At 37.9% G+C, this 230,686-nt stretch carries 162 protein-coding genes and 7 pseudogenes (2 of these 169 only partly in view); 77 read left to right on the top strand and 92 right to left on the bottom strand.

Annotated features, from left to right (window positions below; all coding sequences use genetic code 11):
• The 4 genes from IPM92_10900 to IPM92_10885 form a co-directional block, all read right to left on the bottom strand.
• A protein-coding gene (locus IPM92_10900) for a vanadium-dependent haloperoxidase (GenBank protein ID MBK9108846.1) crosses the window boundary here: on the bottom strand, positions 1–320 show its 5' portion. 1,075 nt of this gene lie to the left of the window's left edge; only the first 320 of its 1,395 coding nucleotides appear in the window; its start codon is at positions 318–320; the stop codon falls past the left edge of the window.
• Between the two features lie 470 nt (positions 321–790).
• Complete coding sequence (locus tag IPM92_10895; GenBank protein MBK9108845.1) at positions 791–1,171, bottom strand: hypothetical protein; 381 nt, start codon at positions 1,169–1,171, stop codon at positions 791–793.
• 756 nt (positions 1,172–1,927) lie between these two features.
• On the bottom strand, positions 1,928–3,514 hold the full coding sequence (locus IPM92_10890) for a peptide chain release factor 3 (GenBank protein MBK9108844.1): 1,587 nt from the start codon (positions 3,512–3,514) through the stop codon (positions 1,928–1,930).
• A gap of 39 nt (positions 3,515–3,553) precedes the next feature.
• On the bottom strand, positions 3,554–4,084 hold the full coding sequence (locus IPM92_10885; GenBank protein MBK9108843.1) for a putative metal-dependent hydrolase: 531 nt from the start codon (positions 4,082–4,084) through the stop codon (positions 3,554–3,556).
• Between the two features lie 183 nt (positions 4,085–4,267).
• Between IPM92_10885 and IPM92_10880 the strand changes: the two genes are divergently transcribed.
• Entirely contained in the window at positions 4,268–4,963 is a 696-nt protein-coding gene (locus IPM92_10880) for an OmpA family protein (protein MBK9108842.1), read from the top strand.
• A 423-nt stretch (positions 4,964–5,386) separates the two neighbouring features.
• On the opposite strand, the pseudogene rny reads toward IPM92_10880, so the two are convergent.
• The 3 genes and pseudogenes from rny to fdhF form a co-directional block, all read right to left on the bottom strand.
• Positions 5,387–7,031 (bottom strand): annotated as a pseudogene (rny, locus tag IPM92_10875) (ribonuclease Y).
• Positions 7,032–7,447: 416 nt separating this feature from the next.
• Positions 7,448–9,889 carry a phenylalanine--tRNA ligase subunit beta gene (locus IPM92_10870; protein ID MBK9108841.1) on the bottom strand — a complete coding sequence of 814 codons (2,442 nt, stop codon included), beginning with the start codon at positions 9,887–9,889 and terminating at the stop codon, positions 7,448–7,450.
• A gap of 967 nt (positions 9,890–10,856) precedes the next feature.
• Positions 10,857–13,606: pseudogene (gene fdhF, locus IPM92_10865) on the bottom strand (formate dehydrogenase subunit alpha).
• 237 nt (positions 13,607–13,843) lie between these two features.
• On the opposite strand from fdhF, the pseudogene IPM92_10860 reads away from it, so the two are divergent.
• Positions 13,844–14,203, top strand: a pseudogene (locus IPM92_10860) (four helix bundle protein).
• Between the two features lie 262 nt (positions 14,204–14,465).
• Here the strand turns inward: IPM92_10860 and IPM92_10855 are convergent.
• Positions 14,466–16,961, bottom strand: coding sequence for a 3-hydroxyacyl-CoA dehydrogenase/enoyl-CoA hydratase family protein (locus tag IPM92_10855; protein ID MBK9108840.1), 2,496 nt, complete (start codon positions 16,959–16,961; stop codon positions 14,466–14,468).
• A 62-nt stretch (positions 16,962–17,023) separates the two neighbouring features.
• On the opposite strand from IPM92_10855, the gene IPM92_10850 reads away from it, so the two are divergent.
• Positions 17,024–17,383, top strand: a complete 360-nt coding sequence (locus IPM92_10850) for a cupin domain-containing protein (GenBank protein ID MBK9108839.1) — start codon at positions 17,024–17,026, stop codon at positions 17,381–17,383.
• 52 nt (positions 17,384–17,435) lie between these two features.
• Positions 17,436–18,554, top strand: a complete 1,119-nt coding sequence (locus tag IPM92_10845) for a DNA alkylation repair protein (GenBank protein ID MBK9108838.1) — start codon at positions 17,436–17,438, stop codon at positions 18,552–18,554.
• 124 nt (positions 18,555–18,678) lie between these two features.
• Here the strand turns inward: IPM92_10845 and IPM92_10840 are convergent, their stop codons facing one another.
• A complete protein-coding gene (locus tag IPM92_10840; GenBank protein ID MBK9108837.1) occupies positions 18,679–19,140 on the bottom strand; it encodes a hypothetical protein in 462 nt (153 codons plus the stop codon).
• A 507-nt stretch (positions 19,141–19,647) separates the two neighbouring features.
• Here IPM92_10840 and IPM92_10835 point away from each other — a divergent pair.
• From IPM92_10835 to IPM92_10825, 3 genes are all read left to right on the top strand, one after another.
• The gene (locus IPM92_10835) at positions 19,648–22,422 is read left to right on the top strand and encodes a T9SS type A sorting domain-containing protein (protein ID MBK9108836.1); all 2,775 of its coding nucleotides are present in this window, start codon (positions 19,648–19,650) and stop codon (positions 22,420–22,422) included.
• A 99-nt stretch (positions 22,423–22,521) separates the two neighbouring features.
• Positions 22,522–22,863 carry a hypothetical protein gene (locus IPM92_10830; protein MBK9108835.1) on the top strand — a complete coding sequence of 114 codons (342 nt, stop codon included), beginning with the start codon at positions 22,522–22,524 and terminating at the stop codon, positions 22,861–22,863.
• A 143-nt stretch (positions 22,864–23,006) separates the two neighbouring features.
• The gene (locus IPM92_10825; GenBank protein ID MBK9108834.1) at positions 23,007–24,302 is read left to right on the top strand and encodes a T9SS type A sorting domain-containing protein; all 1,296 of its coding nucleotides are present in this window, start codon (positions 23,007–23,009) and stop codon (positions 24,300–24,302) included.
• Positions 24,303–24,595: 293 nt separating this feature from the next.
• On the opposite strand, the gene IPM92_10820 is transcribed toward IPM92_10825, so the two are convergent.
• The 5 genes from IPM92_10820 to radA form a co-directional block, all read right to left on the bottom strand.
• Positions 24,596–24,979 (bottom strand): hypothetical protein, encoded by a 384-nt coding sequence (locus IPM92_10820; GenBank protein MBK9108833.1) that lies wholly within the window; start codon positions 24,977–24,979, stop codon positions 24,596–24,598.
• A 62-nt stretch (positions 24,980–25,041) separates the two neighbouring features.
• Positions 25,042–25,917, bottom strand: coding sequence for a flippase-like domain-containing protein (locus IPM92_10815; GenBank protein ID MBK9108832.1), 876 nt, complete (start codon positions 25,915–25,917; stop codon positions 25,042–25,044).
• Between the two features lie 6 nt (positions 25,918–25,923).
• On the bottom strand, positions 25,924–26,871 hold the full coding sequence (locus IPM92_10810) for a glycosyltransferase family 2 protein (GenBank protein ID MBK9108831.1): 948 nt from the start codon (positions 26,869–26,871) through the stop codon (positions 25,924–25,926).
• A 1-nt stretch (position 26,872) separates the two neighbouring features.
• Positions 26,873–28,492, bottom strand: coding sequence for a hypothetical protein (locus IPM92_10805; GenBank protein ID MBK9108830.1), 1,620 nt, complete (start codon positions 28,490–28,492; stop codon positions 26,873–26,875).
• A gap of 43 nt (positions 28,493–28,535) precedes the next feature.
• Positions 28,536–29,921: a DNA repair protein RadA gene (gene radA / locus IPM92_10800; protein MBK9108829.1), complete on the bottom strand. Its 1,386-nt coding sequence runs from the start codon at positions 29,919–29,921 to the stop codon at positions 28,536–28,538.
• A 637-nt stretch (positions 29,922–30,558) separates the two neighbouring features.
• On the opposite strand from radA, the gene scpB reads away from it, so the two are divergent.
• The 3 genes from scpB (at position 30,559) to IPM92_10785 (ending at position 32,595) form a co-directional block, all read left to right on the top strand.
• Positions 30,559–31,191 (top strand): SMC-Scp complex subunit ScpB, encoded by a 633-nt coding sequence (scpB, locus tag IPM92_10795; protein MBK9108828.1) that lies wholly within the window; start codon positions 30,559–30,561, stop codon positions 31,189–31,191.
• 3 nt (positions 31,192–31,194) lie between these two features.
• Positions 31,195–31,704 (top strand): DUF2480 family protein, encoded by a 510-nt coding sequence (locus IPM92_10790; protein ID MBK9108827.1) that lies wholly within the window; start codon positions 31,195–31,197, stop codon positions 31,702–31,704.
• A 537-nt stretch (positions 31,705–32,241) separates the two neighbouring features.
• A complete protein-coding gene (locus IPM92_10785; protein ID MBK9108826.1) occupies positions 32,242–32,595 on the top strand; it encodes a four helix bundle protein in 354 nt (117 codons plus the stop codon).
• 95 nt (positions 32,596–32,690) lie between these two features.
• Here the strand turns inward: IPM92_10785 and IPM92_10780 are convergent, their stop codons facing one another.
• A complete protein-coding gene (locus IPM92_10780; protein ID MBK9108825.1) occupies positions 32,691–33,479 on the bottom strand; it encodes a TIGR00266 family protein in 789 nt (262 codons plus the stop codon).
• 148 nt (positions 33,480–33,627) lie between these two features.
• Here IPM92_10780 and IPM92_10775 point away from each other — a divergent pair, with 148 nt between their 5' ends.
• On the top strand, positions 33,628–33,870 hold the full coding sequence (locus IPM92_10775; protein ID MBK9108824.1) for a type II toxin-antitoxin system HicB family antitoxin: 243 nt from the start codon (positions 33,628–33,630) through the stop codon (positions 33,868–33,870).
• A 44-nt stretch (positions 33,871–33,914) separates the two neighbouring features.
• The gene (locus IPM92_10770) at positions 33,915–34,097 is read left to right on the top strand and encodes a type II toxin-antitoxin system HicA family toxin (GenBank protein ID MBK9108823.1); all 183 of its coding nucleotides are present in this window, start codon (positions 33,915–33,917) and stop codon (positions 34,095–34,097) included.
• Positions 34,098–34,106: 9 nt separating this feature from the next.
• On the opposite strand, the gene IPM92_10765 is transcribed toward IPM92_10770, so the two are convergent.
• The 6 genes from IPM92_10765 to IPM92_10740 form a co-directional block, all read right to left on the bottom strand.
• The gene (locus IPM92_10765; GenBank protein ID MBK9108822.1) at positions 34,107–35,096 is read right to left on the bottom strand and encodes a cytochrome C; all 990 of its coding nucleotides are present in this window, start codon (positions 35,094–35,096) and stop codon (positions 34,107–34,109) included.
• A 477-nt stretch (positions 35,097–35,573) separates the two neighbouring features.
• A complete protein-coding gene (locus IPM92_10760) occupies positions 35,574–37,040 on the bottom strand; it encodes a DASS family sodium-coupled anion symporter (GenBank protein MBK9108821.1) in 1,467 nt (488 codons plus the stop codon).
• A 24-nt stretch (positions 37,041–37,064) separates the two neighbouring features.
• Complete coding sequence (locus tag IPM92_10755) at positions 37,065–37,793, bottom strand: TerC family protein (protein MBK9108820.1); 729 nt, start codon at positions 37,791–37,793, stop codon at positions 37,065–37,067.
• Between the two features lie 119 nt (positions 37,794–37,912).
• Positions 37,913–39,115, bottom strand: a complete 1,203-nt coding sequence (locus tag IPM92_10750; protein ID MBK9108819.1) for a DUF1501 domain-containing protein — start codon at positions 39,113–39,115, stop codon at positions 37,913–37,915.
• Positions 39,112–39,507 (bottom strand): hypothetical protein, encoded by a 396-nt coding sequence (locus IPM92_10745; GenBank protein MBK9108818.1) that lies wholly within the window; start codon positions 39,505–39,507, stop codon positions 39,112–39,114. The genes IPM92_10750 and IPM92_10745 overlap by 4 nt, the downstream gene beginning before the upstream one ends.
• 33 nt (positions 39,508–39,540) lie before the next feature.
• Positions 39,541–41,286, bottom strand: a complete 1,746-nt coding sequence (locus IPM92_10740; protein MBK9108817.1) for a DUF1800 family protein — start codon at positions 41,284–41,286, stop codon at positions 39,541–39,543.
• A 150-nt stretch (positions 41,287–41,436) separates the two neighbouring features.
• Between IPM92_10740 and IPM92_10735 the strand changes: the two genes are divergently transcribed.
• The 9 genes from IPM92_10735 to IPM92_10695 all read left to right on the top strand — a co-directional run bounded on the left by IPM92_10735 (position 41,437) and on the right by IPM92_10695 (position 51,765).
• Positions 41,437–42,759 carry a methionine adenosyltransferase gene (locus IPM92_10735; protein ID MBK9108816.1) on the top strand — a complete coding sequence of 441 codons (1,323 nt, stop codon included), beginning with the start codon at positions 41,437–41,439 and terminating at the stop codon, positions 42,757–42,759.
• A gap of 295 nt (positions 42,760–43,054) precedes the next feature.
• Entirely contained in the window at positions 43,055–43,972 is a 918-nt protein-coding gene (locus IPM92_10730) for a DUF3667 domain-containing protein (GenBank protein MBK9108815.1), read from the top strand.
• A 98-nt stretch (positions 43,973–44,070) separates the two neighbouring features.
• Positions 44,071–44,490: a methylmalonyl-CoA epimerase gene (mce, locus tag IPM92_10725; GenBank protein ID MBK9108814.1), complete on the top strand. Its 420-nt coding sequence runs from the start codon at positions 44,071–44,073 to the stop codon at positions 44,488–44,490.
• A complete protein-coding gene (locus IPM92_10720) occupies positions 44,477–45,253 on the top strand; it encodes a sulfite exporter TauE/SafE family protein (GenBank protein MBK9108813.1) in 777 nt (258 codons plus the stop codon). The genes mce and IPM92_10720 overlap by 14 nt, the downstream gene beginning before the upstream one ends.
• Positions 45,250–48,396 (top strand): ATP-dependent helicase, encoded by a 3,147-nt coding sequence (locus IPM92_10715; protein ID MBK9108812.1) that lies wholly within the window; start codon positions 45,250–45,252, stop codon positions 48,394–48,396. Before IPM92_10720 ends, IPM92_10715 begins: the two co-directional genes overlap by 4 nt.
• A 327-nt stretch (positions 48,397–48,723) precedes the next feature.
• Positions 48,724–49,146, top strand: coding sequence for a RidA family protein (locus IPM92_10710; protein ID MBK9108811.1), 423 nt, complete (start codon positions 48,724–48,726; stop codon positions 49,144–49,146).
• Entirely contained in the window at positions 49,143–50,243 is a 1,101-nt protein-coding gene (locus IPM92_10705) for a hypothetical protein (protein ID MBK9108810.1), read from the top strand. The genes IPM92_10710 and IPM92_10705 overlap by 4 nt, the downstream gene beginning before the upstream one ends.
• Positions 50,244–50,252: 9 nt before the next feature.
• Positions 50,253–51,248, top strand: a complete 996-nt coding sequence (locus IPM92_10700) for an amidohydrolase (protein MBK9108809.1) — start codon at positions 50,253–50,255, stop codon at positions 51,246–51,248.
• 100 nt (positions 51,249–51,348) lie between these two features.
• On the top strand, positions 51,349–51,765 hold the full coding sequence (locus IPM92_10695) for a hypothetical protein (protein MBK9108808.1): 417 nt from the start codon (positions 51,349–51,351) through the stop codon (positions 51,763–51,765).
• Between the two features lie 235 nt (positions 51,766–52,000).
• Here the strand turns inward: IPM92_10695 and IPM92_10690 are convergent, their stop codons facing one another.
• Complete coding sequence (locus IPM92_10690; GenBank protein MBK9108807.1) at positions 52,001–52,897, bottom strand: hypothetical protein; 897 nt, start codon at positions 52,895–52,897, stop codon at positions 52,001–52,003.
• 107 nt (positions 52,898–53,004) lie between these two features.
• Between IPM92_10690 and IPM92_10685 the strand changes: the two genes are divergently transcribed.
• The 3 genes from IPM92_10685 to IPM92_10675 all read left to right on the top strand — a co-directional run bounded on the left by IPM92_10685 (position 53,005) and on the right by IPM92_10675 (position 55,504).
• Positions 53,005–53,823 (top strand): helix-turn-helix transcriptional regulator, encoded by an 819-nt coding sequence (locus tag IPM92_10685; GenBank protein ID MBK9108806.1) that lies wholly within the window; start codon positions 53,005–53,007, stop codon positions 53,821–53,823.
• 83 nt (positions 53,824–53,906) lie between these two features.
• Complete coding sequence (locus tag IPM92_10680) at positions 53,907–54,875, top strand: PD40 domain-containing protein (protein MBK9108805.1); 969 nt, start codon at positions 53,907–53,909, stop codon at positions 54,873–54,875.
• Between the two features lie 164 nt (positions 54,876–55,039).
• A complete protein-coding gene (locus IPM92_10675; protein MBK9108804.1) occupies positions 55,040–55,504 on the top strand; it encodes a GNAT family N-acetyltransferase in 465 nt (154 codons plus the stop codon).
• Here IPM92_10675 and IPM92_10670 read toward each other — a convergent pair.
• Entirely contained in the window at positions 55,473–56,864 is a 1,392-nt protein-coding gene (locus tag IPM92_10670) for a phosphoglucomutase/phosphomannomutase family protein (GenBank protein MBK9108803.1), read from the bottom strand. The two genes, IPM92_10675 and IPM92_10670, sit on opposite strands and share 32 nt — an antisense overlap.
• An 88-nt stretch (positions 56,865–56,952) precedes the next feature.
• Here IPM92_10670 and IPM92_10665 point away from each other — a divergent pair, with 88 nt between their 5' ends.
• Together IPM92_10665 and IPM92_10660 are read left to right on the top strand one after the other, a co-directional pair.
• Entirely contained in the window at positions 56,953–57,606 is a 654-nt protein-coding gene (locus tag IPM92_10665; protein MBK9108802.1) for a protein-L-isoaspartate(D-aspartate) O-methyltransferase, read from the top strand.
• Positions 57,607–57,706: 100 nt separating this feature from the next.
• A complete protein-coding gene (locus IPM92_10660) occupies positions 57,707–58,945 on the top strand; it encodes a S8 family serine peptidase (protein MBK9108801.1) in 1,239 nt (412 codons plus the stop codon).
• A 126-nt stretch (positions 58,946–59,071) separates the two neighbouring features.
• Here IPM92_10660 and IPM92_10655 read toward each other — a convergent pair whose 3' ends face one another.
• On the bottom strand, positions 59,072–59,449 hold the full coding sequence (locus IPM92_10655; protein MBK9108800.1) for a GxxExxY protein: 378 nt from the start codon (positions 59,447–59,449) through the stop codon (positions 59,072–59,074).
• A gap of 264 nt (positions 59,450–59,713) precedes the next feature.
• Here IPM92_10655 and IPM92_10650 point away from each other — a divergent pair, with 264 nt between their 5' ends.
• Together IPM92_10650 and IPM92_10645 are read left to right on the top strand one after the other, a co-directional pair.
• Positions 59,714–60,085 (top strand): DMT family protein, encoded by a 372-nt coding sequence (locus IPM92_10650; GenBank protein MBK9108799.1) that lies wholly within the window; start codon positions 59,714–59,716, stop codon positions 60,083–60,085.
• A 69-nt stretch (positions 60,086–60,154) separates the two neighbouring features.
• Positions 60,155–60,517: a hypothetical protein gene (locus IPM92_10645; GenBank protein MBK9108798.1), complete on the top strand. Its 363-nt coding sequence runs from the start codon at positions 60,155–60,157 to the stop codon at positions 60,515–60,517.
• Between the two features lie 195 nt (positions 60,518–60,712).
• On the opposite strand, the gene IPM92_10640 is transcribed toward IPM92_10645, so the two are convergent.
• Together IPM92_10640 and IPM92_10635 are read right to left on the bottom strand one after the other, a co-directional pair.
• A complete protein-coding gene (locus tag IPM92_10640; GenBank protein MBK9108797.1) occupies positions 60,713–61,444 on the bottom strand; it encodes a hypothetical protein in 732 nt (243 codons plus the stop codon).
• A gap of 132 nt (positions 61,445–61,576) precedes the next feature.
• The gene (locus IPM92_10635) at positions 61,577–62,569 is read right to left on the bottom strand and encodes an NTP transferase domain-containing protein (GenBank protein ID MBK9108796.1); all 993 of its coding nucleotides are present in this window, start codon (positions 62,567–62,569) and stop codon (positions 61,577–61,579) included.
• 166 nt (positions 62,570–62,735) lie between these two features.
• On the opposite strand from IPM92_10635, the gene IPM92_10630 reads away from it, so the two are divergent.
• Complete coding sequence (locus tag IPM92_10630) at positions 62,736–64,172, top strand: T9SS type A sorting domain-containing protein (GenBank protein MBK9108795.1); 1,437 nt, start codon at positions 62,736–62,738, stop codon at positions 64,170–64,172.
• A 125-nt stretch (positions 64,173–64,297) separates the two neighbouring features.
• A pseudogene (locus IPM92_10625) lies at positions 64,298–65,481 on the top strand (ATP-binding protein).
• Between the two features lie 8 nt (positions 65,482–65,489).
• On the opposite strand, the gene atpG reads toward IPM92_10625, so the two are convergent.
• The 8 genes and pseudogenes from atpG to IPM92_10585 form a co-directional block, all read right to left on the bottom strand.
• Positions 65,490–66,386: an ATP synthase F1 subunit gamma gene (gene atpG, locus IPM92_10620; GenBank protein MBK9108794.1), complete on the bottom strand. Its 897-nt coding sequence runs from the start codon at positions 66,384–66,386 to the stop codon at positions 65,490–65,492.
• Positions 66,387–66,417: 31 nt separating this feature from the next.
• Positions 66,418–68,010 carry a F0F1 ATP synthase subunit alpha gene (locus IPM92_10615; protein ID MBK9108793.1) on the bottom strand — a complete coding sequence of 531 codons (1,593 nt, stop codon included), beginning with the start codon at positions 68,008–68,010 and terminating at the stop codon, positions 66,418–66,420.
• A gap of 157 nt (positions 68,011–68,167) precedes the next feature.
• Complete coding sequence (gene atpH / locus IPM92_10610) at positions 68,168–68,737, bottom strand: ATP synthase F1 subunit delta (GenBank protein MBK9108792.1); 570 nt, start codon at positions 68,735–68,737, stop codon at positions 68,168–68,170.
• A gap of 23 nt (positions 68,738–68,760) precedes the next feature.
• A pseudogene (gene atpF / locus IPM92_10605) lies at positions 68,761–69,275 on the bottom strand (F0F1 ATP synthase subunit B).
• A gap of 88 nt (positions 69,276–69,363) precedes the next feature.
• Positions 69,364–69,570, bottom strand: coding sequence for an ATP synthase F0 subunit C (gene atpE, locus IPM92_10600; GenBank protein MBK9108791.1), 207 nt, complete (start codon positions 69,568–69,570; stop codon positions 69,364–69,366).
• A 42-nt stretch (positions 69,571–69,612) separates the two neighbouring features.
• Positions 69,613–70,878 carry a F0F1 ATP synthase subunit A gene (gene atpB / locus IPM92_10595; protein ID MBK9108790.1) on the bottom strand — a complete coding sequence of 422 codons (1,266 nt, stop codon included), beginning with the start codon at positions 70,876–70,878 and terminating at the stop codon, positions 69,613–69,615.
• A 287-nt stretch (positions 70,879–71,165) separates the two neighbouring features.
• Entirely contained in the window at positions 71,166–71,687 is a 522-nt protein-coding gene (locus IPM92_10590) for an energy transducer TonB (GenBank protein MBK9108789.1), read from the bottom strand.
• 125 nt (positions 71,688–71,812) lie between these two features.
• Positions 71,813–73,330, bottom strand: a complete 1,518-nt coding sequence (locus IPM92_10585) for a serine hydrolase (GenBank protein MBK9108788.1) — start codon at positions 73,328–73,330, stop codon at positions 71,813–71,815.
• A 258-nt stretch (positions 73,331–73,588) separates the two neighbouring features.
• Between IPM92_10585 and IPM92_10580 the strand changes: the two genes are divergently transcribed.
• On the top strand, positions 73,589–73,918 hold the full coding sequence (locus IPM92_10580) for a hypothetical protein (protein MBK9108787.1): 330 nt from the start codon (positions 73,589–73,591) through the stop codon (positions 73,916–73,918).
• Between the two features lie 103 nt (positions 73,919–74,021).
• Here the strand turns inward: IPM92_10580 and IPM92_10575 are convergent, their stop codons facing one another.
• Positions 74,022–74,459 carry a YceI family protein gene (locus IPM92_10575; GenBank protein MBK9108786.1) on the bottom strand — a complete coding sequence of 146 codons (438 nt, stop codon included), beginning with the start codon at positions 74,457–74,459 and terminating at the stop codon, positions 74,022–74,024.
• Positions 74,460–74,816: 357 nt separating this feature from the next.
• On the opposite strand from IPM92_10575, the gene IPM92_10570 reads away from it, so the two are divergent.
• On the top strand, positions 74,817–76,436 hold the full coding sequence (locus tag IPM92_10570; protein MBK9108785.1) for a hypothetical protein: 1,620 nt from the start codon (positions 74,817–74,819) through the stop codon (positions 76,434–76,436).
• A 185-nt stretch (positions 76,437–76,621) separates the two neighbouring features.
• On the opposite strand, the gene IPM92_10565 is transcribed toward IPM92_10570, so the two are convergent.
• Both IPM92_10565 and IPM92_10560 read right to left on the bottom strand, forming a co-directional pair.
• Entirely contained in the window at positions 76,622–79,645 is a 3,024-nt protein-coding gene (locus tag IPM92_10565; GenBank protein ID MBK9108784.1) for a CHAT domain-containing protein, read from the bottom strand.
• Between the two features lie 532 nt (positions 79,646–80,177).
• Entirely contained in the window at positions 80,178–83,162 is a 2,985-nt protein-coding gene (locus IPM92_10560) for a CHAT domain-containing protein (protein ID MBK9108783.1), read from the bottom strand.
• Positions 83,163–83,577: 415 nt separating this feature from the next.
• On the opposite strand from IPM92_10560, the gene IPM92_10555 reads away from it, so the two are divergent.
• Positions 83,578–85,386: a tetratricopeptide repeat protein gene (locus IPM92_10555; GenBank protein MBK9108782.1), complete on the top strand. Its 1,809-nt coding sequence runs from the start codon at positions 83,578–83,580 to the stop codon at positions 85,384–85,386.
• Between the two features lie 97 nt (positions 85,387–85,483).
• Here the strand turns inward: IPM92_10555 and IPM92_10550 are convergent, their stop codons facing one another.
• The 16 genes from IPM92_10550 to IPM92_10475 form a co-directional block, all read right to left on the bottom strand.
• Positions 85,484–87,382 (bottom strand): caspase family protein, encoded by a 1,899-nt coding sequence (locus IPM92_10550; GenBank protein MBK9108781.1) that lies wholly within the window; start codon positions 87,380–87,382, stop codon positions 85,484–85,486.
• Positions 87,383–87,746: 364 nt separating this feature from the next.
• Complete coding sequence (locus tag IPM92_10545; protein MBK9108780.1) at positions 87,747–90,638, bottom strand: CHAT domain-containing protein; 2,892 nt, start codon at positions 90,636–90,638, stop codon at positions 87,747–87,749.
• A gap of 111 nt (positions 90,639–90,749) precedes the next feature.
• The gene (locus IPM92_10540) at positions 90,750–91,853 is read right to left on the bottom strand and encodes a tetratricopeptide repeat protein (GenBank protein ID MBK9108779.1); all 1,104 of its coding nucleotides are present in this window, start codon (positions 91,851–91,853) and stop codon (positions 90,750–90,752) included.
• Positions 91,819–93,165, bottom strand: a complete 1,347-nt coding sequence (locus tag IPM92_10535) for a caspase family protein (protein ID MBK9108778.1) — start codon at positions 93,163–93,165, stop codon at positions 91,819–91,821. Before IPM92_10535 ends, IPM92_10540 begins: the two co-directional genes overlap by 35 nt.
• A gap of 5 nt (positions 93,166–93,170) precedes the next feature.
• Complete coding sequence (locus tag IPM92_10530; GenBank protein ID MBK9108777.1) at positions 93,171–96,074, bottom strand: caspase family protein; 2,904 nt, start codon at positions 96,072–96,074, stop codon at positions 93,171–93,173.
• 7 nt (positions 96,075–96,081) lie between these two features.
• Entirely contained in the window at positions 96,082–98,649 is a 2,568-nt protein-coding gene (locus IPM92_10525) for a caspase family protein (GenBank protein ID MBK9108776.1), read from the bottom strand.
• A 9-nt stretch (positions 98,650–98,658) separates the two neighbouring features.
• A complete protein-coding gene (locus IPM92_10520; protein MBK9108775.1) occupies positions 98,659–100,797 on the bottom strand; it encodes a caspase family protein in 2,139 nt (712 codons plus the stop codon).
• 64 nt (positions 100,798–100,861) lie between these two features.
• Positions 100,862–103,285, bottom strand: coding sequence for a tetratricopeptide repeat protein (locus IPM92_10515; GenBank protein MBK9108774.1), 2,424 nt, complete (start codon positions 103,283–103,285; stop codon positions 100,862–100,864).
• A complete protein-coding gene (locus tag IPM92_10510; protein MBK9108773.1) occupies positions 103,282–104,559 on the bottom strand; it encodes an ATP-binding protein in 1,278 nt (425 codons plus the stop codon). Before IPM92_10510 ends, IPM92_10515 begins: the two co-directional genes overlap by 4 nt.
• The gene (locus IPM92_10505) at positions 104,511–106,970 is read right to left on the bottom strand and encodes a tetratricopeptide repeat protein (protein MBK9108772.1); all 2,460 of its coding nucleotides are present in this window, start codon (positions 106,968–106,970) and stop codon (positions 104,511–104,513) included. Before IPM92_10505 ends, IPM92_10510 begins: the two co-directional genes overlap by 49 nt.
• Positions 106,927–107,157, bottom strand: a complete 231-nt coding sequence (locus IPM92_10500) for a hypothetical protein (GenBank protein MBK9108771.1) — start codon at positions 107,155–107,157, stop codon at positions 106,927–106,929. The genes IPM92_10505 and IPM92_10500 overlap by 44 nt, the downstream gene beginning before the upstream one ends.
• Before the next feature lie 7 nt (positions 107,158–107,164).
• Positions 107,165–109,750, bottom strand: coding sequence for a tetratricopeptide repeat protein (locus IPM92_10495; protein ID MBK9108770.1), 2,586 nt, complete (start codon positions 109,748–109,750; stop codon positions 107,165–107,167).
• Between the two features lie 7 nt (positions 109,751–109,757).
• Positions 109,758–112,814 (bottom strand): tetratricopeptide repeat protein, encoded by a 3,057-nt coding sequence (locus tag IPM92_10490; GenBank protein ID MBK9108769.1) that lies wholly within the window; start codon positions 112,812–112,814, stop codon positions 109,758–109,760.
• Positions 112,815–112,973: 159 nt separating this feature from the next.
• Positions 112,974–114,980: a caspase family protein gene (locus tag IPM92_10485; GenBank protein ID MBK9108768.1), complete on the bottom strand. Its 2,007-nt coding sequence runs from the start codon at positions 114,978–114,980 to the stop codon at positions 112,974–112,976.
• A gap of 489 nt (positions 114,981–115,469) precedes the next feature.
• Positions 115,470–115,925, bottom strand: a complete 456-nt coding sequence (locus IPM92_10480) for a hypothetical protein (protein MBK9108767.1) — start codon at positions 115,923–115,925, stop codon at positions 115,470–115,472.
• Between the two features lie 199 nt (positions 115,926–116,124).
• Positions 116,125–119,310 (bottom strand): CHAT domain-containing protein, encoded by a 3,186-nt coding sequence (locus IPM92_10475; GenBank protein MBK9108766.1) that lies wholly within the window; start codon positions 119,308–119,310, stop codon positions 116,125–116,127.
• Positions 119,311–119,680: 370 nt separating this feature from the next.
• Here IPM92_10475 and IPM92_10470 point away from each other — a divergent pair, with 370 nt between their 5' ends.
• From IPM92_10470 to IPM92_10445, 6 genes are all read left to right on the top strand, one after another.
• Positions 119,681–121,369: a hypothetical protein gene (locus IPM92_10470; GenBank protein MBK9108765.1), complete on the top strand. Its 1,689-nt coding sequence runs from the start codon at positions 119,681–119,683 to the stop codon at positions 121,367–121,369.
• Positions 121,370–121,379: 10 nt separating this feature from the next.
• On the top strand, positions 121,380–122,456 hold the full coding sequence (locus IPM92_10465; protein MBK9108764.1) for a hypothetical protein: 1,077 nt from the start codon (positions 121,380–121,382) through the stop codon (positions 122,454–122,456).
• Positions 122,457–122,812: 356 nt separating this feature from the next.
• Positions 122,813–124,117 (top strand): TolC family protein, encoded by a 1,305-nt coding sequence (locus IPM92_10460; protein MBK9108763.1) that lies wholly within the window; start codon positions 122,813–122,815, stop codon positions 124,115–124,117.
• A gap of 9 nt (positions 124,118–124,126) precedes the next feature.
• On the top strand, positions 124,127–125,239 hold the full coding sequence (locus IPM92_10455) for an efflux RND transporter periplasmic adaptor subunit (GenBank protein ID MBK9108762.1): 1,113 nt from the start codon (positions 124,127–124,129) through the stop codon (positions 125,237–125,239).
• Positions 125,240–125,267: 28 nt separating this feature from the next.
• A complete protein-coding gene (locus IPM92_10450) occupies positions 125,268–128,468 on the top strand; it encodes an efflux RND transporter permease subunit (protein ID MBK9108761.1) in 3,201 nt (1,066 codons plus the stop codon).
• A 30-nt stretch (positions 128,469–128,498) separates the two neighbouring features.
• Positions 128,499–128,696: a DUF2892 domain-containing protein gene (locus IPM92_10445; GenBank protein MBK9108760.1), complete on the top strand. Its 198-nt coding sequence runs from the start codon at positions 128,499–128,501 to the stop codon at positions 128,694–128,696.
• Positions 128,697–129,243: 547 nt separating this feature from the next.
• On the opposite strand, the gene IPM92_10440 is transcribed toward IPM92_10445, so the two are convergent.
• Entirely contained in the window at positions 129,244–130,458 is a 1,215-nt protein-coding gene (locus tag IPM92_10440; GenBank protein MBK9108759.1) for a DEAD/DEAH box helicase, read from the bottom strand.
• Between the two features lie 536 nt (positions 130,459–130,994).
• Between IPM92_10440 and arsM the strand changes: the two genes are divergently transcribed.
• The 4 genes from arsM to lysA all read left to right on the top strand — a co-directional run bounded on the left by arsM (position 130,995) and on the right by lysA (position 136,093).
• Positions 130,995–131,966, top strand: coding sequence for an arsenosugar biosynthesis arsenite methyltransferase ArsM (gene arsM, locus IPM92_10435; protein MBK9108758.1), 972 nt, complete (start codon positions 130,995–130,997; stop codon positions 131,964–131,966).
• A 341-nt stretch (positions 131,967–132,307) separates the two neighbouring features.
• Entirely contained in the window at positions 132,308–133,441 is a 1,134-nt protein-coding gene (gene galK, locus IPM92_10430) for a galactokinase (GenBank protein ID MBK9108757.1), read from the top strand.
• Between the two features lie 66 nt (positions 133,442–133,507).
• Positions 133,508–134,773 (top strand): hypothetical protein, encoded by a 1,266-nt coding sequence (locus tag IPM92_10425; protein ID MBK9108756.1) that lies wholly within the window; start codon positions 133,508–133,510, stop codon positions 134,771–134,773.
• Positions 134,774–134,866: 93 nt separating this feature from the next.
• Positions 134,867–136,093 (top strand): diaminopimelate decarboxylase, encoded by a 1,227-nt coding sequence (gene lysA, locus IPM92_10420; GenBank protein ID MBK9108755.1) that lies wholly within the window; start codon positions 134,867–134,869, stop codon positions 136,091–136,093.
• A gap of 731 nt (positions 136,094–136,824) precedes the next feature.
• On the opposite strand, the gene IPM92_10415 is transcribed toward lysA, so the two are convergent.
• A complete protein-coding gene (locus IPM92_10415; protein MBK9108754.1) occupies positions 136,825–139,035 on the bottom strand; it encodes a T9SS type A sorting domain-containing protein in 2,211 nt (736 codons plus the stop codon).
• A 148-nt stretch (positions 139,036–139,183) separates the two neighbouring features.
• Between IPM92_10415 and IPM92_10410 the strand changes: the two genes are divergently transcribed.
• Positions 139,184–140,590 (top strand): hypothetical protein, encoded by a 1,407-nt coding sequence (locus IPM92_10410; protein MBK9108753.1) that lies wholly within the window; start codon positions 139,184–139,186, stop codon positions 140,588–140,590.
• A 1-nt stretch (position 140,591) separates the two neighbouring features.
• On the opposite strand, the gene IPM92_10405 is transcribed toward IPM92_10410, so the two are convergent.
• The 4 genes from IPM92_10405 to rho all read right to left on the bottom strand — a co-directional run bounded on the left by IPM92_10405 (position 140,592) and on the right by rho (position 147,846).
• Positions 140,592–145,091, bottom strand: a complete 4,500-nt coding sequence (locus IPM92_10405; GenBank protein MBK9108752.1) for a gliding motility-associated C-terminal domain-containing protein — start codon at positions 145,089–145,091, stop codon at positions 140,592–140,594.
• A gap of 258 nt (positions 145,092–145,349) precedes the next feature.
• Positions 145,350–145,718, bottom strand: coding sequence for a ribonuclease P protein component (gene rnpA / locus IPM92_10400; GenBank protein MBK9108751.1), 369 nt, complete (start codon positions 145,716–145,718; stop codon positions 145,350–145,352).
• A 14-nt stretch (positions 145,719–145,732) separates the two neighbouring features.
• On the bottom strand, positions 145,733–145,888 hold the full coding sequence (gene rpmH, locus IPM92_10395; GenBank protein ID MBK9108750.1) for a 50S ribosomal protein L34: 156 nt from the start codon (positions 145,886–145,888) through the stop codon (positions 145,733–145,735).
• A 152-nt stretch (positions 145,889–146,040) separates the two neighbouring features.
• On the bottom strand, positions 146,041–147,846 hold the full coding sequence (rho, locus tag IPM92_10390) for a transcription termination factor Rho (GenBank protein ID MBK9108749.1): 1,806 nt from the start codon (positions 147,844–147,846) through the stop codon (positions 146,041–146,043).
• A 267-nt stretch (positions 147,847–148,113) separates the two neighbouring features.
• Here rho and serS point away from each other — a divergent pair, with 267 nt between their 5' ends.
• The 5 genes and pseudogenes from serS to IPM92_10365 all read left to right on the top strand — a co-directional run bounded on the left by serS (position 148,114) and on the right by IPM92_10365 (position 152,499).
• Positions 148,114–149,394: a serine--tRNA ligase gene (gene serS / locus IPM92_10385; GenBank protein ID MBK9108748.1), complete on the top strand. Its 1,281-nt coding sequence runs from the start codon at positions 148,114–148,116 to the stop codon at positions 149,392–149,394.
• Positions 149,395–149,487: 93 nt separating this feature from the next.
• Positions 149,488–150,165: a zinc metallopeptidase gene (locus tag IPM92_10380; protein ID MBK9108747.1), complete on the top strand. Its 678-nt coding sequence runs from the start codon at positions 149,488–149,490 to the stop codon at positions 150,163–150,165.
• A 30-nt stretch (positions 150,166–150,195) separates the two neighbouring features.
• The gene (gene frr / locus IPM92_10375; protein MBK9108746.1) at positions 150,196–150,759 is read left to right on the top strand and encodes a ribosome recycling factor; all 564 of its coding nucleotides are present in this window, start codon (positions 150,196–150,198) and stop codon (positions 150,757–150,759) included.
• Between the two features lie 124 nt (positions 150,760–150,883).
• Positions 150,884–151,293, top strand: a pseudogene (locus IPM92_10370) (OsmC family protein).
• Between the two features lie 102 nt (positions 151,294–151,395).
• Positions 151,396–152,499: a hypothetical protein gene (locus IPM92_10365; protein MBK9108745.1), complete on the top strand. Its 1,104-nt coding sequence runs from the start codon at positions 151,396–151,398 to the stop codon at positions 152,497–152,499.
• A 242-nt stretch (positions 152,500–152,741) separates the two neighbouring features.
• Here the strand turns inward: IPM92_10365 and IPM92_10360 are convergent, their stop codons facing one another.
• Genes IPM92_10360 through IPM92_10350 form a run of 3 tightly spaced genes read right to left on the bottom strand, consistent with a single transcriptional unit; the run spans position 152,742 to position 154,465 of the window.
• A complete protein-coding gene (locus tag IPM92_10360; protein MBK9108744.1) occupies positions 152,742–153,224 on the bottom strand; it encodes a hypothetical protein in 483 nt (160 codons plus the stop codon).
• Between the two features lie 38 nt (positions 153,225–153,262).
• On the bottom strand, positions 153,263–153,892 hold the full coding sequence (locus IPM92_10355) for a hypothetical protein (GenBank protein ID MBK9108743.1): 630 nt from the start codon (positions 153,890–153,892) through the stop codon (positions 153,263–153,265).
• 3 nt (positions 153,893–153,895) lie between these two features.
• On the bottom strand, positions 153,896–154,465 hold the full coding sequence (locus IPM92_10350; protein ID MBK9108742.1) for an RNA polymerase sigma factor: 570 nt from the start codon (positions 154,463–154,465) through the stop codon (positions 153,896–153,898).
• 322 nt (positions 154,466–154,787) lie between these two features.
• Here IPM92_10350 and IPM92_10345 point away from each other — a divergent pair, with 322 nt between their 5' ends.
• The 3 genes from IPM92_10345 to IPM92_10335 all read left to right on the top strand — a co-directional run bounded on the left by IPM92_10345 (position 154,788) and on the right by IPM92_10335 (position 156,688).
• Positions 154,788–155,339 carry a 1-acyl-sn-glycerol-3-phosphate acyltransferase gene (locus tag IPM92_10345; protein MBK9108741.1) on the top strand — a complete coding sequence of 184 codons (552 nt, stop codon included), beginning with the start codon at positions 154,788–154,790 and terminating at the stop codon, positions 155,337–155,339.
• A gap of 80 nt (positions 155,340–155,419) precedes the next feature.
• Positions 155,420–156,262, top strand: coding sequence for a T9SS type A sorting domain-containing protein (locus IPM92_10340; GenBank protein MBK9108740.1), 843 nt, complete (start codon positions 155,420–155,422; stop codon positions 156,260–156,262).
• A 102-nt stretch (positions 156,263–156,364) separates the two neighbouring features.
• Positions 156,365–156,688, top strand: a complete 324-nt coding sequence (locus IPM92_10335; GenBank protein ID MBK9108739.1) for a hypothetical protein — start codon at positions 156,365–156,367, stop codon at positions 156,686–156,688.
• A gap of 164 nt (positions 156,689–156,852) precedes the next feature.
• Here the strand turns inward: IPM92_10335 and IPM92_10330 are convergent, their stop codons facing one another.
• Positions 156,853–157,878 (bottom strand): hypothetical protein, encoded by a 1,026-nt coding sequence (locus tag IPM92_10330; GenBank protein ID MBK9108738.1) that lies wholly within the window; start codon positions 157,876–157,878, stop codon positions 156,853–156,855.
• A gap of 104 nt (positions 157,879–157,982) precedes the next feature.
• On the opposite strand from IPM92_10330, the gene IPM92_10325 reads away from it, so the two are divergent.
• The 8 genes from IPM92_10325 (at position 157,983) to IPM92_10290 (ending at position 168,210) form a co-directional block, all read left to right on the top strand.
• On the top strand, positions 157,983–158,591 hold the full coding sequence (locus tag IPM92_10325; GenBank protein ID MBK9108737.1) for a DNA-3-methyladenine glycosylase: 609 nt from the start codon (positions 157,983–157,985) through the stop codon (positions 158,589–158,591).
• 319 nt (positions 158,592–158,910) lie between these two features.
• Complete coding sequence (locus tag IPM92_10320; GenBank protein ID MBK9108736.1) at positions 158,911–159,729, top strand: ABC transporter ATP-binding protein; 819 nt, start codon at positions 158,911–158,913, stop codon at positions 159,727–159,729.
• 21 nt (positions 159,730–159,750) lie between these two features.
• Positions 159,751–160,506, top strand: a complete 756-nt coding sequence (locus IPM92_10315) for a hypothetical protein (protein ID MBK9108735.1) — start codon at positions 159,751–159,753, stop codon at positions 160,504–160,506.
• 1 nt (position 160,507) lies between these two features.
• Entirely contained in the window at positions 160,508–160,891 is a 384-nt protein-coding gene (locus IPM92_10310) for a GntR family transcriptional regulator (protein MBK9108734.1), read from the top strand.
• Entirely contained in the window at positions 160,875–161,633 is a 759-nt protein-coding gene (locus IPM92_10305) for a DUF2807 domain-containing protein (protein ID MBK9108733.1), read from the top strand. The genes IPM92_10310 and IPM92_10305 overlap by 17 nt, the downstream gene beginning before the upstream one ends.
• Before the next feature lie 330 nt (positions 161,634–161,963).
• Positions 161,964–162,731: a hypothetical protein gene (locus IPM92_10300; protein ID MBK9108732.1), complete on the top strand. Its 768-nt coding sequence runs from the start codon at positions 161,964–161,966 to the stop codon at positions 162,729–162,731.
• A 490-nt stretch (positions 162,732–163,221) separates the two neighbouring features.
• On the top strand, positions 163,222–166,062 hold the full coding sequence (locus IPM92_10295) for an FAD-binding protein (protein MBK9108731.1): 2,841 nt from the start codon (positions 163,222–163,224) through the stop codon (positions 166,060–166,062).
• A gap of 399 nt (positions 166,063–166,461) precedes the next feature.
• Positions 166,462–168,210: a T9SS type A sorting domain-containing protein gene (locus IPM92_10290; GenBank protein MBK9108730.1), complete on the top strand. Its 1,749-nt coding sequence runs from the start codon at positions 166,462–166,464 to the stop codon at positions 168,208–168,210.
• A 266-nt stretch (positions 168,211–168,476) separates the two neighbouring features.
• Here the strand turns inward: IPM92_10290 and IPM92_10285 are convergent, their stop codons facing one another.
• The 3 genes from IPM92_10285 to IPM92_10275 all read right to left on the bottom strand — a co-directional run bounded on the left by IPM92_10285 (position 168,477) and on the right by IPM92_10275 (position 171,890).
• A complete protein-coding gene (locus IPM92_10285) occupies positions 168,477–169,544 on the bottom strand; it encodes a hypothetical protein (protein MBK9108729.1) in 1,068 nt (355 codons plus the stop codon).
• A 2-nt stretch (positions 169,545–169,546) separates the two neighbouring features.
• Positions 169,547–171,253, bottom strand: a complete 1,707-nt coding sequence (locus IPM92_10280) for a hypothetical protein (protein ID MBK9108728.1) — start codon at positions 171,251–171,253, stop codon at positions 169,547–169,549.
• A 367-nt stretch (positions 171,254–171,620) separates the two neighbouring features.
• Positions 171,621–171,890 (bottom strand): hypothetical protein, encoded by a 270-nt coding sequence (locus IPM92_10275; protein ID MBK9108727.1) that lies wholly within the window; start codon positions 171,888–171,890, stop codon positions 171,621–171,623.
• Between the two features lie 179 nt (positions 171,891–172,069).
• Here IPM92_10275 and IPM92_10270 point away from each other — a divergent pair, with 179 nt between their 5' ends.
• The 3 genes from IPM92_10270 (at position 172,070) to IPM92_10260 (ending at position 178,317) form a co-directional block, all read left to right on the top strand.
• Positions 172,070–173,722, top strand: a complete 1,653-nt coding sequence (locus IPM92_10270; protein MBK9108726.1) for an NAD(P)H-dependent oxidoreductase subunit E — start codon at positions 172,070–172,072, stop codon at positions 173,720–173,722.
• A gap of 108 nt (positions 173,723–173,830) precedes the next feature.
• Positions 173,831–175,000: a thiolase family protein gene (locus IPM92_10265; protein MBK9108725.1), complete on the top strand. Its 1,170-nt coding sequence runs from the start codon at positions 173,831–173,833 to the stop codon at positions 174,998–175,000.
• Between the two features lie 62 nt (positions 175,001–175,062).
• Complete coding sequence (locus IPM92_10260; GenBank protein ID MBK9108724.1) at positions 175,063–178,317, top strand: CHAT domain-containing protein; 3,255 nt, start codon at positions 175,063–175,065, stop codon at positions 178,315–178,317.
• Between the two features lie 529 nt (positions 178,318–178,846).
• Here the strand turns inward: IPM92_10260 and IPM92_10255 are convergent.
• The 13 genes from IPM92_10255 to IPM92_10195 all read right to left on the bottom strand — a co-directional run bounded on the left by IPM92_10255 (position 178,847) and on the right by IPM92_10195 (position 197,345).
• A complete protein-coding gene (locus IPM92_10255; protein MBK9108723.1) occupies positions 178,847–179,485 on the bottom strand; it encodes a carbonic anhydrase in 639 nt (212 codons plus the stop codon).
• A gap of 192 nt (positions 179,486–179,677) precedes the next feature.
• Positions 179,678–179,857: a hypothetical protein gene (locus IPM92_10250; protein ID MBK9108722.1), complete on the bottom strand. Its 180-nt coding sequence runs from the start codon at positions 179,855–179,857 to the stop codon at positions 179,678–179,680.
• Positions 179,858–179,869: 12 nt separating this feature from the next.
• Positions 179,870–180,112, bottom strand: a complete 243-nt coding sequence (locus IPM92_10245) for a hypothetical protein (GenBank protein MBK9108721.1) — start codon at positions 180,110–180,112, stop codon at positions 179,870–179,872.
• Positions 180,113–180,232: 120 nt separating this feature from the next.
• A complete protein-coding gene (locus tag IPM92_10240) occupies positions 180,233–182,377 on the bottom strand; it encodes a caspase family protein (GenBank protein ID MBK9108720.1) in 2,145 nt (714 codons plus the stop codon).
• Positions 182,378–182,717: 340 nt separating this feature from the next.
• Positions 182,718–186,491, bottom strand: coding sequence for a M4 family metallopeptidase (locus IPM92_10235; protein MBK9108719.1), 3,774 nt, complete (start codon positions 186,489–186,491; stop codon positions 182,718–182,720).
• Between the two features lie 285 nt (positions 186,492–186,776).
• Entirely contained in the window at positions 186,777–187,703 is a 927-nt protein-coding gene (locus IPM92_10230) for a hypothetical protein (protein MBK9108718.1), read from the bottom strand.
• A 93-nt stretch (positions 187,704–187,796) separates the two neighbouring features.
• Complete coding sequence (locus tag IPM92_10225; protein ID MBK9108717.1) at positions 187,797–189,065, bottom strand: CHASE2 domain-containing protein; 1,269 nt, start codon at positions 189,063–189,065, stop codon at positions 187,797–187,799.
• A gap of 18 nt (positions 189,066–189,083) precedes the next feature.
• A complete protein-coding gene (locus IPM92_10220; protein ID MBK9108716.1) occupies positions 189,084–190,655 on the bottom strand; it encodes a hypothetical protein in 1,572 nt (523 codons plus the stop codon).
• 5 nt (positions 190,656–190,660) lie between these two features.
• Positions 190,661–191,494 (bottom strand): hypothetical protein, encoded by an 834-nt coding sequence (locus IPM92_10215; GenBank protein ID MBK9108715.1) that lies wholly within the window; start codon positions 191,492–191,494, stop codon positions 190,661–190,663.
• On the bottom strand, positions 191,494–192,069 hold the full coding sequence (locus IPM92_10210) for a sigma-70 family RNA polymerase sigma factor (GenBank protein ID MBK9108714.1): 576 nt from the start codon (positions 192,067–192,069) through the stop codon (positions 191,494–191,496). The genes IPM92_10215 and IPM92_10210 overlap by 1 nt, the downstream gene beginning before the upstream one ends.
• 94 nt (positions 192,070–192,163) lie before the next feature.
• On the bottom strand, positions 192,164–193,714 hold the full coding sequence (locus IPM92_10205; GenBank protein ID MBK9108713.1) for a hypothetical protein: 1,551 nt from the start codon (positions 193,712–193,714) through the stop codon (positions 192,164–192,166).
• Between the two features lie 7 nt (positions 193,715–193,721).
• The gene (locus IPM92_10200; GenBank protein MBK9108712.1) at positions 193,722–195,710 is read right to left on the bottom strand and encodes a caspase family protein; all 1,989 of its coding nucleotides are present in this window, start codon (positions 195,708–195,710) and stop codon (positions 193,722–193,724) included.
• Between the two features lie 261 nt (positions 195,711–195,971).
• Positions 195,972–197,345: an FAD-dependent oxidoreductase gene (locus tag IPM92_10195; GenBank protein MBK9108711.1), complete on the bottom strand. Its 1,374-nt coding sequence runs from the start codon at positions 197,343–197,345 to the stop codon at positions 195,972–195,974.
• 1,438 nt (positions 197,346–198,783) lie between these two features.
• Between IPM92_10195 and IPM92_10190 the strand changes: the two genes are divergently transcribed.
• The 9 genes from IPM92_10190 (at position 198,784) to IPM92_10150 (ending at position 207,290) form a co-directional block, all read left to right on the top strand.
• A complete protein-coding gene (locus IPM92_10190; protein MBK9108710.1) occupies positions 198,784–199,638 on the top strand; it encodes a phosphate ABC transporter substrate-binding protein in 855 nt (284 codons plus the stop codon).
• Between the two features lie 5 nt (positions 199,639–199,643).
• Positions 199,644–200,834 carry a phosphate ABC transporter permease subunit PstC gene (gene pstC / locus IPM92_10185; protein ID MBK9108709.1) on the top strand — a complete coding sequence of 397 codons (1,191 nt, stop codon included), beginning with the start codon at positions 199,644–199,646 and terminating at the stop codon, positions 200,832–200,834.
• A gap of 4 nt (positions 200,835–200,838) precedes the next feature.
• The gene (pstA, locus tag IPM92_10180) at positions 200,839–201,720 is read left to right on the top strand and encodes a phosphate ABC transporter permease PstA (GenBank protein MBK9108708.1); all 882 of its coding nucleotides are present in this window, start codon (positions 200,839–200,841) and stop codon (positions 201,718–201,720) included.
• A gap of 4 nt (positions 201,721–201,724) precedes the next feature.
• Complete coding sequence (gene pstB / locus IPM92_10175) at positions 201,725–202,483, top strand: phosphate ABC transporter ATP-binding protein (GenBank protein MBK9108707.1); 759 nt, start codon at positions 201,725–201,727, stop codon at positions 202,481–202,483.
• A gap of 21 nt (positions 202,484–202,504) precedes the next feature.
• Positions 202,505–203,182, top strand: coding sequence for a phosphate signaling complex protein PhoU (phoU, locus tag IPM92_10170; GenBank protein MBK9108706.1), 678 nt, complete (start codon positions 202,505–202,507; stop codon positions 203,180–203,182).
• A gap of 341 nt (positions 203,183–203,523) precedes the next feature.
• Positions 203,524–204,765, top strand: a complete 1,242-nt coding sequence (locus tag IPM92_10165; GenBank protein MBK9108705.1) for a hypothetical protein — start codon at positions 203,524–203,526, stop codon at positions 204,763–204,765.
• Positions 204,766–204,809: 44 nt separating this feature from the next.
• Positions 204,810–205,532 carry a hypothetical protein gene (locus tag IPM92_10160; GenBank protein MBK9108704.1) on the top strand — a complete coding sequence of 241 codons (723 nt, stop codon included), beginning with the start codon at positions 204,810–204,812 and terminating at the stop codon, positions 205,530–205,532.
• A 50-nt stretch (positions 205,533–205,582) separates the two neighbouring features.
• The gene (locus tag IPM92_10155; protein MBK9108703.1) at positions 205,583–206,095 is read left to right on the top strand and encodes an RNA polymerase sigma factor; all 513 of its coding nucleotides are present in this window, start codon (positions 205,583–205,585) and stop codon (positions 206,093–206,095) included.
• Positions 206,088–207,290, top strand: coding sequence for a hypothetical protein (locus IPM92_10150; GenBank protein MBK9108702.1), 1,203 nt, complete (start codon positions 206,088–206,090; stop codon positions 207,288–207,290). Before IPM92_10155 ends, IPM92_10150 begins: the two co-directional genes overlap by 8 nt.
• A gap of 194 nt (positions 207,291–207,484) precedes the next feature.
• On the opposite strand, the gene IPM92_10145 is transcribed toward IPM92_10150, so the two are convergent.
• Complete coding sequence (locus tag IPM92_10145; GenBank protein ID MBK9108701.1) at positions 207,485–208,945, bottom strand: vanadium-dependent haloperoxidase; 1,461 nt, start codon at positions 208,943–208,945, stop codon at positions 207,485–207,487.
• A gap of 293 nt (positions 208,946–209,238) precedes the next feature.
• Between IPM92_10145 and IPM92_10140 the strand changes: the two genes are divergently transcribed.
• Entirely contained in the window at positions 209,239–210,003 is a 765-nt protein-coding gene (locus tag IPM92_10140) for a response regulator transcription factor (GenBank protein MBK9108700.1), read from the top strand.
• A gap of 129 nt (positions 210,004–210,132) precedes the next feature.
• The gene (locus IPM92_10135; protein MBK9108699.1) at positions 210,133–210,609 is read left to right on the top strand and encodes an isoprenylcysteine carboxylmethyltransferase family protein; all 477 of its coding nucleotides are present in this window, start codon (positions 210,133–210,135) and stop codon (positions 210,607–210,609) included.
• Positions 210,610–210,659: 50 nt separating this feature from the next.
• Here the strand turns inward: IPM92_10135 and IPM92_10130 are convergent, their stop codons facing one another.
• The 9 genes from IPM92_10130 to queG all read right to left on the bottom strand — a co-directional run bounded on the left by IPM92_10130 (position 210,660) and on the right by queG (position 224,035).
• A complete protein-coding gene (locus IPM92_10130) occupies positions 210,660–213,293 on the bottom strand; it encodes a hypothetical protein (GenBank protein MBK9108698.1) in 2,634 nt (877 codons plus the stop codon).
• Between the two features lie 343 nt (positions 213,294–213,636).
• Complete coding sequence (locus IPM92_10125) at positions 213,637–214,776, bottom strand: hypothetical protein (GenBank protein ID MBK9108697.1); 1,140 nt, start codon at positions 214,774–214,776, stop codon at positions 213,637–213,639.
• Between the two features lie 34 nt (positions 214,777–214,810).
• Positions 214,811–215,329: a hypothetical protein gene (locus tag IPM92_10120; GenBank protein ID MBK9108696.1), complete on the bottom strand. Its 519-nt coding sequence runs from the start codon at positions 215,327–215,329 to the stop codon at positions 214,811–214,813.
• Between the two features lie 528 nt (positions 215,330–215,857).
• Positions 215,858–217,303, bottom strand: a complete 1,446-nt coding sequence (locus tag IPM92_10115) for a T9SS type A sorting domain-containing protein (GenBank protein ID MBK9108695.1) — start codon at positions 217,301–217,303, stop codon at positions 215,858–215,860.
• Positions 217,304–217,353: 50 nt separating this feature from the next.
• Positions 217,354–218,439 carry a hypothetical protein gene (locus IPM92_10110; GenBank protein MBK9108694.1) on the bottom strand — a complete coding sequence of 362 codons (1,086 nt, stop codon included), beginning with the start codon at positions 218,437–218,439 and terminating at the stop codon, positions 217,354–217,356.
• 1,017 nt (positions 218,440–219,456) lie between these two features.
• Positions 219,457–220,122 (bottom strand): nitroreductase family protein, encoded by a 666-nt coding sequence (locus IPM92_10105; GenBank protein ID MBK9108693.1) that lies wholly within the window; start codon positions 220,120–220,122, stop codon positions 219,457–219,459.
• Positions 220,123–220,133: 11 nt separating this feature from the next.
• Positions 220,134–220,835, bottom strand: coding sequence for an SDR family oxidoreductase (locus IPM92_10100; GenBank protein MBK9108692.1), 702 nt, complete (start codon positions 220,833–220,835; stop codon positions 220,134–220,136).
• 108 nt (positions 220,836–220,943) lie between these two features.
• The gene (locus tag IPM92_10095; GenBank protein MBK9108691.1) at positions 220,944–222,917 is read right to left on the bottom strand and encodes a T9SS type A sorting domain-containing protein; all 1,974 of its coding nucleotides are present in this window, start codon (positions 222,915–222,917) and stop codon (positions 220,944–220,946) included.
• Positions 222,918–223,111: 194 nt separating this feature from the next.
• Positions 223,112–224,035 (bottom strand): tRNA epoxyqueuosine(34) reductase QueG, encoded by a 924-nt coding sequence (gene queG / locus IPM92_10090; protein MBK9108690.1) that lies wholly within the window; start codon positions 224,033–224,035, stop codon positions 223,112–223,114.
• 194 nt (positions 224,036–224,229) lie between these two features.
• Between queG and IPM92_10085 the strand changes: the two genes are divergently transcribed.
• Positions 224,230–225,273 (top strand): hypothetical protein, encoded by a 1,044-nt coding sequence (locus tag IPM92_10085; GenBank protein ID MBK9108689.1) that lies wholly within the window; start codon positions 224,230–224,232, stop codon positions 225,271–225,273.
• Between the two features lie 35 nt (positions 225,274–225,308).
• A pseudogene (locus tag IPM92_10080) lies at positions 225,309–226,759 on the top strand (MBOAT family protein).
• A gap of 899 nt (positions 226,760–227,658) precedes the next feature.
• Here IPM92_10080 and IPM92_10075 read toward each other — a convergent pair.
• From IPM92_10075 to IPM92_10065, 3 genes are read right to left on the bottom strand one after another with little or no spacing between them, the layout of a single operon-like run.
• Complete coding sequence (locus IPM92_10075) at positions 227,659–228,789, bottom strand: hypothetical protein (protein ID MBK9108688.1); 1,131 nt, start codon at positions 228,787–228,789, stop codon at positions 227,659–227,661.
• 33 nt (positions 228,790–228,822) lie between these two features.
• Positions 228,823–229,695: a hypothetical protein gene (locus tag IPM92_10070; GenBank protein MBK9108687.1), complete on the bottom strand. Its 873-nt coding sequence runs from the start codon at positions 229,693–229,695 to the stop codon at positions 228,823–228,825.
• The gene (locus IPM92_10065) at positions 229,658–230,233 is read right to left on the bottom strand and encodes an RNA polymerase sigma factor (GenBank protein MBK9108686.1); all 576 of its coding nucleotides are present in this window, start codon (positions 230,231–230,233) and stop codon (positions 229,658–229,660) included. The genes IPM92_10070 and IPM92_10065 overlap by 38 nt, the downstream gene beginning before the upstream one ends.
• Before the next feature lie 158 nt (positions 230,234–230,391).
• On the opposite strand from IPM92_10065, the gene IPM92_10060 reads away from it, so the two are divergent.
• On the top strand, positions 230,392–230,686 hold the 5' portion of the coding sequence (locus IPM92_10060; GenBank protein MBK9108685.1) for a DinB family protein. Its footprint extends 218 nt past the window's final position; the window shows 295 of its 513 coding nt (coding positions 1–295); the start codon lies at positions 230,392–230,394; the stop codon falls past the right edge of the window.

The following is a 230,686-nucleotide window of genomic DNA, read 5'->3' as shown; positions in this document are numbered from 1 at the left end:
AAATTGTTTTGGCTGGCAGGCATATCCGGAATACCAAGTCTGTATTGCAAAGTCTGGTATTCAGGTAATCCACCCAGGCAAGCTTCATATGCACTTAGATTCATGTAGGCCAAAGCTCTGGGTGCAGGACCGGGTCGGAAAAAGGAAGCATATCTGTCCAAGTTTAAAAAAACATTTGTCCACTCGTGGTATACATCACTTTCATACGTGCTGAGTTCCGTTCCGGTGGTTGCTTCGTTTTCAGATTTTTGGCAGGAGCTGATGACCATCACCGAAATAGCCATCACAAAAAGCCATTTAAATAAAAGTAGTTTTTTCATAGGAATTATTGTTTTAAGACTAAAATAACTTAATTGTGCAAATGTAAAAGAGGATATTTAATACTAGATAGTCTTAAATTTAATTATTTAAAAATTAAATTATTTATGAATGGTTCAATTGAATTTTAGGGGCAGATCAAGACACCAATTACTAGTTTAATGTATTATATATGTATATATTACATATTAATATTTTATTAAATATTAAAATTTCATTAGATTTAAATATCCTCTTAATGCTCCCTGGCAGTTTCACTTACGGACTGGCATCAAGATCTCTGAATCTTCATTAGAAATAAAAAATTGAAGGAAGTCTATTGGGGCGCCATTTGAGTAGAGCTTATCCAACCATTGCGATGAATGGTCTCTGACTGCTTAACCCATTTTTAATTTACTAACAAAAATTTTAATTTTCACAACCCCTGGTCTTAGACTAAAGATCCATCTGCCAAATTGAATGAATCCAACACTTAACTTTTTGCGGTTTTTAAACCAATGACACCCACCAATATCAATCCCAAACATATAAGTTGGATGACGTTTAAGTGCTGTTTAAAAATAAATGCATCCACACAAGCCGAACCGAACAGTGCCAAAGCCATCCACACTGCAAATGCTATGGACATCGGTATTGTTTTCATTGCATAAGAAATAAATACGACATTCAACAATCCAAAAACCAGGTAACCTAACAATGGCCACAAAGTCTTGATTCCATCCACATGCATAAAAAACTGAGACCAAACGATCTGTTTAATGGCTTTTACGCTCATAAACTTTAAGGAAATCATCCACAACATCTCCATCAGTGCAGCTATAAAAAGATAAATCCAGGCTATATTATTTTTCAAGTTAACTAAAGTTTATTTTTCAATGAATTCATTGTAAGTTTTTCATCTTTCAAATGCATCTAGTGGAAAGCACGTAAAAATAAGGAATTTGTAATAGTAGTTTCAGTTTTATTAAACTTGAATTCCAATATTTAGTTAAAAAGTCTTGGCCTGAAGACTACTTCTTTTATGATCAATTAGTTCCTAAAGTTTAACAAGGGATATCATTTGACTAACTAACGTTAGTTAGTAACGGCCTCCTTTCTACATACAACTAACAAATCCGACATTTTCAAGTTATTGATAATAAGAGGCTTCATCATGTCGGAACAACTAACAACCAACAACCAACTTCAATCATCCAACAACTACCAACTACTCTATAACTCAATTTGGGCAGCTAAGCAAATTGTTGATAATGAATCATTTCGTCATTGCGCTCACCTCTGCTCACCTCCAGCTCCTCTCCACTACGCGGAGAGGAGAGCGGATCCTGGTTCTTTTAAAATTGTTTCAATTATTTTAGCAGTAGCTCTGCGTAGTCTCTTCCCGCTTTAAGAAACTTCAATGCTTCATACTAAATTTTCAAAGCTGGATACGCTGGGGCGATAGGAAAACTCCGTTTTCCAAACGGATGATTCTTTGATTTATAATTGTTCTCGTTCAGCGAGGGGTGTAACAACAAATACCAACTCCCAACATTACATTATCAAGTTATCCTAATATGAGCCTGCTTCATGTCGGGACAACTAACAACCAACATCTATCATCTACCAACTACTCTTCAAATTCACTGCTGGTATGAAACATAACATCTGGAAAATTTTCCTGTACCATTTTCATGGTCCAAGCACTTTCAGCAAGAAATACCAATTTTCCGTCTTTGTCTCTGGCTAAATCTTTTTTGCGTCTAGCTACAAATTCTGTAAGCTTTTCCTTTTCCAGTACAGATACCCAGCAAGCTTTATGCAAGTTGATAGCTTCGTATGTACAAGCGGCCCCATATTCGTGTTCCATTCGGTATTGAATCACGTCGAATTGAAGTGCGCCGACTACGCCAATGATTTTTCGCTGATTGTCTTCTTTAACAAACATTTGCGCAACCCCTTCATCCATCAATTGGTCTAGTCCTTTTGCAAATTGTTTGAACTTGGAAGGATCTGCGTTATTCACATATCTGAATATTTCCGGTGAAAATCGGGGGATACCTTTAAAATGCAAAGACTCTCCTTCAGTCATAGCATCGCCGATTTTAAAATTTCCAGTATCGAATAATCCGACCACATCTCCGGGGTAAGCTTCTTCAACAATTTCTTTGCGTGCGGCCATGAATGCTGTAGGATTTGCAAATCGAAACTGCCGTTCGAGGCGCACGTGATAATAATTTGTATTTCTTTGAAATACACCAGAGCAAATCCTGAAAAATGCAATGCGATCTCTGTGACGTGGATCCATATTTGCATGGATCTTAAAAACGAATCCCGTCATTTTTTCTTCATCCGGCTTTACCCATCGTTCTTCTGTTTCTCTGGGTAAAGGATTGGGAGCTATTTCCACAAAACAATCCAGCAATTCGCGTACTCCAAAATTATTTACGGCGCTCCCATAAAAAACAGGACTCACCCTTCCTTCCAAATAATCTTCCCGAATAAAATTCGGGTAAACTGCTGTAAGTGTTTCCACATCATGCAGTAGACTCTTATGATTTCTATCGCCAATTATGTCAGCAAATTTCGGATCATTGATGTCATCGAGTGCGATCACTTCCTCTGCATCTTGTTTTCCATGTGGTTTGAAATGGATAAACTTTTTTTCATAAATACTATAAACGCCTTGAAAGCTTTGCCCCATTCCAATAGGCCAGGATAAAGGGGTTACTTTTAAATTTAATTTCTTTTCAATTTCATCCAACAAATCAAATGCATCTTTTCCTTCTCTGTCCATCTTGTTGATAAAAACGATTATGGGTGTTTTCCGCATGCGGCAGACTTCCACGAGTTTTTCAGTCTGCTCTTCTACACCTTTTGCTACATCGATCACTACAATTACACTGTCTACAGCAGTTAAAGTACGGAAGGTATCTTCCGCAAAATCTTTGTGCCCGGGAGTATCCAGGATATTGATCTGCAGATCGCGATAAGGAAAAGCCATGACGGAGGTGGCAACCGAAATTCCACGCTGCCTTTCGATATCCATAAAATCTGAAGTCGCATGTTTCTTTATCTTATTAGATTTTACAGCTCCGGCAGTCTGAATGGCTCCACCAAATAGCAGCAATTTTTCCGTCAGGGTCGTTTTTCCGGCATCGGGATGCGACACTATACCAAATGTTCTTCTCTTTGACAGTTCAGCCAAATGTTCCATAGGGGCGCAAAGGTAATCAACGTATGCTATTAGAACCTATTAACTAGGCTTGCTCAGGGCTATTTTGATATGTTCCAAATGATGTCTGCTGTGCCAGGCATACATACTCAAAGATTCTTTCAAGCTTATAAACCTGTTATGTTGGGGGTGAATAAAACCATTTTCCCATTGATTGTATTGTACACTGTCAAGAAATACGGTCCACCGGACATGAAGCATTGAAAGCAGCTGTACGGATGTTGCCACGGGCACTTTTTCAACGTCATCCAGTTGAGCCCACTCTTGTTCGAGATATGCATTGATCCTGGGTTGGTTCTCTGTAAATGCTAGTTTATGCCGGATATATGCATTCATATGACTATCGGCGATATGGTGTATTAATTGCCTCAAGGTCCAACCTCCAGGCCTGTATCGATAAGAGAATACTTCATCACCTCTCTGTTGCAATAAGGATTCAATGTTTCCCGGTAAACCTCTAATGTCAGCGATCCAGTTTTGAATATTCTCAGTAGAATAGTCCTTGGGTTCTGCCCATTTTCCTATTGGATATTTCAAATGTTCCATTTCCATCTTAAATCAATTTAGCATGCCAAAATAATACCTCTGGAATGAAAATTTAATCAAATAACAAATGATTTAATAAAATGCAGAAATACGCCTCTAATTTTGCATAGTTAAGTCAGGATTGATTCGAAATGCTTTCTTAGTTTTCCGTATTTCACTTAATTTGTCCTGACAATAAAAACAATACGTATGAATGAAAATAGGAATTGGTGGTTATGGCTTATAGGCACTTTGGTTTTGATTGGCTTTTTATGGACGCAAGTTCAATCTTGCCAACAAAATGAATGGTCTGACCGTACTAAAAATGCCATACACGGATTTACTGCTGAGATAGACTCCTCCAGGATCAAAGCAGAAATGGCAATTAAAGCTGCAAACGCCAAATTTGACTCTGCAGGCTTATATTTCAGAGCCCAATGGGATAAATTAGGAAAAAGCATCAACATCCGATTAGATACATTTACAATGAGTCTACCTGAAAAGGGTATTGAATTAAAACTTTTAGAGTGGCTCCAAAGCAAATCAAATGTTGTTGACAAAAAGACCTGGTTCAATTTTGACCGCATCTTATTTCAAACCGGCAGTGCAACCCTCAACAATATATCTGATGAGCAATTAGATAATATTGTTCGTATCATGAAAGCTATGCCAAAAGTTGAATTTAAAATTGGCGGTTATACAGATAACACAGGAGATCCAAAAGCAAATTTCGAATTATCCAAAGCTCGTGCCGAAGCAGTCATGAATGCTCTTATTGAAAAAGGAATAAATGCTTCCAGGCTTAGTGCTGAAGGCTATGGTGCTGAGCATCCGGTAGCAGATAATAATACGCCGGAAGGAAGAGAACTCAACAGAAGAGTGGCGATTCGAGTGACGAAGAAGTGAGAAGTCTGGTAGGCTGGTAGGCTGGTAGGCTGGTAGTAAATGAACACCTACTAACATTTGTTAGTTCAGTTGTTTACAATTGTTTTCAATTTATTTTCTCATCCTTTATATGGAATAAGGATTGTAGTTATTGGAGAAAAGAAATATCCAATGATGCCTGACGAAATACCAATTTTGTTAATCCTTTAAATCTTCTATCCTATCTAAATTCTACTTTGACAATTATTCGGGTATTAGTGACTCACAAAACTTAGGATGCGTAGTCCTGATTCTTGAAAATCCTTACAAGCACAATTAAATTTGAAATAATAAATTTAAAAGGAAATGGTCAAGTAGTTTGCACTTAACAATTGACAGTATCCAAATCATTCCTTTTGTCTTTAAACCTTATTACTTAAGACATTTAAGCTCAGTCAAAGGGTATTAGCGGGCAAATGCAGTCGCTCGTTTTTCTCTAATTACGGTGACTTTCACCTGACCTGGATATTGCATTTCATCCTGGATTTTTTGCGAAATCATGAATGCCAGATCATCTGCATACTGATCGGTAACTTTTTCACTTTCTACAATTACCCGGAGTTCACGACCTGCTTGCAAAGCATAGGCTTTGGAAACTCCTTCGTAATTCATGGCAAGTTCTTCCAACTCGTTGATGCGTTTTAAATAACTTTCGAGAATTTCTCTTCTGGCTCCTGGACGAGCACCGGAAATTGCATCACAAGCCTGCACTATTGGAGAAATGATATTATTCATTTCAATTTCGTCATGATGGGCTCCAACCGCATTAATAATGACCGGATTTTCATTGTATTTTTCACAGAGTTTCATGCCAAATAAAGCATGTGATAATTCGGATTCTTCTTCAGCAACTTTTCCAATATCATGTAAGAGTCCGGCTCTTTTTTGCAAGTTTTATTTGTTTTGGATTCAATCCGAGTTCTGCAGACATCACCGCACATAAATTGGCTGTCTCCATCGAGTGTTTTAATAGATTTTGGCCATACGATGAACGGAATCGCATCCTTCCGACCATTTTGACGAGGTAAGGATCCAGACCATGTATATCCAAGTCGACAATTGTACGCTCACCAATTTCGACAATTTGTTCGTCGAGTTGTTTTTTAACTTTAGCGACTACTTCTTCAATTCTTGCCGGGTGAATACGACCATCGGCTACTAACCTTTTTAAAGCGAGCCTTGCTACTTCTCTTCTGATCGGATCAAAGCTTGAGATGACGATTGCTTCAGGGGTATCATCGACGACAATTTCAGCACCGGTGGCAGCTTCTAATGCCCTGATATTTCTACCCTCTCTACCAATGATTTGGCCTTTAATATCGTCGCTGTCGAGATTAAATACGGATACAGAGTTTTCTATCGTATACTCCGCACACATCCTTTGTATGGTCTGGATGACAATCTTTTTAGCTTCTTTGTTTGCATTTGTTTTTGCAAGCTCGATAACTTCGCGTTCAATAGCCAGTGATTCTGTATTCACTTTTGCTCTGACTGCTTTTAATAAATGGTCTTTAGCTTCCGATTCTGTCATTTTTGCAATCTGCTGCAATTCGTTGATGCGACTTTCGTTAGCTTGTTCTAATTCTTCTTTTTTCTTACTTACAATTTTAAGCTGTAAATCGAGATTTTCCCTCAAGAGTTTCACTTCTGATTCTCTATTCTCAATATCCACGTTTTTTTGGTTGAGCTCCTTTTCCAGCGCCAAAGCCTTCAATTCGCGTTCTTTCAGTTCGACGGATTGGGTCGTTTTAAAACTCTCAAAATCAGCTTTCAGTTTTGTAAAATTCTCCCTTGCTTCCTGAATTTTCTGTTGTTTGATCGTCTCGTTTTTCTGCTCAGCTTTAGAGACAATTTTATCAGCCTTCATTTCGGCCTCAGCAGTTAGACGCTGGGCAGTAACCCTTGCTTTTTCAATTTCGAGGTCGCTGATGCGATTGATTTCTTCCAACTTGCGCTGGTTAGACCGCTTGAGAATTGCAAATACGACAAAATAGCCAATTCCCATACCGGCCATCAAGCCGCCTATAATTGCAATCAATAATTCCTGCATATCAATAAAATTTTAACAGGTCCTGCCTTAGAAATGAGGTTATACGTTTACATGTCCTGATGTGCTCCCGTATTTGGGTTTCAGGTTTTGATCCTACATACTAAATTGTCGGTTTTCAACATGTAAAAAGCTATATGATATAAAATGATAACACTACACTTTGCTTTATCAATCGCCTCAATATCCTTCGGCTTAACGTATACTACTACGTATCAGACCTTTATATATTAACAAAAATTAAGGTGTAATACAAACTTTTATGTTTATTCACCTTGTCGCAAATATAACGAAAAATTTAAGAAAATAATACTATCTGAAGTCCTAAGATCAAGCTTGGATATTAATCTATGAAGTTAAGCAAACTTATATTATTTAATTTTATATTTATAATATCTTATTGTACAATAATATATAATTTATCTGCGGACAATTGCCCCCAGCTTTGACTCATAATCTAGAATTAATGATTGCATCAGAGCATCCATTTCTTCTCCGGTTAACTGTCTGTCCTGATGTTCGAAACTTAGACTGATCGCCATTGATTTCTTATCGGCACCTAATTGTTCTTCATTTTTATAAACATCAAACAATTGAATGTCTTTTAAATAAATCCCACATGTATTTTTGGCTTGTAGTTCCACTTCTTCATATTTCACTTTCTGGTCTAGAACCAAGGCCAGGTCCCTTTTTATCAAAGGGAATTTGGAGAAATCAATGTAATCAGAAGAATTTTGCTCTGAAGCCAATTTAAAAACTTCCAAATAGATCTCTCCATACCAAACTTCCCTTTTCAAATCATAGGAAGCACTCAATGTTGTTTTCAATTTCCCATACTTCAGCATAGTATGTCCATTTACAAAAACTGCCAAACCGAACTCAAAAATCGGGTCGTTTTGCAATTCAGAAGTTTCAATTGCTCGAATTTGAAAAAAATCTAAGAGGCCTTTAAAAATGGACTTAAGCTCAAAGAAATCGTTCGCTTTTGCTTTTCCTTCAATCCAATGTTGAAGGCGTTTATGGCCATATAAACATATTCCAAGCAAATCTTCTTCTACAATCTTATCCTGTTTGCGGATATATTGCTTCCCCATTTCAAAAAAAGCAAGATCCGACTGTTGCCGGTTTGCATTATATTGTAAAGCTTCTAATCCACCCAAACAAATAGAAGGTTTCATTACATCAAGGTGAATATTGGATGTATTATTAATATAAATGAGGTCTGTTTCATTCCAAATGCCGGTTTTCGTACAAATAGCCGAGCGCACCAATGACAAACTCATGATCTCGTGCAAGCCTGCAGCACTTAACCACTGCGAAATTTTTCGCTTCACCGGATATTTTGTTTTTAGAATTTTTGGGAATGAAATTTTCAAGGTTTCCGGGACCGGGATGGAGTCTAATCCATAAACCCGGCATACTTCTTCAACGAGGTCAGCAGGACGTTTTACATCGGGTTTGTTGGTCGGTACAAACACTTGTAAGTTTCCATTCTGTTGGTCGACCAACTCCATGTCTAAAGCAAATAAAACGCGTTTCAATGCTTCTAAATCTAAAGGAAGACCAGATAATTGAACAGCTTGCGTAACATCCAGTATGACCTCAGCGACCTTCATGATTTTTGGATAGACATCAACCATTGCAGAATCAATCCTGGCCCCACATATCTCCTGCAATAAAAATACGGCTCTGCCTAATGCCCTGACTGTCGCATTTGGATCTGTGCCCTTCTCAAAACACTTTGCAGATTGGGTCCTCAAATTATGAGACATACTTGCACGGCGGACAGTGCCCGGATCAAAATATGCGGACTCGATAAAAATTCGTTTTGTCGTTGAGCTTACTCCGGAACCAAAGCCTCCAAAAACACCCGCCATACAAAGTGGCTGAAGATTACCATCGCAAATCATTAGGTCTGTTGCTCGCAATTTGCGATCCACTTCGTCCAAAGTTTTAAAATCAGTCCCATCTATCAAATTTTTAACAATGATTTTGTGCTGTGGAATTTGATCATAATCAAAGGCATGAAGCGGCTGCCCCAGTTCATACATTATAAAATTGGTGACATCCACTATATTATTGATCGGTTGCAATCCCATAGCTTTGATCCTCACTTGCAGCCAATCCGGTGAATCCTGAACTGTTATGTTGCTTAAACAAATTCCACTGTACCGTGGACACAAATCCGGATCCTCAATTGTTACTTGAATATCCATCGAACTTTGAGCAGATTCTATTTCACTTATTTGAATTTCCTTTAATTGTTTATCGGCATCTTTGTGTACCCGGTACCAGGCCAATAGATCTTTTGCAACCCCAAGATGGCTGGTAGCATCTGCTCTATTAGGTGTCAATCCAATTTCAAAAATAATATCTGCATTCCTTGCTATTGTCTGAGCCGCCGGAGTCCCTACAATACAAGAAGGATCCAACACGATAATTCCATCGTGTGATGGGCCCAAACCGAGTTCATCCTCTGCACAAATCATCCCTTCTGAAACTTCTCCTCTGATTTTTCCTTTTTTAATCGTAAACTTTTCTCCATTCAGCGGAAACAAAGTCGCTCCTTCTTTAGCAAGCAGTACTTTTTGACCCGCTGCTACATTTGGAGCACCACATACCACTTGAAGAATTTCACCATTTCCGACATCCACTTTTGTGAGTCTCAATCGATCCGCATTTGGATGTTTCCAACATTCCAAAACCTCAGCAACCACAACTCCCTCTAAATTTTCATCGGGAACGCCCATCTGCTCAATAGATTCCACCTCAAGTCCAAGTGATGTCAAAATATGCGAGATTTCCTCAGCACTCTCCTGAATATCAATATATTGCTTTAACCAATCAAATGAAATACGCATATCTTAAATTGAGTTGCGAAGTTAGGGAAAAGACGGAAGAATACAAGATGTGTGGATTGGCCGGCCATGTGCATTTGGCAAAAGCTTCAAGGAGGAGAAAATACACTGCTTGACGGGAATGTGTTGAAACCCATTCCTAATGATTGCTTTCTACGCATTCCTCTTTTTTTGGCTTGTGTTTCTTTGGGAGATTTTTGAATTCAGGTTTCTGAATCCGGCTGGGTTTTATTCCTTATTCGGAATGGGTTGAAACCCATTCCTATTTATAGTTTCCGGTTCATTTTATGTTCTTGGGGCACTCGTTTTCAAATGAGCATTTTTTGGAGATTGCGTTTAAAATCCGGCTGAAGCCGGCTTTGGGTTGTGGTATTTTGTTTTACATAAAATCTATTTGATGCGTTCAGGAGGAATCGGTTGAAGCACTTTCCTAATTATTGTTTTCTTCGCATTCTTTATTTTTTGGCTTGTGTTTCTTTGGGAGATTTTTGAATTCAGGTTTTGAATCCGGCTGGGTTTTATTCCTTATTCGGAATGGGTTGAAACCCATTCCTATTTATAGTTTCCGATTCATTTTATGTCTTTGGGGCACTCGTTTTCAAATGAGCATTTTTTGGAGATTGCGTTTAAAATCCGGCTGAAGCCGGCATTGATTTGTGAAATCGCATTTTTAATCGCGCATTAAAAATTACTGACAGAGATATGGTTTGATGACTTGACTGTTTGAAATCGATGTCCCGTAGGGACATCATATTGGTAAAAACTCGCTGAAAAAAACCACAGCGTGCCGTAGGTACGCAACAACATCTTAGGGTTCAAAATGTTTACATGATTGAATGCATAAAATGGATGCAGAAGATTAAAATTCAACTAACTAACGTTTGTTAGTTTCACATCAATAATCAATAATCAATAATCAATAATCTCTATAATCTATAATCATCAACCATCATCTAACAACTATCAACTTTCAACTATTTACCTCTTTCCCAATCTTCACACACACTACTTTATATTCCGGACATTTTGCGATAGAGTCGCTGATATCTGAGGTGACAATGTTGACAAACAGCTCCGGAAAATGAAAGGTCGTGCTGATCACACCTTGCTTTACTTCATCCGTTAAATGGGCATGAATGGTAATTTTTCCCCGTGCAGATTCAATCGAAACGGGATCACCATTTTTGATGTCAAACAATTGGGCATCTGCAGGATTGATAAGTACTACATCCTCTTTAATGATCTCTACATTACCGGTACGCCGAGTCATTGTACCCGCATTGTAATGTTCCAGAACCCTATTGGTTGTAAGTATGAAAGGATATTCTTTATAATTTTCCATGATTTCAGGAGACTCCACGTATTCTCTGAATTCAAATTTTCCTTTCCCTCTTTTAAAGCTATCCGTATGTAAGATTTTAGTGTCACTACCGTCTGCCAATACCGGCCACTGTTTTCCGTTTTCTCCCAATTCATCCCATTTTACCCCTGCGAAAAATGGAACTATCTGTGAAATCTCTTCTAACATAGTTTTAGCCTGATAATCCGCCTGTACATATCCCATTCGATTCATGAGGTCAACAATAATTTGCCCATCGGCTTTGGATTCGCCCACCGGTTTTACAACCTGTTGAACTTTTTGAATTCTGCGCTCACCATTGGTAAAGGTTCCTTCTTTTTCTAGAAACGATGCTCCTGGTAAAACTACATGTGCGAACTTGGCGGTCTCGGTCATGAAAATTTCCTGGACAATAAGTAAATCTAAAGCTTCCAGGGCTTTCGCTACTTTATGGGTATTCGGATCAGATTGCGCCAGATCATCACCCATGATCCACATTGCTTTGAACTGGCCTGCCAGAGCAGCGTCGTACATTTCAGGAATCTTGAGTCCTATTTCAGATGGCACATCAGCTCCGTAAAATGCACTGTATTTTGCTTTTACTTCCGGTAAGGTGAGGTCCAAATAGCCCGCTCCCTGATAAGGTTGTACACCCATGTCGGCCATACCCTGTACATTATTTTGGCCCCTTAATGGATTTACCCCACAACCTTTTTGCCAATATTTCCGGTAATCATGGCCAGATCCGCAATCAACATAACAGTATAAGTTCCCTGGTAATGTTCTGTTACCCCCAAGCCATGAAAAGACATCGCCAAAGGAGCACTGGCATAAGCAATGGCTGCTTGACGGGCTTGTTCGCGCGGCACTCCGGAAACAGCTTCCAATGAATCCAAATTCAAATTCAAAATATTGTTTTTGAAATCTTCAAAACCTTCAGTTCGAGTGTCGATAAAATCTTTATTTACTAAATCCTCTTTAATGATATAATACAACATCATATTGAGAACTGCCACGTTGGTACCAGGTCTCAATTGCAAATGTATGGTAGCATATTTAGCAATTTCGGTACGACGAGGATCAATGACGATTGTGGTTTTGCCCTTCATTGCATGTTGCTTGAGTTTTGCACCCGTTACCGGATGTCCTTCTGTTGGATTTGCCCCAATCACAAGTATCGCAGAAGTAAATTTTAAATCTTCCACAGAATTCGTAGCAGCTCCGGTTCCAAAAGTGCGTTGCATGCCAAGTGCTGTTGGTGAATGACAGACCCTTGCACAACCATCTATATTATTTGTACCGATAACGGCTCTGAAGAATTTTTGCATCAAGTAATTTTCTTCATTCGTACACCGCGCTGAAGAAACTCCACCGATTGCATCGGGACCGAAATTGCTTTTAATTTCATTCAGTTTATTCACGATGAAATCGTAAGCTTCATCCCAGCTCACTTTTTCGAGTATTCCGTTTTTGCGGATCATGGGATGGTGAATGCGTTCCGGATGATTGTAAAAACGAAAAGCATAGCGACCCTTTAAACAAGTATGTCCCTGGTTTACATCTGCATTAAAAGGGGCTTGAATACTCAGAATTTTTCCACTCTTTACACTTACTTCCAGATTACATCCTACCCCACAATAAGTACATACGGTTCTCACTTTATCCTGGCCCACCAATGATTTTGACTGAAATACATCTGAGATCGCGGAAGTCGGACAAGCCTGCGCACAAGCACCACAGCTTACACAATCGGATTCCATAAAGGATTCGTTCATACCTTTGATAATCTGGCTGTCGAATCCCCTTCCCATAACCGACAAAACATGTTGCCCCTGCACCTCGTCGCAGGCTCTCACACAACGGTAACACATGATGCATTTGGAAAGATCGGAAGTCATATAAGGATGACTTTTATCTTTTGTCCGGTCGAGATGGTTCTTTCCTTCAGGATAACGCACTTTTCGGATCCCCACCCTTGCAGCAACATCTTGCAATTCACAATTTCCATTGACCTCACAAGTCAGGCAATCCAGAGGATGATCTGTCAAAACCAGCTCCATGATGTTTTTGCGCAATTTCTGTATGGGCTCACTCTCCGTTTCAATGATCATCCCTTCATCAACAGGTGTATGGCAGGATGCCACTGTTCTTTTTCCCGGCACTCCAACTCTCGAAACTTCCACACTGCAGACCCTGCAGGATCCGAATGGCTCCAGATTCGGCGCATCACAAAGTGTGGGAATGGCCTGCTGGTCAAAATGCCTACGTACAAATGACAGGATAGTTTCCCCCGGAATAATCTCATAGGAAATCCCATTGACACTAGCCGTTTTAGCAACAGTTTGCGTAAATAAATCGGGTGTTAGAAATTCAGTTTTCATAACCTAGGCGATGTTGTGTAGGGTAAAAATAAGGAGATTGGGGGAGTTTTTGGAAAATATAACATTAAGTTTTAGGCTAAAGGGAAAAGGTCAAAGGTTAAAAGTTTTTGAATCAAATTCCTCAGTTCAATAAATTTATACCCCCATTTAAAAAATTGGCTGTTTGATCGATTTCCATTAATAACCAAATTCTTATCAAGTCTTATAATTTTACAGATGTAATTTAAAAAACTATTTATGAGAGATCACCAAAAATTAATAGCATTTTAATTAGCACACGAAATCGTAATACTAATATATCAGGTCACTAAAAAATTTCCAAAAGAAGAAATTTATGGATTAACTGCACAAATAAGACGTGCGGCACTGTCCGTACCATCTAATATTGTAGAAGGCTGCAGCAGAAAAAGTCAAAAAGATTATTTGCGATTTTTGGAAATTGCTTATGGATCATTGAAAGAACTTCAATATCAATGCAAATTGTCCATAAATTTGGAATTTGTTACTCCATCTGAATTTGAAACCAACCTTCGAAAATGCCATGAAGCTTCAAAAGTCTTAGGTAGTCTGATAATAAGTTTGAGAAAAAAAATGTGATATAATTCTTTGACAAGGAATTAAGAAAAGTCATGGTAACATTTTTGCAACTCCTTTGCTATCTATTTCACTTCAACCCTTTAGCCTAAAATACTAATTGCTCATGCACTCAAGCTTACTATTGCTGTGCTTAATCTTCATTCCGCTTTCATCATAAAGTTAAATATCAAATGATATATTCAAAGCGGGATAAAGACAACGCTGAGATTTAATTCCATTTTTTCCTTTAAACCTTTTCCCTTTAGCCTTTTAGCCTAAAAAACTAATTCCTCAACGGCTTCCGGTTCTCCAGCATATACTGTATTCGCTCCAGCGTCTTAGGTTCTGCACATAAACTCAGAAACGCTTCTCTTTCCAGATCCAACAAATACTGCTCAGATACTTTTTGTGGAGCACTTAATTCACCACCACACAGGACATAAGCAATTTTGCGGGCTATTTTTACATCGTGTTCGCTGGCATAAGCGGCTTGAAGCATGGAATTGGCGGCTACATATAAAGTCGCCAGGCCGCTTTGCCCCAAAACATGAATTCCGGTTTCTATGGGCTGCACATAATTTTCACTGCGTTGTAATACCTTATCCTTTGCCTTACGAACGTTTGTTCGTTTTTGAATACACACCCCATCACGAGCCTCATCGAGATATCCCATGTCAAAGGCTTCGTAGGCAGAAGTTGAAACAGCAGCTGTTGCGATGGTTTTAAATCTATGGATCAATTGAGGCATATGTACCTCGCCTTCTTTCATTTCGAGACTGAGTTTTCTTGCAAATTCCTTTGTTCCTCCACCACAGGGCAAAATGCCCACACCCATTTCCACCAATCCAATATAAGATTCAGCATAAGCTACAGACGCATCGCAATGCATGAGCAATTCTACCCCACCTCCAAAAGTATATCCCTGGCATGCACAGACAACGGGTATCGCAGAATACCTGCAACGCATCGATGTCTCCTGAAATAATTTTGCAGCATGATCAAGTTGTCGGTAATCCTGTTGAAAAGCCATCATACCAATATACAAGAGGTTGGCTCCTACAGTAAAATGCTCAGATGTGTTGCCGATAACAACTCCTTTCCAGCCCTGATTTTCAGCAATCTCAATGGCATGTTGGATACCGCGGAGTATACCTTCACCAATGATATTATTTTTGCTGATAAAATTTACAAATAACACTCCGTCGTCCAGATCTAAAATTTGTATTTCTTCATTTTCAAAAATTTGTTTTTCTTTTTTTGATATACTAAAAAATAGATCTGTATTTGAGCCTGGCATAACATGATAGATCAATTGTACCGGATCTAAACATTCAGAGCCTTGGATTGAATCGTTATAAAAACGCTTCAAATTTTGTTCCTTCATTCTATTTATCCACTCCGGAACTTCATACCCATGTTCCTTTATCAAACTCAGCCCTTGCTGAAATCCCAAAACATCCCAAAGTTGGAAAGGACCCAACTCCCAGGCAAAGCCACTGCACATTGCCTGATCGACTCCATAAATGGTATCTGAAATTTCAGGAATCCTTTGTGCGGAATAAGAAAATAAAAATGCTGTACTCTTTTTCAACAATTGTGCTCCAAGGTCATCCAGCGAAAAAACTGTTTTCAATCTCCGGGGCAAATCTTCAATTTGTTTAGACAACTGCAGACTTTCCAATGATATATTTTGTTGGGGCTCGTACACTAAGGTTTGCAAATTCAAGGCATGAATCTGACTTTTTCCTTGTTTATCTCTCTCTTTCAATTTTTCATAAAAACCTTTACCCGATTTGTCTCCAAAATACTTTTGTTGCAATAAAAAATCAAAAGCGGCAACTTGATGTATTTCATGCAACATGATATCATCTCTGCAATGCTCTTTCAGGCCTTTAAATACCATTGCTGAAGTATCTAATCCAACGAGATCTGCCAATCGGAAAGTTCCGGATTTGGGGCGACCCATAGCAGGTCCCGTTAGCTTATCCACTATATAAATGGGAAGCCCAAGCGATTCGCAGAGTTCCATAATGGAAACCATATAAGGTATAATAATCCTATTGGCAATAAATCCCGGACGATCTTTACACAATACCGTTTGTTTGCCCAAAAATCTGGAACCGAAATCCATCATGAATTCTATGACTTCGGATTTGGTTTCTGCACATGGTATGATCTCCAACAATGGAAGGTACCTTGGTGGATTAAAAAAATGAGTAGCTACAAAATGCGATTTAAATTCATCACTTCTTTTTTTTGTCAACATGTGAATTGGCAAACCGGAAGTATTACTGCTTATGATTGAATAGGGATGGCGAACGGATTCAATTTTTTCGTACAATTCTATTTTAGCTGTGAGCTCCTCTACAATGGCCTCAATGATCCAATCGCATGTCTGTAATTTTTGAAAATCATCTTCAAAGTTTCCCGTGTCAATTCGCGCTGTAAAATCTTTTCGATAAATAGGGGAAGGTTTTGATAATAAACAAGATTTCAAACTTTCGTTTACCAGTTTGTTTTTGTCAGCACCGGGGGAAGCCCTGTCCAATAGTAAGACTTTATACCCGGCCCCTGCAAGATGGCAGGCTATCCCTGAACCCATCAAACCGGCACCCAATACCCCAATTTTACGAATGCGAAATGTCGTCAATGAATTTGATTTAAGAAGCCTAAAAATAGTATCAAATAATGAACTGTTTGATAAAACGCTCTCAACAATTATTATACTTTCAAAATTATAGTCTTTATCGATAAGTAATATAATTAGAATTGAAGCCATTATTCATTTCGATGCATTCCGAATTTATCCTTATGTTCGTACATTAAACGAATATTCTCAAAATGGAAGTCATAAACCTTCAAAAAAAACTCAACTCTTTCGATGATCACTGGAATCCTCGAATTGTTGCCGAACTCAATGGTCAACATGTTAAAGTCGTAAAATTCAAAGGCAGTTTTGTCTGGTATAAGCACGATTTTGAAGATGAATTATTCATGGTTATTAATGGAACTTTTACCATGGAATTCAGAGACAGGACAGTATCGGTCAGGGAAAATGAAATACTCGTTGTGCCTAAAGGCGTCGAACACCGACCGATAGCAGAGCAGGAAGTTTCAGTGCTGTTGTTTGAACCTGCAGGAACCCTAAATACCGGCGATCAAACAAACGAACTTACGCGCAGCCAATTGGAAAAGATATAATTGCTACATTCCCTCACTTAAGCCTTCCTTAAAACAAAACAATTATTCTACTATGAGTTCCCTGTTAAAAGATTTGTACACAACCGGTTTCATTAAACAATTTGCAACAACTCTTTCTGAAGTCGTGCCCGGTGCAAATGTTGAAGAATTTATTAAAAATGTATTTGATAAAGATTGGAAGCACAAAGAACTCAAACAACGCATGAGGCATATTTCTTCTGCGCTTAAGCTCCAGCTTTCGCCTGATTACAAAATGGCTTCTAAGCAAATTATGGAGTTGATCGCCAAACTTCAATCCAAAGGGATGCATGAATTTAGCCTAGAGTTTATGTTCTTGCCCGATTTTATCGAACAATTTGGAATTCATGATTTCAATACCTCTGTTAAAGCAATGGAACGCATAACTGTTTTTAGCAGTTGTGAATTTGCAGTGCGACCCTTTTTAATTCATTATCCAAATCCGATGCTCGAACAAATGTTACAATGGTCGTTAAACAAAAATGAAAAAGTAAGACGGCTTGCCAGCGAAGGAAGCAGACCTCGTTTACCCTGGGCCTTGGGTGTACCCTATCTCAAAAAAGATCCAACGCTTCTGATTCCCATTTTAGACCACCTCAAATCAGATCCCTCCGAAACTGTACGTAGAAGCGTAGCCAATAGTATCAATGACATATCCAAGGATCATCCTAAGATAGCCCTGCAAATTATCAAAAATTGGAAGGGCATCAGCAGTGAAACCGACAGCCTAATCAAACATGCGAGCCGGACTTTACTCAAACAAGGACATCCTGATATTTTAAAGTATTATGCCTTACATAAAAGCGAACATTTCAAACTTACCCAATTCAATCTTAAAAGGCCTAAAATTAAAATTGGAGAAGATCTTGAATTTAAAATTACAATAGACAACAAAAGTCAAAAATCATCTGCACTTCGTCTCGAATATGGTATTTATTACCTCTTGAAAAACGGACAACATTCCCGCAAAGTATTTAAAATCAGCGAACGGGATATTCCCGGAAATAGCTCCTTAGAAATCACGCGGAAACAAAAATTTAAACCTATCACGACAAGGGTATTTTATCCGGGTGAACATAAAATTTCAATCATCGTAAACGGAAAGGAATTTGGGGAAAAGGGATTTTGGCGTTGTAGGCTTGTAGGCTTGTAGGCTTGTAGGCTTGTAGGCTTGTCTGAGCGAGCTTGTAGGCTTGTAGTGAGAAAAACACGCACTAACATATGTTAGTTCAATAATATACCACTTTTTTTCAAATTATTTTTCCGATCTTTACTGGTTAAAAAAGATTGCTTTGAGCTTTGAGCTTTGAGCTTTGAGCTTTGAGCTTTGAGCTTTGAGCTTTGAGCTTTGAGCTTTGAGCTTTGAGCTTTGAGCTTTGAGCTTTGAGCTTTGAGCTTTGAGCTTTGAGCTTTGAGCTTTGAGCTTTGAGCTTTGAGCTTTGAGCTTTGCTTGAGCTTTGGGCTTTGAGCTTTGAGCTTTGAGCTTGAGCTTTGAGCTTTGAGCTTTGAGCTTTGAGCTTTGAGCTTTGAGCTTTGAGCTTTGAGCTTTGAGCTTTGAGCTTTGAGCTTTGAGCTTTGAGCTTTGAGCTTTGAGCTTTGAGCTTTGAGCTTTGAGCTTTGAGCTTTGACTGCTTGACTGCTTGACTGCTTGACTGCTGCTCCCCTGTCCCGTAGGGACAAAATATTGGTAAAAAAAAACAGAATAAATCTTCACGGCGTGCCGTAGGTACGCTATACATCTTAAAACATATAATTAGCTTTCATTTAATTCAAACTTTCAACATACCTAACAATTGTTAGTATCATAAGCTGTCAATTAAATCATTTTAATTTCAAATACGAAATATGGCTAATTCCCCAATGCGTTTAATGTGAAAATAATTGCCCCTTTTGGCCAAATATATAATATTATGAAAATTTTTATATGTTAAAGTTCTTGGATTTTTTAAATCCTTGTAGTACATTTAATCTCCATTTACAACACTGACTTTTGTTCTTTGGTTGGGTTTTCAGAATTAAAAAATCTTACACCGATTTTTTATTTTTTAAATTGTTTTATATGTATTATTTTATGATTACCCCCCCCCCGCTGAGGCTCTAAGCTTAGTCAGGAGCTCGCAAAATTTCACATCTCGAAATTCCGCTCCAACGCTCCTTCGAATGAGTATGACGAATTTTTTAATTTTAAGATTATTTTTCCACTAAAATTTCTAATTTTACTTCCATTCATTTTTATCATTTCAACTATGGATAATAAAAATTTTGCCGGGTGCAATTGCAATGTCCAAAATCCTACAATTGTTGGTACCCGAGGCACCACCACAAATTTTTCTTCGTACTACCCTTCGGGAATATTAAGCAGTGGTTGTTATGTGTTTCAGGGAACTGTACAAATGGACATCAATGTGCTCATTTCTAGTTGCACTTTGGAAATGGAGGCCGGCTCTGAAATCAGAATTTTGAGTAGTAAACGACTTACCATCACCGACAATTTGATTTACGCCTGTGATACTCTTTGGAAAGGCATTACCGTAAACTCAGGTGCAAGACTTTGGGGTTCTGGAAATGATATTTATGATGCCCAATATGCCATAAAGGCTGCGGGCACCGCCAACGTGACACTATACAATAATGAATTTTACCACAATTATGTAGCTTTTTACATTCCTGGCACAGGATACTCGACGACGATTCACAACGTTCGATTGGTCTTTCAAAATAACATCATTGACAATCCTTCTATTTTAGGTGGAGGAACCGGTCTATTAAGGCGACCTAATTATTCAGGTATTTCACCCAATCCAAATGGACGCGCTTTAGCAGGATTTGATGTAAATAATGCTAATTTGGTCATTGGTAGTAAATCGCTGGCCAGTCCTTATTACAGGAATTACATCAGTAATGTCATTGTTGGTGTCTGCGGTAAATATAGTAATCTGGAATGCCATCGTCTGATCATCTACAATATGCTCAATCATGGAACAGCCAATAGAAACTTTACCAATCCGGTTGGCATCGGTATCTGGGTAAGAGATTGTAATCTCAAAGCCAACAGGGACACCATTACAAATGCTTTATGCGGTATTTCAGGTATCAGGTCCTGGTTGGGCGACATAGCATTAAATGAAATTGGATATGTTAGGGCAGGTGTACATGATTTTCAATCTATGAATTCACCGGCAATTCTGGATAATGAAATTCATCACGTGGCAGAACATGGAATCGAAGTTGAATTTCCTGTCTCATTAATTGCGCCTCTGATCAGCTACAATATCATATCTACAGATGGCACCGAACCCACAGAAAATTTTATGATTGGAATTTTATTACAAAGCTTGGGTGCAAGAGGATTGGGTGCGGTGATCAGCTGGAACGAACTCTACCTCCATTCCAAAAGTAATGGTATTGACATCCGCGATTGTGTAAACATTGGCGTTGGGTATAATGTTGTAACATTCAACGATGACAGTAATACGACTTATTCCGGAGTGGGTATCATTCACAATGATTCCCGAGACGGTTTTGTTATTGAAAACGATGTCATCGCCTCAAGTGGCTTTAACAAAATTGTCGGATTTCATTCCATCAATACCGGAAATACCCGATTCTGTTGCAATTATACAAGTGGCACAGATTACGGATTTAATTTTGTAGGGCCTTGCCGCAGGACCAACGGATTTGGTCACAACGAGATCCGCGGCCTTTCTGCAGGTTTGCGTTTGGCATCTTCCACCATGATGGGAAGTCAAGCTGATAAGGGAAATTTATGGTATGGTAGCTTTCCAACAGCTTCATATTATAAGGGTGCAGCAGTAAATGTAGGAAATAATAGAGATATACAACAATCAAGATTTTATATTGAAACATGTAATGCACCATTGTGGCCTCCCACAATTTACCCAGCGCAAAATTGTGACAATACTTCAACAAATTGGTTTTGGCCTTCGGATGGTTCTTCTGTCGAATGCGATGAAGACAATCTTTGTGATGCCGAATTTTTAAGTCCGGATCGTGAGCTTGAATTTGCCGACATTGATGAAGGCGACGAATTCCTCGCAAGAGGTCAAATGGCAGGAGGAGACTATGGTTTTAGTCTGGACTATGAAGGCCGCCGTCAATTATTAGAAAGACTTCGCGTGGATGCAGGGGCACATAACCAAAACAGTTATGTCGATAGCTTTTATTCCGCCAGTACAGGTAGTTCGTATGCTGAACTGATGGAAATTGCTTTCGATATAGACACCTTGTTATCTTATTCTAGTTCTGATCTAGAGATACTGGATGAATTGAAAGAAGGATTTCGTACTGCTTCCGATTCCATAAGGGTTTTGGATAGTTTGATCACTATTGCAGGCAACTCTACAGACAGCACCAATGCGATCAATTTAAGAGAGGCTCAATTGGTTGAAACGGATACATTGCTGTTGGACTTGCTGGAATTATGGGACGAACATCTCACAAAAATTATCGCTGATAAAGAAGATCTGGTGAATGCAAACGATACAGTTGATGCTGCCAATATTATTGATAGCAATGAAGTGATCGTAAACGATATGTATCTTACCATGCTTGGCGTAACAGATTTTTCATTTAACAGCACACAGGCAGCTGAAATTTTGGATGTAGCTGAACAGTGTCCAAGACTAGGTGGGGTTATTGTATATCAGGCCCGAGCAATGTACAAATGGTATGCCAGCCAGACTTATGACGATTACGATTGTCTCGACACTTCAATGGTCATTCGTCAAAAAACAGATCGCAGTTCCAATCTCCACTTTATCGTCAAGACCAATCCGGCACAACAACAAATTATCGTGCATTTAAAGGCTGATGATTATTCTTCACCCAAAGTAATTGAATTGTGCAATATACACGGACAGGTAATAAGCAGGCATCCGGTGAATCATGATATAAATCATCAAATAATCGATGTACCAAATATGCCAGATGGAATGTATCTGTTAAACCTCAAAAATGGAAAACAAACTCTGGCAAGTCAACCAGTGATCATTTCAAACTAAACAGATGATTCATTCATCCATTTCTTAAAGTACTCCCGGAAGTAAAAACACATTATTGTTTTGCTTCCGGGATTTTATCAACCTTCAAAATATTTCACAATGAAACTCAATTTCATATTACTCTATATATTATTGCTATTTAATACAATAGCTTATACTCAAAAACACGATTTCAAATGGTTAATGGGATATAGTTTCGCAGATAATCCCTACGATACTGGTTGGGGTTGTGCTATCATGGATTTTGACACACCAGATGGGAATCCAATTTTTTATGAAGAGAAATATAAAAGAATTGACTTTAACAGAAGTGGGGCAAATATTTGCGATAGACTTGGAAATTATTTGTTTGCTAGCAATGGAGGTTATATTGAAGGTCCTAATGACAGCCTTATGTTCAATGGGGATGATCTGGGAACGATATTAAATACCCGGAACTAGGCGTTGCAGGTTCACAAAATGTATTAATTATACCCTTTCCAAGTAATTCTGGTTTATATATTTTGTTTAATAAAATTGACCATTACTTCGATAATTACGGACTTAGCACCAAATCTGTCGAATATTCGCTAATCAATATGAACTTGAACCGTGGTTTGGGAAGTGTCATAACCCGAAGGATACCAATGGTCATAGATACCTTGGATGATGCTTGTTTAATCGCTACTAAACATGCCAATGGTAGGGATTGGTGGGTAGTTGTATCCGAAGATACAAAAAGTGCTTACTATATTTTTTTGGTCGATCCGAGTGGAGTTAAATTACACCTCCATCAAAACTTTGGAATTCCAAAATCAAGAGGCGAAGCAGGACAATCCTTTTTCTCTAACGATGGTCAATATTTCTGCACTGCCACTAATGATGGTTTATTAAATCGATATCATATCTTCTTCATGAAATTTAACCGTTGTGAAGGTAAATTCGACTCATTTCAATTTTTACGCTTAAATTATCAAATCAATGACTGGGATGCTGGTTGCGCATTTTCTTCAAATGGCAAATATTTATACTATACTAAACTTGACACTCTCTATCAATTTTCATTGAATGGAAACAATTTAGCAATAGGCAAAATTTCAGGGATTTATGATGGATTTAAAGAGCTAACTTCTGGAGGCTTTACGACACCAACTCAATTTGGTCCCATGCAATTCGCCCCAGATGGAAAAATCTATGGACAAGTATCCTTTCCAACACGATCCTTGCATGTCATTCATAATCCTAATGGAGATTTTGAAAATTGTAACTTCAAGCAACATGACATTTATTCACCTACTATCAGATCCTGTCTTCCCAACTTCCCAAACTACCGTTTAGGTCCGATTGATGGTAGTGTCTGCGACAGCCTCGGTATAGACAACATTCCCTGGTGTCACTGGCGGTATCATCAGGACAGTTTGGATTTTTTAAACTTCCAATTTACTGATTTAAGTGCTTATGAAGTGGAAGAATGGCATTGGAATTTTGGTGACCCTGCAAGTGCAGAAAACGGCAGCACCCAGCAGCATCCAGTACATCGTTTTTCAAAGCCAGGTATTTACGAGGTTTGCCTGATCGTCAAAAATAAAAATGGTGCAGATACTCTGTGCAGAACCGTACGCATTGCAGTGGTGAATAATGAAAACACAACTGAAGATGCCATCCAAATTCAAAACTGGCCCAATCCATTTTCTCACTCTTTTGTTTTAAATGTAATCGGTTACAATCCCCAGGATATGCATTTGGAGCTTGTCGATTTGATGGGGCAAGTCGTGCATCGTCAAAAATTGCAACAAGGAAGTCACTGGATTCACACAAAGCATCTTCCGCCAGGTACTTATTCTCTCCAGGTGTTTGAGCGAAATGAACGGGTATTTGGCAAACAGGTCTTGAAATTTTAAATGACTTATTACTTATTGGCATTTCAAGCTTTCATGTTTTCTTTTGCTGGTAGGCTGGTAGGCTTTCCCGACATAAATAAACTTCTTATTTGCAATAACTTTATGATGTCAGGAGGCTTTTAGGAAGAAGTTTGTTAGTCTGTTAGTCTGTTAGTCTGTTAGTCTGTTAGTCTGTTAGTCTGTTAGTCTGTTAGTCTGTAGTCTGTTAGTCTGTTAGTCTGTTAGTCTGTTAGTCTGTTAGTCTGTTAGTCTGTTAGTCTGTTAGAAAAAAACACGCCCTAACGAATGTTAGTTCAAATAAATACGTATTTTTTCAAATTATTTTTCAGAACTTTACTTGTTAAATAATATTGCTTTGAGCTTTGAGCTTTGAGCTTTGAGCTTTGAGCTTTGAGCTTTGAGCTTTGAGCTTTGAGCTTTGAGCTTTGAGCTTTGAGCTTTGAGCTTTGAGCTTTGAGCTTTGAGCTTTGAGCTTGAGCTTTGAGCTTGAGCTTTGAGCTTTGAGCTTTGAGCTTTGAGCTTTGAGCTTTGAGCTTTGAGCTTTGAGCTTTGAGCTTTGAGCTTTGAGCTTTGAGCTTTGAGCTTTGAGCTTTGAGCTTTGAGCTTTGAGCTTTGAGCTTTGAGCTTTGAGCTTTGAGCTTGGTCATGTCGCGTAGGGACAAAATAATGGTAACCAAATAGAAAATAATTCACGGCGTGCCGTAGGTACCCTACAATATCATCAAATTAACATTGATGCTTATGAAACTGAAATCTCATCGGTCTTATTCCTCTTAAACGAGAGGATCATACCCGTCAAAGAGACCGCTGTTGAAATCAGATAAAAAACAAATCCAACAGCAATGGCTTCTTCAACAACACCACCTACAAGAGGCGCTCCATACATAAAACAAATTTCACGTGCGCCCGCTCCACCTATTGTTACCGGAATCATTGCAGCCAGGGATGAGCCTAAAAATAATAAGAGGTAAGCACCTAAGTGCTCTTGTTGATGCAAAGCATAAATGATGGCGAGGGCAGAAATTAATTGCATGAGCTGGACCATCGCAGAAAATAAAGCCAAACGCTTACGTATGACAAGATATAATGGATTGATAAATTTCAAAAAAATCCAGGCGATCATCAGGGATAGCAGAAATGCTGATAAGATCCAAATGAAGTAAATTCTGAACTCACTCAATAACATCATCAATAGCAAAGCCCACTGCAACAATGCAATTAAACCGGAAATTCGATCTGCCAACACCAATTTTATCAATTGCCCGATGGACAAAGAAAAACGATCTCTGAGGACTTTCATTTTATAAGCATCCCCACTAATACCTCCGGGTAGCAATAGATTGTAGTACATACTTTTCCAGTACAAATGCAGGTTTTGTTTTACATCAAATTGCGGAAAATGCAGCCGCACTAATTCCCTGAATCGTTCTGCAGAAATCAATTTGGACATCGTAAAAAATAAGATTGCCAAAATGAGCCAATATGGATTTGCTTCACTTAAAATAGAAAAAAATTCTGACCAGCTGATTTTTTCTGCAATAAAAAAAATGATGGCTAATGAGATCAGCAGTTTGAGAGTCCATTTTAACCAACTTGGAAAAGTATAAGAAATCATTTTGTCTTAAAGGGTTTCTTCACGAAGGCTGTGTATTTTTCGGATCCTGTAAACCTTCTTTCCCTGGGATTCGTAATAGGTTCGCAATTGCATTTCAGAAAGAATGCCCAACACAATCAATTGAAGTCCGGTCACAATTAATATCGTGCCCAATATTAAAATAGGCCTTCCCCAGATGTCATGCCCTGCAAGCTTTTCGGCCAAAAGATACATCATGATAAGTCCACCCACCATGGTAAACAAAACACCCCATCCACCAAATAAATGCATGGGTTTGTGTCTGAATTTTTTCAAATAGAGGATCAACAATAAATCGCTTAACACGCGCATGGTTCGGTTGATTCCATACTTCGATTGCCCGGCATTTCTTGCATGATGTAAAACAGGTGTTTCATCCATACGAGCACCTTCAAGATCCGCTAATACCGGGATAAATCGATGTAGCTCGCCATAAATTCCCAAATTTTTTGCAAGATCTGCCTTCATTATTTTTAAGGTACAGCCGTAATCGTGAAGATGCACACCACTCGCATTTCTGATGAGAAAATTTGCAATTTTTGAAGGGATCTTCCGCAGTATGAACCCATCTTTGCGGTTTTGCCGAATTCCTGCAAGCAGATCCAAATTTTTAGTGATCGCCAGTTCCAACATTCTGGGTATATCGGCAGGATCATTTTGCAGATCGCCATCCATGGTGGCAATCCAGTGACCACCTGCCATTTCAATACCGGCAGCTAATGCCGCGCTTTGTCCATAATTTCTCCTGAACTCAATAATTTTCATATCTGACTCCTTCAATAAGCTCAATCGCGCCAGTGTTTCATCAGTTGAACCATCATCTACAAATATCAATTCATATTTAAGACTTTTTAAAACTGCCCTGAGTTTTTCTACCAGAGGATTGATATTCTCCATTTCATTATAGACACATATAACTACAGACAGATCCACCATTTTATTGCTTCCATTTCATGAGATGTAAAAATTTTCCAGTTTCAACATAAAGTGAATCCTGTTTAACGCCGCTAAAATCAGGATATTTTTCCGAATCAACAAGATACAAACCCATTGTATCATTGGCAATCTTTTTCTTGGTAATAATTTCTTGATAGTAGTTTGTCATATAAAACCGGGATATCTGATGCATTTCTGTACTATCAAAAACATACCAATTGAACTGGTGATACTGATCGTGTATGCGTTTCGCATCCATTTTACAAGTATAACTCTTTTCTGATATTGCGCGAACTGGCAAAACGGTAAAATTAAATACGATTCTAATGCCAAATATAAACAATGCAAACCAAATCATCCATTGTTGCTTAAATTTCCAAATTGGAATCATCATACAAGTTAGGAGTATACATGAAGCCGCCCATATTTGTATTAAGTTTGACAATTTTTCTGATCCAGGATATAATGGTAAACAAAAACTAACAATTGTTAGTAATGCGGCTATAGCCACAAATGCCTTGTAAAATAATTGAGTAAATTTTGGGGACCAATGGCTCCATTGATCGTACAAATAAACAACAATTACATTAAATAATGGGATAAACATCAGCAGATATCTTGGATAGACTTCAACAGATAACCAATAAACAGGAAGATTAGCAAGTAATATGACCAGATTAAATTTAACAAATTGATTTGACTGAATCCATTGCCAAAATTTTCTTGAAAATAAGAATACTATAAATAGTGACCAGGGCAAAAAGTGATATACTTGTTCGAAAGGAAAGGTAAAAATATGAATGATCATTTTAAAAACACCATGATGTGTGGCTGTGCGTTGCATAGACTGATCCATTAATACCGCAAATACCTGATCAAGTGGCACAAAATTCATGTAAACACAATAATAGACCATCACTGGCAACATTCCAGCAAGTGCTGCCAGGGTGTGCTTCCAGGAAATTATTTGTTTTTTAAATGCCTCAAAATAGATCAGTGTCGCAATGATACTTATCGCCTGAAAAACAAGTGCCGGCAATCCCTTTAACATAAATGCAATACTGCAAAGCAGATAGGAAGCTAAAAAACAGGATATCCATTTGCGTTGATTTCCAAAATGGTAGAGCAGCATAAAATTTAGAAAAACGATCCATGAAAAACAAATATCAATTAACCCAAACATGCTGTCCCAAAAAAGGATCCGACCACTGGTCAACAACATGAGAGCTAACAACAATGGATTAGCAAAGGATTGATATTTCGATGACCAATAATAAACCGTGAAGGCATAAATAAACAAAAACAAGAGATTGAGCAGCCTCGAAGGCCATTCCCCATATTGCCCTAAGACTTCGGAACTTACATAAATCAACCAATTAAACAATGGAGGTTTGTTCAAATAAAGTTCTCCATTTAAAGTCGGCACTATGAAATTGCCTGAAAGTTTCATTTCCAGCGCTACCAGATTTCGAATGCCTTCATCACCAATGATGGGTATAGTGCCCAGATTCAGAAAATATGCCGGCGATCCAATGATAAATACCAAAACCAAAAATTGCCTTTGAGTTAAATTTGAAATCAAATTTGTAATTTTTTGCAATATGGATTTTAATAAATTCATGATAAGCTTTCCCTGATAGAATTTCGTTTTAACTGTAATGGCATTATGTTTTAGAAAACACTTTGTCATAGAGCTCATCTACTGTAGCAATTGGCACAATATTAATTTTATACTTGGAAGGGTCCCATGATTTCAAATTGTATTTTGAGATGCATACCGCCTTGAAACCTATCCGCATGGCTTCCTGAATACGCGATTCAATGCGGGAGACCGAGCGAACCTCTCCCGACAAACCGACTTCTGCGGCGAAACAAATTTGTTTATGAAGTGCCTTGTCTTCTAAGGAAGATATCACAGCAGCAACTACAGCAAGATCCATTGCAGGGTCATTAACGCGTATGCCTCCTGCTACATTGAGAAAAACATCTTTTTGCGCGAGCGAAAAACCGCATCGCTTTTCGAGGACGGCTAAAAGCATTGCCATTCTTCGGTTATCAAAACCATTCGCCACGCGTTGCGGGCTTGGATAGACTGCAGGACTAACGAGGGCTTGTGTTTCAATGAGCAATGCACGTTGCCCTTCAATAGTTGCCGCTATAGCTGAACCGCTGAGCAGTTCTTCATTTTGGGAGAGCAATAATTCCGAAGGATTAGTGATGGCTCTTAATCCGTTGGCCTGCATTTCATAAATACACAGTTCATCAGTAGAACCAAACCTGTTTTTAAGCACCCTAAGGATGCGATAAGAATATTGTTTTTCTCCTTCAAAATGCAAAACGGTATCTACCATGTGTTCCAACAATTTAGGCCCGGCGATTTCACCTTCCTTATTGATATGGCCTATTATAATGACGGGAGTCCCGCTTTCCTTGGCATATCTTATTAATTGAAAAGCACTTTCTCGAATCTGACTGATAGACCCGGGTGCAGAATCCAGATCACCGCTGAATAAGGTTTGCACAGAATCGACGATCAATAATCCGGTTTTTAATCTTACAGCTTCCGCTAGAATACTTTGGACCCGTGTCTCAGAAAGCAAATAACAAGATTTTTTTGAAGTATGAATTCTGTCAGCCCGCATTTTAATTTGTTCACCACTCTCTTCGCCGGATACATATAAAACGGTATCCACATTTGCATTTAAAGCCAGTTGTAGCATCAAAGTAGATTTACCAATACCCGGTTGGCCAGTAAGCAGGCTCACTGAACCTTTGACCAAACCTCCACCTAAACCTTTATTTAATTCGGCATCGCCTGTGGTAATTCTTTTTTCAGACACGGAACTAATTTCATCCAATAAAACAGCAGTTGTCTTACCGGGCAGATGCTCGTATTCTTTCCATTGACTTGTCAATTTTGGCGAAACTTCTCGTTCTACAACTTCTTCAACCATAGAATTCCATGCAGCACACGATGTACATTTCCCTGACCACTTTGGGGCAGTAGTCCCGCATTCAGTGCACACATAAATTGTTTTTAACTTAGCCATAAATCATTTAAAATTCGGTGCTTCAACAGGCAAAACTAAGCAAAACAAGCTGGAGAATGGATTAAAGATAAAAGATCATGCCCCCCCTTTTGCCTGTGGGCCCCCTTTTTTCCTTCCCAACCTCCATATCTTGTTTTTCTCTTTTCTTTGATGATGGATAATGGAGTGTGAAGGCATATAAGATTAGAGGCTTTTTGGCTTAAAAGTTACTTTTGTTTACATGAACAATGCATTGTGCTTCAAATTGAGGCTGAAGTAATTCAAAAATACATTATAAAATTATTGAATATATATATTATTAAATTATAAGCATAAATAAATTAATTTGTTAAGAAAAGCAAAATGTTTTATATTTCTACCAGAAATAGGGAACTCTTTTCATTAAAATTCTGTCATTATTATCATAAACCATGATGAATTGTCGTTTTGCAATGAAATGAGAGAAATATAAAAAACTAAGTTTCAATTGGTTTTTTGGGGTTATGCGGGGTATCATCTGCTTGGATGGTACCCTGCTTCATTTAAAGCATGATCTTTTCTTGCGTTCAATTGTTAATAATTTTCCAAAGGACCTTGAGTTTTACATCAAGCCTTGGGAATTTAAATCCGGTTTGTTCAGACTGATTAATTTTGTGATATGAATTTGAATCCATTGACACCTGCCGTTGAGAGTTTATTATTTGTCTCGCCGCAACCTATTAGTCCGACGGACATTAAATACTGCATTGAAAACAGCCGTTCGATAAGTATTAGTTTAGATGAAATTGAGCATGCACTTTTTCAGTTAACGGAGCGCTACACTTCAGATGAATACGGAATTGAACTTAAAGAAATCGCAGGAGGTTACCAGTTTTTATCTAAACCCGCCCATTTTCCGGTTATCGCGGAGCATATCAAAATGACCAATCGCAAAAAACTCTCCAAAGCAGCGATGGAAGCATTGGCGATTATTGCTTATAAACAACCCATTTCCAAATCGGAGATCGAACAAATTCGCGGTGTCAATTCCGAGCATTCGATCCAAAAATTGATGGAAAAAGAATTGGTTGAAATCACAGGAAGGAGTGAAGGACCCGGGAAACCCATATTATTAGGTACTACCCAGCGGTTTATGGAATATTTTGGATTAAAAAGTTTGAGCGATTTACCCAAACTCAAGGAATTTGCAGCTCCAGATCAGGAAATCGGAGAACCTGCACCTATTGAAGTTGAGGCAAAAATTCCGGAAGAACCCGTAACTGAAATGATAACAGACAGTTCAGAAGAATAAAATATGGACACCCTTGTAAATCGCGTTGCTCAAAGTGGTTTGATTACCCTTAAACTTGAGGACTATTTTCCGGATAAAACTGTTTATGAGTTTGATTTGAAGGATTATCTCTTTCATGGTTTAATTTTGAAAGAGCTCGATTTCAGAAAAGCACTCAAAGAACACGACTGGAATTTATACAAGGATAGTTATCTCACCATACTTTGTTCTGCAGATGCCATTATACCAACCTGGGCATATATGTTAGTGGCCAGTTACGCAAGTGAAGTTGTTGCGGATATTTATTTCGGAACCAAAAAAGATTTTTTAATTAGCTATTATCGCGATAAAATAAGGGCTATTGATGCCTCTATTTACAAAGATTCCAAAATCGTTATCAAGGGGTGTAGTGATAAAGAAGTTCCCGCTTCTGCTTATTTGGAATTAACTGCCCATCTTAAACCCTTTGTTGCGTCCATTATGTTTGGTGAACCTTGTTCGACGGTGCCGGTGTATAAGAGGGGAAAGGGTTAGTTTGACTGTTTGACGGGAATGGGTTGAAACCCATCCCTAATTATTGTTCCGGGTTGATTTCACGTGCTTTTGGTTTAGTGTTTGACGCTTGACGAAATTCTTAAATGATTGAATGCTTGACTGCTGACGGCTTGACTGCTTGACTCGGTTGACTGCTGAATCTGTTTGTACTGCTTAAAAAATGAACCGCTTGACTGCTTGACTGCTTGACTGTTTGACTGTTTGACTGTTTGACTGTTTGACTGTTTGACTGTTTGACTGTTTGACTGTTTGATCTTTGAAATCCGATAAACTAACATCGTTAGTTTATCGGATTTCAGGGTTACATATTATTAAAACTATTAGCGTAAATATTTATAATTTAGTTGGTTTCTTTTTTAAGAAGGAAATTTTAAATAAAGATTCATGCAAGGTAAAATTATACTTAAGTCTATACCCTTGGTCCCTGTAATAATTTATTGAATGGCCATGATAATTTATTGGGTAAAATCATTAGAAATATAAAGCTACTTACCTTTATTTCAAAATTAAAATACTATGAGAAATTACATGAATTTAAATGCTTTTAAATTACTCGATGACTTAGTATTGGAGGTTTATTCCATCACAAAATTTTTTCCAAAAGAAGAACAATATGGATTGAGCTTGCAATTGAGGAGGGCTCTTATTTCTGCAACTTCAAATATCGTCGAAGGAAGTTATAGGGATAGTCAAAAAGAGTATTATAGATTTTTAGAAATTGCATTTTCTTCTTTTAAAGAAGCTCAATACCAATTATTACTTGCAGAACGCTTAGGTTATCTGAAAACATCACAGTTAACTAGCTGTAAAGCAAATTTTGTAATTAAAGAAAAAGTTTTTGCAGGATTGCTTCGTTCAATGAAATCTTGAACATTTAAAGTTGAACGAGGATCAATCATTTTTAATTTCTTTCTTATACCGAATCAGCCAAGCAGTCAAATAGACAAGCAGTCAATTCCTCCCCATCAACTATCCCCATCTAAAATATTGCCTAATCCACCCAGGATGCTTCCTTCTTCTCGTCTGCGGGTGCCACCATATTGCATGATTCGCGCAGCCAATCGGCTAATGGGAAGGGATTGTACCCAAACCTTGCCGGGTCCACGGAGGACAGCATAGAAAAGACCTTCTCCTCCGAAGACCATATTCTTTACACCCCGTATGAATTCTATGTCAAAATCTACTCTTGAAGTATAAGCGACTACACATCCAGTGTCGATTCGTAAAGTTTCGCCAACTCCCAATTCTATTTCCTTTACAAAACCACCTGCATGTACAAAAGCCATGCCGTCGCCTTCCAGTTTTTGCATAATAAATCCTTCACCTCCGAAAATTCCCGTACCCAATTTTCTCTGCAACTCTATTCCAACCGAAACACCCATGGCAGCGCATAGAAATGCATCTTTTTGAGCAATGATTTTGTTTTCCAATTTACTAAGGTCCAATGGAATGATTTTCCCGGCAAATGGTGAAGCAAAACTAACTCTTGCCTTACCAACACCTTGATTGGTATAAGTTGTCATAAAAAGACTCTCTCCTGTAAGCAGCCTTTTTCCTGCTGAGAACAATTTTCCCATGAAACCGGCATCCTGTTGGGTTCCGTCACCAAAAATGGTTGCCATACTAATTCCATCTTCCATCATCATAAAGGCCCCAGCCTCTGCAATGGCTGTTTCACCCGGATCCAATTCAACTTCCACGTATTGCATTTCTTCGCCAAAAATGCGGTAGTCGATTTCGTGATTGCTGCGCATGTGTATTTTATTTTTTACAAAGGTAAAATGTAAATTCGGATTCAGCTATTCAAATTTTCCTAAATCGATATGATCAAATAAGTATTGGTAATTATTAAACCCGATAGTTTGCCTAATAAAGTTAATATTTGTAAATAAAATAATGAAGATGGTTTCTCAATCTGATGAAATTTTATTTACAGCTCATATTAAATTTGATAAAGCATCAGAAATGTATTATGGTTACTTACCCAACTTACCAGCTGCTCAAACTTTTGCTTTAAACCTGGATGAACTTTATAAAAATTTAAATGAAGTATTAAACCTATGTCTTGAAGAATTAAGTGCGGAAGAAATTTCAAATGCTCAATCACATTTTATTGGAACAGCTTTATTGCGTGTTAAAAAATGAGTCGCTTAAAGCTCGTTAAACCCCACCAACTATAAAAATGCCTAATCCATTTCGGTTTTCAGAAACTCAGAACCAAAGGAAGCTATTCATTTTATAAAAATGCTGATGGGAGGTTCACAACAGTTCCATTCCACTCAAATACAATGCTTCCTCGCCCACTCATCAGATCCATTTTGAGACAAATTAATATTGAAATGGATGAATATATTTCCTTTTTTAAATCTTAGTACGCTTTTCTACATCACTTTCTCCCCCGGTTCATAAACAACTTGATTTATTTTCTTTTTTACCGGTTCCAGTGATTGCAAATACCGGTATATAGCTTTGAGTTCCAGTGTGTCCATTCTTGTAAATGCTCCCCAGGGCATTGGACTACCCTTATGGACTCTTCCTTTTTTAAATCTCGCAATAAAAGCTTCTTCGGTCCATTGCGACATGATACTGGTCTCCAGATCTGGTGTAATATTTGGAGATACATAGGTTTTTCCTTCTGTAAACACATCAGGTGGAAAAACGGTACCTCCTGCAAATGGCTTACCTACGAATGCTCCCGTTTTAAGATCTCTTTCGGTATGGCAGCCATTACAATTCGCCACAGAATTGGCCAAATATTTACCGTAATCAATTGTAGTATCAATTTTTACTGACTTGGGCGGGTTTCCTTTGGTACCTTCGGGTTTGATCACACCAAATGCCATGAGTGCTTTTCCCAAAAAACTCAAAGATGTCGCTGGAACAGCGTGATTTACAGGTTCTTGAGATCTTAAATACGAAAGGATGGCGATTAAATCTTCATCGCTCAACTCAGCAAAGGGCATAAATGGAAAAATGCAATTGCCATCTTTACCTACCATATGCCGCATGACTCTTGCAATTTCTTCATCAGAAAAATTTCCTATTCCGGTTTCTTTATCCGGGCTAATGTTTGGTGCCCTAAAAGTACCAGGGGGAATTGTAAGCTGCCAGCCTCCGCTCAACGGAATCATCTCACCATTCTCAACATCTTCAATTTTATTCATGGGCACGTGGCAAGTGCCACAATGTGCAGGCCCATAAGCCAAATGTTTCCCGCGGGCAATAACCGCACTATCAGTACTGGCCTTTAGCTCCGGGTATGGGGCTTCAAATTTTTTATTCCAGGATAATTGGACATAAATGAAAATGATCGCAATAATGGCTATGATCAAAAAGACCAGCCATTTTAAAATCTTTATGAGCAGTTTCATAAACTTGGTTTTGTTTGTTGCTAACAAAATTATTAAATTTTATACTTGTTAAAAACACTTTATACAATTAATAATTTGCCCTCCTTGCAGCTTATTAAGCATTCATTGGCAATGCTAATGGGTGTTGACTGCCAATAGCTATATACTTTAGTTAAATTCCTATTTTTTAAAGTTTTATCTATAAATAACTTACGTATATGATATTATCTCCTTTAAGCCCTAACCCATCCCTGTAATTCTTTTTCAACAGCTGTAGTAGGCGCCATAAAGCAACTTAGCTTTACAGGGCTTTTGCCATGGTAAAGAAATATTACTGTGGTGATGAGGGGTGCTTTTGAACGGGGTACCCCTTTTTTTTGGAAGAATGCGTAAAGCTATTAAGCCGGAAGCCTAAAGCTTAATCCCTCTTTAGCTTAAGTTTTTCATCTACTTTCTTTCCAAATTCCATAACTTATATATCTTATTTGAGCTTTGAGCTTACAAAATCAGTGAGATTATAAAATAACTCATCAGGCTTACGATCAGAATGCTCCATACATTTACTACCATACCGGCTCGCAACATCGTACGCAAAGGGATCTCTCCACTGGCAAATACGATCGCATTTGGCGGAGTTCCCATCGGCAACATTCCTGCACAGCTTGCCCCTAAAGTCATTGGTATCCCCAAAATTAAAGGATCCAATCCCAATGAAATTGCAACAGTAGTAACGATTGGTGCCATCACTAAAACCTGTGCAATATTGCTCATGACCTCACTCAAAAAAACAGAGACCGTTGTAACCAAAAGTATAAGGAGCAACATATGATCCGGCGCAACTGAAGAGATAAAAACACCAATTCGTTTCATAATACCCACTGTTTCCATACTTTTCGCCAGGGCTAATCCACCACCGAACATAAGTAATATTCCCCAGGACATTTTAGAAGTATCCCTCCACTCCAATAAACTAACATTTGTTTGTTTTTCGTTTCCAGTTCCATTTTCATCAGATGGGATTATAAATAACAATATTGCAGCGAATATCGCAATACCTGTATCGTTTAAATTCCATTGAAAATAATGAATGAAGAGATCTTTGGTAACCCATAAAATTGCCGTGAAACAAAAAACAAAAAATACTCTCTTTTGAGCTTGAGTCCAAACTCCAAGAGTTCTCAGCTGATGTTGAATATATGCACTTGCATCAGAGTCCGTTTGAAAATTTATCCTAAACAGAATTCTCGTAAATGAAAAATACAATGCAAGGAGAATGAGAACTGCAATTGGAAAACATATCATGAACCAATCCAAAAAAGATATAGATTTATTGAGATCCGCGTTTATGAACCCAACATATGCAGTATTGGGAGGTGTTCCAACAATGGTTGACAAACCCCCTATATTGGAAGCGTAAGCAATGCTCAACAAGACAGCAATTTGCAATTTTTGAAAATCCTGCCTATCCGACTGTTCCTTTAAGACTTGAATTACCGACAGTGCAATCGGATACATCATCAAAGTCGTTGCGGTATTTGAGATCCACATACTGATTACAAATGTTGACAACATAAAACCCAGAATGATGCGGTTTCCCTGGGTGCCTGTTTTCAACAATATATTCAAAGCAATTCTTTTATGCAAATTACATTTTTCGATAGCGAGTGCTAAAAAAAAGCCGCCCATGAACAGAAAGATGATAGGGTCAGCATAATTTGTTGCTGTTTTTTGCAAGGATTCTATTTCTAAAAGCGGGAATAAAACCAAAGGAAACAAAGCCACAACTGGCATGGGTAAGATCTCGAAAACCCAAAAGGAGATCATCAATATAGCGCAACAACTGAGTCTAAGCGCAGATTCCTCCAGCTCAAATGGATTGATAAAATAATTGAAGCAGATCCCTAAAACAAGGATTGTAAAAGTGGCGTATTCATTTTTCCACTTTCGTTTTTTTAATTCCATCATCTATATAAAGAACCCAAATCAGTTCTACTTCTTTTTTACTGCGCCTCTGAGTCCGGCTCTGATATTGATCGCTTCTACCCCAATTGAAAATGCCATAGCAAAATAAATATAGGCTTTTGGAAAATGAAAATGCAATCCTTCCGCAACAAGAGCAGTACCTATCATGATCAAAAATGACAAAGCCAATACTTTTACTGCAGGATGTTTGTTGACGAAATTTGCAATAGATCCCGAAAGTAAAAGCATCACAAAAACAGAAACCACTACCGCTGCAATCATGATGTATAAATTACTTACCATTCCAACAGCAGTTATAACAGAATCCAATGAGAATACGATATCAATAAGTATGATCTGAAAAATAATGCTGTTGAAACTGATTTTAGCCGGAACATGGGCATCTTCTTCCTGTGTGCTGGACTCTTCAACTTTGTGATGAATTTCTTTAACGCTTTTAAATATTAAAAATAAACCGCCGAAGAAAAGGATCAAATCGCGACCGGATAAGTCAAATGACCATAAGGATATTAATGGCGTGGTGAGTTTCATAATAAGACTCAATGAGAATAACAGTGCTATTCTTGCAAAGAGTGCAAGGAATAAACCTATTTTTCTACCCCTTTCACGTTGCTCTTCGGGTAGTTTGTTGGTCAATATAGAAATAAAAATGATGTTATCAATACCCAGTACAATTTCCAGTGCCACCAGTGTAAAAAAACCTATTAGCAGATCCGGATTTAAAAATGCATCCATATGATTAATTGAAATTTGATGCAAGTAACAAAAAAACTGTTATATCTGAATCGATCTTAAAACAAAAAACCCCGGAAAAAGGCTTCCAGGGTTCTTTGTGTTATCGAAATCTAAAAATCTTATCCGCGAACTTTCATCATATTTTTCACTTGCTGGATAGGGCCATTTTGCAATCTGACATAATAAATTCCTGCCGGAGCTTCTTCAAGATTACATTCAATATCATATTTGCCGGCTTGCATATCTCCGTCGACCAAAGTTTTAATGACAGATCCTTCATTGTTTATAATTTGAATCATAGTGTGGCCACCAAATGTTTCAAATTTGATCTTCGTGCGATCTACAAATGGATTAGGATATGCATACACCAAATTTTCTCCAAGTTTAGTATTGTTTTCATGGACTGATGTTGGAATACAATTACCTGGATCGAGGATTGGAAGTTTTTGATAATTGCGAAGTAATACCGTTTCTAAATCAGGATCTGGTACGCAGAACCAATCTCCTAATATGGAGGCATATACCGAGCGAAAATCATACTGCATAGGCAGATTAGAGTTAGCTTTTGAATTAGGATCAATGATAGGATTAGAACCTAAAACTCCGGGGATTACTTTAGCTCCAAATACAAACATGGGCTGAGCCGCACCATGATCTGTTCCGCCTGATGCATTTGAAATGATTCTTCTGCCAAATTCAGAAAATGTCATCCCTAAAACCCGATTCTCTAGACCCAATAATTTGGCATCATCCATAAATGCTCCAATAGCATCAGAAAGTCCTTTTAAGAGATTTGCGTGGTTTCCAGTGGATTTGTCGGCGCTATTAGCTTGATTCGAGTGCGTATCGTAACCGCCTGTACTCAACCAGAAAATCCGGGTTTTAATGCCCCCTGAAATCAACTTGGCAACAATCCCCAGTTGTTGTCCTAAAGTATATCCAAGTTCGTTATTCTTAGGATACATTTGAGAAAGGTTAGAGCCTTTATCCGCCGCACCCTTCACAGAATCTCCAAATTTATCGGTCTGGCGTTGCACTTCGCGAACATAGGCCAGTTCTTTACCCATATAATTATTGGGTGCCGGGTCAGCAAACAAACTACCCGTTAGATTCAGGGGATCATTTGTGTTACTTATAGATATCGCCATTGGAACCCCCTGGTTCTGCAATCCAATGACCACATTGCCTCCAATTCGTATACCCAATGGATCCGGCATATCTGTATTTGGAAATCCTACCGGATAATTCGGATATTCGTATGCAAGGTACCTTCCAGCCCAGCCGGAATAAAGAAATTCCGTAGAATCTGAACCTGTCATCATGATGTCTGTTGCCCGAAAGTGTGAATAACTGAATCGGGGTAACCTACACTTTGGATTACAGCCAATTTGCCTTGGTTGTATAAATCATACATGCGATTCATGGCTGGATGCAGTGCTGTTGCGTCATTTGTGCCGCCCAGTTTCAGCAGTTTATTTTCAGGAATGAGGATTCTTTCACGGATGGAGGGCAATGCAAGTGCAGCGTATTGGTCTACAGGTATCACCGTATTTAATCCATCATTACCACCACTCAATTGAATGATGATCAGAACGCGGTCTGTATCATAAAGTGATTGATGTAGTGCCGAGAGCAAAGGACTGGAGGCATGGGCAGTAACAGTTATGCCTCCTACGGTCACAGGAACAGATTGTAAAAACGATCTTCTTTTCATATATGATGATTTAAAGGAGATTAAAAATTAAAATTAACAAAGATGAAATTCAGCAGATGACATGAGATAAAGAAAGAGATCCTGTAACATCGTCGGTACTCTTCTTGCTTCTGGATCTGTCGTACTTGGATTGGCCAGGTAAACTTCCCAGGCATCTGTCCAATAATAATCAGTGGTCTGACCTAACAACAGGTAATTTGTTTTCAACTGGTCTTTTACGCTTTGCGACACCGGAGCTCCCAGCATCAGTTCGACTGCTTCTAATATCAATGCATTTGGATCTGAAGGGTTTTCAAATCGTTTTACAAAATCTACCCAATTGTATTTGACTGTGTATCCATACGAAGGGCTGCTTGCACCACCGTAAGTATTGTTTTTATTTAAAGTAAAACTACTGCGTGCAAAAGTTTCATAACCCGATTTTCGTCCGGGATACGTTGAAGTATCTATCCACATCTCATAATAGGATGGGGCTTGGTAATAAGCAGGCCAACCAGCAACATTTGGGGGGTCGTTTAAATCCTGCCCAGCATTTACATTAAATGTATGAATCCGATTCCACATATAATACTGAGCTTCCAATTGCGTGCTGTTTGGAAAAGGGTATTGAAGTGTACGTATGATCCCTACATGAAAATCGATAGTGCTTTTGATCATACAAGATCTGTGTTCAACTTTAAAGAAATAATCTGAACCTAAAAGCTCCTTAACTACATAATGCATTTGATCCGGATCATTGATATATTGTCTGAAAATTTCGGCCAAAGGCTCAATCACTTCTGTTTCTATTTCAGGAGTGATTTCATAATATACAAAGAAATTCCACAATCTTCTGCAGATGTACTTTGATACTTCCTCTGTAGCAAAAATCATTTCAATCAAATCATCTAATTCCTTGAAAGCCCTTGCCATTTCTACACTTTCAAAAGTGCCTTTATCTGTGATACTTGCATCATTAATGATCACTTTGTTGCCGTAGAAAGCAGAAAACTGTTTGGGATTTATGTCGTGATTATTTTTATTAAAGCCTTTCGTTGGAAGTACATTCAGATTATTGACTCTGGTAACCAAGGTCCAACCTGTAAGCACTCTTGCAGCAGCTTTTACATCATCTTCAGTATAGCCGGAACCCGGGCCTTTTCCTACTGTAAATAATTCCTGAAGTTCTCTACCATAATTCTCATCGGGAGCTGTTTTCGTATTGACATTGCCATTGAGATAACGCAACATACCCGGATCCAAACTTATATCCTTAAGGAGCTGCTTGTAATTTCCAAAAGCATATTTTCTATAAAGATTCTGGGTCATAAAAGCAGAATTAGCCGATTCAATGACACTATCTTCTATAACCAATACCGTCTGGTAAAACTGAATCATTTTTTCATAAATGGTCCGGTCCTGATGGATCATCAATCCAGTCCACCAGTTCTTCAGACCTAGCCGCCTGTTGTTATTGGGATTGCCGACTAGATTTGGAGGGATAGGTTTATCTACCCAAGTTTGTCCCCATTCAACAGCGTATTTAAAATTGCCTGAACCAACCGGGTCTTCGTATTTTTCAAGAGTATCCAGACTTGGATCCACATTGTTATAATAGGCCCTGACCGGAGGATCCGGGATGCTTGGCGTTTTTGGCACCAGCTGGTCAACAGCTTCCGCCAAACTTTTATTTTTAAAAAAATCGAGATCCCCGTGATTTACACCAAACAAAGATCTTCGAAGCAGATGAAGGAGTTCCGGCTTTCCAAAAGCTCCGGAATAAGGTTTCAGTTTTCCCATACACTAAGGTTTTATAAGGTAAAATTAAGAGTAATTAACAATTTATTTATGAAATTACGTGACTTTAGCCAATTCGGTTGCTTGCGTATTCTATTTTATAAAGTCTGCATCATTTATCTTTGCCCTTTAATTTTACTAAAACTCATTAGAATGCCATATTTATTTACATCGGAATCTGTTTCAGAAGGACATCCTGATAAAATTGCTGATCAGATATCTGACGCCCTTATAGAGCACTTCCTTGCATACGACAAAGAATCAAAAGTGGCTTGTGAAACACTCGTTACCACAGGTCAGGTTGTTTTAGCCGGAGAAGTCAAGTCTAAAGCTTATCTCGATGTTCAGGAAATAGCACGCGAGGTGATTCGAAAAATTGGATATACGCGTTCTGAATACATGTTTGAGGCTAATAGTTGCGGTGTTTTCTCAGCCATCCATGAACAATCGGCTGATATTAACCGTGGTGTTGATCGCAAAGCCAAAAAGCAAAATTTTGAAGCCAGGGCAAATGCGCAAGGTGCCGGTGACCAGGGAATGATGTTTGGCTATGCCACCCACGAAACGGACTCTTATATGCCATTGCCCCTGATGTTATCACATTTGTTGCTGCAGGAGTTGGCACAAATCAGACACGAGGGTAAGATCATGAATTATCTAAGACCTGATGCAAAAAGTCAGGTGACCATTGAATACAGCGACGATCATAAACCACTACGGATAGATGCAATCGTCATTTCCACTCAGCATGATGATTTTGTGAAGCCAGGCAAAGGCGCAGGTGCACAGGAACTGGCAGATACAAAAATGTTGAATCAAATCCGGGAGGATGTAATCCATATATTAATTCCCAGAGTGAAACGGAAACTCAATGCGAACTTGCGCAAACTTTTTAAATCAGATTTAACCTATCACATAAATCCAACCGGCAAATTCGTAATCGGTGGTCCACACGGAGACACCGGACTTACCGGGCGAAAAATCATTGTAGATACCTATGGTGGAAAAGGTGCGCATGGAGGAGGTGCTTTCAGTGGTAAAGATCCTTCGAAGGTCGATCGATCAGCAGCATATGCTACCCGGCACATTGCTAAAAACATGGTTGCAGCCGGATTGTGCGATGAAGTTCTGGTCCAAGTTTCCTACGCTATTGGTGTAGCTAAACCCTGTGGACTTTTTGTCAATACCTTCGGAACGAGTAAAGTTAAAATTAAAGACGGCCAGCTTGCCAAGAGAATTGAAAAATTGTTTGACATGCGTCCGTTCGCAATCGAACAACGCCTTAAACTCAGAAATCCCATTTATTCAGAAACTGCTGCATATGGGCATATGGGAAGAGAACCGAAAACTGTTTTAAAGACCTTTAATGCCGGTAAACCAAATGAAAAAACGGTAAAAGTGGATCTCTTTACCTGGGAAAAACTGGATTTCGTACGCAAAATCCGCCAAGAGTTTGGTCTCAACGGGAAATCTTAATCCAGCCATAATTTTTAACTAATTTTACTCTTCTGTTTTGGCAATTCACAAAACAGTAGTAAATTATTTCGGTAATTTTATTGCCTTTTCTATAAATTGCCTATTGAAAATTCATAGATGTATCTATGCGCATAAAACAAATCTCCACATCAAAAACCAAACCTAAGCCATCATTATCATTAGATCAAATCATAAACATCGAAACATAACAAAAATTGCAAGGTAAATTACGAGCTTCATAGAAAATCATAGTATTCAAAGCCCAATAAAGTAAATCACATTCTATTAAAGTGCCATGGCAAGAATCCGAGTAAAACAAATATTTTGTTCAAACTGCCAATATTTATTTGATCAGGGTGAAAACTTTTGCCCCAACTGCGGACAAGAGAATCACCATCCTAATCAACCTATCAGGCATTACATCGCTGAACTTATTGAAACATTGCTCCATCTGGATTCAAAATTCTTCTTAACCCTAAAAGCGCTATTAACCAAACCTGGTCTGGCGACAAAAGAATACAATCAAAACAAACGGGCGCGATTTATGCCCCCGATTCGACTTTATGTTTTTATAAGTTTTATTTTCTTTTTATTGATTCAAATTGATACGAGTAATAACAAAACTTTTGTAGAAGCTGAAGTGATGGAATCAGAAGAACCTGGTCTAACCACAACCGATTCTTTTGGAAACCAGTATCTACCTTCAAATATCCCGTCTGATACTCAAAATTTCAGTATGAATGTAGGTTTATTAAAATTGAATCTCGATAAAAATGATCTGTCCAAACTTGTCAATGCAAGCCCGGAAGAAATAGATTCACTCATCCTTGTAAATAAACAGGAACCCAATTATTTAACACGAACTGCAACCAGGCAAATGATTAAAGCTTTTAATGCAGATCCTGACTTTAAGAAAAACTTAAAAAGTAATATTATTAAAAACACTTCTATAGCCATGTTTTTTTTAATGCCTCTATTTGGGTTCATATTGTACTTATTACATATCCGGCAAAAGAAAAATTATTATGAATTTTTAATTTTTTCTATTCACTATCATATTGTTGCCTTTTTCGCATTCAGCATTTTATTTCTTTTTGAAAAAATTTGGACAGTAACGGAAGGTTTATATTTCCTGACCATATTAGGGCTTTATGCATATTTATGGATTGCCTTAAAAATAACTATAATCAATCCTGGAAAAAATCATATTTAAAATCATTTCTAGGAGGTGTCATATATCAAATTATTCTTTTGTTTACGATGATCATTGTGATCGTTATTGGTTGGTGGTTTTCTTAAATTCAACAGAACATGATCAATTTTATTGAACATATTGGAATCGCAGTAAAAAGCATTGAAGAAGCGAATCTTATTTACGAACGTTTGTTAGGCAAAGCACCTTATAAACAAGAATGGGTTGAATCTGAACAAGTCAAAACTTCATTCTTTAAGCAAGGTAATAATAAAATTGAATTACTGGAGGCAGCTTCTCCGGAAAGTGCAATTGCTAAATTTATTGAAAAAAAAGGCGAAGGTATCCACCACATTGCTTTTGACGTGGATAATATCATTGAAGAGATGAATCGATTAAAAGAATTAGGATTTCAACTCATCAACGAAAAACCCAAAAAAGGAGCTGACAACAAATGGGTTTGTTTTATACATCCGAAATCAGCAAACGGAGTCCTCATCGAATTGTGTCAGCAAATCCAGGGTGATGAGTGTTTATGAAATCAGTTTTGCGATTGTTGGTGGTTTTTTAGCGGGTTGTATAAATACCTTATCAGGTAATGGATCAGTTATCACTTTGGGATTTTTAACCGGAGTTATGGGACTACCAGGAAATGTGGCAAATGGAACCAATCGCATAGGTATTATTACACAAGGAACAGCCAGCCTGGAAGCTTTTTTCAGGCACAACAAAATCCCTTTAAAATCGAGCTGGAAACTATTGATCTGGGGTTTTTTTGGAGCCATTATTGGCACTCTTGTAGCGATTAAAATTTCTGCGGATCATTTTATCATTGTATTTAAGTATCTCATGCTTGTGCTCCTGGTCTTTATATTGTTTAACCGCAAGCAGGCACATCACAGTGATTTTCCCGAAATCAAGATTACACCCTGGTTATATATTCCCGTATTCTTTGCTTTTGGATTTTATGGTGGTTTTATTCAAATGGGTATGGGCATTTTTTTATTGGCATTCATGGTATGGTATATGAAGTTTCCCATTATAGAAGCCAATGCTTTAAAAATAATCATGGTGACAGCATATACTGGAATTGCTTTACCCATTTTTCATTTTGCGGGATTGGTAGAATGGAAAATCGGACTTACCATTGCTATTGGGCAAGGGCTCGGTGGTTGGATGACCGCCAATTGGGCCAGTAAATTACCCAATGCTTCTATTTGGGCATACCGATTTTTGGTAGCTATTATGATTTTTACTTTATTAAAACTCTTTGGATTGTTAGATTTCTTATTTGTATCATGAATGAAAAAATAAAAAGCACCGCCGCTTTTGAAAGCGAATATCTAAAGCTAAATTCGGAACAGAAAAAAGCTGTTGATTGTATCGAAGGGCCCTTATTGGTTATTGCCGGACCCGGTACCGGTAAAACACAAATACTTGCCATCCGCATTGGTCACATTCTTTTGAATACAGATGCTGATGCCAAAAACATACTGTGTCTAACATATACTGAATCAGGTGCTGCCAACATGCGAAAACGACTCATTCAATTTATTGGCCCCACCGCATATGAAGTTTCGATTTCCACTTTTCATGCCTTTTGCAATCATGTGATTCGAGAAAACCCCGAAAGTTTTTTTCATTTCAGCGATTATGAAGTGGTATCTGAACTTGAAAAAAGGACTATTTATCAAAAAATATTCAGCAGCCTTGATCGGGAAAATGCACTCTATAGTTACACAGAAAATTACGAATACGAAATCCCGCGCCTCAACTCTCTATTTGAGAAAATTAAAAAAGAAAACTGGGATCCAGATACAATCCTGGAGGATATAGATCATTGGGTTAAAGCACAGCGGGAAAGTGAAATATATATTTATAAAAATAAAGGCAAAAACAACTTACCCGGTGATTTTAAAGAAGCTCAGTTTAAAAAAGAAGTTCTTGTTAAAGCATCGCGTTCGAAAGCTGCAGTGGCGTTTTATAAAATATTTCAGGAAGAATTGGACAAGATACATCGCTATGAATATGAAGACATGATCCAATGGGTCATTCGTCAGTTTGAAAGTGACGATGCTCTTTTGCAAAAATATCAGGAGAAATACCAATATATTTTGGTAGATGAATATCAGGATACCAATGGTGCTCAAAATAAAATTTTATTTCAGCTGTTGAATTATCACGATTTTCCCAATGTTTTTGCAGTAGGTGATGACGATCAGGCCATCTACAGATTCCAGGGAGCGAATGTTCAGAACATGTTTGATTTTGATCATTTATACCGGCCCGAAAAAATCAGATTGGTGTCAAACTACCGATCCTCGCAAATTATTTTGGATACGGCAAATAGTCTGATCTCAAATAACGATGAGCGGCTGGTTACAAAAGAAAACGTTAGCCCGATAAACCTCATTGCCTCCGGAGATTATGCTGGAACATCTGTACGGCCAATCCTAACCAAATATCCGGATCAAAAAACGGAAGTCTTACACATTTGTCAACAGATCAAAACGCTTTTGGATAATGGAGTAGCGCCTGATAAAATCGCCATTCTTTATAGAAAAAATCAAGAGGCAGATCCGTTCATCAAATGGTTTTCGGTCAACAACATTCCACATCAAATCAGCAAACAAGTCAATCTTTTAGATGATTTTTTTCTACAACAGCTCTTACTTTTATTAAAATATTTTGCTGCCCAGGATGCAGACCCATATCAACAGGATCATTTATTGTACAGATTGATGCATGCACCTTTTATTGAGCTCGATGCATCGGATATTGGGAAAATTGCATTCAAACATAAAGATCTCCGATACGCCGGTTATGATGACATGGAAGAAAAAAAGGAAAGAAACTCAGCAGCGGATAATTCTTTACTCAAGCTTCTATCGAATGAAATTTTACTGGCAGAAATAAATGTCCAAAATACAGCTGCATGTCAAAAATTGTACCATCTGCTGACGCAGTTTCAAAAACAATTGGATGATCACACCCCTCAAGTCTTCCTTGAAAAACTTGTCAACGAATTTCAAATTCTAAAATTTATACTCCAACTGGAAGATAAATTTCATTATTTGCAAATTCTCAATTCATTGTTTGAATTCATCAAATCAGAATCAGATAAAAATCCCCGGTTGGGAATCCTTGATTTCGTAAATATTCTCGAAGCATATCAAAATAATAATCTGGTCATACCTTTCAAATCATTTAGTGGATCCGTAAAAGGGCTGATATTATCAACATTACATAGCGCTAAAGGACAAGAGTATGACTATGTGTTTATGATCAATGGGACACAGTCCAATTGGAATAATAGAAATACCTCAAGTTTTAAACTACCCGAGAGCTATGTCAATACGAATGTCAGCAACGATGAAGACTTGCGTCGATTATTTTATGTGGGGATCACCCGTGCCAAATTTGGACTCTATCTCTCTTATGCAACCGCGGGTGACAAATCTGAAATGGTTCCTTGCAGATTTATAGAAGAAATCAAGAGCAGCGGACTTCTGGATGAGCGCGAACATTTGGCAAAAGAACAGGATGTTTTAGAGCAGATGGTGATTGAAATGAGTCCTTTGAAAAAGGAATTTATCATGCTGGAACAAAATCATTTTGAAAAATTTATAGAAACTTTTCGTCTGAGTCCAACCGCACTTAATAAATATCTCGAATGCCCGGTCGCATTTTATTACGAAAAAGTTTTAAGGATTCCGGGTGCCCGAACACCATCGCTGGGATTTGGAAATGCCGTACATTATGCATTGGAACTTTTCATGAAAGGAAAATGCTTAAAGTTTCCAAAACCAGGAGAGAAACTGCTCAACTATTTTAAAAGGGGGATGCTGAAATTTCATTCGCATTTTACACAGCGGGAATATGAAAATTACCTTTCTGAAGGTGAACGCGTGTTAGTGCCCTTTCTGAATCATTTTCAAGGAGAGTGGCTCGAAGCAGAAGATGATAAAGTTGAATTAAAAATCAATACCGAATTCAGCGAAGTACCTATCTCTGGTAAACTGGACCGAATCGATATCATGAAACAAGGAGTGCGAGTTGTCGATTACAAAACGGGAAAACCCGATTTAAGTAAAATTAAAGCTCCATCAGACAAATTAAAATATGGAAGCAATTACTGGCAACAAATGGTGTTTTATGCAGTCCTACTTAAACATTATGGGCCTTTCAAAAACGCAAATGTTACCTCAAGCTTTTACTTTGTAAATCCAAGTAAAGACGATAAGTTTGAAAAATCCGAAATGGAACCCGGTGAGTTTGTTCCGTTTCTTGAAGAGCTTATCGTTGATTGCTATTCCAAAATCAAGGAAAAACAATTTACCCCGGGTTGTGGGAAAGAGACCTGTGAATGGTGCAGGTATATCGACTCGGGTGCAAATGTGAGCTTAGTGGAAGAAGCAGTCGAAATGAGTGATAATGATATATAAATATATAATACTATATATAATATTGTATTACAATCATTTATATTTGTAATTCGATTAATTAATCTCTTGATTCCCATTTAAATTCTGGCTTCATATTAAATAAAATTCTGGCTTGTGAGCATATCTTCAAATTGCGCAAAACCCAAAAGAACGAACTCCTTCAGATTTATTTCAACTCCCTGAATGTTAATAGAATATTTCATCTTACTTCTTTTCGTCTTTGTTGGTTAAGTTTTACATACAGCCAATAAAAATCAGTTTTTCATCATTTTATTTTAAGCTATGAATGCAGGTATCGGTTCTTTTACAATTCCATATCTTTACCACATGCTAGAAAACAAATCTTCCCGTCTTGTAGAAGGCAAAGCTAAACCCCGGGGTAAATTTCCACATATCAAAAGAGCCGGAGATTTTTTATTTGTATCGGGGACCAGCAGCAGAAAACCCGACAACAGTTTTGAAGGGGTTGAAGTTGATGAAATGGGAACCACACAGCTCGATATCAGATTACAAACCAAAGCGGTTATTGAAAATATCAAAGAAATTCTTCAATCGGCAAATGCAGATCTTTCTGATATTGTGGAGATTACTACTTTTCTCGTTTCCATGAATGACTTTAAAGGCTACAACGAAATATATAATTCCTTTTTTGATTTCGATGGTCCTACGAGAACGACTGTAGCCGTGCATCAATTACCACATCCGCATTTATTAATAGAAATCAAAGCCATAGCTTACAAACCCTTATGAGTCAGGATAAAAAATACACCTCAATACATTACAGCAGTTACCTTGGATTAGAGAAAATCCTAGACGCCCAGCATCCACGAAGTGCACAACTTGGGAAAGAAGCGCATGAAGAAATGTTGTTCATCATCATCCACCAGGTTTATGAATTGTGGTTCAGGCAAATTTTACATGAAGTAGATTCGGTGATGAAGATGTTTGCATCTGATAAAGTTGATGAAAAAAATATAGACGTTGCGGTATCGAGGTTGGAACGCGTGAATGAAATACTCAAATTGTTAATTCAGCAAATCAAAGTTCTGGAAACGATGACTCCCTTGGATTTTCTGGATTTCAGAGGCTATTTATTTCCTGCATCCGGTTTTCAGAGTTTTCAGTTTCGAAAACTCGAAGTCATGTTGGGCTTAAAAATAGAAAAACGGATCAGTTATACACCACATGCTTATTACAAGGAATTCAGCGAAGAGCAACAAACAGAAATACAAAAACACGAAACAGCATCCAGTTTGTTTGATCTTATTGAGGCCTGGCTTGAAAGAACTCCATTTTTACAAATGGATGAATTCGATTTTAAGAGCAAATACATGCAGGCCGTGAATAACATGCTCCAACGCGAACGAGATGCCATACAATCCAGTGATTATTTATCTGAACATGAAAAAGCCATGCGCCTCAAAATGAATGGTGATACGGATAATTATTTCGCCAATATTTTCAATCCCGATTTTCATGCACAACAGATCGCCGAAGGTAAAATGCGTATATCTTTCAAAGCAGCCATGGCCGCTTTATTGATACATCTTTACGGCAGTGAACCCTTATTGCAATTGCCCTGCAGACTGCTCAACACGATTACAGAAATGGATGAGTTATTGACCAACTGGAGATACAGACATGCACAAATGGTCATGCGAATGCTCGGCCGCAAATCAGGAACAGGAGGTTCTTCCGGACATGAATATTTAATGGATACTGTAAAAAAGCATCAAATTTTTATTGACTTTCACAATATTTCAACATTGCTGATACCTCGTTCAGAATTGCCCGAGCTTCCGCAAAGTATGAAAAAAATGCTGGGCTTTTATTTTAATCAGCAGTAAAGAAAAGGAATGAAAAAAATTGACATTCATACGCATATAATTCCGGAGACACTTCCTAAGTGGGCAGATAAATTTGGCTATGGAGGATTCATAAATCTGGAACAGCATTCCAACTGCAGTGCTAAAATGATGATCGACGGAAAATTCTTCCGCGAGATTCAAAATAATTGCTGGGATCCCGCTACGAGAATTTCAGAATGCGATCAACAAGGTATCCACATTCAAGTGTTAAGTACAATTCCCGTATTATTTTCGTATTGGGCACAAGCTAAAGACGGATTGGATGTAGCTCGTTATTTAAACGATCATCTTGCACATGTAATCCATTTGTATCCGGATCGCTTTATAGGATTGGGAACATTGCCCATGCAGGATCCGCAATTGGCTATTGCTGAAATGCAGCGTTGTATGAATACGCTGGGTTTGGCAGGTTTTGAAATTGGTTCGCATATTAATTCATGGAATCTCGATGCCAAAGAATTATTCGACTTCTATGCAGAAGCCGAAGCCTTGGGAGCAGCCTTATTTATACATCCCTGGGATATGATGGGCAAAGAAAAAATGAATAAATACTGGTTGCCTTGGTTGGTAGGCATGCCTGCTGAAACTTCATTGGCTGTATGCAGTATGATCTTCGGAGGGGTTTTTGAAAAATTTCCGGATCTGCGCGTTGCATTTGCACATGGTGGTGGTTCTTTTCCCGGAACGTATGGAAGAATCAAACATGGTTATGATGTCAGACCAGATCTTGTAGCTGTAGATAATCCCCATCATCCAGATAAATATTTAGGCAAATTTTGGGTGGATTCACTGGTACATGATGAAGACATGTTGGATAAACTGATTTCGCTTTTTGGAATTGATAAAGTGGCATTAGGTAGTGACTATCCGTTTCCCTTAGGAGAATTGGAACCGGGAAAATTGATAGCGCATTCTGCATACGATGAAGATGAAAAGAGTTGGTTGAATTATAGATCGGCAGAATCCTGGTTGGGGATATTGTAAAGGAAAACAATGGACTTTTTTGTTTCCCGCAGATCGCGCAGATAAAGCGCAGAGAGAATACTTTTATATTAAATGAATTCTTTTTAAATAATTAAAAAATATGAACAGACGAGTTTATTTTTTTCTGGCCGCTTTCTTCTGTATCGCTGCCATTGTGGTTTATAAAATGTATAATAAACCGCATGCAGATCTCACAGAAACCAAAGCAGATTTTAGCATGACTGCTGCTGCCTTATTGGAAGAATTTGAAACCAATGAAGAAACCGCACAATCAAAATACCTGAATAAAATCATCGCCGTGAATGGCACCATAACGGAAATTCAACAGGTAGAAAACAAGACCATCTGGATACTCGATACGGGGAATCCATTAAGCACTATTCAATGTGAAATGGATCCTCGATTTCTGGAAAAATCTAAAAATGCTGCTGTTGTAGGAAATGCCGTAACCGTTCAGGGCCTCTGCTCTGGAAAACTCATGGATATTGTGATGAGTCAGGTGGTTTGGAAGGAATAGGCTTGTGGGAGGAGGTCTTTGAGTCTGCTTGACTGCTTGACTGCTTGGAGGAATAGTCTGTTAGTCTGTTAGTCTGTTAGTCTGTTAGTCTGTTAGTCTGTTAGTCTGTTAGTCTGTTAGTCTGTTAGTCTGTTAGTCTGTTAGTCTGTTAGTCTGTTAGAAAAAAACACGCCCTAACGAATGTTAGTTCAAATAAATACGTATTTTTTCAAATTATTTTTCAGAACTTTACTTGTTAAATAATATTGCTTTGAGCTTTGAGCTTTGAGCTTTGAGCTTTGGGGTGGAGATTTATCATGATCCGTTTCCACTGGCAGGGGGTAAGTGCATTTTGATTCGCATTGTAACCCATCATGTTGTTGCTGTTGGCCAGCCAGTTATTGCATAAGCCATAATTGGGTCCGCCGCAATCATTGTAACAGGGACCACTATAACATTCCGCTGTCGGGTCCAGGTCCACTCCCGCACATTCGTTGTCGCATGCAAAGGAATGACATAATCCAAAAATATGCCCGACCTCATGATTTAACAAAGACGCAAAGGACCACCAACCAAATTTTCCTTTGAACTTTACATTTTGATAAGCGCCGTAAAGGATGAGTGAATTGCAAAAATTCAAACCGCAGGCACTGCCGTTGAGCAATCGTTTGCCATCATCCTGAATGACAATATTTAAGACCTTGTCACCGTATGGGAAAATTGCAGGGGCGCGCTGATCCCAAAACCAGATTCCACCAAAGCTATCCGTAATATGCCCGGGTTCTGAATAGATATGATAATTGTAATGTGCATCTCCCCTCATATTCTGCTTTGAAATCGGACTCTCCCCTAAAGAATCCAAAACCCAGTTTGCGTGATTGATCAATAAACCTGCCCAGTGCAATCCGTTTGATATTTCCGAATCTTCAGGAGACCCTCTATAAAATGTTGCCCATTCTGGATGTTTTACAAAATGTATATTGATGTTGACTTTAAAATGATCGATGTTTGCGGTATCCAGATTCTGAATCCACTTCAAGTATTGTAATGAATCCATCAAAGGATTTTCAATGCTTTCTGCGACAGTTTCTTTCTGCAGTCTGGTTTTTGTTCCACAATTGGGCAAGATAAAAAGCAGCAATACGTAAATCAAGTATATTGATATAAGTCGTATCTGTGTTTTAATTTGCATATGAATGAATGCAAAGTTCGAAACTTTATGGATCCTTTCCTCCCTATTGATTTTATATATTTGCACTAATGATCTTAAAAATACATAAGCCTGCAGCACCGCTGGATTTATTTATCGATCATTTTCTCTATTACAAAGATTATATACCGGATCATCAATTGGATCGCTTTTTTCCGGACGGAAATACCTATCTCGTAATTGACCTCACTGAAACACCGAAGTCCATTTACGACAATGTAAGTTTAAAAGAAATCCAATCCTGCAAAAGAATCTGGTTTTCAGGAATAAGAAATCAGTCCATTACGATTCCTTCCGGACTTGAACAGGAGATGATTGTTGTCAATTTTCATAAAGGAAAATCTTATCCATTTATAAAAGCTCCGTTGCATGCGTTTACAAATTTAACGGTAGATGCTGAACTGGCACTAAACTCCGAAATTCAAAGCTTGCGAGACCTGTTGTTAGCATGTGTGGATGCTGAACAAATGTTTGCGAAAATGGAAAGCCATTTTTTAAATTACCATATTCATCCTTTGGTCCAAAATCCATTTATAGACTATTCAATTCAATGTATCACCCAATCCCCTGAACCATTTACCATTGAAAAACTAACTCAAAAGGTAGGATTTTCGCACCGCCATTTCATCAAGATCTTTATGGAGCATGTTGGAATGAGTCCTAAACAATACATGAAAATCATCCGCTTTCAGAAAGCCATTCATTTTGCGGAAGAAGACCCGCTCAAAACCTGGTCTGAAATTGCGATGCAATGCGGTTATTACGATCTAGCTCATTTTCATCATGAGTTTAAGTTATTCTCGGGATTTAGTCCGAAACAATATCGAAAACTTCACAGCGATTTTACGAATTACGTTGCAGTTGGCTGAGGTCAATTTTTTACAAATCCATTTCGCTGTTCCTGTATTTCTTTGCAAAAAAAAAAAGCTGCATTTAACCAAATTTAAAAAATATGAAATTTTTTAATCTTTTAAGCATCGCATTTTTGTTCTGTTTGACCTCTTTGCCGTGTATGACGCAATCAATATCAAATAAAGAAAATCCCTATCTGATAGCCTACAACATTCGTACTTTGGATACGACCGCCGATGACTGGGAAATTATGATCATGAACATGGATGGCGGCGATAAAAAAAACCTCACTCAACACAAAGATGTTGCATGGACCTATTATGCCTTTGACAATCGTTTGTTCTTTATAAGCGACCGCGACAGTGCTTACCGGAATTATTATTTATATGAAATGAATCCGGATGGTGCCCATGTTCGCAAAATCAGCAATCTGCGACTCGAAGACAGCTGGATGGGGAGTCGAAACAATGGCGATGAAATGATTGTTACCGGACGCATTGGAAAAGACATCAGACATCAGTTGTTTTTAATCAACACACAAACGGGAACATTTACACAATTGACAAAAGACACTGCTGCATATTTCAGAGACCCACTGTTCTCAAATGATGGAAAGTACATTGTATATACTTACAAGAAAAACAAAAGAGACCGCAATGAAACTGAAGAGCTTTACATTATGAATTCGGATGGAAGTCATGTCCGAAAACTTACCGAGTATCCAAAAGATAATATTTCATTCAAAGACTATGGATACAAAGCCGGTGCAGCCCGTTGGCATCCCACTGAAAACTTCATTAGCTATATTTCTAAACAAGATGGCAAGCATGGTATTTTTGGAGTTACACCTGATGGAAGCAAGCGATGGAAGGTTTTGGAGAGCGATCATGCCGATGGTTGGCATGACTGGAGTCCGGATGGACAATGGCTGGCCTTTAACCGATCTGATCCGGAAGAAAAACAGTTCCATATCATGCTTATGAACTGGAAAACCAAAGAATTGAAACAGCTTACAGACAATAGTCTAAAAATACAAATGGCACCGGTGTTCTTAACTAAGATAGACTAAGATTTGAGGATTTATAGGATTGGCAGGATGAGGAATATTATTGAGTTAAGAAATTTTTATGCTTGAGATTTTAGATAATCATTTTCCCTTCTATCATGAGAAGACTCTCAAGTTTTAATCAGAATTTCCATTAAAATGAAATATCTCATTATTTTCGCCCTGTCTTGGAAATCATTGTAAAACATTTCAATCAACTTAAACTCGATGAGCTTTATGGTATCATACAGCTGCGACTTGAAGTATTTGTATTAGAACAAAATTGCCCTTATCAGGATTTGGATGGAAAAGATCCCCATTGTTACCATGTAATCGGGAAACAGGGAGAACAGATCGTAGCCGGGAGCAGATTAGTTCCGCCGGGCATTTCTTATGATGGCTACAGTTCTATAGGCCGTGTGGTCAGCCACAAAAATTTCAGAAGGACCGGTGCGGGAAAATTAATCATGAAACAAAGCCTTGCATATAGTGAAAGTTTTTTTCCAGACACAGCCGTTAAAATTTCGGCACAATCTTATTTGATTCCGTTTTATGAATCATTTGGTTTTGAATGTATGGGAGAAGAATATTTAGAGGATAATATTCCGCATACAGCCATGATTAGACCTTCAGGACTGCCCTTGCCTGATTGAGTAAATTCAAAACTTCCTGTTTATTTTCGGCCTGCGCATAAATTCGCAATACCGGTTCTGTGCCTGAAGTTCGAATCAGCAACCAGCGATCATTTTGAAAATGATATTTATAACCATCCAGATTTTCTTCTATAAGTACTTTTTGGTTTCCCCATTCTGAAATTCCATTATGGAGCGACTCCTTCACTAAATTTATTTGATATTCAGAAAGGGAAAGATCCCAGCGATCATAATAAAAGGGACCCACAATTTGATAAACTTCATCAATTAATTCTTCAAGAGTTTTGCCTGTTTCCGCAATATATTGCAGCAAGGTCAATGCGATCCATATACCATCCCGCTCAGGGATATGTCCTTTAATGGCCAACCCGCCAGATTCTTCTCCGCCCACAAGCACTTCCTTTGTGGTCATGTATTCAGCAATATATTTAAAACCAATTTTAGTAATGATGCATTCTAATCCAAAATGGTCTGCCAATTTTTTTAATTTATTGGTCACTGAAAAGCTGACCACAACTGCTCCGGTTTGCTTTTTATAAACAACCAGATAATACAAGAGCAACAACAAAACATGATGGGAGTCCACCATGTTGCCCTTTGAATCGATGAAAGCAAGTCTATCTGCATCACCATCATTGGCTACACCAATAAATTGGCCGGGATGTTTTGCAAGGAATTTCATGATCTCCTGTAAATTGCGCTCGATGGGTTCAGGAGGCAGGTTCTCGAAACCCGGATTGTAATGGCAATGAAATGGAACCATTTCCGGGTATATCTGTTTCATCACATTTTGACCAGCACCATACATAGCATCGTAGGCTAAACTAACATTCGTTCGTATTTTTTGCAAATCAAAATGACTTTGAACATGGTGGATATAAGCGGCTTCTAAATCGATGTATTCGATCAATCCATTTTTCAAACACGATTCAAAATCCATTTCCCTTAATTTGGCCTCTGCAGGTATTAACGCTTCGATTTCCGCTATACCTTTCGGCAAGAGCGGACCACCCAAGGAAGACTTTAATTTATAGCCATTGTAGGAAGCAGGATTGTGACTAGCAGTAATGACAACACCCAAATGAGCCGCATTTTGTAAAACGCCCAAAGAAACCATAGGAGTACTAACAAATCCCCTGGCAATCAAACATTGAATGCCTTCGTTTGCAAAAGTACAAGCAATTTCTTCCAAAAACATTTGACCACCAAATCGACAATCGTGTCCGATGACGACTTTATGAAATCCTCGTTGTTTTAACCATTTACAACTTGCTTCTGCGACGCGGTTTACATTTTCAACGGTGAAGTCCTTGGCGATAATGGCCCTCCACCCGTCTGTTCCAAATCTGATGTTATACATTGTATTCTAATATACCGCAAAGATTTGGCAAAAACGCAACAATTCAAACAAAAAAACATATTAAATAAATATTATATATATTTGTCCCATGCGAAAACTTCAGGATACCTACCGGCACAAAGGATTAAGAAACCAACTGATCGATGAAATTAAAGGAAAAGGTATTACTGACGAGCGAGTTCTGGCAGCATTGGCAAAAGTACCACGTCACTTGTTTTTGGACAAAGCATTTGAAGAATGGGCTTATAAGGATAACGCATTTCCCATAGATTGCGAACAAACGATCTCTCAGCCTTACACGGTAGCCTTCCAAACGGCGCTGTTAAAAGTGGAAGCCAAGGATAAAATTCTGGAAATTGGTTTGGGCAGCGGTTACCAGGCCAGCATTTTATTTGAACTGGGGGCTAAAGTTTATTCCATTGAACGTCACAAACCCTTGTATTTAAAGACCACTCAACTTTTAAGCGAACTGGGGTATAAAGGGATCCGCACATTTTATGGGGACGGCTTCAAAGGTTTGCCCATGTTTGCTCCTTTCGACAAGATCCTCGTTACAGCAGCTGCTCCCATGATCCCAAATGATTTAATCCGTCAACTCAAGAACGGCGGTTGCCTGGTGATTCCATTAAACAAAGGAAGTTTTCAAGAAATGCTAAGGATTACCAAGATTACTGAGACTGAAACCAGGGAAGAGCGATTTGGAGATTTTCGGTTTGTGCCTATGTTGGAAGGAATGGAATAATTTTTAAGATTTCAAACTAATATTTTTACTAGGTATTGTTGAAGTTTTATAATTACTTTATCTTTGAATTCGTTAAACCTCAAAACAATATTTTATGCTTATGAAAAATTCAAACATTAAAATTGCATCAGCATTTGCTGCAATCCTGATGTTGATAACAGCTTGCCAAAAGGAAGTTGCTGAATCAAGCATCGCCCCATTGCTCATTCCTTCAAGCAATGTCGTTGAAGGAAGTTACATCGTGATGTTCAAATCAATCTTCATGAAAGATTACACCGGCGTGATGACTTCCGTCTCACGCGAAGAAGCTGAATCTGTTTCATCAAGGAAATTGTCTTATTTCCAAGAACAGGTTCATAAATTAATGATACCATCAGGTATTCCTGCCACCCAAATCACTGATTACTATTCAGAAGTGTTTTATGGAGTTGCACTTAAACTTGACAAGACACAGTTGGCAATATTGTTGAAAAACCCGATGGTAGAATTCATCGAACAAGACATGGAAGTCCGTTTACCGGATATTACTATTGAAGATAGTGGCATTAAATCGCGCGCACAAACCCTGCCTTGCGGCATTACCAATGCTGGCGGTTCTGCGGATGGATCAACATCAACAAAATGGATTTGGATAGCTGATACCGGTATCGATCTTGATCATCCGGATTTAAATGTAGTGACCAATTCGACTTATGCAAAATCATTTGTAGGCGGAACTCCAGACGATTGCCATGGTCACGGTACACATGTTGCAGGAACTGCAGCTGCAAAGGATAATACCATAGGAGTGATTGGTGTTTCTGCAGGAGCGCCAGTTGTTCCCGTAAGAGTCTTGAATTGCCAAGGGTCAGGCCAAACATCCAAAATTCTAAATGGTTTGAATCATATTGCAACTTATGATGAAGCCGGAGATGTTTTGAACATGAGTTTAGGAGGTTATTGGGGTAGCAATTGCGCAACTAATTCAAGCTATAAAACTGCATTAACCAATTTAAGCAATGCAGGAACCCGGATTGCATTGGCTGCAGGCAATAGTTCTGCGAATGCAAGTTTGTATTCTCCGGCTTGTGTAAATGCAACAAACATTCACACTATTGCATCAATGACTTGTGCAAAAGCCTGGTCATCATTCTCCAACTTTGGGGCTCCACCTATAGATTGGATCACCACCGGATCTTCTGTATACTCCACTTATAAGAATGGCGGATATGCGACCATGAGCGGTACGTCTATGGCCTCCCCTCATGTAGCGGGAATCATGCACAGTATACAAGCTTCTCCAAATCAAAACGGAACTGTGACTTTCAGCGGAGTCAATTATAAAATAGCAGTTCGTTAAATAGATTATTAAAACTAATATTTAAACCCTGCGATAGAAATGTTGCAGGTTTTTTTTTTGGAGTCCACTTATGGAAGGATTGGTTTCCCGCTGATCGCGCAGATACTATGCAGATAAATTCCACTATCATAAGAAATTGACTTTGCGGAAAATTGATTTTGAAATTTCAGTGCAATTGAAATTCACAAGTATACCGAGTTTTTTACCAGATAACCGTAAATATGTAATGACTTGCTTGTGGCGGACTTCAGCCAGGTTTTCAATCGACTTAATTTCAACAATCACTTTGCCTTCAACCAACAAATCAATCCTATATCCAATTTCCATATGAAGATTATCATAAATGACTGGCAATGCGACTTGTTGCTTAACGATTAGTCCTTCCTTTTGAAGCTCATACTTTAATGCGGCTTCATATGAAGATTCAAGCAAACCGGGACCCAACGAATTGTAGACCTTAAAAATGGGACCACGTATTTTATACGAAACTTCATTTTCTGTCATTACCTTATTCATTAATTAAAAAGGATGTTTCAAAATATGCAGTTAATGTAAATAAATTATTTATTAATTGGTTCTACACTTATTCAATTGCCATACATTTTTATTAAATGCCGCAATTAATATATTAATTATTCTTTTTATAATTCCTAAATATTTGCATTCAAATCCAATATTAATTTGCGCAATCTGCGGGATAAAAGATATGTATGACTCTATGTACCTTACATATTTAATATCTTTCCATCGAAATAGCAATTTTGATTTATGAAAATATTTTACACCATTTTACTCCTTACACTTTCGAATGTGTTCATGACATTAGCCTGGTACGGGCATTTGAAATTTGCAGAATGGAAAACATTTAGTAAGTTCGGATTACCCGTTATTATACTCATCAGCTGGGCTATTGCATTTTTTGAATATTGCTTCCAGGTTCCAGCTAATAAAATAGGATATCAGGGAAATGGCGGGCCGTTTAGTCTGGTAGAACTTAAAGTGATTCAGGAGGTAATTACCTTATTGGTTTTTTCGGGATTTACGCTACTCGTTTTTAAAAATGAAACCATACGGACAAACCATATTATTGGGTTTTGTTTTCTAGTGCTGGCCGTATATTTCATTTTTAAATCGAAGTGATTGCCTGTTATCTGATCATTGTGGAACTTCCTTACTTTTTCATTGTTTTATATTTAAATAAGTTAAAGAATGAAAAAGTTAATCTGCATATTCTTTCCGGTTTTATTGGGCCTTACCGGAACTAACCCCTTAGTCGCTCAAATTCAAAATGAGAAATCGGAAGTGGTAAGAGTTTATGGCAATTGTAATATGTGTAAAAAGCGAATTGAAAAAGCTGCTAAACTAAAAAACAAAGTAAATGCTGAATGGGATAATGAAACCAAATTGGCAAAGATCTCTTATGATAGTGTCAAAACGAATAGTTCCGATGTTTTAAAACGCGTAGCACTCGCGGGGTATGACAGTGATGTGTATAGAGCTTCAGATGATACCTATAAAAAATTACATGCTTGTTGCCAGTATGAAAGGCCTCCCGTTGTTAAAAAGGAATGATATATTTTGGAATCAGGATTAGATTGTATGTCGCAGAAAGTATCTTTTTAAACTTTCGATTTTAAATTACTGATTTTCGAAAGCATAGCGTAGATGATAAAATGATTTAATATTACTTTATGACTAAGTTGGATCTCAAACTATGAATCTCCCTTCAATTTTTAGATTGCAGTCTAAATACAGATAATCATAGATTTAATATTTCTTGTGCAGATTCCACCATTTATTGTCGATGGTTCTGAATGCGACGATGCCAACAGAAGGTTTGAAATAAAAATAAATGCTGTCTCTGTTTCTGTATTCATAAACATCTGAGTAAACTGAATCATTGATTTGAACTGATGGTATCAACAAATACCGGTTTTGCTTAGAAAGCAATGTATCACTAAATCTGGCTGTGTTTCCCCGATTGGACGCTACAAATGATATAGATGCCACAGCACCACTCACACTGGGGTTCGTTCGGTGCACTGTTAATTTTAATTCATCGTACAATACAGGGTCTAAAGGTTCTGAGGTTTTTGCGAGTCCGTCTTCAACGATTCCAATATTTCCAATGATGCGAAGCTTTCGCGAAGTATCCAGATCGTAATAGTTGATCGTTAAATGTTCAGCAAGATAATAACGGTCTGCACGCATTTCTTCTTCAATACAGATATTTTCAACGATAGTTCTTGAAGTATCGCGAATCAAACTTTGTGGATCGTATAAAGTGGCAGTATTCTGAGCTCCGGCATCTACAAACTCCAAAAATCGGATGTTATTGTAGGGTAAGTACGCCACCGAGTTCACATCCAAACTCAAATTTCCCAATATTTCATCCGGTGGACATTCATCCTTTTTTGAACAAGAAATTAAAGCAAAAGCAAGCATTGCGTAAATAAATCTATAACACTGCTTATTGAAAATGAATGGTGATAAATGCATGTAATCTTAATTCCTTTTTGTAAACAATCGCAAAAATACATATTAATTCATGAAGCACCGGAACCTCTACGTCTTGCAGGAAAATTCAATAAGAATTAGATTTATTAATATAGCAATGAAAATACGAAAGCTTTATATCATGTCGATTTCAGTATTATCACCTATGTTAAAACTTTGAAATCTTCCTTTAATGACAGCATCATTTCCAATGATTGAATGCTGCAATACAACGTCTTCAAGGCTGGTAAAATTGCCTATAATATCATCTTTTAGTATTGAATTGGTAATTTGACTGTTATCGCCAATGGATACATTTGGACCAATTATGGAATGTTTGATTTGGCAATTTTGTCCGATACTTACCGGTTGAATAAAAATAGTGCCCTCATATTGTAGGATGGATTTATCTAATGGTTTTCGAGCCAGCATAATGGCATTGGTCGAAAGTAAAATCTCTTTTCTTCCGCAGTCGAACCAATTCCTTACTTCCATGACCTCAAAACGGCTTTTATTTTCGAGCATGCACATCAGACCATCTGTAAGATGAAACTCGCCTTTAGTTTTACGTCCAGTCCGCATATTACTTTCCAGGCAGCTTAAAAGTTTTTTCCATTCCTTAATGAGGTATAAGCCGACAATAGCGAGATTTGAGCGCGGAAATTGAGGCTTCTCAATAAGTTTTTCAATAAGCCCATTATCGTCCAATTCAACAACTCCGAAATTTCTGGGGTCGTCAACTTTTCGCACGGCCAGGGTATTCACCTTAGAATTCTGAAGTACATTCATATCTATGTCAAGGATGGTATCGCCTAACTGGATCAGTACCTCGTCATCATCCTTTAAAATATCCCGGCAAAGAAAAATAGCATGCCCAAGACCCTCGCGTTCATTTTGGGAGACATAATGTTTAATAATACCCTTATAATGTTCCTCCAGATACTCCCTGATCTTTTCACCCAGATAACCCAGAATAAAAACATATTCCTTAATCCCGGCTTCGATGAGTTGATCTAAGATATAAGCAATAATAGGCTTGCCAGCCACTGGAATTAATGGCTTGGGCTGGGTATAGGTAAGCGGCCTGAGCTTCGTTCCTGCCCCGGCAACGGGAATAATAGCCTTCATTTGAAGCTAATTGTGCAAAAACTAAGCCGAAAATTGAAAGTAATGATAAGATTTATGATTTATCGGCGGATGGTCTTCTTGTTAAATTAAGGGAAACTATCTAGCAAGCTTACAAGATTTCAATTATGAATTAGCTATATTTAATTTTTAAATCAAAAATGCAGCTATGCAAAATTCAATCTTTTGTTTGATGATCTTAGTTTTTTGTCAGATATCTCAGCATTCGGCGCAAACGCTTAACTGGTCGGGTGAACAGATTATCCAAATGAATACATCGGGGAGCACAACCCGACCAAGACTCCTGGCATTAGGCAGTCAAAAAGGTATTCTCATTTGGGGTCATGAACAAAATCAAAGCATACAATATGCTTTATGGGAGAATGATCTTTTAGATGCCCCACAAACATTGGATATTGGTACCCGCAAAGCCTTTATCACCAGCTGGGCAAGTACGGAGATTGCCGGTCAGGACAATATGGTATATATCGTTTTTAAAGAGGACCCTGCCGAAATGGGTAAGATTTATTTACTGAGATCCAATGACTATGGAAAAACATTTACACCTCCAATTCCGGTGGTGGATCCACAAGGATTTTATTGCAGATTTCCAGGGGTTGCCATGGATGCAAACCAACAACCCATTGTGAGTTATATGCGATTTAAAACAGATTGGAGCGAGCCCGCATATGTGAGCATCCGTTCAAACGATTTCGGTGATACATTTGACCCTTATACTGAAGTCACAGATAAAACAAAAGGCGAAGCTTGTGATTGTTGCCCGGTAAGTATGGAAACTGATGCAGATCGCATAGCTGTGTTTTATAGAAATAACCGGAATAATATTCGCAATATGACCGCGGCTGTTTCCCTAAATAATGGGAAGAGTTACGATATTACGGCAGAGTTAGATACTGCAGATTGGTTGCTACATAGTTGTCCATCGACCGGAGGAGATGGATTTTTTGCAGATTCATTTTTGCATACCACCTGGACTACAGGAAGGACAGGTAGTACAAAAGCATTTTACAGTCGCTTAAACTTAAACACTCAAAATGTGGATGGGTTTTTTGCATTAACGCATCAGCAAGGCAGAAATTTGCAACAAAGCTATCCGAGAATGTCGGGTTTCAAGGATACGGTTGGAATCGTTTGGGGCGAATTGGTAAGCAATATGGATATTTTTTTTAGTCACTTTACAGATGGGGCTTTTTCGAATCTATCTATAAACACGCAGCGGATAAATTCGGTAACAAATGGGCACCAGTCATCCCCAGATATAGCTTTTGCAAATTCCAGTTTTTATGCCTGTTGGCAAGATTTGAACGATAACAGTATTAAGTTTAAGATTGGGAAATATCAAATTCCGAACAGAAATACAAATATTGAAACTGAAAGTGGTTTAAATATTCAAAAATCATCAGATTCTTATTTGATTACTTCTAAAACTGAAATAAAAAACTGGACCTTATTTGATTCAAATGGACAAGTCCTTATGAACGGACATATGGCAAAAGAAATACTGCTCAAGTATCCAAAATATGGGATATATTTTTTGCAATTGCAACATAAGGCCGGGATTTGGCTTGTTAAAATAATTATTTAATATATTGATTATCAACTATTTAATTATGATTATTGGCATCTTAATAATATTTTACTCAATATATTGAGTAAAATTACTCAATATATTGAGTAATTTTGTTCAATATTTAGAATCGGTCTGTATTTATGTTACAAAGAGCTCATATACATATACTTAGTAATAGATTAAATGGACCAAGGAAATTTATTCAAGTCATAGTTGGACCTAGACAAGTAGGAAAATCAACAATGGTGGGTCAGTTTTTGGAACAATACAAGCATGGATTTTTAAGTGCTTCTGCTGATGCCGGTTTTTCTGAGGATACAACTTGGATTGACCAACAATGGGAATTGGCTAGAATACGACAAAAGAACAGCAATGCTTCAGAATTTCTTTTGGTTATCGATGAAATTCAAAAAATCTCTAATTGGTTTAATGCTCTCAAAAAAATTGGGATGAAGATACCCAGAATGGAATTCCCATTAAGTTAATTGCATTGGGATCTTCCAGACTACTTATTCAACAAGGTTTAAGTGAGTCGCTTGCAGGCAGGTATGAACTCATGTATATGGGTCACTGGACGTACAGAGAAATGAATCTTGCATTCGGTTTTTCTCCAATTCAATACCTTTGGTTCGGCTCATATCCGGGTTCAGCTGGTCTGATCTCGGATGAAAGTAGATGGAAAAACTACATTATTCACTCTTTAATCGAACCCAGTATCAATAAAGATATCCTTTCGATGACGAGAGTGGATAAACCTGCTCTTTTAAAAAAACTCTTTGAGTTATCTTGTTTGTATTCAGGGCAAATCGTTTCTTATAACAAAATGATAGGCCAACTTGACAATGCTGGAAATACTACAACATTGGCTCACTATTTGAATTTATTAGATTCAGCAGGCATGGTGGGTGGATTGGCCAAATATTCATCAAACATGCTAAAACAAAAAAACTCATCTCCAAAATTGCAAGTCCATAATACAGCATTGATGACTGCTTTACACAACACTCAATTTAAAAACCGTGATCCCAACTCAGATTTTTGGGGAAGACTTGTTGAATCCTCAATTGGATCAATACTCATCAATCATTCAAGACAATTTGGATCTAAAGTATATTATTGGCGAGATGGAAATGATGAAGTGGATTTTATTTTTCAGTTCCAGGGTAAAACCATAGCCTTTGAAGTTAAAGTCGGCAAACATAACAATATGAAAAGTCTGTCCACTTTTAAGCAAAAATTCAAACCCCACAAATCCATTAGCATTTCTAAATTTGGAATACCTTGGGAGGAATTTCTTGCGATAAACCCAGAAGACTTTATTTAAAAACGCAACTATCCTGCTAATGCCGCTGCACCTCCAACAATCTCCGAAAGTTCCTTAGTGATGGTTTCCTGACGGGCTTTGTTGTAGTTTATGCGCAATTCGCCAAGCATGTCTTCTGCGTTTTCGGTGGCTTTGTCCATTGCGGTCATTCTAGCGCCGTGTTCAGATGCTTGTGTGTCCAAAACGCATTTAAATAATTGCGTTTGCAGAATCGAAGGAATCAATTCCTCCAGTAATTGCTGCTGATTCGGTTCAAAAATATAATCGGCTTGCATTTTGGAAGTATCAGCTGATTCTCCACTGATCTTACTTACGGGCAAATATTGTTCGCGTTCCGGAAATTGTGTACCCGCATTTTTGAATCGTCCATAATATATTTCAACCTGATCGTATTGACCACCTGAAAATTCGGTCATTATTTGATCCGCTAAGGCTGCAATGTTATTAAAATTGGGCAGGTTATAGAGGGAAATATACTTGTCGATCAATTGTGCTTTTGGAAATCTTCTTCTAAAATAATCAAACCCTTTTTTACCAATAAACAACAAACTCAAATTGCCATCTTCATAGACTTTTGAATAATGATCCTTAACATATGTAGAGGCAGTCTTAAGAATGTTGGAATTAAAAGCACCACACAATCCGCGATCTGAAGTCACAACCACAACCAAGGGCTTTTTCATTTCGGTAGCCTTACCAAATGATAATCCCTGTCCTGCATCTCCTCCTGACATGATATGACTCAAAGTAATATTCAACCTATTTGAATATGGACGCATTTGTTGAATGGCCTGCTGTGCTTTGCGAAGTTTAGCAGCAGATACCATTTTCATGGCTTTTGTGATTTGCTGCGTTGAAATCACCGATTTAATGCGGTTTCTTACTTCTTTTAAATTAGCTGCCATACCTGTTCATTATTTGATGAAATCCGAAAGATTAAGCTTTCACTCTGTACTGTGAAGAAAGGTCGTTTGATACTTCCCGCATGGTTTTTAAATCCTCATCTAAAAGATTACCTTTTCTCAAATTCTCAAGAATGTTTGGATGTTTTTGTTCCAAGGTGGTAAGAAAAACATTTTCAAAATCCTTCACTTTATCAACAGGAACATCTTTTAATAAATTGGAAGTGCCCAAGTAAATGATGGCCACTTGTTTTTCAACTGCTACCGGACTGTATTGTGGCTGATTCAAAATTTCAACGTTGCGTTTGCCTTTGTCCAACACCGCTTTAGTAGCTGCATCAAGATCAGAACCGAATTTAGAAAATGCTTCCAATTCACGGTATACTGCCTGATCGAGTTTTAAAGTACCCGATACTTTTTTCATTGATTTAATCTGTGCATTTCCACCTACGCGCGATACAGAAATACCTACGTTAATCGCAGGACGGATTCCTGCATTGAATAAAGCAGATTCCAAAAAGATCTGACCGTCTGTAATTGAAATAACGTTTGTTGGAATATAAGCAGAAACGTCACCGGCTTGTGTTTCGATAATTGGCAAAGCGGTTAATGATCCACCACCTTTAACGATACCAGCCTTTTTTAAAGACTCCGGTAAGTCGTTCATATTTCTTGCAATCTCGTCGTTGTTCAAAATTTTGGCTGCGCGCTCCAGCAAACGCGAGTGAAGGTAGAATACATCCCCTGGATAAGCTTCACGTCCGGGAGGTCTACGCAACAACAATGAAACTTCGCGATAGGCAACGGCTTGCTTAGAAAGATCATCATAGATTACCAATGCCGGGCGTCCAGTATCGCGGAAAAATTCGCCAATGGCTGCACCCGCGAAAGGAGCATAAAACTGCAATGGCGCCGGATCTGCAGCTGAAGCAGAAACAATTACCGTATAAGGCATTGCCCCATATTCTTCAAGCGTACGTGCCACTTTTGCTACCGTTGAAGATTTTTGCCCGGAAGCTACATAAATACAATATACGGGCTCACCGCGATCGTAAAATTCTTTTTGATTGATAATGGTATCTAAAGCAATTGCCGTTTTACCTGTCTGACGGTCGCCAATGATCAATTCACGCTGGCCTCTACCAATTGGAATCATCGAATCGATAGGTTTGATACCTGTTTGAAGAGGTTCGTTTACAGGTTGTCTGAAAATAACCCCGGGAGCTTTGCGCTCGATAGGCATTTCATATCGAACACCACCGATCGGACCTTTTCCGTCGATGGGTACACCCAATGGATTTACAACGCGTCCTAACATACCTTCACCAACTTCAATGGATGCAATTTTGCCGGTGCGTCTAACTTTTGAACCTTCTTTGATTCCGTCCCACGATCCCATCAAAACTACACCGACGTTATCCAATTCAAGGTTCAAGACAATAGCCTGTACACCTGTTTCAAATTCAACAAGTTCTCCGGACTGTGCATTGGTCAAACCATATACGCGGGCGATACCATCTCCTACCTGGAGCACGGTTCCTACTTCTTCCAAACTTGCTGCGCTGTTGGTTCCTGAAATTTGTTGTTTCAGAATCGCTGAAATTTCTTCGGGTCTTATTGATACCATAATTTAGTTGTTAGTTGTTAGATGCTGGTTGTTGGTTGTTGGTTGTTAGTTGTTAGATGCTGGTTGTAAGTTGTAAATTTTAGATAATTTCATAATTCATCTTTACTCTATTCACTATAATCCATAATCTATATTCTTTTATCTATAATCTATTATCCTATCGTCTCTCGACTAAACTGATATAACTCGTATCGTACAAATTTTCTTTCAGTTCGTTCAATTGTCTTTTGATGCTGGTGTCATAATTTTTATCGCCCATTTCTAATATAAAGCCACCGATGAGTTTCGTGTCTACTTTTTGCGACAACTCCATTGTTTCACCCTCTTTGAGCCAAAAACTAAATTTACTTTTGATGGTATTTAACTCAGACTCGTTCAATTCTTTTGCCGTAATGAGCGTAGCCGATTTTATTTTTTTGATTTCTTTGTATTGCTCAATAAAAGCTTTACTGATGGAATCCAATAAGCCCTCTCTACTTTTAGATACCAACAATTGAATAAATTGCAAGCTGAGTTTTTGTACTTTTCCCTCAAACAAGCTTTTCATGATGGCTAATTTCTTATCAGTATGAACGATAGGACTTTTTAGCATAGCTGTGAATTCAACATTCTTACACACCTCTGCGATCGTCAAAACATCTTCATAGACCTTTTCCAATTCCTTTTGATCGTTGGATAGGTCGATCAGTGATTTTGCGTAACGATGTGATATTTGCAGTTGTGACATATGATTAATCTTGTGGATCCTTTTTAATTCATTTTGACCTCATCCATGAGTTTATTTACATACTCCATTTGTGCAGGTTGGTCGGCCAATTGTTTGCGAATTACTTTTTCGGCTATTTGTAAAGCCATGACTCCAATTTCATTTTTTACATCGACCATTGCTGCCATTTTTGCGTTCTCAATGTCTTGTTTTGTCTGTTGCAAGATTCTTTGGGCTTCTTCTTTTGCTTTTTCTCGAGCTTCCGCAACCAGCAATGTCGCAGACTCTTTGGCATCTTTATGATGAGCATTTTTTCTTCGCGGGCTTCTGCCAAAACTCTTTCGTTTTCAGATTTAAGATTCGACATTTCAATTCTTGCCTGCTTTGCAGAATCCAAAGCAATTCGAATGTCTTCCTGGCGATCTTTGAGTGCTTTGACGATGGGCTTAAACGCCATTTTTCCAACCAGAAACCAAAATAAACAAAAGAAAACAGTCGACCAGAACAGCAAACCGAAGTCTGGTTTCAAAGGTGAAAAATCCAGTATGAGTACGTTTATAAAATCAGGTAACATGTATTCCTCAATTAAATAATGAAAAAAAACGAAGGTTCCTTAGCCAACCGCCAGGTGACCTTCGAAAAAATTTTTACGCTACGAGGTAAGAAAACAGGATCGCAATCAAAGCAGCACCTTCAACAAGGGCAGCCGTAAGGATCATGTTGGCACGGATATCTCCCAATGCCTCAGGTTGACGAGCTATAGACTCTAAAGCCTTACCACCAATGCTACCCACGCCAATTCCGGCGCCGATAGCAGCCAAACCCATACCAATAGCAGCAATTGAACCTCCCATAATTATTGTTTTATATATGAATAAATAGTTTCCAAAATTAAATTAATGATGATGGTGTTCTGCGTGTGCATGTTCTTCTGTAGCTGCACCTATATAAGATGCTGTCAACAGTGTAAATACAAAAGCCTGAATCAAAGCCACCAATAATTCTATCGACATCATAAATACAGTAAGCAATCCGGAACCTATGGAGGCCCCCAAACCTGCGCCTGTGCTTTCACCAGAATTTCCAAATATGAAAATCAAACTAATGAAGATCAGAATAGCCATGTGTCCCGCTGTAATATTCGCAAAAAGACGGAGCATCAAAGTCAAAGGTTTAATAAATACACCCAAGATTTCGACAGGAGTCAAAATAGTTTTTACCCATGCCGGAATTCCAGGCATCCAGAATATATGTTGCCAATAATGTTTATTACCGTTTAAGTTGACCACAATAAATGCTATTAAAGCAAGTACCATAGTTACCGATAAATTTCCGGTTACATTGGACCCTCCCAAAAAAGGAATTTGTCCGAAGAGATTCAATCCTAATACAAAGAAAAATATAGCCAATAACAGTGGAATAAATTTCTCCCATTTTGCGCCTAAAAAAGGTTTAGCTACTTCATCTTGTATAAAAAGGATGAGTGGTTCAAACAATAACTGTGCACCTGATGGAGCTTGGCCAGCTTGTTTTTGATATCGATTTGCCATGCTAATAAAGGCCCAACTTAAAAGGAGGACCACTAAAAACATGCTGAATACATTTTTAGTAATGGAGAAATCGTAAAAGGAGGTAATTCCACCGCCAAACAATCCTGCGTCTGCCGTGCTTGGTTTTTCTAAAGGATATTCTTTTTGGTCGATCATCACGAAATCCTGTTCTTTCTCCTTGCCATCAATCATCACCTTTTTTGGAGCTATGCCTTGAACCTCAAATGAACCAGCCGGAAAATTTCCTGCAATCCTATTCACTCTTCCATGATTCAATACATATCCATCAATGACTTTTTTTCCATCTCCATGGTGGGCGTTATCAATTTCAAATTTACCCGAAGAGAAAAACGACCAACCTTTGGCTGGTGCGTATAGGATACATGGTAAAGGAAGATTCCAAGGGCCAATGCTGTAAACATTCAAATCCGAAATATGATGAAAAGCAGTGCTTTTAGGGTCAAAAGCATGACTGTCGTGCTTTTCCCCTGCTTTATGATCAACTGTGGAATGGGCAACCGGGTCAACCGTGCCGGCAGGAAGATGGGTATGTCCTGGTGCGTTGTGATCGTGACCATCATGTGAATGGTTATGACCCTCATGCTGGACCATCAACTCCGAAATATTATTGGTCTCATTGTCAGAAACTTGTCCAATAATTCTACCGGAACATATCACCAGCATTAAAAACCAAACAATAATCTGCTTCATAGGCATTTCGGCAACAAGCTTTAAAAAATCGCTGCAAAGGTAAGCGCTGAATGGGAGATTATATAAGGGCCTTTTCAAAAAATTGCCTAACAAAAGCTTAATGAATCAAAACGGATTCAACACCACTGCTTCCCTTGGTGATCATATACAAAATATTGATTTTAAGCGATTTGGGGAGCAATTTTGGCTTATTTCATCAATCTAAACTTCACAGGCAGGGTCACTTGAACGGGCACCGCTTTGCCATCTTGGTATCCCGGGGTATATTTTGGCAACAAACTAATAAATCTCAGCACTTCTTCATCACAACCTCCGCCAATGCCTCTTTCGATTCTGGCATTACTAATGGTGCCATCTGTTCGTACCACGAATTTGGCAAATACAACTCCCTGAAGTCTTTGTTTTTTAGCTTCCGCCGGATATTTAATGTGGTTAAACAATAGATCAATGAGTCTTTTTTTGGAACACTCTTCCGGATCGGAATCAATTTCGCAGCCTATGAAAACAGGCATTTTTTCAACTCTTTTGTAAAGCGTTGTTTTAATGAGTCTGAAATCATCACGGTGACTATCTGAATTGAAATATCTGAAGGTATCTATATGATCGCCAACGATCTCAGGTCTTATCACGGATGCAAAACTCTGGCTGGTAAGATTACTTACCAACAGGCATAAGAACATCCATGACAAAATATAGCGAATAGAATTCACAGCTTGAGTTTATGAATAATGGCGGGAAGAATACCCAGATAATGGGTGACACAAATCTAAAGAAAAATATTCCGAACGGTCTAAAAAATTTATGGGAAATTTATTAAGATTTTAAATGCTGATTTTCAACGCTTTGTGAATTTATAAATTTCATAATCCACAAAATCGGCACAACGAATGTCAACTGACTTTACTTTTTTTCCTTTCAGTGTAAAAGGAGTTACCTTGATGCCAAGGGTCGGATTGCTATAAGTACATAAAAATCGTTCATTGCCCATATGCTCCATTAATGCAAATTGATCCGGATGGTGTTCGAAATATGCTTTTAACTGGTTTTCTACTAATTTGATTTCCATAGAACCATAGACCTCGTTTTTGTATTTCCCGGTGTAGGCTTTTAAGGGTAGACTTGTGGGATGCTTTTGATTTACGGAATCAATCACCTGTTTTAACCATTTATCATCTTCATCCTGAGCTTTTAAACTTCTTTGGAGGTAGGATTCGTTGTAATTCCGGTACGGCAATCCCAAAAATGCATCTATAATTTCCCATTTCATGGCTTGGAAAAATCCATTATGGTCAGAATTCGTCAAAATTATCACCCCTAATTGTTCTTTAGGAAACAAACTAACGGATGTTACAAAACCATCTGCCCCACCAGTATGGGACACCATCTTATTGCCATCATAGTCGTTTAAATTCCAACCTAAACCGTATAATGAAAAATTACCCTTATTCAAGCGATGACGAAATGGCCCAACAATAGAAACAGCTTCCATACTCTTTTGGATAGCGGCTGCCGGTAAAATTTCTTTTCCATTCAAGGTTCCATTGTTTAAAATCATTTGAATCCATTTGCTCCAATCTGCTATTGAACTGATGATGCCGGTGGCAGGAGCCATATTATCAATGTTGGGAATTTTAAGTGCAATCAATTGGCCTTTATACCAGGTGTGAGGCTGGCAATAATTCCCGCTTTTACTAAAGTCTCTTGTGAGAGGTTTGGTATCTTTTAAATCAAGAGGATCAAAGTAATTTTTCTGGAGGTAATCTTCCCAGGACAATCCGCTGGCCATTTTTATGATCTCACCTGCAACATTATAACCTGCGTTGCAATAGCCATATTTGTCGCGAAATGCATAATGGGGTTTTATATTGGCCATTTTTTGGATCACTTCAGTACGGCTGGTCGTTGTAGACCAATGTGCAAAGTCACCTTGAAAAGTTTCAAATCCGATTCGATGGGTCACGATATCTTTAATGGTAACAAGTTTTGTTACTTCCGGATCGTACAGTTTAAAATCAGGCAACCACTTGATAACTTTATCATCGAGTGATAATTTCTTTTCTGCATCGAGTTTGGCCAAAGTCATTCCAGTCACGGCTTTAGAATTGCTGGCAATCATAAACGATGTATGTTGATCGACCGGTTTTCCGCTGCGGATGTCCCTTACCCCATAACCCTTTGCTAAAATTACTTTTCCATCTTTGATGATAGCAATCGCACAACCCGGCAAATGCCAGGCCTTAAGTGCTCTTTCTACATAGAGATCCAGACTGTCGCGAATAAAAGAAGGTATACTGTCTTGTGCTGAAATGCGAAAAGTAAGCAGCAAGGCTAATCCAAAAGCTAAATATTTCATATTGTCATAATAAGGAATCAAAGATAAGAAGATTGATGATAGACCAATGGTAAGTTAGAGGTTTGGGGGTAAGGCTGGTAGGCATTTAGTCTGTTAGTCTGATAGTCTGCTAGTCTGTTGGATTTTGACTCTTATGAATCATTATATACTAACTAATGTTAGTTTTGGTGTAAGAAATATTAATTATTCATTTTTATTATCTTGCAGGCTAAATAAATTACAAACTATAAACTTATTTTAAACCCTGTGAAATATATCATCGTTAGTCAAACCCTTTTAAAAATCCTAACCGGAAAGTTTGCAGCGGGTATAACTTTATGGCCATTTGTGATTTTGCGGAATCATGCATTGAAAGAAAATGCTGTATTTTTAAATCACGAAAAAATTCATTTGAAACAACAGGCTGAATTATTGATTGTATTTTTTTATTTGTGGTATGGAATAGAATATGTCGCTCACTGGTGCCGGCTCAAAAATAAAAAGCAAGCTTATTATCGGATCTCATTTGAACGCGAAGCGTATGCGAATGAAACCAATCTTAGATATTTGGAGAAGAGGAAAATGTTTGCGTTTTGGAGGTATGTTTGAATAAAGGCTTAAGGCTAAAGGTCAAAGCTTAAAAGCAATTACTAAATTTCCATTTTATTAAAATTTAACACCGTAAGCTTTTACCATAAGCCATTAGTCCATTCTAAAGCATCTTATAATCTACCTTCACTTTTATATCGACGTTATTGGAAACTGTATTTTTGACCACTGAAGGAATTTCAATTTGAAAATCGCTACATTTGATTGCGAAATTGCAGAGCGCATGAATGCCTTTATCATCGACAACAAATTCCACAGGAGCTGCAATGCTTTTGGTAACGCCATGCATGGTGAGATCACCAATTACTTGTGATTTGTAGCTGCCCTTTTTAGAAAATTGTAAACTTTGATAATCCGTCAAATTCCCTTTGAATGTAGCTTTAGGGAATTTTGTGGACTCAAGGTAATTTTCATTGAAGTGTTCCTGCATAAGAGCTTTCTCAAAGACAAAAGCGTTGACCAAAGCCGCAAATTCGATTCGTCCGGTTGATAAATCCAAAACGGTAGTTGCAGTGGAATTTACGCCTTCAATTTTTTCCATTTTAGATGGTGAATTGAATCGTAGGATCGCATTTTTTGAAAAGTACTTTTGAGCACTAAGGGTATAAACAAATAAACATAATGGAAGTACGATATAGAATTTTATGGAAATTTTGCCTGGAAGCCTCATTGCAATGTTATTTAATCATTAGAACGCCAAAAATAGGAAAGTGTCATATGATTATGGATTAATAATTTCTTAATATTTTATATTATACTAATAATTTATGTGTATTTTATTATTTGTTAATTATTTAAACATTATACATAACTACAATATGTTATATTCGGCTTTGGCCTTGCACAATTAGGATTTGCCAATGATGGTTTGTAGATTTGAATACAAATAGGCCCTACTATGAAACATTATACCCTTTTATCCCAGCAGTTTTCACTGGTTTTTTACTTAAGTTTTATGTCCCTCTCTAATTTACAATCACAAGATTGTCTAAATGATAGCATTCCTCCTGTTTTGATTTGTAAGGACACCTTTACTCTTCGAATTGGACAATGTGGCAACGGGTATATTTATCCTGAAAATTTTTTACACAAAGTGTATGATAATTGTTCTCTCGAATCAGTAAGTTATGACCATGATGGGCAAATTCGAGAAGTAGAATTATGGTTTTTACTTGATAATTCTGGACTTGGTAAAAATATCCAAATTTATGTACGTGACACATCCGGCAATGTAGGAAGCTGTTATTCTTTTTTCCGCATAAGTGATGAAACTTATTATTCAATTATCAAAATGGATTTAAATGTATACAGTGATTTTTGGAGTGAGGAGTATACGAATTTTAAACTTGGGATTAAAGGCCAGGATCAAAAAGTATTCTGGAACACCTTTGATACCTACACGGGTTCCCAGTTTACGATTCCTGTTTACGATTATTTAAAGCCTTCACAACTTCGCGTTGACATAAATGAGAATAAAAGTCCGGAAAGGTCATTAATAACTACTTATGATATGATCCTAAATATTAGACATATCACCGGAATTCAAAGTTTTGAAGGCAACATCAACGAAACAAATGGCGATATGAATGAAGATGGCAGTATAGATATGCGGGATGTAAAAGCACAATACGATCATATACTGCATTGGAGCCCAGCAGATTCTATTTACAAACCCAAATACAAAGCAAGTTTTATAGAGAATGATGGAAAACCCATTGCTGATTCCATTTCCTACAATTCAAACCCCTCCATTCAATATACCGTAAGTCTGGATCAAATTGGAAATATTAATCGATCTATTCCATTTTCCAATATTCCTTCTCAAGAGCCCATCGTGCAATTCCCCGGAGAAATTCAATACTGGGATACAAAAGAAATTGATTGTAAAAAAGGCCAAAAATATGTGCTCCGATTCAGGAATTCTGATTCAAGTCATTTCTTCGCCATTCAATCGGGTATGGAATTCAACCCGGAATTCTTGAATGTTGATTCTGTTTATGTACCTTATGATTTCTCGTCGAAGTTTTATTCCAAAATATTCCCCACTGCAGTGCGTACTGTATTTTTCAATACTTCCAATCCGCAAGTCAAATCTGAATATCCTGAATTTTATCTCGTCATCACTGCTCATCAGGATTTTAAATTGAGCGAGGGTTTTAAACCTATTCATTCGGATATGAGTCGTTTGAAAATCAATCATGACGGAGAAATCTATCCCGTTGAATTTAGGTTTAATCGTTTAAAATCAACTGCAGGTGAAGAGGCCGAAATACAAAAATTTGTAATTTCTCCGAATCCTTCGAATGGGGTATTTCATTTAAGCGGATATTTTCCGGGAACTAATCAGGTTGAATTAAATATATATGATGCTTATTCGAGCCTAATCTTTCAAAAAAATATTCAATTATTTTTAGGTATTTTGAATGATGTCATTGAAATAAAGCAAGATGGATTGTTTTACCTGATTATAAAGGAGGGCGATCAAGTACTGTGCAGAAACAGGATTGTTGTGAAGTAATAAATGAATTTAAAAATTGAGAGTGTACTTTTATCCTCTTTCATTTTTATGCGTTGTTAATTTTACCCTTTTTCATACTACCCATACAAATACTCGCGAATCATAGCCTGTCAGAATGCTGAACAAAAGCGTCACTATTCAACTTGAATACCTGGTAAGAAATAGAAATGTGAATAAAATCTGAACTACTCTACCAATACAAATCCTGCCCATTGGTATGGATCAAGGCCTAAGTCTCGCAATTCTTTTTGTGCTGCCCTGAAAGCATCAGGAATACTGTTTTTCTTTACATCATTAGCGTTAGTTTCAGAACCAAGCCACATCTTGTAAAAAGTAGTCATCAATAAACTCGTTTGTGTATCCGGCACCTGCCATAAAGACATTATTAAATACTTCACACCGGCAATTTTAAAAGCCCGTTGCAGACCATATACTCCTTCATTGCCCTGAATATCTCCTAATCCGGTTTCGCATGCAGATAATACGACAAGCTCTGTGTTGGATAAATTCATCTGACTGATTTCATAAGCAGTCAGGATACCATCTTCTTGCCCATCCTTCGTTTGAACACCTTGCCATGCTTTATTGCCCCCGGCAAATACCAAACCGGAACGAAGCATCGGTTGTTTTGAATATTTTATTGACGTCTGGTAGGAATTCTCAATACTAGTATCCATCTGATCAACTTTTGGTTCAGGTAAAAAATACCCATGTGTAGCAATGTGAAGGACCCGGGGAGAATCTTTCCCATTGCCCAGTTTTTTTAAAATAGCTTCTGTTGCGTATTTGTCACGGTATTGAATTACTGGAATTTTACTTTTTAAAAATTGCTTATAGATATTCCGGATTTCAGTATCCGTGCCCGGAAGATAATTCCAGTTAGATGTGTATATATTTTTCTGCATGGATGTATCAGAAATATGATTTAAATTTTGCAAGTTATGTGCATTGGGATAATCCAGCTCAGCTTCTCCATTTGAGTCAAAATTGATGCCTCCAAATAAAACAACTGATGTTTGATTCCAAGTAGCTTCTTTGTTGTGGGCCAATTGCCTCGAGCTTCCAAGTTGCACTAATTTATAACGATCACCCAGAGTAGATCCATCAACAACCTCCATCGCATTAAAATTCAATCGGTGCAACATACCTGAAGCCGTCAAATAAATTTTGTCTATATTCATTAAAAAAGAATCAATGGGTTTCCATACCAATTCATATAAGCTGGAATGATTGTGTAAAATAACCGGTGAAGCTCCCCGACTGGCATACAAGGTAGAATGTGTTCCGACAGGAAATAAATTAAGAATAAGGCTTAGTTGCTTCTCTTCAAAAAGAGGGATAAATACAGGAACGGAATCCTCCACTCTTATCAAGAGAACTGCGTACATTAAACTGTCTGTCTTTTTTGGAAAACTCAAACGAAAATTAACAAATTCCAGTACGGCCTCTCCAGGCAATAATTTTAATTTTATGGCCTCCCATTTAACTTGACTTAAAGCTTCAGAATATCCCTGAATCTTTTGTGCAAGTTCCTTCTCTATCGAATTGGCTTTATCTTCCAACTCCATAATTTCATCTACATTTCTATCTTTATTTGACTTTGCATATTCCTTTGTTAATCTTCTTTTATAGGCTTGAAGTGTTGCATTAAGTTCTTTCGATTCATTTGTTTCTCCCGATAACAAGTTCAATCTGCTGGCTGCATGAAGCACAAACCCCTTTTGAAAGAGTGCGGTATTGAATGCCATTTTGTTTAAGGCATCACTATTCGCATTTTCAGTTTTTCTTCGGTAAATAAATGATAAAAGCGTCTCAGAATTTTTACCAACTGATTCCGCATATTTATTCAATTCTTCCGATGACAAATAATGGACAGACTTACTTAGTTTTTTAAAATCAAGTTCCAAATATTCATTCATCATCAAATCTACCTGCTTATATTTTCTATTTTTTTCATTGAAAAGAGCTAAATACCTAAGCGTTGTTGAATATTCAGAATAATCTATACCCACAACACTTCTTATGATTGACTGTGCTTCTGTTATGAGAGGCTCAGCGAGGCTATCCCTGTTTGTGTCCATATACAATTTAGCTAAAGACATCAAACTTTTAGAATAGCCTGTATGCTCTTTTCCAGTTATTGCCTTTTGAATTTCTAAGGCTTCAAGATGCAACTGTTCAGCCATTTGCATATTATGTAATGATTTATATGCATGAGCAAGCAAATGAATGCAGTTTACATAATCGGGATGTTTAGTTCCCAGAGCCGTTAATAAGATTGTTCTTGCTTCCAATAATAAAATGAGAGCCTGACTGTCTTTCTTGAAATCATTGTATAGAGAGGCCAGATTGTAAAGACTTTGTGCGTATCTTGAATGGTTTTTTCCAAACACCATTTCAAATATTTGCGTGGCTTCCAAATAAAATCTTTCCGCTTTCGTAAGGTTACCCATTGCAGAATAGAGTGTTCCAAGATTTGTTAAACTAACTCCATAATCAGGATGTTTTTTTCCTAAATATTGTTCGCGTACTCTTTTTGATTCCAAATATAAGGGCTCTGCTTTTTCGTAATCTCCAATTATAAAATAAAAAACACCTAAATTCGTCACACTTCTGGCGTACTGCGGATGATTCTCTCCAAGTATTTTTTTGATTAACTCATAAGACTCCTTATAAAAGGGTTCCGCTTTATCATAGCGACCCAATTCTTTGTATAAAAGTGCCAAATTATTGAGACTTACTGCAAAATCAATGTGACTCCTTCCAACTGCTTTTTCCTGTAAGTCCCTTACTTGTAAATATATGGGTTCACACTTTTCAAAATTTCCCATCCAATAGTATAATACTCCCAAATTGTTTAGCGCTTTCGCATAAAGATTATGCTCCACTCCATACACCTTTTTAAAAATTGCAATGGCTTCGAAATAATATTTTTCTGCTTCCAAATACTCGCTCTTTGCCAAATGCCATTTTCCCATGCTGATACAACTGTTGCCATAAATTGTTGAGTTTCTCCCAAATTTTTCCAAAGCTTCTCTTTGAACCAAACGTTCCAATTCAAGAGATTTCACCAACTCCCCAATTTCTCTTAAATTCTTAGAAACACTTAATAAACTGTCCAAATGTTTAAAAGCTATGGAATCATTCAGCTGTTGCCCAACAGCAATAGATAAGGTAGTGATAAATAGGAATGTATAAAAGAATTTCATACTGGTAGGCTTATTAAACTCCCAAATATAAACTAAAATTTTGGCGTTAATACAATTCTGGATTCGAATTTAAATAGACCTTGAATTGAATAAAAATACCAATATTTTATTCGAGGTATGAACGATTAATAATAAATAAATTCTGAATACAAAAGTCTAAATTGCATATAATAACTTTTAAAAAAACTGCCATAATTCCAAAGTCCATCCTCAAATATCACCATGTTTTAGCTTTTTAAATTGAGCTGTTAACTATTCAAAATATCGGACCATATCGATGGATTCCAACAAGTACAGAAGCTTGCTATACAAATAAAACTGTTATGAATTAATTACCAAACAGCTATCTAAATTGAGAGCAAGCATTCCAACTTTAAAGAAGATTTCAAGGAATACATAAATAGAAATGCTTGCAAAGAATAGTAAGAATTGAATCAATATACGGAGTGTGCATTAAAGCACAATTATAAAATACCCTTGCCAGTTTAGAAATCTTTTAATTCTTGATTCTAAAATTCATAAGGAAATTGATTTACTCGACAAGCACAAAACCTGCCCATTGATAAGTGTCAAGTCCCGATTCCCGCAATTCTTTTTGCGCTGCTCTAAAAGCATCCGGAATCGTCATTTTTTCGTCCAACCACTTCTTGTAAAATGTGATCATTAACATCGAAGTTTGTTTATCCGGCACCTGCCAGAGAGACATTATAATATACTTTGCCCCTGCAATTTTGAAGGCACGTTGGAGGCCATAGACTCCTTCGTTTCCCTGAATATCTCCTAAGCCGGTCTCACAGGCTGATAGGACTACCAGCTCTGTGTTGGATAATTTCATTTGACTTATTTCAAAAGCTGTCAAAATTCCATCTTCACTGCCTTCAGGTGTTGGCTTCCCATTCCAGGCTGCATTTCCACCAGCCATAATCAGACCGGAACGCAACATGGGGTGATCACTCATTTTAAAAACAGGCTCCGATTCACGATTGACTATTGACTGCTGGCTATTGGTTTTTGAATCTGCAAAAAAATAGCCATGGGTTGCTATGTGCAAAATTCTCGGAGAAGGTGAATTATTTACACCAATGCTTTTGAAAGATTCTTCGGTTGCATCATAACCCTTGTTCAAAGAGGTTTTGATCCCTGAAATCCGCATAATCTTTTCGACAGAATGAACTTCCCGGTCTGTGCCTAACAAGTAGTTCCAAGTGCCCCCGCGCAGCGTCGAATCTATTGATGAAAACGATAACGCCCCTCTTGAATTTGAAGTAAGTAATGGCTCCATATTCATTTTGGATAATGTAGAGTCTTCTTCAAATTGAATTCCACCAAACAAGACAGCATCGTTGTTTGCTTTTTTAATTTGGGAGGGAATTACCCGTTGACGGGTGCTGTTTAATACAATCAATTGGTATTGATCAGCTAATGTTTCAGTCCCAACACCATTCGGAACTGGAATAGGGATTGCCCCTAAATTGATCTTATTTAATAAACCACTTGGTGAAAAATAAATTGTATTTACATCTTTCAGAATGCGGTTAAGAGGTTTCCAAATTATATCATATAAGCCTTCTAAAGAATGATGGGCCACTGGAACGGCTCCTCGGTTGTAGATCTGCGTAATAAGCGTATTCTTGCTTACGTATTCTGATTTTTGCAAAAGCAAACCTGCCAATGATTTTTCTTCAAATAGAGGAACAAAAACAGGACCTGACCCTTCGGGAAATAAAATCAATGCAGCATAATAATGGCTATCCGGGGATTGCTGGGAATGAATTTGGTAATTGACAAATTCAAGGACGGCTTCACCCGGTTTGAGTGTTTGCTGTACTTCCCTCCATTTCACTTGTCTTAAGGCTTCTCCAAAACCTGCAACACTACGGGCGAGTTCTTTTTCCAGGTCATTAGCCTTGCTTGCCAGTTCCGCAACTCTCTTTTGCTCTGTTACGGGTTTGGCATACTCAATAGCCAGTTGTCTTTCAAAAGACTTTAATTGATTGAATTTATCTGCAGCATTTGTATCGGAAAGAGCCAATCGTTTTATAGTTCCGGCAGCATTCAGTAAAAACCCTTTGTAAAACAAAGTATTGTCAAAACAACTGGATGCTAATTTTTGACCACTTGTTTTGTGGGTAAAAGCAAGCAAATCGTTTTGACTTTTTGAAAATTCCTTTAGATAAATTGCCAATTCGCGTTCAGAGAGATAATTTATAGCTTTCCGGATCAATGCCTGATTTAAGGTGGCAAATTCCAGGAATAAGTCACCGGCTTTTGGATAGTTTCCCATGGCATTGTACAGATTTGCCAAATGACCTAAACTCTTCGCATAATCGGGATGACCATTCCCAAAAACTTTTTCGCGAATGGACATGGATTCCAGAAACAAGGGCTCTGCCTTTTCCAAATTACCTTGTGCCTGGTACAATTCAGCCATGTTACTTAAACATGTTGCATAATTTCTATTTTCTTTTCCAATCGATTTTTCATAGATATTCTTCGTTTCCCTGAATAATGAATCAGATTTATCATGGGCTCCAAAGATTTTGTAAAGTTGCGCCAGATTATTTAAACTGGCTGCATATTGCAAATGCTCTTTTCCCAGAATTTTTTCTACTATAGAAATGGATTCAAGAAATAAGGTTTCAGATTTTTCATAGTTACCCATGAGTCTATAAAGATGAGCCAGATTGTTTACACTCGCCGCATAATTTGGATGCATTTTTCCCAACACTTTTCCCCAAATTTCTTTGGCTTCCAGACTCAAAGGTTCAGCCCCTTCATAATTTCCTAATGCCTCGTACAAAAGGGCAAGATTATGCAAACTCGCTGCATAGTCTTTATGTTCCCTTCCTAGCAATTTTTCTCGAATGTCTTTGGCTTCCAGATTAAATTTTTCTGCTTTCTCATAATGTCCCAGGTCCTGGTACAAAAGGGCAAGATTATTTAAAGTAGTTGCATAATCGGGATGATCCTTTCCCAAAATTTTCAAGCGGATTGATTTTGTTTCCAAATACAGAGGTTCAGCCTTCTCATAGTTTCCAATGCTTTTATAAAACAAAGCCAGATTGTTTAAGCTGTGCGTATAATCCGTATGTTCTTTTCCGAATATTATTTCATAGAGGGCATGAGCTTCCAGATAAAGCTTTTCAGCTTTTTCATAGTAGCCTGTGGTCTTAAATAACAATGCAAGACTGTGTACGCTACCTGCATACGACGGATTTTCCTTTCCCAAAACGATTTCTTGTATAGTCCTGGAATTTATAAAACATTTCTCCGCTTCCAGGTATTCATTTCTTGCGTAATAAACCCTCCCCTTATTATACAAACATGCAGCATAAGCTACATCTTGATTTCCAAATTTTTCCAATGCAAATTTCTCGGCAGCTGCAATAACTTCCAAAGCTTTTTCAAGATCATTTTTTCGAATGAGTCCATTCGCTACATTTATAAGGCTATCGATGTATTCTTCTGCCTTGACCGTATCTAAGGATTGGGAATTCCCACATCGTGTAAAGACCATAAATGCAAGGATAAAAAATGCAATTTTCATAGTTGTTTATTACTTATAAAGTTAAAGATAATGAATAATTAAATTTTTAATCTTCAAGCAATATTTTTTATGTGGTTTCCAGAAGATGGTTCATCCAACTACTTGTGTACGCTGTTGAATTCAACCTGATCTTTAAGTATGTAAGCTTATTTTTCTTATTTAGAATATTATATTGCAAATTGCAATTGAATCTAGAACTAAAGAATCAGGTAACTAGCGTCTAGATATTCATTTTCATAATCGCGAAGCTTTAAAGTCCAGCATGATTATACTTTCCATGTTCTATATAAATCTTTATCTTTGTTAACAGTCATCATTAATAGAATCTTATCTTAACATACCCATGAAATCCCATAGCATTACGGTTTCTCTTCTAATTCTGATTTTGAATGCAGGCTGGACTCAAAAAACAGGACAGGAGTTTATAGATTCCTTAAAAAAGGAACTTGCTAAACCCATTAGTGATAGCTTAAGATTTGATTTACTATTAAAAATTTCCAACGAATATAGCTACATCGATCCGAATCAAGGAATTGTATTTGGCAAGCAAGCTATGGACCTGGCAGAACAATTAAAAGACCCTAATCGATTACAAAATGGATATTCTATATTGGGACTCAATTATGACAATAAATCCGAATTGAGTCTTGCTGCTGAAAACTACTTTAACGCATTAAAATGGAGTGAACATTCCGGGTCTAAAAGAGGCCAGGCTGCAAACTTAAGTAATCTTGCAGGGGTATTCATCAAGGACAAAAAGTATAGTAAAGCCCTCGACTACCTCCATAGCGCTGTACAAATTAATCGCGAAATCAACGAACGTGAATTTTTAAGTATCAATTTTATTAATATTGGCCATATATATTTGGAATTGAAGCAAACAGATTCCGCAAAAATTAATTTATTGGAAGCCTTGCGCATCACCAGAGAAATAAAAAATGAGTTAAACGAAACAATTACACTTGCAAATATTGCTCAACTATGGATCGAGGAAAAAAAATATAGTCAGGCCTTCTCAGATCTCCACAGTGCACTTAAACTTGCAAAAGCCAATAAAGACGTGTATATGGAGGCCGTTCTGAATACAATGATCGGATCACTCTATGCTACTATTGCTCTAGATACTTCAAATATATCAACACTTCCCATAAACAAAAAACAAGCATTAACATTAGCCTTTGACTTTCTCCATAAAGGAAGACAAATGTGCGAAAATATGGGAATTCAAGACCAACAAGGAAAAGCCGAAGAAAATTTATTCCTATTATATTCCCATTCGGGGGATTTTGAAAATGCACTGAATCATTATAAAAAATATATCGGGTTAAAAGATTCCATTTTCAGTCTCGAAAGTAAAATGCAAATATCCAGGTTAGAAACCAAACGGGAAATAGATATTCGGGAAAAACAGATTGAAATTGACAAACTGGCAGTAGAAAAAAAGCGAAATGAAAGGACCTATTTTCTTGCAGGAATTATTGGACTCTTGTGTATTATCGGAATTGTCGTCAGAAACTATTTACAACAAAAAAAGACCAATTTATTGCTGAGTAAAGAAAAAGAGCGTTCTGAAGAATTACTGCTGAATATTCTTCCCTCAGAGGTGGCTGAAGAATTAAAGCAAAAAGGGGAAGCAGATGCCACATTATTTGAAGAAGTCAGTATACTTTTTACTGATTTTAAAGGATTTACAGCCGTATCAGAAATTTTAACTCCCCAAGAATTGGTAAGAGACTTGCATGAGTGCTTCACTGCTTTTGACCATATTATGCACAAATACGGACTTGAAAAAATTAAAACGATCGGTGATGCTTATATGGCTGCCGGAGGTTTACCTACTCTTAACCAAACACACGCACAAGATGTAGTGCGTGCTGCCTTAGAGATACGCGATTTTATCGAAGTAGGTAAGAAAAAGAAAATAGAGAACAAACAAGCTTACTTTGAAATACGCATCGGAATACACACAGGTCCAGTCGTGGCCGGAATTGTTGGTGTTAAAAAATACTCCTATGATATTTGGGGAGATACCGTAAATATTGCAGCAAGGATGGAGACGAGTGGTGAAGTAGGCAAAGTCAATATCAGCCAAAGCACTTATGAAAAAGTAAAGAATCTATTTTCCTGTACATATCGTGGAAAAATTGAAGCAAAAAATAAAGGCAACATTGATATGTATTTTGTAGAATGCTAAGTAAAAACACTGTTGCCAATAAAGAATTACTCCATCAATACAAATCCTGCTCATTTACTAAATATCATCAAATTTGAATGTGTAATTGAAACAGAATCTATTTTTCAAGAAAATACTTTTCCATCAAATCATTCCACCGGATGGAGAAAATCTTTAAATTTTCAAAATCGGAATCTTTCGAAATTTCTTCAAAGTTAGTTATACCAGCCTGAATTGCTTGTTCCAGTTTATCGTAGGCATCCTCTGTTTTTTTCTGTAAACTTAAGGCACAGGCCAAATTATAACAAGCTACTGCATAATTCGGATCAAGTTTTAATGCTTTTATAAAGGAGGCCTCCGCAGCCGGATAATTGCGGAGTTGCATATTCAATGAACCTTCGACATTCCATGCAAAACTATTATGAGGACTTAATCTAACTGCGTGTTTCGCAATCCGAAGGGCTTTAGAAAGATCCTCCTGTGCATATAATTGTGCGAGATTAGTAAAAGGAATACTCCAGGTAGGCGAAAATTCAATGGCTGAATGAAAACTTTTTTTAGCTTCTTCCCTTCTTCCAAACAATGAATAATTGATCCCCAATTCATTATGTAAAAATGAAGCCTGATTTTCAAGAGCCAATGCAACTAATAACAATTGGATAGATTCACTGATGAGATCCTTATTGAAATTTTTCTGCCCTGTAATTCTTTTTTGAACAGCTTCAAAATACAATTTTTTGGCTTTCAGAATTTTTGTCATGTAATGTGGTCCACCTAATAATTGGATAGCCTTGTCGAGGTATTGCGCATATATATCATAACTTACATTCCCTCTCAGGCGATTATTAAGTTCCTTAGCATCGACATTCAAATATGCGTTCAACACTTGCTGAGATTCATCCTGTAGAGCAGCTGCAAGTTTTCTCCTCATATTCGTCATCAATTTTTGCATTTCAGGCTCTTTTGTCAAAGTATCAAGGATAGTACTAGCATTTTTGGCCGGATCATTTAATAAATGACCTAAGCTGATAGACAATAGAAAATCTTCATACATGATTCGGTTTCTTTCCGACAATTGTTGAATTTCAAGTAGTTCCTTTTTATTCGTTTCCAGGCTGACTAATGGAGAAAGGACTGAATATTCCAAATCTTCGATTGCATTTAAGTTTGTGGAATTTACAAACGACAAAATGTCTTTTGATGAAGCTGATGCAGCAAATAAGATCCCGGGCTGAATCCATGGAAAAACAGCGAGCTTGTTGAAATAATTTCCCAATTCCTTCAATGAAACGCTCCGATCAGAATTATCATCCGCCAATCCCATCAAGCCTTTAATCAGGTAGGATACCAAACTAATTTTTGCTTCCCTGGTTTCCATTTCAATTTGCGATTCCGATTTTTCGCGAATTCTATTTATTTCAACAATATTTTTGAATAGAGCTTCCTTTTTGATTTCAGGCATTACCGGAATTGACTCTGGATTACCTTCATTTTTTTTGTTAAAGACTGCCGGATACAAATTTGCATAACACCGATATATTGCTTTTTTCTTTTGTGCAAGCACTTTGAACTGGGCAAATAAATTAAAACTGGTTGATGTATTTCTATGGGCAGGAGAATCATAAAAATATAAACTGTTTCCATTTGCAGGCTCATTTGCTGCAGAATAAGCCGCAAAAAATAGAAGCAGGGTATCTCCTTTCTGAGTATCTTCTACCAACCAATCTAAACCAGCCGACAAACCAGCCAAACTGGCTTGTTTGTTCGTTAACAATAAAAGTTCCGCCCTGGTGTCAAAATTCTTATCAAACGACTTTATAAAACCGGCAAAGAATTCGGCATCCCGAACAGCAAAAGGAAGTATCGCAATAGTCGAATCCTGGTAAGTAGAAATCCCAATAACCAAAGCCTTTGTTATGGGTTTTCTTGATTGTGCTGTTGCAATATTCAGGCATACGCAATAAAAATTCATTGCCGCCATAAAAAATAAACATCCAATTTTCCAGAATTGCTTCACGGTTTAAATCTAAAAAATAATTTTATCTTATCTCATCTCTCTTAAATAATTTTTTCTCTATTTATGACTTTGCACATTTATGGTCACTAAAATACAAAATAGCTATTAGATTCAATTAAGGTCAGACCCAAGCTTAAATAAGTTCCTTTTATTGCTAATTGTTATCAGATTAATATGAATTGATAAAAACTAAGATCCTAAATAAACTCATCATCCATGATCCCCATAAACTTTAAGCCATTCCGCCCATTGGGGATGTATGGGGAGAATTTGAGTGCGCGCAGAGAATGAGGATTTATGATTAAGTTTATATTATTCTACCAAAACATACCCAATCTAGTTTGAGTTTGCGAATGAGAATGGTTTATTCCACCAACACGAACCCTGCCCATTGATACGGATCCAATCCTATATCCCGCAATTCTCTTTGGGCTGCACGAAAAGCATCGGGTATACTCATTTTGTCCTCAAGCCATTTCTTATAAAACGAGATCATCAGCATCGATGTCTGTTTATCCGGAACTTGCCACAGCGACATGATAATATATTTCACTCCGGCAATTTTGAAAGCGCGTTGTAATCCATAGACACCTTCATTTCCCTTAATGTCACCTAATCCTGTCTCACATGCAGACAATACCACAAGTTCTGTATTGGACAAATTCATTTGACTGATCTCATATGCTGTAAGGATTCCATCATCTTTACCTTCAGGTGTCGATTTTCCCCTCCAGGCGGCATTTCCACCGGCCATTATAAGTCCGGAACGCAACATCGGGTGATTGCTCATTTTAAAAACACTTTCCGATTGATTTTTAACTATTGATTGCTGGCTATTGATTTTTGCATCCGCAAAAAAATAACCATGGGTAGCTATGTGCAAGATTCTGGGAGAAAAAGAATTATTCGCACCTATATTTTTAAATGAATCTTCAGTCGCATAATAAGCTTTTTTCAATTCAGTTTTTACTCCTGATGTTTGCATGATTTTTTCAATTGAATACACTTCGCGTTCTGTGCCGGAAAGATAATTCCAGCTACCACCTCTCAAACTTGTATCCACTAAATTAAATGATAATTCTCCGCTAGAACGCGAAACTAAAAGGGGCTCATTGAATTGAACAGTACTGTCCGGTTCAAATTGAATTCCCCCGTACAAAACTGCATCGTTGTTTACATTTTTTATTTGAGAGGGGATGACCAATTGACGCGTACTATTTAGTCCGATCAGAAGATACCGATCTGACAATGTTTCTGTCCCGGACCCATTCGGTCCAATTAAAGGAATTGCATTCAGATTAATTCTATGTAGCAATCCACTCGGAGAAAAATAAATGGTTTTGATACCAGCTAATTCTTGTTCGAGGGGCTTCCAGAGAATTTCATACAAGGATCGTATTGGAGCCTCATTTGCTAAAGCTCCGCGATCAATAAGTGTGTATAAAGAATTTACATAATCAGCTTTGCGTTCTGATTTAGTATGCAATAAGGAGTCCATTGATTTTTCTTCGAATAGAGGAATAAACCTTGGTTGTTTGTCACCAGGTTTCAACAACAAAGCGGCATACAGAGTGCTGTCTGTTGTTTTAGGAAAATTAACTTTGAAGGAAATAAACTCCATTGCCGCTTCTGCTGGTTTCAAAGTAGCTTGCACATCACTCCATTTTATTTGTCGAATGGCATCTGCATAAGCTGCTACTGATCGGCTAAGTTCTTTTTCAGCAATGTTGGCTTTTTCTTCAAGTTCGACAATGCCATTTCGCTCGGCGATTGGCTTTGTGTATTCGACAGAGAGCAGACGACGAAAGTCTTTCAGGCGGAGTTTGATTTCCGAAGTCTCAGGAGTGTTCAATGCCGGCGAATTCAGCCTTGAAGCAGAGGACAGGATAAATCCTTTGTATAATAGAGCATGGTCATATGCCAGTTGGGGAAATATTCCAAGCTGAGCTGTAACTTTATTACGGGCATACAGATATGCATTTAAATCGGATCCACTTATTTGGAATTTTGAAATATATTGAGCTAGCTCCTTTTCGGAAAGAAATGCAATGGCATTTACAAGTCTGGTTTGAGATAAAATAAACGCTTCTTCCATTAATGGGTCTGATTCTAAAAATCGAAATTGCCTTTCATACAAACGTACTATATTGGTCAAACTTGAAGTATAATCAGGATGCTCTTTGCCCAGTACTTTATTCCGCAAAGCTTTGGCTTCGAGATGGAAGGGTTCTGCTTTTTCGTAATTGCCCATGAGATAGTAAAGGTTTCCCAGATTGTTCGGACTAGTCGCATAATCGGGATGCTCTTTACCCAACACTTTTTCCCAGATAACTTTGGCTTCGAGATAAAGTGGCTCGGCTTTTTGATAGTTGCCCATATCGTCATAAAGAACTGCCAGATTGTTCAGGCTGGAGGCATAATCAGGATGTTCCTTGCCCAAGACTTTTTCCAGGATGACTTTTGCTTCGAGGTAAAAAGGCTCGGCTTTTTGATAGTTCCCAAAGTCATGGTACAGCATCGCAAGAGAAGCAACACTTAATGCATAATCGGGATGTTCCTTACCCATAACTTTTTCACGGATGGCTTTAGCCTCTAGGGAAAATGATTCCGCTTTTCCGTAGTTACCCATTTCATAATATAAGATCGCAAGATTGTAAACGCTTTCAGCATAAACGGGATGCTCCTTGCCCTTCAATTTTTCGCGGATTTCTTTGGCTTCAAGGAAGAGGGGTTCAGACTTTTCATAACTTCCTAATGCTAGGTAAAGGCTTGCAAGGTTGTTTATACTTGCAGCATAATTAAAATGCTCTTTACCAAGAGCTTTTTCCCAAATGGCTTTGGCTTCGAGGTAGAGAGGCTCTGCTTTTTTGTAATTGCCCAAAGTTTTGTATAGCAGACCGAGATTATGCAAGCTCCAGCCATAATCAGGATGCTCTCTGCCTAATACTTTTTCACGGATGTCTTTAGCTTCAAGATACCATTTTTGAGCTCCTGAATAATCACGTTTGTAAAACAACACCCTAGCTCGATTGAAAGCACAACTTCCATATTCGGCTGATTCCTTACCAAGTTTTTCGAGGGCTATTTTTTCAGCGACAGCACTCACTTCCAGTGCTTTGTCAAAATTGCGATTCACCAGCAAGTTGCGTGAAATTCGAATGAGGCTGTCCACTTGTTTAATAGCAATTGAATCAATAGTTTGAGCAGAAAGTAAATTAAGTATGAATAGACAAAAACTACAAAGGCCGTATTTCATGAAAGATTTGTTGAAATTATGAGATGAGTTCAATGAGATTATTTATTAATAAAAGTACATTTCAAGATTCATTTCTTTTGCATGACAAATACTATAGTCATTTCTTCGACACTATTTCATTTGATCCGGATAATATTTTTTCATAATTTCTTTCCACTTCGGCAATTCTCTTAATGGTGCTAGATCTGGATCTCTTTGCATCCAATGAAAATCATATGCTAATATTGCAGCTTGTTCTAGCGCTTCAAAAGCCTTTTCTGGTTTACCAATAATAGTCAATATGCAGGTCAAATTATAAAAAGACTCACTACTCTTGTCAAGCGATTTCAATTTATAAACGTAGTATTCCGCTAGATTTGGATTATTAGATTTTGCATAAAAGTATGCCACGTTTCCAATATTACTGATATTTAATGAATCAAAATTTAGCAACTTCTTACAGAGGATATTTCCTTCCGTTAAAGTAATTCCTTTTGGGTAGCAGTTCAATAAATTAAATATTGGATCATCATAAGTAGAATCAGAATCAGCAGATTTTTTATAATACTCAGCCCCTTCTTTGATCCTATCAGATTCACAATAAAGATTGCCCAATTCAGTATAAGGTGAGGCTTTATCACGCTCAGTTCGGGCAGCTTTAAGTTCTCTATTAAAGATTATTTCAGCTTCATTAAATCTACCAGTACGGTAATAGATTTTGCCAAGACGATTTAAGGCACCTGAATAATTTGAATCTAATTGAATAGCTTTAAGGAAATGTGCTTCGGCTTTTTCAAATTGCTTCGTCTCAATGTAGACATTTCCCATAAGGTTATATGCACATGGAAAACAAATTCCTTCATCTTCGCTAGCAACTGCTTTTTTTAACCAATATTCCGCCTTTTGAAAATCACGTTGATTAAAATAAAACGTTCCCCTTTGATACCAAACTAATAAAGAATTCGTGTCAATAGCGCCGGCACGATTTAATAATTCTTCAGCTTTATCTTTATTTTTCAACGCACCCATATAAAATCGAGAAAGTTTAATATAAGGAACGACCCAATTTGGAACAAGTGCCACAGCTTTGTTTGCATAATTTATCGCTGAATCTTCTTCATTTGGCAAACAAGTGAAAATCAATTCTACATAGGCTTGTGGTAAGTCAGGCTGTTTTTGCAATGCTAACAAATAATTTTCCTTAGATAGCTTTTTTTGATTTTTGAATTTTTCCATTAAAAAAATACTTCCGTGCTTGTAAACTTGAGTGGAGATAATGTGAAGTTCCCAATAATTCTGATGCTCGCTCTAGATAGGCAGGATAATTTTTATACAATTGGGAAACCGAAATTCCGGAAGTAACTTCTGAAGTAAATCCGTTTTTGAGCATTGTATTCATCACTTGTTGCGCTTCATCTTGTAATGCCGCGGCATAATTTCGTTTCATTGTTGCATGCAATCGCTCTAATTTAGGTTCCAATATCAGCTGTTGATAATACGATTCTGCACACGCTAGCTCAGGCACTAAAAATATTTTTTGTTGAAGTGCACTTTTAAAAAGTGCGTAAATTCTAATTGTATTTGAATCCAATTTTGAAAGCAAATCTTCCTCAATACCTCTGGAGTCAATTGCCGACAACATCATCATTTGATTGGTTTTGCCGGACTTAATAGAAGATACGAACTTTTCATTCACAATGGTCAATCTTTCATTGCGATTACCAACCGTCATGGGTACCTGAATCACCGGTGCAACTTCTTTGGATACCTGATCTTCAAGATATCTACTCACTTCCTGCAAGGTGACCCATAAATCATTGTTAATATCTGCCAGACCATAAAGGGCATCGAGAAGATGATATGAAAATGCACCGCGACCACCGCCCCATTGCTCGCCTTCAATACTGTATTCATTCGGTTGACAGGAAAGTATTTTTATTTCATTGCCATATTGCTTTGCAAGATTGGTTCCTGTTATTTGCGATCCGCCTACACTACTTCCTGCCAATTTACCGGAACGACAGGCATCTGTAATCACAATGACTTTTGCCTTGTTTTGAGTAGATAAAGTTGTCACAATATCCTGAAACATGGGCAGCGCCAATGCACCTCCTGCTAAATAGACTCTTGCCGGTGCATCCCAGCACAATAAGTAACCCGGCTGTGTAATGGTTTTCTTCTCTACATCTCCATGACCTGAAAAATATAAAACGACCTGGTCATTTTCCTTGACCACTTCCATTAACCAATCTAATGCAATAGCGAATTGTGCAACGGTTGCGTTTTCATTGAGTAATACTTTTAAATGATCAACATCTAAATTTCCGCCCGCATTTGACCTAAGATAATTAGCAAATGCTTCGGCGTCTTTGTGTGCGAAGCGTAGGTCTGGTATGGCATTATCCTGGTAGTCGGAGATGCCGACGACGACCGCGTAAGTGGAAGTTGGCAGTTTTGAGCTGGCAGTTTGCAGTTGTGATACGCCTTTGGATTGGGAATACAAACAAACGTTTGTTAGGATAAAAACAAATAATAATATGCTTTTCAATTATTTTAATTTTTCGGGTATTGTAAAAAGTATTTTTTCATCATCAAATCCCATTTTGATTTTTTTGATCTCAACAATTCCAAATCAGAATCAGCCTCCAAATCTTCAATTCGATTGAACCCATTTATCAAAGCGTCATCAAGATACTTCCAAGTTTGGTTGAATTGCTTTTTACGAGCATTGAGTATTGCAAGTCGAAATAAAGCTTCAGCATGCTTTGGTTCTAAATGAATAATTCTCTTTAATAACATGTCGGCGTTTGGGTCTGTATTTACATCCATATAAAGTGCCGCAAGGTTATAAAGGGAATTAACGAAATTTGAATCAATCTTAATAGCTCTCTTAAAACAATATTCTGCTTCTGCATTCATTAGCTGCCTGTAATACAATGTCCCCAATAGATCCCAGGTATATGGATTTATTGAATCCAACTTCACAGATTTTAATAAATAAGTTTTAGCAAAATCGAATTTCAATTTATCTGTATAATGTTTGCCCAACAAATTCAATGTATGGGTTTTACCAGAATCCAATGAATATACTTGATGAAGGGTATACTCAAACTCGACTTCCCTCCCTTGGGAATCATAAATCTTACCAAGGTAAAACCATAAATTCTGCCAAGTTGAATCAATGGACAGCGCTTTTTTAAGTTGTTGCTCTGCCTTCTCAAATGCTCCCATTTGAAAATACACAATGCCCAAATTTCCATAAACAGGAGCAAGTGTACTGTCTCTTTGAATACATTTCAATAAGAGGGATTCTGCTTCAAAATGCTGTTTCAAAATCATGTTGATAGATCCCAATTCAAATATAGATAACAAATCTGTCGAATCGAGTATAAAACATTTCCTAAATAACTCCTTCGCTTCAGAAAACCGCCTGGCTTTTTTATAAATTATACCCAGATTAAAATAAGCATTTATGTAATTCGAATCAAGATCGATTGACTTTTTATATTGCATTTCCGATTCGATCAGTCTTCCACTTTCAGAATAAACAATGCCAAGATTGTAATAATTTGAAACAAATGTTGAATCCAATTCAATCGCTTTTAAATAATATTTCTCTGCATCCAAATACTGCTTACTTAAAAGACAAATATTACCAAGGCTATTGTAAGACATGGAATTTGCACTTGAATACAGTTGCATAGCTTTGATGATTAGTTCGCGAGCCATATCCATTTTTCCTGCTGCAAGATAATAACTTGAATAATTATTTAAATGAATAACATCCGATCTTGCTAAAACAGAATCAAGGGATTCCGCTAATTCTAAAAATTCTCTTGCCTTTTCGAGTTCCCCTGTTATTCTATTATTTATAATTATATTTTGGGCGTACATACCACCCAGCGTTGAATATGGTAAGAACCAATTTGGTGTATGTTCTACAGCCCGCTTTGCATAATATTCTGCTGAATCCGTTTGATTAAATTGATTAAAGTGTAATACTTCCATGAAATAATATATATGGGAAGACTCGGGATGAATCATTAAAGCCTTTCTATACTTTTCTAAGACCTTATTTCCTAATTCGAGATCATGGACTTTAATATCGATCAGATTTAGATGCATCAGGTATCCTTCGAAAAATAATTTACGGGACATTAATATATTGTACATATAATGGTCCACGCCCAATAATTCTGCAGTCCGTTCAAGATATCGAGGAAATATTTTATATTTTGAAAATGCACTAAATTTTGATAAAGAAAGTTCTTTTAAATCCGTATTCAACCACTTTTTTAATACCTGCTGAATATCATCTTGCAATGCCGCGGCAAAATTGCGTTTCATTGCCGAATGCAACCTCGCCAACCCAGGTTCTTTTATTAGTATTTCATAATAAGCATTTGCGCATGCATTCTCAGGTTCCAAAAAAACTTTTAGCTTAAGTGCATTATTAAACAATTCATGAATTCTTCGAATTCCTGTATCTACTTTTGATAAAACCATTTCTTCAATTCCTTTCGATTCGATTGCACTCATCAACATCGTCTGATTTTTTTTGCCGGACTTAAATGCTGATAATAGACTTTCATCCACACTAGCCAATCGCTCATTCCGATTTCCAACGACCATGGGAACCTGACTCACCGGCGCCACCTCATTGGTTACATGGTCTTCCAGATATCTTCCTACTTCTTGTAAGGTCACCCATAAATCATTATTGTTATCGGCCATTCCATAAAGTGCATCGAGAAGGTGATACGAAAAGGCACCTCGCCCGCCGCCCCATTGCTCGCCTTCAATACTGTATTCATTCGGCTGGCATGACATGATCTTAATTTCATTTCCAAATTGCTTGGCAAGATTCGCAGCCGTAGCTTGTGATCCTCCAACCGAACTTCCTGCCAAAGTACCCGAACGACAAGCATCGGTAATGACAATCACTTTTGCTTTATTTTGTATTGATAATGTAGATACTACTTCCTGCAACATCGGCAATGCAAAGGCACCACCGGCCATATACACTCGTGCCGGTGCATCCCAACATAATAAAAATCCGGGTTGCGTCAAACTCTTTTTCTCCACATCACCATGGCCCGAAAAATAAATGATGGCCTGATCTCCTTCTTTGCAAACTTCCCACAACCAATCCAATGCATTGGCAAATTGGGCCATAGTGGCTTTCGAATTGATCAGTACTTTTAAATGATCGCCATCCAGCTTTCCTCCAGCTTCAGATCGAAGATAATTTGCAAAGGCTTCCGCATCTTTGTCGGCAAAGCGCAAATCAGGAATGCCCGCATCCTGATAATCGGAGATGCCAATTACAACTGCATATGTCTTAGTATTGACTCCTGACTGTTGACTGCTGGCTGTTGATAATAGCGATGCTCCTTTATTTTGTGCCAACAAACTAATACTCGTCAATACTAAAAAAAACATAAAGTTTATTTTCATAAATATCCTATTTCATCTTGTCAGGAAAATATTTTTTCAACAATTTATTCCACTTTTCTTTTTGCAATTTCAAATTTTGTAAATCGCTATCCTGTTCTATAGTGTCAAGATTATTAAATCCTTTTTGGATTGCTAATTCTAGTTGAGTAAATGCTTCCTCTGTTTTACTGAGCATACTAAGTCCACATGCTAAATTATAATAAGCCATTGAAAATTCAGGATTCAATTGAATTGCTAATCGGTTTGCTTTCACTGACTCTTCATATCGTTTTAATTGATTGTAAACAACTCCCAATTGATAATGAGTTTCTGCATCATTTGGGGCAACTTCAATTGCTTTATTAAACTGTTGCGTTGCTTCTTCAATTCGCTGTGTAAATGCATAAACTCTTCCCAAGTTAATCATTAATTCAAACGCATTCGGGTCCTTGCGAATACCCGTTATTAAAATAGCTTCTGCTTCACGAATCCGATTTGCGCTTAAATATACTTGAGCCAAAGTTCTATAAGTATATTGATCAAGCGAATCAAGTTGAAGAGCTATGCGACACAAGGAATCTGCCGTTTCCAAACGATTTGATTCTATATAGATCATAGCCATAAATCTATAGGCTTCCGGATCTTTTGGATATCTGGTAATCCATTTTTTTCCCATTGATTCTGATTCGTCTAATCTTCCTTGGTTCAAATAGAGTGAAGTTAGATTTATCACTGCCGGATCTGAAGTCGAATCAATCTTCAAGGCATTGAGATAATGTTTTTCGGATTCCACAAATTTCCCTAAATAGTAATAAGAAATTCCCAATGCAATGTGAATACAAGACCTGCATAGCTTCACATCATCACGTTCCAATATTTTCAGAAATTTCATTATAGCAGAATCTGGTTTTTGATTCAGAACATAATACGTTCCCCAGCTGTACAACAAATAAGTTGCATTTGAATCAATCCTGTTGGCTTTTTCAAGTGGTTCTCTTGCTTTTTCTAATTTCCTGGCTGTATAAATTTTATGAAGGATTATATAAGGTACAATCCAGGAAGGAGTTGTTTTCATCGCTAAATTCAAATAATACTCCGCTGAATCCAATTGATTAAGTGAAAATGCATATAAACCTCCTAATCTCAAATACACAAAAGATAAATCACTCTGCCAACTAAGCGCCTCACGATAATGGTTTAAGATATCTAACACTACTTTTCTATCCGAAATACCAATGTTACCTGGGCTGGTATTGAAATGGCCGAGGGCAACAGCTTCAAAATAAGCCTTTCGTGCTTTCAATGATTTAAACATATAATGTTGTGGCCCTAATAGATCCGAAGCTCTTTCCAAATATTTTGTATAAGTTGCATTAGTCAAGCCCTTCATTTTCGAATTGGAAAAAAGATTCTCATTAATGTCGGACATTAATAATAAATTGATGGCCTGCTGTGCCTCTTCTTGCAATGCAGCGGCATAATTACGTTTCATCGTAGAATGCAAACGTTCTAATTCAGATTTATTGATTAATTGTTGATAATACGATTCAGCACATGCACCTTCTGGTTCTAAAAATATTTTCTGTTTGAGTGTATTTTTAAATTGAGTATACATCTTCTTGGTACTTGAATCCAATTTTGATAATATATCTTCTTCAATTCCTCTTGAATCTATAGCGCTCAACAAAATCGTTTGATTGGTTTTCCCGGATTTAATGGATGATAACAGATTGACATCAACACTTGTTAATTGTTCGCTTCGATTTCCAACGACCATGGGAACCTGACTCACCGGCGCCACCTCATTGGTTACATGGTCTTCCAGATATCTTCCTACTTCTTGTAAGGTCACCCATAAATCATTGTTGTTATCGGCCATTCCATAAAGTGCATCGAGAAGATGATACGAAAAGGCACCACGTCCACCACCCCATTGCTCGCCTTCGATGCTGTATTCATTCGGCTGACATGACATGATCTTAATTTCATTTCCAAATTGCTTGGCAAGATTCGCAGCCGTAGCTTGTGATCCTCCAACCGAACTTCCTGCCAAAGTACCCGAACGACAAGCATCGGTAATGACAATCACTTTTGCTTTATTTTGTATTGATAATGTAGATACTACTTCTTGCAACATCGGCAATGCAAAGGCACCACCGGCCATATACACTCGTGCCGGTGCATCCCAACATAATAAAAATCCGGGTTGCGTCAAACTCTTTTTCTCCACATCACCATGGCCCGAAAAATAAATGATGGCCTGATCTCCTTCTTTGCAAACTTCCCACAACCAATCCAATGCATTGGCAAATTGGGCCATGGTGGCATTCGAATTGATCAGTACTTTTAGATGATCGTTGTCGAGTTTACCTCCGGCGCTTGATCTGAGATAATTTGCAAAAGCTTCGGCGTCTTTATCTGCAAAACGCAGGTCGGGGATGGCGGGATCCTGGTAGTCGGAGATGCCGACGACGACCGCGTAGACCTCACCCCGGCCCTCTCCACTTTGCGGAGAGGGTTGGGGTGAGGCTCCTTTGGTTTGGGAATACGAACAAACGTTTGTTAGTATAAATAAAATTAGAAAGTATGGTTTCATTATAATTTATTACATTTTGTCGGGGAAATATTTATTCATCAACGCATCCCACCTTTCTTTTTGCATCCTGAGATTATGGAGAAAAGGAATGGAATTCAATCTAGAATAGTCACTAAATTTATTTTGCAATGCTTTTTCCAGCGAAGAGAATGCTAAATCTTCTTTTCCGGATAAACTATACAAACAGGCAAAATCAAAATCAACATAGAATACTTGCTCCCTATCGATCTGGTATGCTTTTGTGAATATATGGTCAGCATCTTTCAATTTATTTTTAATTAGATTCAGGTAGCCTAAAAGTTTCCAGGCTATAACATCAAAGGAATCTTTTTCAATTGCAATAAAAAATTGTTTCTCAGCATCCAATAATCTAAAACTTCGCAGATACATTTCACCCAGGTTTGCATAAGAAGATGAAAACTGCGGATTGAGTTGAATAGTTTTTAAAAACAAGCGTTCTGCTTCTCCGGTATTTCCAGTCAGTGACAACATTTTTGCTTTGACATTCAAAGAGCGAATGGAATTCGAATCAATAGCCCAGGCTTTATCAACATAGTATTTTGCTTTTTTAGGTTGTTCGGACCAAAGTAACATTTCAGCCAGCGATGAATAAATAATCGGCTTTTTAGGAGCCAAAGAAATTCCTCTGTCAGCAAATACACGGGCACTGTCTTCATTCATAAAATTGCAAAGAAAAATTTGACTCATCAAAATATAAGTCATTGCCATATCGGGTTCCATTTCTAATGATCGTCTTGCCCATTTTAAGGCTTCATTTCCAACTACAGTATCTTTTGCGATGAAAGGACTTTTTAAATACGCCACACCTCCATTAAAAAAATATTCTTTAGCCTTGAGGTTTTTATACATGTAATGATTGGGGCCCAACAATTCCGAAGCACGATGAAAATAACTGGCGTACTTTGCGTATAAACTTCTGTCGAGAAAAACACGGATGTTCAAATTATTTTCATCTGAAACCATTGCCGTATTTAAAAACTGTTGCGCCTCATCCTGAAGTGCTGCAGCATAATTTCTTTTCATGTGATTTTGTATAGGCTTCAATCCAGCTTCAACAATTAAAGCATTGTACAATTCATCCGCATTATTACCAGGAGGATCCAGAAAATTTTTCTCTTTTAATGCCCTTTTAAATTTCAGATAATTTTCTTTAACCAGGCTGTCGACCTTTGACAAAGTTTCTTCCTCAATTCCCCTGGATTCAATTGCTGAAAAAGCAACCACTTCACCTTCTTTTTTTGATTTCAAGGAAGTAAACAAAACCATATCATATACAGCAATCGTATCTGTCTTTTTTCCTATCAATAAAGGAACCTGACTTATTGGAGAAACTTCTACAGGTACATGATCTTCGAGATATCTGTCGAGTTCAGAAAATGTAATTTTCTGATCATTGTTGTTATCTGCAAACCCAAATAAACCGTTTACCAAATAATAACTAAACACACCACGGCCACCGCCCCATTGTTCTCCTTCTATACTGTACTCTGTAGGTTGACAGGAAAGTATTTTAATTTCATTGTTGTATTGTTTTGCCAGATTTAAACTGGTTAATTGGGTACCGTTGATGTCATTGCCTGCGAGTTTACCGGAACGGCAAGCATCGGTGATCAATATCACTTTTGCTTTACGTTCTGCAGATAATGTTGAGATCACTTCATTGATCCAGAAAATGGTCATTGCACCAGCGATATATGTCCTTGATGGAGAATCCCAGGTCAACAAAAATCCTTGCTGGCTTCTGGTTTTAGATTCCACATCACCGTGTCCTGAAAAATAAATAATCACCTGATCACCTTCTTTAGCTTCATCCATCAACCAATCCAATGCGGCTGCAAATTGCGCATTGGTTGCTTCTTTTCCCAATAATACTTTGAGATGATCATCATCGAGCTTACCCAAACCCGATGATTTCAATAATTCCACAAATGCTTTTGCATCCCGTTCTGCAAATCTCAAATCCGGAATCGCTGCATCCTGATAATCGGAAATGCCGACGACTAATGCGAAGGTCTTATGGGTTGATTGTTGTTGGTTGCTAGTTGATATGGGGGAAACGCCTTTTTGCTGAGCAGAAAGGCTTTGAATAAAAAATGAAATGATTAAAATTAAAATCCGATTTTTCATTTTTTTTTCTTTGAAGTGAAAGAATATTAAATTTTTATTTTAAAATAAAATTCTCTTTAAATTATTAATTTTTCATTTTGTCGGGAAAATATTTCTTCATCAAGGAATTCCATTGTTGAGTTCTCTGGCGCAACAAAATAAGGTCTTTATCATTATGCATCGTATCAAAGTCTTTATAACCCATTTTTAAAGTATGTGCGAGATGTTCATAGGCCTGATCGATCTTGCCCTGTATACCGGAAATACAAGCCAGGTTGTAATAAGCTGTAAAATCGTTTGGAACTATTTCTAAAACTTTATAAAACATTTGTTCAGCTTCTACCAGGCGTTTTGAATTTAGGTATAGGTATCCTAAATCAAAAAAAGCTTCCCAATAAGTTATGTCGAGTTCAATTGTTTTTTTATAATACTTTTCTGCAAGATCATCCCGTTTGGACATTTTATACGTTCTTCCTAAATTATAATAGGCATGTACAAAACCCGAATCTAGTTGAATTATCTTTAAAAGCTTAGCAACTGCAAGATCGTAACGATGTGTATCCAGATAAAGAATTCCCAAAGAGTTATTGACTATAACTGAATTCGAATCGAGCAGGATCGCTTTTTCTAAACACTTTTCCATTAAATTATAGCGAAGAGTACTGCGATATACATTTCCTAAACCGAAATAGGCCGGACTAAAAGTTGAGTCTATCTGAATGGCTTTATGGTATTGAATTTCAGCTAAATCATATCGTTGGGTATTAAAGTATACATTTCCCAAATTATGGTAAGCACAAGGGAAACAAATATCTCCCTGAATGCTTTCAATAACTGATAAAAAAAACTGCTCTGCGAGTTCAAATTTGCCTTGCGTATAGTAAAAATCTGCTTTTTTATATTTTACCAATACAGAAGTGGAATCTAATTTTCCTGCAAGGATTAGGATTTCTTCCGCTTTATCAGTTTGTTTCGTTCTCCATTCATAAAATTTACTCATAGACAAATAAGGTTCCACCCATTGAGGAACCAGGTTCTTCCCTTTTTCAAAATAATATAAAGCAGAATCCAATTGGTTGCCTTCAGACATACGAACCAATTGTATCATAGCATGTGGCATATCGGGTTGAAGCTCCAAAGCTTTTCTGAATAGGGTACGTGCTTCTTTCCTACTGGTTTTCATTAATCCTTCAAAGTAATATTTCCGGGCTTGCAAAATTTGGTACATGTAATGGCCTTTTCCCAATAGTTCGCTGGCCCTTTCCAAATAGGCCGGATAAGACTTGAACAGCTTGGAAAAACTGGTGTTTTTCAATACTTGTTCGGTGAGTCCTGACTTGAGCATGATGTTCATTACTTGCTGTGCATCATCCTGTAAAGCGGCTGCATAATTGCGAGTCATTGTAGAATGTAATCGACTCAAACCAGCATGTGCCATCAAGTGTTGGTAATAATATTCCGCACAATTTGATTCCGGCTCAATAAATTTCTTTTCTTTGAGTGCTTTATTAAACAGTTTATAATTCAGACGTATTGAGGTATCTACGGAAGATAAAATATCTTCCTCCATTCCTCTTGATTCAATCGATGATAATAAAGCCAGTTGATGGCTCTTAGAAGATTTAACCGAAGCCAAAAGTGAAGCATCTACATGTGCTAACAGCTCCATGCGGTTTCCTAAAATCATCGGCATCTGACTTACCGGAGCTACTTCCTTGCTTACATGATCCTCCAGATATCTACTTGCTTCATGCAGATTTACCAGCTGATCATTGTTGTGATCTGCCATACCATATAAAGCATTGACCAGATGATAAGAAAAAACTCCGCGTCCACCCCCCCATTGTTCACCTTCGATAGAATATTCATTTGGCTGGCATGAAAGTATTTTAATTTCATTCGCATATTGCTTTGCAAGATTAGCTCCTGTTATTTGTGATCCACCGACACTGCTGCCAGCTAATTTTCCAGATCGGCAGGCATCTGTGATGACAACTACTTTAGCTTTGTTTTGCGAGGAAAGCGTAGTGATGATATCTTGAAACATGGGAAGCGCTAATGCGCCGCCTGCCAAATAAACTCTAGCAGGTGCATCCCAACATAAGAGATAACCTGGTTGCGTAATGGTCTTTTTTTCTACATCGCCATGTCCGGAAAAATAGAGTATAACCTGATCATTTTCTTTTACTACTTCCATCAACCAATCCAATGCAATGGCAAATTGTGCTACTGTTGCTTCCTTATTTAATAATAATTTTAAATGATCATGATCCAAATTACCACCAGCACTCGATCTTAAATAATTTGCAAAAGCCTCCGCATCTTTTTCTGCGAAGCGAAGATCAGGGATGCCGGGATCCTGGTAGTCGGAGATGCCAATGACAACTGCGTAGACCTCACCCCGGCCCTCTCCACTCTGCGGAGAGGGAGTACTTTCCGTTACTCCTTTAGATTGAGAATACAAACTAACGTTTGTTAGTATGGTAATGAAGAGGAGAAAGCATTTCATGCATCAAAAATTTTATCAAGTTCAAGATAACTCAAAACATCCACATCTTCTGCAAGGGGATAGCTATTCGGTGTCGGGCAAATGATGAAATTTCGAGTTGTGGCCAGGTCTTTTTTGGCAATAAAAAACCCTTTACCAGGCTTAGGCGCTGTGGAGTATTTGATTTCTAAAAGTACATGTGGAACACCACTACGGGTAATAACCAGATCAGCTTCTGTTCCGTCATGCGTACGGTAAAAAAATAAATCCGCCCGGGCCGGCAAACGCGAAGCGATTTCTTGCACAATATAAGCCTCCCAGGATGCGCCGACTGCAGGATGACCTTGCAACTGTAAATTGTTTTCAATGCGAAGAAGGGCGTGCAGTAAACCCGTGTCCCGGAGATAAATTTTGGGCGTTTTTACCAGGCGTTTTCTGGTGTTGGCAAACCAAGGTTGCAGTTGACGAATCAGGAATGCTGATTCCAGGAAATTAATATAACGGCGAACTGTAGGGGAACTTATATCAAGAGATTTGGATAAGGTCGCAAGATTGAGTAATTGTCCATTGAGATGTGCGATCATACTCCATAAGCGGCGGATAAGCATTGGGTCGGCTCGCAATCCCAGGAGAGGAAGGTCGCGTTCGAGATAACTGCGAATGAAATTTTCACGCCATTCAAGGCTTTGGACATCGTCACCCGCAAGGAGCGAATCGGGAAACCCACCCCTAAGCCAATGTTGGCGATAATCGATTTCAACAGGCAACTCGCGGATCGAAAACGGCTGTAACTCGAAATAAGCCACCCTACCAGCCAAAGACTCCGAAGTGTCCCGGATGAGCTCTGGCGATGCCGAGCCGAGCAAGATAAAACGCCCTGGCTGCCGGTGCTGATCGATCAGACTGCGCAAAATCGGGAAGAGCGTCGGAACCCGCTGCACTTCATCTAAAATGACGGTATGGTCTTTCAGGGGATTGAAGAGCAGACTTGGGTTATTCAGCTTATTGTAATCATCGGGATTTTCCAAGTCGAAGTACACTACTTGCCCCGGTACCTGAGCGGCAAGGTGCTTCACCAATGCCGTTTTGCCCACCTGCCTGGGCCCGACCACTACTATCGCAGGATTGGTTGAGATGAGTCGCAGAATTTCTGGTTCTGCAAAACGTGGTAAATATAGTTTATTAGCCGTAATTATAAAATTAAATTTTTGATTTACGGTGTAAATATAGCTTTTATTGTCATTGTTTATTCTTTTACTTTTTCGGGAAAGTGTTTTTGCATCAAGACATTCCATTCAGGAAGGCTTCTCAAAATCCCCAAATCTTCATCCTGTTTTAATTGCTCATAGGTGCAACCTTTGCCGATAGCTTGTTCCAATTGGGTAAGGGCCTCTGAATTTTTGCCTTCGGATAGAAGAATATAGGTCAAACCAAGTTGCGCCGGGAAATATTCAGGGACTATTTTTAGCGATTTTTCAAAGTACGTTTTTGCCTGAGCTTGCCGACCCGTTTTAAAATAGGCCATGCCTAAATGACGATGCGATTCCGTCCAGGTGGAATCCAAAGCGATGGCCACCAATGCTGCGCGTTCTGCTTCCGCAAATTGTTTGGTGGCCACGAGCACCCCCGCCCATCCGTTCCAGCCCCGCACAAAGGACGAGTCCAGTCCAATGGATTTTTTAAACTGTATGCCGGCTTCTTCCCAACGACCTCTGTTAGCCGCTAACTCACCGAGGTAGTTCAAGGTCCAAGGATCTGAGGGGTAAAGTGCGTGCGATTTTTTCAAATATCGTTCTGCATCATCGTGCCGACCGGAAATGTAGTATAATATGCCGAGCGCGGTCCAGATGCCATAAATCGTAGAATCAAGGCGAAGGGCTTTCAACATCACCGATTCCGATTCTGCGAATCGTCCCTGTTGCCCGTAAACCTGACCAAGTAACATCCACACTGCATAAATAGTGGAATCCATATCACCAGCCCTACGTAATACTTTTTCCGATTCGTTGAGGCGCAGGTTGAAATATAAAAAGCTTCCGAAATTAGCCCAGGCGCTTGCATTGGTTGAATCCAATTCAATGGCCTTTCGAAATTCAGCTTCTGCAGCATCCATCTTGCCAAAAGAAGCCAGAACATTGGCGTAGTCTACGTGCCAACAAGGATATAGAACACCTCCGCTTTTTTGATAATTTTCGAAGAGCGTCAATGCTGCTTTTTTATGCTCCTCCCCATGTTGCTTACTGTGCCAAAAACCCCGTTCTTTAATGACGAGCGGGTGCAAAGAATCCATTTTAGCTGCTTCGCGCAAGGCTGTTTCAGCAGCATCGAAATTAGCTTGGTAACTGAATAAATTGGCTAGATTGACATATGGAGACACCCAGTTTGGGGCCAGTAAACGGGCTTCATAAGCACAGAGAAACGCTGAATCCACTATTCGGAGGTGGGTCGCATATTCCCGGCTCATCGATGACCAGGGCAATGGCGATTGAGGTTCCTTTGCAAGTGACTCCCGAAAAAATTGGATGCACTGTCGACCCAACTTTTCATCGGGGTTGTTATTGCGCTTACTCAGCACTATGCCCTCGAATAGCAATGTTCGTGCTTGAAGGGAACGATACATATAGTGTTGTTCGCCAAGCAGCTCTGCCGCCCGCTGCAATTGCCGTGGTATGGGTTCAAGTTTTAGAGTTTTACCGATGCACTGCAATTCTTTTACATCTGCTTTCAACCAAATATTCATGGCCTGTTGAGCATCATCCTGCAAAGCAGCGGCAAAATTGCGGGTCATTGTTGAATGCAATTTTGACAATTCTGCAAGCTTTATCAATTCAGTGTAGTAATGGTCTGCACTAGCATGAACTGGTTCTAATAATTGCTTTTTGAGCATTGCATTTTTGAATAATTTATACTTTTCCAATATGTTTGTATCCAGCTTAGCTAAAACATCTTCCTCCATTCCCCTGGAATCAATCGTTGATATACTGGCCAATTGATTTGTCTTTCCTGATCTTATAAGAGCGAGCAGACTTACATCTACCTTTGCAAGCTGCTCTGATCGATTGCCTAAAACCATCGGCACCTGGCTTACCGGTGCCACTTCAGACGTGACATGATCTTCTAAGTACCTTCCCGTTTCCTGCAAATTGACGATCAGATCCTTATTGTGATCGGCCATACCATATAGGGCATTCACCAGATTATAAGAAAATGCCCCACGGCCTCCGCCCCATTGCTCTCCTTCAATGCTGTATTCATGTGGCTGACAGGAAAGTATTTTAATCTCATTCGCATATTGTTTTGCAAGATTAGCTCCGGTGATCTGTGATCCTCCAACTGTACTTCCTGCTAGTTTTCCGCTACGGCAAGCATCCGTGATGACGATCACTTTTGCTTTATTCTGTACAGATAGCGTAGAAATTACATCCTGAAACATGGGTAGCGCCAAGGCACGCCCCGCAAGATAAACACGCGATGGTGCATCCCAGCAAAGTAAATACCCCGGCTGGGTCAGGCTCTTTTTCTCCACATCTCCATGACCTGAAAAATAAATAATGACCTGATCTCCTTCCTTAACCACCTCCCATAGCCAATCCAGTGCAATTGCAAATTGTGCAGCCGTTGCATCTTTATTCAATAAAACTTTTAAATGATCTCCATCCAATTTACCGCCTGCATTGGATCTTAAAAATTTGCAAAGCTTCAGCATCTTTATCTGCAAAACGCAGGTCGGGAATGTCTTTGTCCTGGTAGTCGGAGATGCCGACGACGACCGCGTAGACCTCACCCCGACCCTCTCCACTCTGCGGAGAGGGAGTACTTTCCGTTACTCCTTTAGATTGGGAATACAAACAAACGTTTGTTAGTATCGATAAAAAAATCAAATATGATTTCATAAGCATCTTATTTCATTTTGTCGGGGAAATATTTTTGCATTAGGGTTTTCCATTTAAGATCTTTTCGCATTACTTCAAAGTCAGGATCGGCCTGTAAGTCCTCAAATGCAAACTGGTCTTCGCCCACTCCCTTTTCCAGTCCTTTTTCAAGGTAAGTCCATGCAGCTTCCGTTTGATTTTTTCTTAACGATAAATTTGCATAGTATCTATAAGTATCCGGGTATTCAGGATCCAGTTCAATCGCTTTTTCGAAACAGGATTGCGCCTTGTCTATATCCAAGTCCAGGTGCGCATATACATCACCCAGAACAGCTTGAAGCAACTCGTTTTTAGGCAGTGCTTTTACAGCTTTTTGCATGAAAGGAGAAGCCTCTTTCCATTGTCTGAGTTTATGATATACCAGTCCCAAATTTGCGCTTGCCTGAAAAAAGTTTGAATCGATTTGTATGGCTTTCCGCAAATATTTTTCTGCATCGGGATAGTTGCTCCGCTTTCTATAAATATTGCCTAAATTGCCTAAAGCCTGAACTGAAGTCGAATCGAGTTGAATGACCTCTAGAAATACCTTCTCAGCTTCTTGATTCCGACCTGATAAATAATAGGTAACGCCTAAATTTACCTGCGCTTCTATATAATTGGAATTTAACTGTATGGCTTTTAACAATACTTGCTCTGCCTCTGGATACCTTCGGATGTTATTGTAGAGAAATCCAAGCGTGTTGTATTGCAGTGAATTGGTTGAATCCAATTGAATTGATTTTTGCAAATTTTTCTCTGCTAAATCGTATTTACCCATGTTAATGTAAACTAAACCCAGATTATTGTAGGCATCTGAAACCGTAGAGTCAAGTTGAATTGATTTAATAAAAGCATCTTCTGCTTTCTTGTATTCCTTTTTCCAAATATGATAAACCCCCAGGCCAATCCATACCTTATCAGAGCTTGAATCTAGATTCATGGCTTGATCTAAATACAATTTAGCTTTTTCGAAAAACTTATATTTCTGAGAAAAATTAAAAGCAAGAGTGGTATAAGGTACAATCCAACGAGGATAAACTTCCATTGCCTTTTTTGCAAAGAGTTCCATGGAATCAGGTAAAAGCAGCTGATAACCATAAATCTGACTCATCTGCCAAAAAACTGCTGGATGTTCAGCTTGCCATTGAAGGGATTGTTGAAATTTCTCAATTGCCTTTTCGCCGATTTCCTTACTCGGATTCCGATTGCCATTCGCTAATAAAAACCCTTCGAAAAAATATTTGCGAGCCATCAAGGTAGTATATAAATAATGATCTTGACCCAATAATACAGCAGCCCTTTCTAAGCAGCTTGGGTAAGATTTAACTCGATCTGAAAATACTTTGATGGGGATATTTTCACTTTTATTTTTTGACCCACTTTGAACAGTTTGATGAATATCGATACTTAACCATCGATTCATGGTTTGTTGGGCATCGTCTTGCAAAGCAGCCGCAAAGTTTCGCGTCATGGAAGAGTGTAGCCGCTGAAGCTTAGACTCTCCAATCAACTTATCATAATAAGTGTTTGCACATGCATTTAAAGGTAAAAGTAAACGCTTGTCTTGTAAAGCTATTTTGAACAGTTGATAGAGTTCCTGAATGGTCGTATCCATGTCGGCCAAAATCTCATCCTCCATGCCCCGACTATCCACGGGTGAAAAAATCTGTGTCTGGTTTATTTTTCCTGAACTTAAATTTTCAAGAAATTTTGTATCAACACTGGACAATCGGGTTATCCGATTTCCAATAATCATGGGTACCTGCACCATCGGTGCCACTTCCGTCGTGACATGATCCTCAAGATAACGACTCAATTCCTGTAGGCTTACGAACAGGTCTTTGTTTCCATCCGCAAGTCCATACAAACCATCTATGAGATTATACGAAAATGCACCTCGTCCGCCACCCCATTGTTCACCTTCGATGCTATATTCATTAGGTTGGCAAGAAAGCATTTTAATTTCATTGGCATATTGTCTGGCGAGGTTTTGGCCTGTGAGTTGCGCACCATAAATTTCACTTCCCGCCAATTTCCCGGAGTGACAAGCATCTGTAATGACAATCACCATCGCCTTGTTTTGAGTGGAAAGGGTAGACACCACTTCCTGCAACATCGGCAATGCAAATGCGCCTCCTGCCATATAAACCCGTGCCGGTGCATCCCAACACAACAGAAATCCAGGTTGCGTCAAACTTTTTTTCTCGACATCGCCGTGTCCCGAAAAATAAATGATGGCCTGATCACCTTCCTTGCAGATTTCCCACAACCAGTCCAGAGCATTTGCAAATTGTGCCATGGTAGCTTGCTGGTTGATCAATACTTTTAAATGGTCCTTGTCGAGTTTGCCTCCTGCACTTGACCGGAGATAATTTGCAAAGGCTTCGGCGTCTTTATCCGCAAAACGCAAGTCAGGAATTCCGCCGTCCTGGTAGTCAGAAATGCCGATGACGACGGCGTAGGTGGAAGTAGCCGGCAGTTTTGAGTTTACAGTTTGCAGTTGGGATACGCCCTTTGATTGAGAATACAAACTAACGTTTGTTAGTATTGATATGAGGATTAAGTATAATTTCATAGTGAACTTATTTCATTTTTTCGGGAAAGTGTTTTTGCATCACCCTATTCCAATCATCTGAACCCTTTAACAACTCCAGGTCTTTATTTTCTATCAATGCTTCATATGTGGCATTTATTTCAATGGCTTGTACAACATGTTTCATAGCTTCTTTGGGTTTTCCCTCCTTGGCCAGAAGACTTGCCAGTCCCAAATATGCATTCGTTGCAGAAGGGTTGACCCGAATCGCATTGCTAAAGCTATTCCGAGCTTCATCCTGACGATTTGTTTCTAAGTAAACATGGCCAAGATAGATCATGGGTTCAGAAAACGTTGAATCAACTTGTAAGGCTTTCTTAAGATATTCTTCTGCCTTTATGTATTTATGGGTTTTTAAATACAATGCCCCAAAATTGGTCCAGGAATAAACCCAGGCTTGATTTAAGGACATGGATTTTTCCAGGAATTTCTCGGCTTCCTCATAACGACCGGCTTTTAAATAGATCTCTCCCAGATTTCCCCAGGAAGGAAAGTGGAAGGAATCTCTGGAGAGAATTCTTTTGAAAATTATTTCAGACTCATTATATCTACCCAAATTAAGGTAAGCATAAGCAAGATTGTTGGAGTTGGAAATATGGGTGGAATCAAGGGCTACTAACTTTTCAAACACTTCTGCTCCTTTTTTAAAATTTAACTTTCTTATATAAATAAATCCTAAAAAGCCGAGTAAAGTATTTTCAGCCTCCGGGTTGGTATTCTGTTTTAAAAAGTTATTCACAAGATCTATCGCTAAAGAATCTTCTCCCATTTGGCTGTAAAAAGCTGCCAGATTGCGGACAACATTGAGGTTATCTGGTTGGATGTTGAGACTTTTCTTTAGGGCTTCTATTCCGGCTAGTGGTCTGTTGGTAATAAAATAAAATATACCTAAACTATTCAGGACCAGAGGTGAGGCAGAATCCAATGAAAGGGCTCTGGAATATAATAACTCAGCTTCATTTATTTTAGATGGCAGGAAATAACGGCAATATATTTCGCCTAAAGCAATAAGACTGGAAATGTAATTTGAATCCAATGCCAGCGTTTTTTTAAAGTAATGTTCTGCCTTTTGGATTTCATTCATTTCCAGATAATAAGTACCCAGATTATGTGAGGTAAATATGGCAGTGGAATCAAATTCCATGGATTTCAGCAACCATTTTTCTGCATCTTTCTGCCTTTTTAAGAGCCTATATAATGATGCCAAATTGTTCATTATAGTGGAATTTGTGGAATCTAATTCAAGTGCCTTTTGGTATGCTGCTTCAGCCTCTTCAAACCTTCCAGCTTGAGCTAAACTGAAGCCGAAATCACTAAACCAACAAGGATATAAGGGTCCTTTTGCTTCCAGGTAAGCCTTGAAAGCTGAAATAGATCCTTCGATATCACCTTTATGAATTCTAAGAGAAGCATTCGCTTGAATGACATAGGGATGTTCAGGCTGAATGGATTCTGCCTGTTTAAGCACCTTTTCTGCAAAATCCAACTTATCTATTTGAACCATTGCATTGTACAAATCTGTTAAGGGCAGAACCCATTGCGGAGAAAGGCTTATCGCATTATTTGCACATAAATAAGCAGAATCAAGATTTCTTAAATTATTGATATAAACCCTGCTCATTTGATGCCACAACACCGGAGAATTGGGCTCAAGTACCAGAGCCTGTTTATATTTTTCTAAAATACGGTTTCCCATCAAGACATCAGGATTGCTGTGCTTCATTTGAGTAATGCCTTCGAATAATAAATGCCTGGCTGTCAAATAAGAATGCATATAATGTTGGGTTCCCAAAAGCTCAGCAGCTTTTTTTAAGTTATCGGGGATGGGACCCAGTGGGATGCTTTTTCCTATGCAATTCAGTTCTTTTACATCTGCTTTGAGCCAAATGTTGATCACTTGTTGTGCATCATCCTGCAATGCAGCCGCATAATTGCGCTTCATTGTTGAATGCAAACGTTCCAATTGAGGTTCTTTGATCAATTGTTCATAATAGCTATTTGCACAAGAATCGATTGGTTCTAAAAAGGTTTTGTTCTTTAATGCCTTTTTGAAAAGTTGATAAGTCAATTTTGTATTCGTATCCAATTTGGAAAGTACGTCCTCTTCAATGCCCTTCGATTCCACTGCCGACAACATCTTTGTTTGATGGGACTTGCCTGATTTAAGAGAGGCTAACAACTGTTCATCTATACTTGTCAATCGCTCATTGCGGTTACCAACCGTCATCGGCACCTGACTTACCGGTGCGACCTCATTGGTTACGTGATCTTCCAGATATCTTCCGATTTCCTGCAAAGTAACCCATAAATCATTGTTGATATCGGCCATCCCGTAAAGAGCATCGAGAAGATGATAGGAAAATGCACCGCGACCGCCGCCCCATTGTTCGCCCTCGATACTGTATTCATTCGGCTGACAAGACATGATCTTGATCTCATTTCCAAATTGTTTAGCGAGGTTGGCAGCTGTAGCCTGTGATCCACCTACGGAACTTCCGGCCAAGGTACCTGAACGACACGCATCTGTAATGACGATGACTTTGGCTTTGTTCTGTATGGATAAAGTTGAAACCACTTCCTGCAACATCGGTAATGCAAATGCACCACCAGCCATATACACCCTCGCCGGAGCATCCCAACAAAGCAAGAACCCCGGTTGCGTCAAACTCTTTTTCTCCACGTCGCCATGTCCTGAAAAATAAATAATTGCCTGATCTCCTTCCTTGCAAACTTCCCACAACCAGTCCAATGCATTCGCAAATTGGGCCATCGTGGCTTCTGAATTGATCAGCAGTTTTAAATGGTCATTGTCAAGTTTACCTCCTGCACTTGATCTGAGAAAATTCGCGAATGCTTCCGCGTCTTTATCTGCAAAACGAAGATCGGGGATGCCGGGATCCTGGTAGTCGGAGATGCCGATGACGACTGCATAGGTGGAAGAAGTAGGCAGTTTTGAGTTTGCAGTTGGCAGTTCTTTTATTCCTTTGGATTGGGAATTCAAACTAAGGCTTACAAGTACTGATATTAGGATTAAGTATAATTTCATTTAAATTTTATTTCATTTTATCTGGGAAATATTTTTGCATCAATGCATTCCACTCCGTACTATTTTGTCGGAGCAAGCTAAATTCCGGATCCACCTGCATCCAACTGTAATCATCATACCCAAGCTTTAAAGCTTTTTCAAATGCTTCAAATGCTTTAGTTATATCTTTTGTTCAAGAAAGATATAAGCCTTCCAATAGTAAATTGCCATTTCAGGATTTGTTTGGTTAGCAGAAAGTTGCACAGCAATTCTGAATTCGTTTTCTGCATCTTTGTATTTTCCCATTTTAGTCAAAACTATTCCAAGGGTATTGTGTGAAGTTGAATTTGAAGAATCGGAAATTATTAATTTTTTAGCCAATTCCATAGCCTCTGGCAATCGATCGGTATTTATATAAATTTTCACCAAAGAGTTTTGAGCACAAGGCATACAAATTGAAGAAGAAGCATTTTCTATTATTTTTTTAAAAATAAGTTCTGCTTCACTGTAGCGATGTTGTTCAAAATAAAAACTGCCTTCTGCTTCCCAATAGAGTGGTGAGCTAGAATCAATTTGTGCTGCACGATCCAGGTATTCTTTTGACTTGACAAAATCAAATAACATCGTCGAATAGATCTCTGATAGCCGAACAAAAGGCAGTATCCAGCTTGGAGAATTTATGGTGGCTTTATGCGTATAATATTCTGCTGAATCAGCTTGCGCCCATCCAAAGCCATGTATCCATGCCAATCCTAAAAGTGCCAGTGGCATATTTGGATCCCAATGGATGGATTCCTGAAATTTTAAAGCTGCCCTTTTAATCATATCCTGGGTAAACTCTCCACCATGTATTAAAGGAAAGCCTTCAAAATAAGCACTTCGAGCCTGGAGCGTACGATATAAATAATGATTTTGTCCCAATAAATTTGCTGCGCGGGCTAACTGACGCGGGAAATCGCTATAGCGGACGACCTTTGATTTTTGTGAGAGACTAAGTTCACTAACATCCGCTTTCATATATCGGTTGATGGCTTGTTGTGCATCATCCTGTAATGCAGCAGCATAATTTCTTTTCAAAGTTGAATGTAATCGGCTCAATTTTGGCTCCTTCATCAATTGTTCATAATAAAAATCTGCACATGCATTGTCAGGTACTAAAAATACTTTTTCGTTTAATGCTTGCTTAAACAATCGATAATTCCGTTTTATGGATGTATCTACCTGGACCAATACTTCTTCTTCAATTCCTCTTGCATCAATTGATGAAAGAAAACTCATTTGGCTCAATTTACCTGTTTTCATTGAAGCCAACATGTTAACATCTACATGAGCGATTGGATCCGTTCTGTTTCCGATGATCATTGGCACCTGACTAACCGGCGCAACCTCCGCACTCACGTGATCCTCTAGATATCGTCCAGCTTCTTGTAAGCTTACGATCAGATCGGTATTTAAATCCGCCATCCCATACAAGGCATCTATCAAGTGGTAACTAAATGCTCCGCGTCCACCCCCCCATTGTTCTCCTTCGATAGAATATTCATTTGGCTGGCATGAAAGTATTTTAATTTCATTCGCATATTGCTTTGCAAGATTGGCTCCTGTGATCTGTGATCCTCCAACACTGCTTCCAGCTAATTTTCCAGATCGGCAGGCATCTGTGATGACAACTACTTTAGCTTTATTCTGAACAGATAGTGTGGAAATCACATCTTGAAACATGGGAAGGGCCAATGCGCCACCCGCAAGATAAACACGCGATGGTGCATCCCAGCAAAGTAAATATCCCGGTTGGGTCAGGCTCTTTTTCTCCACATCTCCATGACCTGAAAAGTAGATGATGACCTGATCACCTTCTTTAACCACCTCCCATAACCAATCCAGGGCAATTGCAAACTGCGCTGCTGTTGCCTGCTCATTCATTAAAACTTTCAAATGATCGTGGTCTAAGGACCCGCCTGCTGAGGAACGAAGGTAGTTTGCAAATGCTTCAGCGTCTTTATGGGCGAAGCGAAGGTCTGGGATTTCTTTATCCTGGTAGTCGCTAATTCCAACAACTACCGCATACACCTCACCCTGGCCCTCTTCACTGTGCCGAGAGGGTTGGGGTGAGGCGCCTTTGGACTGGCTTATAATATTTGAAATTATAAAAATCCACGTGAATAAAATATAGAATCCTCTTTTCATCAATTTCTCGTTTTTCCAAAGTTCATAATATCAGATAAAAAGCATCGACTAACAAATGTTATTTTTAATCCCTTTTTAAGTAACCTTCAACTCCCGACATCAGTTAGATTTATTAAATAGAGAGCTCTTCATGTCAGGACAACCATTTACTAACAATCATCAACTAACACCTGTTAGCTATCCATCAAATTTTTAAAAATTTAGATTTTCCCCGCTATATAAAAGTGCCTTTCTTTGCCTAGACATTAAAGGCTGTCTACTTAACCCATAAGTAGTTGATCAAATATAGAAAAAGTTATCATAATTGTAACTTAAAATCAAACATAAGACGCATACTTTTTGATCATATGCCTAAAAATACTCATTTTACAAGCGATAAGTTGCTTTGCTAAATAAATTAGGGATAGCCAGAACCATGTTCAGCCCAATAAAAAAGGAGATATATTCATAGTATATACCTCCTTTGTAATTTGGTCGTATAGATGCGAATCAATTCAAAGCATAGGTTTCTGAGGATTTACCTGCCTTAGCCCGTAGGCGTATCTTTTTCCCGGCAGGAAGTTTTGCTGCATCCACATAAACGTTTCCGGAGCCGTCTGTGGTGATCGCATGATCCAGGCCATCCACTGCAGTTCCGTTAGGGTCCAGGAAATCAAAACTCAGGTCTATACCCCTTTCTTTCCCCTTAAATGGATTGCCGGATAAGAGTCGATTGGTTGTCTTGCCTCCTTTTTTAGCTGCCGGCGTGCTCACATAAATTTTGGCACAACATTTCCTCGCGGCTGTTCCAGTTGTGTTGGTCTGTGTGTTGACTTTCTGGTTCTTTTGAGTGCCCGGATTGAGACCATCACCGGATCCTTTTGGTTGAGATATTCCACCCAGATTGGATTGGGACATAACCGCACTAGATAAAATAATTGCACAAAATAATAGAAAACTCTTCATAAATAATTTGATTTTGAATAATGATGAATATGTATAAGTGCCCGCAAATTGCCGGCGTTATCACCAAAGATAGATTAATTCCTAAAATCCTCATTTCAAAATTTAGTTTCCATGAGAAAAGAGCTTGGAGTATTTATTAATCCTTAGAAACTTGAGAATCTCAGTGAAAATTCTTATAATGCTTCAAATCTCTTTGATCCTATTCGACCAAAATAAAACCAGCCCATTGGTATGGATTGAAGCCTAATTCTCGCAACTCCTTTTGTGCTGCCCGAAAAGCCTCCGGAATACTCATTTTGTTGCCACTTCCAGCGAGACTCTTTGAACTCAATAAATTCGCATAAAAGCGAACCATAAATTCTTTGGTCTCCTCATCCGGAATCTGCCATAAACTCATCATGATATACTTGGCTCCTGCAATTTTGAAGGCCCTTTGCAAACCATAAACTCCTTCATTACCCTGAATGTCTCCCAATCCAGTTTCACAAGCTGATAAAACCACTAATTCCGTATTTGACAAATTCATTTGACTGATTTCATAAGCGGTTAATATTCCATCTTCCATTCCTTCAGAATAAGGTCTGTTTTCTTTCCAAGCATAATTCGCTGCTGAAAGCAAAAGTCCTGATCGCATCATGGGCAACTCTGAACTTTTATAGATTCTACCCATCGAATCTACAGCTGACTCAAGCATCCTATTTTCATCCAGAACTTTATCAGCCTCAGAGAAGAAAAAACCATGAGTTGCCACATGTAAAATTTGCGGTGATGCCTTATTTTTTCCAATTTGTTTAAAAGATTCTTCAGTGGCTGCAAAATTTGAAAAATATTTCACCTTGAAATCTGTGTGTTCCATTAACTTCATAATATCTTTCGTTTCCTTTTCCGTCCCAGGCAAGTAATTCCATAACTGTTTGAATGCATCTGCGTTTAGACCTGAATTTGTAGAATTGAGTTTATTTTCTACTTGCGTGAAATTAATTTCCTCAGTAAGCCTTTTGTTTTGATCGATTGGCTCCAAATTGTAATTTATTCCACCATATAAAACAACTTCCTTATTTTTAATAAAATCCGCTTTTCTATTTTGAACCAATGAACGGGTACTCCCTAGACGAACCAATTGAAAATCATCTGCAAGTATCGTTTTTTCATCCACTTTTATAGCATCTAAATTAATCTGATGTAAGAGCCCACTCGTTGCATAAAATACTTTATGAATTCCATTCAAATTTTTCTCGATAGGTTTCCAAATTAAATGATATGTATGGTCAAAAGTTCTATTTTTCGTTGGTGTCACACCTCGATTATAAGATAGGCTCAAACCGTACTGATTCTTTATTTCATCTTCTGAAATTAAAGATTTGTGCAATTCAGAACCTGAAAAAAGTGGAATCATACGAGGATATGGATCTCCTTTTTTCAATATCAATGCCGCATAAATAACACTATCTTTATTTCCATATGATTCAAAATGTATGAATTCAATGGCGGCGCTTGCATTTGGCAATTGAACTAACACCTCTTTCCAATCAGTAAGCTTGCGCGTTTCACCAAATTCGGGTGAACTTTTAATTAATGTTTTTTCCAAAGCCTCAGCTTCTTGTTCCAACTCAAGAATTCTTTTCCTTTGCGCTATGGGTTTTGTATATTCAATACTTAATTGCCTAAGTTTTCCCCTCCAATCTGTAAAGTTCTTCTGAAAAATGCTATCCGAACTTGTTGCTAAATTTGAAATCCTTTGAGCGTTTTCCATGAGATAACCATTGTAAAATAGCGCATTATTGTAAGCCAATTGAATCAACTCATGCGACGGATGCTGGTGAATGAAAGTAAGAATCTTGGAAACAGGATTTTTGAACGTTGGCAGATATGCTAACATTTGACTTTCAGATGAATATGATGCTGCTTTTTCAACCAAGTTTCGAATCAGTTCATCCATTTCGAAAATTAGGCTCGCACATTTTTCCAATCTGTCTGTATGCTGATAGATAGAAACCAAATGATTCAAGGAATTTATATAATTCGCATTCTCTTTTCCAAATGACTTTAAATAAATTTCACGTGCTTCCAATGTTAGTTTTTCAGCTTGTTGCAAATCGCCAGTCTCTAAATACATATTTGCAAAATTATAAAGCACGTCCGCATACGATTCGTGCTGTTTGCCAAATACTTTAGCTCTCAGTTCCAACGCCTCTAAATAAAGAGGTTCAGCCTTTTGAAAATTTTTGATATCAAAAAAATGATTTGCAAGATTCATGGTTGCAATCCCATATTGAGAATGTTCTTTTCCTAATATTTTAGCCCAGATAGCCCTTGCTTCGACAAGCATAGGTTCAACGAGGTCGAATTTATTAGTAAGTTTATAAAGGTTTGCCAGATTGATAAGTGATTCTGCATAGTCATTGTTTTCTTTCCCAAATGATTTCTCGCGAATGTCTTTAGCTTCTAAACACAATCGTTCTCCTCTCTTAAAATCTCCTTTTTTAGTATACAATACTCCGAGATTATTGACGGCAGAGGCATATTCTTCGTGGTCCTTTCCATATACCTTCTCTTTGATATGGATCACTTCAATGTATAAAGGTTCCGCCTTTTCAAATTCACTTTTTGTCAAATATAAAAATGAAATGCAACTCAAGGATAGTGCATAATCAGGATGTAATTTACCAACGGTTATTTCCCAAATTTTCTTAGCTTCAAGAAACAGGGGTTCTGCTTTTTCATATGCACCCAGGTATGCATAACTTAAACCAATATTATTTAAGATATGAGCATAGCCTGGATCTAATTTATTCTCAACAGTTGACCAAATACCTTTTGCTTCAAGGAACATTTCCAATGATTTTTCATGGTCATCTTTGGTCCTGTATAAAAGTGCAAGGTTATTTAAGGATCCGGAGTATTCTTTACTTTGAGTCCCATAGAATTTTGCACGAATGTCCTTTGCTTCTGTATAATACTTTTCAGCTGCATCAAAATCTTGCTTATAATAATATACGATGCCGATATTATTGATGGTATTGGCATAAACTCCGTTTATTTTGCCCAAATAATTTTCCTGGATTTCTTTCGCCCGAAAATAAAGTTTCTCAGCTTCATCATATTTTCCCATAATGAAAAATACATACCCTTTATTAAAGTAGGATTTTCCTTCATAAATATGATCTTTTCCCAAAATTCTATTTGCAATAAATGCAGCTGAGTCTAATAAATTTAAGGATTTTTCGAAATCCTGGCTATTGATCAATTTCCTGCTCCATTTTATCAGACTGTCAATATTTGATTTTGCTAAAATTGTATCTGAATTCTGGGAATATAATCCCACAGAAATGAATACAATGCATATCGTTTGAATACATTTAAAAAATGTAATATTCATTTTCATATTAGATGTTTATATTATTTTATTAAGCTGTGTATTTTATAGGGTCGTTCGCTAAATCAGATTGCAATGATACAATTCTATAATGAATTCCCAATTTTATCAATTCGCAAACGGGAATGTGATTTCATATAGGCCAAGCCTCAATCCAGGATGTATTGGTTTGCAGTTTTTGGATCCGCTGCGGAGCAGCTTTTATTCGAAGTTTGACATTAAGCAAAGTGATAATCAGGTAGTTATCATTAAATTTAAACGATATTATCTAAAAAATGATAACGAATTCGTTAATTTGGCACCTCATTTCATGGTCGGGGTTCATTTTATTAACAATCAGGTATTCAATGGCGGTAATTCTTCCGCAAATCTTGCTTTTATGAAGTTAAATTTTTTGTTGACTTATCTTTTGACATTGCTGATTGGATGCTTACAGTTTGCTTTTGGTCAAGACCGTAGTATGGGTACCTTGCCCCTGGTACAAAACAACAAAGCCAGTATTTCGCGTACTTCTGAAAACACGAATTCACCGGAATATTTTGCTGCACTTCAAATTTTCAACCGACTGGTGCAGGCACGCGGAGATTTTAGGTTACCTGTTCCCAGATTTACAATGCGCAACGAAGACAGAAATGTTGCCTTTATCAACTATAGTGTACCGGAAGTAATCCTTGAAACCAAAGCTTACAAAGTTTGCGAGAGTTTCGGAGAACATAAAGATGCTGCCATTGCATTTCTACTCGGACATGAACTCACACATTATTATGAAAAACATTCCTGGAGACGTGAATTTATTTACGACTATCGGGATCTTCCCATCGGCAAGGAACTGGCTGATCTGAGTGATGATGTCGTACATGAAACCGAAGCTGATTACATCGGAGGTTTTTTGGCCTATTCAGCAGGCTTTGGATTGTTTGATCAGGCTTCAAACCTCATACATCAACTTTATAAAGCATATAAATTACCCGACACCATAAATGGTTATCCAAGTTTGCAAGACCGAAAAATTCTAAGTCAACGGTCTGTAGAAAAACTAGACCATCTGGTCGATGTATTTGAAACGGCCAATTTATTACATGCAACGGGATTTTTTCAACAGGCACTGCAATTTTATAATTATGTGCTGCAACAATATTCGAGCCGGGAATTATATAACAATATGGGTGTAACAGCACTCATGTATGCACGTAAGTTTTTCACCCCTTCAGAATTAAAATTTAAATTTTTCCCAGAATTAGACTTGGAATCTTCTGTACAAACCAGAGGTGAAACAGCAGATTCCATGCGTATCAAATATTTAAAACAATCCATATTACATTTTGATGCAGCGATCAGTTTGGATCCTGATTATGCACCGGCTTATTTCAACAAAGCCATTGCATTTGCACTGCTCAAAGATCATGAAAGCGCTCGGTTCTATGCCGGAAAAGAGGCACTTCAAAGAACATCTGAAACAAAATTTACCAAAACAAAAGAAGACATCCGATTATTACTAGCCACCCTGGATGCTATAGATGGCAATATTGAAAAAGCCCGTATTGCAATGGAAGAATTGTCTGAAAAAGGCCATACCGGGGCTTTGCAAAATCTTGAAATATTAAACAGCCCGATAAATACCCAGACGAGATTTAACAAAAAAAATCAGATCTTCTCAAAAAATCCAAACCTTAAGAAAATAGAAAATGCGCTGATCCTTGGTGAAAGTCTTCCTGTAGATACCCTGATCAGCCAGGATATTGACAAAAACTTAAAACTGCATAAAAACGGACTCACCAAAGAAAGCAAGAATTTAAAAATCGTTGAGATGGGAAATGTTTATTTAATTTTTCAAATAGATACGGTCTCTTCTCTACCGATTCAAAATTCTTTTGCTTCCAAAAATGACCTGATGCCAGCGATCCTGGAAAAATATGGACAACCACACCATCTTGTGGAAACGCCTAACGGTCGTTTGTTAGTTTATCACGATAAACAGGATAGCGCTTTATCATCCGGGATCATCATCGAATTCAATTCAAGAATTCAAAAATTAAAATACATTCTATTTAAACAAGTTATTCAATAAAATCATGCTTATGAAAACGTATTTCAATTTATTCCTTTTATTCTTATGGAGCTTTTCCATTGGTTCACAAGCACCGTCCTCTTCCATTGTGGTAGTGGCGGTCCAGGGAAAAGTAAAATATGAATCTTCTAACTACAAAAAACCAATAAACCTGAATCCAGGTGCAGTCATTACCACAGATGGCTTTATAATACTGGAAGAAGGAGATAAAGTGACTTGCCTGTACAATGATAAATTTTTCAACGTTACGGGAAAAGGCAGAAAAAGTATCAGCCGAGCTATTGGTCTGATCAAACCCAACACGGCCATTAGCTTTGATGGGGAATACAGCAAATTTGTAAAAGCAGCTGTCGAATTTAAAACCATAGTTCAGGAACGCGACGGTTGGGGTGGTATTACCAATCCGAAAACTTCAGGTGATGGTTGGGGTGGCATCACTCCACCTAAAGAAGCTGGTGATGGTTGGGGAGGTATCACACAACCTAAAACCTCTGGCGACGGTTGGGGCGGAATCACCAATCCAAAAACTTCAGGCGATGGATGGGGGGAAGAACTTAAATCTATTCAACCTCGAATGCCTTATGGTTATCAGGTCGCCAACCTGGTTACTTTCCGATGGACCGGACCCAAAGAAATTAAAGTGTACAGACTTGAAATTCTAAATAGTCAAAACGAAGTCATACATTCGGAGACTTCTAAAAAGACCAGCATTGAAGTTGACTTGATTGCATTAGAACTCAATGTCGGCGAAACTTATTCTTGGCATGTCATGCCTGAAGATCTCGAATCCTCAGAAGACATCAAGAAAATAAAATTCATGATTTCTTCCAAAAAAGATGAAGCTGCAGCCCAAAACAAATCCTCTAAAACAAAATTAGGTGCATCCAGTGACCCGGTTCTTAAAAGTCTGATGCAAGCAGCAGCATTGGAACTCGAAGAATTCTACAATGCAGCCTTAGAGAGATATGAAGCTGCATTAGAAGAAGATCCAAAGAACGATATGGTGAGAATGCAATATTCCGCATTTCTCATGAGGTTGAATTGGATCGAGGCTTCACAAAATGTCATGAATGGATTAAAGTTTTAAATATTGAATTTTATCCATTAGAACAATAAACTTCCAACCCGGCAATTCAGTAAAATCGAATTGCCGGGTTTTTTATTGTTAAATTCCCATCAGCTATTTATTATAATTAAAATTGGACTCTTTTAAAGGTCTTATTGTCAGTATTTGTGAATTTCTCAGATTCCTTTCTAAACTGTCTATTAAAATTGCACTTAAGCTTTTTGGGCAAATAGGAATATTATTCTCCAACTCCTGGCGTTCGATGGCATCGACACAAAATGTCTTTTCACAAGTTCTGTAAAGCGGAATTTAGAAGTGTAACCAATGTCACAATCTTTCAGGATTTGCGGAAATACCTTTGCATCAAAATACAACAAATGCTTCGCTACATTTCTCTCTTTCTGATATTTGCAACTCATTTATCGGCATACAGTCAGCAATTTTTACATTTACAAGAAGCGATCCAAAAAGCCAAATTGCATCATAAACAACTGCAGATTATGATGCTGGAAAGCGATTTGGCAAAAGCTGACATTCAAAAACTAAAGTCTGCCTATTTACCTCAAATCCAGCTGACTCATCAATACATGGCCACAAACGATCCGTTAAATGCATTTGGCTTTAAACTTCAACAAGCAGCTATTCAGACTACAGATTTTGCTCCTGATCTATTGAATAACCCGGAAGTTAACTACCACGGTCAAACGAAATTGAGTTTGCAGCAATCCATGTTTAACTATGATCAATGGTCTCTTAAAAAGGCAATGCAAGCCAGATTGCAGACAACATACTATCAACAAACACGCGCTGAAGATAAAATTCAACTTGAAATTAAAAATGCTTATACAGATCTCCAGTATTTATATGCTGCATTGGAAGTTAGTGAAAAAGCATTGCTGGCTCTTGCTGAAAATGAACGGGTAATTCAGAATTTTATAGTACAGGGAATGGCTAAAAAATCTGAACTACTGAGCATTCAATTGGAACTTTCAAATATCAAAATTCAGGTCAACAAACTCCACCACTCCATAGAAAATTTAAGCAACTACATCGCTCTGTTCATTGGGGATCCTTTAACAACCAAATATCAAGCTACATCTATTCTAAGTTTGGATACCCTTTCAGCTCTTGAAATGAATTTATCGGAACGTGCAGATTTTAAAGCTTTGCAATCTGTTATTGAATCAAGAACTTACAATAGAAAATCCGTACAGCATGGATTTATTCCAAAACTCAATGTATTTGGTGAGTTCAATTTTTACGACAAAAATGTAATTGGATTCAATCAACATGCCTTCCTTGCAGGAATTCAACTTCAATGGAATGTATTCAATGGCAATGGTCGATCTTTTGAAACCCAAAAACAAAAAATTGAAATCGAAAAAGCAAAGCTTGAAATGGATCAGGTTTTTGATCAGGCGCGCCTTGAAATTATAAAGGTTCAGTCTGATTGGCTGAATTCCAAAGAGGATCTCCACTGGTCCCAAAATAGTGTACTACTCGCAGAAGAAAACAAAAGAATCATCACCGATCGGTTTAAGCAGGGACTTGAAAAAACATCAGATGTACTCAATGCCGAAACATCCCTTATGGAGAAAAACCTAAAAGTCCTGGAAAATATTTCCAGGCACAATAAGTCAATACATCAACTCGAATTTTTAAATGCTTCAGTTAAAAAATAAAATAACGATATGAAAATAAAATCTATTCTCGGTTTAAGCTCCATCAGTATTGTAATGCTCACTTCTTGTGGAAAAAAGACAGATGAGAAGGAAATGCTGCCTCATGCGGAAGCAATAGAAGTTCAACTTTCAAAACCTATGACAGACTCTATAAATCAAACAGGAGATCTTCTGGTCAATGGAAGGATGGAATCTTATAAATCTTCCAATATCAGTTCGCGAGTCATGGGCAATGTGAGCCGGGTTTTGGTTCGCGAAGGGCAAACTGTAAAACAAGGTCAACTCTTGATACAGATACAAGCAGCCGATCTGATGAGTCAAAAGTCTAGATTGGAAGAAAGTCTTACACAGGCGAAGTCCGGTTATGCACATGCAGAAAAAAATTACAATCGCTTCAAAGCTTTACATGAACAAATGAGTGCAACAGATTTTGAGTTAGATCAGGCTCAACTTCAGTTGGATGCAGCAATAAGCAGCGTCGGACAAATCAAACAATCGATAGTGCAGATCCAGATATTAATTGGAGAATCTAATGTTAAGAGTCCATTTGATGGAACGATAACTGCAATTTATACAGAAACAGGATCAATGGCCAATCCGGGAATGCCTTTGCTGATGATTGAAACAAGCAATACGCTTATACTCAAAGTACTCATTCCGGAATCAGAAATTCAAAATATTAATAAGAATCAGGATGTAAGTATTCAATTGCAACAGAATGGAGAAATGTGCACAGGTAAAATTCTGCATATCAATCCATCTGCCAACTTAAGTGGTAGCCAATATGAGATGGAGATCAAACCAGATGCTCAAAAAGTAAACTCTTTTGGCTGGAAAGCAGGAATGTATGCAAGCGCAATAATAAAACGCCAGACCAAGTCTCTAAAAAAACAGATGGCAGATCATGAAATTATTATTCCCAAAAAAGCCTTGATCGAAAAAGGGCAGCTTTATGGAATTTATACCATCTCTGACGATCAAAAAGCCATCTTGCGTTGGGTTAGGTTAGGAAAGGATTATGGCGACCAAATCGAAATTCTTTCCGGATTAAAAAAAGAGGAGTCCTTTATCACAGAAGCTGACAATCGATTATACAATGGGGCTCCCATTCAGGTGAAATAAATTATAATTTAAAAACATGAATCATCATATTAATAAAGGGATTTCCGGGCAAATCGCCGAGGTATTTATCAAATCTAAACTCACGATTCTGCTCATGCTTGTTTTTTTAGCTATTGGTATTTATTCGACCATGTTGATACCAAGAGAGGAAGAACCTCAGATAAAAATTCCGATCGCAGATGTTTTTGTCTCCTATCCGGGAGCCAATCCTAAAGAAGTTGAATCCAGGGTGGTTCAACCTTTGGAAAAAATGATCTCCAATATTAAGGGTGTTGAATATGTATATTCCACATCCATGAATGGTCAGGCCATGTTAGTCGTTCAATACTATGTTGGTGAAGACATCGAAAGATCTATCGTAAAACTTTACGATGAAATCAACAAAAATGCAGATAAGATGCCTATGGGCGTCAGTGCCCCATTAATCAAAACCCGATCTATTGATGATGTTCCAATGATGTCACTCACCATGTGGAGTGATTCACAGGATGATTATCAGATTAAACAGCTTGGACAAGAACTGGCCAATGAAATAAAAAAAATAAATGAAGTTGCTCAGGTCCAATTAATCGGCGGAAGAGACAGACAACTCATCGTCCACCTGGATAAAAACAAACTTTCTGCACAAGGACTGGATATCCTGAATGTGGCTCAGCAAATCAAACTCAGCAATGTTCAACAGCAAAGCGGATTGCTCGTAAGCAATGATCAGGAAATTCCAATTGAGACGGGTCAATTTCTTTCAAGCATTGAAGATGTTGAAAATATTATTGTTGGAATAAAATCCAATAAACCTGTTTACTTGCATCAAGTAGCCAAAGTGAGCGATGGCCCGGAGACTTCTAAAAATTATGTGAGTTTTGGTTTTGGTGCTGCAAACGCAACATTAAAACAAAAGTATAATTCGGAGTATCCTTCTGTTACCCTTGCGATTTCCAAGAAAAAAGGTTCTGATGCAATGTCTATTGCCGAAAAAATTCAGGAAAAACAACAGGATCTTAAAAAAACGCTGATTACGGACGACATACAGGTAACCGAGACGCGCAATTACGGAGCATCTGCATCTGAAAAAGTTTCTGAGTTGCTGATGCATTTAGTGATTGCAATCCTTGCAGCTACATTATTGGTCATGTTTGCAATGGGCTGGAGAGGTGGATTGGTGGTATTTCTGTCGGTACCCACGACTTTTGCACTTACCCTTTTTGCTTATTACTTCATGGATTATACCCTAAATCGAATTACCTTATTTGCACTTGTTTTCGTCGTTGGTATTGTAGTCGATGATAGCATCATTATCGCAGAAAACATGCACCGACATTTTAAAAACAAAAAGCTGCCTTTTCACCAGGCAGCACTTTATGCCATCAATGAAGTAGGAAATCCAACGATTCTGGCAACATTTACTGTGATTGCCGCAATACTTCCCATGGCTTTTGTGTCAGGCCTCATGGGACCATATATGAGTCCAATGCCTGTAGGAGCCTCCATCGCGATGTTATTTTCATTGGTCATTGCTCTTACCATCACACCGTATCTTGGATATATATTTTTAAAAGAAGAGGCAAAACATGAGGAAAAACCAAGTGATGAGGAAATCGAAATGCATCATAATAAAACCTATAAAATTTATCAAAAATTCCTCTTGCCTTTACTTAATTCAAGATCAAAGAGATATTTATTCCTGATATCTACCGGAGTTATTCTATTATTATCCATGTTGGCTTTTGCATTTAAAGGCGTTGCAGTAAAAATGCTGCCTTTTGATAACAAGAACGAATTTCAGGTGGTCATAGATATGCCTGAAGGTACCACCCTCGAAAGAACAGCTGTAGTGGCAAGGGAACTCTCACAATATCTTTCAGGGCAATCCGAAGTTTTATCCTATCAAACTTATGTTGGAACATCTTCGCCGATTACATTTAATGGATTGGTAAGACATTATGATGTCCGTAAAGGATCTCATCTTGGTGATATTCAGGTAAACCTTACTCCTAAAAATGAACGCGACGAACAAAGTCATGATCTGGCAAAAAAATACAGACCCGGTCTTCAGCAAATTGCAAAGAAATACAATGCAAATGTAAAAGTGGTTGAAGTACCACCGGGGCCGCCCGTACTGAGTACGATTGTCGCTGAGATCTATGGTGATGACTATGAAAAACAAATTGCCATTGCCGAACAAGCTAAAAAATTGATCGCCGAAACGCCGGATGTGGTGGATGTAGATTGGTATGTTGAAGAATCGCAAGCCAAAATCAATTTTGAAATTGACAAATCAAAAGTAATGCAGTATGGAGTTTCAGCAACTCAAATTGTTCAGACCCTACAAATGGCCCTCGGATCTCCTATTATTTCCACATTGTATGACCCTAAATCCATCCAGGCTGTAGGCATTGTGCTGCGCATTGATGACCCTCAAAAAACAAACATCGATGATTTAAAAAGTATAACTGTTGTAAACCAGCAAGGACAAGTCATGCCGGTTGGCGATTTAATCAACATCAAACAAAGTAAACAAGATGTAAATATCTACCGCAAAAATCAAAAACGGGTTGTCTATGTAGTTGCAGATATGGCAGGTAAATTGGAAAGTCCGGTCTATGCTATTCTGGATATATCCGAAAAACTGAAATCAATTGAACTTCCAAAGGGATATAGCTTACAGGAAAGTTTTAATGAGCAACCCAAAGACGAAAGTAATTTCACAATCAAATGGGATGGAGAATGGCAGATCACCTATGAAGTGTTTCGGGATCTTGGAATCGCATTTGCAGTCGTCATTTTCGTGATCTACCTACTCATTGTAGGTTGGTTCCAAAATTTTAAAGTGCCGATAATCATGATGACCGCGATTCCATTAAGCTTGATTGGTATTGTAGCAGGTCATTGGTTGATGGATGCATATTTCACAGCAACTTCAATGATTGGTTTTATTGCGCTTGCAGGAGTAATGGTTCGCAACTCTGTTTTACTTATTGATTTTGTGAATATTCGTTTGCGGGATGGAATCCCTATAAAGGAAGCTATACTAGAAGCCGGTGCAGTGCGCACAACGCCGATATTGCTTACGGCAGGTGCGGTTGCCATTGGAGCCGTAGTGATTTTGTTCGATCCCATTTTCCAGGGATTGGCAATATCTCTGATTGGCGGTACGATAGCTTCAACAGTGCTTACCCTCATTGTCGTTCCCGTACTTTATTATATGGTTGAAAAAAGAAATTACAAGTAATAACATTTTAAAATAAAATAATTAAGAATTATGAACAGAACACAAATTATTCGATTGTTTGCAGGTGCATTGATACTAATATCTGTAAGTCTTGCACATTTTCTGCATCCAAACTGGATGTTCCTTGCCGTATTCGTAGGCTTGAATTTATTCCAGTCAGCACTCACCAAATGGTGTCTTTTGGAAGATATCTTAAAAAAATTAAAAGTAAAAGGGGAATGTGAATAGGGGGATTTAGATGTTAGAAAATTGGAGGAGTATAGATGATGGAGCAAAGAGTATGGATTATAGAGTTTTGTCCTAATAAAATTATTTCGTTAATTTGATTTCATTCTCATGTCAATGAAGATCCAAAATTGTATTTAGAAATTACTAACGAACGTATGTAATGGTCCTTTATTACTAACATCCAACAACTAACAACCATTTCCCGCTATGCGTAGTCTATTCCCGCTTCCATGAAGTCGCTTGGTAACAGTAGCGTTATTCAAAGCGGGATACGCTGGGGTGACAGGCAAACTCCGTTTGCCATACGCAATTATGATCTAGACATCACCCACTTTTTAACTTTCAATCAATATCCATTGCACATTCCGATAGATGATATATTCAATCTACAAACTGAAATGAATATTTTACATAACTAACATTTGTTAGATTTGTAAACTGAAACCCATATTACAACTATTGACTGATCCGGATATAATTTTGATCATACCAAACAAGCAGATCATTCATATCGGGACTGAAAACTTCATGAAGACTGCCAACTTATCTACCCTCCAATAAACGTATACGCTTTACCGCTTTTACCGGCACGACCTGTTCTGCCAATTCGGTGAACATAGCTGTCGAGGTTTTTAGGTTCCTGAAAGTTGATTACATGGCTCACATCCGTGATATCAAGTCCTCTGGATGCAACATCTGTTGCAACGAGCACTTGAATTTTTTTCATTTTAAAGGCATCAAGTGTACGGATACGTTGATTTTGTGATTTATTTCCGTGAATATCATCCGCCCGAATACCAGACATTTTGAGCCTCGCGGTCAATCGTTTAACCAAATGTTTTGTTTCAGCGAAAACCATTACTTTAATGAATGCTTTATCCTGTAGCATTTTGATCAATACATCCATTTTGTTTTCACCCGGCTTTAGAGCCACGATTTCCTGATCAACAAGGTCACTCGCAGCATGTCCTGTATAAAGTTTGACTTCAACAGGGTGTTTTAACAAACTATTCATCAAGTTACGCTGTGTAGCATCTTCTGTAGCAGAAAATAAAATGGTTTGTTTGCGATGCGTCATTTTACCAACCAATTCCATTACATCTCTTGAGAATCCCATATCTAGCAATCGATCAAATTCATCAAGTACAAGTACACTGAACAATTGCATATTCAATTTTCGCTGCATGACCAGATCTGCTATTCTTCCCGGAGTACCAATAATGACCTGAGCCGGAAGACGCAATTTTCGAATATCTGCTTCCACTGGAGTTCCGCCAATAAAACAATGACAAAAAAGTTTTAATCCCAGTGTTATGGATTTATATTCTTCTTCAATTTGTAATGCCAATTCGCGTGTAGGCGTAATGATCAAAATTTGATGTGAAGCATTATTGCTTAATAAATTTTGGACCAATGGAACGAGGAATGCTGCTGTTTTTCCCGTTCCTGTTTTCGCAAGACCCAGAAAATCCGAGCCCTTTAAGATGGCTTCAAAAGCTTTTTCCTGAATTTCTGTTGGGTGCGAATATTTTTTGCGCAATAGATTTTCAATAATACTGGAATCAACCGGCATATCTTTAATCATCATACTGGCTACGTAACTATTCGCTACTTCCGGATTTGATTTTTTTGCAAAGTGAACCGGATCTATTGTTTTAAACCGGTTTTGTTTTTTCTTGCCTGTTGGATTGGTTCGGAATTGAGCTCTTGGCGAGCGCGATTCTGATTTTTTGGGGGAATGGTGTACGCTTGTACGGTTCATATTTTAGAATATAAATGTATAACAGCCTGGATATTTGCAACTAATCTGCTGAATTGCCAAATACAGGCTTGTCGAATGTGAATAAAAGTTTAATTAGTGGAACTTAAAAAAGATGAATTCTCTTCTGGAATGCGCTCAATTGGAAATTCTACTACGCAGATTGAAATGCAAAGATAATTGATTTTTTATACATACCATGAATAAATTCCAAAATGAGTAGAAATTGGATGGAAATGGGGCTGGACTCTTAGTGTACATTGATCCCACCTCAGCATCCGTTTGTTTCCCTCAGATCGCGCAGAAATACGCAGAATTCATTTTCCGCAAAAATCTGCGGGAAATAAACAGAAGTGATGATTTGACAAATCTCATTCATAAATTCCGCATTTTGTTAGAAGTACCGTTCAGCCGAATCCCTCAAATAAGCTATTCATAAGAAACAGTTCCATACAAATCTAAGTTTTGAAATGAAACATTCTATCTTGCTACCCGATTGAAAAAAGATTGTTTTAAATTCCTGAATATATTCCAAACACATGAATTCATATCTAGAAACCGCCCACGATGTTTATGCTGAGGCAGCCAACAATCCGCAAATAGGATTGTGTTGCACCACTACACCCGTTTGGCAATTGCCCGGCCTCAAAATTCCAACTAAAATGTTGGAAATGAATTATGGCTGTGGTTCAACTGTGCACCCCAGAGATCTGGCCAACGAACCAACAGTATTATATGTAGGCATTGGTGGCGGTATGGAGTTATTGCAGTTTTCATATTTTAGCAGAAAAAAATCAGCTGTCATTGGAGTGGATGTCGTCGAGGATATGATCAATGCTTGTCAAGAAAATCTGGAGCTTGCAGAACATCAAAATCCTTGGTTTCAAAAAGAATTTGTAGATATCCGAAAAGGGAATGCATTGGCATTACCTTTAGAGAATCATTCGGTTGATATCGCAGCCCAAAATTGTCTGTTTAATATTTTCAAAGTTGAAGAACTGTTACAGGCTTTAAGGGAAATGTACAGGGTTCTCAAACCAAATGGAAAACTTATCATGAGTGATCCCATCTGTGAACAAGCCATGTCTGAAGAATTGAAAAATGATGCACGACTCAGAGCCTTATGCCTGACCGGAGCTATACCACTCCAGGAGTACATTCAAATGATTACCGCAGTTGGTTTCGGTACCATCGAAGTCCGGGCCAAGAGAGCTTACCGCATTCTTTCACCGCAACATTATGCCACATCAGAAATCATTTATATTGAAAGTGTAGAAGTTGCAGCTATCAAGGATCCAATGCCGCCAGATGGCGCATGCGTGTTTACGGGAAAAACAGCCATTTACTTTGGAATAGATGAATTATTCGACGATCAAAAAGGTCATGTATTACTTCAAAATCAACCTTTGTCTGTTTGCGATAAGACGGCAGATGCATTGATCAAGTTGAACCGCAATGATATTTTTATTTCGCCATCCACTTACTTTTATGATGGCGGAGGTTGTTGTTAAATGCGCCCTGCTTTAGATTCATTTCCTTAAATTATCCTTTATTTCAAAGCTGGTATAAATGCCATCACAAAGAAGTCTATGTTTACAGGGCATTAAAATTTGGATAGATTTCAAAAAAAAATTCAAAGATAAAATCTGAATTTATGTATTGAGTTCCTCTGATGGATTCTAAATTTGTAATATTCCGCGCAAACCTCTTTCATATTTAACCGAACTCGCTAAACAAAATATTCCCCAATCTTGCCCTCCTTTTATTTGAAGTCTTCTTATGTTTGCATAAACATCGGCCTCGATAAATACTTATTGATTCCATTCTTAAAGACCATTACAGGTAAAATTCCGTGCATACAACATTCAAACTTCAATTTAAAAAACATTTTGATCAGGATCCCATCATGGTGTATAGGGCTCCCGGCAGAATCAATATCATAGGTGAACATACAGATTACAATGAGGGATTGTGTTTACCTGCTGCAATAGACAAATCTATTTATTTCGGTTTGATTCCTTCCAACGAAACGCTGATTTATTCATTTGATCAACAAAATAGCTGGTACCCCGGCCAAACATCTAATTTGCCAAACTGGGCTGTTTATTTTCAGGGGATTTTGGATTTACTCAAACAAAGAGGATTTAACTGGCCCTATTTCAAACTTGGCTTTGGTGGAGATTTACCAAGTGGTGCAGGATTGTCCTCCTCATCGGCAATCACCTGTGGATTCATTGCTTTGTTGGATGAATTTTCCTCGTGGAATTTAAATATTCGGGAATTAACAAAATTTGCAGTTGAAGGAGAAAAAGCCTCAGGTCTTCATGGTGGAATGATGGACCAAATTTGTATTTTCAACGGTCGAAAGGACCATGCATTATTGATCGATTGCTCCAATTGGAACTTTACCTGCATTCCGGCCTATTTAAAGGCTTATTCATGGCTCGTTGTTGACACTCGCGTAAAACATCGCCTGGTTGAGACCGCATATAATAACAGATCATTTTCTTGCATACGAATCAATCAAAACATAGCGTCTCTATTTAAAGATAAAAAGAGTATTTCACAATTGGATGGTGAACAATTCATACATTTAAAGACAAAACTTCAACCGAATGATAGATCACTTGCAGAATATATTGTCGATGAAAATGCCCGCGTATTAAAAATGGTGAAAGCTATTGAAGACCAAAACATTCTTCAAGCAGGAATGTTGCTTTTTGAAGGTCATGAGGGATTGCGAAAAAAATATAAAGTGAGTTGCACAGAACTTGATTTCCTTATAAATTATGCAAAACATAGCGAAATCGCTGCCGGGGCCCGTATGATGGGAGGTGGATTTGGAGGCAGCACTTTGCATTTATTGCCTGAAACATTTGTTTCCGATTATCAAAGAAGGATACAAAATGCTTATAAAAACAGATTTGGGTTCCGTCCACTTTGCTTTGAAGCCAACATCTGTAATGGCCTAGGCAGAATTGATTGATTATTTATAAACCACTTATTATACATGCGCTGCTTAAAATTAGTTTTAGTTCCCGTTTATTTAATTTTGAATATTCTTGATCTTTTTGCAAATCAAAATTCAGATTCTATCAAACTTCATAAACAATTGCTAAAAGCTTTTCCGGATATAAAGATCGAAAGCATGCCTCAACAGCAACCATTTCAATTTGTTTGGAAATTATGGATCCAACAAGCTAAAGATCATTGGAATGCCGATGCAGGATTTTTCCGTCAACAGGTATTATTATATCATCGAGGATTTAAAAAACCAAATGTGTTGGTCACCGAAGGTTATAATATCAATGACCGCATTTATGAACCTAGTTTGATACTAGACGGCAATCAAATTTCGGTTGAATATAGATTTTATGGAGCATCCAAACCTCTATCTATACCATGGAAATTACTCAATCACAAACAAGCCCTTCACGATTATTATAAGATACAAAAAGGTCTGCAGCTAATTTATAAGAAGAATTGGTTGGTTACCGGCATTTCCAAAGGCGGCACCACTGCTGCACTATACAGTTTGACTTACCCGGATCTCGTCAATGCAACTATTGCATATGTGGCTCCATTTGTGACTGAACAGGAAGACAAAAGGACGATTGATCATTATACAAAATGGGTAGGTAGTCCTGAATGCAGACAAAAAGTAAAATCATTTCAGCGTCTCCTCTTAAATTATAGAGTACAACTTAAACCCATGCTTTCAGAATTAGGAAAAAGGGACCAGGTTAAATTTGAATTAGATCTCGACAAAGTCATCGATTATACTGCGCTGGAATATCCCTTTTCCTTTTGGCAATGGGGTTTTGGATGTAAGGAAATACCCGACGAAAAAGCAAGTGTAGAAGAAGTTTTTGATCATGTTGAAGAAGTAGTCGATTTCAATTATTATGATGACAGGACTTGCGCTTTATTTCTACCTGCCTATTTTCAGTTTATGACCGAATATGGATATTACGGCTTTGATACTACAGGTCTAAGTAATCTTTTGTTGCACCAATATTTCAGCAATCTCGAATTTTGTCCAAAAGATGCAGATCTTGGTTATAATGGCAGTTATATGAAAGAAATGCTTGATAAAGCAACCAACCAAAGTAAAAATATCATTTATATTTATGGTGGGCTCGATACCTGGACCTCCTGTGCAGTGCATCCGTCCCCGACAACAAATGCATTTAAATTAGTCAAATATAATGGAGGCCACCGGACACGATTACGCGATTTTTCGAAATCAGAAAAGGACCAGGTCTATAAACTTTTGAAAAAATGGATGCGAACTAACACGGAGCCCTTGCCATATTGATGTGTAAGTTTTAAAACTCCTCTTATATACATTCGCTGAATGCAAAAAATGCATTTAGCTTTGCTTAAATTTTTTGATCATAATTAATAATATATGGAACTTCAGAATGGCGAATACACGATCCAGAATTTAAAGGCGCTAGACCTGGTTGAGAAATACCACACGCCATTTTACGTTTACGATACCTCCATCATCAAAAGACAAATTGACAGGTTGAAAAATGCATTCGATGTACCAGACCTGGGTATTCACTTTGCCTGCAAAGCTTTGAACAATATCAATATTTTAAAGCTGATGCAACAATGGGGCGTTGGTTTGGATTGCGTTTCTGTTCAGGAGATATGGACTGGAATGAAGGCCGGTTTTAAACCCGAGCAAATTATTTATACTCCAAATTGCGTTGGCCCTGATGAAGTGGAAATGGCCATTAAACTCGGGGTTCAAATCAACATTGATCATATTGAAACATTAGAATACATAGGTCATCACTATCCGGGAACCAAAGTTGGGATCCGCTTAAATCCGCATGATATGGCCGGAGGAAATGAAAAAATATCAGTAGGTCATATCGATAGCAAGTTTGGCATATCCATTTATCAAATGCCTTTAGTGCTTCGTCTGGTTGATGCACTAAAACTCAAGATCAACGGTTTGCATATGCATACAGGCTCTGACATTCTTGATGCAGGAGTCTTTAGCCTGGCTTCTGAAATTTTGTACGATGCAGCAAGAAAATTTAAAGACCTGGAATTTATTGATTTTGGAAGTGGGATAAAAGTTCCATATAAACCGGATGATGTTTGTACCGATATTGAAGAGCTTGGACAAGTCTTATCAAAATCTTTTAATGCATTCTGTAAAGAGTATGGCAGACAATTGAAACTGTATTTCGAACCCGGAAAATACCTCGTATCAGAATGTGGTTACTTTTTTGTAAAAACAAATGTCATCAAACAAACACCCTCTACTGTTTTTGCAGGCGTCGATTCAGGTTTAAATCATTTGATCCGTCCAATGTTTTATGATTCTTATCACTACATTTTCAATGTAAGCAATCCAAATGGCAAACCAAGAGTCTATAATATTGTGGGTTACATCTGCGAAACAGATACTTTCGCCAACAACCGCGTCGTGTCCGAAATTCATCCCGGTGATATTCTATGTTTTAAAAATGCAGGTGCCTACTGCTTCACTATGGCTTCCAATTATAATTCGAGATTCAGACCGGCAGAAGTCATGATCCATGAAGGCAATGATTATCTCATACGGGAGCGGGAGGTGTTGGAGGATTTATTAAGACATCAGGTGTTGGTAATTTGAGAATGGCTTGTAGGAAGAAGTCTGATAGTCTGATAGTCTGATAGTCTGTTAGTCTGTTAGTCTGTTAGTCTGTTAGTCTGTTAGTCTGTTAGTCTGTTAGTCTGTTAGTCTGTTAGTCTGTTAGTCTGTTAGTCTGTTAGAAAACAACACGAACTAACGTGTGTTAGTTCCATAAATTTTAACTATTTTCAAATTATTATTTCAATTTTTACTTGTTATATAATATAGCTTTTAGCTCCCGACATCATTAAGTTATCGTCAATAGAAGGTTTCTTCATGTCGGGATGACTCTTGGCCATTTACTCTTGACTCTTGGTTCTCTGTCCCTTAGGGACAAAATATCGGTAGCTGAAATGTATAAGGAATCACCGCGTGCTGTAGGTAGGTAAAATGGATTCCCGAAATGAAGAAAATGTTCATTAAAAATTTGATGATTATGTCGGGAAGATTTTAGATTGTAAGTACTAACAAACGATTGTTAGTTTCATCAACGACCAACTGCTCCCGCCAAAATTATGATCATTGCAAACTAGAAGCTTCTTCATGACGGAACATCTATCATCCATCATCTATCACCCATAATCTATCATCTATAATCCATCATCCAAAAAAGATATCCCGGCATGCAAACATCATACCGGGACTACCTCGTCACAATTTTCAACATCAACTCAGGCGTTCCCGGTTGAAAATCTTATTTGGTTTTCGTAAATAATATCTTGTTTGAATACTTATTCAGCTGGTATGACCAACAATTTATCTTGTTCGATGACTCCTTTTTGATTTTCAAGTTTTCTGAAATACAATCCGGGAGCCAATTTTTGGTTCAAGTTAAACTGGAAAGATGGCCCTTGCCATGTTTGCCTGAAACAGGTTTTCCCATAAGCATTCACGATGCTTAATACTCCATTTTGTTTCAGGCCCTCAGTCGTTATCTGGAAAAAACCAGTGTTGGGATTAGGAAAGATGTTCATCAAGTGTTTTTCAGGACCGGCAGGTGATTTAGTATCAACCACAATAAAATCTTTGGATATCGTATGTAGGGTGGTGTTTGTGATTACGGCTGCATTTATATCGAATATTATTGCTGCAGTATTAAATACTTTTGTTTTTAAAGGAACCGCGGCAAGAGGCTTTAAAGAATAACTGAAATATCCTTGCGAGCCATTTTCGTCAACTGCTTTATAAGGCAATGATATTTTATCAAAAACTACTTTTAATTGCTGACCAATCAAACTGTATTTGTAAGGATGTGATGAGCCTGTAGGGGTAAAACTTGTCAGATCAAGCCATTCATCCAGACTGTCTAACAGGGTCACTTGAAAAGCAGTGTCATTTCCCGTATTTTGAAAACGAATTCTGTATTCAATTTGGCGATTGGGTTCAACAAATTGTTCAAGTCCATATCCACGTGGCCAGGCCATTTTATCGTTGGGGTCAAAAGATCCTCTGGATTCCTGGCAGTCAATGGCGATATGCAGATCCTCTTCATCCTCGGGAAATTGCAATACATACCCTCTGCTGAAATCTCCCTGCTGATTTCTTCCACATCCTTCAATAACTACACTGGGTTTGGATTGACGCGGATGAAAAGCTACCTGGTCAACGATCAGGCGATAGGTTTTCCCATTGGCCGGATATTCCAAATCCAAAAAAGCATCTTTGTTGAGCAGGACATTTTTCTTGAGTCCCGGCATAATATCGTCTTCTACGATCCAGTACTGAGAAGGCTCTGACATATTCTGCTCGCCTGAATTCAGAATTCTGAATTTGACTTTTCCATCAGCACAGGCCGCAGCTACTTCGAGATTTGCTTTAGACCAATTTTGTGATTGAATGCAATCTATTTTTGGTAATATTTCTGCTTTAATGCAATGCGTTTGACCTACTATGGTTCGGTTACAATCCAATTCAACCATTATCTGAAATGAGCCTGACTGAAAAACATCAAGCAAACCCAAATTAAATTCAACAAAGGGCCATTGTACCAGGGAAGCCGGTATGTTTGCTCCTTTATAGATCATAAATGAATCCAGCGTGATACGGATCACTGCGTTACTTTCCGGTAATGTTCCGGTATTCTGATAATTGATTTGATATGGATAATCAACGCACCTTCTCACAACAGGTGAACTCAGATCTACATTCAATAAAGGACAATCTGCCAATGGCTGAAGGCCAAACTGAATACTGATAATTTGAGTGCTGCTGTCAATGTACAGTACCTGAGTTCTGTTGCAACTGTTCCATAAAGGAGAAGCAGGCGTCACGCTAAAATAATGAAATCCATAATCAGCTTTGGAGAATCCCAGCAATTGCGGATTCTTTAATACTCGACTTCTACCATTAAAACTATCTACTATCGTATAATCAGAAATAATAAATTCCTGATTATCATAAACGCAATTCAAATTTTGATCGCGGAAGACATTCAGGTAAGTAGGTATAAATTGAACGATCTGACAACTCTTGAATGTGGTCACATTCAAACTTTGTGCATTTTCATCCAGAAACTCAATCAGGATGGGCGCATTGGAAATTTCATAACAATGCAGTTTGGTGGAATCGGAAAGCCACTTGATGCGAAACAATACTTCTCCATCGGGCAATGTGGCACCCAGAACTGCAAAATCCCAAGAAACGGTTAGCGCATTAAATCCCGATTGAAAATTGAAATTGGATGGACCTAAATTTGGCAATCTGATTTGATCAACCCCAACCAACTGCCCCAACCTGTTCTCATCTCTAAAGCTAAACTGAAACGCAGATATATTTTTGAAACCTGTAACCCTGAGTTCAATCAGGTTGGTATCACCCGCCCACCCCTTGTCGACCAGATAGAGCGACACATCATCCGAAGTCTGACCGGAGACGGTGAGCCTGATCCCACTTACAAGCAGAATCAAAACCAATAGTTTACTGTACCTGATAAATCTTAACATGGGCTGTGCCATTATTTCTAAAACAAAAGTAGAGCAAGACTATTGTCTTAAAAAATAAAAAAATATCGATTTGTAGATAAAATACTATATTTGAAATGTAATATATATCTAATTTTCAACGTATTACACTAATAATTTGTAGGGAAATATGAAAAACCCGTTTGCAATTGAGTTATACGAAACATTGAATAGCAAACAACGCCAGCGATTCCTTGAGTTCCTGAGTGCCACATATTTTAATACCAATAAGAAACTCCTTAGCGGATTAAAGGCCATCCAAAGCATGAAACCACATACAAATGGCGAATTCAAAAATGAATTGTTTAAAATTTTATATCCCCAAGAAATCTATTCTGATGTAAAACTTCGCCTATTTTTCTCAGAGTTGCTCCAACATCTTAAAACCTTTATTTTCATTGAAGAGAAGCAAAAAGCAGATATTGAAAAAGATCTCCAACTATTAAAGCATCTCCGGAAAAATCAAAAGATCAAATACTTTGAAAGAGAAGCTGCCAAATTACAATTGGAACTCAACGAAACCAGAGTTTGGAATCCACAGTTGTACGATTGGAAACATCAGTTGGATATGGAAATTTTATCTTATGCTTCTTTCAAAAACCGATTTACAAATTTCGATTTCAAATCTTGTGCTGATCATTTAGAAGTATCAGCCCTGATTCAAAGGCTTCGCATTTATCTCGAACAACTTTCTCATGAAGCTATTGGCCGCGAAACCAGTGAATATCCCATGCTGGATTTATGGATGAAACAAGCTGTAGAACAGGATTGGCAAAAATACCCTGAACTTAAAATGTATCTATTTGCAATACGGCTTTTTAGAAATCCAGATGATGAAATATATTTCAAAGAATATCTGGAGCTTTTAAAAACTCACGAAAGTTACTTTGACTTCGAGTACGGCCGCGAATTGTATCTCACTGCATTGAATTATGGCATACGCAAAATCAATCAAAATACAACGGATTACTTTGCCATTACACTTGATTTATTCCAACATTGCATCGACCATACCTGGATCCTGGATTATGGGGTTATGAGTTCGCTTACTTACAAAAATATAATTGTCTTATGTATTCGTATGAACGATCTTGAACTGGCCGAAAATCTCCTCGAAAAATACAAACCTCTTGTAGATGAAAAAGACAGAAGCATGATTTACCAATTTTGTCTGGCAAAAATTCAAAAAGAAAGAGGCCATTTTCAGAAAGCCTTATATCTTTTGAATACCAGTATTTTCAAAGATCCCCTTATAGAACTGAATGCACGTGTGGAGATGATTAAAATTTATTTTGAAATCAATGAACTGGAAATCATGGGCAATCAACTCACCGCTACAAAAAATTTAATTCGCAGGTCAAAAAAGTTGGGTTATCATCGCGATTACTACAATAACTTCCTTGCGGTAGCTAACAAACTCCAACATACAGCGAATTTAAATCAAAAAGAAAAAAGTAACTGGCTGACAGAAATCATGAGTGATAAAAAACTCATTGAAAAAACCTGGCTACATAGCATGGTATCAAAATTAAATTGACTTATCTGATCAAAGTAATGTCACCTTTTGCTTTATGCTTACCTCCGAATTTATCACGCCATTCAACACGAAAAACATAAACGGCAGGAATTGCCGGTTGGCCCTTGAAAATACCATCCCATCCAATTCGCTGATCATTTGGAGGAAAATGATTCCGCTCATACATGAGCTCACCCCAGCGATTGTAAATGGCAAATACATCGATGAGCGCTACATCCGGATTGGAAAAAACACCAACGCGATCATTGATGTTATCTCCATTTGGCGAAAACACATTGGGTACATACACTTCGCCAGAAGTGATCACTATTAAATGCAAATATTCAATGGAATCGCAAGCTTTTTCCGAATAATGGTTAAATAAAAAATTGCCACTTTCCTCATATAACTCATTATTGACAGGCCACACATATTTGTTTAAAACACAAATTGTATCATACAATTTGAATTCGGGATGAATCCGAAGCTGCAATTGAAAATTTGAATCACATCCATGAACGGTCTGTGTTCTGAAAGAATACAATCCGGTAGTTCTATAAATTTGATCGGCCGGGGGCCAAAAGTACTCAACGCAAGATTCCATTGAATCTATATGATGATAATCCGGATAATACAAAAGAGATATGGCAACAATAGAGTCACAGCCAAACTGATTGGCCCGCGGAAGTGTAATTTCTCCAGTCTGCTTTTTTTCATCAAATAACTGTTGATGGATCCACACACTGCCCTTAGGACATAAAAAAGTATCCAATTGCGATTTTGTTTCAGGACGAATACTTACGCGGACGTCAATAACAGAATCACAAGCAAATTGATTAGCGGATGCAAGGACGATTCTTCCTGTACGTTTTGTTTCATCAAAGGTCTGCTGATGCAACAAAATATATTCACCCGGGCAAATGGAAGTATCAATTGTCGAATTAGTTTGAGGCCGGATCTTCAATTGGATCGTTAATATCGAATCACAACCGACATGATTCATTCCTGCAAGCACAATATCGCCTGTGAGATAAAGCTCATCAAATCTTTGATTATGAATAAGTAAATATTCCCCTGGACAAATAGAGGTATCCAATTGCGAACGGCTCTTTGGCAAAACACTCAAATTAACTGTTATGGTCGAATCACAACCATATTGATTTGCTCCTGATAAAATGATGTCGCCACTTCGCCGGTTTTCGTCAAACCTCTGTTGTTGCAGCATTACATACCCACCCGGACAAATGGCTGTATCTAAAATTGTTGAACTCGTTTGCAGCAATACAATTTGAACATGCAGAATAGAATCGCAACCATGTTGATTTGCGCCAGACAAAACAATGTCGCCACTCCTTCTCAATGCATGAAAATATTCGTTGTGTAAAATAATGGTATCCCTTGGACATATGGATTGCATCCAGTTTGATTCTGTATATGGCAATACATTTACTTTTACATCAATGACAGAATCACAGCCATTTTTACTTGCTCCTGTAAGAACAATCTGGGCTGAAGTTCTGGATGAATCAAACGTTTGATGGTGTATCACTAAACTTCCGGCCGGACAAATACTCGTATCTAAAACAGAAGCGGAATGCGATCTGAAATTTAATTGGACTTGTAATAAAGAATCACAGCCATATTGGTTCATTCCTGAAAGTAAAATTGCTCCTTGTGTTCGCCCTGCATCAAACCATTCATTGTGCAAAAACAAACGCTCACTCTGACAAACGGAAGTGTCCAGTTGAAATACGGAAGCTTGATGAATGCGGGCTTCCACGCTTAATAATGAATCGCAGCCAAAGCCGTTTGTATTTGGAAAGCGAACCAAACCTTTGGAATGCGTTGCAGAAAACCATACATCACCGATTTTTACGGAATCACTGGCACACAAATCCAGTAAAGCTGTGTCAGGTATGGTTTGATTACAAGGAAACAAACCAAAGTCTAAGGAAAAATTATTTTCCCCATCCTTCCCTGTTAAGTAAGAGAGTGCAATTTTATTTCTGTATGATGCAGGTAAAGCTAAATTTTTCGAAGCGTCGGAATCGTTTTCCGAATTTCCAAAATTTATCCTGGACTGAAATTGAGTTACCGCATATCCAACATTACTATGAAGAAATTCACCATACAAGTAATGCGTATCCAAACCCAATTGAATAATGTATTCTGATAAGGGATCTAATCCCAGAAAATAATACAAGCCGGAGGTATCGGTTTGGGTTTGTTTGACCAGGGTGTCGTTTTTAAAAAGGTAAATATTTACATTTGGCAAAGCCTGTTCTCCGGGATCTTGGATACCATCCTGATCGCTATCCGACCAAACGAAATTTCCAATAGAAACTCCAATACCTTTTGGGGTGGATGAACCTATCAACAATTCAATATCACCTAAACCTGCAGCTTTTCCGAAAGTACCATATTCACCTGTAAAGATGTTGTAATTGACGCGTTTGCTGCCGAGTGAATTATCTAATTGGCTCCAACCATTTGACCAAATATTTGCCGGATCCATCAGCGTTGCAACAATGGTATTGTAACTTGGATGCGCAGCCAATGCTCCTAAGGTACTTTCCTGATGACTGTAAAATCCATCCTGGAAATAAAATTCACCTCCACACACACCTTGATTATTATTGACGCCTTGTGTTGTATAAAATCCTGAAGTTCCATTTTGCTCCAAAAGATATTCTCCTTTTAAATGATATAGTTTTAAATTATCTCCACCGGCGAAACTAATATACACTACACCATCTCTGGTATTGGTACCATAGTCTCTCCCCCCTGTTTGATATCCGTAGCGATCTCCTAGTGAAATGATCATGTTGCCTTCAGAATCAAATTCGATATCAGACAATACCGGCACTGGACCACAGACCACGTCTGCACCAATAAAGTAAGTATAGAAATTTCGATTCCAGGGCCTGAATGTCGAACAATAATTAGCATTGAGATAGCCTTTTATATAATTGAGATCAAAAGATACAACTTTAGTAAAACTGCCATTTTTATATGCATAAACCACCGCTTTTAAATCATCGGTATTGTTAGAAGATTCTGCAGAACAAACACCGCCTACATATAAAACTCCATCGTGATATTTTAATCCCCAGGGCCTCCAGTCATCGGCAGCAATACATCCGGGATCGGGAATGGGTATTTCCTGAATCCGATTGGCTGTAATTGGTAAACTGATCGGATTTCCAATGGCAATCGAGATAAGTGATCGGTTGAATAAATTGACAACGTACAATGTATCTTCAGCTGAATTGCAATCAAGATCACCCAATCCCCATTTTCCAATTTTATCAAAAGCAGCGGTATCATGCGAAGCCTGAAGTGGATTCAAAGGTAAATTCCGGGTGAGACTAGCCTCATTGCCCGTTGAGATGCCAAATACATCGAAATTGAGTAAGATGTTTGTATTTCCATAATAGCGATATCCGGCTCTAAACGGTGGATTAGGCAAAAAGCCTGTTAGATCGGTTAAGTATATAGCCCCTAAACCACCGGGGCCCAGGGATGCATTTCTCTTTAAAAAGGCAGCTGAAAATAATTTTCTGCTTGAATTTTGAAAACTCAATCCCCACACCGATCCGGTTTCACCTGCACTTGCAAGATAATAATTTCCATTAGGGCCTGTTCTTGGACCACCTTCTGTAGTGTTATAAAGGTTAGCCACCAGAGTTGGTTCATTAAAAGCCGGACTTGCACGGTTGAGTGCATTCCCTTTTGCAAAACATGTTGATACCATCCATGGATTTGGATCAATGAGATTCGCCAATTGATAAATGCCCAGATCAACATCACAATTTCCAACCCTTGCCATTTGCGTCCTGGTTTTATTGTCCTGGCCCGGATTTGCATCAAATAAATCTAAAGGTACCTGATATTCTATTCGAAGCTTTTGTCCCGGATTTAAATTTCCAATAGCCCACAAACCATTGGTTTCTGTCTTCGTTACAGCATGCAACTGCTTGGCATCATCATATAAACGTACTTCAATACCTTCTAAGCCATTTTCAGAACTCTCCTGTGTTCCATTTCCATTATAATCTGAATAGACCTTACCTCCAATATAATCATTGCCTGTGCAAACAGGAGGATCACAAGGTAATGGCAATTGAATATCAACTACCGGAGCTATACAATTTCCGCTAACAAACTCCGCACTTACGGTATGGATCGACCCATCTGGTGTAAAAATAAACTGAACGTAGGGCGGGCATCCTTTCATAAAGGGATCAAATAATTTTATTTGTCCGTTTACCTGAACCCGGATCATTTCGCCTGGATTCGGCATGTTCCATGCTAAAAAAACGGCAACGATGACCTTGGATTGATTTGAAGTTGCAGCGATGTATTCGCAATCACCAACAATGACTTTGCTGATATTTAATGTACAAGCCGTTTTATGATGTTGAAAATCAGGCCAATAATATTCTTTACCGGACGGAAACAAACCGGATGGAGCAAATAAGAATAATAAATTGCAAAGGACCAGAAAAACTGATTTCGGCATGATGCAATAATTCATCCCAACAAAGTGGCAGCTAAAGATAATAAAAATAGAACAGGTATCTACAAATTGAAATCAGTATCCCACATTCTGTATGTCCAGGGTATGTATCCATCTATTCGAATGTCTTTGATTTACTAAAGTTCAATATTGATATAATTCATCAAAAAGGGAAAATAAATGGCAGAATACTAATACCAAATTATGCCATTTCGTGTGATGCCGGGCAATTAGAACAAATTTGAATTGAATTTACAATTTCTATTGAATTGCCTTCAAAAGGCGAATCATGGCTTTTTCTATTTCGAGATAGCTGAGCTTGGTCTTGCCGACATATATAAACATCAATGACAAGGGCTTTCCGGATAAATAAGAAGACCAATGAAGTCTGTATGCTTCGCGAATCCTTCTTTTTAAAAGATTTCGGTCGGAGGCAAGTTTAAAAGTTCTTTTCGAAACCGAAATAGCCAATTGTGGATCAGCTATATTAAAGAATAAATCACCTTGAGTGCTTCTGTATTTAATGAGCAAAGGATGCGAAAACCTCGATGCAGGTTCTTCAAATAATTGTTCTATTTGCTTTCTGGATTTTAAACGGAGCCTTGCAGGAAATGTATAGCCTTGGCTCATGAGAAGTTAAGCTTCTATTTATGGCTTCTTTCGTCAGATACACTGAGTCTGTTTCTTCCTCTCGAACGTCTGCGAGCAAGTACTCTACGTCCATTTTTAGACGCCATACGGCTCCTGAATCCATGCTTATTCGCTCGTTTTCTTCTGGAAGGTTGAAATGTCCTTTTCATAACTATCTAATTGTCAACGACTTTTTAAAAGGGAACGCAAAGATAAAACATTCTAATAGATTCTCAAATATTTGAGCGACTACTTTGAAATTTTCATAAATTTTAGGAAATTACTCCATTTTATTTAGTCTAACTAATTTATTATCAATGGTTTAACTGTTCATTGAAATCAAAAACTCGTCGTTATTCATCGTACCGGCCATATGCTTTTTGACAAATTCAACGGCTTCTTCCGGTTTCATATCTGATAAGTGATTTCTAAGAACAAACATTTTTTGGATAGTCATGTCGTCCAATAGCAAATCTTCACGACGTGTACTTGATTTTGTAAGGTCAATGGAAGGATACAAGCGCTTATTGGCCAATGTCCGATCGAGTTGAAGCTCCATATTTCCGGTTCCTTTGAACTCTTCAAAAATAACCCCATCCATTTTGGAACCAGTATCAATCAATGCAGTAGCAATAATGGTAAGTGAGCCTCCATTTTCAATTTTTCTTGCAGCACCAAAAAATTTCTTAGGTTTTTGCAATGCATTTGCTTCCACACCACCAGAAAGCACTTTCCCAGATGATGGGGCCACCGTATTATAGGCTCTTGCCAAACGCGTTATTGAATCCAAGAGGATAACGACATCATGGCCACATTCAACCATTCTTTTAGCTTTTTCAAGAACAATATTGGCAACGCGCACATGGTTGTCGGCAGGTTCATCAAAAGTAGATGCTATCACTTCGGCCTTTACACTGCGTCTCATATCAGTTACCTCTTCAGGCCTTTCATCCACCAAAAGAACGATCATGTAACAATCGGGATGATTGGTAGCTATAGCATTGGCAAGATCTTTCAATAAAAAGGTCTTTCCGGTTTTAGGTTGAGCAACAATTAATGCCCTTTGGCCTTTTCCGATAGGAGTAAATAAATCAATCATCCTGTTTCCATAATCTCTCCCGGCAGGACTTGTAGTTAACTTAAATTTTTCATTTGGAAATAAGGGCGTCAGGTAATCAAATGGCACCCGGTCGCGAATCCATTTTGGATCCAAACCGTTTATTTTCGAAACTTTTAATAAAGCAAAATATTTTTCTCCCTCTTTTGGCGGACGAATGGCTCCAACAACGGTATCACCCGTTTTCAAGCCAAACAATTTAATTTGTGAGGGTGAAACGTAGATATCATCGGGTGAAGAGAGGTAATTGTAATCTGAACTCCTCAAAAATCCATAACCCTCCTGCATCATTTCAAGTACACCAGTACCCTCAATTACGCCTTCCAACTCTACAATAAAAACGGGTTCAGCTTTTGGTACGAATTCCATTTCGGCTTGTTCATGACCGTTGTTCTCCAGGCTTTCTTGGCCTGTCTTATCATCTCCCTGGGGTCTGGTTTCAGAATAATTAGTTCTGTTATTGTAATTTCCTCTTGTATTTGTAGGCTTTTGATAGGGTTTGCGCTCTTGATTTTGTGCTCTGGGTTCCCGCTGTTCTCTTGGTTCTCGTTGTTCTCTTTGTTCACCGGGTTCACGTTGTTCCCTTGGTTCTCGTTGTTCTCTTTGTTCTATTGGTGCCCTTGGCTCTCTGGGTTCTCGTTTAACGGGTTCTTTAGGTTCTATTTGAGCTGTAACAACCGGAACGCTTACATTTTCGCTTTCTTCGGGAACAGTTTCCTCTTCAAGGGTTTCGTCTTCTTTGGTGACTTGATCTGAAGCCTTACCAACCCTACGCCGGCGACCTCTGACGTTATGCTCGTCGACCAAAATATCATAAGAAGGTTGGGTTCGGGTTTCTCCGTTTGCACCCGGATTTTGATCTTCTCCGCTTTTATTCAAAGCCTGTTGGTCAAGTATTCGGTAAATGAGGTCTTGTTTGGAAAGTTTCTTAGAGTTAGGTACACCGAGCTTTTCAGCTACGTCCCTTAACTCAGGAACAAGCATGTCGTTCAATTGTAATATGTCGTACATCATAAAATAGGTAAAGCAGAATAAATTAAGCGTTTAGATTTGATATGGGCTTGATTCACAATCGATTTTCAGAGAACCTGGTCAGCCAAACACTCACGGGAATAGATAAATTTGTTAAGGATGAACAGAATATACTCTGGAGATGCGATAGATATGTAAAACCATTCGGTTTGACTCTGCAAATATACTATACTTTATATGATTTTATTATTTTTAGAAAAAAATTTCAGAGACTTGCTTAACATTGCCGAATAGAAAATACCCCTGATGGTAGAGCTTAGAATCCTTCGAAAAGATACAACGGCTGTCCTTGAAGCCTATAAAAAACGCAACTTAAAGCCTGAACAATTAAATTTTGTTCATGAAATCATTCAATTGGATGATGTCCGAAAATCCTTACAATCTCAAATTGATCAGCAACTTGCGAGCCTCAACCAAATGTCCAGAGACATAGGAGAACTTTTTAAAAGTGGCAAAGCAGACGAAGCCAATGGTTTAAAAAATTCGGTGAATGAACTGAAATCACAAACGAAAGAACTCGAACTACAATTGGAAACCACCAAACAAGCAATCGAAGAAAAGCTTTTGATGCTTCCCAATGTTCCTCATGAAATGGTTCCCGCAGGCACCACAGCAGAAGAAAATGTAATTCATAAACAAAGTGTAGAAGAATTGCCTCAGTTGCCGGAAACAGCCCTTCCACATTGGGATCTGGCACGTAAATACAATTTATTTGATTTGGAATTGGGGGTCAAACTATCGGGTTCAGGTTTTGTGGTTTATCGAGCACAGGGGGCGAAACTACAACGCGCACTTATTCAGTTTTTTCTGGACAAGGCTGTAGAAGCAGGTTACGAAGAATTACACGTTCCATTGTTGGTCAATGCTGATTCTGCTAGGGGTACCGGCCAGTTGCCCGATAAAGAAGCCCAAATGTATTATGTGGAAAGAGACGATTTATATCTCATACCAACCGCAGAAGTACCGATCACGAATATCTATCGGGATGAAATTATTAAAGACGAAAACTTCTCCATAAAACTATGTGGATATACGCCATGTTTCCGTAGAGAAGCAGGTTCATATGGGGCTCATGTCAAAGGACTCAACCGGGTACATCAATTCGATAAAATAGAAATTGTTAGAATCGAACATCCCGATAGATCTGATGCCGCCCTCGAAGAAATGTTGAATCATGTGTCATCCTTACTCGGAGCATTAAATTTGCCCTATCGTATTTTGAGATTGTGTGGCGGCGATTTGGGATTTGCTTCCGCCATCACCTACGATTTCGAAGTCTATTCAGCGGCCCAAAAGCGATGGCTGGAGGTTAGTTCCGTTTCCAATTTTGAGTCTTTTCAATCCAATCGGCTTAAGTTAAGATATAAAAATGCCAAAGGTGAATCAGTACTCACCCATACCCTTAATGGGAGTGCTCTGGCTTTGGCAAGGATAGTGGCGGCTTTACTTGAAAACAATCAAACCGATCAAGGGATCTCCATTCCGGATGCACTTAGACCTTATACCGGCTTTGACATGATCCGTTAAGAAATTTTTAATAAATATTTGAAATCTTCCGGGAAGAATAACTGTTACTATAAAAATTAAAACACAATAAATATGGCAATTAGTGGAGATTATATGATTTACTTCATCCTGACCGGGGCATTGTCTTTAGCAGGTATGTATGTTTCAAACAGGCTTCAAAGCAAATTTAAAGCTTATTCGAAAATAGGTTTGCGCGGTAATAAATCGGGCAGAGAAATTGCAGAAGATATGCTGCAGTACTATGGCCTTCATAATGTTAGAGTTCTGGAATCACATGGATTCTTATCAGACCATTACAATCCGGTCAACAGAACGGTAAATCTCAGTCCCGATGTATTTCAGGGCAGAAGTGTCGCAGCGGCCGCTGTCGCAGCACATGAATGCGGACACGCGGTTCAACACGATACTGCTTATGCAATGCTTCAATTGAGGTCTAAACTCGTTCCTGTTGTCAAATTTGCAAGCGTTGCGCAGCAATATCTAATGTTGGCTGCTTTTATGCTAGCGAATACATTCCCAAGTTTAATGTTGGTTACCATCATTGCTTTTGCAATTACCACTTTATTCAGCATCATCACTTTACCGGTTGAATTTGATGCCAGCAAACGCGCTTTAGCCTGGATTGATCAGAGAGGTGTTGTTACCCCTCAGGAATACCAAGGCGCAAAAGATGCGCTATGGTGGGCTGGTATGACGTATGTAGCTGCCGCACTTTCTTCTTTGGTAATGCTGGTTTATTTAATTTTGCGCTATGTTGGTGCAAACCGTTGATCATATAACGATAACTAAAAATAATATCATATGACTCCAGAATTAGAAGTCGCTTGGAAGAAAGCCAAAGAAGAATTTGATAGGGCAATAGATCATTTGCAAAAAGAATTGCAAAAAGTAAGAACTGGTAAAGCTTCTACTGGAATGCTTGATGGAATCATGGTCAATTATTATGGGGCTCCTACTCCCATCGGACAAATTGCAAATATCAGTGCATCTGACGCCCGGACGCTGAATATACAACCCTGGGAAAAGAAAATGATCAATGAAATTGAACACGCCATTTTTGCTGCTAATCTCGGATTAACTCCGCAAAATGACGGCGAACTGATACGCATATCCATTCCCCCACTTACAGAAGAACGCAGAAAGGAGTATGTAAAGCAAATTAAGCATTATGGTGAAGAAGCTAAAGTGAGTATAAGATCTTCACGGCATAAAATTTTGGATACCATCAAAAAAGAACAAAAAAATGGGCTTTCAGAGGATGCCGCTAAACGCAAAGAAATTGAAATACAATCGATCGTCAATGATTTTTCTTCGAAAGTTGACAAGATCATTGAAGCAAAAGATAAAGAAATTATGACTGTATAAAAAGTCGATTGTTTTCTCAGTTATTTCTTCAAATGAGTTGATTTCTGGTATCCTCTCATTTACATGAACCAGATCACATGCGCGAACATAGTATCGACTATTTTCTATTTAAATTCAATTGATGATGAAAACAGCAGAAGTCATTTACCTTGGAGATCTTCGGACAGAAGCAACACATTTGCGGAGTGGACAAAAATTCAAACAGTTGCTCCACCAGACAACCAGGGTAAAGGAGATGCATTTTCTCCTACTGATCTTGCCGCCACTTCTTTAGCTTGTTGTATGATGACCATTATGGGAATTGCAGCCCGAACGCATGGAATCGACATCGAAGGAATGAAAGCTGAAGTTTTAAAAATCATGGCAGACCATCCGAGAAGGATTGCTTCCGTTGAAATTGACCTGCATATGCCTGATAAATCTTACAGCCCTAAAGAAAAAACAATATTGGACCATGCTGCGCATGCCTGCCCTGTAGACAGGAGCCTGCATCCGGATTTATTATCCGTACTTCGCATCCATTGGAAGGATTAAATTAAAAATGGATATTCAGCAAGTTAAATTGCCATCATCTAAAAGCATCTCCAATCGCTTATTGATCATTCATGCGCTCGGCAATTTTAAACAACATATAAAATATCTCTCGGCTTCAGACGACACTATATATCTGCAAAAGCTCTCAACAATAAAGAAGTAAATATAAATATTGGCGAAGGTGGAACTACCCTTCGATTTATACTTGCTTATTATTGTTTAACAGGGCAAAACAAAATTTTAGATGGTTTGGGGAATTTAAAATCAAGACCCATTATGCCTCTGATTCGTGGGCTGGAACAATTAGCTTGTCTATTTCAGTTTGAAAATCAAAATTATTATCTTCCTATCAAAATTGTAAAGGGAGTTAATAAAGATCATTCCGATGTGGTGCATGTTGATTCACAAATGAGTAGCCAGTTTGTATCATCAATCCTTTTGATTGCACCATATTTCCATAATGGTCTCAAAGTAAGTTGGTCTCCTGAAGGCGTGTCAGAGCCTTATATACATATGACACTCCAACTCATGCAACAATTTGGAATTCAATTTTCAATTCATGGGAACTCCGTAGACATTAAATCCGGTACTTATTCAGAGCAAACATACACAGTGGAAGCTGACTGGAGTGCAGCTGCATTTATATTATCATGGATCGCTCTACAAGAAAAATTCCTTTGCTTTTTTCCAAATCTCAAGAGATCCGGATTACAAGCAGATGAAGTTGTCCTCAATTTTTTACAAGCTTTTGGAATCACAGCTATTCAAGAAGAAAATGGATTACTTGTCGAAAAAAAGTCTAATGAAAATCCAAAACACATTGAATTTGATTTTACTAATTGTCCCGATCTATTTCCGGCCTTGGCTATTTTTTGTGCAATTCAAAAAGTAAATGCCACATTTAAAGGATTACAACATTTGGAGCACAAAGAATCCAACCGACTGCACATCATTACTAATTTTTTACAACTATGCAAAGTTACTGTTCTTGAAATACTGGCCGGCAGGGAAATGTATTTTAACATGCAAACATTTCAAATAAATAAAGATATAACTCTCGACAGTCACCAGGACCATCGAATTGCCATGGCCTTTAGTCTTCTTCATAAACTAACAAATGTTAGTATTTCCAATTCACATGTTGTAAGTAAATCATTTCCGTCATATTGGGAGGTGTTTGAGGATTTGAGAAGGGGTACATCTTGATGGGATGAATATGTTTAGGTATGTAGGCTTATAGGCATTTAGGGATGACTGTTGGGAGGTTTGACTATTTGGCTGCTTGGAATAATTTTTTAAAAATTGCTTGAAAGGAGATATGGATTCAAGACCTAAGAATTGAGTCCATCAAATTCTTAATAAATGGTTCCTATGATAATCCTATATGAACTTTTTACCAGCCTTCTAATAGAATATCAAACCTCCAAGCAGTCAAATAACCATTTCCCCTACTTCATTGGCCTTCCCCTGCCAATCCGGTTTTCTCTGCGTTCCTTCAATTTGCGAAGGACTTCGTGATTGAATTCTTTTTCAGCCGGTTCGAGTTTTGCAAGCTTCTGTGCAGGTAGGATTGCTTTGAATTTCTCATAATAACTGCGTTTCAGATTTAATTCTTTTTCCTGCACGGCCAATTGATCTTCCAATTCTTTTTCGGATTCCTCTTCAGATAGATTTTGATCACGCATACTGCGTTTCTTATCCATTAAATCTTTACGCAATTCCATGCGCTTTTTCGAATATTCATTGTACACCGGCCAGAACTTTGCAGATTCGTCAGATGTCAGATCCAATTCATTGGTTAGAAAAGCGACGCGCATAGATTCCATTTTTTCGATCATGCGATCTTTTCCTTTCATGGGTGGGCCTTCCTGTGCTGTATTGTATCCCAGGCAAGTCAGCAAGGCCAGGAGTGAACTCAAAATTTGTTTCATAGATTTAGATTTTATTTCGATAACAATAAAAATACCATTTATTCAAGATACTCAATCAACAGATCTTCAGCAGATTCATCAAGTCCATTCATCATATCCAGTTGATTAATATCATTTTCTTCAAGTAACAAGGCCAGACTTTGCTCATCAAATTCTTCTACATAAGCAGTGACGTACTCTAATAACTCTTCTTCAGAACATTGCGCAAGCAGATTTTCGGTTGTTTGGTTTTGCGACCATTTTATAGCAAACAATCCAACCGCACTAAATAAACATGCTGCAGCAGCCCAATACCATAGCTTGTGAAATTTTATAAGTTTTGTTGGTGTCGATTGATGTTGAGCTGAAAGTTTATTTTGCAAACGATTGTAAAAAGTCTCAAAATAGCTTTCTGGAACTTTGAAGCCGTCCGACTTGGGTAAAAATGCAAGTGATTCGGCATTGATTCTTTCGATCAGTGAATCTGTAAAATTTTCAAAATAAGCAACAGGTACATCAAATCCTGATGTAGCATTTGATTCCTGGGACACCAAACCGCTGCACTGAAGAATGATCATTTCTTCACTGTTTTCAAAATAATGTTCGGGTACTTTAAAACCATCTGCATTTTTCAAAGCTTTACCAAATGGCAACTCCGGATCTTCGTTATATATTGGATGTATATTCATTTCTTAAATTAATTCCAGCGATTTAAAATATTCTTCAATTTTTTTGACGGCATGATGGTAAGATGCTTTTAAAGCTCCTTCGGAAGTCTCCAGGACTTGAGACATCTCTTTGTAAGACATCTCGTCATGGTAACGGAGCAGAAAAACCTGTTTCTGTTTATCTGGCAATCTGGTCAAAGCTTCCTGCAAACGGAGTTGAATTTCATTTCCTTCAAAATAAGGATCTGCTGCAAGTTGCTGAATGACCGGATGTTCGCTCTGCTCATCCATTCCGTCGTATTTATACCTTTTGTTTTTGTCTAAAAAGCTCAGGCATTCATTCGTTGCAATTCGGTATAACCAGGTAAACAAGCTGCTTTTTCCTTCAAATTGGTGTATACTTTTATACACTTTGATAAAGGTGTTTTGAAGCACGTCATCTGCGTCTTCGTGAACCAATACCATCCTCCGGATATGCCAGTACAACTTCTGCTGGTATTTTTCAACCAAAGCCCGGAAACCTTTTTCCATGGTCAATTCACCGATCACCCATTCCAGGATGAGTTGGTCTTCCGTATTTTTTAATCCCGCCATCATTCTTAAGACTGTTATTACCCTGCAAAGTTTAACCAATTAAGCTGATTTTTAGAGTTTTTGAACAGAAAACCCCAATAGAAATAGAGTATGGTGCAAGGATTATGGAGTAAAGACTAATTGAGCTTAAGAAACATCAAATAACTCAGAACTAAGCATTTTGCTTTCAGCTTTGAGCTTTAGGCATTTTTCTACAACAAACCCTAAGAACCATATTGTAAATCCTTAAAAACCCATTCCTCATGGTCAATTCCTTCAAATTTCTGTATTCCCAATCAGCTTTAGCTTTTAGCTTTGAGCTTTAGGCTATTTTTACATCCGCATGCAAAAATGGAGTCAATGGTTATTGGGTTTATTAGGCTGGCGATACACGGGCACAGAAACGTTGCGAAAAATTGATCAATTTGTAGTCGCAATTGGTCCCCATACTTCGAATTGGGATTTTCCATTGGGATTGCTCATCAGGTGGGCCAGCGGATTGGATAAAATGAGATTTATCGGTAAAGAAAGTCTGTTTAGGCCACCTTATGCTTGGTTTTTCAAAGCCTTGGGTGGATTTCCTGTCGTGCGATCTGCGAGTAAAAACCAGGTAGAGATGTATATTGAGCTTTTTAAATCGCATCGGGTCTTTGCTATTGTCATTTCTCCGGAAGGAACACGCAAAAAAACCGATCAATTGAAAACGGGCTATTATTACATCGCAAAAGGTGCCGGAGTGCCGATTGTACCGGCTTCAATAAATTATAAAACCCGGTATGTTCACTTTCATAAACCCTTTTATGCAACTGAAGATCCGGCCAATGATATGGCCATTGTAGAACATTATATTTCTTCTGGAGAAGGAAAATATCCTGAAAAAGGCTACAAAAAATGATATTTACCCGTTCTTCTTTTAACCTTTTGTTAAAAAAAGAGTCATACCATAATACCTAACTTTGTGAAGTTTAAATGCCTATGAAAAATTTTATTTACCTGTTTTTTTTACTTTCCTTTCTTGGGGTAGTCACCATGTCCAATCAAAAAGGTCGTGGAGCAGAGGGAGCCAAAGGCAGTACGGGTGCACCTGGAGATGATGATACGGTATGTAAATCTTGCCACAACGGTCCGATAAGTGTAGAAGTCAAAATTCATGTTCTGGAAGGCACTGATACCATCCAGGCATACGAACCCGGAAAATCTTATTCTATTCATGTGCGTATCAATAAAACCGGCGGAAATGATCCTAAAGCTTATGGTTTTCAAATGACCTTATTAAATGCTGAAGAAAAAGTAAACGGACCTAATTTAAAAGAAATCAGTCCGATAAGTTCAAATGTTAAATTGACAACACTGCGTACTGGACGATTGTATGCAGAACATACCGATCGCAGCGATAAAAATTTATTTGAAATCCTGTGGACGGCTCCTGTAAAAGGCTCAGGGGCGGTAACTATATACGCCGGAGGCACCGGTGTTAATGCCAATGGATCGGATAGTGGCGACGGTGGAAATAAAACTGCGCTGCAGGTCAATGAAAAAATAGGTACCGGAATTCACCAAACGGATATAAGTGGTACTTCGGTATATCCCAATCCCTTTAATGAGAAAATCCAGCTTCAGGTAAGTAATCCTAAAGTTGTTGCTTACGAACTCATAGATCTTTTTGGAAAAAAATTATTTTCGGGAAAACTGATTGGTCATATAGAAACGCTTGATTTGTCCCATCAAAAAGACGGAATTTATTTTATCAAATTTTTGGATGCTGATTTCAATTTGATCAAAACGCAAAAATTGATCAAGAGACAATCAAGAACCTGATTTTGAACTAAGATCCGGGACCGACCCGCAAAATATTTATTCCGAAAATGAATGTCATAATGATAAAGAACATTCATTTTCTCAACACCATATCAAATTTACATGTTACCTTTCATCATAGCGATGAATGAAATACTTTTACCCGAATACAACGATCAGTTTTTAGATCAATTTGATCAGGAAAAACAGTGGTTAGATTCTATTGAAACGCGCGTAAATGAATTGCTCGATAGTGATCCCGGTCTGCTTTTTAGCCATCTCTACCGCCTGGATGTCGAAGAACATATTTTGTTAGCAATCCTCAAACACACATCTGCAGAAGATTTGCCCAAAGCAATCAGTGCCGAAATCTGGAAACGACAGAAAGCCAGAGCAATAAGCCGAAGAAACCACCCACAAAATCTGATATTAGATTCGGACTATTGACCGGATTTACAAGATTGACAGGATTTGAGAGAATTGGTTATGATTATTTGAAAGGGTTTTCAAAATTTACGCTCCTTTGCAAACTCAGTTTGCCAAACGCAATGTCTTTTTTTAAAATCAAAGATTCAACTATTTCACCCATTTCAAAGATTCCAAATTAAAATTCATTTTTGGTCGTACCAATACTTCAACACGGTTTCCGCTTGTTTTCCTTGTGGTGTATAATCTTTTTCCGGAAAGCCTTCGTGCCCTTTTCCTTCCGGAAACCATTTCCACAAAAATCCACCGGCCCACCAGGATTTGTTCCATAAACTCGAAAATAATGCTTCGTATGCTGTTGCTTGTGAGGTTTCGTTGATCGGAAGGGATTCTAAATTTTTTTCAAGTTCCCAGGTTTTACCGGCACTGCCATCAACACTGAGGTAACCAAATTCAGAAAACAAAATCGATTTCTTACATTTCTTTGAAAATGCTTCCATTTCATTCAGATAAGGAATCCATGCCAGTTTCAAAGAATCAACATTTGGATTTTTATGATCTGCTAAAGGGAAATAAGCGCTAATGCCGATATAATCTAAAGCATCCCAAAAGGGAATTTTCGAATAGTGATCCCAGTTGGCACTATAACAAAGCTTGCCACTGTATTTACTTCGGATTTCCCGGATGAGTTTTCGAAAAAAAGCTTCTCTTTTGATGGCCGCTTTATCGTATTCTGTTGCAATACACAACATCGCAATATTTTCTGATTTAGCGATATCAACATAAAGCATCATGTATTTTGTATAACTCTGTTCCCATTGTTGCCATTCTTCCTCTGAATGAAACTCCACAGCTCCAACCCAAGAACGATGAATGTACACCTGTGGCTTCAACATGATATTTAAATCGGCAGCTTTTGCCAGGCGAATGCATTCTTTAATACCTTCCGCGCGTTCTCCCCACCATTGCCAATGCAGATTTTCGAAACGAACTTCCGGCTGACCTGCAGCGGAAAATGCATAAGGAATAAACGTTAGCCAATTTGCACCTACTTGTTTGATCGCCGACATGGGATTTGAAACAAAGGGATCAGGGGGTGCAACAAAACTCAATCCACATATTTTAGTTTGATTTGGCTGAGAGTAGGTTTCCCATTTCCATAGGAAAAATATGACAACGAGTAAACTCACAGATAAGTAAAGTACGCGCAAAATTTTATGAACTTAGTGTTTTGATGCAATAAAGATAAGTCTTCTAATACACAATGTGCTTAAGGGATAAAGCTTTCATAACTTGCCACATTAAAATTTGATCGATGCTCCTCCCGCGCAAATATTATTTAAGCGATGATGTTCTTGGTTTGACTCGTGATATTCTCGGAAAAATGCTGGTATCCCAAATACAAGGAATCAGATATTCTGGAATCATTGTTGAGGCAGAGGCTTATCGGGCACCAGAAGACCGTGCTTCCCATGCCTTTGGAAACAGGCTAACTCCGCGCACGAAAACCATGTTCTTGGACGGCGGACATGCTTATATATATGTGTGCTACGGAATCCACGAAATGTTTAATATCATTACAGGACCCATAGGGACCCCGCATGCCATTTTGATCCGAGCTGTTGAACCCCGCGAAGGCATAGCACAGATGCAAAAAAATCGTGGCATATCAGAAGCACCGTCAGCTTTGACAAAAGGCCCCGGTTGTTTAACACAAGCTATGGGTATAAATCGCGCCTTAAATGCCTGCAAGCTTTATGAACCGGAAAGTCCGCTTCAGATTCACGACATCCAAATCACATATAACAAAGCACAGATCGGACAGTCCAAAAGGATTGGTGTCGAATCTGCTGGCGAATCTGCTCAATGGCTCTACAGGTTTTATCTGAAAGGGAATGATTATGTGAGTGGGAGTCCGCGCTAAGGATCCATAACCACATTTACCAGCAAACAATTAAGGAATTTAATTCTGACTTCAATAAAGTAACTGACAATTCGATTTTGCATAAAAAATTGGAAATTCAATGATAATACACGCTTGAATCGCATTTTTTGTGAGGAAAAATCCATTTGAAAAATTCTTTTTTTTTTCATATAATTTACATATATTATTAATTATGTGTATATTATGTATTATATAAATAAAAATGTAAAAATTTTTACAAAAAATATTTGGAATATTTCAAAGTTCATACATACCTTTGTAGTGTACTATTTAACTAATACACTAAAACAATAGACAAATGATACAGGTAAATGAAATGAGTTTTGGTTATCGCAAGAAGAAAGCTCCGCTGTTTCAAGATCTCAATTTACAATTGGAATCGGGAACCATTAATGGTATTCTGGGAAAAAACGGTGCTGGTAAAACGACTTTCCTTAGAGTCGTCTCTGGTTTGCTCTTCCCTCAACATGGTCAAGCTTTGGTGAATGGAGCTTCCAGCAGAGGACGCCACGTGGAAATGCTAACGGATTTATATTACGTTCAGGAAGAATATATTTTGCCAGAAGTCACTATCCGTCGCTACGTTCAACTTTATTCCAATTTTTATCCAAATTGGGATCATGAAAAATTTGATCGCATTCTTTCGGAATTTGAATTGCCCTCCGATGGCAAGTTAAAAGAACTGTCTTTTGGGCAAAAGAAAAAATTTCTGATTGCTTTTGCTCTTGCTACTGGTTGCAAACTTCTAATTTTAGATGAACCTACCAATGGTTTGGATATCCCTTCCAAGATGGTTTTTAGAAAAGTCGTTTCTTCTTCTCTCAATGAAGATCAGTGTATATTAATTTCTACCCATCAGGTAAAAGATGTTGCTAATTTATTGGATAGAATTGTAGTTGTAGAAGGAGGTCAAGTAATATTCAATCAAGACTTATTTCACATCTCCTCCAAATACCGCTTTGATTTCGTTCCTGGTTCTCAAATACCTGAAAAATCTATCTATGCTGAACAAGTTCCAGGTGGACATGTAGTTATGAATTTAAAACAGGAAAACCAGGTTCAGACAGAGGTCGACATTGAAATTTTATTCAACGCCATTATTTCTAAATCTATTTAATCTCTTTAAAAATCAACAAATATGAATACATCATTTAGTTTGAATAGAATCGCCTGGCTGACAAAAAAGGAATTTTACGAATCATTCCTTCCTTTCTTTCGAATCATGGGCATTGTACTTGCAGGTATTTTAGTATTGACAAGTGTAGTAGCTTATTTCGAAAACGGCAAAATTGGGACTGTCTCCCTGGAAGGATTTTTTGCAGTCTTCGGTTTTATCTATATCGTCAATTCCTTTGAAGAATTGAAAAAACTCCCAACTCGGGCAGATTATTTGAATTTACCGGCAACCGCGTTTGAAAAAGTTTTCACAAAATGGATGTTTGGCAACATCCTCTTCTGGATAGGTTCAATTATTTTATTTTATCTCTTTTACATGAGCCATCAATTGATTGTTGAAGTCTTTATGAATAAGCCAACAAATACCTATAGTTTATTCACCAGAGAAAATTTGCAAGGATTACATTTTATAATTATTGTTTTCAGTGTATTTTTCTTTGGAGCTGCGATGTTCAATACAGGTTCCTGGTACAAAGTAATTCTTTGGACCATAGTAAGTGCTTTGGCTTATATGCTTGTAGTGGCTTTGTTTGCTTATATTTTGTTTCCGGAATTCAGAGATGGCATACATGGGGTTGATGTAGATTACAACGTACCCATTGATTTGATTCTGGAAGATTTCTGGATGTTCAAACTTGGCAAATTCTTTCTTCAATATTTGGCTGCACCTTTCTTCTGGTATATGACTTATTTAAAAATCAAAGAAAAAGAGGTGTAACATGGAATTCAAAAAATCATTATCCATATTCGAGCAAATCGGTATGTCTGTTCAAGAAAATATCATCAACAAATCCTGGAAGGAAGGAGAACGGATTCCTTCGGTTCGCGAATACGCAACCAATATACAGGTCAACCCTAATACAGTCATGAGGTCTTATACCCTCTTACAGGATTTAGGCATCCTCGAAAACAGAAGAGGCATTGGATTTTTTGTCGCCAACGGAGCCATGAATAAATCTATTGGAAATCGCAAGGACCAGTTTGCAGAAGACTTTTTACCTGAGTTATTCAGGACCATGGACCAATTGGGAATCAATTGGGACGAAATGAAAAACTATTATTCAATTTGGAAAAACAAACAGAACCATGAAACTGAGCAATAAAATTTCTCTAATCGCAGTAGCCATCATCCTTATTTCAACATTGGTGGTCATGATCAAAGTTAAAATGGAGGCCAATACTTATCAAAAAGAAATGACCATAGGCAACAAATCCTGGGTAGAAATAGATGTACCTCTCACGGCTTACACCATCATCGAAGCCGGAAAACATTTTGAAGTATACTGGCATAAAGGAAATCCGAATGCTAAAATAAGAGTGGAGGAAAACCTGAAAGATTATGTCAAGATTATACAGGATGGGCAGCGGATCAGTATCCGAATGGACAGCATTCAAAGTTACAGAACACATGAAGCCATTCGCATTGATCTATATTCAGACACGCTGACAGAAATTTACTTAAATAATTTCGTAGAATTCCATATGAAAGATACCTTGCGCTTGACACAACTAATGGTTTCAACAGAAAATCATTCAGAAGGACATCTATTGCTGATACTCGATCAACTGGAATTGCGCATGAATGATTTTTCACAGCTTAAAGTGATGGGAAAAATTACAAATTGCAATATCCAAATGGATGATCATACGGAGCTCAAGGCAAAAGCCCTTGAAACTGAATTTGTGAACTTAAATATGCAGGATTTTTGTGAAGCTCGTGTGCATGTTGCTAAAAAACTCATTGCAGAGTTATCTGACCATGCAAAACTTGTGTACTCTGGTGCTGAAAATTTGGAAACTCAAATTCAAAACAGAGAATTCAGCGAAGCTAGCAAATCAGAATAATAATCAGACATTACTGAAAGCAGTAATGTTGAATGCTAAGATCAAGGTGTTTTGCAGAATATTATTCTGTATAATCAACTTAAACACCCCTTAGGTAAAATATAATTTAACATTATTTTAAAAATAAAAAATTAAAATTAAGTTTTTATTAAAAACTTTCTTCCCGGTGCAACGTTATCTTTACGTTGTCATCTTTTAAAGAGGACTTCCGAAACACCTGGGAAAAACAAACTAACAAGACTTCCTGAACAAGGATTGGCTAAAATTAAATGTACTGCTGAAAAGCGGCCAGGGAGTGGATTTTTATTAACGAAAAAAAAAATTGGTATTATGAAAATGCATAATTTAAATTGGAAAAATGCAATGATTGCAATGGTATTTGTAATCTCTTTAGGAATGGTTTCTGCAAAAACTACTGAACAGCTTCCGGAAGTACTGGATGCGACAGAGTTGAGATTTTCAGAATTCAAATGCAATGTAAAGGATTTTCACCGCAACATTTTGTATACCGCGCAAGGTGAGTATCTTAAATATTTCTTTTATCATCAGGGAATTTCCATTCGCTTAACGGAGAATAATCCTACTGAATCAGCTTCGATTTTAAAAACCTCAGTTGCATCTGCGAAGTCACAAGTTTTAAATTTAAACTGGGAAAATGCCAACAGCAACATGGAAATAACAGGTGTTGAAGAGTTTAAATACAGAAAAGCTGCTAAAGCAAATAAAGAATGTGAAGAAAAGCAATTTCGCAAACTTTATTACAACCAACTCTTTCCGGGTATTGATCTTCTGTATTCAGATCGCGCAGATCAATTAGAAATGGATTTCCAGGTGGCTTCCGGATTTAATTATCAGGACATCCAGTTTAATCTGGAGGGTGCTAATGATCTCAAGATAGATCCATCAGGTCGTCTTATCGCAAACACAAATAGCGGTGATATTATGATTGAGAAACCTTTGGTTCACCAGGAAGGCAGACCAGTAGTCGCTTCATGGGTCATTACCAAAAATACTGTAGGCTTGAAAATCGCCCAATGCAATGAAAACAAAGTCCTGCATATCCGCACGCACATCATCCAAAAAAGATTGGAGATTTAATTTGAAAATATATAAAACTGAAGGTGTAGTTTTGAAGGCAGTTCGTGTAAACGAACTGCTTTCTTCTTTTAGGAAGCTATCTAAAATTTATGACTTCTTAAATTCGAATACCAGCTTTCAAAAAACATATTCACATGAAGTCTGGAAAAGGAATTATCCATTTGTATTTCCTAATTTGAATTTCGAGACAAAACTCATGTGTTTCCATTTATTGTTTTAAATATTTAAACTTCAAGCATATCCAAAACCTTCTCAAGATTTACGCGCAGAAAAGTAAACGATATGGTAGCCCTCAATGAAATGCAATACATTCACATTTTTTCGAAATATAGCATTTCCAAATCCTGATTGGACGGTCGAATAAAGTCAAATTTTGATTCGGTCAATTCAAAGCTATTACATATATACTTCCGCATTAATCATTGCAATTTATAAATTGGATTGGAACAATCTTTAAATACAATTGGTATAACTTTGCAATTTAGTGGTGATGAAATTTAGCACAAAGGAAATTTATTCAGAATTAGCTGCTTCCATCAAAGGAGAAGTTTATACCGATGCCCTCCAGACCGGTATTTACGCTACTGATGCCAGCAATTATCAGATCCAGCCACAGGCCATTGCGCTTCCTAAAGACGAAGATGATGTCAAACATATCGTAGCTCTGGCTACAAAATACGGCTTAGCAATAGTAGCCCGTGGTGGAGGCACCAGCCTGGTCGGCCAGACCGTAGGAGAAGGTTTGGTCGTCGATTTTACAAAATATATGTCCGGTATTCTAGAGATCAATTCCGCGGAACAATGGGCATGGGTGCAGCCGGGCATCGTGAGAGATGAGCTCAACCGCCAATTGCTCAAATATCAATTACATTTTGCTCCGGATCCGGCAACCAGCAGCCGCGCCACTGTAGGCGGGATGATTGCCAACAACAGCAGCGGTACGAGAAGTATCTTATATGGCAAAACATTAGACCATGTACTTGAGCTCGAAGTCTTACTTGCAGACGGAACACTGCTGCATTGCAAAGACCTCACTGCTCCTGAACTCGAACACAAATTAGAGGGCATTGACCGCGAATCAGATCTCTATAAAAGTATTTTCAAAATTATACAGGAACATCGCGCAGAAATAGAATCCGGATTTCCAAAAGTTATGCGAAGGGTTGGAGGATACAATCTCGATGAATTTACAGGAAACTCATGGAATCTAAGCAAACTTATCACTGGAAGTGAGTGCACTTTAGGCATCATACTCAAAGCAAAAATAAAGCTCGAACCAAATCCAAAATTTCAAAGTCTGTGCATCGTTCATTTTGAAGATTTCTTTGATTCCATTTCACATATGCAGACCATGGTGGATTTCAAACCCGCGTCTGTCGAACTGCTCGATCACCTTTTGATTGAAAAAAGCCGGGAAAATATTGAGACCAAAAGATATTGTAATTTCATTCAGGGCGAACCTGGTGGAGTACAGGTCGTTGAATTTTATGGGGAAACACAACAAGAAGCGGAACAAAAAGCAAATGAACTCGCACTGCATTTAAAAAAATTAAACATTGCATATGCCTGGCCGGTAATCTCAGATCCAAAAGAAATTGATGCTGTATTCACCGTTCGTAAAAAAGGATTGGGCCTGCTCATGGGTGTAAAGGGTAATAGGAAACCCATCGCTTTTATTGAAGACGCTGCTGTTCCTCTTGAACATTTGTCCAAATATATTAGAGAAGTATTTGATCTCTGCCATCGCCATGATGTACCCGTAGTTGCATATGCACATGCAAGCGTAGGTTTGCTGCACGTAAAACCAATGTTGGATCTCCGCGATGCAGAAGACATTGATCGCATGAAACTGATTTCATCTGAATGCTTGCAATTGGTCAAAAAATATAAAGGCAGCTGGAGTGGCGAACACGGCGATGGACTGGCAAGGAGTCCATATAATGAAGCGTTTTTCGGTTCTCCATTATATCAGGCATTTAGAGAAATCAAAAATATTTTCGACCCGCAACACATCATGAATCCGGGCAAAATTACGGAAGCGCCACCGGTCGATCAGAATTTAAGATACGGTAAAAGCTATCGGGAACAGGCTTTCAAATCCATGTTTCAGTATCGATCAGAAGGCAGTTTCTCAGAAGCTGTGCACTTATGTAATGGCGTGGGTGAATGCAGAAAACTGCAGGGCGGCACAATGTGTCCAAGTTATCGCGCTACACTTGAAGAAAAAGACAGCACGCGAGGACGGGCTAATTTGTTAAGACTCGCCATGAGCGGACAACTCGATGATCTCGGCCTGGAGAGTCCGCTACTCGAAGAAATCTTGGATCTTTGTCTCTCTTGTAAAGCATGTAAATCTGAATGCCCGAGTAATGTCGACATGTCTAAACTGAAAAGCGAAGTTCTCCATGTAGCCAAAAACAAGAGCGGAAAAACATTGACAGACCATTTTATTTTAGCCCAAAATAAAATTGCAATGGCAAGCACAGGATGGCCAGCCGGATTGGTCAATGCCTTTTTACAAACAAAACTATTTCGAGCAAGTCTCGAAAAAATTTCAGGCTTGGACCGCCGACGTATTTTACCGTCTTATGCGAAATCCAAGTTTGTAACAAATCATGTAGATACAAAAGATCCCGATGTAGTTCTGTTTGCAGATACCTATATCAAATACCACGAACCTTCCATTGGTTACACTGCCTTGAAACTATTAGAATCATTAGGACTAAAAGTTGCCGTTTATAAAAAGAATTGTTGTCAAAGACCGGCAATTTCAAAAGGATTACTACGGGAAGCACGACATCAGGGTGAAACCACATTGAAAGATCTGGAAATTTATTTAAAGCAACAAATTCCAGTAGTAGTTTGCGAACCTTCCTGCGCAACAGCCTTAAAAGACGATGTTCCGGATTTGATCGAAGATCATCGCTACGCAAATTATACACCGCATATTTATCAATTAGAGGATTTTCTTTGCAGTCGGCAAGATTGGATAAACCGCATCCGAATTCGGCCGGGAAAATACATTTTGCATGGTCATTGCCACCAAAAGGCCATGTTTACAACACAATCCATCCATCGCATATTTAAAATACAGACAAACGTTAGTTTGGAAGAGTTGCAAACCGGTTGTTGCGGTATGGCGGGATCATTTGGTTATGAAAAAAAGCATTATGACTTATCCAAAACCATTGCAGAAACTTCGCTGATTCCTGGAATTCAAAAATCTGACAGCGATGCCCATATCATTGCTACTGGTTTCAGTTGCCGGCACCAGATTCATGATTTTGCAGGACGGACGGCAAAACATTGGATTGAATATGTTGAATGCTGAGTAGAAACCAATAGCTCTGATTTTAAAATCGGAAGCCTTAGATAGGTCATAAAAGTTCATTCATTACAATTACTAACATTTGTTAGTTATATTTATCTTGAGGGACAATGTTTCGGTAACAAGCAAGTGAAAGTACAAAACAAATTCCGTTTCGCAGGTGTTGAATTAAATATTTCCAAGACTAATATAAACTTTCTCAAAAAAGTCTGATGCTAACAGTTTTTCAATTGAAGCTACAGAAAATTTCCAGACTTTGAACTAAAGAAATCGAAGTGTTGGATGAGCATAGCAATTAACAATTATCCATTCTTCTAGAAATCTAAAATGAATTTATTCTTGAAAAATCCCGTGTTTAAACACTATCTTACACAGCGATCCATTCTATTAAAACAAATCTTTATGAAAACATTTCATTTCATTGCATTTTTGGTCTCATTTTTCTACATTCAATGCGACAAACTGATGTCCCAAACACCAAACTGGATCTGGGCGAAAAGTATAGGTGGTTCGGGAAATGAATTGGGTAATTTCATCGCGATTGATAAAGCTGGAGATGGAAGTGTATATGTGGTCGGGCCTTATCAAAATACAGTTGATTTTGATCCTGGTGACGGCGTAAGCAGCCTCGTTTCAGCTGGTTATTATGACTTCTTTATTTTGAAATTGGATAAAGATGGAAATTTTATCTGGGTAAAAGGGATCGGCGGAAATCTTGGAAGTGATGTGGCCAGATCCATAGTCATAGATCCATCAGGCAATGGTGATTTGTTTATTACGGGGGACTTTATCGGTACCGTCGATTTTGATCCGGGTATGGGTATTTCCAATTTATCATCAGCCGGATCCAATGATAATTTTGTACTTAAATTGGATAAGGATGGAAACTTTTTATGGGTTCGCGCGATTAGGGGTACAAGTAACGCAGGCAGTAACTTTATCACCATCGATCCGGCAGGCAGTGGAGATCTTTACATTTGCGGTTTGTTTGCAGGCACTGTCGATTTTGACCCAGGTGCCGGCGTTGTCCAACAGATTTCCAATGGATCTTTTGATCTTTTTATTTTAAAGCTAAACCGCACAGGAGATTTTGTTTGGGTTAAAACCGCAGGTGGTAGCAATTTTGATGTTGCCTATCAAATAGCCATGGATACGATTAATGGAGGACATGTCTATATTACTGGTCGGTTTCGGCTCGCGGTTGATTTTGATCCAGGTCCCGGAACGCATGTCATTACCGCTTTAGGCGTTGATGACATTTTTATTTTAAAATTGGATCAAAATGGACAGTTTATTTGGGCAAAAGATTTGGGGGGTCCCGGATTTGGTGAAGGAAATGCATTGGTGATTGATCAACAAGTTGATGGCGGATTGTATTTAGCTGGTAGAATTGGCGGCGGATCCGTTGATCTCGATCCCGGTACGGGCGTTCATAATGTAACAGCCGTCGGTACTACAGATATGGTCATTTGTAAATTTGATAAAGATGGAAACTTTAAATGGGCTAAACAAATGGGCGGTGCCGGTTCAGAAACCAATGCAAATTCCATCAGTAAGCATGGTGCTTATCTTTATATATCCGGATTTTTTGCAAACACGATTTACTTCGACAACAACAACGCTTTACAATTAAAATCGGCTGGCAGCAGTGATGTTTTTATTTTAAAATTAGAAGATTCCGGAAATTTCAATTGGGTTAAAGAAATGGGTGGATCAGAATATGACATTGGATTATCAATGGCACTTGATGCTGAAGGAAAAATCCATATTACCGGTGATTATTTTAGTCGATCCATCATCTGCGGAAATGATGAACTTGTTAATAAGGATAGCACCTTTAATACGGTTGATGTGTTTATAGCTAAATTGGACAACATCATTACTTCCTTAGATCAAGATCAATATAAGCATAAAATTAGCGTTTATCCGAATCCATTCACTGATCAATTACAAATCCAATTTTCAGAAATTCCATTGGATATTTTACAAGTGGATATCCTTAATATTTATAAAGAAGTTGTCTATTTGAAAAAGAATTTTACTGAAAGCCTGGAATTGAATCTGGAAACCAATTTATTGGTTCCCGGAATTTATTTCGTTCGCATCCAATCCAAGCACTTTCAGGAAGTGATCAAGATCGTAAAATTGTAATAATAATACTTTAACCCAGAATTGTCATTAGAATTCTATTACAAATCCTAATGACAATTCTGGATTTAATAAATGCCCTGAGAAATTTAATATTTCACTTGGCTTATTCTTAAAAATATCAAGAATGTTGCAGCACTATCCGAATCCCTTGGATTGGTATGCATCAAGGTCTTTCTTAAACAAGCAATTTTCCCGGAATTAATAAAATGAAATGACCGAATATATATTTCAAAATAACTTTAAAATAAAATTCTGATTTCAAACCATTAATTTTTCTGCATTTTCCCATAGTATGATTGAACGCCATCAAACCATTGATAATAATACAAACCCGGCAATGGAAACAAGCCACCCGGTATCTCAAGAATATTTGAACCTTGCTGAATGAAATGTTCAGCTTTCCAGATCATTGAACCATCCAAACCATAGATCATAAGAGTTCCTCTTATAGATTCGGACGAATAGATTTGAAAAGTACAGACATCGGAAAACGGATTCGGCAATATATGAATCGCATAGGAATGCTCATCTTGATTTTCCGTTCTAATTTTGTTACGCAAAGTCGCGCCACCTTGCTGGGTAAAACATTCCTGAGTTCCCGTTAAATCAAAATAAGGCCCTAAATATGCTACAGAATACGATGGATCTTGCGATACAGCATACAAACGATAGTTAAGCTCCTGGCTCAGCCTGAGTATGGGATCAATCCATGTGTTTTGACTTTGTGCTATTGGATAAGCTTGTGAAAATCCATTCGCATCCTGAACTACCACCATCATGTATTTAAATCGGGCTAAATCACCATGAATCAAGTGTTCCAAAAACAATTCCCAATAAAGTTGATTTCTTCCTTCAGAATTTGCTTGGACCAGGAATTGTTTGATGATGGGTTCTATGAAGATATCGTGATACAAAATTCCTGTTTGGCCGGCATGTTGCCAAAGCATCAGGGATGTATTGTCAGGATGAGGAAAAACCTGGAAGGGATAATTAGATACACTTGAAAACAGTATATACCGCTCTTGATCAGATGCCCATTGACCTACGATTCCAATTGGAGTTGATTGGTTGCAATTTTGCATACAGCCTATGATTTGATTTTCCATCAGGATCAAACCCAGTTTTCCATTCTGCAAACCTGAATTGGACACTAAGGAGAAATTTCTGGTCTGCGATAATAAATAAGTGATTTGCTGATCAATTTTGATTCGAATATCCTCGTGTTTCAAAAACCGCATGACCACTTCATGAATTTCTGACTCCTTATTTATTTTAAAAGTTAGCCTCGAATTCTCTTCATTATATTGAAGGTCAAAAGTTTCCCATCCGGGCACTACTACATCTGAAATTTGATTAAAAAAGTTTGAAAATGCACTTCAGCCAAAAGTTGACCCGGTAAAATCAATTCTGCTTTTCGATATTCTGCTTTGTAAAATGCTACTTTTTCGTTGTCATAAAAGAAATCATATTTTTTGGTATCTTCATTTAAACTTGCTTTTACATCGTGCGTTTGATTTCCATCCTGATAACTAAAGTTCAGGTTTTTACAACTGATGTCACATTCTTTAGTTGTGATCGGACCTATTGGGTTTCCATTTGAATCAGCCCGGTATCCTACAACAGTGCATTTATTGGTCTTTTGATCAATGACTTTCCTGAAATAAAAATGCTGATTCTTTACTTCAACATGTGTAGGCGGAGTTGCCGGTAAATCTACTTTACCCGTAACGACGGGTACCACAGGTTCAACGGGCATACTCGATTTTGTTTTTTCTTGAGCAGATTTAAAAGCTTCGTGAATGACCAATTCCATAATGGGGGTATGATCGGGAATGATTGCTTTAATAGAAGCTTTTAAGTCTTCGAGCATAGCTCCTTTTGCCACCCAAGCCGGATTTACGACAGCCCATTCCACTCTAACTTTTTCGAGAGTCGTTTCAGCTGCAGTTGCTTTTGCTTGTTGCTTGACTATTTCATTCATCAGCTTTTCCAGTTTTTTATCTAATTTTCCACTTGATGGCAATCCGGTTACACCTACTGCTTTAAGCGCATCTGCATTTTTCTTGAGCGTGTCCCTTAACATTTTTTGCTTGTTCTTATCCTTTTCACCATCAAGTGCTGTTTCAAGCGTTTTTCTTATTTCAAGTAATTTGATAGCATTTTCTGCATTTTCCTTTTCCTTATTTTTATCAACTGTTTGCATTGAAAGTGCATCTCTTTTTTTTGTTAGATCAGCATATTCCTTTTCACATATTTTGATTTTTTCCTGAATTGCTTTGTTCTCTGCTTCTATCTCCTTATTTTTCTGTTCATTTTTCTTTTTCAACTCCGCTGCATTCTTTTTAATTTGTTCCATGACATTCGGATCTCCAAGGATCAGATAATAATCTTCAAGAAAATATTTTAAAAAATGATATATGCCGCCTATATCACCATATGACTTCTTATCCCAAGGACTCGAGCCGACTGCAACACCCACCAGATGTTTATTTTTCAATTCATCAACAATACCATTAATCATAGATTCTGCAAAACATTGGGATGGAATGAGCTTGACCGATTTTTTACATTTATCGATGATTTCTGCCATATCAGCGGCCGTCAGATAGTCATTGGTAGTAGTATTACCCGGACCTACTTTCATGCCACCCGCCTTATTGTTTGCAGGAGCATTGTTAATACCTGTACTGCCCATTCCATGCCCTATAAAACTGATGACTACATTTTTACATTTTGCATCGCATATTGCTTCTTCAATTAATTTGAGCAAGTCTTCTTTGTCTTTATAATTTTTTTCATTCCTTTTAGGAGGCGTTTTTAAGTTGCTGCTTTCATTTTTTGGCCTTAATACAGTGATATTAGGCATGGGCTGAAATGCTGCCATAGCTGCTGCCATCGCATCGCTTGAATTATTAAAAAAATCTTCATCCGGCTTGTCCCGCACTCCCTGAATAATGAGGACACATTCTTCCTGAGCAGCAAGTTTGAGCACTGCACATAATAAAAATGCGAAATACTTTAAGCAAGTAAATAAATTTTGCATGGCTTTGTATTAAAAGGTGAATAATGAGTACAGATTATGTTCCTGGGAGGTTATCTATCCACACCTTTTATCCATTTCGAAAGCTTGAGGAAAAATCAGCATTATAATAAATGCTCTTTCTTTATCATTTCCGACTCCATTTGGCTCAGGCAAGCTAACTGAATAAAACCACTTCTGTTGGAACAGAAGATGTTACAAATATAATACATCAATTAGTAAAAGTCAAGTCCGATCTGCAAAAAGCTAAGCAAAGCTAGCTTTAGGGAACAACAATCACATTTCTGACGACTCGTTCCAGAATCACCAATTTCAATTATACTTTAATAAAAAATCGCCCCGAAGTAACGAGGCGAGCCATTCTCGTACCTTATTGTGCTTTTTTAAATAAACCGCCCAATAAAGAGCCGGCACCTCCACCTATTAAGGAGATGATCAAACCAACAATATTAAATCCTCCTTCATCTCCGCCTCCGCCGAGCATACCTAATGCAGAAATAAGCACAGGTAGGATATTGCCTCCAGCAGCCCCTGCAATCAAGTTACCAATCATACCTAAACCATTCTTTTTGAGCATATTGCCCAGGTAGCCACCGCCTGCTCCCGCTACGGTGTTGATCAAAATCGAAGTTAAGTCCATCGTTTGTAAGTTTAGAAGGTGAAAAAATAATACTGTAACGAATGTAAAGCTTTTTAACAATTCATTTGAAAAAATATTATATATAAAATTGTTGAATATGAGATGGATTGTCCTCCTCATGTTCAGAAAAAGACAGCTTCAGCTAAAAGTCGTAATTTCACTGCTGAATTTCGCTTCATATGTCAAAAAATATCAGCCATCTTTCAGGGAGAAAGGAACTACAGGAAAATCTATTTGAAGAACTGGGCATCCAAGTTCATCACAAAAGCATACTCTCCGAAGATGAAACCAAAAGGATAGCCGAAGAATACCTGATAGGTACTTCCACCATTTTTGGCACCTTAAGTTTCTACGATTTTACCAGGGCTTCGAACGCCGGTAAAGAAGTTTATGTATGCAATGGTTCGGCTTGTCTGACTGCAGGAACGCAAAGCGGATTGCAGCAAGAACTTGAAAAACATTTTCCGAAATCTGCAATCGGTGAAATGTGCTGTCTGGGCAGATGCCATGAAAACAATGCCTTCCATTATGAAGGATCCAATTATTCGGGAACCGCCATTGATGAAATTTCTAAAATTCGTCAATCGCAACAAAGAATAAGGGATAAATATCAAGTAAAATCTACGGGCCAGGGATTGTTGACGCGAGCACAGCCCGGTTACGATGCGCTACGCGAACAGTTGTTAGTTTTGTTGAGTCAGCCGGCCGGCAGATGGATCGAAGAATTAAAACAATCGGGTCTGAGAGGAAGAGGCGGAGCCGGATTTCCGATGTGGATTAAAATGGATAGTTGTTCGAAAATGCCGGGGCCCCGTAAATTTATCGTCTGCAATGCAGATGAAGGCGATCCGGGATCTTACAGCGATAGATATATACTCGAGCACCAGGCAAATCTGCTTCTTTTCGGAATGATCGCTGCCGGATATATGGCAGGAGCCGACAGAGGCGTCATTTACATTCGGGCAGAATATCCCGAATCGGTAGAAATTATGCAGGAAGCCGTGGAATCATTTCGAAACTGGGGATTCACAGGTGAAGGCATTTTATCAAGTGATTTTTCGTATGAATTTAAAGTCATCAAAGCCCAGGGCGCATATATCTGTGGCGAAGAAACCGCGCTGTTGTCTTCTATTGAAGGCCAAAGACCTGAAGTGCGCGTAAGGCCTCCGTTTCCGGTGCAAGAAGGCCTCTTCAGAAAACCTACAGTAGTCAATAATGTTGAAACCTTGGCCAATTTATTTGCCATTGTAAAAGATGGAGGTGCTGCCTTTGCAAAAACCGGTACCGCCAAATCCAGCGGTACAAAGTTAATCTCGCTCGATAGTCATTTTAACAAACCTGGCATCTATGAAGTGGACATGGGTACTCCACTGAAAGAAGTCGTTTATCAGTTGGGAAATGGATTTAAAACAAAAGTAAAAGCATTACATATTGGCGGACCATTAGGGGGGCTGGTCCCTATTTCTAAAATCGATGATCTCACGGTTGATTTTGAATCCTTCGCCAGTCAGGGATTTATGCTTGGCCACGCATCGGTTGTATCCGTGCCGGATGCTTTTCCAATGATATTGTATTTGGAACATCTTTTTGCATTTACGGCCCATGAAAGCTGCGGAAAATGTTTTCCCTGCAGATTGGGTTCGACGCGCGGAAAAGAAATGTTGCAAAAAGCACGATTGGATGATAGCTATAAAATTGACCGCGAACTGCTGTTGGATTTATTGGATACGATGAAACGGGGATCTCTTTGCGCTTTGGGTGGCGGTATTCCTCTTCCAGTGTATAATGCATTGATGTATTTTGAAGACGAGTTAAAGACTTATCTACAGTAAGGAGTATCTTAAAAAGTTTTTGGTTCTTACTGTTTCTGAATTATAATGCTAAGGGCAAACACATCATTGATAGATCAAGAATATAAATTATTTTCTAAATCCTTCCCCATGCAAGAAGCCTATATCGTTGCGATGAACCGTACGCCATTCACCAAAGCCAAAAAAGGCGGCTTTCGGTTTATGCGTTCTGACGATTTGGGTGTCGAATTAATTAAAGCGCTTGTTAAAAAGATTCCAGGGATCAGCCATTATGTTGAAGATGTCATAGTGGGTTGTGCCAATCCGGAAGGCGAACAAGGATTACAAATCGGAAGACAAATAGCTTTGCGGGCACTTGGCAAAGATGTTCCGGGAATGACTGTGAATCGGTATTGTGCTTCCGGTTTAGAGAGCATTGCCATCGCAACTGCTAAAATCAGAGCAGGCATGGGGCATTGTTTTATCGCCGGCGGTGTAGAGAGTATGAGTTTGATACCTATGGAAGGATACAAACTTGCTCCAAGTTATGCAGTGGCTAAGGATCATCCCGATTATGTGATTGGCATGGGTTTGACTGCAGAAGCAATTGCCAAAAAATATTCTATTGGTCGAGAAGAACAAGATCAGTTTTCTTTGAGATCACATCAAAAATCAGCTGCAGCTCAAGACGCAGGGCTTTTTGAACAAGAGATTCAAAAAATAAGCATAGAAGAAAAAATTTTCAAAGAAGGTGTTTTAGTTACACACACATCTGTCGTAGCTAAAGATGATGGCATACGCCGCGACACACAGTTGGAAGGACTCGCTGCTCTCAAACCGGTTTTTTCAAAATCAGGGTCTGTAACTGCAGGAAACTCCAGTCAAACGACCGATGGTGCAGCATTTCACATCGTCGTAAGTGAAACTCTGCTGAAACAATTAAATTTGAATCCGATAGGACGACTTCTCAGTTGTTGCGTAGCCGGCATAGATCCACTTTTTATGGGAATGGGTCCTTGTCTTGCCATTCCAAAAGCGTTACATCAGGCCGGAAAAAAACTGGACGAAATTTCGATTATAGAATTGAATGAAGCCTTTGCAGCTCAAAGTCTGGCCGTTATCAAAGAATCCGGTCTGAATCCGGAATTGGTAAATGTAAACGGTGGTGCGATTGCACTAGGTCATCCATTGGGTTGCAGTGGAGCCCGGTTGACGATGACCGCGCTTTGTGAATTGAAAAGAAGAAATTTATCCTATGGCCTCATAACAGCTTGTGTTGGAGGTGGCCAGGGCATTGCTGCAGTCGTGGAAGCTTATTAATGTTTATCTTTAGTACTTGGATATTCATCAACAAAACAAGGATAAACTTGCATCACCATTTTATGAAATTTTTTTTGCTATTGCTTTGTCTGATATACGCTCCATCAGGTTTTTCCCAACATACTGACTCACTTATCAAACACCAATTCGATTTACTGATCAATGCATCCCTGAAATGTTTAGACAATGAGCTTTACCGCGAAGCACAAAACTTAACGAATACTGCAGAACAATTAGTCCGTGACTCTTTGCCATCTCCTCATACGCTGCTGGGCAATTGTTTTTTTAATCGCGCAAGAATTTATCGTCGTAAAAGAGATTTTGACAGCGCCGTTTTATGGTATTCAAATTCCAAAGAAATCTGGGCAAATACGATCGGTAAAAATCATCCTTTATATCTCAACGCGATTTACCAAATGGGACTGATGTATCGCGAAATGAATGCTTTTGAAAAAGCCTTATTTTCCTTTAAGGAACAGAAAGAAATCCTAATAAAGACTGTAAGCAACACAGATTCCTCCTATATTGAATGCCTGAATAGCCTTGGACTTGCTTATATGGACCTGGAAGAATTTAAGAAAGCTGAAGTGGTTTTTATGGAGGCATATACCAAGCAATTAAAAAATGCAGACACCCTGCATCCACAAATAGCAAACACCTTAAGTAATCAAGCCCTGCTATTTAAAAAAACCGGAAACTTTGAAGAAGCATTGGTAAAACTCAAGAAAGCTTTGGCTATCAGAGCAAGAAATCCCGGTAAACGCAGTTTGATTTATACCATTTCACTTGGAAATCTGGCCTCTTTATATAAAGAAATTGGAAATTATGAAAATGCAGAAGATGTATATCTGGAAGCCTGGGAATTGCGCAAAGAAACATTTGGCGAAACACATATGTTAACTTTAGGAAGCCTGGAAAATCTCGCCGGATTATACAAAGAAATAGGTGATACAGACAAAGCTATCAACTTATACAAACGAGTCATCGCGGGTCGAAAAATGGTTCTGGGCTCACTACATTCCGTCTATGGTATTGGTTTAAATCATTTAGCAAATACTTATAGAGAAATCAACAAACCTCTTGAAGCTTTGCCCGTATATAAAGAAGCCATCCTTGTAAGAGCAAAAAATTTACCAACATATCAAAAAGAATATGTTGAAACCTTGAATCATCTTACAGCTGTTTACATCGCACTTGACAGTTTTGATATTGCCATGCGTCATTGTAAGTCTACTTTACAATTTTGTGATTCCGTTTTTGGCAAATCAAACACTTTATTTGCAGATGGCCTGAGTCAATTGGGATTGTTGGAAATACAATTGGGCTATTGCAATGAAGCTGAACAACATTTTAGAGAAGCATCAGTCATTTATAAACAGAATTTGGGAAAAGACCACTACCGATATGCGGAAAGTCTTGAATTGTTAGGGAACCTACATTTTGATTTGGGCCAATATGACAAGGCGGAACCTCTGCTTTTACAAGCCAAAAAAATAAAAGAAAAAATACTCGGCAACAAACATGCCTTGTATTTAAAAAGCTTAGATCAACTTGGAGAATTCTATGAGTTGCAAAAAAAATACAGCGCTTCCGATCCTCTTTTTAGTGAATTAAGTGAAGCCGATCAGGAACGACTCTCCACAGCTGCCGGATTTCTAACGGAAAAAGAATTGGAGCACTTTACACAATCATTTCAACAGCGTTCTGATAAACTCGGCAATTATATACTCCATAGAAACAAACAACTCAAAGATAAAGGCAACTTATCAGCATTTGTATTGAATAATAATTTGTTTTATAAAGGATTTTTGTTGACTTCAGCCATTCAACTCAACAAACTTGCCTCCGTCTCATCAGAATCTTTAAAATTAAATGCAAAGCTTAAGAATTTAAAAAGAGCCTTAGGAAGAGCATATCTCGATCCAGATAGTCAAGCAAAATATATCACCCAGTGGGAGGATGAAGCCAACGTCCTTGAAAAAGATTTGAGAAAACTGCTTAACGGTTTTACATCAGCGTACGAAAGTATAAAATGGGAGAAAATACAGAATGCGCTTAGTGAAACCGAAGCGGCCATAGAATTTATTCACTTTAAGGATATTACTGATACTGTAAATAATTCCATTCAATATGCTGCGATCGTCATCAAAAAAAGTCTAAAAAGTCCGCAGTTTATTCCTCTTTTTGAAGAAAGAGCCCTGGCAAGTTTAATGCCCACCAATGCAGAATTTCAATCAGAAATCATTTCAAGTTTATATAAAAGTCACAGAGGCGCTCAGAAAAAGCTAAGCCAGAAAAAACCTGATTTATATGAACTCATTTGGGAACCTTTGGATTCTGTTTTGAAAAATGTTAAAACTGTGTATTACTCTCCTTCGGGAGTATTACATAGATTTAATATAAATGCCATCCCGGTAAACCCAATTGAAATACTTTCCGACCGTTATGAGATGATCAATGTAAACAGCACAAGACAATTGGCTTCAACTATTCAGATTTACAGCCCGAATAAAAATGCTTTATTGCTTGGTGGCATAGATTATGAGGCTTCACTGGATTTGACTCAGGAGCAGAATCCCAATATTCAGCAAGCTGCTCAAAATGTTGTACCTGATTCTGAAAATTTTGAGTCCTGGGGATATTTACCGGGGACAGAAAAAGAAGTGGATTCAATACGCGTCATTATGTTAAAAGCTGGAATAAACGTGCAACTTCAAAAAGGACCTGAGGCCACAGAAGCTAATTTTAAAAGTTTTGGACAAGACGGACAAGAATCTCCGCAAATCATTCAACTAGCGACGCATGGATATTTTTACCAAACGAAAACAAAATCTGTTAACAGGACCAATAACATATCGAGTCCGGAAAAATCGCAAGAACCAATATTTATAACCAGTGCAAACCCCATGTTCCGATCCGGACTCATTTTATCGGGCGGCAATGCAGCCTGGCAGGGCAAAAATATTCCATCCCATCAGGAAGATGGCATTTTAACTGCATATGAAATCAGCCAGCTAAATTTATCAAATACGGAACTGGTCGTTCTGTCCGCTTGCGAAACTGGACTGGGCGATATCAGAGGCAGCGAAGGCGTGTACGGTTTGCAACGCGCGTTTAGGGTTGCAGGCGTCAAACATCTCATCATGAGCTTGTGGAAAGTACCAGATTTATCAACCTATATTTTAATGCAGGAATTTTATAAAAATTGGCTGTTAGATTACATGACCATTCCTGCTGCTTTTTATACAGCCCAAAAATTTATGAGAGACAAGGGATATGAAGCCCACCAATGGGCTGGTTTTGTGTTGGTGCAATGAAGTGGATTGTTGGAGGAGGTCTGTTAGTCTGGGAGTCTGGGAGTCTGTTAGTCTGTTAGTCTGTTAGTCTGAGAGTTTGTTTGATTAAACCGAAAACTTCATTTCGTAGGCTTGTAGGAAGAAGTCTGCTTGGCTTTTAGGCTTTTAGGCTTTTAGGCTTTTAGGCTTTTAGGCTTTTAGGCTTTTAGGCTTTTAGGCTTTTAGGCTTTTAGGCTTTTAGGCTTTTAAAAAAAAACTAACGAATGTTAGTTCACAAATAATTGCATTATTTTTGAACTAATTTTACTACCTTTACTTGCTAAATTCTTTTCGCTTTTCGCTTTTCGCTTTTCGCTTTTCGCTTTTCGCTTTTCGCTTTTCGCTTTTCGCTTTTCGCTTTTCGCTTTTCGCTTTTCGCTTTTCGCTTTTCGCTTTTCGCTTTTCGCTTTTCGCTTTTCGCTTTTCGCTTTTCGCTTTTCGCTTTTCGCTTTCGCTTTTCGCTTTTCGCTTTTCGCTTTTCGCTTTTCGCTTTTCGCTTTTCGCTCTAATCTCACTTATGCGTACCCAAATCGTAGATCTCGCGGATTGATTCCAGGACTTTGTTAAAATTGATTCTGAGGTCGATCAATTTCCCACTTTTGACATCAAACACCCATCCGTGCACCGAGGGTCTGCCTGTTGCCAAATAGCTCTTTTGCCAACTTGCCATTTTGATGATATTGACGCATTGCTCTTGCACGTTTAATTCAACCAGCCGGTCATAACGTGCATTTTCATCCTCGATAGAACCGAGTTCTTCCTTATGGAGCCGGTAGACATCTCTGATATTCCGTAGCCAGGGATTTAGAATACCCAAATCTGAACTCACCATGGCCGCTTTGACCCCACCACACAAATAATGACCGCAAACGATAATGTGTTTTACATTCAAATGAACAATGGCATATTCAGCTACAGCCGCAGAATTGTTATCGTTATTCGGCACCAGATTCGCAACATTGCGGTGAACAAATACATCGCCAGGTTCTGCGCCCATTAATTCTTCGGCGGTCACTCGACTATCGCTGCAGCCTATAAAGAGATAATCCGGATTTTGGCCGGAAGCTAGTTTTTGAAAAAATTCACTGTCTGTGCCTTGTTTTTCCTGAATCCAGATCTCGTTGTTTCTGAATATTTGTTCGTATCTCATGCATGAAATGTTTTGAGAAAATTTTGGTAAATATAACCATCTTCAATTATAGTCTACACCTTCCTAAAATTCCAATAACAAGGACCCTTTAAATTCCATTAAAAAACAACCAATACAAATGGCATAAAATTAAAAAACCAGCCCAAAACTGAATTTGGACTGGTCATTAAAATTTTAAAATTTAAACGCTGATTATTGCTTTTGCATTTCCTTATTTACCTGTACTTTCTTGTTAGGTTTTCTTGGAACAAAGCTTATAACAGCACCGTCATCTGTTTTTTCATACTTAACGGTAATTTTCGTTGCGCCTGGTCTGCAGATATCGACTTTTTTAACATCCGTAGCATTTTCATTTGCACAAACTTGAATCACATTCGGTGATTTTTAGTTTTCACCGGGCACAGATACAGAATACTTTACGCAACCTTTGTTAACAAACAAATCAATACAATCGGTTTCGCGAGTAACTTCACCTTTTTTAGTGGTTGGTGTTACTTTCGTATAGTCAGCTGTTGCAGACGCTACATTGGTTTTTGTTGGTGTGCCTTGAGCTGAAATGCCTGAGCTAAGTGTTACCATAGCAAATGCGGAAAATAAACATGCACTTTTGATCATAAAAGCTTTCATAAAAAATTTTGTTTTAATTTGTAAATAATAAGTTTAATAATATGAATTGAATCCTATACACTAATGTACCTAATTTTATGTTTGGTTATCAATTTTTAAGCTCATTTCTAAAATTTTCCGCTATTTATGTAAATCCGGGAAATATTTCTTCATCAAATCTGACCATCTTTCTGCATCTTTCCTTAACAAATCTAAGATTTCATCTATTTGCAGATATTTATAGTCATTCCACCCATTAATGATGGCCGATTCCAGATAATCAAATGCCTTTTCCTTGTTTTCCTCACCGGCATAAAAGCAGGCTAAATTGTAATTAAAAAAGGGACCATAGGGATCCAGAGAATAGGCCGTTTTAAATTCAGATTCTGCAAGTTTCTTATCGCCCAATACGTAATGAACATAACCTAAATTTGAATGCGCCATCGGATATTCAGGGTCGATGGAAATGGCTTTTGAATAATGCTTTTTGGCCAATTCCATTTGATTATTATTGAGGTAGAAATTCCCTAATAAATTGTGTGCAGATAAATGCGATGAATCCATTTCCAAAACCCGAAACAAATAAGATTCAGCAATTTTGGGTTTTTTGAGTACATCATAATAAATAGCATTTGAATATAAGGCAACTAGTGAGTTGGAATCAATCGCATTTAATTTATCCAAATACTCTTTTGCTTTATCCATTTTTCCCAATCTGTCGGCAAACATAAAAACAAGATTGGCATAAGGGAGTTGCCAGGAAGGATTGAGTGCAATCGCTTTTTCTGTAAAAATTTCAGCAGAATCAATTCTGGCCAGATTAAATCCATAAGCAAAATTCATAGCCCAATAAATATGAGGCATATCTGCCTGATACCTGGATGCCTGTTCGAGTTTTTGCAATACCTGGCGTCCAATTTCTTCATTCTTATTCTTATTATTTAAATGCAAAAGATAGGCTTCGAAAAAATGCTTTCTGGCTGCCAAGATTGGAAACATATAATGGTCCTGTCCCAGCAATTCTCCTGCTCTTTCCAGATAGGAAGGGTAAACAGAATATTTTTCTATAGCAGATCTTTTTGACAAACTCAATTCCATCATTTCAGATCGCAAAAATCGATTTAATACTTGTTGCGCATCATCTTGTAAAGCTGCTGCATAGTTTCTTCGCATTGCGTTATGCAAAGAACCGAGACTAGTATCCGATTCCAGGGCTTTATAATAGTAATCTGCACAATCTGATTTCGGAATAAAGAAAGATTTTTGTGACAGCTTTTCCTTAAATCGAAGATATTTTAGTTTTACCATTGAATCCACCCGCGAGAGTATTTCGTCTTCAAGTCCTCTGCTTTCTGTTTTAACGAAGGCAACTACCTGGCCTTCCTTACTTTTCTTCAGTTGCGCCAAAGCAGCTTGATCCACGATACCTAATTTATCGGTCTTGTTTCCAAGAATTACTGGATTTTGACTTTGGGGAGCAACTTCCTGGATGACGCGGTCTTCCAGATATCGCGTTATTTCCAGAAGAGAAATACTGGCATCCGAATTTTGATCTGCCAAGCCTGTTAAGCCATCCACTAAATGGTAACTAAAAACCCCGCGACCACCACCCCATTGTTCGCCTTCCAGCGAAAATTCAGTTGGCTGACAGGAAAGGATTTTTATTTCATTTGCATATTGTCTGGCCATATTGGCTGCAGTGGCTTGTGTCCCTCCAATCTGACTGCCTGATAATTTACCAGAATGACAAGCATCTGCTACCATCAATACTTTAACTTTATTTTGTGTTGAAAGTGTGTTGATGATTTCTTCAAGATAAGCAAGTCCAAAGGCCCCACCCGACATATAAACGCGTCCGGGAGCATCCCAGCATAATAAGAAACCAGGTTGCGAAACTGTTTTGCGTTCAACATCACCGTGGCCTGAAAAATAAATAATCGCGCGATCTCCTTCCTTACAAACTTCAAGCAACCAATCCAAAGCAGAAGCAAATTGCCCTAAAGTTGCCTGATTATTTAACAAAACTTTCATTTGATCTTCGTTAAGTCCACCGCCGCCCGGACTTTTTAAATACGCTGCAAATGCACTTGCATCTTTATCCGCAAATTTCAAATCAGGAATGGTTGGATCCTGATAATCAGATATCCCAGCAACCAGCGCGTAAGTTTTTCCAGTTACTTGCGTTGCCGCAGCTCCAACGGTACTTACACCCTTCGTTTGTGCATATAAGTCAATGACCCAGAGAATCAATACCCACTGTAAACAAAGACGAATTATTACCCCCATTTTATTTCGTACTATATGTTACTAACAACTGTTAATTAAGAGATCACACAAAGTCTTCAGTGGATTAGGATTAAACAAGTATTGACTAGGATTGCAGGATGTTTATGATGAACATGATTTATTAATTTCATAACCCTAAATCCAAAATCTTTGATCTATAATCCATAATCCTTGCTCCATAATCCATCATCTATACTCCATTATCCATACTCCATCATCTATCCTCCATTATCCTTAATCCATAATCCATCATCTATACTCTATTATCCATACTCCATCATCCATCCTCCATTATCCTTGCTCCATAATCTATAATCTTTACTCCATAATCCAATCCCATTTATTTTTTTACAAATTTTCCAACATACTGAATATTATTTCCCGCCACATGTACCACGTACCATCCGGTTTTTAATGCAGAAACATTCATTTCTAAAAACCTTAGTCCTGCTGATCCATTTATGAACTGCTTTTGAGATACATTTTTTCCAAGAATATCAAATATAGTACAATTTAATCCTTCCTTCAGTGGTTCGTCCATCATCAGAATCAATTTTTCCTTTACAGGATTTGCAAATATCTTAAATTCGGAATTCGCTTGAACTTGATTGTTTCCAACGATTTGCTCTACTGTTATTTTTACAATAGCCGGTGAACAATCCTGGTCTGCATCACATAAAGAATAAGCGAATTGATCAGAACCCCAAAAATTTGTGTTAGGCGTATATAGGTATTGACCATTTTGATCCAAATTTACGGAACCTCCTGTAGCTCCGCCATTGGGTATTTCGAGTTTCCAGATATTGCCTCCATCGCCACTTTGCTGATCATTTAAGGCCACATTTCCGGTCAGATTTACATTTTGTTTTGTAGAAGCCGCATCATCTATAGCAAGAGGTACATCATTGACAGAACGAATGGTAAGCATTACCAGAGCATTAGAACATTCTTGATCTGCATCGCAAACTTCATAGCTAAATGCATCCTGCCCATGATAGTTTTGAAAGGGAACATAGCTAAAAGAACCATCTGAACCCATATTCAACATGCCATACTGAGCGCCTCCATTGACCCCTAAAAGTTTCCAGGTAAAAGGTTGATCCCTTCCAGGAATGTCATTCGTTGCAACAGATCCATTCAATGTCTGGTCTTCGTCTGTACTAAATAGATCTTCAACGGCTTTAGGTATGTCATTGGTCAATTTTCGTATTCCATTTCCAAAACGGTTGGCCCATCGATAACCACTCATCAGGCGAAGGGAAGTTCCTAAAGAATCCAGCTTACTAGCACTGAGTCCGACTGTTTGAATCCTGGATGGTCGATTGGCTATTTGAAAACCATCATCAAAACTCAAACTATCATCTTTAATGGAATAACTTGGATATGCTAAACCCGCTCTCGACTGTTGGATGTATTTCAATTCTCCTTTTTCTACATTTGCAGCAACGATTGCATCTGAATTGATATATTTTTGATTTTGGAAATTTCCAAGATAAAAATCGAACGCCATCACATAAGGTGAATTTTTTGCAAATACTGGATTTCTAAAATGATAAATGACATCATTTTGTACATCAGCCAAAGGTGCTCTAAAAATTTTTTCAATAGCACCATCTCCAAATTGATCATTTGCAGCATCCCAAAATCGAAGCACCCCTAAATCCCATTGTTGAAATATCGTGCCGTTCACGATGTTGTAAGTACTTAATCCATCATATAATAAATATCTTCCACTTGGATCAAAATCCATCGAACTGATTTGGGTTACTGTTGAACTACTAATTCCCGTTTGCAAGACCGGATTACTGATGATAAAAGTTTTTTCAGTCCCAGCAATAAGATCCTTAATTTTGATTTGATTGTTGTTTTGAGCAGGTGATTCCAGCAAAGCCAGGAATCTCCCATCTTTAGACACACTTACATTTCTATATATCGGCGAATTGAGCAAAATACTTTGCTCATAGTTGCCAAGACTTTGATTATAACTAAGTTTATAAACTTTAAAATCAGTAGCGACAAAATAAATATCACTACCATTATCTGTCACTGTGGGTTTACTGATAATATTTTGATTACTCAATTGTACCAAATTCTGCGAAGACATATTTCTTAGAAACACGCCTTCGTTCCGATTTGCATTCTGATTGAATCGGGTACATACCACAAATTCTGTTCCCGGATTTGCCGTAAGGTCAGTTTCGGAAATATCAAAAACACCACCTCCTACTTCAGCTCCTGTGAGTATGCCAACGCTTTCAAATGCATTCGAGGCCTGTTGACCCACTTGAACATTTGATGGATATAAATCTCTGCAGGATTGTTCGATAGCCGATCTTAATTCGACAAAACTTGACTGCCTGGTTACATAATATAACAGGGCATGATAATATACTTGTTCAGCTATCTTTTTAGCTGCCTCTTCACTTCCTGCTTGACTCATTAATCCTTGTACAAACAAATAATATGCATGATTGGGAATACCGCTGTTCCAATGAACTCCACCACCATCATTCAAACCTTTGTACTGTTGATTAACATGCATGGGTTGCCATGCCAAACGAAAACTATCTTTAGGAAGTCCTTGGCCCGGATTTGCCATATTTCGCTCCACGCCTGAAGGTCTAATTGGATGACCCGGAACTATGATATCTTCGCCCAAAGTCCAATCGTCCCGATCGACCATTGTTGCAAAAATATCGGCAAATGATTCATTAATAGCACCTGATTCTGCATCGTATTCCAATCCTGCTGTTGCATCAATAACACCATGCGAAATTTCATGTGCACTAATGTCCAGACCTTTCGCAAATTGCAAATAGCCTTTGGAGGCATTACCATTTCCGTAATAAATGGTTCCACCAGACCAAAAAGCACCAGAATAATTCGTACCGAAATTAACGAACGATCGTATGGTTCCGCCAAGACCGTCAATTGAATTGCGGTTAAAGGTATTTAAAAAGTAATCATATACTTTGCCCGCATGAACATGTGCAGAAACCGCCACTTGTGCCCAGGTATTTGTTCTGGTTTTTATTTGATTGGGAACGGGATTTCCTGAATTCATAGCATCTACCGTCCAGATCGCACCTACGGGATTAGAAAGTTGAAATAAGCCAGCTTGAAACATCAGTTTACTGCCATCAATACAGTATAGATCCAATCCATCCCGCCAAACTTGCATGGTCTGATTAACTCCATTCAAATCGGCGGCAGTCGTTGTTTCTGCCCCCATAAACATTGCGTCTGATTCGTTTAGCGCTGCGGCATCACAATGATGTTTTCGTTCATTCGACTCCAGGTATAAATTGCATTTATTCACTATTGGCTTTTCATGTCCATGCAGAAAGCCGCAATGTTGAGCACTAGCTTTTAGTACTAAACCAGATTCCGAATCGATCAACAATGTCCAGGATTCTAGATCATTCCATAAAATGTTTGTCTTATAAACGAGATACCATGTTGAATCCTCTGGATTTAGCCAATAATTCAAAACCACCTCTTTTATACTCAATGCCTGTGCACTTTCAGGATCTTGAATAAAGATCTTATTATTTTCTTTAAAATATTTTTTAATAAAATCAGGCAATTGCTCAGATTTTACAAGGGGTAAAATCTCCGAAGGTGGAACTAAAATTTTTCCATGAGCCATTACTTTATTAGCTTCATACAGGTGAACAAAATATTGACTGCCTAACACCTGATAGTTTCCAAAAAGTTGGTTGTACTTTAAATGGAAATTACCCATCTTATCTAAAGCTTTATGACTACCAACAAATCCAATCCCGGATTTTTGATGGAAACCTAATAACATTGGAAGTCGCTGGGCCCAAAGAACGGTAATATCTGTTTTTTCAGAAATATCGCGATGTGTACAAGAAAATTTAGTTGGAACTCCGGCAGCATCAGCAGATTCCACTTTATACTGAAACTTTAAACGTTCTAAGCTACTTTCCGGAAGTGCATAAGTCGATAAATTGTCTAAATTCCTTTTAATTTTTAATATGTTTTCATTTCCTGACTTTTGCTGAGCACTTGCAAATAAGGACATACCCAAACAAATCATGAAAACGAACAGTCCGCTTTTAGATGTAAAATTTTGAAAATTTGTGCTCATATGATGGATCATTATTTAATTTGGGACCTCCGGATCTTTAAAACAAGGCTATCATGAAATGCAAATAAAATTTGGCTATTTTATATTAAAATATTCAAATAATACTTAAACCATCAGCCTAATTAGATTAAAGATACAACTTCTCATCAAAAATGAATCCAAATTGTCGTTGAATCCAATAATTTTCAAATCGAAAGATAAGTTATTACCTGAATCTAAGTTTCAAGGGAATCAGGAGCATTCATCCGAGGCTGAACCTGCGATTCATTGCAATTAAATGTGCATTCAATACTGCGATTCTAGTTGCCTCTTAAGCAGGGATTCGTAATATGAAACAATAAATACTTTCATCATTTCATCATTTGGATTTTCTTCCAACACTTTCATGCCATAAATCATAGCATAATTTTCAAAACCCATTTCTTCCAAAGATTTCATGATATACATTGTTTTTGGCAAATTTTGCAATGGAATGTCGGTACTTTGGACTTGTTGCATTAATTCGTCAACTATCAATTGGTATTCATTAGTGGCCGCCAATTTAAAAGTCATGGCATTCACATCCGCTTTGCTATTTACTACGCGAACCGTCCAATAATACTCGTTTTCAGCTAGCAAATACTGTAAGGGATTTAAAAATTTGTATTCCTTCTGCGCGGTTTTTGCAGAGAATAATTTGCTTTTACTTGCCATTTCATAAACTTCCAGCTCATATACACAGGTATCACACAGGTGCGTCCATTTAAAATCTATCGACGTCAATTCAGCTGGTAAAATTCCGGTAAAAGGGAAATTTAAGATGGGTAACATTTGGTCCCCTCTAGAGATCGCATGGACAGTATTTTTATAACTCTCCTTCGATTCTGAAGAATGTTTGGCTTCTAGAAAAGATTTAATAAACCCTCCCAGTTTGCTCATAAAAGAACTTTCGGAAGTTTTTAAAAAATTTAACGAAGAAATATTATAAACACCTGCCTTTGTGACTTCGCAATGTTCTCCTGTCTTCCGTATAAACCGGACCACAGCATTTTGACCTAAAATGAGTTTTTGATTCGCATTCACCGGCCCAAAATTTAATGATTTGGCTTTAGTCTCATCATCTCCATGATTACAGACCCTAACCTGGCCTTGGATATGCACTGCCATAATGTCCTGGCCATTGGCCTGGACGGTAAAATAGAATAAAATTCCTAAAAGAGTGAGTACCCGCATGTTAAAGCTGTTTATTATGAGTACGATTTAATCCGGCTTGGTTATCAGGGTCCCCAAAGTTAAAACAAAATTATTTGGCAAAGCCCCAGTCGCCTAGCTTTTTGAAATGAGACGGCTCCTTTGCGTCCACAATGCTAGTTCATCAATGACTATTTGGACGTTTTCTTTGAGTTTTTGCTCGTAAATTTCATAGAATTCATAGGAAAGAATGACACAAGTAGCTAAAAATGTAAATCCAAGTTTGATATTCAGGTTGAGCAATAAAAACAGGCAAATAGCAAGAATGATAAAAAACTCCACCACTTGCAAAAAACGGATATAGGGCAATGACCTGAAAAAATTATAATGATGTAATATTTTAAAAACAGAATAGTTGAATAAGAATAATATTAATGATAACAAATAAATCATTTTTATTGAAACATCGTAAATAAAGTCTTTATCGAGAATCATCGAAATGATATTGGCATGTACGACAACTCCATGCATATCAGGCAGTGAACGACCAGTGTATTGCTCATTTAAAGGAGTATAATATCTGTCTTTCATAGAAAGGGCTTTCTCATTTTCGCCGCAAAATCCAATCAGTACAATCTTATTTGCAAACTGACTTTTTTCATAATTGGCCGTATCACTTAGAAATTGCTCCATCTCCAGGAGATCATAATGAATCATCTTGGAGCTATTGACCGGATAATACATATTCTGAGCTCCCGGTTGAAGCCTTTTAAAATTGATCCATTCTTTCTGATTTTTTCGAGTCTTCAATGAAGTCAAAAGTTCTTCACTGTATAACCGACATATCTCAACTGAAAATGAATTATACTCTATTCCATCAATCAAGTGAAAGGGTTCGAAAGCCCTGACGGAGAAACCATCATTACTAGCAAGATTTACATAGCCGGAATGCGAATACGCACTTAAAAAGGAGTCAGATTGTAAACCCATTTCCGAATTATCGTGAGTACTTCCTTCATTAAATGTAAAGCCAAGAACCACCGACTTAGACTGCAATAGGGCCTCATGCAAAATGGTATCATCTCGATTATAATATAAGCTATCAAACAATAAGTCAATTCCTATAGCTTTAACTTGAGTAGAGCTCAAATAATCAATCGTTTGGGCAACTTTTTGGCGATCCGTGACCCCGGAATTAATGATTAAAATTCGATCGTCATAAAGTTCAGGACTACCATGGTTCCTGAATTTAGAAATGGCGATATCCATCAAATCATGGCCTTTTATAGCTTCGCTGAAAGGATCAATAAACAATTGATTGACGGGCAAATGATGCAAAATAAAGATAATCAGAAGACTACCCAAAGCATAGATAAACCCGTGAACAATTGTATGTTTTTTCAAAAATATAACATTAATGACTTACTCGAAAATCTTGAGTTCGATACTCTTTAAATTCCGGTTCTGATTCTCCAGCAAATATAAATAACCGGAAGCTTCGCACTCAACAAAAGATCCTTGCGAACCTTCTATCCATTTTAAATTTGGGCTGTTTGAAGAGATTTTGCCGTGTTTCAATGCATGATCCTGCTGAATTGAATTAAATTGGAGCCTCAACAATGGAATTGATTCATAACTAAAGTTGTAGAATCCCATTTTTCCCCCTCTGGGAATTTGAAATGTGGTCCATTTATTTTCAAATTCAAATCCAATCGTGTCTGTTGTCCAGATTATTGATTTCTCATTTGTCGTCACTTCATCCTTAACTTTCCATTGTTCACAATTCACCATTGACATTTTTTCGTTAACCTTTCCCAGTCTTTCACCTTTTAATACTTTTAAATTATGCTTTGCATAGGAATTCACTTTTAGATCCTTAGCCTTCAATGCTTCCTTAAAGTAAAACTGAGATCTGCCATCTGCCATCAGGGCATAATTAATTCCGGTTAGCAGGTCAACTTGTCTGTTTTTTGCAAACTCCTTTTTGCTGACTTTCAGTGATTGGATATATTTTAAAGAATTTGTGTACTCACCATTCAACATCATTGCGCAAGCGAAATTAATATGGGCAGGTTTATAATGTTTATTTATCACCAGTGCTTCCTGAAATTTGGTTTTTGCCATATCTAACCATTTTTTTCGATCTGCTCTCATCTCTCCTGTCATTGGGCCCCGGCTTTTTTTAATCTTTTTGAGTCCGGTATTGAAATCCAACTCAATTGGGTAGGCATAATAATCCAATTCCTCATTAAAATTTTCCAGTGCGCGCAAAGTGTAGACCACTCCGAGATTGTTGTAAATTTCGGTACCTCTGTAAATTTTTAAAATGCGCTCATAACAAGCTGCTGCAAGTTCATGGTATCCTTTAACCGTGAGGATATTGGCTGCATCGAATAAATAGAGAAATGGCAAAATACGTTCGTAAAGTATTTTTTGGCCACGCAATCGTTCACGCATGGAAGGGTAAACGGTATTTCCTTCATATGAAATATGATAACTTAAATAAACCTGTTTTAATAATGCTTCGAGCACGCGTCCTGATTGGTACCCACTTAAGTAACTTATAAACAATCCATAAATATCGGAAGTGAATTCATTGATGGCTTTTCCGGTCTGCGTGCAATGTACTTGCACAAAATGGGAAGGTCCATCCGTATGATTTTTTTCCAGGATGGCGTGACTGTATTCGTGTGCAATAATAAAGGCAAGGGCATTTGAAGAATCTTTACCAAAAGATCTGCAAATTTGGATCAGCGTATCCTCCAATTGAATTTCATTTTTCAGCGGAACATACCTTGCAGCAAATTCTTTACTGCCTACAACTTTGATGTTAGGCTTTTTAATATTTGGATATCCTGAGTTTTCGTAAAGTTTTTGGAGTATGCTTGTCAGGTACTCAGGAGTTTTATTTTGAGAAAAGACAGCTTGACAACCGACCCATAAGAAACTAATACAGCAATAATAAATAAAGACAAATTTTTTACTGTTATACATGGCCATTAGTTAATCCATTGCGCGAGTAATTTCTCCGCGTCCCTGGAAAATGGTGAATCCCGGTCAGCCCTAACTTCATGGAGCAAAGTAGGAATTCTGGAATCTTCTTTGTCAAGTTTAATCAAAGTTAAAGCCAGGTACCAGCATGCACCCGTTTTGAGCTCATGGTTGGGTGAAGCACATAAATCATTTAAAATGCTTGTGGCTTTGTTGGCGTCGTCCAGGCCCAAATAATTCAAGGCTACATAATATTTGCATAAATTTTGGATTCCTTCTTCATTGGTACAACGTTCAAAAACCGAAAGAGATGCTTTATAATTTCCTTGCTGATAATTTTCAAGGGCCCACTGAATTGAATCGATTGGTACATTGGATGGAATAAATCCATATGGATCCAGTTGCGATAAAACGGTTTGCGTTGTGTTTGCATCTGCCTGATAAAACTCAGCATATAGATTTGAATTTTTTCCAGATTCTTTATTCAAATATACTAGCAGAAAAGCAAAGAGCACTATTCCTATAAAAACCGCTGCCATCGCAAATTTCCTGTTTTCAGAGAAAAATGAAATTAGCTTAGGTTTCGCAGCTGGTATCGTTGCAGTAAAAAATTGCTGTTGCTCAAGATCGCGATCTACTTGTGCTATAAAAGCCCTTAGATTAGATTCTCCCCAGTGTTCTATTCCATTCATAATATTTCGGTAATTTTGAAGTTCGTTGGCTAATACATCATCATTTTTGACCCTGGATTCAAAGTCTAGCTTTGCTTCTGCACTCAATTCGCCATTTAAATATTGAATGATTTCTTCTTGAAGGTCAAAATTTTCTTGTAAGGGTTCCATTAAAAAGCATTTTTAAGGTGGCGGTAATCAGGCGAATCCAGGATGATCTTTTTTAATCCCTGCAAACATCTGTGTTTCTTCACTTTTACAAATTGTTCTGTATATCCCATTAGAGCAGCCAATTCAGTATTTGATTTCTTCTGGTAAAATCCTTCATAAATAATTTGCTGACACTCCTTTGAAATTTCAGCCAATTTGTTGGATACCAGTTCGAACAAAGAATTTTTCTCCTCTTCATTTCCTGCTTCATCAGCCTTTTCGGTGAGCATCACATCCTCATAGGAAAGCGTATGTTTTTCCTTATGCACTTTTTTCAACCAGAGATTCCGCGCCATTCCCATGAGATAATATTTTTCATTTTGAATCGAATCAGTAATGCCATCTTGCATCATTTTTAAAAAATTCAACGCAATTTCCTGAAACAAATCCCTTGCATCCTCAGCTTGTCCGCTATTGTTGCAAACATAATTTTGTACATCTGAATAATACAGTTTGTATAATTCTTTGATTTTCGCCTGGATCTGTTCTTGATTTGTGATCATTTGATTTGTTACACTACTTTGCACGTCGCTCATTTTTTAATAATTGATCTGATGTTACAAGTCGCAATTCATTATAAGCACTATTTGCTTGGATAATTTTCTTGCCGCCACTTAATATTTATAATTTTTAATCTCCAATCTTGTAAGCAATGCCAAAATATATACCTGTATCAAATTTCTTTTCAACCGGTAAAATACCATCACCTATGATTATGGCGTCACCAACCTGAAGGCCATTGGTAAGTCTTTCAACTTTAGAAAACATAAATCCACCGCTGATCATAATACTTTGCTTCCTGCCCAAATACACTCCGGGTCCAAAAAAGAATGCTAGACCTTCAACACTTTCTGCACTGCTCAATGGCAATCCCATTCCAAAAGATAAAGCCGGAGTAATAGCTCCGCCCGTAGAATAACTCAAATTGAAATAGGAACTCAACATGGGAGCATACTGGTCTTCATCAACTGCGCTGATTACATTATCTTTTACAAAAAATCTTTGTGGAGCCTTATTAAATTTGATTGCATTTACTCCAAAAGAAGTTCCCAATCTAAACTCACCATAAGTATCAATTTTTAACTTAATGGTTTTTACAGGTTTTAACTCTGATTCGTTTTCAACATTCAAATCGGTACTGTCTTTTCTGAACAGTTTCAGACTATAAATGAGGTGACGTCCTTCTGCTGTCGAATTATGCGTATAGGCAAAATCGTTATTGGCCAGATCCATGTATTTTACGAAATACGTTTGGATATAAGGACCGTAATCAGTATTGGCCTCTGGATGCCCGCCTGTAAGGTCATTGGCGCCAAGACTTACTTCCAATCTCTGCATCAGGTTTAGAATTTGGGGTGCGTCGGTTTCAAATTTCTGAAGTAAGGCATATAATTCGTCTATTCCATGATCCAGGGATTTTAATTTGGTAACTATTTTTCCAACTTCTGAAACTTTCAATACATAATTATCCAATCTCTTTTTAGCCAAATCTCTTAAAGATGGGATTTCTAACAATCGTTCGTTTAATTTTTCGACATCCTTGACGTTAAAAGTTTGCCCCTGTTTCAACATAAACGCATCTTCAAAAACATCCATGACGAGTTCTTTGACAAGTGATGGTGCGATAGAAGGTGTTTTACACAAGGTATTGATGTAATCAATATTTCCTTTTAAAGTTCGCACGGCCTTTTCCCTCAAATTGATATCAGTTATTAATTCATTCATGGCCTCCGTTTCCATTTGTAAACCATCGAGTTTTTCTTTGAATTCGGCGATATCTTCCATATCTCCTCTTGCGTTGCCTTCGGGGTTGGCTCCCGATACCGCTCCCAGGAGTTTTCCAAAGATGGGCACATTCATAAAGGGCAATCCACCGCCCGGAAAAAAGCTGTTGAGCAATTGCGGCATAAACCCACGGAATCCTCCATTATCACTTCCATACTCTGCCGGTGGTAATGCATGATTGGTTGCATCAAACAGTGCCGAATAAATATAATTATTGAATTCCACAAGGTGAAAATGGACTTGCCTGTCTTTTCTAATTTTTAACTCTTTTACAGGTTTGCCGTTTTTCATATACCACATGCTGTCATTGTGAACATCATAATAGATATGAAGGTCCTGCCCGCTTAAACTAGTTGCGAAGAAAATGGCGACGGCGAAATAAATGTACTTGGTCATGATAATATTAATTTTCTGTAATGATAAATGTGTCTGAATAAATGTTGATATCTCCTGAAGGTAAGCTCAATGCTTTGCCTCCGCGGGTTTGATAAATTTCTTCTTCTTTGGTCTCTTTAAACAATTTCTCAAATGGACTCATTTCTTTGAATCCTCTGGTACCTAATGTAGCCCTTAAATCTATCGGTTTTGATGAAGCGATGAGTTTAAACATTTCAGGACCATATGGAGCACCAATCACAAAAGTCTGAGACATCAATAGTTTTTGCCCGGGTAAAATTCTCAATTCTTCAGGAGCAATATTGTCATTAAGGCCAGGAATAAGTGAGTTTATCACATTATCCGGTTGTAAATCTATGATGTTAAAAAATGCAGGTTTGATTCCTTCGTTTTGCACGAGAATCCTGATTTGTGATCCTTCTGCTAATTTTTTAACCCCGTCACTTCCATAATTCAAAAAACGGACATCTTCTACGGTCATCCCTTCCTCAATACTGTCAACGGGCACAATTTTAAAAGTCACTTTGATTTCTGCAGCCTCCATTTCCATTTTTTTCATAAACTGACCTTGTAAATACGATCTAAGTTTTTTGAAAATTTTGTTTCGCACTAAGGGTGAAATGGCAACATCCTTTTGAAGTATAAAACTATCTATAGGGTATCCGTCAAATGTGCTTAATCTTAATAATTCGCCCCTTTCAAATTCAATCCAAATTTTTGGACTTTGCTGATCGAATTTCAAATATGGTTTTTCAAATAACCATTTTTTAATATCCATCTCTAATTCTGATTGTTGAATTTTTAATCCTATTGGAATGCTCAGTTCTCCAAAACCATATTCAAGTATATAAACCCAGGCAAGTTCTGCCGTATTCTTTGAAATAGCACTGTCAAGAGTGATTGATGACTGCGTAGCAAATGCTTTTGTAATGGTTCCGGTTGCAATCGGAGTAGTATTTTGAAAATCTCTGGTATCCGCTGGAAACAATCCTATAATAGATCCTTTATTTAAACCATGCAAAGTGCCACCATTGATGTTGAGTTCAGTTTCGGACAGCACCTTTAAAACTCTGAAATAACTTGCTTTACCAAGCAGTTTTCCATTAAACACATCCATATCCAATTCGCCTTCAACCTGTGGTTGTTGCAAAGGAGCGATCCTGCTCATTTCGTTCCGGATTTTGTCAAACAAGGCCCTATAAGAACTACCTTCTTTCACTTTAAAAATGGATTGGGTCAAAGCATATGATAAGGAACCGAAACTTTGACCGGCCTCATCTGTCATTTCATAATTTAATTGATTTTGTGCTGAACCAAAAAAAGAAACCATAGGAGCCAGTGTTTTTACCTCTTCGCTACCTCTGGCTTTGGAAGTCAATTCATTATTTTCTTTTTTAAATATTTTTTGACTGTTGTTTTTCAGATAATCCTTGCTGGCCATAACATCTGTAGTTCCTCTGGCCTGGGCTGAGCCTCTAGTTCCCGTTCCTGAATGACAAGCATCTAAAACTACCAATACGTGACCGGTTGGACCAATTTTTTCTCTTAATTTAGACATGGCCTGACCTAATTCCTCATCGCGAATCAATTTTTCGCCTTCGTTGACTCCCGCTTGAAATTTTTTAGGAGAGTCGAAAGGAACTATACATTCATCAAGGGCATCGATCTCATCCCCATTTTGATCTGCAGCTTGCTGTCCATGTCCTGAAAACTGAAAGTAAATGATATCTCCCGGCTTAACTTTATTGTACAAATCCTGTTCAATCGATTTGAGGATGTTCAGTTTGACTGCTTTTTCGTCAGACAAGATGATGATATTCTCATCTTTGAATCCCTGATCACGTAAAGTTTTGGTAACCAATTGAATATCATTCATAGAGCTCAAGGAATTCCACCCACCGGCTTCCGGATATTTCCCCACACCAATCAATAAAGCCTTTTTGCGATCGACTTGTCCGCAGGCCTGATGGTATAAAAACAATCCGATTATTGTCAAACATACTATTTGTAGAAACTTGTTCATTGTTCAAATATATCTTAAAAGGTGAATTTGCCCTTCTGAATATTAGTTACTAAAATTCCAGAACGTTATCAGAATTAGACAGCAATTATTATTTGGGGGTGTTTTGAGGTAACATAAAGATAGGGATCTCTTTTAATCATCGCTGAAATTATAAATAACAAGGAAATATTAATTCCCGAATAAACCAAAGATTAAACCGTTCCCTTTTTGTAATATTATGGCATCATGAATCATCTAAGCATGCAAAATAGATTCAGCGGCTTCTTCACCTGTGACAATGGCGCCTTCCATAAATCCCTGCCAGTCTGCCAAGTGCTCACCTGCGAAATGGACTTTCATAAAAGGCTGCTTTAAAACGGGCATAATTCCGAACCATTGGTTTTTACCATAAAAAGCATAAGCTCCTTTAGAAAAAGGATCGGTGCCCCAGAAATATTTAATATTTTGCTTCAAATATTTGCGGACATCTCCAAATGCAGGTTTCAAAGCATCGAGTATGATCGCTTCTCTTTGTTCCTGACTTACTGAATTCAAAACTTCCGATTTTTCGCCAATGGCATAACAAATTAATACACCTTCCTTTTGGACTTGATTTTTGGTGGCATGATAAAAATAATGGGCTGGTGTATCCGTGACCATATCAAAATCTTCAGCTTCCCAAAATCTTTCGGAAAACACCATTGGAAATTTGCCGATACGCGCATACTGTAAGGCATTCATCGCATCCGTCTGTATTGCCGGCAAAGCTGGTGTCCATTTTATATTTTGAACTGCGGCGGTCGGCAATGCACATATCACTGCATCTGTTGTAAATGAAGCTCCATTTTCACAAACGATACGAACACCCGTTAGTTTTTCCTGATTGATCTGAACAACGCGGTGTTGCAAAAGTATATTTTCAAGACCGACAGCTTTGCCAATTTCATCAGAGAGTCTGCTATTACCGCCTTTGATTTTTAAATCCATTTCATTCTTTTCGCTGCTTTCTGCATATTCAGCAAAAGCAGCATATGCAGAGGTGTGCCTGATGCTCTCTCCAAAATCAGTGCTGTCCAGCAATTCTCTTAAAAACAGATCGCGCTCTTCGAATTTTTTGTTTGATAAATACCGCCACCAATCCATTTTATCCAGTTTTTTCTTTTGCTGTGGACTGAGTGAATTCCAGAGTTCAGTTTTTTGGTTCCAAAACTGATCAAATTCTGGACTGAAGCCCCATTTTCCGGCAGCCTGGTATTGTCCGCTCAAAGTCAAATGACTTTCAAATTTATTGTTCTGTAATTCTAAGCCAAAGGTCTTACATAAATCGATAACCCTTTCATGCGATTCGCCTACCCATTCAGCCCCCAATTCAATGACCAATTGCTGAGCCTGTTCGGGTTGATGCGAAAAGACACGGCCTCCGATCCTGTTTTTAGCTTCCAGGATGGTGACTTTTATTCCCTTATTTTTAAGAAAATACGCCGCAGCAAGACCTGCAAAACCGGCTCCTAAGACAACAACCGATTTAATTTTCTTTTTAGGTTTTCCTTGAGCAGAAAGCCAATTTGGTGCAGCTAAGCCTAGTCCGGCTAAGATTCCTGATTGCAACATAAAAGTTCTTCTTTTCACCCTGTTTTATTTTGGGCTAAGTTAATGGTTTTCATAAAATGTAATGAGTTCTTTGACCATAGGAGCCTTTACAAAAATGAATTTGGAACTGCCGAATTAATCATTTCTTAATATTGACTTCATATTACGGCACCAGACAGCTTCTACCTTTGCCTTGTAAAAAGTGTTATTTAACGTAAAAAAGTTTGAAATGAAAGTCCTTCATCTGGTATTTCTATGTTCTTTAGTGTCCCTGGCTTCTAATGCACAGGATCAAATCGCAATTGATTCTACTTTAAAAGTTCTTGGGAATGACATCAAAATTTTAAAAAACATCAAAGTGAGCGGTTACCTTCAGGCACAATATCAAATAGCCGAAGAAAAGGGTATCAAATACCCTGGAGGTGATTTCGCTGCGAATGTCGATAATCGGTTCAGCATGCGACGAGCCCGATTAAAAGTGGCCTATGAGGGCAAACCTTTTGAGTGGGTTCTCGTCACTGAAAATACCGAAAGAGGGATTAGCCTTCACGATATTTATGGTTCCTATAGCTTTTCAAAATTACATTTAAAATATACTGCCGGATTATTTCCGCGACCCTTCGGTTTTGAACAATCATATTCAACTGCGAATCACGAAGGTCCTGAACGAGTTCGATTTTCAACTACATTACTACCCGCAGAAGCTGACCTTGGATGTAAGTTGACTTATTCAGCTTTAAAACCCATCCAACTGGAATTTGGCGTATATAACGGCACAGCTACCACTGCAGATTTTGATGGCTTCAAAGATGTTGTAGCCAGAGTATCTATCCAACAAAAAATGAAATCATCTCATTTATCAGGCGGTATCTCCTTTTACAGTGGTGGCGTTATTCAAGGAAATCCCTATAGATATGAAATGAATACAGATGCGGCCCAGCCTGCATTTTCGTTGCTCGATACCAGCAGTTTTACAAAAGGCAGTAAAGTGAAACGAGAATATCTGGGAGCAGATGTACAATATCATTTTTCAAATATTCTTGGGAACACAACTTTACGCGTAGAATGGGTTCAGGGCAAGCAACCCGGGTATTCAAATACTTCAGACAGTCCTAAAAGCAGCACACTTCCAACAGCGGACAGCTATGTAAGGAATTTCAATGCCATTGGTGCTCATCTTTTGCAAAAAATTGGCCAATCAAATTGGATGTTTGTTATGAAATTTGACTGGTACGATCCGAATGCAGATGTCGAAACAAACGATATTGGAAGCGCCGGTTCAAAAACCGGATCAACTGATATTAAATATACCACTTTAGGTCTAGGATTAAACTATTATTATAAAAATATGTATGTCATGTTTTATTATGACATGATTACAAATGAAAAATCTGAAAATCTCAACGGCTTTCAGTCTGATTTAAAAGATAATGTATTTACCGTTCGCACACAATTTAAATTTAAAAAAATGAATATTATGAAATCTCTTTTATCTTTTCTTATGGTTGTTTCACTTCTGTTTGCATGCGGTGGTGGCAATCAAAACAACTCAAATACCAATGCAAATTCTATTACTTTAAAAGGAAGTGATACGGTTTTACCGCTAGGGCAAAAAACTTCTGAAGCATTTATGGCTACCAACAAGGACGTTTCAATCGCTGTAGTTGGAGGGGGAAGTGGAACCGGGGTCACAGCTTTGATGGATGGCAACACGGATATCGCTATGTCTTCAAGGGACCTGAAATCTGATGAGAAATTGAAATTCCAGGAAAAACAAATGAACATTGAAGTTATAACCCTGGCAGTAGATGCTTTGGCAGTTGTAATTAATCCTAAAAATGCTGTAACCAAGCTGACCCGCGAACAATTGGAAGGTATTTTTACAGGAAGTATTACGAATTGGAAAGAAGTAGGTGGAGAAGACCTTTCCATAGTGGTTTATTCCAGAGAAAACAGTTCTGGTACTTATGAATTTTTTAAAGAACACGTAATGGATAAAAAGAATTATGCCAGCACCGTATTGAATATGCCTGCTACCGGAGCCATCGTTCAGTCAATTGGCCAGACACCCGGAGCTATCGGTTATATTGGGCTCGCATATATGACTCCTGAAGTCAAGTCAATCGAAGTTTCATATGATCAGGGTGCCACATTTGTTGCTCCGTCTATGGAAACAGCAAAAAATAAATCTTACCCGATATCGAGACCGCTATATTATATTTACGATGTCAAAAAATCTGAAAAAGTAAAAGCTTACATAGATTTTACACTATCAGAAGCCGGACAAAAACTCGTTGAAGAGGTAGGTTATATACCACTAACTAAGAACTAAAGAATTTGAAGCATTTCGTCGAAAAAATAATTGAATTTATAATCAAGGGCTGCGGGTTTATATCCGCAGTCATTGTTTTATTAATTGTATTTTTCTTGTTCAGAGAAGGCGTGTTGTTTATCAATTCCTCGCCACTCGAAGATCATCATGCGCTATTTATCCATAAAGACAATTCTGTAAACGACTTAACGGAAACTCAGATCAAAAATATTTTTGACAAGAAAATTACAAACTGGAAAGAACTCGGTGCATTTGATCAGAAAATTACACTGATTTCAGCAGACGAAATTGACGAACTTTTTACGGAAACACAATTAGGTAAAAATTTTGAATACCTCAGTGTATGTGTAAACCATTATATGGATACAGTACCGGGTACTATTGCTTATTTTTCTGAAAAACATTTGAGCCTGACACCAGGTATCAAGCAAATTTCTATTCAAAAAATAAGTTTATGGAAATTTTTATCCGGCAAGGAATGGTTTCCTACGGCCAAACCTGCTGCCATCATGGGTACACTGCCCTTATTGATGGGCACTTTGCTCGTGAGTTTATTAGCCATCCTCATTGCTTTGCCTTTAGGACTTGCAGCTGCTGTTTATTTAGCTGAAATTGCTGATGAACGCGTGCGCAAAATCTTAAAACCCATCATCGAATTATTATCGGGTATTCCTTCTGTAGTCTATGGCTTTTTCGGATTGGTCATCATTGTTCCCTTCATACAAAGTTTTTTCAACTTACCTGTTGGCGAAACTGCATTAGCCGGAAGTATATTATTGGCGATCATGGCATTGCCGACGATCATTACCGTATCAGAAGACGCCATCAGAACTTGTCCCTTAGCCATAAAGGAAGCTAGCCTTGCATTAGGGGCATCTCATTGGCAAACGATTTTCAAAGTTATCATACCTTATGCTTCCAGTGGTATAACAGCTGCAGCCATTTTAGGTATTGGCCGAGCAGTTGGTGAAACCATGGCAGTGCTCATGGTCACTGGAAATGCTGCTTTATTACCTACTTCCCTAACTCAACCAGTAAGAACTATTCCTGCTACGATTGCTGCTGAATTGGGTGAAGCGCCTTTTGGCGGACTCCATTTTAAATCACTTTTTGCCTTGGGATGTATGTTATTTCTCATTACACTCATTACTAATTTAATGGTGGAACGCATTTCGAAAAAAAGCAAGCTTAACTAATGTTATGTTGAAATTTCCTGAGCAAGTAGACCGAACCAAACGAATTCAACAAGCATTTGCATTTTGGATTGCACGAGGTATCGCATTTGCGATCATCGGCATCTTGTTCCTCATTTTATTTTTTATTTTTAAACGTGGGATAGGAGTACTCAGTTGGGAATTTCTGACGTCCATGCCAAAAAATGGAATGACGGAAGGAGGCATTTTACCAGCTATTGTGGGCACCGTATATTTGGTTTTATTAAGTATGCTGATTGCTTTTCCTATAGGAGTCCTGTCGGGAATTTATGTAAATGAATATGCAAAAGACGGGCCTCTCAAACAATTTATAAAAATGATGACCAATAATCTCGCAGGAATACCTTCGATTGTATTTGGTTTATTTGGAATGGCTTTATTTGTGAATCAATTAGGCTTTGGCGCATCAATTATTGCAGGATCACTTACACTTGCCTTGTTAGCTTTACCGCTCATTATCAGAACTACCGAAGAAAGTCTAAAATCTGTGGAAGATACATTCAGACATGCGAGTTTTGCTTTAGGTGCGAGTAAGTTGTATACGGTGCGGAAAGTCGTTTTACCAATCGCTTTTCCTAATATTATTACAGGATTGATATTGAGTATTGGAAGAGTTTCGGGCGAAACAGCACCCATATTATTTACGGTAGCGGCTTATTTTTTGCCAAAAATGCCTCAATCAATTATGGACCAGGCTATGGCTTTACCTTATCACCTCTATGTTATTTCTACCAGCGGAACAGATATACAAACTTCCCGTCCAATAGCCTATGGCACTGCCGTCATCCTCATCCTCATCGTTTTGATTGTGAATCTTATTGCAAATTATCTACGGAATTATTTTAGCAAAAAAGTAAAAATGAAATAAGTGTATGTCCCATAAAATTGAAACCAAAAATGTACATCTTCATTATGGCGACTTTCATGCATTGAAGGGAGTCAGTATCAACATACCGGAAAAAACGGTCACCGCGCTTATCGGCCCATCAGGCTGTGGCAAGTCAACTTACTTGCGACTATTTAACAGAATGAACGACCTCATTGATAATGTTAAAATTGGTGGAGAAATATTAATCGATGGAAAAGATATTTACAATATTCCCATTTCTGATATAGACAAATTGAGAAGAAATGTTGGGATGGTATTCCAAAAACCAAACCCATTTCCAAAAAGTATTTTTGAAAATGTTGCTTATGGTTTACGCGTCAATGGAATTTCAGATAAAAAGTTTATTGAAACGCAAGTTGAAAAAGCATTGAAACAAGCAGCACTATGGGAAGAAGTCAAAGACAAATTGAAAAAATCAGCTTTCGAATTATCAGGTGGACAGCAGCAAAGACTTTGCATCGCCCGCGCTATGGCCATTGAACCTTCTGTGTTATTGATGGACGAACCTGCATCTGCTTTAGACCCAATATCAACGGGAAAAATTGAAGAATTGATTTACGAACTGAAAAATAATTTTACGATTATTATCGTGACCCACAATATGCAACAAGCAAGTAGGGTTAGTGATTTTACAGGCTTTTTTTTATTGGGTGAATTAATTGAATTTGATGAGACTAAGAAAATTTTCAGAAACCCAGAAAAACAGCAAACTGAAAACTACATTACCGGCCGATTTGGGTAATCCTCTTAAATGATTTATGATATGTTACATGTTGAAAATGAAATCCAGGAATTAAAAGATAAGCTCATCACCATGTGGGATGCAGTGATTAATCAGCTTGAAAAAACACAACAGGCACTTGATACAGGTGATCGCGACATGGCCTTAGCTATCCAGGCGGCTGAACGACGCATTAATGCTTATGAATTAAGTATCGACCGCATTTGCGAAGATTTTATCGCACTCCTGCAGCCCGTTGCATCTGATCTAAGATTTGTTCTGACTACTTTAAAAATAAATACCAATCTGGAACGCATTGGTGATATTGCTTGTGGCGTTTCCGAATTTATTTCAGATCAGGACACAGAATTCAATCTTGAGATTATCAAACATATGGAAGCAGACAAAATGCTTGCATTAGCTCTTGAAATGGTCAAAAATTTACGGGAGGCATATATTTTAGAAAATACCCTGAAAGCCCGTACCGTGTACAAACGAGATCGCATGCTCGACAAAATTAATGATGTAGCCAGTTACAGAGCCATTGAATGTTTGGACAAATTTCCAAATCTCAGACGCGAAACTTTACACATCTTGTCTATCGTCAGAAAGATAGAACGCATCGGCGACCAAGCCAAAAATATTGCCGAAGAAATCATTTTCCACATCGAAGCAAAAGTGATTAAACACAAAAGAAAAGAAAAGGATAAGGAGGAGTGAAGAAGATAGAAAAAAGGCTTAAGACAAAAGAGATAAGGCTTAAGGTCAGACTTCATTTGTTTGCGCTTAAGCCATTCAGAAAATTCTTAAATTCTGCTTAAGACAAATATAAAGTTTGGAGCTGGTAATACCGAATCTAACTAACATACGTATTTATCGGTATTTAAATTTAAACTGTAAAAAAAGCAATATACTATTCGCTCATTGCTCTTATGAATCTTTCAAAAAAAAATGATAAGCTAATATTCCTTTAGCCTTCTACCTTTTTCCCTTTAGCCTAAAATAATCTCCCATCTACCCAACGTTTTAAGCCCTAAATACGTCTTATACAAAAAGCACGTATGAAAACAACAATTTTAAGATTTGCTTACCTACTCATCATTGGACTCAGTTTCCAATCCTGCCTTAAGGATGAATGTACCCACGAAGTTGAATATGTAGAGTGGTCTCCAGTTTACATGTCCTTGGATGAAATGAGAAATGAAATAAAATTAGCTCTTCCTAAAGAAAACAAGAACCCCGGAAAGATCTACGTTTACAACGACTATCTGCTCATCAATGAATTTAATGAAGGCATCCATGTCATTGATAATTCCAATCCCCAGGCGCCTGTTAATAAAGGATTCATCGCCATTTCCGGAAACATAGACATGGCGGTTTCAAATAACATCTTGTACGCAGATAATTTTGCCAATCTTTTATCGATTGACATTCATGATTGCTTAAATCCCAAACTCGTTGATTTTAAAGCTGCACTCTTTAACCTGTATGGTAAAAATTCAGATGGGAAATATCTTGTAAAATATAAATCCCAAATCGTAAAAAGAACCCAAGCCTGTGGAGCCTATCCGGATATATTTTATGAAGGTGATTTTGTTTTAACAGCCGTAGGATCCAAAAAAACCGGACCAAATGCCAATACACCCGCCCGAAGTTCAGGTATCGGGGGGTCTTTTGCAAGATTCACAATCCAGGGCGACTTCCTGTATATCGTTAATCATAACGAACTGAATACTTACTCCATAATAAACCCATTTAAACCTGAATTAAAATCATCGCAAAAAGTTGCTTGGGATATAGAAACTATTTTTCCGCATGACGAATATTTATTTATCGGCGCGCGCTCGGGAATGTACATTTTCAGCATTGAACAGCCTGCATCGCCTTTATATCTTTCTAAATTTGTACATGCCAATGCCTGCGATCCAGTGTACGTCGATCAGAATCTGGCCTATGTAACATTGCGAAGTGGTACAGAATGTAACGGCTTTACTAATCAACTTGAAATCATAGATGTTCGGGACCTCTTGAAACCATCCTTACTCCGCAAACATGATATGAAAAACCCACATGGCTTATCCGTAGATCAAGATCTTATGGTCCTCTGCGAAGGTGAATACGGTTTTAAAACCATGCAGTTATTGCCTGATGCCCAAATACATGAATATGGCTTATTTAAATCACATGCAGCATATGATGTGATCATGTTGTCTCCTGAATTGGTTATCATCATTGGCAAGGATGGACTGTACCAATACAATTTGGAAAATCCTTCTCAACCCAAATTATTAAGCAAGATTTAATATTTTGATTATGGTTCCGTTTGCCACAAAATTAACCACAATCCATGCGCAGATCTGATGTTCGAGATAAAATGGGATGCCTCAAATTATACATCCTTTTCCTTTTTTTGGTTTCAGGACTTGGAACGGAATACTTAATTGCGAAACAGACTTACCAGAACTTCCAAAAAGGACTTATGCTTCAGAGTCATCTAAATAAAATCAAGCCTATAAATTGTACGGTTGAGCAATTTGAATCCATTTCTCACGAAAACGACTCACTTCCAGAGGCAGCCAAAAAACGTTTTTGGTATATTCATTTGGGCCACCGTTTGACTTTCAGTAAAGATCGATCTGCTTCCTTCGGGAATTACCTCAACATGGGCCTGAAGCTGAGCTCAGCTATCGAAGTAGGTTTGAGCCTGGGCCATTCCGACCTGAATTTATTTCCGGATACCCGTGTTTATCCCATCTACTTTCATACATTCTGGACTCCCGGTCGTTTTAAAATAAAACCGGTTTTTAGTTTGGCGATCGGGACAAACCTGATTAAAGCCCCTGAAAATTTTTATTTTTGGGATCAGCCTCAATCAAGTGCGGACAATGGATGGTATGGACATGCCGAAACGGGAGTGTCTTACAATTTTGCAAGAGGTGAACGCATCCGTTTCTTGTTTGGCCTTCAATTTCATCAGTTTGCAGTAAGGTATAAATTCAATGAATCCTATGCCGAAACCTATAAACATAAATTGACAAACTTTTATATAAGCATATCGTTAGGAATTTAGCATGAAGTAGCAATGTGTTAAAAACGAAAGATCATTCAAATATTGAGGAATTGATTGCAGGCTGTAAACAAAACAACAGAACCTGCCAGGAATTGCTTTATAAATACTTTTTTAAAGAATGCTACGACTATTGTTCATGGAGGATAAAAAATGATGATGAAACCATGAGCGTAATCAATGATGCCTGGCTTAAAATTTTCAAATCCATACATCAATTGGAATCTATTGAAAAATTTAAATCCTGGGCTTTTACAATACTTAAAAACACAAGTTTAGATCATATTCGAAAAAACATGCCGGACTGGGAGATTTTGGAAAATTTGGGGGATGTTTCAGTTCCAAAACAACTACCATCAGATCAGGTCTTTCTTAATATTGATATGGAGCGGATGCTCAAAAAATTGCCCGAAACAACCCGAGATGTATTTGTTCATTTTGCGCTGGATGGTTACGCACATGAAGAAATTGCCCGAAAATTTAATATAACAGAAAGTACTTCTAGATGGCATGTTGCCAATGCAAGAAAAATTTTACAAAAAATCTATTGGAAAGAAAATGAATAATTTAGATAAAAACCTGGACAAATTAATGGAAGAAGGCTGGTTGCATTTGCAAACAAAACTCGATCAACAGATGCCCATTCCTGAAAAATCCAAGCGCAAAAAAAATTTTCTTCTTTGGCTTCTCTTCGCCGGATTTATATTCTCAGGTGCATTTGCATTGAACCATTTGTATCCTAATTTATTCAAAATGGAAACAAAGGAATCAGAACAGATCAGTATCAAGAAAAGCTTGCCTGTTCTAGCAAATAATGAACAAGCCCTTAATGAAAAATCAAGTAAGCTATATGCACCAGGCAAATTGGAATTAAAAGAAGTCACCTCTCAGTTCATCAATAAACAAAAATATTCGGGAAAGAAAAATCAACAAACTATTTTACCTGAGAAAAACACTGCGCTGGATCAAAGCGCTCCTTATGCTGATTTAAAGCCGAATGCGCCAGGAGTAATAATCGGGGATCAAAATTTTGAAAATGAACCGGGATATGCCAAGAACGCAATAATTGAATTCTCACACGCCATTGAAAATCTACCTGTTCCAATTTGTCCGGTAACCAATTCATCAAAATCTAATTCAAAACCTATATACTCAAGTTACAATTCCCTCATCAAAAAACAAGCATCCAAAAATTGGAATATCGCGGCAGGCTCTCATTTAACTTACCTGGCTTCAGATCAATCCTTTGGAGGAGGTCTGGGTATAAATTTTTCTAAAAAAATCTCAAGCATTTTGAGTTTATCTACAGATGTATCATTCACCAGGTACATCAGAAAAGAAATTGAATCAAACGATTTCAATACTTTACATAAAATAAACAAAGATCTGGAATCATTCAATTTGGACCATCAAGGTTTCATAGCATACTCCCGGACCGGAATGCAGGAATGGAATATAAATTCCTCGCTTCATTACCATGCTCACGACGCTCTTCGATTCTCTGGCGGCATTGGTTATGCATATGGTCTATTTCAATACGAAGGAGTATATCTCGATCCGCTTACTGCATTGCCAGGCAGTACTTTTGAAAAACTGAAAATTCAAAAACATATATTTCAGCTTCACGCTGGAATTGAATATGTCTTTCATAAAAAATGGACTCTTTATTCAAAAACATTTTTTCTTGAAAGTTCGGGCAATTTCAAAACATCTCCTCAAATCAAAAACCAATGGACGCTTGGTGTGAATTATAGCTTATAGAGTCCCGACATGAAGAAATTATTCAATAAAAAAGTTGATGATGATGACGGGAGGATGATGGGGAAGGAATTATGGAGCAAAACTACAATGGATATAATAACTAATATTCGTTAGGTTCTAGTTGATTTAAGTGTCTTTAGTCTTTACGCTATCATCCAAAATCTATACTCCAATTTCCAATCATCATGAGTCTGTTATCCTTTGCTTTTATAAGTTCCATCAAAATACTTCTGATAGACATCACTCCAAAGATAATGCGCTATTTTCCGGCCCATGTTTAGACCTTCGATGTTATCTGCCTGTATGTGATAACCACCCAAAACCCTTGAAATTCCTGCCATCTCGGCTGTTGCGGTAAAAGTGGGTAAAGGCAAAGAAACAGGATCCCCAGGAGTTTCAGTAATGATTCCGCAAATTCTATTTTCAGTTACACCAAAATGATCACTACCCGTAAATAGTTCCAATATTTTTGCACAAGCAGCACTTACGGTACTGTGTCCGGATACATAAGCCGGAAATGGAGGAGATACAAAATCTGCGGGAGAATAAGGATGCCAGCGATCTGCTGTAATGTCTTGCGTTCCTTTATCCGGGCCACCCCAGCCTTTGATCTGCTGCCCTTTATAGTAATGCCTAACAAGCGTCCAAGGCCTTGCACTGTCATAAAATCTTTTGGTTTCCCAGCAAGCAATAAATGCATCCATAGCAGTAGTTCCTACTACAAAATAAAGTTTAACATCGCGATCCAAATCATTTTGATCGCGTTGCGAAACCATTTGGGAAAAACGCAACCAATGTCCAGCTTGGCCTGTAGACCTTGGCCCATCGCGCATAAATTCTATAGTAGATTTTCGGGTGTGATCCAGATTTGCATTAAAATCAATACATTCATCTACTTCTTTTTTAAGTTGTTCACTTCCCACTTTAGGATATTCAGGAGCCCTAAATTGCGAAGAAGATAGGAGCCCGAAAGGTTTTACCCGATACCAATGCGGTGTAAGAAAATTGACTAAAAAGGTGTCCCCATTATTTTTTACGAAAGGCAGTGGATGCCAGCGATCCGGATCAATAACTTTTTTATAGGTATTGATGGGTTTATAATAAGTATAATCAGAATAGGGTTTTCCGTCAGATCCCAGTTCATTTCCCAATTGATTGGATCCGTCGTTGTGGCGAAATTTTAAAAGTTCTTTGGCCACTAGATTTCCAATACCCTCGGGTTTAGTTCTATCCAATGAATAATTCTTAGGATCATAACCCATTTTTTGAAACTCGTCCAGGATTTGCTTTTTATCAAGTGGATATTGGTCGATTAGTACATGAAGCATTGCATAACTGATAGCTTTCTCTTTATTCTTTGTTGTTCTTTCTGCTGCAGGCCTTCGCAATTTTCCAGCAAACAGGCTGTTAACGGCCTTCGCATCATAACAAGCCCATGCATCATACATAGCAGTCATGGCGATACCTAATTGCCTTGCCTGAATTGTTGGCTTGGCGCCATATCTGTCTACGTCATTTGCTGTGATTTCTAATGCTATGTCCAACCATTTATTGGCCAAACTAGGCTTGAAATTCTTTTGCTTGGCAGCTTGTCCAAAAGATACCAGATTCATAACAGTAAATATTACTGCCAATAGTAATGTGCGAATATTCATAAGTTTTATTAATTTTATTTCTGTTGTTGTTTTGTTTAAAGTCTTGAAATTTTAACACCGGATGTCTCCAAAAAAAAACTCAGTCATCCAAACCCCTGCAAAACCTTGATATAAATTTAGATGACTGAGAACGGGTTCCAAAACTATTTGAAATCACTAGAGAAAATTCCGAAGATCGTTAAACCAAAACCGATAGATTCAGATACATCAACGTTTGATGAAATCTCATGATAGCTCAAATGTAGAATACCTACACAGCTGTCAAGAACTGAATATGCAAACACCTATATAAAATGGACAAAACCGCCATTATTTTATTTAAAAATATTTTGTTCCATGAAGGATGTGCTAATTTTGGCCGCAGTATGACGCTCAAATGTTTAGTTGTTGATGATGATCCATTAATAGGGGATTTAATAAAACACTTTTGTTCTAAAACTGACCAAATTCAATTCTGCCTGGTGGCAACCACTGCTTCAAATGGTTTGAATCTGTTGAGTTCCAGTGGGATAGATGTAGTTTTTCTGGATTACCATTTGCCGGACATGAAAGGACAGGAATTTCTCGAACGGATGCCGGACAAAATACCAGTGGTCATGGTAACCAGTGAAGCAGATTTTGCTGCCAAAAGTTACGAATACGACCTCGTCGTTGATTTTCTGGTAAAACCGCTTAGTTACGATCGTTTTCAAAAAGCCATTCAAAGAGTGCTCCTTTCCAGTAACGAAGGAGTGAAATCAGCATCCCTAGAAGATTCCATATTTGTGAAAGACGGCACCAAATGGGTTAAAATTGAATTTGACAAATTACTTTACATAAAATCTGAAGGCAACTACTCCAATTTTCTAACGGAAACAGGCCAAACCATGAGTCTTATTACCATGAAAGACCTTGAAACCAAATTACCTAATACCTTCATCAGAGTTCATCGATCCTATATTGTGAATGCCAAAAAAATTCAGATGATCAATCAGGATGAAATTACCATTCATGGCAAAGAAATTCCGGTTGGCGAAAAGTATAAAACTGATTTACTTAAATGGGTGAAAGAACTATGATCTGTTAACCAAATAAATCTCTTCATTCTTTCATCGCGAACTAGAATGGCAGCTATAATTTTTAATCCTACTGAAAAGTTGCGATACTACGAAAAGTAAAAGGCCCATTTAAAGCAATTGCAAATATCCATGAAAGGAAATCTATATATCCGCAATTTGCTGTTTACCGTTTTACAACCTGGCATTGTTGTAGGGCTTTTCCCTTTTTTAATCATTCAATTCTATAATATTCCTTTACCGTCTATTGCATTGGATGTGCCGGTATTATTGCTCATACTTCTGTTTATTTCAGGATTCCTGATACTCATGTATTGCATATACCTTTTTATTAAGTTTGGTAAGGGAACACTATCACCATTTGACCCTACGCAAGAGTTGGTAACTTCAGGGCTCTACCAATATTCACGCAATCCGATGTACCTTGGAGTTATAACCATGTTGATCGCTGAGATTTTCCTCTTCAAATCCAATGAACTCGGCATATACAGCCTCATCATATTTATCATTTTTAATGGGTTCATTGTTTTACATGAAGAACCCCGATTACAAAAAGAATTTGGAAGTACATATGCAGAATACAAAAAGAAAGTACGCAGATGGCTTTAAAATGAACAATCTGATACCAAAATTAAAAAATGCATATTTGGATTATTGACCTATCTGCTATTCACTTTCTCCTGAAATAATTCTATGCAATACTGAAATCCGAAAATGACTTTTGACTGGTCATTTTCTATCGAATCAGTTTTTAGGGTGAGCTGTGTTTTGAGATCGTTCATTGCCTTTTCAAGGCTAAATAAATTCAACAAACGCATACTATTTGCCAACCGATGGACAATGCGTTCATACTCCTCATTGTTTCTGTCTTTGATCGCCTGATCCATTTTAGATGAAAGATCCTTCCACTCCCTAAGTAAGAGTTCCAATGCTTGTTCAGACTTTGTTGAATCCCCATCATACTGTTCTGAAAGTTGATCCAGAGCAGGCATTTCGAAGTACCTATGATAAATTGCGCGCTCAACTGTACTTAACAATTGATCCGGTGTGACTGGCTTTTGCAAAAAACAATCAATTTTTCCTTCAAATACTTTCGCAACACTATTGGTGTCGTCTATAGCTGATATGATGACCAGGATACCATCTTTCTCCAATTGCAATTTCACCTGATCAATAAAAACTGAAAAATGACTTTCTGTAAAATTCACATCACTCAGAATCAAATAATATTTTTTTCCTGTCTGAAGGAATGATTCCGGAGATGTATATAAATCTACAGTTACACCGATCTTCTCGAATATATGCTGATAGTAAAATATATTTTGAGGATCATCATCAATACATGCGCAGGAATAGATGAGTTGTTTAAGTTGTCCTGTTGATTGACTGATGACCTTATCTTGCGCTGTAGCTTTTTTAAACTGTGTAGGCAAATGGAATCCAAAACAAAGCCCCGTTGGAACATTTCGGGTAATTTCCAATTTTGTTTTCATCAAACCAAGCATCCTGATGGCAATCGGCAAACCAAGACCCACATTCTGAATCTGTCTGGATTTTCCTGTGACTGGTTTTAGTTGTAAAACGTTGTAAATGTTTTCATCACTCATACCTGGCCCTTGATCCGATATTTCAAACCAAAGTTGATTTTGGTTTAAACTTTGAACCCTAAGCCTTACTTCATGGTTAGCCGGGGAGTACCTAATGGCGTTGCTCAATAAATTATTAAGAATCTGACTCAATCGAACTGGATCAGCTACAAAATACTCTTTATTTAATCGATTTTCAATATCAAGGTTTAGCTTAATTTTCTTTTGGCTAGCTTCAAATAAGTGGCCTTTCATTATTTTATCCAGATAATCTTGTATTTGTATATCCTTTGGATTCAAATTAATTTGATCATTTAATAATTTCCGATAATCCAAAACATCATTAACAAGTGTTAGTAAATGATCCGCACTAAACTTAAGGTTGCGAATGAATGCATCCTGATCATCTCTGGGTTGGTTTTGCTCCAGCATGTTGACCATACCCAAAATGGATTGCAGCGGATTACGCATTTCATGACTCATGTTCTCAATAAACTCCTGTTTGGCTTTATTCGCTTCATCGGCTTGATTTTTGGCCAACATGAGTTCATTTACATAATGGTGGATTCGCGAAGACATCTCTTGAAAGGATTTGGCTAAATCTCCAATTTCATCATTGCGGTCAATATTTAAATTGACGATATTGGGGTTGTTACCAAATGCCGTTATACTTTTTGTGATCTCACTGAATTGCTTAGCTTGTCTTCGCGTCCAATAAATTGCAATAAAAATGGAAGCCAGGATAAATAATAAAGTGATATAAATGATATTCAACTTCCATTTATTAAAAACTCCGAGTAAGTTTTCCTGAACAGAACTTAGGGTAAAATACAAAGGGTAATTTTTTCTCGGGTAATTAAATTCAATGATAGACTCGCCTGCATTCTTATCGATATAAGCTTGATATTGACTGGCAAGCAAAGGTGTTGAAGACCAATTTTGTCGCACATCAGAAATCGCGATGTTAGGGAGCTGGTCAAATTCAAATTGGAATACCATGGATGTATCCGGATGAATCAGATAATATCCATCAGGATTGATCAGTTTAAGTTGATTGAATTGACCGGTCACCTTTTCTAATTCCCGAAATAAATAAGTCAAATCGACATTAATAATTACAATGCCCCAAATACGTCCATTGTGAAACATGGGTGTAGCCACGCGCAGAGTGGGCACCACCGGTAATAAAATTTTACCATATTCTTGATTGAGGTTGATCTGCGAAAAATAAATGGAATCTTCCGGCAATTGTATGGTTTCTCTGAAATAATCCCGATCGCCTTTTGTCTGCAGTAAACTATCTGCAACAACAAAGGATTTGTCATTAAATTGTTCAACCCGAATCAATTCCTTTCCTTTGTTTGCAAGTCCAATGAACCGAATTTGAGCATATTGATTTTTAGCACTCAATAAGGCTAAAAACTCATACGCCAATTTTTCTTTTAATTTGATGTTAGCTTCATTTCCAAAAAAATCTTTTAAAAAAGGATTTTTAGATAAATACCAAACATCTTTTCTTACATCATCGAGAAAGGAATTAAACTTGAGTACTGCAGATTCATTATTATGGATCAGTGTAACCAGAGTGTTCTCCATGACCTTTTTAGAACTCAGCTTATAAATAGCAAATCCAAGCGTAGCACTCGTCAATACGAGAAGCACGAAATACACTAAAGCATTCTTAACGGTAATTGATATTCTAGGCATTTATGATTAAGCTTCCTTATTTTGCAAATATAAGTCCGAAAAATGTATTCTATTTTAGGGAAGCAAGACATCATCCTAAAAAGAAGAAGCCGGAGCATCCTCCGGCTTCGTAACAGAAATTAACAAAACTTGAATTAATATTAATCGTACTATTGAATTATGGATTATAGAGCATAGATTATGGAGTCCCGACATGAAGATCTTATTCAATAAAAAGATGATGATGATGCCGTCCCGACATGAAGATCATATTCAATAAAAAGATGATGAAGCTGTCGGGAGGATTATGCAAAACAAACAACCAAGGGTTTTAATTGGCAAAAATGAATTTCCCAGTTTTGAATTAAAACTTATGCGAATAACTCAGATTTAAACTATAATCTGCGAAAGCAGCATCCCCGTGGCGGGCTCCAGTTGGATCTGCTTTGTCGTAGACACTTTTAGTCCTATTGCGATAGAGGGCATAAGGAACCGTCAATGCCAGATTGTTTTGTCCAAATTGATAGGCTACAGAAGGCTCAACTGCGATGAGGTATCCCGGTCTTCTGAATCCCTCGCTTTTACCAATAATATCTTCAGAAGGAATACCCTCAAGTCGCGAACCCAAGCCAACATTAAATTGATGATTCAACATGTAATTGGCTCCTAAACGAACTGCGTATTGGTCAGCAACAGAATGGTAAGCAATTAAAGGATCTGCTCCTACTAAAGTTCCACGTGTCAATGTTTTATTTGTATTCTCAGGATTGAATAAATAAAATGAATTGAAGTAAAGAGACAGGTTATTTGCAATAACCAGGTTAGATTGTAATTCCAAATTAAATCCAACACCCCCATCTCCCAATTGAATCGATTGATCAACAGGTCGTACAAAAGTAGAATCTCCGCCATCTGATTTTTTTCTATGAAAATCATCTGTGACATTCTCATTTCCTGTAGGTAATTTTAAACCTGCTCCTATGCTTAAATTGAATTTTGAGTTCGCATGCGGGTCAGTGACCATGTACAATACGGCTAATCTCAAATCACCAATTCCACTGGCCTGCGTCGCGAAACGTTTTTGCTCGGGATTGGCGGTAGTAGAATTTCCGTAATGCTCATATAAAGAAGATCGATTGTAATGAATGAGTGGAAGGTTTGCAGAAACAGATATTCTGTCTGAGATTCCATAGGTCAAACCCAACTCCAAAAAATAAGAGTCATTGATCACCTCTGTACCATTTTCAACGCGCTCCTTTTCTTCGTGAGAGCCCCTAAAATGTTTGTAAGATTGAAAGTACCTCAAATTAGAAGTAAACATCAGACCGGATTTATTGACACTGGAACCTGAGTTAGTGGCGCTGCATCCCATACCTCTGATGGCAACACATCCTTGTGCATTCACAAATTGTATGCTGAAGCAAATAAAAATCAACACTACTGTAATTGTTGAAAACAGCTTTGTGGGGAATGAATAAGTTAAATAATCGTAGTTTTTTTTCATGGCTGATAATTGTGTTTATGACTGATTAAAAATATTACATCGTAAGCTTCCTGAAATCTATGAGTGGAAGTTGCCAGGTTGATGGCCTGGTTGATTGTTGCGAAGCGCGAGGGTATGCTGCAATGTGAAAAACATAAAGGATCAGCGCTGTAGCTATCAAGACCAGATTTTTGACAATATACTGTCCGGTCAGCGTTAGGGTAAAACTGTCTTGCCAGGTGTCTGCGGGTAAATAAATCAAAGGAAGAAAAGTGGTGATCATCTGCAAACCAAACAAAGCAAATGCAAGGCGGGTAAACTTAGGAAACAACCAAAGCAAACCGATCACACATTCAACGAATCCCAAGAATGGAACAAAAAAGGAAATGCTCACCCAATTGGCGATCGTTTGATGATGTAAATGGGTAATCAATGATTCTGCGGGGGAGATATGAATAATTTTCAAAAAACCAAACCAAAAGAAAACGACAAATAGGGAAAAACGGCTAAACCACAAAATCTTTTCAAGATGTGGTACAGATTTTAAATCAAATGCCTGAGACTTCGCTTTCATATCATTTTGAATTATGTCAATGATTTTATCATCAAATCGCAGGACGAAAGTAGACAGGCTCACAGATGTGGGCTCAAGCATTCCTTGAACCTACTCAAAGAATGTACAAAACGGCTAAAAAAAAGGATGAAGTGATCAACTATCTAGGTTCAATTGGCACAAATAAGCTTCTGCTAAAACGGCTGTTTATTAAAATCGTTCTAATAAATTCGGATAAGTGAAGTTAGATTTGAAATCAGCCTTGAGAAAATTAGGAATTTCAAAATGGGCTTTGTTGGACTGAATATTTAATCAGAATTTACAGGACTAAAAGACTTTATCTGAAGATGACACCATCCCAATTCTGAAAATTCATTAATTCTGTAAATTCTGATTCAGACAGATCGGATATTGAAAATTAATTACATCAAATAAAATACCAGCCAACAACTTCCAACAACTAATGAAAGTAATACAATCGCAAAAAATCCATAAAATGCTGGTTACTCTCAATTAGCTCATACTCTTAAATGAATTAATAAATTCCTGCTAATGCTTTATCCAATGACCACTTGCTTTCGCGAGATTATTTTGATAGAATATATAATTATATGTACCAGGTAATAGCTTATCCAATTTAAAATTATAGCTACCCTGATTTAATTTTTGAGTTTCAAATACTTCTATTCCATCTATATCAAATAATCGCAAGGTAAAATCTGAATTAGCATATTCGAGATTGAAATTAAAAGCATTTTGAGAAGGATTTGGGAATACGGTGACAGCCCAATTTAGATTTTTGTTGAGATCTGTTTGTGCCGTTGGAAAATTCCCTGCGGAATCAATTTTCATCAGAAAAGCAGTCCATTTTCCATTAAATCCCGTACTTTTTGTTCTGGTACCTGAAAGCAGTAATCCACCATCAGCAGTAGCAAAGATCCACGGAAAATCGCGAGCCTGATTGTCCTCAAAATATTTAGTCCAAATAGTGTTGAGGTTTTTATCCAGGCGGCTTATAATTATGGGAATAGGATACGACGGGGCAGGTGGTGGTACTCGTGAGCCAACCAGCCAAATGCTGTTAGGGGCCAAAGGATTATAAAATTCTCCCAGACCAGGCGTTTTATAAGTGTCTTCGGGTAAAGAAACCAGTTTTACCGGATTAAAGGATTTATCATATTTAATCACGGCTCCATTAGCCGGTTTATTGCCATTACAATAGGTTTCTAAAAAAATATAAGAACTGTCATCAGGATGCAAAACCAGGCTGCCCCATGAATCTGTTGTGCAATGTTTTAATGCTTTGTAAAAGACAGGACTTAAATTCTCATCCAAATACATGATCTCATTAAAATCTGTAAATACAAAAGCAGAATCCTTTTTATGATTGGTAAAGATGTATCTGTACAGGGGGTTCAAATCTCCGGGTTCATATATATGGCTGTTTAAGACTTTGCCAGTCGTATCCAGTCGATAAAAAAAACTTGCATAGCGTTTTGTGCTTAATGAATTCGGTTCAACCCAATAGCCAACCAAAAAAGTGGAATCCGAATCCTGCCAGATATTGCCAAAAGCATAACTTCGTTTATCTGTCGTAAATGATTTTTCAAAAATAATATTTAGATCATAATCGACCAAAACCACAGTGGCAATTATATCTTTTAATTCATTTTCAGTACCAACATATCCAAAAAACAATAATGCAATTATATCATTGATTTTTTTGACATTGTATATCCAAAAGGTCGTGTCAGGCCGATTTATTTCTCTGGATTTGAGAAGTGCTCCCTTTGAATTTCGGATTTGTAATAAGGAATTGCGGTTGTATAAAGTATCAACAGACTGATAATGAATAAAAAGGTCTTCATTATTCAATTCGACAGGAAACCTAAAGCTTTCACCTCTAACTATACCCGGTCCTTCGATGATCCAGGCTTGGGAGAATAAAATCAGATTGACGTGCAGGAGAATGCAAACTATAATGAATTTTTTCATATACAAAATTAAAAAGCCGAACGGATAAGTCCGCCCGGCCAATGTGTAAATTAAAATGTTTTTAAAGTGTGCGGATCATAATTGCGCACACCTGTCAGGTATCCAAAAAGCCAGCGATCAATTCTGCTTTCTTCTTCACCAGAAGAGCAAAATCTATTACCTTCACTGGTATGAATGCGGCCAAAACTATACCCTGTCTGAACAAAGTAAGTGTTATTGACAAACATATCTGTTTCGGCTTCATCCAGATGATCATTCATAGCGGTCTGATCTAAACAATAAATATCGTCCAGATCTAATTCACTGCAGTCATTGGTACAACCACTGCAACAACTATTCATCCCCTCTTGGCATTTAAACTGCCATAAGTACTCATGACCGAAAACATCAGTTCTGTATTGATGTCCTGTGATTGGCGCTAAATAATAATAATAACTTTCTTCATTCATATTGTAATTGATAAAGTCGCCGATATCTTTTGCACCATCCCTGGTAGGTGAACTGGCGCAGCGATCTTCAACTGCATACATGGCTTCATAATTACCAGATCCAAATGTTCTTCTTGACCATGGAGAATAAACGGTACCTGTCGCTACTACACTCCAAACCTTAATGGTAACAGAGTTGTATGCTGTGCTAATAATTTCAAAATCATATACAAATGGAGTCTTTGACCCTCCTTCTATACCATTGAAATGCCTTCCGGCAAATCCCTCTGCATCAAGGTAAAGTTGTTCCACATCTTCTTCCTCGACTTCTCCACTGGTGAGCGAAACTACAATAGTCGTATCAGAAGCATCTGTAAAAAAATGTTTGGAAGAAGCATCGCAGTAATCATAATTCAAAGTGCCTTCAACCAGGTCGTTGGCATCTTCAGGTGGTATGGGATCTGTTCGGCCATAAAGCAATTGTCCAAAAGACCTTGATTTCATGCGATCAGAAAAGGCCTTCAATCGGTCTTGACTGATGCGGGTATCCGAAGGTTTGGATAGCTTCGGATACATTTCAGGTGATTGTTTGTCGCAGGATGACATCATCAATAGAATTAGGCTAAAACCAGTGAACCCTAAAATACTTTTTGCACGCGAATAAAGATAATTCAATTCGTGCAAATCAAAAAAACAATAATTTTTCATAGCAGAAAAATTTAAAAAATAAAATAGATTACCCTCATTGACGGATTCAGGAATCCCGTTTGTTCAATATCACCGGTGTGAACAAAAGCAACCGCTCGGCAGAGTTATCCTATAGAGGGATTCAGGCCATAAAACCCTTTACTGCAGCCAGAGCAATTACAACCATTATCCGTAAAAGGATAAACTGAGCTGAATTAAATGCTTGATCTGAATACTAAATAAATTTAGCTTCTTGAGAGATTTCAATTAGGGTTTACTATTAGAAAATATTGACAAAAGTATAACAAAAAAAAAAATACTTTCCTAATTTTTAACAATATATTTTTTAGAAATCTTAAATTTTAACATATCTCTAAAAGTTTAATGCATCAAAGATTTCATTGAAATAGATCGCAATAACTTCAAATGCAAATAGAGAAATTAGAAGTATAAAGTTTTAGTCTTAAAAAGAAGCATATTCTGGAACGAGCAATCACGATCATTTCGGGAGCAGTTTCAATGAAGTTTTCTGTTTAGGCCTAGAAGAAAGATTAAAAGTTGTTCATTTCCATTATTAAAACCAACAAATGTTCGTTAGTTAAGGAAAATAAATACTCGCCACTTTACTTTTTTCTTTTATCAAAATACTACATTCTGCAAATTCACCAATTCTGTAAATTCTAATTCAGACAGTTAAGAAATTTTCAGTCCAGACATGAAAGAACTTATTGTGAAAATAACATGATTATGGTAGGAGCGGTTAACATAAGACTAAAGGCTAAAGGTAAAAGGCTAAAGGCCGCGGACAGAAGATTTAATGTCTGCTTTTATACTTTAAATAATTCCCTGAATTCAATTCGGAAAATTCATTAATTCTGTAAATTCTGATTCAGACAATATGGATTATGAAAAAAAAGCCAGATCTGCAACCTCTGGGGAAAACTAACATATCATCATCATACATGAGTTCCAACCATTCTGAAAATTCTTCAATTCTGTAAATTCTGATTCAGACAATAAAGATTTTTGATCCAAAATTCAATCATAATATTCTACAAAATCATGCAGCTGTTTTCTTTGAATTGCAGGTACTGAAACATCATCTGCAGGAAAGCCAACAGGAATCAATAAAAAGGGTTTTTCATTTTCAGGCCTATGCAATATCTCTTGCAAAAAATTCATGGGACTTGGTGTATGTGTCAAACAAACTAAACCTGCATAATGAATAGCCGCGATGAGTAATCCGCAAGCAAGTCCTACAGACTCCTGGACGTAATAGTTTTTCTTCTTGATTCCATCCACTAAATCATAGTTTTTCCTGAATACAACAATTAAACAAGGAGCCATTTCTAAAAATGGTTTATTCCAATCGGTACCTAATGGAGCCAGATCATCTAACCATTCCTGCGGCATTCTGCCATGATAATTTTCATATTCTTCGGCTTCAGCAGCTTCGCGAATTTTCTTTTTCATTTCTTTATTTCTGACCACACAAAATGTCCAGGGCTGTTTATTGGCACCTGATGGTGCTGTGCCTGCGGTCTTAAGAATAAATTCAATGAGTTCGTTGGAAACAGGTTTTGAAGAAAAATCTCTAACCGTGCGCCGACCATCCATTAAGTTATAAAATCCTTCTGCTCGCAAATACATTTTATCCGGAGCATATAAGATAGGATAATAGGGAATAAAAGAAACATCACTCATTGCTATATAATTTATAAATCTCCCAATTGCGGCCTCAATATAATTTCTTCAACAACTGCGGATGGACTTAATGATAAAATATAAGCCACTGTAGCAGCAATATCTTCAGCCATCATCAGTCGGTCAGCAGGTTCATTAGATCCTTTCCAGGAATCCGACCAGGTTGCTCCAGGCAAAATAGCAGTGACTTTTATTCCGGAGTCCTTAAGTTCCTCACGCAAACATTTACTGAATCCCAATAATGCAAATTTACTGATGCCATAAGAACTTCCTCCCGGATAAGCCTGCAAACTTGCTATGGAGCACATGTTTATAATGAACCCGGATTTTCGCAGCAACATATTGGGCAACAAGAGTCTCGTCAAATGATAGGCACTTTCAAAATTGGTCTTCATTAAATAATCCAAATTGCCATCGGGTTCGTCCATAATATGCCCGGGCATAAATGCGCCTGCATTGTTTATCAGCACATCTACTTGCCGGAAAAGTGAAAGTATGGAAACCGATAAAGTTTTGAGTTGCATTTTATCAGATACATCACATGGAAAATAATGGATTTTAGCCATGGGATTTATTGCAAGCAATTCTTGTTTTAATAAATCCAGATCCCCTTCGTTGCGCGATGTCAGAAAAACATGATGGCCATTGGCTACCAACTTTTTCGCAATGGCATTTCCAATTCCTTTGCTCGCTCCGGTGATGACGATGTTCATGAGAGAATTTAGTCAGGGAATTTTGTTTCCATTGAAAACGTATGAAAATTGATTGTTTAAAAACAATTATTTGAAATGCAATATCATAGCTGAATGATTTTACAAGTCTTATTGCAAAATTAAACGCGCCCATCGGATCTTAGCATCCGATGCCTCAAGTTTAAGTATGTATATGCCCCTTTGAAGATGTTTTAGTTCAATCAGCTGTTTGGATTTACCAGCCCATTTATACTTCTCAAGTTCGACTCCTTGCAGATTATAAATTTTAAGAATAGAATGCTCGGATTCGGTTAAACTGATCAAGACCTTATCTGTTGCCGGATTCGGATAAAACCAATGAGAAGTTTTCTGAATCAACTTTTCATCCTCCTTTTGTTTCAGAGACAATGGAAAAGTATTTAAGCTGTTATCGTAATACTCAGCTCCGAGTTCTTCAGTCAATATCAATTTAGAATCAGCATTTGATCTGATGACAAACAAGGGTTTGGATGGATCCAGATTTTGTTTAGTGCCGGCATCCCAACTCACACGCAAACCTTCTTTAGATAAATAATAGTATTGAGAAGGGATTTGCGATTGTACGATTTCTAAAGGAACTGTTGACTCAAAAGCCAAACTAAATTGAAACCCGGCCATCGTTCCATCACTTCGAAGATAAACTGGAATACCTTCTGATGTCATTTGTCCTGTTTCTAAATATGTTTCTGAGTTTTCCCCATTTCGTGTTACCGACGGATTACTTAAACCAGAATAACTCACATCGACATCGCCCATTTTTAAAGCAAATACGTTGACATTTGTCAATGGAAAATTTAATACATTGACGCCTTTGAATTCAATATCTGAAATGGGCCTGTTCGGTATGGCCAAACTTCTCCAATCTTGTCGCAAAAAATACCAAGGTCTTGCAACGGAGAAAGTTTCTTTGATTCCAAGAATGATTCTTCTGATTTCAGTTATATCCGATGCTGTGATTTGAAAATTAAAATTCACATCCGCTGCAATGTTTTGCGCAGTATCTTTAAATCTATCAATACCCAGTATATGCCTCTGGATCATCACGATATCTTTGGTGCTGATCCCATCTCTCGATTGCGAATTTTTGACCATCCGAAAATTATATTGACCCGGCGTTTTTGTTTTTAGCGTAAATCCATAATGCAATCCGATATTCTCAGAAATGCAGAACTTTTTGATCAGATTCTCATTTTCAAAAACGATAGAATCCGGAGTCACTTTAATTCCTTTATCGTTGCGAATGATTCCTCCAATATCGGCTCGCTGGGCCATCGATAATAGATCATAAACAACGGATGCTGTACAATTGAACCGGTCTGTAATCGTCAGGGTATAGGTACCAGAGCGAACATTGAATAAATAAGATAAACTGTCGCCGGTATTCCATTTATAACTGTAAGGTGCAAACTCACCAACGGATGTAAGATTTATAAATCCTTCATCTTCGCATACCACATCTGATTTATTGATAATTTGCTTAAAACTGCTGAAGTATTTATGTACACTCATAAAGGTGGTTCCAGTCCGAACTTGCCCATTACAAATATCTTCTATGGACCATTGTCTACGAATACTCACTGGAATATTACAATTTTGAGAAATGCGCGTGTCAAAAAAATTGATGCGCACAGATCCTAAGGATTTCGGGATATGCAACAACTTAACGGTAAGGCTGGTTAAACTATCCGGATGGTCGATAATGGTATCTGTGGGTATTCGAATATCATTGATCGTGAGATGTTGTATGGTAATGTATTGGTTGCAACGAACCTGATCGCCGGCTGCATTGGTAATCGTAAAAATGCGAGTCACTAGATCAGCTCTATTCTTGCAGTCTCCCTTTTGGTAAACTTCAAGGTAACCTATGGTGACCTTTCCTCCGGTATTGGTGAGCACTTTTGGCGTGCCGGTCACAGTAGTATCAAACTTTGAACCTTCAGTTAGGGTGATAGGTTTCGGACAATCAACAGTCAAGGTTGTGGGCCTTTCCATTTTCGAGCCTGAAAAAACTAACCACAAAACCAAAGTTCCGGGTAGAATCCAATAATTGCTTTTGCTTCGCATCCTCAATGGTTTATAGTTTAAAAATAATACATTTTCTAAACGTGTCAAACAGGCTAAAGCTGTGCAAACGTTAAAATTACATATTTGTTAAAACGACAATCTTTAAAATGGCTTGTTGCCGAGGGATATCTAACTCATAATCATGTATATAAACAAAAAAAATGTGAATTAGGTTCCAAGCGAATTTGCCCCATTTATTTTTCAGATAGGAATCGCGCTGTGTCTTGAAAACCGCCTAAGCCTTTTCGTTTCAGTGGAGAATTGGAAAATCCTTGTTCAAATTCTTCAACCGTCATCTGCAACCAATCTTCAGTTGACTTTTGAAGCAGCCCATCCAAAGGTTTAAAATCAGGCTCATTATGGGTTTTAGAAAAGCGATTCCAGGGGCATACTTCCTGGCAAACATCGCAACCAAAAATCCAATTATCCAATTGCCCCTTAAACGAAGGGTCAATCTCAGATTTTTTCTCAATGGTCAGGTAAGAAATACATTTCGAGGCATTTAAAACATATCCTTTCGAATCTATCGCATTCGTAGGACAAGCATCTATGCAACGCGTGCATGTTCCACAATAATCTTTGATAGGAGTTCCGTAATCAAATTCAAGATCTGTGAATATACAGGAAAGAAAAAAATAAGAACCCATATGCGGATGAATTGACAAAGTGTTTTTTCCATTCCACACCAAACCAGTTTCTTTGGCCCACTCGCGCTCCAAAACTGGTCCGGAGTCCACAAAATATCTGAGCACTTTGCATGTTGTATTTGTTTTAATCCACTTTTCTATTTCTTTTAATTTTTTGCGAAGGACTTTATGGTAATCTTTTCCATAGGCATATTTTGCAATTTTCGCTAAGTCCGAATTGATCTGTGTAGCCTCAGGATAATAATTATGGATTAATACGATCACAGATATTGCGCCAGGAACTAATAAACGCGGATCTCTTCTGAAATCTAAATACCGCTCCATGTATGACATTTCTCCATGAAATCCTTTATCTAACCAATCCTGTAATCTAGAAGATTCTTTATCTAAACTTCTCAATTCTGCATATCCAACGTGGTCGAAACCAAGTTCTTTTATGTATTCACTAAGTTGTTGCTGATAAATCTGCATCTTTTGATATTCTTGCCAAGGTATAACATGCAAATTTATTTAGCGAACCAGGATTGGAATAAAAAATTAGCCTAGCGATTGCTTTCCCGCAGATCTGCGCAAATCAGCGGGAAACCCACGAAATCATCTTATGAGCCTAATCTAAAATTTTAAATACCTTTAAGCCGAACAAATCAACTTAATAAAGCCTTTACATGCAAAGTCCTGATTTTACCTTACGCACTTTTCTGGGTGCCTGCCTCCTCGTTGTTTTTTCGATAGGCTCCTGGGAACTCTACCTCCGCCATTTGGGATTTCAGCCTGCCTATAACGACGAAGCTGATTTTTGGGCACATGAACGAAGAAAAGTTTATCAAGCCAAAGATGATGCAACTGTGTTCATTGGGTCTTCGCGCATAAAATTTGATCTGGATGCAGAAACATGGATGCAGGAAACCGGCGAACAAGCCATACAATTAGCTTGTGTAGGCTCAACCCCTCTTCCGGTACTGCATGATCTGGCCAATGACGAAAAATTCAAAGGCAAATTGATAATTGACATTACAGAAAAATTATTTTTCAACTTCAGCCCTTCTCCTTATTCACGACCCAATGACGGCATCAAATATCAAAAAGAGGAAAGTTATGCACAAAAGGCCTCCTACCATATTGATTGGTTTTTACAAACTTATTTGGTCTTTCTCGATAAGGAAAATTTTACATTGAATCCTATGTTCGGCAAATTACCTGTACCCAAAAGAGAAGGAGTCATGTTGCCGCCATCTTTTCCAAGCGGCTTTGAAAGAGTGAACCAATATAGGCAATCTGTGATTACTGAAGCGTTTGCTGCAGACACCACAGAAACCAGAAAAGTGAAAAATATCTGGAAATTTTTTGGAGAAATGGGTAAAAAGAAACCCAGACCAACTGCATCCCAAATTGATTCACTATTAAGCGTGGTTCAAGTTGACGTTCAAAAATTAAAATCAAGAGGTGTAGATGTAGTCTTTACGCGCACCCCCTCTACCGGAGATGAAATTGCCGGTGAAAATTTTGCTTTCCCGAGAGCGTTGTACTGGCAACGTATATTGGATACCACCCAATGCAAAGGAATTTTTTTTACGGATTACCCGGAAATGGCTGCATTAGACTGTCCTGAATATTCACATTTAGATCATTCCGGCGCAAAAATTTTTACCAAAAAACTGATTGAAATTCTCCGGAATGAACACGCCTGGGCTTTGAAAAACCAAAATTAAATTTTAGCTTTTTTTATCCGTTCAATTTAAGAAAAATGGTATTTAATTCATTGACATTTATTGTTTTCTTTCTTGTTTTATTGGCTTTGCATTATTCACCTTTTTCCTGGAAGTTCAAAAAGGTGAATTTGCTCATTGCAAGTTATGTTTTTTATGCAGCGTGGAATCCTGTTTTTATATTGCTGTTGTGGCTTTCTACCATAGTAGATTTTTTTGTTGGAAAGGCACTTTACGAACAGAATGATCCCGTAAAAAAGAAATTTCTACTCGTCATTAGTTTGATGGGTAATCTGGGAATGCTTTGTTTTTTTAAATACGGTGCCTTTTTATTGGAGAATTTTGTTGGCTTGGTCAATTTGATCGGTTGGGATTTCCATCCTGCAAAACCCGATATTATTTTACCGGCAGGAATTTCATTTTATACGTTTACTACTTTGTGTTATACCATCGACATGTACCGCAAAGAAAGTAAGCCGGTAAAATCACTTTTAGACTTTTCGCTCTTTGTGACTTTTTTTCCACACCTGGTTGCAGGCCCTATCGTCAGGCCGCCTCAATTGGTTCCCCAATTTGAAACGCCGAAATCAGCTACACGTAATCAGTTTATAGATGGTTTGTTTTTATTGAGCCTAGGTTTGTTTATGAAAGTAGTGCTGGCAGATACCTTTTTAGCTCCAACAGCAAATGCTATTTTTGATTCTAAAGATCCATTGATGGCTTTAGATGCGTGGTTTGGTGTTTTTGCTTTTTCAGGTCAAATATTTTTTGATTTTGCCGGTTACTCGACATGTGCCATCGGCGTTGCAGCCTGTTTGGGATTTATTTTACCACAAAATTTTTGGTATCCTTATGCGGCTATTGGTTTTTCTGATTTTTGGAAACGCTGGCATATTACTTTATCTCAGTGGTTGCGCGATTATTTGTACATACCACTGGGAGGTAATCAAAGTGGTCATTTCAAAACATATCTAAATCTCATGCTCACCATGTTAATCGGCGGATTATGGCATGGTGCCAATTGGACCTTTGTAGTATGGGGCGGTTTACATGGTTTGTATTTGGTTGGAGAAAAATGGATTAAAGAAACATTTCCAAATAAATCCAAATCCCCGATGCCCCCAGGTTTGCAAAGGGTAAACAGTTTTTTCTCAATGGGTTTTTTACAAGCACTGGCAACTTTTATGTTGATCAATATCACCTGGGTGTTTTTTCGAGAACAGGATTTTGGAGGTGCATGGGTAATGTTGCAATCCATGATAGGATTATCACAAGATTCAAAACCGCTCATCAGTTCCATTGATTTATGCAAGGTAGCTGTCATCACAATTTGCATGATTGGCTTTCATTGGCTGTTTAGGAATACACAGGTCCTCATCGAAGTTAAAAATGGCCCTGGTGGTTGTCTGCTTTGTTATGGGCATTTTTAGTGTTGATGGTTTTGTTAAGTCAGGAAAGCACGAGCAGTTTTATTTATTTTCAGTTTTGAGGGAAGATTGAGTCTGTTAGTCTGTTAGTCTGTTAGTCTGTTAGTCTGTTAGTCTGTTAGTCTGTTAGTCTGTTAGTCTGTTAGTCTGTTAGTCTGTTAGTCTGTTAGTCTGTTAGTCTGTTAGTCTGTTAGTCTGTTAGAAAAAAACACGCCCTAACGGATGTTAGTTCAATTAAAATACAATTATTTTCAATTATTTTCGAAACTATACTTTTTAAAAGAATTTACTCTTTGCTCTATAATCCATACTCTTTAATCCTCTTGCGTACCTACGGCACGCCGTGTCCCGGGATTTTATTCGTCTACCCATATGTTGTCCCTGACGGGACAAAATTTTCTTTATTGACCATAATTTCTTTTCAAGTAATTATTGTCAATCCATTAAGTTTTAGTCATTTGCGTTTTATTCTGCATGACCTCAATAATAATATTCAAATTCAAAAGCAGATGCAATATGATGGTGGTTATAATTGAGTCGCATTCACCTCACCTCCAGCTCCTCTCCACGATGCGTAGAGGAGAGCTATTTACCGGTCTTTTATTATTGTTTCTATAATTTTAAAAACAGTTGCTCTGCGTAGTCTTCATCCCGCTTTAAGAAACTCTAATAGTTTAAAATAACTTAATCAAAGCGGGATACGCCGGGGCGATTGGAAAACTCCGTTTTCCAGACGGATGATGAATTGAAGATGTATTCTTTTTGTCTTTGAAAAGCAAGTGGTGTACTTCCATCTATACTTTTTATTCCATTATCCTTATTCCATCCTCTTAAAAAAAAGGCGCCCGTATATCCATCGACATACAGGCTTACCAAATTATGAAGAAAGTCAAACGACTTGTTAAGACAATTACTCTTAAATTATTTGATATTCAGTCATTCTTAAAATGATTTCAAAATACTAAAAATCAAACCAAAGTCCACATTCAATATTCCGGATATCTTGTCCTGTCCAGAAATCGCTGAGATCCATATTCCCAAAAAACTTTATAGCACCTACATCGATTCTGCCTGTGAGACCGTAACGAAAATTCTTGATACCAAAATCCTCTTCTGTTTCGATGAATTGATTGGGATCTGTGGTTGTTAATTCGTGTTCGTGATGTAATAAAACGCCTGCATATCCGCCCACTCCCATTCCAATTTTACCGAGTCCCCGGATTTTTTTACTTTCAACATACAAGCTCAGTGGCACCTGAAGATAATGTGTCATAAACTGAGATTCTTTGACATTGTCCTGTTTGTTATAAACCAAAGTTTGATTGGGTGCAAAATTTAGTTTTTCCTTGAATTCAAATTGCCCGATGCGCCAGGAAAGTCCAGTCATCAACATAAGATGTGGCGATCCTAAAAAAATCTTTGTGGGCAAAAAAGTAAGTGTTGTGCTTAATGAATTCCAGTTTTTTAATTCCAGATCTGATTTCATCTCCGAACTAATGCCCTCACCGAATTTAAAAAAATTTAAACCCAGATCGATATCGATGAAGCCTACAGTTGCTCCTTTGTTCTTTTTCTTTCTGGCTTTAGGCGGTTCAGGTGTGGGTGGTATGTTTTCATCATTTTGATTTTTTAGTTTGAGTTCCAATTTTAATTGGTTTCTTTCTTTTTCTGATTTATTTTCTGAACGCTTTATTTCCCGATCAGCCCGTTCTATTTCCTTTTCGGCATTCTTCAATTCCTTTTCAACATCTTCGTTTGCCAGACCCTTACTTCTCAAATCTTTCAGCGCAGCTTCTAATTCTTTTCTGGCTTCCATCAAGCCCTCGCGCATTTCTTCCAATCCCTCATCGAGTTCTTCTTCCCATTCTTCTTTTGGAGCATTGGCTTTTTCTTTATTTTCTATAATGATAATCTGTTTGTTGCCAAGATTCAATTTCGTGGTGTCTTCCTTACTTGCAGGTGCAGGAGGCGCTACGGGAGCTTTTGGTGGAGCAACTGAAGGCGGCGGTGGTGGAGCAGGAGTTTCCTGTGCATTTATGAGCTGGAATGAAAATAAGCTCAACATTGACATAATTAATAATTTCGATTTCATAAATTTTAATTTTAATGTATTTAATAAATAAGATTAGTCACTTTCTTGATTTAAAGGAATGGTCTTTTGTACTTCAATGAGATTTGATTTGAAGTGCAAGGCCAATGCTGTGGGCTCTTTGCTTTCATCGGATTGTATATCGATGGCATTATTTGTAATTTGTCTGGCTTTTTTCTTTAGAAAACCCCATACCCCTTTTTTGATAAAGCTGCCTACATTTTGCGTCTGATTGCTTTCCATCGCAATGGTTTGTTCTGAGCTGGAAGACTCCATTGCAGGTTCCTGAATCGTTTGCAATGGCACGTCCGGTTTTACTTCTGACGGGTTTATAGCAGTTACTATTTCAGTTGCTTGTGTGTGTACTGTCTCGGTATGGCTTGGAAGTGTAAAATCACCACCCGTATTGGATTGCGGGATTTCTGTTGGCTTGGTTTTTTCCAAATTAGCGATTAAAACCGGATCTTCATTTAATTTTTGTGTTTCTTGTTTGTATAACTTACGATCGTTAGTTATATTTTTAGATTTTAGATCCGACGGATTATTCTTCGTTAATATTGGAGGATCCAGTGGCTTAAATTCATTTAGCTTCTCGGTTACATCTACTTTCGTTGTTTCCATAGAAACTGCTGAATCTGCGCTCTTTTGAAAACTTGCACCAGAATTTGAAACAAGCGTATTTGATTCCTTAGGATCTTCCTGCCATATGAGAAAAGTACAAATGACCAACAAACATAAACTTGCAGCAATTGCTATTCTCTTTACATATAAGCTGGCAAACCAGGGGCGCTTCTGTGCAGAGCGTTTTTCGATCTCAGCAAACAGCGACTCTTTAAAATCCAATCGCGGTTCATCCCGGTCCAGGTGCTCCCTAGACTTTTGTATATAGTCTTTCAGATGGTCCGCCATAATTTTGTTTTTTTTGAATTAACTCAATTAATTTTTGTTTCGCCCTCAGATATTGGCTGCGTGAAGTTCCTGCTACGATTCCCAATTCCTTTGCGATGTCTTCATGTGAATACTCTTCGAGTACATGCAGCGTAAAAACGACACGGTAGCGATCCGGAAGTAAACGGATACAATCGTGTATCTGATCCAGTAATTGTTCCTGGTCTGCATGGTTTAAAACATCCGATTCTTCCTGAACATTAAACATGCCCGGTTTCCCTTCCAGGCCCTCAAAACGAAGGTTTTTGCGCTCTTTCATATACTGCAAAGACGTATTTACGCAAACCCTTTTGACCCAAGCTGGCAAGAGCTCCGCCTGTCTTAATTGTCCGATTTTCTCAAAAATGCGTATAAAACTCTCCTGCAACACATCATGAGCATCATCGGCATGTCCGGTCAAACGAAGGCATACGCTGTACATGGGTCGGGCAAACCGGTCGTATAACTTTCGATACGCTTCCGGATCCTTATTCTGTAGCTGTTTGACCCATTCTTGCATAAACTTTCGTTTCGATGAATTTACATAAAGATGGATGTTTGCCCGAAACGTTGCATGGGAATCCATCTTTTTTAAGAAATTTTTAATCCCACAAAGCAAGCCTTTTACATTCCATCATGAGTTTCATGTTAATTTTACTCCTATTAGTCAATTATTATATGCAAAGACTAGCCTGGACTGCCCGAACATTTCAATTTGATATCCCGGAAGGCTGGATATACAATATTATGGAGCGACTGGAAGGAACCGGTCCGAGGTTAAAGTTTATGTTACAACAAATTACCGATGACCGGGCATCTCAAAAACTGGATGGAAAATGGAGCTTGAAGGAGCATATCGGACATTTAATAGATCTGGAAGAATTGCATGAAGGCCGCATAGAAGACTTTTTATCCGGCAAGCAAACACTTCGCGCTGCTGACATGCAAAACATAAAAACAGAGCAAGCGGACC

The organism is Saprospiraceae bacterium (assembly GCA_016719615.1).
GTDB lineage: Bacteria > Bacteroidota > Bacteroidia > Chitinophagales > Saprospiraceae > Vicinibacter.
The sequence above is the reverse complement of the archived record's forward strand: the minus strand, read 5'-3'. Positions and strand labels throughout refer to the sequence as shown.

Excerpts from the sequence above, each read along its gene's own strand:
- IPM92_10890 (MBK9108844.1), bottom strand. The coding sequence starts at position 3,514 with ATGGAACATTTGGCTGAACTGTCAAAGAGAAGAACATTTGGTATAGTG.
- IPM92_10885 (MBK9108843.1), bottom strand. The coding sequence starts at position 4,084 with ATGGAAATGGAACATTTGAAATATCCAATAGGAAAATGGGCAGAACCC.
- IPM92_10880 (MBK9108842.1), top strand. The coding sequence starts at position 4,268 with ATGAATGAAAATAGGAATTGGTGGTTATGGCTTATAGGCACTTTGGTT.
- IPM92_10870 (MBK9108841.1), bottom strand. The coding sequence starts at position 9,889 with ATGCGTATTTCATTTGATTGGTTAAAGCAATATATTGATATTCAGGAG.
- IPM92_10855 (MBK9108840.1), bottom strand. The coding sequence starts at position 16,961 with ATGGCTTCAATTCTAATTATATTACTTATCGATAAAGACTATAATTTT.
- IPM92_10850 (MBK9108839.1), top strand. The coding sequence starts at position 17,024 with ATGGAAGTCATAAACCTTCAAAAAAAACTCAACTCTTTCGATGATCAC.
- IPM92_10845 (MBK9108838.1), top strand. The coding sequence starts at position 17,436 with ATGAGTTCCCTGTTAAAAGATTTGTACACAACCGGTTTCATTAAACAA.
- IPM92_10840 (MBK9108837.1), bottom strand. The coding sequence starts at position 19,140 with ATGTATAGCGTACCTACGGCACGCCGTGAAGATTTATTCTGTTTTTTT.
- IPM92_10835 (MBK9108836.1), top strand. The coding sequence starts at position 19,648 with ATGGATAATAAAAATTTTGCCGGGTGCAATTGCAATGTCCAAAATCCT.
- IPM92_10830 (MBK9108835.1), top strand. The coding sequence starts at position 22,522 with ATGAAACTCAATTTCATATTACTCTATATATTATTGCTATTTAATACA.
- IPM92_10815 (MBK9108832.1), bottom strand. The coding sequence starts at position 25,917 with ATGATTTCTTATACTTTTCCAAGTTGGTTAAAATGGACTCTCAAACTG.
- IPM92_10810 (MBK9108831.1), bottom strand. The coding sequence starts at position 26,871 with ATGGTGGATCTGTCTGTAGTTATATGTGTCTATAATGAAATGGAGAAT.
- IPM92_10805 (MBK9108830.1), bottom strand. The coding sequence starts at position 28,492 with ATGAATTTATTAAAATCCATATTGCAAAAAATTACAAATTTGATTTCA.
- radA (MBK9108829.1), bottom strand. The coding sequence starts at position 29,921 with ATGGCTAAGTTAAAAACAATTTATGTGTGCACTGAATGCGGGACTACT.
- scpB (MBK9108828.1), top strand. The coding sequence starts at position 30,559 with ATGAATTTGAATCCATTGACACCTGCCGTTGAGAGTTTATTATTTGTC.
- IPM92_10790 (MBK9108827.1), top strand. The coding sequence starts at position 31,195 with ATGGACACCCTTGTAAATCGCGTTGCTCAAAGTGGTTTGATTACCCTT.
- IPM92_10785 (MBK9108826.1), top strand. The coding sequence starts at position 32,242 with ATGAGAAATTACATGAATTTAAATGCTTTTAAATTACTCGATGACTTA.
- IPM92_10780 (MBK9108825.1), bottom strand. The coding sequence starts at position 33,479 with ATGCGCAGCAATCACGAAATCGACTACCGCATTTTTGGCGAAGAAATG.
- IPM92_10775 (MBK9108824.1), top strand. The coding sequence starts at position 33,628 with ATGGTTTCTCAATCTGATGAAATTTTATTTACAGCTCATATTAAATTT.
- IPM92_10765 (MBK9108822.1), bottom strand. The coding sequence starts at position 35,096 with ATGAAACTGCTCATAAAGATTTTAAAATGGCTGGTCTTTTTGATCATA.
- IPM92_10760 (MBK9108821.1), bottom strand. The coding sequence starts at position 37,040 with ATGATGGAATTAAAAAAACGAAAGTGGAAAAATGAATACGCCACTTTT.
- IPM92_10755 (MBK9108820.1), bottom strand. The coding sequence starts at position 37,793 with ATGGATGCATTTTTAAATCCGGATCTGCTAATAGGTTTTTTTACACTG.
- IPM92_10750 (MBK9108819.1), bottom strand. The coding sequence starts at position 39,115 with ATGATGACAGGTTCAGATTCTACGGAATTTCTTTATTCCGGCTGGGCT.
- IPM92_10745 (MBK9108818.1), bottom strand. The coding sequence starts at position 39,507 with ATGAAAAGAAGATCGTTTTTACAATCTGTTCCTGTGACCGTAGGAGGC.
- IPM92_10740 (MBK9108817.1), bottom strand. The coding sequence starts at position 41,286 with ATGGGAAAACTGAAACCTTATTCCGGAGCTTTTGGAAAGCCGGAACTC.
- IPM92_10735 (MBK9108816.1), top strand. The coding sequence starts at position 41,437 with ATGCCATATTTATTTACATCGGAATCTGTTTCAGAAGGACATCCTGAT.
- IPM92_10730 (MBK9108815.1), top strand. The coding sequence starts at position 43,055 with ATGGCAAGAATCCGAGTAAAACAAATATTTTGTTCAAACTGCCAATAT.
- mce (MBK9108814.1), top strand. The coding sequence starts at position 44,071 with ATGATCAATTTTATTGAACATATTGGAATCGCAGTAAAAAGCATTGAA.
- IPM92_10720 (MBK9108813.1), top strand. The coding sequence starts at position 44,477 with ATGAGTGTTTATGAAATCAGTTTTGCGATTGTTGGTGGTTTTTTAGCG.
- IPM92_10715 (MBK9108812.1), top strand. The coding sequence starts at position 45,250 with ATGAATGAAAAAATAAAAAGCACCGCCGCTTTTGAAAGCGAATATCTA.
- IPM92_10710 (MBK9108811.1), top strand. The coding sequence starts at position 48,724 with ATGCTAGAAAACAAATCTTCCCGTCTTGTAGAAGGCAAAGCTAAACCC.
- IPM92_10705 (MBK9108810.1), top strand. The coding sequence starts at position 49,143 with ATGAGTCAGGATAAAAAATACACCTCAATACATTACAGCAGTTACCTT.
- IPM92_10700 (MBK9108809.1), top strand. The coding sequence starts at position 50,253 with ATGAAAAAAATTGACATTCATACGCATATAATTCCGGAGACACTTCCT.
- IPM92_10695 (MBK9108808.1), top strand. The coding sequence starts at position 51,349 with ATGAACAGACGAGTTTATTTTTTTCTGGCCGCTTTCTTCTGTATCGCT.
- IPM92_10685 (MBK9108806.1), top strand. The coding sequence starts at position 53,005 with ATGATCTTAAAAATACATAAGCCTGCAGCACCGCTGGATTTATTTATC.
- IPM92_10680 (MBK9108805.1), top strand. The coding sequence starts at position 53,907 with ATGAAATTTTTTAATCTTTTAAGCATCGCATTTTTGTTCTGTTTGACC.
- IPM92_10670 (MBK9108803.1), bottom strand. The coding sequence starts at position 56,864 with ATGTATAACATCAGATTTGGAACAGACGGGTGGAGGGCCATTATCGCC.
- IPM92_10665 (MBK9108802.1), top strand. The coding sequence starts at position 56,953 with ATGCGAAAACTTCAGGATACCTACCGGCACAAAGGATTAAGAAACCAA.
- IPM92_10660 (MBK9108801.1), top strand. The coding sequence starts at position 57,707 with ATGAAAAATTCAAACATTAAAATTGCATCAGCATTTGCTGCAATCCTG.
- IPM92_10655 (MBK9108800.1), bottom strand. The coding sequence starts at position 59,449 with ATGACAGAAAATGAAGTTTCGTATAAAATACGTGGTCCCATTTTTAAG.
- IPM92_10650 (MBK9108799.1), top strand. The coding sequence starts at position 59,714 with ATGAAAATATTTTACACCATTTTACTCCTTACACTTTCGAATGTGTTC.
- IPM92_10645 (MBK9108798.1), top strand. The coding sequence starts at position 60,155 with ATGAAAAAGTTAATCTGCATATTCTTTCCGGTTTTATTGGGCCTTACC.
- IPM92_10640 (MBK9108797.1), bottom strand. The coding sequence starts at position 61,444 with ATGCATTTATCACCATTCATTTTCAATAAGCAGTGTTATAGATTTATT.
- IPM92_10635 (MBK9108796.1), bottom strand. The coding sequence starts at position 62,569 with ATGAAGGCTATTATTCCCGTTGCCGGGGCAGGAACGAAGCTCAGGCCG.
- IPM92_10630 (MBK9108795.1), top strand. The coding sequence starts at position 62,736 with ATGCAAAATTCAATCTTTTGTTTGATGATCTTAGTTTTTTGTCAGATA.
- atpG (MBK9108794.1), bottom strand. The coding sequence starts at position 66,386 with ATGGCAGCTAATTTAAAAGAAGTAAGAAACCGCATTAAATCGGTGATT.
- IPM92_10615 (MBK9108793.1), bottom strand. The coding sequence starts at position 68,010 with ATGGTATCAATAAGACCCGAAGAAATTTCAGCGATTCTGAAACAACAA.
- atpH (MBK9108792.1), bottom strand. The coding sequence starts at position 68,737 with ATGTCACAACTGCAAATATCACATCGTTACGCAAAATCACTGATCGAC.
- atpE (MBK9108791.1), bottom strand. The coding sequence starts at position 69,570 with ATGGGAGGTTCAATTGCTGCTATTGGTATGGGTTTGGCTGCTATCGGC.
- atpB (MBK9108790.1), bottom strand. The coding sequence starts at position 70,878 with ATGGTCCAGCATGAGGGTCATAACCATTCACATGATGGTCACGATCAC.
- IPM92_10585 (MBK9108788.1), bottom strand. The coding sequence starts at position 73,330 with ATGAAATATTTAGCTTTTGGATTAGCCTTGCTGCTTACTTTTCGCATT.
- IPM92_10575 (MBK9108786.1), bottom strand. The coding sequence starts at position 74,459 with ATGGAAAAAATTGAAGGCGTAAATTCCACTGCAACTACCGTTTTGGAT.
- IPM92_10570 (MBK9108785.1), top strand. The coding sequence starts at position 74,817 with ATGAAACATTATACCCTTTTATCCCAGCAGTTTTCACTGGTTTTTTAC.
- IPM92_10565 (MBK9108784.1), bottom strand. The coding sequence starts at position 79,645 with ATGAAATTCTTTTATACATTCCTATTTATCACTACCTTATCTATTGCT.
- IPM92_10560 (MBK9108783.1), bottom strand. The coding sequence starts at position 83,162 with ATGGTCTTTACACGATGTGGGAATTCCCAATCCTTAGATACGGTCAAG.
- IPM92_10545 (MBK9108780.1), bottom strand. The coding sequence starts at position 90,638 with ATGAAATACGGCCTTTGTAGTTTTTGTCTATTCATACTTAATTTACTT.
- IPM92_10540 (MBK9108779.1), bottom strand. The coding sequence starts at position 91,853 with ATGGAAAAATTCAAAAATCAAAAAAAGCTATCTAAGGAAAATTATTTG.
- IPM92_10530 (MBK9108777.1), bottom strand. The coding sequence starts at position 96,074 with ATGAAAATAAACTTTATGTTTTTTTTAGTATTGACGAGTATTAGTTTG.
- IPM92_10525 (MBK9108776.1), bottom strand. The coding sequence starts at position 98,649 with ATGAAACCATACTTTCTAATTTTATTTATACTAACAAACGTTTGTTCG.
- IPM92_10520 (MBK9108775.1), bottom strand. The coding sequence starts at position 100,797 with ATGAAAAATCGGATTTTAATTTTAATCATTTCATTTTTTATTCAAAGC.
- IPM92_10515 (MBK9108774.1), bottom strand. The coding sequence starts at position 103,285 with ATGAAATGCTTTCTCCTCTTCATTACCATACTAACAAACGTTAGTTTG.
- IPM92_10510 (MBK9108773.1), bottom strand. The coding sequence starts at position 104,559 with ATGGAATGTCTTGATGCAAAAACACTTTCCCGAAAAAGTAAAAGAATA.
- IPM92_10505 (MBK9108772.1), bottom strand. The coding sequence starts at position 106,970 with ATGCTGAAGCTTTGCAAATTTTTAAGATCCAATGCAGGCGGTAAATTG.
- IPM92_10500 (MBK9108771.1), bottom strand. The coding sequence starts at position 107,157 with ATGAAATCATATTTGATTTTTTTATCGATACTAACAAACGTTTGTTTG.
- IPM92_10495 (MBK9108770.1), bottom strand. The coding sequence starts at position 109,750 with ATGAAATTATACTTAATCCTCATATCAATACTAACAAACGTTAGTTTG.
- IPM92_10490 (MBK9108769.1), bottom strand. The coding sequence starts at position 112,814 with ATGAAATTATACTTAATCCTAATATCAGTACTTGTAAGCCTTAGTTTG.
- IPM92_10485 (MBK9108768.1), bottom strand. The coding sequence starts at position 114,980 with ATGAAAAGAGGATTCTATATTTTATTCACGTGGATTTTTATAATTTCA.
- IPM92_10480 (MBK9108767.1), bottom strand. The coding sequence starts at position 115,925 with ATGAAGAGTTTTCTATTATTTTGTGCAATTATTTTATCTAGTGCGGTT.
- IPM92_10475 (MBK9108766.1), bottom strand. The coding sequence starts at position 119,310 with ATGAAAATGAATATTACATTTTTTAAATGTATTCAAACGATATGCATT.
- IPM92_10470 (MBK9108765.1), top strand. The coding sequence starts at position 119,681 with ATGAAGTTAAATTTTTTGTTGACTTATCTTTTGACATTGCTGATTGGA.
- IPM92_10465 (MBK9108764.1), top strand. The coding sequence starts at position 121,380 with ATGAAAACGTATTTCAATTTATTCCTTTTATTCTTATGGAGCTTTTCC.
- IPM92_10460 (MBK9108763.1), top strand. The coding sequence starts at position 122,813 with ATGCTTCGCTACATTTCTCTCTTTCTGATATTTGCAACTCATTTATCG.
- IPM92_10455 (MBK9108762.1), top strand. The coding sequence starts at position 124,127 with ATGAAAATAAAATCTATTCTCGGTTTAAGCTCCATCAGTATTGTAATG.
- IPM92_10445 (MBK9108760.1), top strand. The coding sequence starts at position 128,499 with ATGAACAGAACACAAATTATTCGATTGTTTGCAGGTGCATTGATACTA.
- IPM92_10440 (MBK9108759.1), bottom strand. The coding sequence starts at position 130,458 with ATGAACCGTACAAGCGTACACCATTCCCCCAAAAAATCAGAATCGCGC.
- arsM (MBK9108758.1), top strand. The coding sequence starts at position 130,995 with ATGAATTCATATCTAGAAACCGCCCACGATGTTTATGCTGAGGCAGCC.
- lysA (MBK9108755.1), top strand. The coding sequence starts at position 134,867 with ATGGAACTTCAGAATGGCGAATACACGATCCAGAATTTAAAGGCGCTA.
- IPM92_10415 (MBK9108754.1), bottom strand. The coding sequence starts at position 139,035 with ATGTTAAGATTTATCAGGTACAGTAAACTATTGGTTTTGATTCTGCTT.
- IPM92_10410 (MBK9108753.1), top strand. The coding sequence starts at position 139,184 with ATGAAAAACCCGTTTGCAATTGAGTTATACGAAACATTGAATAGCAAA.
- IPM92_10405 (MBK9108752.1), bottom strand. The coding sequence starts at position 145,091 with ATGCCGAAATCAGTTTTTCTGGTCCTTTGCAATTTATTATTCTTATTT.
- rnpA (MBK9108751.1), bottom strand. The coding sequence starts at position 145,718 with ATGAGCCAAGGCTATACATTTCCTGCAAGGCTCCGTTTAAAATCCAGA.
- rpmH (MBK9108750.1), bottom strand. The coding sequence starts at position 145,888 with ATGAAAAGGACATTTCAACCTTCCAGAAGAAAACGAGCGAATAAGCAT.
- rho (MBK9108749.1), bottom strand. The coding sequence starts at position 147,846 with ATGTACGACATATTACAATTGAACGACATGCTTGTTCCTGAGTTAAGG.
- serS (MBK9108748.1), top strand. The coding sequence starts at position 148,114 with ATGGTAGAGCTTAGAATCCTTCGAAAAGATACAACGGCTGTCCTTGAA.
- IPM92_10380 (MBK9108747.1), top strand. The coding sequence starts at position 149,488 with ATGATTTACTTCATCCTGACCGGGGCATTGTCTTTAGCAGGTATGTAT.
- frr (MBK9108746.1), top strand. The coding sequence starts at position 150,196 with ATGACTCCAGAATTAGAAGTCGCTTGGAAGAAAGCCAAAGAAGAATTT.
- IPM92_10360 (MBK9108744.1), bottom strand. The coding sequence starts at position 153,224 with ATGAAACAAATTTTGAGTTCACTCCTGGCCTTGCTGACTTGCCTGGGA.
- IPM92_10355 (MBK9108743.1), bottom strand. The coding sequence starts at position 153,892 with ATGAATATACATCCAATATATAACGAAGATCCGGAGTTGCCATTTGGT.
- IPM92_10350 (MBK9108742.1), bottom strand. The coding sequence starts at position 154,465 with ATGGCGGGATTAAAAAATACGGAAGACCAACTCATCCTGGAATGGGTG.
- IPM92_10345 (MBK9108741.1), top strand. The coding sequence starts at position 154,788 with ATGCAAAAATGGAGTCAATGGTTATTGGGTTTATTAGGCTGGCGATAC.
- IPM92_10340 (MBK9108740.1), top strand. The coding sequence starts at position 155,420 with ATGAAAAATTTTATTTACCTGTTTTTTTTACTTTCCTTTCTTGGGGTA.
- IPM92_10335 (MBK9108739.1), top strand. The coding sequence starts at position 156,365 with ATGTTACCTTTCATCATAGCGATGAATGAAATACTTTTACCCGAATAC.
- IPM92_10325 (MBK9108737.1), top strand. The coding sequence starts at position 157,983 with ATGCTCCTCCCGCGCAAATATTATTTAAGCGATGATGTTCTTGGTTTG.
- IPM92_10320 (MBK9108736.1), top strand. The coding sequence starts at position 158,911 with ATGATACAGGTAAATGAAATGAGTTTTGGTTATCGCAAGAAGAAAGCT.
- IPM92_10315 (MBK9108735.1), top strand. The coding sequence starts at position 159,751 with ATGAATACATCATTTAGTTTGAATAGAATCGCCTGGCTGACAAAAAAG.
- IPM92_10310 (MBK9108734.1), top strand. The coding sequence starts at position 160,508 with ATGGAATTCAAAAAATCATTATCCATATTCGAGCAAATCGGTATGTCT.
- IPM92_10305 (MBK9108733.1), top strand. The coding sequence starts at position 160,875 with ATGAAACTGAGCAATAAAATTTCTCTAATCGCAGTAGCCATCATCCTT.
- IPM92_10300 (MBK9108732.1), top strand. The coding sequence starts at position 161,964 with ATGAAAATGCATAATTTAAATTGGAAAAATGCAATGATTGCAATGGTA.
- IPM92_10295 (MBK9108731.1), top strand. The coding sequence starts at position 163,222 with ATGAAATTTAGCACAAAGGAAATTTATTCAGAATTAGCTGCTTCCATC.
- IPM92_10290 (MBK9108730.1), top strand. The coding sequence starts at position 166,462 with ATGAAAACATTTCATTTCATTGCATTTTTGGTCTCATTTTTCTACATT.
- IPM92_10280 (MBK9108728.1), bottom strand. The coding sequence starts at position 171,253 with ATGCAAAATTTATTTACTTGCTTAAAGTATTTCGCATTTTTATTATGT.
- IPM92_10275 (MBK9108727.1), bottom strand. The coding sequence starts at position 171,890 with ATGGACTTAACTTCGATTTTGATCAACACCGTAGCGGGAGCAGGCGGT.
- IPM92_10270 (MBK9108726.1), top strand. The coding sequence starts at position 172,070 with ATGTCAAAAAATATCAGCCATCTTTCAGGGAGAAAGGAACTACAGGAA.
- IPM92_10265 (MBK9108725.1), top strand. The coding sequence starts at position 173,831 with ATGCAAGAAGCCTATATCGTTGCGATGAACCGTACGCCATTCACCAAA.
- IPM92_10260 (MBK9108724.1), top strand. The coding sequence starts at position 175,063 with ATGAAATTTTTTTTGCTATTGCTTTGTCTGATATACGCTCCATCAGGT.
- IPM92_10255 (MBK9108723.1), bottom strand. The coding sequence starts at position 179,485 with ATGAGATACGAACAAATATTCAGAAACAACGAGATCTGGATTCAGGAA.
- IPM92_10245 (MBK9108721.1), bottom strand. The coding sequence starts at position 180,112 with ATGAAAGCTTTTATGATCAAAAGTGCATGTTTATTTTCCGCATTTGCT.
- IPM92_10240 (MBK9108720.1), bottom strand. The coding sequence starts at position 182,377 with ATGGGGGTAATAATTCGTCTTTGTTTACAGTGGGTATTGATTCTCTGG.
- IPM92_10235 (MBK9108719.1), bottom strand. The coding sequence starts at position 186,491 with ATGAGCACAAATTTTCAAAATTTTACATCTAAAAGCGGACTGTTCGTT.
- IPM92_10230 (MBK9108718.1), bottom strand. The coding sequence starts at position 187,703 with ATGCGGGTACTCACTCTTTTAGGAATTTTATTCTATTTTACCGTCCAG.
- IPM92_10220 (MBK9108716.1), bottom strand. The coding sequence starts at position 190,655 with ATGTATAACAGTAAAAAATTTGTCTTTATTTATTATTGCTGTATTAGT.
- IPM92_10215 (MBK9108715.1), bottom strand. The coding sequence starts at position 191,494 with ATGGAACCCTTACAAGAAAATTTTGACCTTCAAGAAGAAATCATTCAA.
- IPM92_10210 (MBK9108714.1), bottom strand. The coding sequence starts at position 192,069 with ATGAGCGACGTGCAAAGTAGTGTAACAAATCAAATGATCACAAATCAA.
- IPM92_10205 (MBK9108713.1), bottom strand. The coding sequence starts at position 193,714 with ATGACCAAGTACATTTATTTCGCCGTCGCCATTTTCTTCGCAACTAGT.
- IPM92_10190 (MBK9108710.1), top strand. The coding sequence starts at position 198,784 with ATGAAATCTCTTTTATCTTTTCTTATGGTTGTTTCACTTCTGTTTGCA.
- pstA (MBK9108708.1), top strand. The coding sequence starts at position 200,839 with ATGTTGAAATTTCCTGAGCAAGTAGACCGAACCAAACGAATTCAACAA.
- pstB (MBK9108707.1), top strand. The coding sequence starts at position 201,725 with ATGTCCCATAAAATTGAAACCAAAAATGTACATCTTCATTATGGCGAC.
- phoU (MBK9108706.1), top strand. The coding sequence starts at position 202,505 with ATGTTACATGTTGAAAATGAAATCCAGGAATTAAAAGATAAGCTCATC.
- IPM92_10165 (MBK9108705.1), top strand. The coding sequence starts at position 203,524 with ATGAAAACAACAATTTTAAGATTTGCTTACCTACTCATCATTGGACTC.
- IPM92_10160 (MBK9108704.1), top strand. The coding sequence starts at position 204,810 with ATGCGCAGATCTGATGTTCGAGATAAAATGGGATGCCTCAAATTATAC.
- IPM92_10150 (MBK9108702.1), top strand. The coding sequence starts at position 206,088 with ATGAATAATTTAGATAAAAACCTGGACAAATTAATGGAAGAAGGCTGG.
- IPM92_10145 (MBK9108701.1), bottom strand. The coding sequence starts at position 208,945 with ATGAATATTCGCACATTACTATTGGCAGTAATATTTACTGTTATGAAT.
- IPM92_10140 (MBK9108700.1), top strand. The coding sequence starts at position 209,239 with ATGGACAAAACCGCCATTATTTTATTTAAAAATATTTTGTTCCATGAA.
- IPM92_10135 (MBK9108699.1), top strand. The coding sequence starts at position 210,133 with ATGAAAGGAAATCTATATATCCGCAATTTGCTGTTTACCGTTTTACAA.
- IPM92_10130 (MBK9108698.1), bottom strand. The coding sequence starts at position 213,293 with ATGCCTAGAATATCAATTACCGTTAAGAATGCTTTAGTGTATTTCGTG.
- IPM92_10125 (MBK9108697.1), bottom strand. The coding sequence starts at position 214,776 with ATGAAAAAAAACTACGATTATTTAACTTATTCATTCCCCACAAAGCTG.
- IPM92_10120 (MBK9108696.1), bottom strand. The coding sequence starts at position 215,329 with ATGAAAGCGAAGTCTCAGGCATTTGATTTAAAATCTGTACCACATCTT.
- IPM92_10115 (MBK9108695.1), bottom strand. The coding sequence starts at position 217,303 with ATGAAAAAATTCATTATAGTTTGCATTCTCCTGCACGTCAATCTGATT.
- IPM92_10110 (MBK9108694.1), bottom strand. The coding sequence starts at position 218,439 with ATGAAAAATTATTGTTTTTTTGATTTGCACGAATTGAATTATCTTTAT.
- IPM92_10105 (MBK9108693.1), bottom strand. The coding sequence starts at position 220,122 with ATGAGTGATGTTTCTTTTATTCCCTATTATCCTATCTTATATGCTCCG.
- IPM92_10100 (MBK9108692.1), bottom strand. The coding sequence starts at position 220,835 with ATGAACATCGTCATCACCGGAGCGAGCAAAGGAATTGGAAATGCCATT.
- IPM92_10095 (MBK9108691.1), bottom strand. The coding sequence starts at position 222,917 with ATGCGAAGCAAAAGCAATTATTGGATTCTACCCGGAACTTTGGTTTTG.
- queG (MBK9108690.1), bottom strand. The coding sequence starts at position 224,035 with ATGCAGATTTATCAGCAACAACTTAGTGAATACATAAAAGAACTTGGT.
- IPM92_10085 (MBK9108689.1), top strand. The coding sequence starts at position 224,230 with ATGCAAAGTCCTGATTTTACCTTACGCACTTTTCTGGGTGCCTGCCTC.
- IPM92_10075 (MBK9108688.1), bottom strand. The coding sequence starts at position 228,789 with ATGAAATCGAAATTATTAATTATGTCAATGTTGAGCTTATTTTCATTC.
- IPM92_10070 (MBK9108687.1), bottom strand. The coding sequence starts at position 229,695 with ATGGCGGACCATCTGAAAGACTATATACAAAAGTCTAGGGAGCACCTG.
- IPM92_10065 (MBK9108686.1), bottom strand. The coding sequence starts at position 230,233 with ATGCAAGAATGGGTCAAACAGCTACAGAATAAGGATCCGGAAGCGTAT.